This window comes from Rhodohalobacter sp. SW132, from assembly GCF_003390325.1.
Taxonomy (GTDB): Bacteria; Bacteroidota; Rhodothermia; order Balneolales; family Balneolaceae; genus SW132.
In genome coordinates this window covers 1-230,686 of record NZ_QUOK01000007.1, presented here as the reverse complement: position 1 = coordinate 230,686, position 230,686 = coordinate 1, and the positions used below count along the sequence as shown (strand labels likewise).

The window sequence follows — 230,686 nt, the reverse complement described above, 5'->3', positions numbered from 1 at the left end:
CGAAGGTCATTACCAAAGCAAATACTCTTCACTGGGTCGAAGGTAATACCCACTTTTTAGATCGAAACGAATAGAATTTTTCAATCTGTTTAATTATATACCTTAAAAGCAGCCAAAACTGTTCTTTTTTTTACTCCCCTTCTCGGGATTAGTCTTAAACCAAAAATATTCAACTAACTGTGAGAAGTCGGCAGAATTTGATTTATACATAGTAGGAGCAAGTAAAATCGGTTTTAATAACCAGAAAAATCAAATAAATATGGGGATGAAGATAGACATGTACAATTTTGTTTGGGATAAAATAGACTGGGAGAGTCATATTGATTTATTTCAAAATGGCAATCCATCGTCAAATTGATCTTGGGTAAATCTATGCGTGTATTTTCCTAAAAAGTCAAATAGAAGATCTGGATTACATTCCCATTCTTCAATCGTTTCCATTGTAGACCATACTTTTTTACCACGTAAGTCTTCTGTCCAGAGTCTTATTTTACCATTAAAATCAATAGGAACAGAAAATTCAGCTATGCAAGACTCGCCATTAGGTCTTAAAAATTTTACTAATGTCGCTTGAAACCTAAAGTCATTTCCTGTTTTACTATGAATTAAAAGAGTTCGATGACATAGTTTTTCCATCTTTTTAGTTGTAACATAATCACTTAGCTTTTTTGCTTCAAGCATTGCATCAATTTCTAAATCAGAATCAAAATCAGAGTACTCATCAAATTTATTTTTTAGTGAGTCTCCAAATGCTCCTTCAAGATTTTTATAAATATCTGCCATATTCTGTTTTTCTTTTTTGCCAATATTTGAATATCACCAACGCTGTTCAAGATTTCCTTGCTTCGTTAGAAAGTTAAATTCAAGTTGTTTTTAAATAATGAGGGTAAAATTAAGAAATTGGGATCAATGTCAAAGTAAGCATGAACATCTCTTATGCTCCCCGACAAAAGAAAGAAATATATCATTGCGTTCTCAATCTTATCCATTCTAGTAGAAGATTTATGTGACTTAGTAACAATGCTAAATCCAGCAAGAATCAGAATAATTGATACTATACAAAGAAAAATTTTTCACAGAACTTTGTCAAAAAGCATGGAAATATATGATAACAACAAGCTGGTATTGTGTTAACAATTACCACTTTTTTTGGTGTTGGCTATTTCACCTTAAGTATATTGTATTAATGTTTGTATCGGTACTTTGCTTTAAAAGCTTAAGTCCTCAAGATCTTTACACCAATTTATCTCCAATATTCTTCCCCAATTAAGAATCGAACTCAGGTTGTAAGGGATCGCCAGAATTTAGATCATACAAATAGAAAGATTCTGAAGTCGTTAATCTAATATCAGGACAATGAGAGAGAAACTGAAAATGACGAGAGACATACATAATTTTGTATGGGGAGAAATGGATTGAAAAAACGCCATCGAATTAATAGACAATGTATCAAAGTCGGACCAGTTGATTGATTATTTGCTGATGGAGATGGAGTTATCAGAGTATTTTGAAAAATTATGGAAGAAGCTATTCTTCATTTGCCAATTGAGAAATATAAAGTAGAAAGTATTAATTGGCGAGTCACAATTTTACCAGGTGTCTTTCGATATCTATTTACACCTTTAAAAAAAACCGGACACATTTAATTTAATTGAAACGGAATAGTTTTACCTTCAGAGTCTAATTTGATAAGAAAGATAGTATCACCTTGATTTTTATTTGAACTGAAGTCCCCGTCATTGGAACTAGTTCTACCAGTCACAACATAGTCACCGTCTTCGATTTGTGTGACTGAATAACCATTGTCAAAACCACTTCCGCCAAAAGTTTTTACCCATTGAGTATCTCCTGATGATTTCAATTTAATTACAAAGATATCAGTTTCCCCCTGATTCAACCCCATGAAATCACCATCATTAGAGCTAGTTTCGCCCGTTAAAATAAATCCACCGTCTTGAGTTAAAGAAATAGAATGACCTAATTCTTGATATCCACTTCCACCAAAAGTTTTTACCCATTCAATTTCACCCAATGAATCCAATTTGATTACGGGAATATTCCATCCACCTTTATTTACTTCATGGAAATCTCCATCATTTGAAGTAAATCCACCAGTTAAAATAAACCCTCCATCTTTAGCCTGTATTATTGAATTTCCCATATCCCACTCAGTTCCACCATAGGTTTTAGTCCATTGTTTTTTTCCATCCGAATTAAATTTGATGATAATAATATTACTACCAGCATGTCCTGTCAATGCAAAACCACCATCATGAGTGTTAATTACTGAGGAACTCCAGTTATTTCCACTAATAATTTTGATGAGTTGAGTATTTCCATCGGAATCCAATTTGATCACGAAGATCCCTCTTTGTTCTGAGTTCATGCCCGAAAAATCACCATCATTAGAACTGGTTCCCCCAGTTAAGACAATACTACCATTATGAAGTTGAGCAATAGAACTAACTTCATCATTATCGCTTCCACCAATTTTTTTTTCCCATTGTATTTCCCCTAAAGAATTCAATTTAATAATATAAAGGTTTTTAAGTCCAGGATCAGCATTGCTGTAATTTCCATCAATTGATCTGCTATGCCCAGTTAATATGTATCCACCATCGTGAGATTGAACAATTGAAGTGGCCCCCTCATGCCCATTGAAGGTTTTCACCCATTGTTTATCACCTACGATATTAAACTTGATCACAAAAATGGACCTTCCCTCAGCGAACGACTCACTGAAAATTCCATCGGTAGATGTAGTTAACCCACTAACAATGAATCCTCCATCCCCAGTCTGATAAATAGATTGACCGTAGTCTCCACCACTTCCACCAATTGTTAAAAAATTTGTTGTTACTTCTTCTAAAGTTTGATCCTCTTCATCTGGGATGGATTCGGTTCCACATGTCATGAATAGAAAAACTAATAAGAGAATAGAAAAGAATTGAATAAGGTGTTTCAAGAGAATCTTTTATATGTAATAGAATGATTTTGTAGTGTTATCGGGCGTGCTTAATATTTTCTAAAATGAAAAGCTAAAAAGATCAACGAATGGATGAGGGGAGGTATTTAATATATTGAGCCCAACCAAAGAATTAAACAAATATATTTTAAACGTCTATGTGTAGTAAAATCCTGCAAATGATTGAATAGCCACCAGCAATAATTAGACATTAACTACGTCGAGTATATCGGGTATATTTAAGCCACAAATAGTGGATTTCAGATATGTTGATTGTTAAACGTTTTTGTTTTATTTCAGCATGAAATTAGGTAAAACTGAAAAGTGGTAGAATCAGATTTATAGATCATATTAGTTAGTAAAGAGTGAGTTACTGGATAAATTTAAAACATCAGTTCTATTGCTCCTACAGTATAAATCAGAATGACGAGAGACATTCACAATTTTGTGCGGGGAAAAATGGGTTGGGTGAATGCCGTAGAATTGTGGAGAAGGGCATCTGAATCGGAAGTGTGGATTGATTATTTATTGATGGAGATGAAGCTATATGAGTATTTTGAGAACTGCGAATAATGTGCAGCTACAACTGACGAGTTAGAACTCGAAAGTTATATACTCCATGAAGAATACTTAAATCTCACAATCGAGCTTATCTAAGCTTTCCTATTTCAAAAAACGATTCCGGCGGGAATGATGCCCTATTCTGATAAACCCTGGATTTATCTGCACTGGCATGGAGGGACTTTAAACAGAGTCGATTAGTACTGATAACTCATTTAGAATACTTTTCCCGTAATTGTTCGAATACCTGATCACCAGGAATTGCTTTTACCTTACCTTCCTCAAATTCATCCAGACGTCGCCGGGCTTCTTTAGCCCAGGCTTTTTCAATTTCGGGATCAACCTGGTGAAGAGATTGAAGAATTTGATCAGCAATTTCTATTCGCTGATCAATTGGCAAGTCGTTGATAATGGAAATGATCTGGTCTTTATTCATGAGAGTAATTTAAATAATTAAATGACGATAAAGTCAGACAATTTTTCGGAAATCAAGTATGCAGCTTCATATGAACTACATCCTGTAATCGAAACCATTACCCCAGATTAAAGGATCTGAGGCGTTGCATGGCCTGATCACCGGGTATCATTTCGACTTCTCCAGAGTCAATCTCTCTGGCCCTCGATACGACCTCATCCATCCATGCTTGTTCTACGTCTGGATCTGGCTGGTGAAGGGTTTGCAATATCTGATCAACGATCTCTACCTGCTGATCAAATGGTAAGTTGGAGATGATGGATATGATCTGTTTTGTGTTCATAGACACAAACTTAATAATAATTCTTTCGATTTATGGTGGAAAGTCATCAAAATTCATAATAATCCGGTGTAGTGGATGAAGGGCTGAACATCAATTTTTCCAGAATTGAACCAAGATTAGAAGATGCGTTACGGATAATTTTCAGGCAGAGTATTTTATTCCCTGCCTGTTGGTGCAGATAAATCCACATAAATACAGTCTCTAGGAGTCTGTCGGACTTAAGGTAAATTTTCCGCGATTTCGACCCATGACTCTCTTTTACGTGTTGCGTCCAAACATGAGCCGAGTTTATCTGTTATTTATCGCCACTTCTCGCCTCAAATGATCGAAAAACTACGAATATTTGCCAGATTCCCTGCCTCTAAATCATTATGTTTAATGGACTTTTAAACCGAATCTACAAGCTGCTATGTCTGCTAATTTTCGCTTAGTTGATCGAGATACCGCCTATCTGCTCCCACCCTCTGTTGACGACTGGCTTCCGGAGGATCACCTTGCCCGATTTGTGGTCGAAATTGTCGACCAGCTGGATATTTCTACCCTGGAAGGAACCTACACCGGCAGCGAGTCGGATGCTTACCACCCACGTATGATGCTGGGCCGAACGCCTGTCCGATCCCGGCCCGCCCCCGGACGATGCAACGCCAACCGAAATGATGAAGTGGCGACTGAAGACGAAGGAAGGCCGGGAGTTTTACGCAAGGCGAAAATCTACGGTCGAGCCGTTCTTTGGAATTATAAAACACATGATGGGATTCCGTCAATTCCTTTTCAGAGGCCTGGAGAAGATCAATGGTGAGTGGAATCTGGTGCAATGCGCCTACAATTTGAAGAGAATGCATGTGTTGGCGGGAGAATAAACCCGGGGATCCTATATCTGAAAATGAAAATAGATAAAAATTCAATCCATTCGGGAATCCGGACAAATCGTTGAGCCATTCTGATATTTTTTTCTTCACATTCGAGTCAAGCCCGACAGACTCCTAGAAAGATCAACCCATTTGGCTGATTAACAATCAGTACACATGGGCAGCACAGACAATTGGCGAGCTATACAATTTACTCTGAGAGATCAAAATTTTTGCAAGAGATCAAATAGCTATTGTAAATCAAATGGTTTCTGGGGACTTAAGTCAAAGCCGTGTACATAAGTAGATTTTTGCTCACTGCTTCACTTATCAGTGGTGAGTATGTTAAATGGTTCAGATAGTTTTTTTGAGTTGTTTTCTAATTTCACTGGACTTATATATTTTTTTTATTTATTTCTGTAAGAGATTGCTTTATAAGGGATTATACAGACATTGTGTAATCACAAAAAAACACAAACTCTCCTCGTTATTGGCTTTTGCAAATGTGGGATTGGTCACCGGTTGTGATCAAAAATCAAGCAGTGGTGCTAAGTACAAATATATATCCTTCTGAAGGTTGGAATAGGGTCTGACTGTAGGTAACAATTCTTTCCTCCGGACAAAACGGCTTTTGAGGTTTTGGCAACTATAGCATAAAAAAATGCAGGAGTTTTCTGTGAGAATTCTTACCAACAACAAAAAGAGAATATCTATGGAAAAACATAAAAGTTATCAAAGAAAGGGCGGACGGGTTTATTCATACAGTATCATCATTCTGCTGATGATAGCGACCGGGTGTGATAATGTAACTTCACCTGATACCTCCATCAATAATCAACAGTCAGCTATTCAAAGCTCAGGGCAAATTAACGCTCAGGACGCTAGCCCTGTAAAGATCCCAGGGCAGTATATCGTTGTCTTCCGTGACCATGTTCAAGACGTGCCTGGAGTCGCGCGCGGGCTCCTGCAAGCTCACGGCGGTGATGAGTTGCATATCTATCAGTACGCTCTTAAAGGCTTTGCCGTGGCCAACCTGCCCGAACCAGCCTTGGTGGCCCTGGAGCGAAACCCGTTCATCGCCTATGTCGAACAAGACGGGATCGCATCGATCGGATCTAATACCGTACAGGAGAATGCCACCTGGGGGCTCGATCGCATCGACCAGCGCCAGCTTCCCTTGAATGAACTCTACCATTACACAGCTACCGGAGCGGGGGTGAACGTCTACGTTATCGATTCAGGGATCCGAACCACACATGAGGAATTTGGGGGCCGTGCCAGTCTGGGATATGATTTTGTAGATGATGGAAAGGACGATTGCATTGGCCATGGGACGCATGTGGCCGGTACCATAGGTGGTGAGACGTGGGGTGTAGCAAAGGATGTTTCCCTGATAGATTTGCGTGTCTTCGGTTGCTCTGGGGATGGGAGCTGGTCCACTGTGAATGCAGCTGTTGACTGGATCACCGCGAACCACGAATCACCAGCTGTGGTTAACATGAGCCTCGGGGGTCTGTTTTATCAATCCATAAATGATGCCGTGGCAGGCTCGATCGATGCAGGGTTGACTTACGTAACTGCAGCCGGTAATGATGGCTCCAATGCTTGCAATTACTCCCCGGCAAGCCTACCCGAAAGCATAACGGTCGGATCCACTACAGATACTGATGCACGTTCCGGCTTTTCGAATAAAGGATCCTGCGTTGACATCTTCGCGCCGGGTACGGGCATTACCTCAGCCTGGCACACAAGCAATAGTGCAACGAATACTGTCAATGGAACCTCGATGGCGACCCCTCATGTGGCTGGTGCCGTCGCGCTCTATCTGGAGAATAACACAAACGACTCACCTGCCGATGTATGGAATGCCATCAAGGCAGCGGCGACGGTAGATGAGCTGACCGGCATCGGTGAAGGCTCGCCGAACCTGCTGCTCTACTCCCTCTTCGACGACCTACCGGCCAACGGCGACGTGCCGACCACCGTTACGATCGATGCAGACCCAAGCCCTGCGGCCTTCGGCCAGGAAGTGACGTTTACGGCCGAGGTGCGGGGTAACAGCGCCGTTACCACCGGAACGGTCTCCTTCATCAGTGTCGGGACCTGTGAATCGCCAAATGCAACACTCGCTTTGGAAGTCGCGCTCGACTCGAACGGCGAGGCCTTTCATACAAGCAGCACACTCAGTGCAGGCGACTACACGATTACTGCTTGCTATAGCGGTGCGGACGGATTCGAGGCGGCAGATGGCAGCGTAGAACTCACTGTAAACCCAGTCGCCACGATGACGACACTTACTATAGATCCTGATCAGCGCCAGTACAGCGACATCGTTACGCTTACTGCTAAGGTAAGTGGCGAAAACCCCACAGGAAGCGTAACGTTCGAACTTCTGGATGGCTCAAACTGGACGGAAGTGGCAAACGCTTCTCTGTCTAGCGACATGGCGAGCAAGGAGGTGCAGGTCACCAGCGCAGTCGGCACGGCGACCTTCCGGGCCGTTTTTTCAAGTACGAATGATAACTTTTCTGGCTCCACGAGTGAGAGTGAAGTGCTGACAATCGAGCATGAAGACGCCACGATCACCTACCACGAAGACAATCCAGCCGCACTTCAGGTGAGCTCCGCGGGCGGTGATCTGGATGCTGGCGAGCTCGAGCTGCTGGTCGAGGTGCAGGAGAACGAGACCACTCCTACAATGGCTGCGCCGGGAGATATCGGCCTGGCCGGCCTCTCGGTGCAACTCGTGCCGGTTGGACCTGGTGGCACGGTTGATTTGACCTGCACCAGCACAGTAAACGGCACCGGTTATAGTGCCTTCAATACCTTTACCTGCACAAATTCTGGCCCCATGGAAGTCAACTCTTATGAGGTGCAGGTGTCGGTGACTGGTGATTACTACATGGCTCAGCCTTACACAGATGTCTTCACGTTGTACGACCCGAGTCAGGGCTTTACGACTGGTGGTGGCACCTTCGAACTCGAGGGTGACAGGGTTAACTTCGGCTTTGTCATGCGCTACAACCCGGCGGGACGAAACTTGCAAGGTAACCTGCTCCTGGTGCGCCATCATTCGAATGGTACCACTTCGCGGCTGAAGAGCAATGCGCTCGGAGTCCTCACACTGGGTTCGGGATCTGGTTTCGGATGGGCCAGTTTCGACGGCCGGTCTACGTACACGAGCTGGGACTCCAGTTCAGATAATTACGTAACGGCAGGGAACCAGGCGTTTACCGTCTATCTCGAGGATTATGGTGACTCAGGGATCAGCACTGACCGTATTTGGGTGAAGGGTAGTGGTGCGTTCAATATGGCCGGAACACTCGGCACAGCCAGTAACAATACCGAGGTGCTGACCGGCGGTACCATCTCAGTACCGCAACCCGTTGCCCGCGGCAGACAATAGAAGCCTGAGGCGCTGTCAATCATCTTGTCGGCGCTTCCACATGCTAGAAAGTGGGCAATTAACTTTCATTGTTTATTGATGGAGATAAAGTTACATGAGTCTTCGCCCGTCCTATTACATATTGTAATGACCCAGCTGGTTGACTATTACTGAGAGTGTAGGATTGGAAATCTTAACGAGAGCAGGCTGACGTTCAACCTGTTCTTATCTGTAAATTTTGGGTTCAATTTTACTGGAACAGATGAAAATAATGAGATCTTTGCGGTGGGTAAATGGGCCTTCAAAGACTGCTTTCTTCAGATATTTTAATATCAATTATTTCATTTTTTCCATATTGTGTATCGGCTTTTGGAAAAAAACAGACATCATACGATACTAATCTCGATCTATTGGCGATAGATAAGAATGAGTGATTATCTGCTTTTCTCTTTAGTCAAATGAAGTGTTTTGACATACGACGCTATTTCATCAATAATCATGAATCAAATTTATCTTCGATGAGAATATTGCTACTATTCTTGACCCTCTCCTTTTTTACGTTTTCAACAGCACTTTCTCAATTCGCAGGAGGCTCCGGGACTGAAGTAGATCCCTATCAAATTGAAACTGTAGAGCAGCTCCAGGAAATTAAAAATCATCTAAATAGTCACTTTATTCAGATTGCAGATATTAATGCGAGTAAAACAGTTGCGTGGAACGATAGCACTGGTTTCGAACCAATTGGTGATGTGTTTGAGCAGTTTACAGGTAGCTATTATGGAAACGGTTATGTGATTGATAGCTTATTTATTAATAGGACTGAATCAGTATATGTTGGTTTACTGGGTTATATAAAAAATGCACATTTAAAAAATATCTCTGTTACAAATGCAAGTGTATCTGGGGATAAAAGAACGGGGATTTTGATAGGATTTTCTGAATTTTCTACTCTCTCTGAATTACACGTAACGGGGATAGTTAGTTCAAATGATGTTGCTGGAGGATTGATAGGATATAACGAGAGTTCTCCCATTTCATATTCAAGTGCTATTATTGATTCATCATATACTAGAATAGGTGGTTTAATTGGCACTAATTCAAATTCCGATATTTACCGTTGTTTTACGAAAGGAAAATTCCGAGGGAGTGGCTTAGTGGGTGATGTAAACAGCAGAAGTAATATTACTGAAAGCTTTTCATTAGCAACAATAACTTCTGGTAATGGTTTAGTTGGTGAACATACTGGAGGAACTCTAATTGATTCATATTACAATGGAATTATAAAAAATGGTGCAGGCTTGGTTGGTTGGATAAATACTAATGGAAGAGTTAGAAGGAACTATAGTGTCGCACATGAAGGATCTAATATAAGCGGAGGTTTAATTAGAAGACATTCAGGGAATATTTATAGCAGCTATTGGGATGTTGAATCTTCAAATCAGCCTTTGCCAATTTCATACGGTACTGGAAGTAATACTTACGTTACAGGTTTACGTACTGCTGAAATGAAAGGTGAATCTGCTTATTACTATATGTCAGAGTTAGATTTTGAAAATACCTGGGTTCTTACAGAAGGATATCCTGCTTTAGCTTGGCAGGACGTAGAAGCAATAGCGTTACCTAACTCAGAACCTCCAGCATCTATTGGAAATGTCTTTCCTAATGTAGGAGAGCAAAGTGTTCCCGTAGATACAACTCTCATTTGGCACGCTGTTGACGCAGATAACTATGAAATTCAAATATCATCAGATATCAATTTTGGCGCAAGTAATTTAAGCGAAACAGGTATACAGGATAGTACTTTTAATTTAGCTGGAAAGCTTAAATATGGCACAAAATATTTTTGGAGAGTTAGAGGCAGGAATTTGGCTGGGACAGGAGAATGGAGCGAAGTTTGGAATTTCACTACAGCTTTTGCTTTACCATCACCTAAATTGGTTGGTCCTGCAGATCAAGATGTGGTAGAGTTTCCCGTCACATTTTTATGGAATCCTGTAGAAGGTGCTAACGATTATAATTTGGAAATCTCTTTAGATGAAAACTTTGATTCATTGGTAGATATCTCAGCAATAGAGGATCAGAACTCAAAACAGAAAACTATTCAAAAGCAGTCTGATTGGAATATTTCTCAAACTGTGGAAAATCTGGATTTCGACAAGAAGTATTATTGGCGTGTAAAAGCCTCAAACTCTGATGGGGAAAGTGATTGGAGTGAAACCAGAAGCATTCAGACAAAGTCTGCGCCTATTCAAGGGTCGGTCAGTCTTTTAGCACCTGAACGTGGGGCTGAGTTAAATTCTGGTACGGTTCAATTCAGTTGGTCTACTATCGATTTATTGGACAATTATACATTTCAATTATCTGAGAGCAATTCATTTACAACCCTATCAATTGATACAACATTATCTAAATCCGGTGAACTAAAGATTGGAAATGTTTCCGATAATGGCAGTCAAACATCCGCACTACAAGGTAAGCGAGGTGATAAATTTGGAGGAAGCTTAGAAAATGTAACTGACGAAATTTGGTTCAGTTTCACAGTTAATGAATTAAATACCACTACATATTTTAAATTTATCAATCCTGAAGGATTTGGGATTCACAATGTCAAGATAATTGCTCCTGATAATTCTGTTTTATCAAGCAGAAATTTAGATGAGGTGTTTGAATATTCTGTTCCCACATTCGTACAAGGCACGTATTATATTTCAGTAGGAGTTACAAATGGAGAGAGCATCTTTCTTAATACGGGGCAATTTCTAATTGAATCAAGTGAACAAGAGTTCACAGATGAATCTGATGATACACTATCAGTAGACTTAAATATCACTGAAGCAAATACGTATTATTGGCGCGTGAAAGCTTCAGGTAAAAATACTCAAGGGGAATGGAGTGAAACAAGATCTGTGCAGTTTGTTAATCCTGCTCTATCTCACCAAGTTGAATTGGAACTCCCATTGAATGAATCCACAAATACAGAGTTACCCACTGAGTTCAAATGGAGTGCTTTAAATGAAGCGGATCATTATGAATTGGAAATAGCAGATTCACCAACATTTTCGTCTGTAATCGCAGTACGGGAACATGAATCTGTAGCATATACCTCCGAATTACTTTCAGACACAACATCTTATCATTGGCGAGTGCGAGCTACAGTGGACGGACAACAAACTGCATGGAGTGAAGTCTGGGAATTCAAAACCCAACTACGGGTTCCTGAGATACCCACATGGAAGCCAGGAAACGGTGAACAGGATGTATCAAAAATTCCACTGATTGCCTGGTCTGAATCGAATCGGTCAGAATATTATGATCTACAGTTGGCTGACAACCCCGAGTTCTCAAATCCGACCTTAGATATTCAGGAATTATCTTCAACGGAGTATAAAGTTGCCAATGAACTTGAGGATGGAATTACCTATTACTGGCGAGTCCGTGCTGGTAACGATAGTGGATATAGCGACTGGTCAGAGGTTCTGCAATTCACTACTCAAATAACTACCTCAACAGAGTTTACAGACATGCCCAAAGAGTACAGTCTTGAGCAAAACTACCCCAACCCATTTAACCCTACCACCACCGTTACGTTTTCACTGCCTAAAAGTAGTGATGTATCTGTTGAGGTTTTCAATTCGGTAGGTCAACGAGTAGCCCAATTGGTGAATACAAGTAAGGCAGCAGGAGTTCATGAAGTAAGCTTCGATGCCTCTTCCCTATCGAGTGGTATCTATCTGATTCGGATGAATACCTCTGAGCATACTTTTATGAAAAAAATGATTTTGTTGAAGTAATCATGATTTGAAGGGATTATTGTGAACAAGTCACTATAAATTTTAAATGCTACGTAATAGATATACTACTATACAGCTTTGACGGAGATTCACCCGATTCTCTCAACCAGAATCATCATAACTATATTTCAACTAAATATTATTGATTCTACTCGGTTCGGTTTTAGCCTACATGCATGTGTAACGGCTATTCATTCATCACTGAAAAATCATGAAAAAAGTATTTTACATTCTGTTCATCGTTACGTCTTTGCTCTTAATCTCTGTCTCATGCTCAGATTCAGATAACTCGTCAAATAATCCAGTTTCTCCGGATGTGGAGACTAAATATAATCTGAGTGTGATTGCAGATCCCGCAGAAGGCGGGAGTGCAAGTCCAGCCAGTGGAGAGTATAATAGTGGTGATTTGGTAGAAATTACAGCATCTGCAAATGAAAAGTGGATATTTGAAGGGTGGCAGGGAGATCATACAGGAACTACGAACCCTGTCAGTATCACAATCGATAGCGATAAAGATATTGTAGCCCTATTTGCTGAGCGTACATATCCACTGACAGTCAATACAGAAGGTGAAGGCACAGTAAGTGAAAGAGTTGTTCAGGCGAAGACCACGGATTATCCTGAAGGTACAATAGTAGAGCTTACAGCTAATCCCGAACAAGGTTGGAGGTTCTCCCACTGGAAGGGGGATTCTGAAACGGATGATAATCCCATTGAAATAGTGATAGAGGAAGCAAAAGAAGTGACGGCTATATTTGTCAAAAGAGAATATCCTTTATCGATCACCATTGAAGGAGAAGGGACTGTGAGTGAAGAGATTATTCATGCCAAGCCTACGGATTATCCATTTGGGACTGTAGTGGAACTCAATGCAACCCCAGCAAACGGCTGGGAATTCTCTCATTGGCAGGGTAATTTAGAAGGAAGTGAGAATCCTGCTAAAATTGAGGTTACAGAAGAGACGACAATAACGGCTGTATTTGTCAGGAATGCATTTGCCATCAACTACACTATTGAAGGTGAAGGCTCGGTATCAGAAAACTTGATCTCAGGAAGTGAAACAGATGAGGGAGCCTATGAATATGAATCTACAGTAGAGCTTACCGCTAATGCAAAAGACGGATGGGTTTTTTCTCATTGGCAGGGTGATCTCGAAGGAAAAAGCAAAACTGTAGCGATAGAGATTGATAGTGAGAAAAATGTTACTGCAATCTTTGAACGAAGAGACTACCCTTTGACTGTCAACATAGAAGGCGAGGGTTCAGTAATTGAAGACATAATACAGGCGAAATCTACCGATTATCCTTATGAAACGGAGGTAAAACTCACTGCAAACCCGGCAACTGGTTGGGTATTCTCTCATTGGCAGGGTGATTTGGACGGAGGTGATAATCCTGTGACGATTGAAGTTACAGAGGAGAAAAACATTACTGCGATTTTTAAAGAAGCTTACTATGAAGTTTCACTTACAATAAATGGAGAAGGTGAAATTGGGGAAGTATTAATTGATGGTGATTATAACGAAGGATTATATAAACACGGTTCTTCAGTTGAGTTTAATGCAGTAGCATCTCATGGATGGAATTTTACATCATGGAGTGGAGATGTCGAGAGTGTAGCAAACCCTTTGGAAATAGAAGTACATAATGATATACATTTATCAGCTGCGTTTACACGCATTGATTATGATGTCGAAATAATTGCAGAGGGAGAGGGAACAGTTACTGAATTTTTGATTAATGGAACTGAAACAGAAAATGGATATTTGTTTGGATCCGAGGTACGTCTAATTGCGAATGCTGCCGTAGGGTGGGAGTTTATTGAGTGGACTGGAGATATTGAATCTACAGATAATCCTATTTCACTTGAGGTAAATTCAAATAAAGAGATAAGTGCAATATTCAAACCTGAATCTGATGTTTTGTATGCGATGGGGTCGAATCGATTGGGGCAGTTGGGGGATGGTACTACTACCGATAAACATGAGCCGATAATGCTAACTTCCAACGTGGCTTCTATTTCGGGAGGAACTAATGCAAGTTTTTTTGTAAAAAATGATGGGACTCTAATGGGAATGGGAAGTAATACTATGGGTGAGCTTGGGTATCAGCAACCAGGATATTATTGGAGAAAACCTGTGGTGATTACAAATGATGTTGCAAAAGCCGTGATTGGTCAATTACATAGCATGTTCATTAAAAATGATGGATCTCTTTGGGCATTAGGTGATAATAGTTTTGGACAACTTGGTGATGGCACAGCTATAGATCGGACTTCTCCTGTAAAGATAGCTGAAAATGTAGTTGATGTATCTGTTGGTTATCGGCACACTTTATTTCTGAGGGAGGATGGCACTTTATGGGGTATGGGGCGAAATGAGTTAGGTGAATTAGGCGATGGTACAACGAATGATCGTATTATACCTGTAAATATAGCTTTGAATGTGAAGGCAATATCTGCAGGGTGGCGTCACAGTTTCTATATTTCGACAACAGGAACACTTTTTGGAATGGGCTTTAATATTGATGGTCAACTTGGTGCTGGATACGTAAGTGTTCGAACGCAATCCCCTGTATTTATAATGAGTAATGTAGATCTTGTATCAGCTGGTAACGATCACAGTTTAATTTTATCAAGTGATGGTACTCTGTATTCAACAGGGCATAATGAATATGGCAAACTCGGAGATGGTACGACAAATAACATAAATGAACCCGTTGAAGTAGCTAATGATGTAATCGATATCAGCGCAGGAAAAAGTCATAGCCTGTATTTAACGAGTGACGGGAAGTTATGGGGAATGGGTCTAAATGATAAAGGTCAATTAGGTGTTGGAGCGACGAGTAATCACATAATCCCAATTGAAATTGATGAAGGTGTTATAAAAATATCTGCAGGCGATTCACATAGTTTGTTTATAAAAGAATGAAATTTTTTAGTTTAGTTAATTACAATCAATTGCTGAAATAATAAATGGGGAGGGTAATACTCGTGACCCTCGACAAACACATCGAAAATATTTTCTTAAAAAGTCCCTGCCTGCCAGTGCAGATAAATCCGCATAGATGAAATTCGCTACAAAGAGGAATCATGTGCTAAGGATGGTTCAATAAAGTAGATTAAATTCTCCCTTCACCGATACTCACTACTAATTAAAAACAGTCCTGTATTTTAATTTAATGCCTTCCCTCCTATTATGTCTCCCTGAACTATATTTCATCAACTAAACAAACTATCCATTTTGGAATCAAGACCATCAGAATCAAACTTTTTCAGGTACCGCTCAGTCACTTTAATATTTTTATGACCTAAGGCTTTTGATATATCGTAAATACTCCAGCCTTGGGTCCTTGCAAGATCAGCAAAAGAATGTCGGGCCATGTGAAACGAAATTTTTGTTTGTATCTCGGCAGATGAAGCAATCTTCTTTAGATTTTTATTGATGAGAGCATTTTTTGAAGATATATCACTGTGAAGAATCATTGTATCAGAAAGATCTTTGGAAACATCTAAGACAGGAAACAGGAAACCATATGGATTGTCTTCAGGATATTGATCCAATATCTTCAAGGCCTGCGGCATCAACTTTATATTTTTTGTTGTACCAGTCTTGCTCATCTTATAAATAAGACGTCCGTTTTTTACGTTATCGATTTTCATTTTTGCAAGATCACTAAACCGTATTCCCGCTGAGTAAAACGAAAAGAGAAAATAATTTCTGGTATTCCATATCAGTGATCTCTCCTTAAGCTCAAGGTTTTCAATCTTCTGAATCTCATCAAGACTTAATTTTTTATTCGACTCAGAGGATCCTTTTGCGGGTGAAAACTTAAAAAAAGGATTCTTTTCCTGAGGAAATTCATCCTCGTCAATGGCTTTATAAAGGATTGACCTGATTACTTTAAAATTTGATTGTATCGTCACCGGAGAGTTCTTGTACTTCTGAATCAGGTGTGTTTCATATTCACGGAGAAATCCAACCGTTATTTGATCGTAGGGGAGATTGTCATCGCAATAAGCTTTTAACTTTTTAAATGCAGATTTATATCGCCGGTGTGTAAAGAATTTCTTCTTCTTCTCTAAGTTCTGTATTGTCTTGTCAGAAAAATCGAAAAAATTATTGGAAAGCTCATTCTTTTGATTTTTTGGCTGGTGATATTGTTGGTATGCTTTTTTTACTGCCAGGCTAGTGCAAAGCTTTTCTTCCGTTTTTAACCGGGTTAAAATACTTTGAAGTATTGACAGTTTCTGCTGAATCAGATTGTTTAGTTCGTCTTCTCTGGGATGACTTTTTCTTACAGATGACTTGTTTTCGTTCCAATGTGATTCTGAAATGGATTCTTTAATTGAAATGTATTTTGTTGATCGAGAATCTGAGATTCTCAAATAAATCGGGCAGTGACCTTTGTTATTTTTTTTATGCTTGGCAAGTGTTGCAGAGATTTGAGCCATTCTTTCTTTTTAAGTTATGTGCCTTTACCCGGAAAAAGGGTAAAGGTATAGGTAAAGGTTTTTGCTGTCGAAAGTAATATAGAGAGAAACCCAACCAGAACGAAACGGCTTTAAAAGTGTTTAAAAGGGGTTTTCAGGTGTCAATCAAATTCAAGTAATTATATATTTGAGCCCGGCCCGAGGTACAAGCTCCTATTTGAACCATCAGATAGGAGCTTTTTTTTGCCCGTACCCTAATAGCCAGCTAGCCGGGTGAGAAGTCAGATCGAAGCGACAGAGAAGAGCTGGTCCCGAATGAGTCCAAACCGGGGACATATCCTTAATTCAAAGTATCGGGAAGCCCGGCCCGAGAATATTATAAAGCCCTGTTAGTCAAATATTTACAGACTGTCAGCGCTTTCTTTTTTATGGGTTTTTTGATGGTATGAAATGGCTAAAAGTGGATCTGGGGTTCACTCGGGGTGCACTGATAAATTTTAAAGGGCAAAAATCCATTAATGGTTCCGGTTCACGCGTCTCGTGAGTAGCGAATTGAACTCATATTATACTCTTGTTCTTCTCTTAAATAATACACGAACCATCCGGCACCTTTAGAAATTCAGTGAAGAGCTCATCAAGCTGCGTTTTTATAACTGTAAATTCCTGAACGACTTTGGGCATTACGTCAGCTTTGGCCAGCCATACTTACGGCCTGTTTTTTAAAAATAACATCAGCACCTGTTATTTTTTCAAGTGACAATATCTGAAGGCTGATTGAGGGCTGTGTGATTCGCAAACGTTTTGCCGTATCCCAAAAATCAGCTCCTCTGCAACTGCACCGAAATAGCAAAGTTAACGTAATCCGACATTTATGTCATTGTTTATTCCTATCTCATTATACAACTCATTCAATTTGACCAATGCTTTATATTACAATAATATTAGTAAGCACATAAAATGTTTAACTAAATCTCCAAAATCATGAAAACAAAAACTATAATCATTGCCATCTCACTCTTCGTTTCCACAACCGTTCTAACAATGGCTCAGCAATCTGTCATCGACGAGACTTCTCCGCCCTCTTTGGCCGTGAAGGCGGATAATCTGGCTTGTTTAAAAAGCATGCAATGCATCCAAAAAGAGAATCTCTTCGGTAGAATCAATCTCGATATATTCAGGAATGGAAACGGCCGTTTTGACGGGTATACCATAGAAGGTTCCTCCAAAAATGAAGAACTTTTTGCCCAGTATGATCATCGTGGAGACCTGATCAGATCAAATGTTATTCAGCGGAATATTCCCTTATCCAGGGAGATCAGGAATCAACTAATCAATGAAGAGTTCAGCTCCTGGAATATGATCGGAAATGAATGCAGGATCAAAAACTTCGACAGAAAGAGTATCGAATATAAGCTAATCCTTCAGAGAGAAGATGAAATTCGTGTAGTCTATTTTGATTATAAAGGCCAAAATAAAAACAGACTGGCATAACTCAGGTTCAAACACCTCTGAATCAATTTCGCAGGCAGCATCGGGACACCCGGCACAGATACTGCCTGCGGCTATTTTATGAAATTGTGCCATTAGCCGGAAACTTTCATAAATGAACTCAATCTCCTTAGGCAAGCCATTTTGAGGGATGAAAAAAGCAGGCAGAGTCTAAAAATAGTTATACTTTTTGCAGAACTTAGCTCTCTTAATGTTATGGTTTTCCCTCATCTTCACCACTATTCAGCATCTCATTCAGCAATCCTTGAATCATGGGTGTTGACTGGTCTTCCCGCCAAAAAAATGCAATTGTAGTGTTTGAACCTTTAGGGCTGAGATCATGATAAACCACCCCGGGAATCTGGATACGCCGTACCCCCGCGGGAACAACCGTAATCCCAAGTCCTGACTCCACAAGACTGACCTGCGTTTGGATATCAGAGGCTTCCTGGACAACATTCGGCGTTATGCCGGCTTTACGGAATATTTTTTGCAGATGATCATACAGGTTGATGTTAACCGAACGCGGGAACATAATCCACGACTCATCAGCAAGCATGGAAAGAGTTACACGGGATCGGTCAGCCAGCGGATGTGAGGCAGGCAGGACAACCATAAGCTTTTCCTTCGCTACTATCTCATAATCGTACTCCATTTTTGCAGATGGCTGGCGGATAAGCCCGGCATCGATCCGGCCAATTCGCAATGCTTCGAATTGATTCACTGTTGACATCTCCAGCAGCCGCAGCTCCACTCCGGGAAACCGTTCACGGAATCTGCGTATCGCCCTGGGGAGTGATGATACCAGCAACGCAGACGGTACAACACCCATTCTCAGTATCCCCTCTTTGCCCTGCGCAACATTGCGGGCCATTTTTATCGCATCATCTGTTTGATCAAGTATTGGCCTTGCCCGTGAAAGCAATGCTTCCCCGGTTTTGGTCAGCCGTACATGCGGCCTGCGCACAAAGAGTTCAGCACCTATTGTTTGTTCAAGTGATTGAATCTGAAGGCTGAGTGAAGGCTGGGTAATGTGCAATCGTTTTGCGGCATCCCCAAAACTCAGCTCCTCTGCCAAAACAGTAAAATAGCGCAGATGGCGTAATTCAACATTTTCTGTCATAAACCAATCCTATCTCAGTAAGGAATTCATCCTATTTAACCAATGAATATTATTGAAATAATTTAAAAGTGCAACCCATGCAGGTAGTTTAAAAAACAGATCTCTTATTTCATCGGGTTAAACCAAACGGTTTTGCGAACTGAGGTGGATGATCTACGCCTGTTGATAAAAACAAACACTCCCGAAATGCTTTAGTAAGAATTATGTGATGAAAAATTTAACAGCATGTATATTCTCCTTCATTTGTTTCAGTACGACTTTTGGTCAGGTACCTATTGAACAAACTGCAGAAATGATATTTAAGACCAATATCCTCATTGATATCCGGCCCGGAACCCCACCCGCGTCCCTCCCGCCGGGTAAGCCGTAGCCCGCGTTGAGGCGGACGAGTTCGGCGAGATCATCCGGCCGACTCCGTGCGGAACTGCCGCATACAGAGATAATTCATATCTAAATCAAATATTCCTCATTGGTATAGCCTATTTAGAATAAGTATTCATCCAATTTGACCAATAAGTAATTATGAAATAATTTTTAACATGTAGCCGGCATATTTCATCCTCTAAAACATTACATTTTTATTTAATTCATTAGTCAAGTAGTATGGTTATTCAAAAATCCATCGTAAGCTTACTTTTCTGCCTGGTACTATATGTCAGCGCCGGAGTGAATCTGCTTTTCTCTCAGCCGGTACAGACAGATAACGCCGAGGTGGAGCTGATATCGGAAAATCTGACAATCAAACCGGGAGAACCGTTCTGGATCGGTGTGCGGATGGATCTGCGCGACGGATGGTATGTCTATTACCGTAATCCGGGCGATTCCGGCATGCCTCTCATGGCTGAGTGGATGCATGAAAACGATTTTCAGATCGGTGATATTCAATGGCCCTACCCTCTCTGGATTGATGTAGGCGCCGGCCTGGCCAGTTACGGCTATTACGGTGATGTGCTTTTCATGATGGAGGCCACCGCACCCCCGGATCTCGAGCCCGGGACAGAATACATGCTGAAAGCGGAGGCGGACTACCTGATCTGCGAAAAAGTCTGTATTCCTGAATATGTGGAGATCGAACTTACACTTGGTGTTACCGGGGACGAGGTGGAGTACAACGAAGAGTGGCTTTCCTGGTTTGCGGATACCCGCTCCAAACTGCCCGTGGAGCTCGATTACTGGACTGCGGATGCGTATGTAAGTGATGATGGAAAAGAGATCACCCTCGAGCTAACAACCGATGCATTTGAGCTGCCTGAATACTCCGAGGTGATCTACTTTGCCAATGAAGAGGGTGAGATCGAGAACGCTTCAAAGCCGGAATTTCGCCAGGATGGGCAGAAGGTGATTCTCACCATGCAAAAGTCGGGGTACAAAAGTGAGGATGTTACCCGCGTATGGGGACTGGTGTACAACGCTGACGGCTGGGACGATTCCGGCGAAATTAAGGCAATTACCGTAGATGCGGATCTTGCCGGCGGTGAAGAACTTCTGTCTGCTGATACATCGGAAAGCCCGCTCGCTGTTTTCTCATCACGGTTTTTGATCATACTCGGTTTTGCATTCACAGGTGGTTTGATACTCAACCTGATGCCTTGCGTTTTCCCGATCCTTTCCATTAAGGTGATGAATTTTATGCAGATGTCTGGCCACAATCCCGGCGAAGTGAAGAAACATGGATTTGTATTTGGTGCCGGGGTAATCCTCTCTTTTCTTGTGTTAGCAGGCCTCCTGCTGCTATTGCGTGCCGGCGGACAGGAGCTGGGCTGGGGTTTTCAGCTGCAAACTCCCGCTTTTATCGCGTTTATGACTTTTCTGATGTTCGGGCTCGGCCTGAGCCTGATGGGCGTTTTTGAAATCGGAAACTCCCTGATCAACGTAGCTGGAAAAGCGGGAACCGGTGAGGGGCTTCGCGGCTCCTTTTTCAGCGGAATCCTGGCTACGATCCTCGCAACACCATGCACGGCTCCCTTTATGGGAACGGCCCTTGGCGTAGCAATTACACTGCCCGCATCAACTGCCCTGATGATTTTTGCCACGCTCGGCATCGGCATGGCGGCGCCATATGTACTGCTTTCATCGTTCCCCGCATTGATGAAATACCTGCCCAAACCCGGCGCCTGGATGGAGACATTTAAGCAGGCAATGGCTTTTCCCCTATTTGCAACGGCCATCTGGCTGATCTGGGTATTTGGCCAGCAGGCAGGAGTAGATGGTCTCACAAAACTGCTGGTCGGACTCCTGTTTCTTTCTCTCGGCATCTGGATTATCCACCGCTGGAACCGGTACAAAATTTCGGGCCGGACAAGGGTGATCAGCCGGTCGATCGCAACCCTCTTTATTGTGGGGGGATTTCTGTTCTCGGCATCTTCAGAGGCTATAACCTTTGACGGGGAATCGGCATCGGTGGACGGATATGGAATTGAATGGGAGCCTTTTTCAAACCGGCTGGTTGAAGAGTACCGTGATGATGGCCGAAATGTGTTTATCGACTTTACGGCCGCCTGGTGCATTACCTGCAAGGCGAATGAGCGGATTATTTTTAGTTCAAACCGGGTGAAGGAGCGATTTGAAGAACTCGATTTTGTGATGGTAAAAGCGGACTGGACCAACCGTAACCCTGAAATTACACGCGCACTCGAATCATTTGGCCGAAACGGAGTGCCTTTGTACGTGGTGTACAGTGAGGAAATAGACGAACCGATGATCCTGCCTGAACTCCTCACACCGGGTATTGTTTTGGATGCACTGGACCGGGTATCTGCCGGGGAAACATTGACATATGGAGATGATTTACATGAACTCGAATTTGACACTATTTATGATTAAAAAGTCCACCTTAATAGAGGGTGAGGAAATACTTAATCAAAGATATCGGCCATTTATTTTTACCACGAAGGTATTATAAAAAAGAGGTCGCAAAGCCACGAGGGTACACGAAGTATAACAAAATCAAATTACTAACCTTCGTGATTCTTCGCGTCATCGTGATTTCGTGGTAAACCCTTGGATATTTTTATTTAGAGCCCCATTGGTATTGACAAGCTTCAAATGAACTCCGTTTGGGAACCGCGAAGGCGCGAAGTCCCGAAGAAACACGAAGGGAAGAATTAAAAAAAACTTCGTGAACCCTCGAGCCTTCGGGTCCTCGTGGTAAAAAGAAGGAGTTTTTTTTATGCTTATTGATTTATTTTCTCACAGTCTTTAGAAGGGGGCACTCTTTAAATAAGAAATGGATTCTAATTGATACCTCGATGAACCTCTAAAAAAAATTCCCAACTAAAATACTCAACACTAAACCCTAATACTATGAAAAAAATAACCTTCCTCAGCGTACTGCTGATAGCTATCGCCTCCCTGGCATTTCTTAACATGGGCATGGCTTCCGAATCCAACCTTAGCGGTGCCGTAGTTGGTGAACCTGCCCCCGATTTCTCTGTGGTGGATGCGTACGGAAATACCCACAGCCTCAGTGATTACGAGGGGCAGTTTGTGATTCTGGAGTGGCTCAACCACGATTGTCCGTTTGTGCGCAAACATTACGACGGCAATAACATGCAGGAACTGCAGAAAAAATATACGGATCAGGATGTGGTCTGGCTTTCCGTTATTTCGTCAGCTCCCGGAACCCAGGGCTATCTAGAGCCTGAAGGCGCACAGAAAATTACTGGTGAGAAGAACGCCTCACCAACGGCGGTTCTGTTGGATGAGGATGGAACCATGGGACGTGCATATGATGCCCGGGTTACTCCGCATATGTACATCATCAACCCGGATGGCATTTTGGAATACAATGGTGCAATTGATGATCGTCCGACACCCCGTGCCAGGGATCTTGAAGGCGCCCGAAATTATGTCGTTGAAGCGATGGACGCCCTCATGAATGGCGGTGAAATTGAAGTACGTACCAATACGCCGTACGGGTGCACCGTAAAATACAATTAAGATACGCTGAACCGGCAATTTTCAAACATCAGGCCTCATATGTGAAAAACAGTGAGGCCTAATTTATTTGCATCAGATATTTTTTCTTCAGGCATTTAGCAAGAACTGAACCTTTCTGCTTCTCAGGTTTTCTCTTCCTCTATAATTCATCTCTCCCTTTCTCATTGGCAATTCCTATCTCGCAAGAGCATTCATCCAATTTGACCAATAAATATTAATGAAATAATTTAAAAAGTGTTATGCAAGAAGGCTATCAAATGTATACCCCTTTTTCTATTGAGATTAAATTAAATCAAATGGCTTTGAGAACTGAGGAGTATGGCCTGCATCGGTTGATAAGGAAATACAAATTACACCGGAATAATTTAGCAAGAACAATTCGATGAAATATTTATTACCCTTTTTAATCCTCTTCTTTTATATCATTACGGCCCATGCTCAGGCACCCACTGAACAACGTACAGAAATTATACAAAAGGGTGACAACCCGCCCGATATCCGGCCCGGAACGGCTGAAAAACCGGTTATGAGCGCTGTCCGTTTGACTGAGGGAACCTCCATTTCCCTAGATGGATTTTTAGATGAAGACGTTTGGCAAATGGCACCGGTAGCAACAGAATTTACGCAGCGAAATCCAAACGACGGCCAGTCCGCATCGGAAAGAACGGAAGTGAGAATTCTTTATACGGACAATGCCATCTACGTGGGATTTATGGCCTACGATTCAGCTCCGGATTCCATCATGGCGCCCCTCTTCAGGAGGGATGGCAACCAGCCAAGTGACTGGGTATATGTAGGTTTCGACAGCTATAACGACAGTCGCACCGCATTTGTGTTTGGGGTGAATCCCAGGGGAGTTCAGCGGGACTTTCTTTATTTCAATGATTCCAGTATGGATTTACAATGGGATGCTGTGTGGGACGCCAGAACCCAAATCCTTGAAAATGGATGGTCGGCAGAGATCCGTATTCCGATCAGCCAGCTCCGGTTCAGCGAGGCCAGCGATATACAATCTTGGGGCGTAAATTTTTCGCGTGCCCTGGCCCGGAAAGGGGAAACGTCATTCTGGGCGCCAACCCCACAAAGGGATACCCGTATGGTGTCAAGATATGGCAGGCTGAACGGAATCCGGGGCCTTGATGAACCGATGCGGCTGGAGATCATGCCCTATGTGGCAGGCAGCCTGCTAAGGGCTCCCGATTTAGGCACTTCCAATCCCTACTTCAACAGAAATCAGCTCGATGGCAATATTGGAGCTGATGTGAGATATGGCCTCACATCAAACCTAACGCTTACTGCGACCATCAACCCTGATTTTGGACAGGTAGAAGCTGATCCGTCTGTTATCAACCTGACAGCCAATGAGAGCTTTTTCTCCGAGCGCAGGCCATTCTTTCAGGAAGGAAATGATATTTTCCAGTTTGGAGGCACGAAGTCTTTTTTTAAAATTGGCCATCCGCAAACGTTCTACTCCCGCCGAATCGGGCGTGCACCCCAGGGAAGCCCCGGCCGGGCCGGTGAACCTGCCCTGTTCACGGACCAGCTCGATCAAACTACGATTGCAGGTGCAGTAAAACTGAGCGGGAAAACAGATACCGGATGGTCAATCGGCGCATTGAATGCATTTACTCTGCAGGAAACTGCCAGTTTCATTACGCCTTCCGGTGCCGAAGAAAATATTGCGGTGGAGCCGGCAACCAACTACCTGGTTACAAGAACCATGAAGGATTTTAACGCCGGCAATACCTATGTAGGCGGATTTGTCAGCGCGGTGAGCAGGAATATAGATGGAACCTATTTCGAAAATTTCCTCCGTTCATCAGCCTATCTTGGCGGGCTGGATTTTGAACACAATTTTGACAACCGTAACTGGGTTGTAAGCGGTGTAGTTTCTTATAGTTCCATAAATGGAACTCAGCAAGCTATCGGATTGGCCCAGCGTTCACCAGTCCGGTACTACAATCGGGTAGATTCAGATAAGCTGAATCTCGATACTGAAAGGACTAACCTGTCCGGATATGCCACTGAAATGAGCATTCGCAGACAAGGCGGAAGCAGATGGCTTGGCTCACTGACCTATTCTGACGTAAGCCCCGGCTACGAAACAAATGATCTTGGTTTCCAGAATCGGGCTGATCACAGAATACTATCAGGCAGTATAATTTACAGGAATACCAATTTATCATGGCTGCAATTTTTTGAGCAATCAGTCGCGTCATTAAATGGATGGAATTACGATGGCGATAGAATTCATAATGGAATCAGGTCGGCAGGGTTTATGCGGTTTAATAATCTTTGGACAGCAAATTATAATGCCGGTTTTAACCTGAGGCGGGATTCAGACAGGCTAACCCGTGGCGGCCCTGTCATGCAGCAACCGACCGATATGCTTCTTAACCTGTTCATTAGTACAAACCCTAATAAAACAATTTCTTTCGGTTCAGGACTCCTTCACATAAGGGACGAAAATGGGGGAAGTACCTATGATTATCTTGGAGTCATAAATGCCCGGCCCTCCACATGGCTTACCATGAGTTTGTCCCCTCTCATCGTGAAAAACAGAAATACCATGCAGTATGTTAGTTCTGTGCCGGATGCCAGCGCATATCATACGTTCGGGAACCGGTACCTGTTTGCAGACATCACCCAAAATACCATCGCCCTGGATACCAGGGTAAACTGGACGTTCTCGCCAACTATGAGCTTAGAAACCTATGTTCGTCCATTTGTATCATCCGGTAAATACAGCAACTTCAAAGAGCTTTCAGCTCCGCGTACGTTTGATTTTGATGTTTATGGTGAGGATATGGGTACGATTACACAAAATGATGGTCAATATTTTGTTGATCCTGACGACACAGGTACTTCAAACTTTGCTTTCCGAGATCCCGATTTCAATTTTAGATCCATTCAGGGCAATGCCGTATTCCGATGGGAATACCGCTCGGGATCTACACTCTTCTTTGTATGGCAACAGCAAAGAAGTGATTTTGAAGCTACAGGAGATTTTGACTTTGGAAGGGATCTTAGCGATTTATTTAGGTCAAAACCGACCAATGTATTTCTTGTAAAAGCGTCGTATTGGTTTGGATAAAATGAATCAAAGAATCAACTATTTGAAAAAACAGCCTTTATCCTTTCAAAATAGAAAGATGACCTCACTTTCTTTTCTGAATTTGCTCACGATTTTGGCTGTTTTTCTTCTTTTGACAGAAACCTTATCCGCGCAAGAACTGCCCCGACGAGTGCAAATCGGATTGGCAATGCAGCCTGTGGAAAATGGAGTGCAGATAACTTTTGCCCCCGAACACCAGCCTGCGGGGATGGCCGGTATGCTGGAGGGTGATATTATCCGTTCTATAGATGGAGAGCCTGTAACCAGCCAGTTGGATGTGATTGAGAAGCTACGGAATGAGCGTCCTCCCTCTTTACGTTTTTCTGTTGAGCGCAATGGCCGGGAAGAGGTTGTCACCGTTCACCCTCAGGAAGTTCCGTTGCTCGATCATCCGGACTTTGAATTTCATTATGGTGTAGTGGAAACCGATGATGGTACGCTTCGTCGCACTATTATCAGAAAACCTCATGGGGACGGGCCATTTCCCACAATAGTAATGCTCGGTGGTATCGGCTGCTATTCACTTGACAGCAGAGAAGGAGTGGCTTATATCGACATGTTAAATGAATTGGCGAGTACCGGCTATTTGACATATTGGGTGGAAAAAAGCGGAATGGGCGACAGCCAGGGAACTCCATGCATGGAAATCAATTTTGATACTGAACTCAGCGGTTACCGCGCCGGCCTCTCCCAGGTTCGCACAATGTCTGATGTGGATCAGAACAGGGTAATACTTCTGGGACACAGTATGGGCGGACTCACAGGCCCAATCCTGGCTTCTGAAACGGATGAGCCTCTTCATGCTATCATTGCTATGTCTACATTTGGAGTGCCATGGTTTGAATATCTCATAGCGAACAGCCGCCGCCAGGTGCACTTTTCTGATTTGTCTCTTTCCGAAATTGAAAACCGAATGAGTGAAACTGTAAAAGTGCATTACATGTACACGATAGAGAAAAAATCACCTGAAGAGATTCTCAAAATATTTCCTGACCGTGCAGGAAGTTTCAATCTTCCCCACCACTACAGCTATTTTCAGCAAGTAGCCGATTACAAACCCCTGGATCTCTGGTCACGTACCGGGGAAGCACAGGCATTGCTCATCGCCGGAGGTGCTGATTACGTCGTCAGTATTGATGAACACAAGTATGTGGTGGATAATTTGAACAACCTCCGACCGGGGTCAGCGAAATTTATTTTTATTGAGGATATGGACCACGGCCTTCGTTTTGCCCGTGATCAGCAGGCAGCCCGGGCGGGTGAATCAGGAGCTTTCCATAGTGAATTGGTACCGGCTATCATAAATTGGCTGGAAAGTATTGATGACTGATCGCTTTATGGAGTTCCAAAAAATCCAATTTACGTATTTAACATTAGTTCGATATAAAAAGTTGGGTGAAGAACCTCCACTTCCGCCGGCTGCCGGAGTACGGGGGTGGTTACAGCTCTTAGAGCAGTTCGTTACATAAACTGCTTGATTAGCTGGTGTGGCGAGTACCCCCGGCTGGATCCCTGAGCCGGAAGGGGCAGCCTGTCCATGCATCCATCAAAATCCATGCGATCGAGCATCTTTTTCATCAAAAGAATGTCCAATGCCCCCCAGGCGGTGATTTCTTTATCGGTAAAAGAAATTTTAAAGTCTATTGCGTACAAGGAAAGCTTACGGGTGAACAGGAGAGGAAACTGAACGACTAACAAACCGAATAATAGTAACTTACACCTGTATATTCCTAATGGCGGTCATTATAAAATCGTCCTAATGATAATTTTGGGTTTAAAAAATTATCATCGAAGGAATAAATCCCATCTCACTATAATTCAGGTATTTACCTGAAAAAAATGAAATGTAAATTGATGTAACTAAAATTTTGAGCACGCGTACATTTTTTTAGCTGAAAATTAAAGTTACATCAAATCTAATGAAATTAATTACCACAACTTTATCTGCGATCCTTTTTGCATGCTTGATGATAATCATGCAGGCCTGTAGTAGCAATAACGGGCAATCAAATGTATCAACTGAAAATACTGTGCTTATACCGGTTGAAGCCGGACAGGTAAATCGGGGAGATATTTCCGCTTTTTATGCAAATACAGCAACACTTGAAGCTGAACAAGAAGCTACCGTTGTTTCGAAGGTTAGGGGAATTATTAAGGAGCTTTATGTTGAAGAGGGAGACAATGTTCAGGCCGGACAAATTATCGCAAAAATTGATGATGAGCAGTACCAGTTAGAGGTGAATAATGCCAAGGCAACACTCGACAGACTTCAAAATAATCTCAGTCGGAGCAAAGAGCTTTTTGATCGAAACCTGGTATCAGCAGAAGCATATCAGAATGCCAAGTTTGAATACGAATCTCAAAAGGCCACTTTCGAACTTTCCGTTTTAAATCTCGAGAACTCTTCTGTTCGTTCGCCCATCAAAGGTACTATTTCTGAACGGTTTGTAAAAAAGGGAAATATGATCGGCACCGACCAACAGCTGTACAGGGTTACCGATTTCAGCCGATTGAAAGCCGTTCTGCATGTGCCCGAGCATGAGATGTCTAAAATTCGAAATAATCAGCGGGCAGAACTTCGGGCAGACGCCATTCCCAACGAACTTTTTGTGGGGTATGTGGAACGAATTAGTCCGGTTGTAGACTCACAAAGCGGAACCTTTAGAGCAACGGTATATATAGATGAAACCCGGAATATGTTGCGTCCGGGTATGTTTAGCAGGGTAAGAATTGTTTATGACACACGCCAAAATTCCCGACTAATTCCACGATCGGCAATCATTTCTGAAGACCTTAACAAAAGCGTATTTGTGGTCAGGGATTCGCTTGTTTTCAAAAGATCCATACAAACGGGGTATACAAATGGTCAATCAGTGGAAGTGATTGATGGTCTCGAGGATAATGAGATTGTGGTTACCATTGGCCAGGGAAGTCTTCAAGACAGTACCAAAGTAAATATCATCAACAGCGCTCTTTTAATCGGGAATTGATCTATGAAAATTATCGATTTTTCAATTCGCCGAAAAGTTACCATTGCAATGTTTACGATTGGGATTTTGCTCTTCGGACTGGTTTCACTATCCCGTTTGAATGTAAACCTGCTACCCGAACTCAGCTATCCCACACTGACTATCCGCACCGATTTCGAAGGCGCCGCTCCCGTTGAGGTGGAGAATCTCATCACCAAGCCCATTGAAGAAGCAGTTGGGGTTGTAAAGGGTGTACAGCAGGTTCGGTCAACCTCCCGGGCAGGTCAGTCGGATGTAGTGCTTGAGTTTGCATGGGGCACCGAGATGAACATGGCAAATTTGGATGTAATGTCTAAGCTGGATGCTATTCAGCTCCCGCTTCAAGCCAAAAAACCGGTCACTTTGCGGTTTGACCCTACCCTGGATCCAATTCTTCGTTACGCTCTCTATTATGATGAATCAGGACGGAGTGATTTCTATTTTGTAGCCATGGAGGAGGATTTATCCAGTCCTGAGGCCATATCCCGGTTAAAGTCACTGAGAATTATGGCAGATGAACAGTTTAAAAGAAATCTGGAATCGGCCCCCGGAGTCGCATCTGTGAAAATTAGTGGCGGACTGGAAGAAGAGATCCAGGTAAATATTGATCAGCAGAGACTTTCCCAGCTTAATATTCCAATAGAAACGATAACACAGGTTTTAAATGCTGAGAATGTGAACCTTTCCGGCGGACGTCTTGAGGAGGGCGCCCAACAGTATCTTGTTCGTACACTCAATCAATTTCAGTCGGTTGATCAAATTAGAAACGTAGTTCTTGTCCGTAACAATGGTTCTCCTGTTTATTTAAAAGATGTAGCTGACGTCGTTCAATCCTATAAAGAGAGGGAAGCCATCACCCGATTAAACGGCTCCGAGGCTGTTGAAATCGCTATCTATAAGGAAGGCGATGCCAATACCGTGGCGGCAGCAAATGTGGTAAATCAGCGGATGAATCAAGTCAGCAGTAACCTTCCTGCCGGCATGAAACTGGAAAAAGTGTATGATCAGTCTGTATTTATCTCATCAGCTGTGAATGAGGTGAAAAATGCAGGGATTATTGGCGGTATTCTTGCCGTACTGATACTCTACCTTTTTCTACGAAATTTTTGGGCTACCGTCATTATATCGGTCTCTATTCCCGTATCGGTAATTGCCACATTTAACTTAATGTATGGAAACAGCATCTCCCTCAATATCATGTCGTTGGGTGGAATTGTATTGGGTATTGGAATGCTGGTGGATAATTCCATTGTGGTTCTCGAGAATATCGCCCGTCACAAAGAACAGGGGAAAAGTATTATCAATGCTGCCCGCGAAGGGGCCGGAGAAGTAGGAATGGCTGTCGTTGCCTCTACCCTTACCACAATTGCCGTATTTTTCCCGCTGGTATTTGTGGATGGAATTGCCGGTCAGTTGTTTCGCGATCAGGCTCTTACCGTCACATTTTCACTGCTTGCCTCATTGGTTGTGGCGCTGACACTAATTCCAATGATGTCGTCCCTGGGCGGGTCTAAAAAAGAGCTCCCGCCATTAGAATTAACAGAACCCAAAACGAAATTTGGTCGTGGTTTACGTTCCATTCGCCTTTTCCTTTTTCATACCATCCCAACATTAATCGCAAAAGGTTTTCGCTTTATCATTAGGTGGATCTCAAAATTAATAAAAGTACTCATTTCCCCTTTTGTCTATCTCTTCAATGCGTTTTATGGAGCCGTAGAAAATGTGTATGAGTCTCTGTTAAGCTGGTCTCTGAAGCATAAGGCAACGGTTTTAATTTCAGCTATTTTAATCTTTGCCGGCTCGCTTGCACTTGTTCCAAGGATTGGAGTTGTGCTTATCCCGGAGTTATCTCAGGGCGAATTTAATGTCCAGTTCGAACTTCCTCCCGGAACTCCTATCGAAAAAACGGATACTGCTTTGCGGTCGGTGCAAAATACAACGAAGAATGTTGATGGAGTTCGCACAACGTTTGCCGTAGCCGGTACAGGAAACAGAATGAACGCTAACCCGGATGCCGGGGGTGAAAATCGGGGAGAATTAAGTGTTTCACTTGCTTCCGGGAGTTCCCGGGCAAATGAGCAGCAGGTTATCGAAACCATGCGTGCCTCCCTGCAGCAGATTCCGGGATTGCAGTATAAGTTTGGCCGGCCTGAACTGTTCACCTTCAAAACCCCTGTTGAAATAGAAATCAGTGGGTTTGATCTGGATAATCTAAAAAAGGCAGGCGATAATATTGCCGCTGAATTGAGCGATAATCCCCGTTTTGCAGATGTGAAGAGTACAATGGAAGTTGGAAGTCCGGAAGTACAAATCCTGTTCGATCGCGATCGGGCTGCATCATACGGCCTTCAGGTTCATGATGTGGCTAACAGTGTCGTCAGCAATGTTCGTGGAGATGTTGCAACACGATATTCCTGGAGAGATCGTAAGATCGATGTTCTTGTCCGGGCACAGGAAGCAGACCGTGCATCTATTGAAGAAATTCAGCGAATTGTTGTCAATCCCGGCAGTGAACGGACAATTCCGTTAAATGCGATTGCCACTGTACAGGTTGTGGACGGCCCCGGAGAGATCCGTCGTGTGGCACAACAACGCGTGGCCATTGTATCTGCAAACCTGAACTTTGGCGATTTGGGAGAAGCCGCCGAAGAGATTCAACAGGTTCTATACGAAACCACTCTTCCACCGGGAATTTTTGCAAGCATCGCCGGTCAAAACCAGGAGATGTCAGATTCATTCCGCTCTCTCCTCTTCGCATTGGCCCTTGCAGTTTTCTTAGTTTACCTGGTGATGGCAACCCAGTTCGAATCGCTGCTCCATCCGTTTATTATTCTTTTCACCATTCCGCTGGCACTTGTGGGGGCAATACTTGCCCTCTATCTAACCGGCACAACCATAAGTGTGGTTGTCTTTATTGGTTTGATTTTACTCGCCGGTATTGTAGTTAATAATGCAATTGTTTTGATTGACCTGATCAATCAAATGAGGCATAAAGGAATGGAAAAGATGGACGCCATTCGCGAAGGTGGCAAATCACGCCTGCGCCCAATTTTGATGACAACCCTCACCACCATTCTTGCACTCCTTCCGCTTGCCATTGGTTTTGGTGATGGTGCCGAACTACGGGCTCCCATGGGTATCACCGTAATCGGGGGACTGCTGGTCTCTACCCTTTTAACACTGGTTGTGATCCCTGTAATGTATGCCGTGATGGACCGGAAACGGTATGCTGTTGAGGAGGAGTTGTCATGAGTTTTGAGAATAATGCATTTAAACCGGTTGTGAGAGGTAAATCATGCATATAACCGAATTTTCTCTTCGCCGTCCGGTAACAACTTTGATGGTTTTCATAAGTTTAATCGTGGTTGGGTTGATTGCAACGCGCATGGTACCGCTGGAATTTATGCCCAACATCACATTTCCCGGTGCGTTTGTTCAGCTTCCTTATCCAAATGCAACTCCGTTGGAGGTCAATGAAAATATTGCGCGCCCTGTCGAAGAGGTATTGGCAACTTTGAGCGGTGTGGAACAGATCAATTCCAATTCCGGCGAAAACAATGCCGGAGTAGTCGTTCTGTTCAAACAGGGAACCGATATCGACATCAAAGCAATTGAAATCAAAGAGAAGATTGAAAGTATCCGCAATCAACTTCCCGATGATTTTGAATACTATCAGATCTTTAAATTCCAGGATGGCGATGCCCCTACCCTTAATCTTCGCATCTCCAGTAATCGCGACCTTTCAAATTCGTATGAGTTACTTAATCGTAATTTGCAGCAGCGAATTGAACGCATTCCCGGTGTGGGTCAGGTGGATATGTATGGAGTGGAAAAAAAGGAGATTCGAATTGAGCTTGATCCGGCTCGCATCAGCGCCTATAACATTAACCTGAACGAGCTGAGTACAACTCTTCGGCAGGCAAACTTCTCTATGTCAGCCGGGAAAATATCAGATGCGGGAATGCGATATATGGTTCGCCCACTCGCAGATATTCATAGCTATGAGGATATCGAAAACCTGATTATTTCTGATAATAATATTCGGGTGAAAGATATTGCTGAGGTACACTATAAGACGCCCAGAAGAGATTACGCACGTCATCTTGACCAGAAATACGCCGTTGGACTTGATATCACAAAGGAGTCTACAGCAAATGTAGTGGAAGTGGTAAACCTGGTTATGGCTGAAATTGAAGAGATCAACAAATTGCCCGAAATGGAGGGCATACAGATCTACGAAATGTTCAATCAGGCAAACGGTATTTTAAGTTCGCTCCGGGAGCTGTTTAATGCGGGTATGATTGGTGCCGTTTTCTCAATTTTTGTGCTCTTCATATTCCTGCGGCATTTCGGAACTACCATGATTATAGCGACTGCCGTTCCCTTTTCCATCATCGTGACCCTCGGGTTTTTCTTTTTCCTGGATATCACACTGAACATTCTCTCTATGATGGGCTTAATGCTGGCTATTGGTATGCTGGTTGACAACGCTGTGGTAGTCACCGAAAATATTCATCGTTTTCAGCGCAAGGGATTTAGCCCCCAAAAAGCGTCCTTGTTAGGTGCGCGGGAAGTTTCAATTGCAGTTACTGCGGGTACACTTACATCCATTATTGTTTTTCTTCCAAATGTGGTAAATGAGAGCTTCATTTCGCAACATATGTACTATATAGGGATGGCCATTATTATCGCCCTGCTTGCCTCATTGATCATTTCATTGACGGTTATTCCGCTTCTTGCCTCAAAAATAAAACCGCCCAAAGAATCACCTAAAAGTACACTTATCGATAAAATGGCAGATAAATATGCCGGATTTTTACGGTGGTTTCTTGAGAGAAGAAAAATCTCAGTGCTATTTATCGCACTGCTTTTTCTAAGTGGCGCAATTCCCCTCTCCTTTATGAGTGTGGATATGTTTCCACGGGTAGAAGACCGACGGTTAAACCTGCAGTATAACCTGAATGCATCCTATACACTTGATACAGTTAAAGAGTCTGTAGATCGGGTTGAACAATATTTATATGACAACCAGGAGTCATTTGAGATCGAATCGGTCTACTCCTACTACACCCCGGATTACGCAATTTCCACAATTAATCTGACGGATGATGATAAAGCCAAAAAATCAGTCACAAAGATTAAAGAAGAAATTGCTGAAAATCTTCCCCAAATGGCTATTGGCAGGCCTGCGTTTGAGTTTATCAGCAGGAATAGTAGTGAACAGGTACGCGTATTTGTTCAGGGAGAATCGATGCAAGAGCTTGAAGATCTGGCCGAACAGGTCGCATGGCGTCTAAGCACGGTTGAAGGATTTGCAGATGTACGGTCGGAAGCGGAATCAGGAAAGGAAGAGATACGGCTTACTATCGACCATAACCGTGCCCGTAATCTTGGACTCTCCTCTTCAGATATTGCGAATGTGGTATCCGGTGCTATGCGGGGTCAGACTATTCAGCGAATCCGTGGCGAAGAGAGTGAAATTGATGTCGTGCTGGCATTTCGAGATGTGGACCGTCAAACAATGGATGATCTTCGAAATTTACCCATCAGTTTTGGTGAAAATCAGACCACAAATCTTTCGTCTGTTGCAAGTATGGAACAGAAGCAGGGCCCCGGACGAATTTTTCGCGAGAACAGGAAAATGTCTTTAGGTATCGCCATTAATCTTGATGGCATTACATCAGAAGAAGCTCGTAGAGAGATTTCTGCGGTGATGAATCAAATCATCTATCCTACCGGATATTCATGGAGTTATGGTCGTAGTTTCGGCAATGATATGGATGCTATGAACACCATGCTGTTTAATATCGGTATTGCTTTCTTTCTGATCTACCTGATTATGGCTTCACTCTTTGAATCGCTCCTTTACCCGTCAAGTGTACTCTCATGTATCTTTTTTGGTGTGATTGGAATCTTTTGGTTCTTTTTCATTACCGGCACCACGTTTGACCTGATGGCGTTCATTGGTATACTAATATTGATGGGAATTGTGGTGAATAATGGGATTGTGCTGGTTGATCATATCAATAATCTTCGGGCTGAAGGATTATCGCGAAGAGAGGCGGTTATTCAGGGTGGGCGAGACAGAATGCGTCCCATTTTGATGACGGCCGGCACAACTGTTCTTGGCTTACTACCGCTCTGCTTTGGCACCACAATGATTGGTGGTGATGGAGGCCCTCCCTATTTTCCGATGGCACGGGCAATTGTAGGTGGACTCACTTTCTCAACCGTTATTACCCTGATTGTACTGCCATCGATCTATGTAATTTTAGATGATATCGGGATTTGGGGTGCACGGATCGTAAGAGCATCCGCAGTAAAGGTGTAGATTAAATTTAACCTAAAATTGTGATTAGAGATTTAGATTCTCAGGGGTACGGTGAATTTGCTGGTGTTCATCCACAGTCCGGTAAACCATTCGCGTCGCTTCATAGCCAGCGATAGGTTCAGTATCCCCCTGGTTTCCGTTTTTGATCAGATACCCGCCAAAGTTGAAGATCTGGTAGCGCAGGGTTTTTAGCTGGTGGTTTATTTTTGACTAAAGGATTACTTGCCGGAACAGGCTAATGAAGTTGTACACCATCATTACAACGTTTAAGGCTGAGTTCGATTAATAATATATTTCATTTATTCGGTATCCAGTCTCCCCTAAAAAGGGGAGATTTAGAGGAGTGTTCATCGGTTTTTCTACAGATTTGGTGAACATCCCCCTCAATCCCCCTTTTCTAAGGGGGACTTTTGATGTCATTATTTAAGAATCGAACTCAGGTTTTAAGGCTGCCTCGGTCGCAAAAAAACTCCAGTTCTAATCGGACCACCCCGTGGCGTGGCTTGACATAATTATTGACGAATTAACTTAAATAACACCCTTGCCGGACTGTTTTTGATGTTTTTTTAAACCGAACCCAGGTTTAAGACAAATTATTATCTAATCAGATTACCATTCTCGTCCCACTCTGCAATTTTATTCCTTTCATCTTCCTGCAGCGATTCATCCAGTGTTTTTTGGTCGTATGATAATCCATGTTTGTCTAATACATGCTGAGGAACTCCATCCCATAGATTTGTCCGGTTACCCTGGTAACCCAAATCCTCAATTCCCATCTTTGAAGTAAAAAATCCTGTTGCTGTTAAGTTTCTCATTCGATTGAAAAACCGCACACCAAACTGCATATCGTCCCGCGCTTCATCCGGATAGGCTATTTCATCAAGTATTTCTTTCTGATCTGACTCTGAGCAGTTTGCGAAAGTTTCTCCGAATCTTTGGCGGCACTGATTATCGAGCCACATCAGCCCTCCGCGTGTCGGTGTCTGCATGGAAGGTATATCCTTCATCATAAATTCGATAAAATCGGGAACACCTGCTTCTGTAGCGCTACCCGATCTTTCATCCGATGGGATAATCAAATCTGCTAATACCTCTACCATCTCCCGTTCGTGTTCCGTAAAAAAGGTATCAGAATGAAGCTGCTGATCCCTTAAAAGTTCTTCATCCGTCCGCCCATACGTTTCAGAATTCTCGGTGATAATCTGACGGCTGATTTCAAGATCTTCTTCTGTACAGGAGGACAATAACAATCCTGTTCCGATCGAGCCTGCAAAAAGCAGTTTTAAATGTTCTCTTCTATCCATTCTGTTACAGTTTTTTGTATATATACGTTCTTACAATTAAACAACCTGATAGTGTCCATCAGGTCCCGTTAGTTATGAAAAACAGGAATTCTTCAACCCGAACAGTGACTCTACCTGGAATCCCATAATACCCGGGGTACTCTGGCAGGCCCCGGTGATCTATCCAATATTACGTTTGTGAAGCTGATCTACAATATAATCAGAGGTTCGCCATGAAAGTGCAAGTATAGTCCATGTGGGGTTTTTATCAGCCTGAGATACAAAGGAACCCGCATCTACCACAAAAAGATTATCGCACTCATGTGCCTGGCCATATTTATTCAGAACGGATGTGTCCGGATCATCACCCATCCGGGTTGTTCCCACTTCATGAATAATACGTCCCGGTGCTTCCAGTCCATATTGAGACTCTTCACCGGGTTTGTTCCCAAGGACTATCCCTCCCATTGAGGTCAGGACTTCTTCGAATGTCTCCTGCATATGGCGGGCCTGCTTCACTTCGTGCTCAGTCCAGTTATAGTTAAAGCGTAAAACGGGTATTCCAAATTCATCGACTGTACCCGGGTCAATTTCACAATAATTGTCGTATTGAGGCACGCTTTCCCCGCGACCGGCAATCCCGACGGTAGCCCCATATATGCTGCGAATATCTTTTTTGAGCCCGGTTCCATACCCCCCGTTTCGGGATGGATTCCCCATCTGGTCAACTACATACTGACGAATCGATTCCATTCCGAATCCAAAACCATAGGATGGCATGCTCATACCGCCGCCAAATTCCAGGTGATATCCCCGTGGAAATTCCTGTTGTTGATTATCCAGCCACCAGGGTGCATATACATGAGCTCCTCCTGTACCATCTTCGTTATATCTTTCACGGCCCATCAGTTCGGGTATGATGGCGGATCTGCTTGCTCCGGTTGAATCATGCAAATATCGCCCAACCATGCCGCTGCCGTTTGCCAGTCCATCAGGATGGGAGGAGGATTTTGAGTTCAATAAAATTCGGGCAGATTCACAAGCTGACGCTCCGAGAACAACCACTTTTGCATTGATCTTATATTCTTTCTGATCGACTTTATTTATGTACGAAACACCAGTTGCATTTCCACTGGAATCGGTTGTCACCTCCCGCACCATAGCATTCGTAAACAGATCCACACTTCCATGCTGCATGGCGGGTTGAACAAGACACGTACCTGATGAGAAATCAGCGTATACGCTGCACCCGCGATTACACTGATTGCAATAAAAGCACACACCTCTTTCATTATTGACAGGCCTGGTGAGAACGGATTTTCTCATCGGAATAACAGGAATATCTACTTTAGCAGCCCCGTTTTTAATGTATAGCTCGTGTAAACGGGGTTTTGGCGGGGGAAGAAAAAATCCATCGGGATCATCCTCAAGTCCTTCATTGGTGCCGTATACCCCGATTTTTTTATCCACTCTGTCATAATAGGGTTTCAGATCTTCATAGCCAATCGGCCAGTTCTCTCCTAAGCCATCCAGATCTTTTCTTTTGAAATCTTTTGGGCCAAACCTTAATGAAATTCTTCCCCAGTGATTTGTGCGGCCGCCAAGCATTCGGGATCTGAACCAGTCGAACTCTGTTCCGGCTGTTTTTGTATATGGCTCACCCTCAATTTCCCATCCACCCCACGCTGCATCAAAATCACCAAAAGGGCGTACCGTTCCCGCTCCTCTGCGGGGTGATTCATAAGGCCATCGAAACTGTGTGCGATACTCTTCTTTTGCCGGGTCGTAGTCTCCTCCCGCTTCCATTACGGCTACAGACAAACCTGCTTCAGATAAAATATTTGATGCCATTCCGCCACCTGCACCAGATCCTACAATTACTACATCGTAACTTTTACCTTTCTTTAAAATTTCAAAAGCCATTTGGAGGTGTTTTCTATTATAATTGTGTTTTTCGGTGCAGCATACGGCTGAAAAAAAGTCATATTCCTTATTATCAGGAGTGATTTAATCTAATATTCGCACTTCAATATTTCGGAAATATATCCGGCTGTCAGGATCATGTGCCTGTAATGCAATCGTTCCGCTACTTAGTTTTATAGTGCCCTCACGGTCTTCAGGCTCAGTATATTCCATTACTGTTTCACCATCAACTTTAAATGTAATATCTTTACCGTCTACTTTAATATAGTAGTGAAACCATTCGTGATCCTCGTGTGGAGCATCATCCATAACATCATTCACAGCGTATAAACTACCGGTTTTACGCGGATCGCTGTGTGTTGCATTGACCTGGGCTTCATAACCGTACTGGGGCCATCCTTCTTCCTGATATTGAGTATGAAAAAATACTCCTGAATTTGCTTCAGGATAGGTATAGACATCAGCACGAAATTCAAAATTCACGAAATCAGCATCAGCTACCGGACCTTCGTAAAAGAGATGGCCTCTTGGACCATCCACTACAATCTTTCCATCAACAACTTCAAAAGAATCGGGGTTTTCACTGGCTCTCCAGTTATTTAATGTTTCTCCATCCCAAATGGAAATCCATTCGTTATTAGTATCTGCTGGCGGATTATCATTACTGGAACATGATGCCATGATGCTCATCATCAGTAAAGGAATCAGGCTAAAAAATAAATTTCTCAATTTCATAATAAGGTTTGTGAAGTTTTTTTGTTGATATGATTGCAGTAATTAGCAAAGAATGCTCACCTATCTTTATTCAACAACTAATATCCCATTCATAATCCTCCAGTGGCCGGGAATCGTACAAACAAATGGATATTCTCCGGGCTCGTCAGGTACGGTAAATACCAGTTCATAACGTTCACCAGGATCCAGTATCGGAGTATAGGCAATAACATCAGGTGTTTCAGGTACATATGCGCGGCTTCGGCCCTCCGGGGATGCCATCATTTGATCGGCCAGTTCCCCCACATCAGCCAGCGTGCCTGGAAGAATAAACAGTAGATTATGTTCCATGTTATCCGTATTGGTAAACACCACCCGAACCGTCTGGCCAGCTTGTACCCGGAGTTCATCTTTGTCAAACTCCAGCACATTAGGTGTAACTCCCAATTCCAATTCAATATCCACTTCAACCGATGGTTCTTCAGATCTTCTATCCCTATCAGCTGCCGGGGCTTCGTCTGCTATAAACGCAATGATACTTTCAAAGCTGCCGACCGGATCCTCCTCATCAACCTGATAGTCATCTGCCGAGTAACCGGATTGGCTGGCAGCCGCAATAAATCCCCCACCATGTATCCGTGCTGATATCGCTGCAGCCTCCCGAATCCATCGATCCTCTATGTTTTCGGAGTCCTGAAATACCCGAAATATCTCCTCTCCAACTCTCTCTGATGGAGGCATGTCGGAAAGGCTATTCAAGGTTTTCAATCGAACCTGCAGACTATTATCTCTCAGAAGTCCCCCATCAAGAATCGCATCCGCCGATGCAGGTGACAGTGGAAGAACCTGAACAGCATTTTGTCGAACCCCGGCTGATGGATGTGATAGTGCACCAACAACCGCGTCAATTGCTTCCTCGTTACTGCCTGCAAGCTGCCCCAGACCATGAAGTGTCCACATCGCATGAATCACTGCGGGATTGAGATCAGCATCATCAATGGATTGATCTTTAATCAGATCAATTAAATCCGGCACAATGTCAGTCTGCCCACGTTCAACAAGCAGGCGCTGGGCATGTTTTCTCCATCCCAGGTTATCATGAGAAAGTGTTTCAATCAGTTCGCCGGGACTTGCTCCAGCCAGGTTTATTGAATTTGTATGATCATTCTCTTCATAAACGATTCGGTAGATCCGTCCATGCTGACGATCACGAAGTGGATTCGCATATGCGTTGCCTGGTGTTGGTTCCTGACGATCACTCTCGGCATTATGCTGAATAATATAGTTATACCAGTCCGTGACCCAAATATGGCCATCCGGCCCAACTTCAGCCTGGATTGGACTGAACCATTCATCATCACTGGCGATCAGGTTTCGATTGTATTCAGCATGATAACTTGATCCATTGTCAATTAAGTCCATTTCAGCAACAAGCTGAACTGTAGGTTCGGTTACAAAAGCTTTCCGGTTCCAGTATTCCCCGGGCCATGTTCTGGCTGTATAAACCCCATGGCCGGCAGCAGAAGTGAAAGCACCTACCCAGTCCACCTGACGGAAGAGATTCGTTAAAGTGATTACGCGAACCGTACTGGCCAGCCGATCCGTAACTGAATCGTCTAATCCGTCCAGGTCTCTGTAAAAACGCTGGGGAATGGTAAACAGGGTACTCGGGTTGCCGTTCGCCGTGGAAATAAACGCATCACCCTGCTCATTGAAGCCCAGACCCCAAGTATTATTGTTGGTCCGCTGTAAAAACTCCAGCCGGGTGCCGTCTTTTAAAAACCGGTACACCCCCATTCGGAACTCATGGTGCTCACCGCCAATCACCCCATCCATACCGGCGTAACCAAGCACTCCCCAGAATTGATTATCTAACCCATAATACAGGTTATTCGGTCCTGCATGAGTATCCCACTGCTCCCATCCTTCGAAAAGAACTTCCCTCACATCGGCTTTACCATCCCCGGTTGTATCTTTTAAAAACAGGGTTTGCGGTGCCTGATGGACAATGACTCCGCCATCAGAAAATGCAAGGCTGGTCGGAATATTCAGGCTGTCTGCAAAAACCGTAAATTCATCTGCTTTGCCATCTCCGTTGGTATCTTCCAGAATCAGGATCCGGTCTTTGCCTCCTCCATCCGGCCAAAAATCCCGCGGATAGGGATATTCAATGGATTCGATGACCCACAAGCGTCCTTGTTCATCCCAATTCATAAAAATAGGGTTCACTATATCCGGTTCGGAAGCAAATAGTTCCACACGGTATCCCGGTTGTAAAATCATGCGATCCATAGCCGCCACCGGGTCCAAAGGTTTTTGTTTTTGATAGTACCGTGGATTGTTTGCCCCGCGATCCATGGTTCCGACTTCTTCTTCATATCGCAGCCGTTCTTCATGCGGGGGAGGGAATGGCACATCCAGCACATCATAGGTAAATGGGTTACTAATCGTTCGATTTTCCAGGGCATTCTGTACATCTTCACCGGCTGCCCAGCGAATCCCGCGTTCGAGAAGATCATGAAATCCTTCATTCTGCCAGGTTCTCTCATCGTGTCCCCAGACCGTATAAAATACCCTGCCATCACCCTGCGTGCGGATCCACGTCCAGGGTTCATCATCCCTGTAACTCAGAACCGTACGGTTTTCTTCATTATGCTGCTGATGAACATACGTTTCATCCCAGCTTTCAAATCCCTCAAAACCCTGCATGATTTCGTGATCAGGTTCGGCAATACGCGTGCGAAATGTGCCGGATTCGTGGCTTTCAAATGCACCTCCCAGTAAGGAAATGAATTCATCGGAATCCCGAAAATTTCCGGAAGCGGAATGAACGGGAACATAACCGCCCCCTTCTTCCACATAGGAAATTAAACTTTCGATGATTTTCGGATCCGTTTGCGGGTAGTCTGGCTCATGGTAGTTCGCATAATGCAAAACCGCATCATACTTTCGCAGGTTTTCCAGGTTGATATCATTCAAATCACTGGTATAAAACAACTCAATACCGCGGTCAAGCATAGGCCTGGCAATGTCGCGCAACCGTACACTGGGTTCGTGCCCGCCATCATCTCCCAGAAAAAGGATTTGAAGACGCTGCTCTCTCTCATGAGTATCCGCCTCCTGAGCGGATGAATCACATGATGTAATGATTACTCCTGAAAGAAGCAGAAGCATGCAAGCCAGACTTGTATATGGTGACGGTGATTTCATAGATGTGCTGTTTGTGACTATCATTTATCCCAATGGATCAGGGAACTGATGCAGGGTTATAAATTTATAGTTAAATCTTTAAATGACCTTGCCTGTGCCTCGATAGCACGTTCGGTGGCCAGCCGTTCCACGCTTGAAGCACCGAAAAAGCCTGCAACACCTTCCGTATGCTCAAAGATGTACTGAGCATCCTCGGGTTCGGCAATCGGGCCTCCGTGACACAGAACGATAATATCATCCCGGATCGCTTTGGCCGCATCGTGCATCGCCTGGATTCGTTCGGCTGCTTCCTCGAGCGTGGGGGCTACGCCTTCACTCACCCCAATGGATCCCTTTACCGTGGTATTCATATGGGTGACCAGGACATCCGCTCCGGCATGGGTCATTTTTTCAGCCTGTTCAACGTCAAAGGCGTACGGACACGTCAGCATTTCAAGCTCATGGGCCTGGCGGATCATTTCCACTTCTAAATCAAAACTCATTCCCGTCTCTTCCAAAATCTGACGGAAATTTCCATCAATGACACCAACCGTTGGAAAATTTTGTACTCCATCAAATCCCATCTTCTTCAGTTGCTTCAAAAAAACAGGCATCAGCCTGAAAGGGTCAGTTCCGCAAACTCCGGCAAGGACGGGTGTATCCTTTACCACCGGTAGTACTTCCCGGGCCATATCCACCACAATTTCATTCGCATCCCCGTAGGCCAGAATTCCGGCCGCACTTCCCCTTCCAGCCATTCGATATCGTCCGGAGTTATAAATAATGATGATATCCACTCCCCCTTTTTCAGCAAACTTTGCAGAAATTCCTGTCCCGGCTCCTGCTCCTATAATCGGCTTGTTTTGTTTAACTTGCTCATTCAGTCGCTGTAGACATTCTTTGTATGGTATAAATGGCATAATTCTGTTTTTCGGATTATTGGTTTAAATTTTTGGTACTGATGCTTTATCAGTCGTTATTTCTGTCTATCGTTATTTTTCAACATTTCTGTTAATACGTCACCCGCTTTTTCTGCAAATGCAGTGTCGTTGATGTGCAGATCCAGTTCGAGCAGGCGTACTGATGAATGTATGTGTTTGCGAAGAGAATCGAATAGTGATTTGTTGGCTTCCGGATCAAAAAACGGTTTGCCTTTTTGATCAAGGCTGCTTATTCCCTTTAAAGGAAGCATTAATACAACCGGTCCTTTTGCCTGGTTTAGTTTTTCAGCAATCCTTTTCCCGATTTTTGCACATTCATCCGGAGAAGTTCGCATCAAAGTTACGGTTGGATTATGCTTGTACAAATTCCTTTTTTTGAATTTTTTTGGTACCGAATCCATGGCATGAAAATTAACCATATCCAGCGCACCACAAGAAACGACCTGCGGTATTCCGGTTTCAGCAGCTGCTTCAAGGCGATCCGGGCCGGCTGATAAAACTCCACCCGCAACTTCATCGCACCATTCCGTCGTAGTAAGATCAGCCACTCCAACAAAATATCCATCACGGATAAGAGCCTCCATTGCCCGGCCCCCACTGCCTGTAGCATGAAAAACCACTACCTCAAAACCTGATTCTTCAAGTTTTTTTCGAACATTTGTCACACAGGGAGTGGTTACACCAAACATTGTAGCGGCAATCATAGGTTTTTCTTCAACTGCCGGTATTTGCTGTTCCACCATTCCACAGATTGCACCTGCGGCATTCCCCAGGATTCTCCGGGATAATAAGTTCAGCCCGGCAATATCCACAATAGAGTACATCATGGTAATATCTTTCACACCTACAAATGAGCTTAAATCAGAGGATGCTTGCGTTGATACCATCAGCTTCGGGACACCTGCCGGCAGTGTTCTCATCGCTGCTGTAGCAACATGAGTACCGGTACCTCCGCCAAGACTTAACACTCCATCAAAACGTCCATCTTCGTATAACCCGGGCACCAGATTTTGCACCCCTGCCATCATCACATCAACAGCTTTGCCACGATCAGCTTCTTTCCGCAGCTGCGTAAGGCTGCTGCCGCCTGCCCGGGCAACTTGCCCTGCTGTGATGTCCGGAGTGAATAATGGTTCATCCAGCACACTGGTATCGAGCAACAATGTGCTTACACCGCGGGTTTCGATCAAATCCCGAACAAATACAAATTCTTCTCCTTTCGTATCAAAAGAGCCAATAAGAAGAATGGTTTTTTTCAAAAGTAATGTGACTTTCTGATTTTTAAATTTTCTTCAGAGCTTGTGATATTCAAAACTAATTAGCCGATTTCTTTAAACTCTTCCAGGGTTCCTCCTTATCAACATATACCATTGATCCCTCAAGATCTGCTGCAGGTGACAGGATCGCCAAAAAAGAAAGCGCTTCCTTCCCGCTGTTAAACGTGGCATGTACCATTTTTTTTGGGATATAGACCGCTTCACCCGGACCCAGGTTCTTAACATCTTTTTCCAGCCACTGTTCGGCTTGTCCGGAAATAATATAAATTACTTCATCCATTGTAGGGTGAATATGAAACGGATGCCCGCCGCCCGGTTCCAGATCCACCTTAACTACGATCAGGTCGTCACTTTCCGTAATATCAGGCCGTGAAAACCAGTGATGAATTCCCCGCTCAAGGGTTTCCACTTTTGTTTTTTCCTTTGTAAAAAATTGACCTTCTTTTTTTGCCATAGTTCAATTTATTGATCACTTATAAATTATTGATAATTCCCTGTATGAAATTGTGGAATCCATCATTTTAACCTCGCTAACATCCTTTTCATTAATCAGCAGTATAGGTGAAAATTTTCAGTTTTATAAAAAATAATATGCACCTGTTTTCCTGTATAATTTTCACTTGATTTAATATTCAATGGTTTCTTGCTCAGCTTGACTATTGTAGTGTAATATGAAGAGTAATGTGATATGGCAGAATCGTCTATTAGCCCGAGATACTTGGCAATAACTTGAACTTGTTTCAGTCCATTTTAAAAATTTATACAGTATTTGGCTCGGTACCCAGAAAATTTATCTCAATGACTTACTTTATTTTCTGCAATTCTTTGGATCTGGTATTTGAAGACTGATGAAATCAGAATTCTCTCCAGTTTCAGGTGGTTTAATGAACCTGAAATTTTGAATATAGGTTGTAACTATTCAGATCAGTTGCAGTTAATAGTTTTATTAACGCATATAAAAACTTGAACATAGAGGAGACATTATGGAAATTGAAGGCAAACTTGAAATAGCCCTGAAAGATTTGATGAATGACTATTTGAAAATATGCAACCTTGCCATACGGAAAATGTCAATAATTTTTGGTATCAGCAGGCAAAACGATTAAACCGGATGGCTTGGGATGAATCAAATTTTCATACTATCATTTATGATAAAGACCCTGATATTGTTCTTGATGAATTCGTAATTCATTTTAACCCAGATGAACGGGAATTAAGCCTCACTTCCCCGCAAGTAAAGAATGTAGCATTTGCCTGGAAGGTCCCACGGTCCTGCTTGCAGGATGTTGTAGAAAATCGGTCTGATTGGTATGTTGAACATCCGCTGATGCTTGACTGGAAATGGCTTACTGAGCGGACTCGTACAGAATCAATGGACATGATAGGCAAACCCAGATATAAACCTGGATGGCAGGATTTCTACTTGGCGCTGCAACAGATGCACTTTCTTTTTACTTATTAGGAAGATGAGAGAACTGGATAATAATTGCCTGCTACTCATGCTAAGTATATTCATTAATTTTAAACCCTATATGGGTACGTAAATTTCATCTGAATCAAAAACGTTTTCCGACATTATCTGTTCACCGTATACCAGTTACATCAATTTTTTTACGTAAACCAGACGATAATTCAATTGAGTAGAATTCGAGCTTAATCATCATACCCGCCAACAATAGTAAAAATTAAAGGTGTTGACAGGTAAAAAGCTGTGGCCGAAATTAGAGTGAAGAAGAAAAAAGAAAAAAGAAAAACTGGTGGTTGCCCCACCAAGTGTGTAACCCATATTGGTTTAATAATGGCATATATATTGGATAATCAACTTAATGCCCGATCATAACATTTTAAAACGGATTGTAAATGTGGGTATGTGGATAACTACCAACTGCACTTTATTCCCTTGGATACGAACACTTCCTCAGATGGAAGCAAAATTTCATCGTTCAAAACAGGTTAATAATATCAAGCCGGTTCCAGAACACCTGCCGCCTGGGTAATTACATCGAATAATTGGGTATTGATCACAAACCCATTGAGTGCTTCACTGCCTGGGCCGAATGAAGCCAGTTCCACATAATCAGCCGTATGGGAACCGCCCACCCAGTTTACATCGGTGTAATTGGCAATCACCTGTCCCAGTACTGCCGATTGTCCGCTCATTCTGCCATAGGTAGCCCGAAACTCCCCTTTCATCGAGGCCAGGAAATCTTCGGCTACCTCGCGCGGTGCTTCATAACCAGTGGCATACTCAATTCGCTCACGAATTTCGGAAACAGTACTGTTTTCATTCAGTTCCCTTCCTATCCAGGAGTTGGAGTGCCGAAACTTCTGGAGATTATCAAACTGCGAATCGGGTGCACTGCTAAACCCAGGGTTGGCGTTGCCATGGTCGGTTGTGATAATCACCATGGTATCGTCGCGTTCCTGCGCAAAGTTCATTGCAACCTCAATGGCGTCGTCGAAGGCAATCTGGTCGAACAACATTCCACCAACATCGTTTCCATGAGCCGCATGATCCACCCGACCGCCTTCCACCTGCAGTATAAACCCATTGGAGTTTCCTGAAAGATTCTGAATGGCAACATCGGTCATTTCAGCAAGAGTTGGCACACTTTCAATCAGGTCAGGTGTGTTTACCTGATCAAGGGTATAGGGCAGGTGTCCGTTTGCAAAAATTCCGAGTTGTTTACCCTCGGTGGAATTGCCGTTCATCAGTTCACTTTTATTGCGGGAGATGTTGTACCCGGCGTTTTCGAATTCAGTGTAGAGGTCGCGGCCATCATCACGTGTTTCACCGGAAAGATGATTGTGGGCACCGCCAAGCAGCAAGTCTATCCCGCGCTCGTAATATTGAACAGCGATGTCTTCGCCCTGGCTTCGATGCTCCACGTTGGCAGCAAAACCCGCGGGAGTTGCATGGGTGATTTCGGTGGTTGTAACCAGGCCAGTGGCTTTGCCTGCATCCCGAAAAATCGGCAGAATCGGATCATGATGGGTGCCGTCCGGACCAATGTTTAGCGCACCGTTATTTACCCGGTGGCCGCATCCCCAGGAGGCAGCGGCCGCAGCCGAATCCGTTACAATCCGGTCGGCCGATGCCATATCCATCAACCCGCGTTTTACCACATTTTCTTCAAGCAGACGGATCCATGCAGAGGGCCGGCCTTCGGCGCGGCGCAGGTAGGTATCAGCCATTTGCAAGGTACCGGCACTCATTCCATCTGAGACCAAAAAGATCACATTTTTGGTTTTCCCTCTTTGGCGAATGACATCACATCCACCGGCGAAGGCAATTCCTGATCCAACTAACAGGGTTGATAAGGCGCCGACTTTAAAAAATTCGCGTCTGGTTTGCTTATTACTCATGTGTATTTGGTTTTAATGTAAATAAAGCAGGAATAAGTCAATATCTTAATCCTGCTTTATAATGTATTGGATTAAATAAGGGGTAGTATTAAAATCCAGGATTTTGAGGAAAGTCTTCACCTAAATTTGTGTCTATAACAGATTGTGGAATTGGAAATAATTCATCTCTTTCTGTGATAAATTGGCCGCCATTGTTATTGTAAGCCCTGGTTCTTTCAACCAGTTTCCCTGTTCTCAATAAGGTCCATCTTCTGTGTTCTTCTAAAAATAGTTCCCGTGACCGTTCATCTAAAATGAAATCTATGTCAACATCAGATGCGGTAATTTCACTTGCATTCGATCTTCTTCTGATTACATTTATCGTTTCGGCTGCACCTGCTTCATTCCCAAGTAAATATTGTGCTTCGGCTTTCAACATATATGTGTCAGCTAATCGCAGGTAGACATCATTATGGTTATTCACACTCAATACATTCCCCGGATTTGCACCTTCGGGTTTTCTGGAATATGGCCAATTTGGAGTTGTCCTGTTTGTTGGAGAAATATCTTCACTCCAATCAAGACGTACGGTATCACCATAAGCATATCCTGGAGGTAATCTATCTGCCGCAAAAGGAGCATTTGCTTCGGCATCTTTAAGAACAAAAAATGTTCTCATAGCATGTTCTGAAAATCGATCGTCCTGCTGTTCATATAACTCAAGTGCAAACTTCGTTATGGATCCTCTTCCGTAACCTTGCCCGCCTCTTTCATGCGTAATTTGAAAAGGGTTTACCCCATCAATTGAGATATTCCAATACCTAGTTAAATGATATCGTCGTGAAATTCCCTCACCTGCTCCGGTCATATCGTATCCATATTGGAAAGTCCAAAGTGATTCAGTATTACCTTCATCTCGATTTGTATTACCATCATAGTGCATATCCATAAAGGGCACACCTGGCTGATTAGCTCTTACACCATACCTTTCAGTGATTAGTTGGTACGCAGAGTTATTTATTACAGCGTCAGCCCATGTCAATGCTGTTTCCGGATCATCATTTACAAGTGCCATTTCTGCAAGGTAATGCTGAACGGCTCCTTTGGTTAATCGCCCCGGATTTATTGGTTCTACAGGTATATACTGTTCAGCGAATTCTAAATCAGCCACTATTTGTTCTCGAACTTCATTCACAGGTGTTCGGGTCCAATCAGTACGGATGGTAGCTCCGCTTGAGGGTTCCAGCGCCAAAGGGACATCGCCCCACCCGAATGTCAAATGCCGGTAAGCCCATGCCCTTAGAGCATGTGCCTCTGCAAGTATAATATTTTTATTCTCATCAGCGCTGAAGCTGCCTCCACTCCAGTCAATTTCAATATCATCGCGTTCAGCATATTGTATAATTGTATTTGCACTATTTACCATTTGATATAGCCAGCTGAATGCAAATTCTATTTCTTCGTGGGAGGCATTGTTATGATCACCCCAATGTTGAGCTATTAAATAAAAACCAGGATTAAATTGATTTGTTGCTTGATTATCTGTTCCAAGCATAAACATGGAACCTGTCATCATGTGGCTCCAGGTTGATACTGAGCGTTCTGTACGTGCCAAATGATATAGTCCGTTTAAGCCAGCCTGAAATCCACTATAGTCGGTATACATGGTTTCGCCGGTCATTAAATGTGGAGGAGTTTCATCTAGGTTGCTTGCATCAAACAGGTCGCAGCTAACAGCCAAAACTGAAATAAGAACAACTAATAAAAGTGTCGGGGAGTTTGTTGAATATTTCATAAAGTTAAACTTAATTTTTTGAATTAATTTTACAGGCCAAGACTGATACCGAGTACAAATTCTCTCTCCAAAGGATAACTGGCATACCCGGTAAGTTCCGGATCGAGGCCACTCCACTTGGTAAATGTATATAGGTTGGTTCCCGTTATAAACAAGCGCAATCGGTTGAATCCTATTTGATTCAGCGTATTTTGCGGTACATTATATGATAGGGTTACATCTTTTAGCCGTATGAAACTTGCATCTTCGTACCAGCTTGCCTGAATACCGGACATATAATCAGCCACTAAATCATTTTTAATCCATTCATTAGTTGGATTATCCGGAGTCCACCAATTTTTATTCGTTGTATTGATTCTTACATCAGCCCATGTATCGTCAGACAGCCACGTATTATATCTTGTAACTCCATGGACTCCATGAATAAATACATTCAATTCAAAATTATTTACATTAAATGTATTGTTAATACCCCACATGAACTTAGGATCCTGCTGGCCGATAATTTGCCGATCATCCGGACCTAACTGACCATCCCCATTTACATCTCGTAATTTTACGAAACCGGGTTGACTACCCCATTCTGCAGCTTCATCGGCCTCATCCAGCTGCCAAACACCATCAACTACATAATCAAAATTTACATTTATTGGATGGCCTATAAACCATGAGTTTGCTATATCATCTCTCCCATCTCCATAAAGATCCACAATTTCATTTCTGTTAAATGAAAGATTTCCCGAAGTGGTCCACATAAAGTTTGGGGAAACGATATTTCGTGAAGTAAGAGCCATTTCAAGCCCGGTATTTTTGGTTTCACCAATATTTTGAAGGATGGATGTAATTCCATGTACTGAGGAAATGGTACGTTGCAATAGGAGATCGTATGTATTTGTGTAATAGTAATTTATATCACTGGTAATCCTGTCATTAAACAAACCTAAATCTAATCCTATATTCAGAGTTCTTGACGTTTCCCATCCCAGGTTTTCGTTCGCAAGAGAACTAGGTGAGTAACCTGGTGCTGGTGCTGAGCCATACATCATATTTTGTTCTGATAATCTGGACAAAGATTGATATGGACTCACTGCATGATTGCCATTTACACCAAGTGAAACCCTTGGTTTAAATTCGCTGAACAGATCTGCCATTGGGAAAAAGCTTTCATTATGTAAGTTCCACCCCAAAGCGATTGACGGGAAAAGGCCCCATTTATTATCGTCACCAAACCCTGAATACCCATCTCTTCTCCCAGTCAATGTGATCATATATCTACTGTCATATACATAATTTAATCGAAGCATTTGGGAAATCATGTAGCTATCACTTACCGAAGTATTTTGCACGCTATAACCAGCCTGCTCAAGTGCATGCCACGATATTATGTCATTTGGAAAGTCAATAGCTTCTGTAGACTCAGCCCTGTATTGATTGTCTTCAAAACTAAAAACAGCGGTTACTCCAATACTGTGATCACCAATATCATGCAGATAGTTTGCAATATTCTCTAATGTTATGTTAAAATTTCTATTGGCATTCAGTTCTGCCTCACCACCACTCTGCAAACCTTCCCTTGTATTTCGTGCTTTATAGTTAGCATATTCGCTATTTCTTAACCGTACACCAGTATTTAATCTGTAACTTAAGCCATCTAAAAATGGAAAGTTTAACTGTGCAAAATTATTAGTAACTAATTGAGTGTACTTGTTGATGTTATCGAATGTTGTATTCGCCAATGGATTTCCAAAATAGGTGTCGTCACTCCATGGATATACGGTATAGTTGCCATCTTCATCAATGGGTGATGTTAATGGATTTTGTCGAAATAACCCCCGGCCGCCCGACAATTCAGGGGATTCACCTGAGCGGTCTCCATAAGAAATCTGTGTTCTCGTGCCAAACGACAACCAATCTGTCACTCGTGTATCTAAATTAACTCTACCAGAAAGTCTGGAGTAATTATCATTCAGAATAATGCCCTTTACATCAAGTATATTCCCACTTAAATAAAATGTAGTTGTTTCGGAACCACCAGATACCGCTATATCATGCTCGTTACTTATGCCGGTTCTGGTTCCTAAATCAAGCCAGTCTACCCAATCACCACTTTCATAGATCTGACGTTCAGAGTTAGTCATAGCTCCAGGAAAACGCTCCATTTTATATTGATAAAATTGCTCTCCATCCATCAGATCCGGTAAGTTTGCGTAGTTTTGAACAGAAAAATTCCCTCTGTATGAGAAAGTTGTTGCCCCTTCAGTCCCTCCCTTTGTTGTAATTAATATAACCCCATTTGAACCGCGTGCTCCATAAATTGCTGCTGCGGAGGCATCTCTTAGTACCTCGATAGATTCCACATCATTTGTATTGATATCCCTGAAACTTCCTTCATATGGCACCCCATCCACAACAATAAGTGGAGAATTATCTGCAGTAATTGAATTTCTTCCGCGAACCATTATAGAAGATCCAGGATCCGATCCTGCAGATGTATTACGAACCATTACACCCGGCACTGTACCCTGCAATACCTGACTAATATTTTGATATGGCATATTTTCAATTCGTTCTGATGAAACAGATGCGACCGAGCCGGTTAAATCACTACGTCTTTGAACACCATATCCAACTACTACAAGTTCATCAGCAGATATTACATCCATTCTAAGCGCGACCTCTATATGAGTACGATCTTCGAGAGATATAACCTGTGAGACATACCCGATGTAAGAAAAAACCAAATTCACATCCATATCTGGAACACTCAGTTCAAATTCTCCCTCAACATTGGTCGTTGTTCCAGTCCCAGTCCCCTCTATTAAAATATTCACTCCCGGAAGCGCCTCCCCCGTTGATGCATCAACCACTGTGCCTGTAATAGTTTCTTGAACTACATCAAACTCAATCTTAGCCTCTTTTTTCCTCAGTATAATAACATCTTTCGTAGGAGGAAGAACAGGTTCAAGGTTTGTTCCTTCCAGAAGTCTATAGATAACTTCAAGTCCGGGCACATTTACCATACTAAAACTCACTCTCTTATTTGGCAAATCATCCGGGTTATAGGAGAATCCTACATTGATTTTATCAGCCAAAATTTCTAATCCATCCTGGATAGTGACATTTGAGAATTGAATTGAAAGCAGATTATCATCAGACTCGTGTTTGAGTGTAATTAAATCAGCTAATTGTGAATCATCTTTAGTATTCTGACTTAATACTGTCACAAAACCAGTAAGAAGTATGAGAATTCCCACATGCAATAGTACATTAGCATGGAACCGCTTCCGAAACTTTGTTTTATGCGACATAATTTTTGAAATTTATGGTTATTGAGTTTACTACTAAGTAATTGCTCCTAAATCGTTCATTTGTCAATCCACTTTACCTGATTATTATTTCTCTCATATTCAAGATTCAGTGTAAGAGCAATAACGGATAATGTTTTATCCAGAGATTCATTTGAGAAGTTAGCTGTAAGGCTAAGATTTCGTGACTCCTGACCTTCAAATCCACACTCAAGTTCATAAAGCCGGTTCAATTGAGTACATACCTGCTGAAGTGTTAAATCATCAAAGACAAACCGCCCGCTTTTCCACGCGAAATAATTATCTATAGCTACCTCATCTACTTGAATGGAACCCTCATTTAGATCCATATAACCATACTGACCCTTTGATAATATTACTGACGGTCGCTCATTATACCCCTCCTCTTTTGCGGAGAAAGAAACCTTACCTTCTTCTACCACAACTTGTACATTATCCTGACCTGAAATGGACCTTACATTAAAAGAGGTACCCAATACCTCAATAGAAGATTGGTTAGCTTGAATAATGAATGGCGACTCAGGTTTATGAACAATATCGAAGTAGGCTTCACCGGTCAGTGTTATTTCACGTTTCTCGTCCAAAAAATCTTCTGAAATTACTATTTCAGAGTTTTCATTAAGCCGAACTACAGATCCATCACCCAGCGTAATCTCCCTATGCTGATCTTGCTCTGTTTGGAAAATTACAGGCTCACGCTCTGCGACTTGATCTGTTTTGTTACTTTCAAGAATTATAGTGAATAAGGTGGCAGTAATAATCACCAAAACTGCTGCTGCTGCTTTCATTGAATAGCCCAGCCAGTCAGTGCTTTTGAGAGAAAATATTTTCTTCTTACTCCTGATTTCCTCCTGAATAGAACTGTAAAGTTTTTCTGAATCAAGATCAGAAACTGTTGACCGGAGGTCCTTTTTATCCATATACCCCTTGTCATGCTCAATACTTTCAAGTAGAAATTTTTGTCCTTCTGTGGTTTCAAACCACTCCAGAACGACTTCGTTTTCAGCCGGAGTTGTTTGATTGTTAAGAAATTTTTCTGCTAATTTTTTGCTCATCTGAATACTTTTCAATTCCATGCTTTCATGCTGCTATTAGTGAGACACAATAGAAGTGCAAAAGTATTAGAGAAAAAATTGTTTTTTTTTAAAAACACTTCCACTCCAATCTCAGGCTATCTTTTATCTATTGTTTTGCAAGGAAAAATTTGCAGGATATGCTTATCAGGATGAAACAGTACCGTTCATTTGTAGATTGAAACATCTACATATCACCTTTAAAGAAGTGGGAATCTGTAGATAGGTGATTAGAAAACTATGGTTCAAATAGCTAAGGTTGTCATTACCATTTTTTAAACCTGACAAAAAAAGAGGAGAGTTACTACTTGCTAACTTTTCAAGAAAATTGCCTGAAGACACACTATCAGAAAAGTCAGAATACCCGCATGATTTTTAAGATAAGTACGAATAAATTTTGAACTGTTATAGTAATGTGTTTTTACAGTTCGGACGTGAATTTGTAATAATTCTGCTACCTCCGCATTGGTAAGCCCTCTTTTTGTCCGCAGTTCGAATACTTCTCTTTTTCGGTCGGATAGTTCGCTTATACCTCTCTTAAGGATAGTTTCATATTCACTATACTGTAGATTTTCTTCAGTGAGGTTGTGTGCTGGAAGCTTTTTTTCTGATACACCGGATATGGATATGAGGTCACTTTTCCTGTCCCGTATCATATTCAGAACATGGTTCCTGACCATGGTAAAAAGATATCCTTTAAGGGATTGAACATGATCCAGTTTGTGCTTTTTTTCCCAAAGTTTAACAAAAACATCCTGCACTACATCCTCGGCCAAAGTTGTATCCTTAATATACTTTTTGGCAATATAGAACATTTGCACGTGATAGCGATCGTACACTTCTCTGAACGCTTTTTCACACCCAATTCGAATTTTTTGAAGTAAAATTGTATCGCTCAGATCATACATTCCGGAATCAGATAATGATAAATTGAGTAGCTGGCAGACATTAAGTATTAAGTAATATGGATTTATTATTAATAGCAAATACGAAAATATTCTTTACTAAACTCTTAAAAAAATGCCCTCTAAACATCAAATCCATAAATCTGAAAGTTGCTCTACTCCACCCATCATGCTCCCTGAACTATATTTCATCCACTAAACAAACTATCCATTTTGAATCAAGACCATCAGAATCAAATTTTTTCAGGTACCGCTCAGTCACTTTGATAGTTTTATGCCCTAAGCCTTTTGATTTTTTGACTAATGATAGTGAAGGCATGCCTTTTTACTGCCAGGCTTATGCAGAGTTTTTCTTCCGTTTTACCGGGTAATAATACTTGAACTCGGGTTATAAAAAACCAATCCTGTAACCTATATTAACTTGAGCAAGAGAAAGTTCAATAATTTAGAGGGCATGAGATTTTTAAACAAAGCCAATCGCTTACTTATTTTTTTAGCAGCCGTTTTGCTGTTTATGTATTATTTAGCCTCATTTTTAATCCCTCTCGCTTTTGGGATATTTTTGGCCATGCTCATCGTCCCCTTCTCAAATTTTCTGGAGAAGCATAAGTTCAACAGAGTGCTGTCATCATTGGTCAGCACGTTTACCCTTTTCATCATTTCAGGCATCTTTTTTTTCCTGTTTTTCCTTCAGATAAATGAATTTGCAGAGGAGCTTCCTTCTATTGAAGAAGAGATACGATCGGGTATAGAATATCTTCAAAAGGAAGTTGCCGATGCAACTGGTGAGTCTCAACATAATGTTGCAGGAATAGATACTTTATGGGAGGTCATAGAAACAAGAATTGCAGGATTTATTGGCAATATTCTTGAAGTTACATTTCAATTTCTATTGGTCTTTGTGTACACATTCTTGTTTCTGTTATATCGCGGCAAGTTAATGACCTTCATAATTAGCATGTATTCCCCGGGGAGTGAAGAAGAAAATGCCAAAGATGCATTAAGTAAAATCAGTAAGGTCGTTTTTCATTATTTGTGGGGCAGATTACAGGTTATGCTTTCACTTGCCATTATGTACTACATTACCTTTTTAATCTTTGGGCTCCCATATGCCCTGCTTCTTACTCTTTTTGCAGCTTTAGTCACCATCATTCCATATATAGGCCCGTTAATAAGTGGAATTTTACCGATAACGTTTGCACTTATTTTCTTTAATGACTTTTATCAAATACTATTCTTTACAATTTGTGTAATTATCATTCAGCTGATAGAAAGCTACGTTTTGGAACCATACCTTATCGGCAAGGAAGTAGAATTGAATGCACTATCGGTAATCGTTGCGGTATTATTGGGAGGAATTATTTGGGGTGTAGCAGGGATGATCTTGTTTGTTCCTATCTTTGCCACTATCAAAATTATCTCTAACCACTCCGGTAAAATCCAACCGCTGGGTACGGTGTTAGGTAATTAAAATGCCCATTGCGGCCCAACCCAATAGATCCGCTTTAAAAAGGAAGATATGGATCGGTTTAGATTGAAATAGCTTTCTCATATCCCTGCCAAAGTCAAAATTGCCGGTGCTAAAATTCATTTGTTGTACTGCCCTGCAAAAAACAGTCAGGATCCGGATCGATATATGGACTTCAGTTAGAACTTAATAGCAGATACCCCGCAGTTGCTCCTACACCAAAAATGATGTGTACTATGATTAGATGAAGAAAAAAACCACTTCGATTTATAGATGGAGGGTTTCGGTGAATTTTAAAAATTATCCACCAAACGCTTACCCCGAAAACTCCACTGATTAAACCCAGTAAACCTCCATTAAAATATGTTGGTGAAAGCCCGCCAAAATTCCATAGTAGATAGTAAATCACTACAAAGCCAATTCCTACCGCGTAGTGCATGAGCCAGCCAGCGGCACTATTGACAGAATCTTCACTGATCCAGGTCGAATTTCTCAATAATGTATTTAGCAGTACCGGTTCTTTAAATTGATTTCCAAACATATAAGACATGCAGTAACTGACTATGGTCATCAGTGTGGTAGCGATAAAGGCACTCAGCAGAATGATCAGAATAAAGTTCATACTAAAAATAGATTAGACGTTTGGGTTTCTCATCAATCACTTCCTCAAAGTTTCAAACCTGCATCCGTGGCATGGATAGCCCAAGTATTGTTCCGTTTGAATGTGTGTATTTCTCTGAAATGACGTTCTTCCCTCAAACAACGTCACGTTTCAAGTGTTGAAACGAAATCATGTGCATCATTTTAAAGCTACTGATTACACATTCCATCCCTTTACATCCGTCAATAAAAAATCATCAAGTTTTTGTGAAGTATCCGTACTATGGAGCACCGATATGTCTCCTGTCGTTTCTAAAATCACAGCTTTTACCTGGTTTAAATCCGTTACATTTGCTTCCCTTAACTTGGCTCTGACATCATCGGTGGTGACTTTTGTGGATTTTAAATTTTCCTCTAACATTTGAGAACCCTTCATTAATAACGTAGGCTGATTATCTACAATCTTAGACATTAACGGAGATATCCCCCGTAGTTTTGCAACAATGATTTGTAATCCAAATAATGCTCCCAATGCAATTACTGATTGGATGAGAGGCGGATCTTTAGCTAAAATTGTTGAAGCAAAGAGTGAACCCACAGCAACAGTCATTGCAAAATCAAAACTGGACATTTTTGAAAATGACCGGAGCCCTGAAAGCCGGGTAAATAAAATGATAGCAATATATATTCCTATTGAAGATATAATGACCATTATTATTGCCGTCCATGTAGTAGTGATCCAGGAGTAATCCATAATTTTGATTGTTTTGTAATTGGCGAATGATTGAGAGCTTTGCACCGCAGGCAGCCGGCAGATGGGCATTACAAAGCCTTCTAATATTACAACAGCCTTACTGGATCTGCTAAACTTTTCTCTTATATATTTTTTCTCTTATATATAAATGTAACAGAAAGAACTACAAGATATCCGTATAATTTACGATTTACATTGTCATATATAATGATACTTTAGAGTATAATTACTCTTAAACACTCCTAAATCATATCGTACCTTGAATAAAAATCAATTAAAAGCATCGACTATCATCGGGCACAACATTCTAAATGATCAGGGTAAACAAATTGGAACTATTAAAGATCTAATCATTTTTCAAAAAGATGGCACTGTGTTAGCGCTTATCTCTTCTGGTTTTAATTTTGGAGAAAGTAAAAAGTACCATGTAGTTCCTCTGGCGGCTTTCGGATTTGCTCTGCAAGAAAAAACCATGAAAGATGAGTTGATCATTACTCTTGATATCAGTAAAAATGAGCTAAAAAATGCGCCGGGGTTTGATACAGATAACTGGAAGCAAGCATTAGATTCAAAGTTTGTCCAATCGGTATATGATTTTTTTGAATTGGAAAATCCTCAATTATCCAGTTCACAAAATAGGATTTGATTACCTCGCACGACTCACAAGAAAAATTACAATCATGAGATATTCCCTCAAAAACGGATTTTTTTGGCTATTCATCTATATTCTTCTCGGCCTTATTCCGATGGGAATTGCAGTCGCAGGAGAAATACCGGAATTCCGGTCATTTTGGATTGAGTTCGGGGTGGCGCTCGGTTTTGTTGGACTTTCGTTGTTTGCCCTGCAGTTCCTCTATTCCGGTCGTTTTAAATGGATAGCGCCAAGGTTTGGAAAGGATAATATCATAAATTTTCATCGGGAAATCGGCATTACAGCCTTTTTTCTTGTGATGGCTCATCCGGTGATACTAATCTTGGCACAACCAGAATTTCTCGCGTATTTCGATCCAACCGTAAATTTTATGCGCGCAATGGCTCTTAGTTTTGTAACCGTTGCAATTCTGTTGATCACTGTAACAAGCATTTGGCGAATTACATTTAAGCTTCAATATGAGCACTGGAGACTTATACACGGAGTTTTAGCAATAGCCATCGTTTTTATAGGGGTTGTTCATGCTATGCAGGTATCGCATTACCTGGAACCTCTCTGGAAGAAGATAGCGATTGCCGCTGTAATGGTCCCGGCGATGTACCTTACTATCCATACACGTCTTGTAAGGCCCTGGCAAAACAAAAACAGGCCCTACACCATTACCGATGTAAAAGAAGAGGTTGGAAACTGCTGGACACTTTCAATCAAACCGGTTGGCCACGAGAAAATGGACTACCTGCCGGGTCAGTTTGCCTGGATCACAATTGGTCCGACCCCTTTTTCTCTTCAGCAGCATCCATTTACTTTTTCTTCAAGTCCCCGCGAACCAGAAATCAAATTTACCGCTACTGATGATGGTGATTTCACATCAACCTGGAAAGATATAAAACCCGGTACCAAGGTATGGCTGGAAGGGCCATTCGGGTCGTTTACACCTAAAGACGACAGCCATCTTTTTTTAATAATGGGTGGGATCGGAATCACACCAGCCATGAGCATGCTCCGAACCATGCGGGAAGATAACGACCCGCGAAAAGCGATACTGATTTACGCAAATAAGGAGTGGAAGGATGTCACATTCAAAAATGAACTCGAAGAGTTAAGTAAGAGTATTGACTTGAATGTAATACATGTGCTGGAAGAACCTCCCGATGGATGGGACGGTGAGTCCGGGCTGGTAAGTAAAGATCTCATTGAAAAATATTTGCCCGATATGCCGAATGAGTTTATGTATTACCTTTGTGGCCCCGAACCCATGATGGATATCGCAGGCATTGCCCTCTATGATTTAAATATCAAATGGAAACGAATATATATGGAGCGTTTTCAAATTGTTTAAAACCTGAGTTCGGTTATAAATGTCTTATATGTTAAAAAGTGGCGGACACGGGGCAAAAAGGGCGTATAACAAGGAATTTATCATCAGTACTGTCATACCGGACTTTGATCCGGTATCTCCTGCCTGTATTAGGGATAGGAGATACCGTAACAAGTGCGGTATGACGCCTTTTTTGACCGTGTCCGCCACTTTTTAACTCAATTTCAGAATCAAACTCAGGTTTAAACGCTGAAGAACAATTATTAACCAAAGCAACGAATGAAATGGAAAAACAACGAAAGCTGCTGCACAAGATTATACGCCGTTTAGCCGATGTGGTGACTATCGTGTTTATATTGATTTGCATCCTATTTGGGATGCGGTTTTTTTGATCTCCGGCCAGATAGGTTTGACCATGGCTTTATATATCTCTTACCCTGCCGCGGCGTTGGAAGTTTGATGGCGAAAGTCAATGAACCGAATCAGAGCAATGAATTATGATAAATTCTCAGCGCCTCCTCTCTTGAGACGTTTAGTCTCTGTTGAATCCAAAATATTTTCTTTTGATCGTTAGCTCCAAGACGTAATATTTCTTTCTCAGCGTTGTCAGTTTCCTTCTCACTTGTCTGGATCTTATTGTGATCCCAATATGAATCATTATTTGATTGATACATGAATTTTTTTCTTTTCTGAATTGAATTGGATTTCCGGGAATCATCCCCTGATGTTTCGACACAAAAATATCGTACCCCACATTATCAGCGTGATAAAGAAGTTCTTAAACACGTTTTAATTTTTACCGGAATTTTCGGGCGATTCTTCCTCGAACTTTTTGTGTTGTGCATTTTTTATGCTCTGCTTACCACCGTTCAATATGCCCGGCTTATTTGTGTTTTCTCTGCTCGTTTGTTCCGGTTTGCTATAGTTAATAAGCTCAAATATCAACGGGTTCAAATGATGATTGGGCTGTTGGCCCCTTCCGGGAGTGGTCGCACACGCCAGATGCAGATCTTCTTTATTCGCTAATAAAGTAATTTCCCCCCTTTTCGAAATTTTTATGATGGATAACGAAACCGGGATAGCAAAAAATCGAACTTCCTGCCCTAATAGATCATTGATTTTTAAGACGATATATTCAATCGCATCATGTTCAGGGTTGCGGATAATTTCTACAACTTCGCCCAATGTCTTTCGCCGGAAATCGTTCACCCGCTTCCCTATCGATTGAAGCACTATATCTGTGGTTAATGCAAATGACATAATCAGGCACTTTTTGCAGTCGGATTGATACTTTTTTTGGCAAGTTTAGTCAGTTTTTTATCTGCCGCTGATTCTTCATCAAGAGTTTTTTGCAGTTTCTTGGCTGCATCCTTATTGCCTACACCTTTAGCATAGGTTACAAGCGTTCCGTAAGCAGATATTTCATAATGCTCAACACGCTGCGCGTCAGCAATAATACCGGCATCTTTAACATCCAGGTCAGGATTTTCTTTGATGAATTCCTCAGCTTCTTTAATGAGCCCTTTCATTGCTTCACAAGTTTCACCGGTCATCTCTATCCCAAGTTCTTTACCAATTTCATCCAAACGCTTTTTATGCTCTTTTGTCTCCTCAAGGTGCTCTTCAAATGCTTTTTTAAGGTCCTTGTTGGATGAATTTTTGATCATTTTAGGCAATGCCTTTATCAGCTGTTTCTCTGCACTGTATACATCTTTCAAATGATGATGAAACAGATCTTCTAAGTTTTTTAATTTTCCCATGATATTATCTGATTTTACTTGATTTGAGTTTTTATTTCTGAAGTAGTGTAGATACAATTAAACTGTGTCAGCATTCGCTATACGATCCAGGTATTTGTTACATTGATCTTCACAACGTCTGCATGCTTTGGCACACTGCTGACAATGATCATGATCATGTTTTTCACACTCTGCGGCGCATTCTGCACAGATTTCTTTACAAAATTCTATTATCGAAACAGCAGGGGTGATGTTTCTCACCAATAACTTTAAAGCCAAATGGCACGAATCTGCACAATCAAGATCCAATTTTATGCAATCGGTCATTGGCTGAACATTTTCTTCATCAAGACAGGATGCTGCACAATAATTACACGCTTTAACACAGTTCTCTAATGATTCTAAAAGTTCATTGTGAATGTCCATGATTAACTATCGATTTGATTTTTTTGATATTTACTCATCTCTTCTTTCCACTCGCAATTTATTTATGATATGATTCAATTTATATAGCGTGATGTATGATTAACATGTAAGATAATTGCTACAAAAAGTATAGCTGAGAGAACATTCCAGAATCCTCTATTGGTAACTCCTGTAAATTGTTAACAGATCATTTATTGCAATAATTTCAATAGAAGGCTCTGAAACACCCATAATGAACAACCTCGGGGCAGAGCCCACGAGATATCAACTTAGAATCCATAATTTTTTGGTCAATATGGGGTTTATTCTGAAGTGTCCCCCTTCGAGAGGCTGTGAGAATTTACCCTCTCAATTGTAGGCATTCATTATTTTTTAAGGTATGAAAGCTTGTATTGAAGCTCCCCTCCCTATCACGTCCCGTTAGGGCGCGATAGGGAGGGGACGGGGGTGGGTCAGAAAGTCTGGGAGTTGAGAAAATGGCAGAAATCTTACTTTATTTAAGTGCATTTTCTTTGGAAAACAATTTCCTCACAGCCTCTCAAAGGGAAATTTCATCCTTTCCGACCCAGAGAGGGTCGGGGAATTAAACCACTTACGATTAAAAGGAGCCCTCAATCCGTCAGCCCGCAAAAACATCGTGCAGACGGACTGCAATACAAAGCCCACTCCATTTAGTTTATTAAACCATGCTGAAACGCATATTTTGCCATATCCACATTTGAAGATACTTCAAGTTTATCCTTGATCCGGTAACGATACGTATGAATTGTATTCGTACTTAATGAAAGTTTTTTAGCAATTTTCTGTACACTCATACCTCCTGCTATCATGCAGAGTATTTCAAATTCGCGATCGGAAAGTAATTCATGCAAACAATCATCTTTGCTACAAGCTTTTAAGGCAAGAAGCTCTCCTACTTCCGGACTTATATATTTTCGATTTTCTTTGATGATTTGTCTAACGGCCTTATTTAATTCATCAGAAATAACAGACTTACACAAATATCCATCCGCACCGGATTTAATGCAGCGAACGGCAAAACGTTCAGGCGGATGAATACTCAGAATAAGAATTGGAAGTTCTGGATATAAATTTTTAATGTCCTTCAACATGTCAAGACCGCTTTTACCCGGCATTGTAAAATCGAGAATGAGAATATCCGGAAGCTCCGCATTTAGCATTTCAAAAACTTGATTACAGTTGTTGGCTTCTCCAGTGACATGGGCCTCCATTTCCCTGCTTAAAACATTTTTCACCCCTTCCAGCATCAGGGGATGATCATCGGCTATAGCTATTTTGATCATTATTCACTCTCATTTTTAATATTTTATTTATAGCATTGATATCCAATTTGTATTTATTATTACTTTTATTCCTGACATCCTTTTTAGTCAGAAGTCAGTTATAATTTATTCAGTTTGGGTTCGACTAAAAATATCACAAATAATATCTTTATACCTGAAAATATACCCTAATATACATAGTTTAATATCCTATATAATACATATGATTTCAAGAAAAGATATATAATAGAAGACTTTTCAAAACCGTGCCTTTGTCACATTCTGGGACTATCACTGCATGGTACCTCCTTGCCCGGCGCCTGAAATCAAAATCTTCATCTATCTTACATACGCCCCGGTTTCGATTTCACTATGGTCTTGAACTATGACAAAATCCCAGATTTTAAATAGCCATCATATAACATTATGAAATATGATATAACTATTGTTTCACCCACTTTATTTGGTAACTTCTTGTACATTAACTAATTAAAATTGTTTCTTCAATTTTATATGTCAACAAATACGAATAAATATCACAATGATGAACATTTTCTTGTCGTAGGACTTGGAGCTTCAGCAGGAGGACTGAAACCGCTTCAGGAATTTTTCAGATCTTTACCTGCAGAAACCGACATGGCATTTATCGTGGTACAGCACCTCACTCCTGACAAAGAGAGCAACCTTAGTGAAATACTTCAGAGAGAAACAGAATTGAAGGTCACTCAGGTTTATGAAAAGACGAACCTCCGGAGAAATCAAATCTATGTGATTCCCCCCAGCAAGTTGTTATCGGTAGAAGATAATCAGCTTGAATTGTCTGATCCAAAGAAAGAGCATGGTATAGCCAGTATTGATCATCTGTTTCGCACCCTCGCAAAAATGAAACACATGTATGCGGCAGGTATACTTTTTTCCGGTTCAGGAAGTGATGGTATTACCGGCATGAAAATCATAAAAGAACATGGTGGTATTACGATTGCTCAGGATCCCAAAGAAGCTCAGCATTCCTCCATGCCATTAAACGCCATTAAAACAGGCGCAGTCGATAAAGTTTTGCCTGTTAAAGATATGGCAGATGAGCTGAAACAATACTTTCAGGGTCTCACGGAATCGATATTATCAGAAATTGAAGATGAAGATAATGCACTCGCTAAAATTCTGGATCGTATTCAAAGCAGAAATGACCATGATTTTAGTAACTATCGCCGCCCATCAGTCTTAAGAAGAATCGGTCGTCGTTTACGGGTAACCCGATCAAAAAATCTGGCAGAGTACCTGGCTTATATAGATAAAAACCCCGATGAAATAGACGAGCTATATAAAGACCTGTTGATCAGTGTCACCCAATTTTTTCGAGATTCCGAGGCATTTAAAGCGCTCGCGAATGAAACCATCCCTGCGTTATTTGAAGGAAAAGATGAAAATACCCCCATACGGGTTTGGGTGCCGGGGTGTGCCACCGGCGAAGAAGCCTATTCCCTGGCGATTCTTCTGTATGAGCACGCATCAGAGCTTGACTATCATTCAACGATTGAAATTTTTGCCACCGATGTAGACAGGGAAGCACTTTATGAAGGGCGGGCAGGCCGATATCCCAAATCCATTGTAAATGACATCAGTCCTGAAAGGCTGCGCCGCTTTTTTAAAAAGAACCAGGATGGGTATATCATAAATGATGAGATAAGGCAAATGGTACTCTTTGCCACTCATGACGTTCTTCGAAATCCACCGTTTTCGAAACTGGATTTGATTAGCTGCCGGAATCTTTTGATTTACCTGAACCAGGACCTGCAGTCGGAAGTATTTAATCTGTTTCATTACGCACTGCGAGAGAACGGCTGGCTTTTTTTGGGAACTTCCGATACCGGAATCAGTGGGGACGCATTATTCAACCCTGTCACTAAAAACTATCGAATCTATCAAAAGAAAGCCCAAATCCAATCCCGGAATTCTCTTCCCGTAATGCCCCTGCTATATAAAACGGAAGTAGGCACCAACTATAAAAGAGCCACTGCAAAAAAGAAAGATAACATCGAAAAAGTGCACTGGAGCCTGCTGGCCGGGCTTTATGCACCGGAAAGCGTGCTCATTACTAAAGATTTTGATGTAATTCACTCCACGGATGGCATCAAAAAATTCCTTGAATATTCGGGCGGTGAACCGAGCCGAAATATCCTGGATATGGTGAAACCTGGTATCCGGCAGGATCTGCGGAATATTTTACACCAATTAAAAAACAGTGATTCAAAATCTGTTGAAAGAAGAATCAGTACTAAAGAGGGCACCGATAAACTGGTATTGATTGCCCGGATTTTTACTGAAAAGAATTTTCCCACAGGCCTTATTCATGTGGTATTCAAAGAAATTGCTGAAGATCCTGAAACCGATAGGAAAAAAGGAAAAATATCTAAACCGGAAGCTACTGATGAGGCTCCGGAAATTATTTTATCCCTCGAGAACGAACTGGAATATACACGGCAGCAACTTCGGTTATCGGTGGAGGAGTATGAGGCATCCATCGAGGAACTAAAGGCTTCGAACGAAGAGCTTCAGTCGATGAATGAGGAATTACAGTCTACTACAGAAGAGCTGGAAACCAGTAAAGAAGAACTGCAATCAGTAAACGAGGAATTAAAAACCGTAAACGACCAGCTTGAAAGTAAGGTTGAAGAGCTGCACTATGCCCACAGCGATCTGGAAAATCTTATAGAAGCCACCGAAATAGGGATTATTTTCGTGGACCGTGACTTATGCATTCAGCGTTTTACCCCTGCAGCAACAGGTATTTTCAATCTTATTGATACTGATAAAAAGAGACCATTACAGCATATTACCCATTCACTGGATTATGACACACTCCTTTCTGATATCGAAAAGGTCCAGCATAATGGTAATAAAATTAAAAAAACCGTAACCACAAAAGACGGGCGGTGGTTCATGATGAAGATACGTCCGTATTGTTCTTTCAAAGATAACATGGAAGGGGCTGTTCTCTCGTTTGAGGAATTTACAGAGCTGAAAGAAGCCAGGGATATCGTCAGAGATAAAAGTTTACAGGAATCACTGGCAACCCTTGGCGTTTACGTGCTGGAACATGATGACCTGGATAACGTGATGCATCGGGCTCTTCAGCAAAGCTGTGCCATTTTGAATTTAAAATGTGCAGCTATCATGGAGTATGACGAGCAGAATGATTCGTTTAAAGTTGCAAATGATTTAGGGTGCGGCTGCCAGGATACAGAGTTGGAAAATGATGAGACATGGGATCTTGGTTATAGCCTCAATGCTAAAGAACCCGTAACAGTCCTGGATTATCAGAAAGAAAATAGGTTCAGGGTCTCTCCTTTTTTAGCAGAAAGTGAAGTCTGCAGCAGTGTCCACATTTCCATTAGAGGGTCGAATAGTGTGTATGGGGTTTTTGCTGCCTATACCGAAGAAAAACGAGAATTCACCAAACAAGAGCTTCACTATATACAGGTGGTTGCGAATATACTTGGCCGAACAATTGAACAGCATAAAAATCGTGAAAAGCTGGAAGAGTCAAATACCCGATTACAAAACGAGATAGAGCGAAGCGAGCAGCTTCAAAGGGAAATAATTACCAACAGCGTTCATGATCGATGGGAGTTAGGCGGGTATTTGCATGATAATTTAGGGCAATTACTTGCAACCATTAAAATTCTGGTTGATGATATCCGGCTAAAAACTGCCGATCACAAAATTGATCTTTCAGAAGAGGTGAAGCAGTTTAATAAAATGCTGGATATGTGTATAAATAGTATTCGGGACATGACCCATTGGATTATTCCGGTGGACATTGAAAATGAAGGAGTGGAACGTACTTTCAGATTTCTAATGACCCAGACAAGTAAGCTGTATAGTGCCAATTGCAAACTAAAGGCAAACAATCAGATTCTTGATAGAATAAAAAATCGAGAAGCGGCAACCCATCTCTATCACATTGTACAGGAAGCATGTAAGAATGCCGCGATCCATGGGAAAGCAGAGACGATTGTTGTATCCGTCTACAGAGAAGACGACCATTTTATTCTTCAGATTAAAGATGATGGTATTAGCCTGAAAGACAAAAACAACAACAAGGGAAAAGGTCTTCGAATCATGAAACATCGAATGGATTTATTAGGAGGTACATTTAATATTTCCAATTACTCTGATGAAGGTGCATCTGGAACTGTGGTTACATGTAAGATGCCGATGAAAAATTTGAGACGGGTTGAAGCAAAAGAATAGTACCTGTTTAAAATGATTTCGGTTAATCTGCTGCTGTATATCCACTATCTCAAAACTCTTTAAACAACGCTCTGTAGTGCCACATCCATTATTTTAGTTACCAGAAACGCTTCTTGTTCTGCCCTCCAACCCAACCCGCCTTCGGATGTCATTTTCGGTCCCTTTGGATTTTATGACTGAGATTGAATTCAGAGTTCTAATGATGCCGCTAACTACGGTGCTTCTATAAAAATCGGCCTCCTTGTACCCCAGAGATTCACCTTGTGAACCTCTGGGGCTGGGGCTACGGATATGCCGCCCCGAAACGGGGCTGGTTACATTCCTGAAAAGGTGAATGCCATTCATTTTATATACGATCTACTGTTTTAATTGAAACGTACTTTGTAGCCCTACATCCCCATTTTGTGGAAGTTGCGCTATAGTGAACAATCCACAGTTTAAGGACGTAATTTCTATTACATAAATGTAATATATTCTGCCACATAGATTTATATAATCAATCTGTATTTTATTGCCGGTGATGTAGTAAAGTACACTCATAACGATATATAGTTTCCTCATTTTGGTTGTCTTAGAGATGATAATTTGAGGACGCTTATGAGTAAAGAGAGCGCTGATATACCCGGCAGATTTAAATAATCTGCCGGGTTATTAAACAAAAATTCCACCCCCCTTCATGCAGACAGTTTTTGCCGTAGACAACCTTATCCTTTCTACAAATAAATCAAAAACTAATATTCCACGAATGATGATTTTATTCGTAAAAAGATTCATATTTCTGTTGATGTTTTGGCAATTGCAGTATGCATCCTGTTTCTTCGCAGAATTACCGTGAAACTATGCTACACGATCGAAGTGGAAGATCCGTTTTACCACCCTTTGCTCAAAAAATGATCGTCCCTCCTCCTGCCCCGTCGTACTCAAATAGAAGCTAACATTTCATTCTTTCGACATCCGTATGGTAAAAATTGTTACATCAAAAAATATATTTCCGCTACACATTAGATGGGACAAATTTTCTATCATACAAGTAAGATTTACTAATATATTTCATTCAGGATAGGAGTGGTTAAGTAAAAATGAACGGCCTGCCGAAATCAAATATATGAGCACGTCCGGAAACTTTATTCAACAAAAATATTAAACAAGAACTAATCATGAACCACATAATTAAAAAAACAAGTAGTATTATCCTTTTTTTAATAGCAGCATTATTTGTCTTTATACAGTGTGGCGATACCAGAGATAATCAGGGTACTTTAGTTGAAAATGAAGACTCACCCATGTATGAGGATGATCGGAGTGAGGCCTTTGAAAATGAACGGCAGGAATTAGTATCAGATCTGGAAAAATTGAGAGAAGAACTTGACAGAAAAAGTGAAGAGGTGGATTCTAAAATTGAAGAAGCTGATGAAGAGTCAGTTGAAGAACTTGAGTCAATACGAGAAAATATGAGACAACATCGTTCCGAAATAGATAATGCGATTGAGGATCTTGAGGATTCTTCTTCAAGTACCTGGAGTGGGGTTAAAGTTAATATTGAAAGACTGAAAGAAAGAGTAACCACAAATTTGAACGATTGGGATAACAGAATTCGGGAGATCGACGGTAATGGTAATTGAGTTAACCGTTTAAAATTGAAAAATAGAGTTTAATTTGTTCGGAAGAAGGCCACACATTCCTGAATAGCATTCGTATTCAGGCAAGATATCAAGGGGAAAAAGAAGCGCAGGCCAATAATAGGTTTGCGCTTTTTTTAACTTAATTTGGTTCTTAACCCGGGCATTCTGCTCAGCATTTTTCAATTATAAAATAAAATACTTAAAATTATTTTTTTGATGTAGTTTCAATTCACGAATCACTTTAGTTCAATAACGATGTTTATTCAATTGAGAGTTTTAATAGTGGAGGATGATAAAGTGCAAGCATTTAGTATTCAAAATATGCTGCAAAATTTAGGTCATTCACCTATCGGCATTGCTGATACTGCCGAAAAAGCTATCAGAATGTATACCTCCCGACACCCTGATCTGATTCTAATGGACATCCAACTAAACGGGGAAAAGGATGGTGTTGAAGCGGCAAAAGAGATGTTAAAGTTATGGTATAAACCAGTAATTTATATTTCCGGACTGGATGTTTCAAAATACCAGGATCGCATCAAACAAACCCATAACAGGGGTATCTTACAGAAGCCAATTAATAAAGAAATACTATCAGATACGCTTTTAAAATGTTATATATAGGAAGCGAACGTGCGGGTATAATAAAGCTTCCCTGATCCAGGTTTTCTGCCGATCGGCACTCTACCATTCGCTTACAATTCTTCAATATTATTTTCGCGCACCTCTTTCATTTCTTTATAATAGGTTGGAGTAAGATCCGTCACTTTCTTGAACTGGTACGATAGATGAGCTACACTACTGTAATGTAGTTTATAAGCAATTTCAGTAAGAGTGAGCTCATTATACATCAACATCTCCTTTACTTTTTCAATCCTGTGCAAAATGATGTATTGCTGAATGGTCATTCCTTTTGCTTCCGAAAATGTGTGAGACAGATAAGTATAATCATACCCTAATTTTTGGCTGATATAATCTGAATCATTCATTTTTGGCACTTCATTAGAGTGATGTATCATTTCAACAATCACGGTTTTAATCTTTTCAACCAGAATCCTTTTTTTACTATAAAGTATTTCCAGTCCTGATTTCTTCAGGTTATTGTTGAATATCTCAAGCATTTCATCGGAAATCTCTTCCTCGATTTCAACCATGCCAAGATTAACTGTAAAGCAGGTCAGTCCAAGCTTTTCAAGCTCCTTCTGAACAAAAAGCTTGCAGCGCAAACTAACCATATGTTTGATATATAGTTTCATAATCCCCCCTTTTACTTAAACTCATTTTTTTCAGAAAAATGAGTCAATTGTTTTTAAAATAGACGGTGATGCTCCGCCAGAATCCCCTTTCGTTTGCCTGTTTACTGATTGCCATCGGTCGGTTAAATCCTCACTGCGTACGCATGGAATGATGTACTACTCTAAAAGCGCTTTCAGCTGGCTGTCAGTAAAATTATTTACATCAACAGTATTGGGATATTTACTGATCTTCGTCGAATCTTATCCCTCTCTGTATGGCTTGCAAGGGATATCCACGTTTACCGGACTCTTCCTTACTTTCATCATTACGAATACTTCAAAATCTCATGGTACGATTAAACCTGTCCGGGCAGGCTGTACCTGGCAACCCATAAACTTATGTGAGTAATTAAATTTACCTGCCTTCATTATTATGAATGGAATCAGGACAATCGGGAATCATATAGGTCTAAAATTCAACGGCAACAAATGAACCAGCTATTGTTCATCCGGTTTATTCAGCTCACCAGAAATCGTATGATTTAACGTATGTTCGTTATCCATACTTTGCCTGTCCATACTCGTATCCCTGCTATTCAGGTTCAGTTCTTCAAGTGCCCATTTACCGGATTGAACTATACTGAAATCAGAATGCTCCAATAATAATATTTGAGACATCATTTTTTTATAACTCATCTTAAAAAATAGTTTTATATACTCAGTTAATAATCTGATAATGACTGATTTCACACATACACGGTGAACTAATAAAGTGAATATCCCATACTTTTTTTTTGATACCATTTTAATTGACTCAAAATGCATATCAAGCAGAAGAGGCTTTGCAGAACCAGGGATTTTGCAAAGCCCTCCAGAAGTAAGGGATACCCACTCATGACCTGAATCGAACATTCAATTTAGGTCAGCCGCTCATTTCATTATAGATTAAAAAAATGAACAGGTTCCTGATGCTTTTTTATAAAGCTGAGCTATGGCGTTTTTCATAACCGTAATGAGTATACACTGAATTTACAAATTCAGGATCGGCGCTTGATGGCCAGTTATCTTTATCAAAGCTCGGAGCATTTTCCAGCTTTTCTTTGTTTACATCCAGCATGATTTTCTCTTCTTTTTCGGAAAATTGAAGGGCTTCAAGCGGTATAGCAAAATATTTACTGCCAATACCCAGAAAACCTCCAAATTCAAGTACTGCGTATTCTACATTTGCTTTTGCGGGATTTATCATCAGGTCTTTAATGTCACCAATGTTTTCTCCCTTCAGGTTATATACTTTTTGTCCGGTTATGGTGGAAGAAGATAAGGTTCTTGTATTCATGATGTTGATTTGTTTAATAGTTTGATAGTACGATTTTTTCTTTTATCTCAATTGTATGACTTCTTGATTCTCTCGTTAAATATGACCACAAAAAAGCATAATCTAAATAGCATAAATCACATTTAATTCGTAATAAAATTTACTACATAGTACATGAAAAGGATTCCATTATTTCTATTTAAATAGCAGGATAATTGGGCAAGTAAATTTTCAAGGAACTAAAATATAATATACAAGTTTACAATATTTCATCATTTGATTGAAGTGAAATTAAAGAACTTCATAATTCAATTATTTTTAAGAGAAAACTATGAAACTAACACAAGAAGAAATAAAGAAGATACATGACAAAACCGGTGTAGCAGTACTCAGCAATGACGGTGAAAGAATCGGTTTTGTTGCTGGCGTATTAAGAGTGGATGAAAGTACCGATAGTCAAAAGAATCCGGAGTATATCATTTTGGGAAGTGAATTATTTGATGATACTTCCATTAAATATTTCGCTGTTCCGGCGTATGCTGATTTATTTGACATGTCAGAAATGACAAGTTCCGATACCCAGCTGACAGCCAGAATTACAAAAGAAATGTTAGTACGCTCGAAAAGAATTTCAGTTGACAAATGTCCCCAGCCATTTGATCATGAACCGCTTATTTATGAACTAACTGATTTTACGGTGCCTCAAGAGGAAGAGGCGGGTTGCTAAGGGACAGATGACATTTCCGTATATTTAAGGCTATTCAAATAGTAAATACCTATAAATTATTGCCTATAAAACCTGAGTTCAGATTCAGATCATCTGGTATTTTGACCCACCCCCGTCCCCTCCCTATGTCGCAAATTCACTCCATATGGAGGGGGCTAAATAGAATTATTTACAGTTTATCTAAGATATTTAGGTTTTATGAATTCTGTTTATGCTTATTGGACTGGCTAAGAACTAATCCCAGGCTTCTAACTTAGATCATCCTCCCACAGCTTCTCCCCCGTTCACATGAATGACCTGGGCTGAAATGTAAGAAGCATCATCAGATGCCAGGAAGACATATGCAGGAGCCACTTCAGAAGGTTGTCCAGGTCGTCCTATCGATGTGGATTTCCCGAATTCAGCCACATGCTCTTCATCAAACGTTGCCGGAATCAGCGGGGTCCAGATAGGTCCCGGAGCAACAGCATTTACACGGATCCCATCTGGCGCCAGATCATCACTTAATGATCGTGTAAAAGATACAATCGCACCTTTTGTAGCTCCATAATCAATTAAATATTCTCTGCCCTGGTAAGCCACAACACTTGTCGTGTTAATGATTGAGTCGCCTTTTTTCATGTGCTTTGATGCATTCTGAGTGAGGTAAAACATCGAAATGATATTCGTCTGAAAGGTTCGCTCAACATCATCCATATTGATTTCCTGGATTCCCTGCCGAACATGCTGCTCACCGGCATTGTTTACGAGAATATTTAAGGTTCCGAACCTGTTGATAACATCATCCACACATGATTTGCAAAACTCTTTGTTGCGGATATCACCCCGAAGAATCAGGCACTCAGTCCCTTCTTCTTCAACCATATCACAGGTTAACTCGGCATCTTCATCCTCCTCAAGATATATGATTGCAACGTTTGCGCCTTCCCGGGCAAAGTGAACGGCAACTGCACGCCCGATACCGGAGTCTCCGCCGGTAATCAAAGCTACTTTATCTTTAAGCTTATCACTTCCTTTATAAGAATCGCGAATGATTTCCGGTTCAGGATTCATCTCCGACTCCTTACCCGGTTGATCCTGTGACTGTTTTGGAAGTTCCTCTTCTTTTAACTTTTCTTTATCCATTTGTTTATACGTTTTCTAATCTAAATTATAACTTTCTGCTCTTGTTACTTTATTGTATAAGTATATGAATCTAACATCATTATTAACTGTATGTTCCGCGAATTCAGAGGCTATTCTTTAGCAGCTATTTACCTGTTTATTTTGATTTACCCTCGATTCTCCAAATTTTTGATAATAAAGTCTCGTTTGTTCAAATACAGTAGACTTTACCCCTTCTTTCTGTTGTGAACCGGGTTGACGAATAATTTTGGTCATTTATTTATGACTAAGGAATTTTATAGATAGGACAAGTACAAAATTTGTTGCAGTCGTAATGAGGATATGTTCTCTCGATAGCATATACCAACATCCGTGTCGTGTCATCACACCAAGGATGGATAATATATAGACCGGATATCCCAATTGACTCATAATTTCATCCTATCCGCCTATTTGCGGCAGTTACTGCCCCCGTCCTGCCGCTATTCCTAATGCTAACCAGATTGTGGAAATCCAATAAGTTGATTTTTTTATCTTTTCTGACATGTGTTCCTTTATTTATGATTTGATATATCGGCTCAGCGCATAATGGGTGCGGGAATTATGAGCTTAATCAAAGCGGAAAACCTGAATGAACCAACCAAAAAAGCCACAACTGCGTCTGCATCACCCGTTGATTCGATTTTTATTGAGCAGGTTGTTTTATCCATTAAATTCCTTTGGGTATTCTACTATTCCATTTACTTCGTGTAGTCCGCCAGTAGTCAATTCAATCGCCATACAGTATTCATCAGGTACATCAAAAGGTAATTGGACTCCAAACCTGCTTGCCTTTTTATATCCAAATCGCGGATAATAGTCAGCGTGTCCAAGCAAAATAACTGACTTAAAACCTAACTCAATTGCTTTTTTATGTGCTTGTTCAATCAACATTCCACCTATACCTTTTTTTTGATATTTTGGTAGAACCGTCACAGGTGCAAGGGCCAAAGAATTAAACTCAGTTTGGTCATTCTTTATAGTAATTTTAGTTAATAGAATATGGCCAATAATTTCATTTTCATATTCAGCAATTAACGATAATTCGGGTACAAATGAAGTTGAGTTTCTTAATAGCTGAACAAGGAATTGCTCCTTGTGATCGCTCATTTCTACTTTCTTGAATGCTTTTTTGATTAATTTAAAAACGGCTTCATAATCAGCCGGTTTTTCTTGTCGTATCTTAATATCCATTGCCTTTTTTTAATAACTGAAATTTATAAGCGACTCTTAATATCTGTATCTCCATTACAGGCTTACCACATTTCCCATATGCAGTTTGGGTTATTCGTCCCATTTAAAAATTTCATTTTCGCCTTGAATTGCCTTGCCCTCAAGTGCTATACATATTCCAAAATCGTCATAACATGAACAGAACTTTGCCATTCAACTCCTGTCCGTTATCGATGAAATTTTTCCATCTTTAAACTCAAATTCTGACTCTCCTTTTAGTTTAATTGCCTCACCTGCCTTCATGCCATTCGGTAAATCAGCTGCCAAAATGCCTTCGTAATCTATTTGAATAATCGTTTTATCCTTCTTAGCCACATATGAGATAATAGTCTGTTTTCGGGATGAAAATAGCTCCTTAGCCTGTTCGGCAAGTTTTCGGAATTCCTTTATTCCGGTTGTCCTGGCATTCATTTCACCGCCAGATAGATTCCTAAATCACTTTTTAATTTGTCGGTATTTCTTCAGCTATAAACCCCTTCCTAAAAAGAGTTTTAATGATACTTTCTGCTGATAATCCCGTGCACACAATACGCAGGACTTTTTCCCAATCATCAAGATCTACATGCCAGTCAGATAAGCCTTCCAGGTTATCCAGAGTAGTAGATATTTTTTCTACATCATCTCGGTTTTGAAGAGAAGTGCGAAAAATCAGGCATTGAACATCCTCTTCAACCAAAAGACGGGTTACCTCATTTTCAATAAAATCCTGCTTTCTTCTTTCCATTATTTTGAATTCTGCTGTATCAAAATTTCCACCCCACATGAATTGTGGGAAACGGTGTAAAAGCTGACGACTCATACATATCCCCATCTATTTCGATGTCATCGGCGTTTAAAACATATCCAAAACCAATCCAGGGAGTTACAAAAAGATTCCCAAGTCCTGTACTCCAGCGATAGCCTGTGCGGACTCCAAGCATATACTGCAGGCGGTCTTTTTCATTGCCGGTCGTGGTATGCGTCACACGTAACTGTGTAACTCCTCCATCAACCCCGGCAAAAAAAACCATCCGCATATCCTTTGAAAAATCGGTCCACTTTCCAGCCGGCACCAATAAACGAAGAATCGAAATCTTCATTTCCATGCACCCATTCGGGTAAATCCAACCCGAAAATTCCCAGATCAAAACGGTAAGCACCGGTTACATAACCTCCATGAATCGAAAACCCGTTTAATGCAAAAGCAATTGGGTCTATGTCGATGTCAAATCCGCGTTCCCCCGGCGATTGAGCATGTGTTTCTGAATAATATGCTACAGAAATCAAAATTATAAGTAAGGCAATAGAAATTTTCTTCATCAGGTAAATTTTTTTGTGTCTGTTTCAATTCTGAAAAAATTTACTGTGAAAAAGCCTTTGCACCATTAACTTATGTTAAGAAATAACCCGCTTTTTGATGAGCCGCTTCCTGATTCTGCTCATGGAAACTGGAGTGATCCCTAAAAAAGAGGCGATGATATGATGCGGCACCCGAAGCAACAAGTCTCCGTGGTTCTTTTCGAATTGAAGGTAGCGCTCTTCAGCCGTGAGCATGATTTGAGAGGTGAAGATGGCCTGGGAGTTAATAAAACGTTGATCGGCTATAACCCGGGTGATAAGATTCATTTTTGGCACAAGGCGATAGAGTTCATCTAATGCTTTCTTATTAATGCTCAGCAGGGTTGTATCCTCCAGTGTTTCCAACGCCTGACTACTCGGAGTTTGCGTGATAAAACTGTGGTAACTGCTTGCAAAGTAGTTCTCCTTAAACAGAAATATAGTTATGTCTTCCTTTTTTGGATTGAGGCAGAAAAGCCTGACAATACCCTGAATTATAAAATAGGCCTCTCTTTCAATTTCACCGAGGGATGTCAGATAGGTCTTCGCAGGTACATGTTTAAATTTGAATCTACTTTCAATATGATTCCATTCATCTTCATTCAGAGAGATAATGTTTTCAAAAGAAGCTCTTAATTCATTGTATTTCACTTTTCAATACTTTTCATTTTACACATTACAGTGACCGATGAAATTGCGAAGAACCGGTCAAATTCATTAGGCTTCATACGTCGAAGCTTATCCGGAAGTTACTTCAGGTTTTTTAAGAGAGAGATAATTGGCTGATCCAGGGTTCTGGTGTTCAAAACCTCAGTTCGATTTTTAAAGGTTTGGTGGTTAAGCGGCGGGGCATATCATACCTCCTCAGAAGAGATGATTGAAGCAGATCCAGGCATTGGAAAAAGAGAGGCTCTTCTGAAACGTGCTCAGCTGCCCATTCCCTGAGTTATTCAAATTGCAAATAGACGCGATATGTAGCTTCTTCACCGGGCTAGTCCAACACCGGCATGGAGCTCGGCAAGCTTCGTTCCCTGGCTTTACTTGTTATGTGTGTAAAGACGCTATTCTAAATATGCTTCATCAATTTCTTTGGCTACTGAAACAAAATGATCATGCTTGCGGAAAATATATTCGTGATAAATATGGGCATCAGGTTTTTCCATCCACTTAGTTTCACCATTAAAATATTCTTCTAATTTATTTAGCGCATGGAAATATTCATTTAATTCATATTCGATATAGTTATTAAGCTCATTCCGTTCTATAAGTTCTTCTTTGAACTCTTTAAATACGTCAATAACAATTTCCAGATTACGATAGCCCCAGTCTTTATCCCCATCAGTATGAGCTTCAATTCCAGATGCAATTTTTTGAAAACTATACCCCAATCCTGAATGAAATATATCTTGAAGTTTATTATTTCGATGTTTTTCCTTGTGCTCTTTATCCATCAGAATAAGTTTCTCTACGATTGAAGAATATTTTTTTACTACTTCATTAAGCTGATCTTTGATAGTCAAATTAATATCAACATTTAAAAACCTCACGGAATCAGATTGACTATACTGGAGTAATTTAAAACTATCTTTATTAAGCGATGGTCTTGAAAGGTGATAATGATATGTTTCTCCTTTTCGATTTAGCTTGGTAGGGTGCCCTATTGCTGCATTTCTAATTTCCCTAACTTTTTTCAGGTTATCACTTATCTCGTAATCTACTTCAAAAGACTCCGATAAGTGACTTAATGCATCTTGTTGTAAAAAGAGAGCCTGCAATATGCCATATATAAATAAATATTTTACACCTGAATCATCAGGAAAATCTGTCTTTAGATAAGATTCGATAGTCAGTAATGTGTCATCAATAACATCAAGTGAACTACAAATTTGATCCCAATAACCAGACTCCTCGATTAAAATACTTTGGTAACGATGTGTATTGATGTGTTTGCGAACACTACTTGCTAAATCATGAATTTCTTGAACTGCTTCTTCTGTTTCCACCATGAGATTTTAAGTTAATACACATAACATCTAATTCCACAACAACACCGCTGTCGTTTTATCTGTCGCAGAATATTTGAATTCTTTGTTATTCGCAAACGCGGGTATTTACCGGGACTATTCCGTGACTCCTAAATCGCGGAGTGAGTCGTGGAAAAGTTAAATAAAGACATGGTTTAAATGTGGGGCAACAGCCTGGGGCTTCCGAATCCCCATTCCCGCGCTGCAAAAAACAGTTTGAGACCAATCGAATAAACCCCAAACAGTGAACCTCGCACAGTGTTATTTAATCCTGATAAATCATGTTTGAAATTCTCATTCGTCATGTAAGGTGCTTGGATTTTAGAAAATTTCAGAAGCCCATTGCTTTAATGAACAGCGTTCAGTATCATAACACCGTTCACTCTTATCACATTACAAAATGACGATACAAGAAAGAAAAGAACGGGAAAAACAGGAACTCAGGGATTTGATTCTGAGTACGGCTGCTGAATTGTTCCGGACAAAGGGTTACGAAAAAACCAGCATCCGGGCGATTGCTGACGCTATTGATTATAGCCCCGGTACCATCTATCGTTATTTTAAGGATAAGGATGAATTGATGTTTGAAATCAGTGAAACGGGTTTCAAATTGTTCCATGAGTACCAGAATAGTGTTTCAAATATCGAAAATCCACTGGTGCGGCTCAAAAAGATAGGTGAGTCCTATATCAAATTTGCCCTCGATTATCCCTCCTATTACGAACTCATGTTTATTATGCCGGACCCCATCGACTTTCTGGGAGATGACAGGGAATGGAAGAATGGACTGAATTGCCATGATTTTCACCTGAATGCCATTCTTGAGTGCCAGCAGCTGGGCCATTTCAAAGATCAGGATCCCATGCATCTCTCCCTGATGGTCTGGGCCCAGGTTCACGGTATTATTGCACTACATCTCAAGAACCGGCTTGATATGTATGAAGTTGCCGATCAGGAACAACTTCTTTTCGACGCCCTGGCCTCTTTTAATCATATGCTTGACAGTCAATAAAAAAAATTTCCCAGTAAATGAACAGTGTTCATAATATAAATAGTGTTTACCATGTATAAATACCCGATTTTTTTTCTGCTGCTTTTGTGGTTGCCGGTTGTGATATCCGCCCAGAACCAGTCCTCCCCTTCTATCATAGATAATTATGTTCAGATAGGGGTTGAAAGCAACCTGCAACTGCTCAATGATGCATTCGACGGGGAAATAAGCCGATCGGAACTCAGGTCAGCCCGCGGCCGTTTCCTGCCTGAAATCTCGTTTGAGTCATCTTATACATTTTCGGATGGGGGCAGAACAGTGGATATCCCCACCGGAGACTTGTTCAATCCGGTCCATCACACTCTGAATGAACTTACCGGCGAACAGCGCTTCCCCGCCAATCTGTCCAATGTTAGTGAGCAGTTATTGCCAAATGACTTTCATGATACCCGGCTGCGCATCGTTCAGCCCCTGTTTAATACCGATCTATATTACAGCTACAGGGCTCAGCAAAATCTCGTTTCCGAGCAGGAAGCCCGCCGGCAGGTTATGGTTGATGAACTGACCCGCGAGATCAAAGTAAGTTACCTGAACTATTTCAAGGCGACAGACCTGCTGGCCATCCACGAAACGAATCGGGAACTGTTTAATGAACTCATTCGAACCACCGAATCGATGGTACGCAATGGAATGGAAACCCCGGATGCTGTGCTTACCGCCGAATACGAACTGGCGGATGTAGAAGGACGTATCGCTGAAGCCCGAAGGCAGCAGTCTGCCGCCCGTACTTATTTCAATTTCTTGCTCAACAGGAACCTGGATACACCCATCCGGCAAGATGATAGCTACCTGGCACGTGCCGCCGGTTATCAGGATATCCCCGCACTTCAAGAGGAAGCCCTGATGAGCCGTCCGGAGTTTGATCAGATCAGCCATGGAATCCGGGCAACGGAAAACCACTTGAAACTCAATCGCGCCAATACCCTTCCTGACCTGTTTGTGGTTGGTGATTACGGGTATCAGGGCACGCAGTATAAATTCAATTCCGATCAGCAGTATTGGTCTGTACAGTTCGGTTTGCGGTGGTCGCTATTTGAGGGATTTCGGAACCGTGAGCGGATACAACAATCTCACATTGAGCTAAGAAAACTGGATAACCAATTCACGGAGCTTGAACAGCAAATAAGGCTCAGGGTGATGGATGCCTGGCACGCGTGGAGTGCGGCTGAGACAAAATTAGAAGCCGCAGAATCTGGACTCGAAGCCGCAGAAGCGGGTTTTGAAATCACACGGCGAAAGTACGAAGAAAACCGCGTGCTTCTCGTGCAGTACCTGAGAGCGCAGGACAATTACACCCGTGCACGGCTGCAGGTTGCCATAGCCCGCTACGATCTGAAATCAAAAGAAGCCGACCTGGAACGGGAAACCGGCAGATCATTTACTAACAATTAACATTTACCTCAGAAAAGAATGATTCCTTTTAATCAACCCATCCACAAAAATAGTATTCCGGCATGGCTGCTTGTCTTTTTGCCGCTGCTAATGATCTCTTGCAGCACGGGTGAAAGCCGGGATACCGAATCGGCTCCGTCCCCGGAATATGTTCAGATCCAATCACTAAAAACCTCAACAGAACCGATACCCATATATATATCAGGGAAACTTTCTTCGGCTTCAGAGTTTGATCTCTCTTTCAGAACCGGCGGTTTTATTGATGAGCTTCTTTTTGATGAAGGCGATGAGGTAAAAAAAGGAGATCTGCTGGCCACGCTGGATCGGACAGAAATAGACGCGCAGGTCGTCCGGGCGCGGAACATGTATGAGAAATATCGCCGTGATCTTAATCGAATCCAAAATCTCTATCAGGACAACGCGGCCACTCTCGAACAGGTTGACGATCTCAAAACCGCACTGGAAAACGCCAGGGCTGAGCTGGACATCGCCCTGTTTAATCAGGAGCGCTCTGTGATCACTGCTCCGACAAACGGACGTCTGCTTGCTAAATACACCGAAGTGAACGAGCAAGTAGGGCCCGGTGAGCCCATATTTCGATTGGGAGAAAACGGCAGTCACTCCACAGTATTGAAAGCAGGCGTATCCGATAGAAATATCACCCGCCTTCAGCATGGAGATTCCGCACAGGTCCATTTTGATGCGTTGCCGGGTCGTTCGTTTACCGGACATGTAACCCGGATTGCAGCGGCCGCAAATCAGCGTACCGGTGTATTCACTATTGAGATCACGCTGAATGATCCGGCACAGGAGCTCCGCAACGGGTTTGTCGCCAAAGCAATAATCTATCCATCTTCGCAGCAACCCTATATCACCATACCCATTGATGCTCTTGTAGAAGCTGAAAACGAATACGTTTATATCTATGTGCCGGATTCAGAGTTGGAGTCTGCCGTCAGGGTCCGGGTAAAGCCGGTTCACATTGGGAACAGCTATTTTGCTGTGGCCGTGGAGGATCTGCCCGATCATTCAAACGTAATTACACGCGGAGCTGCCTATCTTCGTCCGGGCTCTCCCATCACTCTTGCCGTTGAGGGATACTGATGCAGCTGCCTGAATTTTCGATCAAAAATTACCGGTTTATTCTGATTCTGGTCGTAATGGCATTTGTGGTGGGGCTTTTTGCGCTATTCACCATGCCGCGCACGGAAGATCCGGATATGGCGCTGCCTTTTTACACCATTTCAGTCGTTTACCCCGGCACAAGTCCCGAGGATATGCAGGAGCTGGTCGTGAAACCGATTGAGGATGCTCTTGATGAAATCGACGACCTCACTGAAATTCTGACCACAATTGAAGAAGGTCTGGCTGTGTTCGAAGTTGAAGCCGGGTTCGGAATCGACAGGATACGAAAGCTGGATGAAATCACCCGGGAAGTAAACGGCATCCGTAATCAGCTGCCCGACGGCATCTTCAGCCTGGATATTGAACAGTTCAGGCCGGAAGCCCTCACGAATATCATACAATTTGCACTGGTATCGGAAACGGCAAGCTACCGGGAGCTGAATGCCACGGCCGAGATGCTGGAACATCGGCTTAAGCGAATCGATGGAGTTCGCAATGTGGATATCGAAGCCAATCCGGAAGAAGAAATCCGGGTGGCGGCAGACTTCCAGCGCATGGCGGCTCAGAACGTCTCCCTGGATATGATACTCCACGCTCTCACCGATCAGAACATGAACATTCCGGGAGGTAATCTGAACATCGGCAGCGGAACGTTTGGGATACAGACCAGCGGCAGCTTGAAGAGCCTGGATGAGATCAGGCAGATCCCGGTTGCTTCGGGAGCCAGCCACGTAGTGTACCTCGATGACATTGCCGATGTCTTTTACGCGCATGAAGATATCCGCTGGATTGCACGATTCATGGATCAGCGGACGGTGTACATCAACATCAAACGCGAATCGAGTAAAAACCTGATTCAGATAACCAACAGTATCTTCGGCCAGCTTGAAGAACTTCAGGCTGCCATCCCGTCCGACATGTCTCTTGAAGTGGTATTTGAGCAGGCCTCTGCCGTGGAGGGACGCATCAACGATTTTTTCCTGAACCTCCTGCAGGGAATTGTGCTGGTGGCTGTGATCATCTTCCTTTTTCTCGGTTTCCGGTCGGCATTGATCACCGGTGCGGTCATTCCCATTGCCATGATTGCGGGAATTGGAGTACTCAACTTTATTGGATATGGCCTGCAGCAGATATCCATTGCCGCCCTGGTTATCGCCCTTGGCCTGTTGGTGGATAACGGCATTGTAGTGGTTGAAAACATCGTTCGTTTCCGCAAAAAAGGACACACCCTGATAGATGCCGCCGTAAAAGGCACTTCCGAAGTGGGGTATGCTATCATCAGTGCCACGCTCACCACCGTCCTGGTATTTGCACCCCTCGCGATGATGCAAAGTGGACCGGGAGAGTTTCTGAGATCGTTGCCGGTCACGGTTATTATTGTTTTGATACTCTCGCTGATTTTGGCACTAACCTTCATCCCGCTGCTTGCCACACGCCTGATGAGCGATTCACCTGAAGCGAAAGAGAGCTGGGTGGATCGGTTTATCCGGCACCTCATTTCCCGGTATTACCGACCCGCTCTTGATATAGCTTTAAAATATAAAGGGTTCGTTTTTTCATCCGCAGTTATTTTGTTTCTGGGAAGCCTGATGTTGTTCCCCTATATCGGGGTCAGCTTTTTCCCAACAGCAGATAAACCTGTTTTATTGATTGAGGTCGATCTTCCTCATGGAACAAATGTTGAGGAAACCGATCGGGCCGTCCGGTTTGTGGAGGGCGTACTTGATGAAACCGAATTTGTTAAGAACTATACGTCAAACATCGGGCACGGTAATCCCCAGATCTATTACAACAGGTTCCCGGAATCCTTCAAGAGCAACCACGGCCAGATTCTGGTCAATTTTGAAGAGTGGGACCAGGAACGATTTTATTCCACCCTCCGCAATTTTCGAGAATCGTTTGCCCGATACCCCGGCGCGCGGATTTCCTTCAGTGAGCTTACGAACGGACCACCATTCTATGCTCCGGTCGAGATTCGTATCCTTGGTGAACGGCTCGATATCCTTAAAGATCTTTCCCTGAAAGTGGAAGACCTGATACGTAATACCGGGGGCACGATTGATGTAAACAATCCCATGGCGCTGAACCGAACCAATATTAACGTGGATATCAACCGGGAGAAAGCAAGCCTGGCGGGGCTTTCCATCGCCTCGGCTGACAGAACGATTCGTGCGGCCATGTCAGGTTTCCCGGCCGATAAAGCGATCATGAGTGATGGCAAGGAGTATCCTATTATGGTCCGGCTGGCCCTTGACGAGCAGACTGCGGTAAGTGATTTCGACAAGATCTATCTAACCAATCAGTATGGAGAACAAATCCCTCTGAATCAGGTTGCCGACATCCGGTTTGGTTCGGCGACCAACAGCTTTATTCACTACAATCTGCAGCGGGGTACCACCGTCTCGTCCAATGTGACCAATCAGGATCGGGTTGCGGCCATTACGGAGGAGATCATAGCCGGGCTCAACGAAATAGACTGGCCGGATGGGTACAGTTACTACGTAGCCGGTGAATACGCCTCACAGCATGAAACTTTTGGCGATATGACCATACTGGTCTTCGTAGCACTATTTGGAATTTTTGCGGTTCTTGTGCTTCAGTTTCGGTCATTCCTGCAGCCGCTGATCATTTTCTCGGCCATTCCAATGGCCATTACAGGGTCGTTTCTCGCCCTGTTTATCACCGGTTGGTCGTTCTCCTTCTTTGCATTTGTGGGATTTGTCAGCCTGATCGGGATCGTGGTCAACAACTCTATTATTCTGGTGGATTATGCCAATCAGCTTTTGCGTGACGGAAAATCGGTGCTTGAATCGATAACGGAAGCGGCGGAGACCCGATTCACGCCGATCATCCTAACCACCACAACTACCATTGCAGGACTGTTGCCGCTTACGCTTTCCGGTACCAGCCTCTGGTCACCGCTCGGGTGGACCATCATCGGCGGAATGATAACCTCCACAGCACTCACACTTTTAATTGTACCGGTGCTGTTTCTGTGGTTTACAACGGAAGAGAGGATTGTGGCTGGTGATTAACCAAAAAAGTCTGTGATGATATCAGATACATACCGCCCTGGTAATGGGGGCGGTATGTCTAATCCTTTCTTCTAAACAACCAAACATAAATTAATTCACAACATCCTCTTTGTTACTTGTCACTTACACGACGTAGTGAAGCCAGGTCATGGCCAACTATTTCCTCAAGATTTTCCGTAATTTTATTTGCACTCCAATTCCACCAGGCAATTTCCAGGAGTTCTTTGATTGTGCCTTCATCAAACCGGTATTTAATAATATTGGCAGGATTACCTCCTGCAATGCTATATGGCGGCACATCTCTGGTAACTACAGATTTACTGGCGACAATAGCCCCGCTTCCAATTTTAACTCCAGGCATTAATGTGGCATCGTAGCCGATCCAGACATCATGCCCAATTACGGTATCGCCTTTAAATGGAAGTTCTCCCTCTTTTGGCAAAACTTTTTCCCACCCGTTACCAAATATTTGAAACGGATACGTGGAAAATCCTGAAACCTTATGATTGGCTCCATTCATGATAAATGTTACATCTTTGGCGATGGCACAGAACTTTCCAATAATCAACTTGTCGCCAATAAACGGAAAGTGATACAGAACATTTTTCTCAAACCGTTCCGGGCCTTCAGGATCATCATAATAAGTGTAATCACCCACTATGATATTTTCGGACGAAATATAATTTTTCAGATATCCCACTTGTGGGAACCCCTTCATGGGCTCTTTATCATTTGGGTTTGGGCCTTTCAATTTTTCAGGCTTTTTTTCAGATTTATTCTCGTTCAAGCTTTTACCTTCTTTATTTTCTTATAAAAAATAGATTTGGTGCTGTACCCTCCATTGGAATATAAAGCATCAGACAGTCTAAAACGACTTACCAGCCTCTTCTCAAAATCACCTTAACCGTGAAATATTTTTATACTTTAAATTAATTACTTCACTATGTATGATGTGATTCCAGTTTCCTTTAGAAATTGCCGAACAGACTTCTGTGCTCGTTTATCTGTTTATTTCTAACTCGATGGGCGATGAATAACCGCTCACACATCATTGCAGTACATAGCAGTGGTTTCGGCATCCATTTTGGAGGATTTCACGATCCGGTCAGACTAATTATAGAATGTATTGGGGAGGCGATAATTGACGAGCTTTTTATACAACAACGAATGAGCCGTACATCGTGTTTATTATGATAGAGCGGACTTCAGAAAAACTACGGGATGTATACTTAACAGCCGTTTTTTGATCACCAAACCGCAATCACGAGTTTGAGATGTAATAGCACTAACTACAGAGAATGCGTATTATGGTTTGATGCAGACGTTTAAAACTGAATAAATTCCAATCACTTAAAAACTGTGATATATGTAACCTTATCATTTAAATCAATAAGTGCAGTGGTATGAGATTGGCTACCTTAAATAATCAATAGTGCAAAATCATTCACAATATTCATTTTAAATGATTATGATATAATTAAGTCAATCAAGCTTAAGTATACATTACGATTGACATCATATAAAATGAAAGCTGAATTCAGGCAATGGGTATAACATGAAACTATATATTAAGTATATGGTTAGTTTGCGCTGTAAGATGCTGGTGAAGAGCGAGCTGGAAAAGCTTGGGCTAACCAGTATTTCTGTTGATCTTGGCATGGTTGAAATCAAGGAGGAAATTACCGAGGAGCAGCTAAAAATTTTTAACAAAAACCTGAAGAAATCGGGGCTTGAGTTACTGGATGATAAAAAGAACATCCTGGTTGAAAAGATTAAAGCCGTGATTGTTGAAATGATACACTACTCTGAGGAGGTGCCAAAAGTAAATGATTCAGATTATATCAGCGAGAAGCTGGATTACGACTATACCTACCTCTCCAACACCTTTTCGGAAGTAAAAGGAATGACCATTCAGCAATACATTATTCTGCACAAGATGGAAAAAGTTAAAGAACTGCTGATCTATGATGAACTTACTCTTACTGAAATAGCCCATAAACTACATTATAGCAGTGTCGCTCATTTATCGAATCAGTTCAAAAAAGTGACGGGACTTACTCCCACCTACTTCAAAGAACTCAAAGATATGCGCTCAAAAAACCTGGAAGATCTGTAGAGATATTGAAATCTCAAGTCACTGCCATCTTGTAAAAAATGAGAAAAAAGTCCCCCTTCGAGAAAGTGTGAGGAAAATCAATTGCAATTCCAATACTTATTCAAAGATATCGGTCATTTATTTTTACCACGAAGACGCAAAGCCACGAGGGTACACGAAGTATAACAAAATCAAATTACTATCCTTCGTGATTCTTCGTGTCATCGTGGCCAAATAGAAGGAGTTTTTTTAATGCTTGTTGATTTATTTTCTCACAGCCTATAGAAAAGAGGGATTGTCCCAAAGAGATCCCTTCGGGAAGGGGGATGTCCATCCAATCTGAAAAAACTGATAAACATTCAACTAAATTTCGCCTCGCGTTCAAAAAATGATCTCCTTTTTAGGAGAGGCTTGATACCGAATAAATGAAATATATTATTAATCGCATTCAGGGTAGTTGGTACCTGTAAATATAAACTTATCGTATTTTACCGGAGATAATCATATAGTGTCTTAAGATCGTGTTTTTAACCATACCCCGGATAAGATGGGCAACCCTCCTGCTCTCCGTTAACCCGCGGATCACCTGTCGCTGCTGCGTGTTCAAAAATGGAGCCCCTTCTCCCCGAAGTTAATCTCTCAGGGAAGTAAGGGACTATATTTTAATTACCAAGCTGTTAATCTTTCAACGCCTGTATCAGTTCGGATTTATTCATTTGAGAATATCCATTAACCTTAAGCTCTTTTGCAAGATCATACAGTTCCTGATAGGATAATTCAGAATAATCTTCTACATCCTGTTTTAAATCCTGAAGAGTCTTCTTAGATTTTCCCAGAATTGACTCCGTATTATTCTTCAGCTGCTGACTCAGCTCTTCGGTATTTTTAATGATCTCCTCGAGATATTCATCCCTTTTTTTGGCTAATTGTTTCCTGGTGTTTTTCCCCTTATCGGGAGCAAACAATATACCAAGAAGTGCTCCTCCTACAGCACTTGAAATAGCAACCAGAATAAGCTTCTCGGTTTGCATTGAATCATTTTTCTTATTGAACTGACGGATAAAATTTTGAATTTCTTTCTTATCGAGCATCGCCATGGCTTTTGATTTATGTTAAAATTCAGTGATTTATATTTATACTTCTATTAATTGTTCCTTAAAACAACTACGTACCCATCCTCCTCGGTTCTAAATATTTTATGAATGAATTGAAACATTCAATACTTATTATAAGATACGATATAACATTAATTCATGTAATAAAATTTCATGCTTTGGAGAACTGCCAAAAACAGGAATTTTAGTCAGTATTACCCTGGCTCATTTGTCTGACTATCATTGTGCCCGGTATCTTAAACCTGTTACGTTTATGAGTTGAATTTGAGTACCCGCTCTTTTTAACCCACCCCCGGCCCCTCCCTATGTCGCAAATACACTCCATATGGAGGGGAGCTCAATAAACCATTCATAGCATGTTTAAGGTATTTCGGTTCTGAGAATTCAGTTCATGCTTTTTGGACAACCCCGTAAATGAACTATCTCGGGGCAGAGCCCACGAGGTATCAACTTAGGATCCATAACTTTTTGGCCAATATCGAGTTTATTTTGAAGTGTCCCCCTTCGAAGGGGTATGGAGGATGATTGGTTGTGGATCAAAACCAAGAATTGGACCATTCTGAACTTAGAAAATCATCCCCCAGCTCTCTCCGTTCGCTTCCCCCTTCAAAGGGGGACTTTTATCTTTTCCGACCCAGAGGGGCTGGGAATTAAACCACTTTGAATTAAACCACTTTGGATTAAAATCAGTATTGGGAAGTCTCAAGTGACTGCCCTCTTCCCTGCAATTTCAGACATCCAGCTTAAGGGTCAGATATCTTTTGGTAGCCAGTTCAGCAGTGCTAATTACTGTTCCGGTTATCAGGCTCCAAATGATAACCTTTTTCCAGTTTATCTCTTCAGATGTATGAGATGCGGGTGGTTCTTCATCATATACATCTTTCCATTTCTTTTGAGCCAATTGCCTTAGTGTATATCCAACAATGACCGTTGCACTGGTTATGACTATTTTTTTTACGGTTTCGTCATTCATGGTGATATTTATTTTGAATTTACGTTTCAATTCTAACTTCCCGGGATCTTCAGAGTTCCATGAGCTACCCATTTTATAAACAGTGTATTCTATTTATTTGTTTGCATGAATTCTGGTTATCTCACGGCCCTGATTTTCACAATTGTTTTAGTAATTACAACACCTGCTAACAGATTTTATTTACCTATTCTTTTTTTGAAAATCGTTCCATGATCGGTTTAGCAGAAACCCCATGGATCATAACAGAGACAGCCACAATAAAAATAGTAATCGCCCATAGTTCATCAGACTGAGGAAAATCAGCCATATAGATTCCATAAGAGAGATAGTACAAAGAACCTATACCTCTTATTCCAAAAAATGAGATTACCCACTTTTTATGTTTCGGCAGATCACTTCCTATAAATGCGATTAAACCACTGATTGGCCGCACTAAAAATAGGATCGCAAAACTGACTGCAATCATGGGAAAGGTTAAGGAGTCCAATACTCCAAATACAAGATACCCTCCAATAATGAGCATCAGTATTCCTTCCATCAAACTCTCCATTGTTACCGAAAATTGGTGTACCCTGCTTTGGTAATCATGCTCTGGCCTTTTCTGGCGAAAGATACACGCAGATACAAATACCGCAATAAATCCGTATGATGACACCAATTCCGCTGCCGCATAAGGAAAAAGCACAAGGGCAATCGCAAATACATTATCAGCTATTTTTAAGTTTTTATTTTTCGGTATGTTGAAGAGTAAGAACCCTAAAATTTTACCGCAAACGACTCCTACAATTCCACCGACAATAATTTTATAGAACACATCTATAAGAAGCCAGTCAGCAATCCATGCCGAGGGTGCAAGGCCAAGAACAGCAACAGCAATTGCGAGATTGGTGAAAGGAAAAGCGAGACCATCATTTAAACCAGCTTCCGTTGTTAATGTTAAGCGCACGGATGAATCATCGGGTGATCCCGGATCGGACGTTTGAACATCATTTGCAAGAACCGGGTCAGTAGGTGCGAGAACGGCACCCAACAGGATTGCCGATGCAGGGACCAGACCCGCCCCCCACCATCCCAAAAAAGCTGTCGCAGCAATCGTCAGAGGCATGGTAACCAGGAGTAATCGTGAACTGGGGCCCCAGGTTTTCCAAGAGAAAGGTTCGTTAATTTTTAGCCCGGCTGAGACAAGCGCGACAATCACTCCAAATTCTGTAATTCGTTTTAAAATTACCGGCTCATCATTCAGTTCGGGCAACTCCCATGGAATTGGCAGCAGAAAAAGCAGAATCCCCAGCAATAAAAAAAAGATAGGTGTGGTAATATATTTTTTTGATTCTATACGCGGCGCTACGATCAGTATCAAAAGCACGACGGATGCTAATACAAGCAACTGTACCACATAGAAATCAAATTCAAAAAAAACAGGATAGGAGTTTTCCAAAACCGGTGATTTGTAATCGTTTAAAACAGACCAGGCTATTCATGATATATGTTGAACCCTCCAAGAGTTTAAAACTCTTGGAGGGTTAAAATCAGCTTAAAATTTTTCATGGTGCACCTCCGGCACTTCTGATATTTCATCGATCACCACGTTGGTTGTGAAGTCATATAGATGAGACCGGGTTTCGTAAAAATGCATCAAATATCCTGCCGTGTTGGGAAAACAGACAATATCGCCTGGCTCAGGCAGACAAGGCAGAACAATTTTTCGCTTCAGGATAATGTCCTGTTCCAGGCAATAGCCCCCGGTAAAATAAACCGGGGTTGCTTTCTTTTCTCTGTCATCGTTATTTGCTTGAATGAACACGGGATCAAGCAGAAAATCTGCGCTTGAGCTGCTGAGCTGGCTTCGATTCATTTCAAGACCGATCAGCCAGTTTCCCCTCGAATCTTTTTTTCGATGGATCACTTTTGCCATCGTGAACCCGGTTTGATCCAGCAGCGACCTTCCTGGCTCTATCCTTATCTCAATTCCTCTTTCGCGCAACAGATCGGCCGGAGTTTCTCCAGTTTTGTTCCGGTAGGATAATATATCGTCAAGAAAATTTACTTTTGAATTTTCGTTGTAATAGGGATAAACATCTGGTTCTCCACGCAGCTCTCCGTTGATGAGTTCATATCCCAGACCGTTATTGCCGAATGTAACCGGTGACCGATCACCCCTGACCGCCTTTTTGAGCTCACTCCAGAACGTCTCCCATTCAGATTCTGAAGAGAGATAGTTTATTAAAATCCCCCCGCCCATATCGATAAATGATGTTTCGATTTCGTGATCCAGAAGCCGGTCGGCAAGGTGTATCGTTTGTAACAGAGCTTCACTCCGTTGCTCTGTCGAATACCCATCAAGATGAAAATGAAAACCATCAAACCGAAGATTCTCATGCACATTCCCTTCTCCCAGATGGTATTTTATGAACTCCGAGGCATAATCTATATCGAACCCAAATCTGCTGTAGAGTTTTTCTCCGTTGTAGCGAAAGCCGCTGATCCGAATTCCAATTTTGGCAGTTTTACCGAGTTCACCCGCAATCCTGTTTACCAGGCGGCATTCGTCTTCGTTATCCAGAATTATCAGTACATCATGCTGAAGCGCCAGATGCACCAGCTTCTCATCTTTAACCGCTGCCGTCAGTACAAGCTTTTCAACCCCCATCTCCAGGCACTGTTTTAATTCAAGATAACTCGCTGTATCCACTCCGAACCCAAGGCGGTTTGCTTCCTTTACAAACACCTTGCACCGGTTGGCTTTCCTTGCAAAAAAGATGGTGTGAGACAACTTATGCTTCTCGAAAACCTGTGAAAATTGCTCATAATTTTTTTGAAACGGCCCTGTATGAAGAATGTTTATTGGCGATCCATATTCCTTGAACAGATCTTCGAGGAATGGAAGATTCGAAAAAACATTTTTCATCCATGAATCTGTAATGGGCGTTAAGGGGGGATACATATGTGAATTTTTATCCGTTTGCATACTGTTCAGGTATGGTTTTAGTGTTTAGTCTTCGAAGTCATCGGATGAGTTTTACGAAGAATCGAGTCGTGCTGGATCAATTTGTGATTCATAAATGACTCATCCGATGACTCAATTTTGATCAATATGCATACTGTTCAGGTTGGTTTTGGTGTTTAGTCATCGGATGAGTTTCTCGAAGAATCGAGTCGCGCTGGATTTATAAATGATTCATGGAAGACTCATCCGATGACTGGTATGGAAGGTTCACCATTGACGCTATATTCGCATATTCCCTGCTAATATATTCAGCCCAGCCATCAACAAAATTGTTCCGATCCCTTGAAAGAGTATCGTTATCAAATGTGATTCCCTCCGTGGGAGTACCCGTAACAGCAATTCTTCGATTGACGGTTCCATTTTTATCGATCACAAATCCCTGGCGGGATATATTGACCGCTCCCGGCCGGTAGGCTTCATTGCCAGAACTGTTTTCGTAAAGGCTGATCAATCCGCGGTTTATTAAATTCCGGAACAGAGGGCCGGGATTATCAGCCAGTGTAACTTTTGGAATACGTGCATCGACGAGGAAATGAACGGGATAGCCGGTATTGTTCGGTCTGGACTGGAGTATATATGAACCGCTTTCTTTATCTAAAACAAGGTCCGGATTTCTTGCTGCATCAAAATTCAAAATTCCCGACTCCATAAGCGAATACAACTTTTCAGCATTTTCAACCGGCGGTCCAAAAGTAACGCGATTCAGTTTACCTCGAATTAAATGGTCAAAAGATTGTTGAGATTCCGGAGTGAGTCCGCCAAAAGAATACAGTTCACAAAACAGCGAAGAAGCTTTTCTCCAGACAGCCGTCACTGCAGCAAGCGGACTCCTCAGCTCTCCTTTCCTGGCTTCCTGTAGGTATTCACTATATAAAGCTTCTATAAATTGATGGTGGGATTTGCCCTTCTGAATTTCCGATGCATGGAAAGGATCTAAAAACGTATTGGGATCAAATCGTAACTCAGAAGGATTTTTTTTATGAAACTCTTCTATATATCGTTCAATCTCCTCAAAACTTTCACAGCCGGATAACCCTTCCGTATATCCGCTATTCTTCAATGCTATGTGATAATACGCATAGATCATATCCTGCTTCAGAAGCGGCCAGATCTGTTCTTCAAAATTCAATTTTTTACCGGGCTCAAATTTCTGCAGGGCAGATCTTGTGAAATACTTCAGCTCGTTATTCTTAATCGTGACAGATTTGCGGGGAATCATCGGGAGCCCACTCCTGGAAAAGGGATAGATCACCTTTGGTTCGTCACCTGAGCGAATATAGGTTAACCTGCCCGATATCTCATCTCTGGAAAACCGGCCGCCTTTACCTTCAGTAAGTGCAAGAACTGCATCCACAAATGTGAGGCCTATCCCTTTTATCCCAACGGTGCAATTCGGAGGAACATCAGAAAAAACCGTTTCGGCGGGGTAGACAAATGGAATGAATCCGGCTTTTTGATGATTATCAGCAAACGATTTAAAAAGACGAGACTGTTTTTTATTGCTGTGCTTCGGGTGACCCGTGGCCAGCAAAACGTGATCATATCGATCTGCCTGATGGCGGTACTTCTTATCATCTATAGCTTTTAGGCTGAGGGAATATTTTCCGGTGTTTTTGTAGATATCAACAACCTCACCAACAATATATTTGCCCTCCACATTTTCCGGAAGGCTGGATGCGATTTCATTAAATCCATGAGAAAGGTACCGGCCGGCCATGGCACGGGTTGCGTAATCGTTATTTGAAATATTCATCCCCGCAAATCGGCACAACCATTCCGGTAAGGAAAGCGGATTTTGAACCACAGGAAGAGGTTTTTCTTCACTCCACATATTAACATCTCCCACCGGGTTATTCATGAGAAGATACGAAGGCTGGTCAGTCCTGTAGTTTTCTCCTGCCCCAAATGAATCTGATCTGTTAAATATATGAATTTCGATTTTTTCCGATGGCGGACAGACCTTTAGCCACGCAGCAAGCCGTTCAAACCCATAGATTCCTTTTGGTCCGCCCCCTATGATCGCTACTTTACGAATGGTCTTCTGCTCCGCCATTTTTATTTGGCCATCGATCATCAATCAGACCAGTGTTCTTTACCATAACAGGCGTTGAGACTGGTATGCCGTTTCTATCTGACTCTTTTTTGTCCCGCTTACGTGCCTTATCAAACGTGCTTTTGACCCAGGAATCATTATATATTGTGTCCAGATAACGCTCACCACTATCTGAAAAGATCAGTACACAGCTTGAATTCTCCGGAATTGATGACTGCAATTTTTCAGCGGCCATAACCACAGCTCCGGCCGATCCCCCGGCCAGAATAGATTCGCGCTGCAATAAACGCCGGCAGCCTACAACACAATCGATATCTGTCATGTGAAAAACATGGTCGATATAGGATTCATCAAGCAAATCCGATTTCCTGCCTGCACCGTGGCCCGGAATCAGCCGGTTTCCTTTGGAATTACCAAAGATTACGCTCCCCACTGCATCCACCGCCACAACTTTTGTTTTCAGGTTATGTTCTTGAATATAGCTCGCACAACCCATGATTGTACCGCATGTACTTGTTGCCGCAAGGAGATAGTCGGGCGGCTCCTGACAGTCGTCTACAATTTCTTTCATTGTATGATAATGGGCTTCCGGGTTCAGATCATTTGAATACTGGTTTGGCCAGTAGCTGTTCGGTATGGTGTCCCGAAGCTCTCTGACTCGCTCCAGCCTGTTCTCCAGGTAATTCCCGCTGGAATCGGCTTCTGTTACGCGTTCGATCTGGGCTCCATAAGCCTGGAGAAGATCTACGGTATGCCGGTTAATTTTTGGATCTGTCACCACGATAAGTTTTAAATCCAGATAACGACAAACCTGTGCAAGACCTATCGCCATATTGCCGGAACTTGATTCAATTACCGTACTGTTAAAGTCGAGTTCACCTTCCTCTATTGCTTTAGATAACATCAGCAAAGCTGTTCGGTCTTTTGTGCTGCCGCCGGGGTTCAGCATTTCAAGTTTTGCATACAGTGTGGAAGAGATGGCAGGATATAATTTATTCAGCACCACAAGAGGTGTATTACCTATAGCTGATAAGATACCGGTTTCAATTTTCATGGAAATATCCTCAATTAAAATGTCGTGTAATACCGATCACTCATTGATGAGATGAGATTCTAAAAACATCGAGTCGCCTGGAATGAACTACCTCGGGGTAGAGTCCGAGAGGCATTTACATTAAAAAAAATTCTGTGAGACTCAGCGTATTCATATGCGTTTGTCTGCGATAACAGAGAAAAGAAAAGGACCGGTTTTAAACCTGAAAAAAATCCTTTCTGAATAAACAAAATCAAAGTTATGAGTTAATATTTAAAATATTTGGACAGCTGTTATAATGACTCATTATCTATAATATATATGAACAATTTTTTGATAAATAGTTATACAATTGACACCAACAATTATAACTTTTACAGTTGATGTATTTCACTCGCCATTTCATGCATTCCGTTACACCGGGGATCACAGTGTCTCAGGTTCAGAATAGGTCCGATGGAATTTTGGACCGGGCATAACCGTCTGCTGCTCATCCCTGCTATACTTCAGGAATCATGGATGGTGATATGCCAGACTTTTGTCCTGAAATAAAGCCTGCAAATTAATAACGGTTAAATAATAGTCGTACAATTCCGGTGTTTCCAGAAACTCAGTCCATAATGCATCAACTTCCTGTTCTGTTAACTGTCCCTGTATATAATGCTCTATTTGATTCTGTATTTTATTCATCTCTTTCATAATTTTTACTTCTCTTTGAGTGATTTGAATTGAATTTTTTGACTCAGATCATGCTTAGAATCAGGTTTATTAATTCAACTGATTTTTAACTTCTCAGTCTGCGGCTATCTGTGTTGATTACAATCAGAAAAGCCGTAACCCTGATAATGCTCCATTTGAATAAACCTCATCTCTATAGTTGTGTTCCCGTTTCTAAAGTTTTTTTGTGATATGCACTGAATAATAACCCAAATGCATATCCCTCAGAATTGCATATGCAACTACTTGTGAGCAGCAATTTTATATCCTCATGCTATCTGTTGCTCCTAACCATTTTTGAAGCCATGAGTTTCCGGCTGTATGGAGTATCAGAATCTGATTTATGTTTAAAATCCTCTAAGTGTGATTTGTACTGCAGGCATTCCTTCGGGGCATTACTACCCGTCTGCACTCTTTTTGAACCGGTCGACAGTTGGGTATCTCAAAACCTTCTCTGATCTAAGACCGATATATCCTGCTGTGATGTTTGATGAATATGCAGAATATAAATTATAGCCGTTATTATATATTTTAGTGACGTTTGTTATATAATTTACTGTTTTTACTCATCTGATTTTTTATAGACAAATTCTGTGATATATTTACACTTATGTCAGTCATGAAAAGGGCTGAATAAGTCAAATATTATCTTAAAAATAAGCTTCAACTAAAAACAAGAGAATACTTCTATGGATATTATAAAAATCATTTTTGCAATCATCCTGCCGCCACTCGGGGTATTTTTAGAAGTTGGATTAACCGGCGCTTTCTGGCTGAATATACTGCTGACAATTCTTGGTTATATTCCCGGCATCATTCATGCAATATGGATCATTGCAAAGCACTAACCTGCATCACCAATTATTGTAGTTTAAAAGGTATATTAACCATAAATAGACATCAAAAGATTTATGACGGTCTTAACCAATGACTATAATTTTTTCCGCATTGGCATGTCACAAAACCGGTTAATCTATACGATGAGTTCGTAAATGAAGAGAGGGGGATTTTCAGTGAATCAGTAGCGAAATTTAACTACTTACTTTAAGCAGGCTTCTGATCTTTTCAAAAGCCCGCTTGAACAAGTAAGAACTTCGGTTTAGCCTTTTTTGCTCTTGGCTTTACTGTCCGAATCTTTTTCCGGGTTGAACTGAGGGTTTTTGTTTACAGGTCTTTTCTCACTTTTGTTGTTCTTTTTTTTGTCTTTGTCTTGCTTATCCATGGTTTCTCCGTTTTGTTTACTGATAAACTGCAACCCAAAATATAGAAATAGCCATAGCATTTTGTTACAGTCTAAAAGGTTTGAGTTATATAATTAACGTCAGCCCGAAATATGATCTGCCATTTAAGTATCGGGATACAAACTACCTTAATAATAATTTATTTCGCTCCTATCCCATACCATCATTGCATCAGATACACATTCCCTTGAATCCAACGGCTTCCGAAAATTTCCCCCCTCCCCAATGCAAGCAGGATCTACTCAGACCGATATATCACGACTCCCACAATAAGGATAATGAGTGATATCAGAATCGGAACGACATCACCCGTACTAACTGCAACATCTGCACCCAGAATTGAAAACGATTCTGAGTCGTCCAGGTATTGAAATCCGAAAAATATGACGCCGATAAATCCGGCGACACTCATTAAACCGCCTAATGTTTGTTTCACATTCATGATTTCCCCATCCAAATTTTACAATACCATAACCAATTACGGTTATATAGTCTTTGAGATGTAAACTTGTGAATATTGATACTAACATGCATTATGCGTGATTTTCAAAGTCTTACATATATCACAGGCCATGTCATGAAATTTTGATCCTGAATGAAAAGGTGCGGGAGAAATCAACGTATTATTATCACCAGAATGAAGCTTATATGTGGATTTACTGCCAACAGGTGCCGATTGAGATATATGAAACATCTCCACCACATAATTTTGAAAGGAGTTTTAATGAACTACCTCGAGGCAGAGCCCACGAGGTATCAAATTGGGTCCCATACCTTTCTGGTCGATATGAAGTTTATTCTGGAGTGTCCCCCTTCGAAGGGGGCAATGGGGGATGACCTACAGAGCTTCACAACAAGAAACTCCATGCACACTTCCACACTCAGGAAGTCATCCCCCTGCTCACTCCGTTCGCTTCCCCCTTCAAAGGGGGACTTTTATCCTCTCCGACCCAGAGGGTCGGGGAATTAAACCATTTTGATTAAAACAGGAGGAATTCGATCAAAAACCCTTCAATGATATCTGCAACTCATGGCAAGGATGCTGTAACAGCCCTCAGCAATTTTATAAGCATATTAAAGCTGAAATATGTACTTACACCAATCTTTAAACAAAAAATCATGAGAAAAGATAAACAGTTTTTAAAAAGCATTGCCATTACAACTCTGCTCTTCACCGGTTTTACTGCCGGCAGTATTGCACAGGATGCAACCACTATTGTAAACCCTGAGGCAGAATCACCCGTTATTCTATCAACAAATCCCGCCGGTGGTGAGGAAAATGTTGATCTGCGTAGTGTTATTGAGATCACATTCAGCAGCGAGATGGATGAAACAACGATTAACGAAAATACATTAAAATTATATATAACGTCTGCAGATTCAATGAATAAAGATCAAGGCGAGAATATGGATGATCGTATAAAAGAGAGATCAGAAAAAAAGGATTCTGAAAAAGACTGGCAGCAAAATAACGGCGCTGTTAGTGGTACCATCAGCTATTCTGGCAACGTTGCGGTTTTCGAACCTGACACAGAATTGAAAGAGGGTGCCGAATACACTTTTACCGTAACAAGCGGCGTGAAAAATTCAGAGAATATTGCTCTGGAAAATGAACATAACTGGAGTTTTTCAACGAATGGTTCATCTGATTGGGCATACACCGAAAATCAACACAGCACCCTTGATACGGATAGATATGGTTTGGAGAATAACCAATACAGGGACAGCGCTGCAGATACGACACAAAAAAGTACGACAACCATGATTGATCTTGGTAAAGCCGGCCAGTTTGTAATTCTCGCAAAAACAAACATCCATAATGGATCCGAATCAATGATAACGGGACGCACCGGAGAAGGTTCTGTATCAGATACAACAGAAACTGAGAAAACAAAAGAAGAGAAAGCTTTTGCAGATTCAGTACGACAGACTACTTCCGACGAGGTTATTGTATGGCAATCAGACCAAAGCGACACAACATCTCAGGATGTCAGTGAAGCGATCGAAGATATGATGTCTGCCTACAATAATGCATCGAGTCAGAATGGGAATGATACTGCAAGCCACAAGAACGGAAGTTTTCAGGATTCTACGTTGACCTCCGGAACCCATGAATGGAGTGACTCGCTCCATATTCATTATGATGTGACTCTTTCAGGCAGTGAAGAGGATGTATGGCTTTTCAAAGTAGGTAGTGATCTTATGATAGATGAAAATATCGTAATTACTTTAACCGACGGAGCCCGGGCAGACAATGTCTTTTGGTTTGTAGAAGGTGAAGTAACCATCGGCAAGAATGCACAATTTGAGGGGATCATTTTGTCCAAAAATGATATCAAACTTGAAAATGGTGCAAAACTGAACGGAAGGATGTTTAGTCAAACATCCATAACCCTTGATGATAATACTGTAACCGAACCAAGAAGTATGGCCGGCCAAACTACATCAACAAACAGATAAGAGAGTAATAACGCAATCTATAGTAACCATAAAACGGGCACCTGAAGGTGTCCGTTTTTTTTTATTCAGATTAAAATTTTCCTTAGAGCTCTAACCTCTTTTTGTGAACAGACCCGATTCAGATAATCACAAGAGCATTGATGACATGGTAAATTCTGATGGTCCGATAAGAATAGAGGCAGGCGGCCAGTACCCATAGTGAAGACACAACTCGTGTGAAATTTTAGTCAAACTTTTGGATTCAGGAATTGTCCAAAGAATTGCATTCACCGGGTTATGAGTTCCATCACATTGTTGGTCCGTGCTCCGGTCACACCAGTACTTGGGCATTCATCCATACCAAGCAGATCATCCACTACCAATTGAATCAGGGGCTGCTGAATATGTTTTGGGAGGTCAAACTCGAACGTTTCCCGGCCGTTTTTATCAGTCTCCAGAACTACGTCGGATCCGTCAAAAGTCGGGTAGGTGATTTGTCCCAAATTTCCAGTGATGATGGTTTGATCAATAGAGGATGCATCCGAAGCCGTAAAACACCAGCTTCCGGTGCCCATCACGCCATTTTCAAAACGAAAGCTGCCGGTTACGATATCATTGGCTTCATACAGACCGGCCTGGTTCCCGGCAAACCCAGTTGCTGTTTCAATAGGCCCCAGAAGAAAGTCAAGGAAATCGAGCTGATGGGATGCGAGATCGTAAAAATAACCGCCTCCGGCGACTTCCGGTTTTACCCGCCAATCATTATCTGTCTTTGCTACTAAATCCGGATTTGCAGGTTTGTGGAGCTGAATGTTGACCAGGCGAACGTCGCCGATCACTCCTTTATCGACAAGTGCTTTGATTTTGAGAAAGTTGGGAAGAGCCCGGCGATAGTACGCCACATAAAGCGGGAGGCCAGCCTGCGAGGATGCCGCGATCATCGACCGGCATTCGAGGGATGTCCGTGCCATCGGTTTTTCGACATACACCGGCTTTCCTGCTGCAAAGGCTTTTTTGGCGAGATATTCGTGAGCATCGGGCGGAGTGGCGATGTAGATAGCGTTGATGTCGGGATCATTTAGAAGCTTATCGGCATCATCATACCATTTGGGAACCTGATGACGTTCGGCATAATCTTTGGCTTTTTCCCCGGTCCGGCGCATCACAGCTACCAGCTTTGAATGCTCGATTATATTCATGACCGGAGCACTTTTTACTTCGCATACATCCCCTGCTCCAAGAATACCCCATCTGACTTCTGAATCAGGAAAGCTTTTCATGATATTGAGTTGTTAATAATGGTTCTATTGGAATTCGACAAAGTCATTCCTTTGGGACTTGTGGGTCAAATTTTATGATCGTCATGCCGCACTCCGATGCGGCATCCCCTCATGTTGCTTTCGTCCAATCCCTCGCAGGAATTGGAGATCCCACGCCGTGGCGTTGGATGACTTTTACATGACCCACAAAGTTTACGGCAGAATCTTAAGAGTTAAGTTTGGGCCCAAGAGTAAGAACGTGCTCCCAGGTATCTTTATCAACCGGCACTCCGTGTTCCAGGTTTTCCCTGCGCCGGGCCAGGGTGGCCTCGCCGGGATATCGTACATCAGAATCACCGAAAACGGAGGAGGCTTTCAGGTTGTCAATAATGGCGTCAAGTTTCTTATCCGAAAAGGGAGAAGTACCAAGTTTCGGCGGATAAAAGCAGAGAAACAGCTGGGATATGGCGTGCTCTTCCTCCATCTGCCCGATATCATGGGTGGCATTTCCATTAGATAATACTGAGGCGACCATATCCAGTACGAGGGACAGACCGGCTCCCTTCCAGAGTCCGATCGGGAGTGCCAATTCTTTTTCGATAATTTCTCCGGGATCCTTTGTCAGACTCCCGTTTTCATCAAACCCACCATCGAATGGAAGCTGCTCACCTCGGTTTTTATAGGAATGCATTTTACCATAGGAAAATTGGGCAAGCGCCATATCTATCACCACAGGTCCGTTTTTCCTGGGCACCGCAATCACCACCGGATTATTTCCGAGAACAGGTTCACTGCCGCCCCAGGCGGGCATGTTGGGTTTCGTGTTTGTGAAACAGATCCCTATGCATCCTTCATCCACAGCCTGCCAGCCAAAGTTGCCGCCACGCATCCAGTGGTTGGTGTTTTTCAGCGCTACGCAGCCCATTCCATATTCTTTTGCCAGTTCAATGGCCCGGCCCATGCAATGATGAGCATTTAAATTGCCAGGACCCAGGTTGCCATCCCAGCGTTCAAACGATCCAATTGAATCTGTACATTCCGGCTCTGCATTCACATCGATATAACCTTCCTGTATATAGTTCAAAAAAAATGGAAACCGGTTCAGCCCGTGCGATGCTACCCCGTCAAGGCTGGCTTTGGCAAACAGGGTAGCACAAAGCTCTGCGCGGTCAGCGGTGAAGGCGTATTCCAGGAGAATCTCCCTGAAAGTATCAATTAAAGTTTGGTACGGTATTCTCAAATCACTCATGGATTATATTGTGTTGAAAAGTATTCTGTTCGTTGAATAACACGAGCGTAAAAATGGTTTCGTAAAAGTCCCCCTTAATAAAGGGGGAAACAGGAGGATGTTCTTCAGTAAAATGAAAACCGCGATAAAAACTCTTGCTTAAGACATCTCATTAGAAAATTCCCGACTTACTGAATATTTAAAACTTAACCCCCAACTCACTTTAGCCACCTTTCCAGCCAGTCAAAAGCATCCTCCTGCATAGGGATCGACATGGAGTGAGGCAGATCGTAATAATTAGTTTGAAATTGCTCATCAGCTCCCATTCTGGCATAAATTCGCCTCAGTTTTTCTTCCGCAGCTTTCATTCCCTCCATAGGAAAAAGATGGTCCCGCTCAGCATTCAAAATAAGAAGTGGATTTGGGGCATTCAGTGAGGCAACATCTGGAAGATCCAGGAATTGATATTGCCGGGGAACGTACATCATCCAGGTGTGACGAAGATGGCGGCGCAGCATCTGTTCGTAGGAACTGGAAAAACCGGCAATGACGCCCGCCTTTATTCGGGAATCCATTCCGAAAAGATAGGTGGTGCGCAGGCCGCCAAGAGAAAGGCCCATCACTCCGATGCGTGATGAATCAACTTCGGATCGTGAAAGCAGGAAGTCGATCGCGCGTCGATCGCCCTGCAGCATAATGCCCGGCCAGGTAGTGCCGGCAGTTAAAATGGTTTTCTGCATCGGGATCTCATGTTTACTTGCGAGATTGTTGAACGCATCAATTTTTTCGTCGATATTTTCATGGGTATTCCGGGAATAACCTGAGGTATTTTCCGGTGTGATTTTATCGGGATCAATCCGCTGAGATCCGAAATAGAAGGCATCCGGGCTGAGGACCACAAAACCCCGCATGGCCAGCTCATCGGCATAGGTCCGCCCATCATATAAATTATTGATATAGGTCTCTAAAATTTCAGGTTGATCATCAATCCGATTGTGCTTCTCTTTGCCGTAATAATAAAATCCGCCATGGTCATGCAGTGCAATCACCGCCGGGGCAGGATCTTCAAGATTATCTGGGATCAAAAGGAAAGCCTCGGTTTTTTGCAGGGCATTCAGGTTGTATTGTACACGATATTGCGTATAACCCTGGCGTTTAGAGGAATCGAGAACCTGAGGATCAAGGGGGGCATGATCCGGATGGAAAGCGAGGAGTTCATCGAGTTTGGACCGGGCTTCTGTTCTCCACGATTCTATATCGGTACGGTCGTTCTCAAGAAAAGACAAGCTGTTACTATGGCCGGAGCTGTAGGCTTCAAGGAACGGGTAAAAATTCCCGACATCGGAAGTTGAATCCTGGGCGAGAGAATCCCGGGGTGTGATAATGACCAGAGAAATTAATATCACGAAACTGGATATGAACACCCAAAAGATGGCTCGGCCTGTTTTCATCATCTTCTCAATTGGTTTCGGATCGTTGGTTTGTATCTGGAATTAATAGATAAGTATTCCAATACGCAATAAGGGATGTGTAAAGAATAACTTATCCGCTGGCATAAAGCCTTCACATATGGTTCTTCACCAGGTTTAACTTATTTCGATATAAGACGATAAAAACCAATTACCTCATTACATACTCCCCCGAATCACCCTGCTCTTTCTCTATGGAATCACCGAAGCTTGATAAAGAGTTCAATCGTGTTCTTGAACTGTCAGAATATGATCTTGATTATTCTTCACTGAATGATCACTTCAAAGATCTCAATAAACTGGCCGCCCGAATTGCCGGAACGGAAATCTCCCTTGTTAATATTATCGATAGCTATACCCAGTGGACCGTATCGGAACACGGTCTGGACATTGACAGCATGCCGCGCGAAGACTCAGTGTGCCAGTATACCATACTGAATGGTAATCAGCTGGAAATCAAGGATTTGAGTAAAGATGAACGGGTAAAAGATAAATTATATGTCCAGGGAGATCCGCATCTGAGGTACTATTTTGGATTACCTTTGAAAACTACAGAAGGAAATAATATCGGGGCCCTCTGTGTGCTGGATACCGCCGAAAAAGATCTTACTCCTGAGAAAATCAATCTGCTCAAAATTATTGCGAGCGAAATTGTAAGTCGCCTCGAGAATGTAAAGAAGGTTCATGTTCTTCAGAATAGAATTGAAGAATTAAAGGAAAACCAGCGAAAAGTAAGTCATGATATCCGGGGCCCTCTGGGAGGAATCATCGGTTTGTCTGAGCTCATAAAAGAGCAAGGCAGAGAGAACAAAATTGATGATATCCTTGAGATGATGGATCTGATCGGGAAGGGCGGAAAATCTATCATGGAGCTGGCTGAAGAAATCCTGGGGGCGTCTGAAAACAATCAGCCTGGTCAAAATGAATTCAACCTCAAGACATTTAAAAACAAATTGGAACAGCTTTACATACCCCAGGCTCAGACAAAGGGTGTGAAATTAGAGATAAACATTTCGGATAAGAATCTGGATGTACCTTTTGTTAAAAATAAACTACTTCAGATTATCGGTAATTTAATCTCTAACGCCATCAAATTTACGCCTGAACATGGACGTGTAACGGTTGCTATTTTGCTTGATAAAGAAGAGGAAAATAAAAAACTGCACATAAACGTGTCGGATACGGGAGTTGGGATTGACGAGAGTCAACTTGCAGAGATCCGCAGCGGAACGGGAAAATCCACGAACGGTACGTCTGGAGAATGCGGATATGGTTTTGGTCTCTCCCTGGTTAATCACCTCGTTGAGTCCTTAGAAGGAAGCCTTAATATACAATCTGAAGTAGGAAAAGGCAGTACTTTCGTAGTTACGCTGCCGCGCGTGTAGAACAATTCCGGAACGCGGATTATTTTGAACCAACCCTCCGGGAATTTTGAGGTCTTAGAGGGTTTTGTTTTTTACCGCTGCAACAAACTCAGATGTTTCCAAACCTGAGGCTGTCTAAAAAGCATCATCTGAATTCACAGACCCTAAATACCTTAAGCAGGCTATGAATGGTTTATTGAGCTCCCCTCCATATGGAGTGTATTTGCGACATAGGGAGGGGCCGGGGGTGGGTCAAAAAGACCGGGTGCTCAAATTCAACTCATAAACTTAAATTAATCAGGCGCTGATTCATAGGAGTTTTTTTTGAACTCCTGGAGGGTTTTGTTTTTTTACTGTTGCAGCATATTCATCTCTGCAGGATGGTCTTTTTTCATTTGAATAACTTTTCTGACCGGCTTGGTAATCCGTTTATCATTCTCCTGAAGCTGCATCTTTTTCAGCAGGCTGGTCACCTCTTCGATGTGTTCAACACTGAGCATGACGAGTGTGCCCGGCAATGCATTTTCCATTGCAAACAGGAGTGCCTGCTTTTCATTTGCAATATTTACAACTGGCGGATTATAGCAGGATTTTTCAATTCCACGTCTTACTATTGCTGATGTTTCACCGGCATTTTTCCCTCTCAGATCAGAATCTTCCCGTATAATGATTTTGCAAAAAAGCTCCGCTGCAAGATGACCCAGCTCAAGACTGTCTTCTTCTCTTCGATCTCCGATACCACAAATGATGCCTGTTTTATAGAGGTAAGAAGAGTTATCAATAAATTCTTTGATCGCATTCATGCCTGCAGGATTATGGCAGTAATCCACCAATACATCGAAATCTTCAAATTGAAACAGGTTCATCCTGCCTGGTGTTTGTTCCGGTGATGGCTTAAAATTTCTCAATGATCTGCTTATCACTGCGGGAGATATTTTTTGTGTATAAGCCACTGCTACAGCCGCAAGTATATTCTCGATCATGAACAGGGCGCGTCCATCAAAGCTAAGCGGTATATTCTCAATATGTTCAATGGTATGAGTATCCTGTCCATCCCAGATAACAACAGTTTTGTCAGTCAATACTGCACATATCCCGCCAGCCTTGCGATGCCGTTTCAATCGAATACTGTCATCCTGCATTGAGAAAAGTACCGGCTTACACTGCAATTTTTTTCGCATTGCATATACTCTGTCATCATCGGCGTTAAGTACGGCATGTCCGCCCGGATGTACACTTTCAGGCACCACCGATTTCAGGTCTGCCATCTGATCGAGAGTCTGAATTCCTTTCATACCAAGGTGGTCGGCTGCAACATTTGTAACTGCGGCAACATCACACCTGTCAAATCCGAGTCCGGCACGCAAAATTCCACCTCTGGCACATTCGAGTACAGCGGTGTCCACTGTGGGATCCTTCAGGATAAGCTGAGCACTTTTGGGCCCCCCGCAGTCTCCTTTCATAAGCCTCTGATCATTTACGTAAACTCCATCCGTTGTAGTGTACCCAACGCTGCGCCCGGCCTCTTTCATAATATGTGAAATCAGCCGTGTTGTTGTGGTTTTTCCATTGGTACCGGTTACAGCCATGATAGGTATCCGGGCACTCTTCTCATCCGGAAAAAGCATATCTACTACGGGTGCGGCTACATTTTGCGGCGCTCCTTTTGAGGGAGAAAGATGCATTCGAAATCCGGGTGCAGCATTCACCTCTAGCACAACTCCTCCTGTTTCTGACAGGGGCTTGGTTAAGGTTTTAGCCATAAGATCGATTCCGCAAATATCGAGACCTGTGATTTTACTCACTCTTGAGGCTACTTTCACCACATCCGGATGTACGCGTTCAGTCACATCTTCAGCAGTGCCCCCTTTGCTAAGGTTTGCCGCATAGTCTAAATGAAGTATTTCATTACTCTTCAGAACCGTGCTGAGGGTATAGTTTTTTTGGGATAAAATGGTCTTTGCTGCAGGACCAATCTTTATCTTCGTGAGAACATTCTCGTGACCATCACCCCGTTTTGGATCGCGATTTACTTTATCAATGAGTTGCTGAACGGTTGATTTTCCGTCCCCAACCACATGGGCCGGTGTACGTTTGGCAGCAGCAGCCAATTTTCCATCAACCATAAGAAGGCGATAGTCAAAACCGGGAATATATTTTTCAACGATGACCCGCTTACAAATCGTTGATGCAAACCCGAATGCTTTCTCTGCTTCCTCGAACGAGGTGATATCTGTTGTAACACCACGCCCCTGGTTACCTTTTGCCGGTTTAATTACAAGTGGAAATCCCAGTGAATCAATCAAATCTTTTAGTTCGTCTAATGAATCGATAGCATCACCCTCTGCAATCGGCACCGACATACTCTTTAAAAGGTCCCGGCAGACCTCTTTGTTACACACTGTTTCAACGGCAGTATTACTGGTAGCTGAGGTGATTGTGGCAGATATTCTTTTTTGATTACAGCCATATCCCAACTGCCATGTGGAGTTATCTTCAAGTTTAATAGTTGGTATATCACGTGAAAGCGCTTCCTTAAGGATTGACGACGTACTTGGGCCGGGGCTATTCTCTCTATTCTTCATTTTAATCTCTTCAATATGTTGATCAAGGTCTGTTTCAGTTCCATCAACCAGGTTCTGAGCTATCAAAACAGCTATTTCAGCAGTGAGCCTTCCTGACTCTTCATCTGCGCAATCAAATACCACAAAATAGTGGCCCTTTACACCGGTTCCGCGGGTTTGTCCAAAACTGGTGTCAATATCGGCCATAACCTGTAACTCTATCGCGATATGCTCTATGACGTGGCCGATCCATGTGCCTTCTTTAACCCGGGCAAAAAATCCACCCGGCTCCCCTTCCGAACAGTGGTGATCATAAAGGCCGGGTAAAAGCGCAGTTATCCTCTCATAAAATCCATCTATTTCATTTGTTGGCAGGTATTCCAGATCACCGATATCCAGCTCTAATACTATAAGCTGGTGTCGTTTTACAGACCAATTATTCGGTCCGGACATAACATTAATATTCAGAATATTCATCAGAGTTATTTTTTTTACTTAGCCCCATAAGTTCTCAGAATACTTAAACTATTAAATAGCTCCTTATGGTAGGTTACAGAAATCTGTCCCAATTGTTATATATCTTTTACAACTTCACCTACCTGAAATAGTTTCCCGGCGGCCTTTACACCATAAAAACGTCTTCGGTACAAAAGCGGACTCTTACCAAATTTCTTTGTCTATGACTGGTAAAACCCTTAAATACAGGCTTCATTCGATGTTTTCAATTTCTCTTCATCACTTGCCTCTAATCAAATTCTCTTGAATTTCACACCTTCTTCAAATGAATATAACCGGACATATAGTTATTGTAAAGACTTACGTATTCAAACAAAGAATGAATTTCAATGGAAAAGTTAGTTACCTTCTAAATCTACTCTTGAGATCAAAAAAATGAGTAATCCGTTCATATGAAGACACCAAAAGGAACACTGATTGCCATTGGCGGTAATGAGCAAAAGAAGTTTAAAAAAACAGATGAGAGTTTTCACCCCCAATTCGGAGAGGGGTTCATTCTTCAGGATATCATTAACAACTCCGATGCGTCCAATCCACGGATTGAGGTGATTACAACTGCCTCTGAAATTCCCGATATCGTGGGAAAAAAATATAAAGAAACATTTTTGAGACTTGGGGTAGAGAATGTCGGTATTTTAGATATTCAGGACAGAGACGAAGCTGATGACTCCTCTACTCTGGAACGCATTAGCAACTCCGATATCATTCTGTTTTCAGGCGGAGATCAGAGTAAAATCAGCCGGATCATAAAAGATACATTGTCCCATCAACTGCTCAGAGAACGCTATCATAAAGAGAAATTTACCATAGCCGGAACAAGTGCAGGTGCTGTTGTTATGTCTGATAAGATGATATCAGGAGGGCGAAATGGTACGATTATACGAAAGAATGATCTAAAAACGGGGACAGGACTTGGTTTGATTCCTGAGATTGTTTTCGACAGCCATTTTATCAAAAGAAATCGATTTGGAAGACTTGCAGAGGCTGTTGCCCTTCATCCCGATAAACTGGGTGTGGGCCTGGGTGAAGATACCGGGGTTATTATCAGGGAAGGAAATATTCTGGAAATTATTGGATCAGGTATTGTTGTTATTTTTGACGGGAGCAATCTAAATTATAATCAATATGGCAAGCTGAAGAACAGGATACCGATTTCCCTTGCCAATTTAACGGTACATGTTTTAGCTACTCGTGACCGCTATAATATCCGCGAGAAGCTTGCAAAGATTCACTATGATTCAAGGCATCATCAATCAGCGGTTAAGAAATCCGGGTGATGGTTTGAGTTATTCTCGTCTTGGTGTTCCACTCCAGGATGGATTGATGGGTAGCTATGCTGCCCGCTTTTGCCCATACCTGGCGAAGTAGTGAAATGAGGTCATTCAAAAATCCGGGTGATGGTTTGAGTACTGTTCTTCATGCCTCTGTACATCCCTTTGGTGTTAAATGGCATGCTGATATTTCCTGAAGTATCAACAGCAATCAATCCGCCTTCACCCCCCATCACTTTCAGCTTTTCATGAATCACCTTATTTGCGGCCTGTTCAAGAGTCTTGCCCCCATATTCCATCCTGCACGATACGTCATAGGCAACAACCCCGCGGATAAAATACTCCCCGTGGCCCGTGCAGGATATCGCGCAGGTTCTGTTGTTTGCATAGGTTCCCGAACCAATCAGAGGGGTGTCGCCCACCCGGCCCCAGGCCTTGTTTGTCATTCCGCCTGTTGATGTTGCAGCAGCCACATTCCCCTCTGCATCCACGGCAACAGCTCCCACGGTTCCAAATTTCGTTCCTTCCCCGGAGTGATCCAGCTGCATCTCCCCTTCCCCCTTGATCTCCTGCCACTGATTGTAGCGAAGCTGAGAAAAAAAGTAGGAGTCGGTCTCAAATTTGAAATTCTTTTGGCGGGCATACTCTATCGCCTCCTCCCCGGCAATCATAACAAAGGGTGTATTTTGCAGAACATCATATGCGACAAGAACCGGATTTTTCACTCCCCGGAGACCTGCCACTGCACCCGCTTTAAGGGTCTTTCCATCCATAATGGCAGCATCCATCTCATGCTCTCCCTTTGCCGTAAAAACGGATCCTTTACCTGCATTGAACAAGTTACAATCTTCCAGAACGCTTACCGCTTTACAGACACACTCAGTGGCTGAATACCCGTCTTTTAACATTTTAAAACCCTCCTCTAAAGCGGATTCCAGTGACTCCAGGTACAGAGTCTTTAACTCAGAATCTTTGGAGCCAAAAGTGATCGTTCCTGAACCGCCGTGAATAACTATCGCAGGTATATTCATGAATGTTTGATATGCGGGATTTATTTAGAGAGAGTGTCAGTATGGAAAAATAAATCAAGATCGGAAAATTTCCCTTCCCAAGGGATACCCTAAGCAAAACAGGGGGTTTTACCATAGAAATCCCTTCGGAAGGGGAATGTACATCAGAATGAGTGAAAACCTGATGGACATCCCAAACAGTTTCTCCGTCAGATGACGGAAAAACTTCTATCTTGATAATCATAAAATGAGAATGAAAAACAGCAGGACCAATACAACACCATAAGATGGAATCCGGAATTTAGCTATGATGACCGTTATAGGAGATCCTCCCATTTTGAACAATTAAATGAGATGCACTTTTTCGGTCTAAGTTTTGATCAGGAAGAGGAAACGATAGTGAAAATTCTGTCCCTTTCTCTTTTTTTCTTTTCACAAAAACACTGCCATTTAGTTCAGAAACCATTTGTTTGACATGCTGTAAACCAATCCCAGAACCTTTCTCACCACTTGTCCCAATCGATTTTTCTACCGGTTTGCCCTGGTTAAATGCGGAAACCTGACCAGGCAGCATACCCTTACCGGTATCCGTCACAATCATATTCATTGTGTTTTTATTTCTCTCCTCATCCAAAGTAAATACCACTTTAACGGATCCTTTGGGTGGTGTAAACTTGATACCATTCGCAACCAAATTTCCTGTAATCTGTATCAGATTTATATAAAAATCATGCGGAAGCGGTACCTCTGTATCGATTTGAGTACTCATTGACAAGGCTATCCTTTTATTCTGCGCCATGGGTAGATACAACCGATTTATCTCCATTATAGCGGAAGAAAGTAGTCTCTCGGTCTTCTTCTCTACCAGATTCTTATCAGTATCCTCAATTAATAATGTACTATTTATAAGATCTAAAATGGATCGAGCAGACTCCTTAATCATGTTCAGATCACTGGTTTGCACGTCTACCTGATCTGTATTTTCTTCAGGAATCAGCAGATCAAGCATACCTGCAATACCTCCAAGCGGGCTCCGGAGATCATGATTAAGATTTTTCATGCGGTTTTTCAGTGATTCTAATTCTGATGATACCTGCAGAAATCTCCTTTCAAGCTCATAATGGTCATCAACCAGCCGGGCTATATTCTGTAACTGTTTTTTTTGATCAGATTCACTAAACCGATCATTTCTATACTTATCCATAAGTATCAGATTTACCTATTGTTAACTTGGTTATATCAAAATATGAAATAGCATTCGGTTAACTATTGTAACAACTTTATGTACTGTTATACATATCACATATTTATTCGATTTTCTGAAATCTTGTTCCCAATCCTAATAAATGATGTTTTTGAGACTGCCCATATAGCCTTTGCAGAGTTTAGACATGAATACCAGACTACTGTGAATCAGACATAGTACTCTTACCAGGGAGAGATTACCGAGCTCATGCCATGTAATAGAAAAGGTTAGGCAAACTGCTTCCTATTTCAACATGCTGCCCAAACACTTGACTTAATTTCGAAAACCTGTGAAATATATAACTTCGTATCAAAACCATGTAACATACTTCAGATTTTTTTTCACATGTTTTAAGTGTAGAAACACTTGTTCAACAACATTATAGGACTTTGAAAATCAGGGATTGAGTCGTAGTTCAACGCCAGAGTGGAAGTGAAACCGGATCGTATGTACGATTGGTTTGAAGAAAATAAGTAGAATATGTAATGATCCAACAGATGTAAATAAACAATAATAATCTATAATTAAATCAAAAAATATCATGGGAAATCTATTATATATCGTTGCCGTAATTTTAGTAATCGCCTGGTTAGTCGGATTTATAGGGTACAGCGCCGGTGGTATTATCCATATTCTGTTGGTTATAGCTGTTATAGCAGTTTTATTACAGGTAATCCAGGGCAGAAGAGCTGTTTAGCAGTGGATTTTGCACAGGGTGAAGATTCTTAAATTGTACGGAAAGGAGAGGAATTCAATAATTTTCTGCCGTTCGATTATACCAAATTCATTTTCTATTTTTTAGAAAGTATGGGATAATATCTCTCTGTCAATAGTGAGTCACACTAAATCTTACTATAATTTTGTGTGACTCATTTTTTTCGAACTACACTTCAGTTGACTGTTTGTTGAATTTCACTGATGAGAATGCGCTTCCTATATCAATTGATGAATCCCAGTCAGATCTGTTGATCAAATAGATGGGTTACTTTTTCTGTGGCTCTTTTCATAAGACCTCGCTCCTTCCACCGTCCCATTTCTATTTTTTCACACTGTTCAAGATCTTCCTCAAAATGATCAACCAGCTCTCCGGTTACCTGCTCATCAAGGATAACAACATTGATCTCATCATCTTTTAGCATAGACCGATGATTGAAATTCGCCGATCCGATACAGCTTAAACACCCATCTATAGTGATGATTTTGGCATGTAGCATCGTTTTTTGATAGTAATACAGATCAATTCCGGCATCCAGCAATGTGTCGAAAGACTTATCTCCTGCAACTTTTGCTATTTCCTCGTCAGTCGTCTCACCCGGTACCATGATCTGGATTTTCACCCCACGGTCAGCCGCTTCTTTAAGCAAATCAAGGATTATCGGGTTCGGATTAAAATAGGCGGTTGTAATGCGGATGCTTTCTTGTGCCATCTTAATCAATACCTGGTATAGCATCACAATATCACTCCACCGGACTGATGCTGATGTGCGAATGACCTGCACAGCTACATTTTGATCTGTATCAGCCTCTCCTTGAATCGTGTAATCAAGTTTGAGCGGTCGCCCCGCTTCTATCCAGTTTTCCAAGAATGCAGCGTGAAGGCCAAACACTGCCGGTCCTTTGATGAGAAAATGCGTATCTCTCCATTCATCTTTATTTCTGGCATCTCCCTCCCACTCACCGGCAATTCCAACTCCTCCGGTGAACGCAATTTCACCGTCACAAATGAGCACTTTTCGATGTGTCCGGTTATCCATCTTCCAGAACTTCCAATTCTTCAATGGACGAAAATGTTCTACCTGCACCCCGCTCTTCTTCATCAATTCAAGGAGTTCCTCCGGCATTTTTGCAGCTCCAACACTATCCAGGATCACATTCACCTCAAGGCCTTCTTCCGCCTTATTGGCCAGTGCATTTGCGAATTTATGAGCGATGTTGCCAGTCCAATAGACGAAGGTAAGAAACTCAATCCTCTCCTTTGACTGATCAATCGCCTTTAGCATGGCAGGGAAAATCATGTCGCCATTTTTCAACACCTCAATGCTATTGTCCGAGGTAAACGGAATACCGAGTGTTTGTTCGAGCAGATCTTTGTAATAATCAAATGAAGAATTCAAACCTGTGTTTACCCCTCTGCGTTTCAATGAGTGTGGCATATAACTAACGGAAGAAATGTATTATTGGAAATTAAACCAATCGTGTTGACAGTAGATTCTATAATCATGAAATTTTTTTCGGTACTCTTCTGTGATCACATCAAAGGCACCAGCATACTAAAATAGAAAACATCACACTGAATTCAACTCTTTTGATTTGATACCACTGGTGCTCTGCCTTTGTCATACATATATTTATAAACATAACACCCCAGACAATTCATGTACAGGATTGAAATATTTGATAAGGAAAAACGTGCTGCAATAATTTTTTTGATCAAAACGATTACGCTTCTGTCAGATTATTCTGCATCGATTTAATGGTACTTTGATCAGCCTTAAGTTGAATGAGCTGTGACATTATCATCTCTTGCTGAAGATGATTTAAATATTTTGATTTGTCACTCAATACGTTATTGTAGACTTCAACAGCATTCTCCTCACCATAATCACATGAGTTGAGAATTGCTCTCGTATCCTTCCCAGTCAGAGCAAATTTAAAATCTATCCAGGTTCTGAAGAATTTACCAGATGTAGTTGGGCCTTTCGTGACTCTTCCACCCAATTTTAAGATCTTATCATTTAACTCACCCAGACTTTTCTCACTGGTATGTTCAAACGTTAAAAATAGATCTTTTAAAACTCTCTCTTCTGTGTTTTCTGAAGCCTTTTCGTAACCATCAATTCTGTCGCTGTTAATTTCTACAAGAGTGTGTAATACTTCAATAGCTTTCTCATTTTTCATTCTCTTTTTTATTTATAAGATTTACGCTTTCCTGTGCAGTGTCAAATATGTACAATCTTAAACTGTCATCGGATGAGTTATCTATAAATGATGAATCAATCCATTTTTCCAATAAAAACTCATTGGATAAGTACATAATATTGTATTGGAGACTCAATGCTGTTTTGTTATTCAAAAAAAGGACTTGGGTTTTATGCCCTCATCCTTTTTTTTTAATTCCTACCTGTGAACTTCACTGGCATTATTTTCTTGCCAGTTTTTTTCAAAGTATTCAGCATCTTCATCATTTCTGGGCTTTACACCCATCACAATATGGCCGTCCTGAATACCTGATTCATATAGTTTTGCACGCTCTTTGGGTATTCCCCATCCTACCAGGGCTCCAATAATTCCGCCAGCAATTCCACCGGCTCCCGCACCGGCTAAACCAGCTGCTATAGGTCCGGCCACTACAAGTCCAAGTCCTGGTATGACAATACTTGTTCCAACTGCCGCCACGATTCCTGTAATGGCCCCCACAGTACCTCCAATTGCTGATCCGGCACCAGATCCGGCTGCAGCTTTATTACCCAGCTCAGTCTCCTCTTTGTCGTCTGAAAAGTATTTTTCATGTGTTTTTTTAGACATTACCAGGTTGATCTCATCCTCGGTATATCCTCGGTCATGCATTGAATTGTAGGCATTTTCCGTACTTCTCCGGTCACGAAACATACCGGTTAACATGTCCTTTTCTGGTGCTTTGTTACTATCGTTTAGATTTCCATTATCGTTGTTTATATTTTTATTTTTAGGATTTAAATCCTTGTTATCATTATTTCGATTTTTTCTATCACCATTTTGATTATTTATACGATCCATGATAGTTTGGTTTAATTATTATTTTTATTTCGTTTTATTTAAGAAAGATTTTACGCGCAAAACTTACACTACATGCACATTCCAAGCAGCAGCCAGATAGCGACAAAGACGAGTACGGTTCCAAAACAGCCGCCGCCTAATTTCATAGCTCCATATCCTGCAAGTGCACCTTTAAAGAGTTTACTCATGATTTTTACCTGGTTTTTAAGTTCATTTATTTAACGTGGTACGGTTTCCATGTTCACATTAAGCAGCGCCACGTCATTTAGTATCTATCTGTTCCTCAATTCTGCCCTTTATCTCGCTGAGGCTGGCTTTTATCTGGCATCTCCTTAATCGGTGGTCCTGTTTCTTCATTTTGATCATCCGGATCCGGTTCTCTTTTGTCCGGATCGTCATCTTTTTCCTTGTCGCTGGATTTTTCAGGCTGATTGGCCGAATTACCTCTTTTGTTCTTTATCATATCGGTTGATTTATTGCTTAAACAATGTTTCTCCATAAATCTGACCAATTGAGGCGTGAATAGCATTACAGATCGCTCATTTTAGATTACATGATTTACTGCTTTCTGATTACGCTCTCCATTTATGGCAAATATGTAAGCCACCGGCAGAAAATATGTAATGGGTATCAGCGGTTAATCAGCCGTACTTTTGTTATTTAAAGACTCACCAGATGATCAGCTATATATGTTAAAGAAGAAAAATCTACGTCTCCAAAAAATTCAACCCTATCCCTTCTGGTTAAAAGCCCCTTTAATTCTATTTGGCTTATGCCTGGTAGTCCTCATTATGAGTTATGGTAGATTTATTCTGATGCCATTGGCTTTTGCCGCTCTCTTCTCCATGTTATTAAGCCCTGTTATTAAGCGATTTGAAACATGGAAAATGAATCGTTCGATGAGTATTCTATTGGCCCTTTTATTAATCACAATTTTTCTGGCCGGGTTAATTACATTGATTACAATTCAGATTATCCAGTTTTCTGATAGTTTGGCAGATTTTGCAGATGAATTTATAGGTACTTCCTACTCAGGCATTCATTTCATAGAGGGAATCACCGGGATTTCTGTAGACAGGCAAACAGAGTACCTTAAAGGTGGATTAGAAACCCTGTTTGAAACCGGCGGCGAATTTATGAGTTCCCTGGCTGATGCTACAATGGGCACTCTTATTTTCCTGGGTTTATTGCCAATCTTCATCTTTTTTATGCTCTACTATAAAGAGATGTATAAAACCTTTCTTGAAAAAACATTTTCAAAAAGTCGTAATTCAGATATTCATATCGTTATAAAAAGAGTGCAGAGAGTAACCCAAAACTATTTGGTGGGCCTTTTTACTGTCATTGGAATTATGGCTGTACTCAATGCCGTAGGCCTGTTTATCATTGGTTTAGATCATGCCATCTTTTTTGCTGTTTTCGCCTCATTTTTAACTATCATACCACTTGTAGGCTCCATACTCGGCGCGCTTCCTGCTCTTATCTATGCTTTCCTTTTTGGTGAAACATTTTGGCTTCCTCTGCTTGTGGTTATTGTCTTCAGCACTGTTCAGCTTATTGAAAGCAGTGTACTTACTCCGAAGATTGTAGGATCCAGGGTTTCAATCAACCCGTTCGTCGCTATTATAGTACTGTTAATAGGTGCTGAATTATGGGGAATTGCCGGAATGATTTTATTCATACCGCTGATAGGAATTCTACGTGTTGGCTTTTCCCAGGTCCAGGAACTTGAACCCTATGGATATATCCTGGGTAATATTATTGACTATAAAGAGAGTAAACGCCAGGAAGCGTAACGAGGACATTTTCAAATCATCCTCTGATGAGTTTTATTATATACGATTTAAATCATGCAAGCTGTAAAGATCAGGAGATCTTAAAACGGGATGATTGCATTGCCGTTTGCCATATTAAGTGCCTGCTTCTGCTTTCCTATGCCCAAAATCAGGTATCATACGGTGGTGATATCCCAATACCTGTCAAATGTATAACTCCTTATCGCCTCCTTATAACGTACTTCGGCTTTATTTATCCCACATTGCAATTGTATTCATTACTTAATGCCTGCTTCTGCAAATAGCAGGCAGAAAATTATTGAATTACCGGAAGTTGAAGTGTTTGATGCAGTTAGTATGCTTATCGCAAAAAAGAGTTTTAATACACGGTTAACTAATTTTTAAAAAAACATGCACTAAAACGTATTTCGGATTTCATAACAGAATCCCAGCTTGAAAAGTGTAAAATCAGAACGAAAAATAAAACCAAAACATATATGAAGTACTCAATAGGAATAATATCAACCGTCGTACTCTTCGCAGCATTAATTTTGTCAGGTTGTGACAGGCCATCCAATGATATGCAGAATGGAGAAACTTCGGCAATTCAATCAGATCGTGACTCAGAAATCGCTTCAGGTGAAATGGTTGAAGAAGTCCGTGTATACAGAGTGGAAAACGCGGAACGTTTCAGGGAATTCAACAGAACCACAAGCGATATAGATCAACAAATAAGAAATGAATCTGATGGTGAAGTCAGAGACAGGCTTCAAACAAAGCTTGACGAACATGAAGAAACCCAGCGTGAGCTTAATCGTGAATTAGACAATTATCGTGCTTCTGATCGTGACAACTGGGAAGATTTCAAAGACAGTTTCAGCGACAGAATGGATGATCTTGGTGATTCCTTAGATGACTTCTTTTCATCTGATGGCGTCACCACAACAACCAGAGAATAACCTTAATCTAAAACTCAAAGTATCATGGGAAATCTATTATATATCGTTGCCGTAGTATTAGTAATCGCCTGGTTAGTCGGGTTTATAGGCTACAGTGCCGGTGGCATTATCCATATTCTACTGGTTATAGCCGTAATTGCGGTCATATTTCAGGTAATCCAGGGCAGAGGCAGAGTAGCTTAGCCCTAATAAAATCAAAGTGTTGAATTCGGGCCAGTTAAGTGAATTCACTTAATGGCCTGAAATCAATCCATTTTAAAAAATCAGCATTATAAACTTCAATGTAATGAAGCATTTTTTCACCCCTTAAAATTAAAAGGAAAAATATTATGAAAATTTCATCCATCATTATTTCCACTTTATGTGCCGCAGCTGCAGGAGTTATTGCAGGAACGTTAATTGCGCCTGATAAAGGGTATAAAACAAGAAGAAACCTTGCGAAGAAAGGACATAACTACAAAGATTATCTGCAGGATAATTTTGATGATCTGTCCGACTCGATTTCCCATTCCTTTGAAACACTAGAAGATGAAACAAAGCGTCTTAGCAAAAAAGCCAAAGCAAATGCAAAAGAAGTCAAGGCAATGGTTAATTAGTAAAAAAGTCAGTCCCTGTGTTGATTTGTGCGGGTGAACGATTTTTTAAAGAGCAAAAACTCACCTCCCTTGTTGCTCAACGAATTTCAATCACCCACACATATGTGCATAGCGTCAAAAACCAATAATTCAAAACCACTACACTTATGAAAACATTATATACCATACTCGCTTCTCTGCTTATGGTTTGTGCATTTCAAACAGCCTCTTTAGCACAAACATCAAATATTTCAGAGACTTTTAAAAAGCATTTTAATGAAACTGTCCAAGTAGTTCATGGAACAGAGGATACCGCCGAAAAGAGAGCTGTTCTAAATGAATCGTTCAATAAAATAATTACCGTCATTGATCGAATAGAATCGCGGGTATCTCTTACAGATGATGAAATCGCCAGTCTCGAATCTTATAAGCTTGGCATAACCGAAAAAGTGAATGAGTTAAACGGACTGGATGGTTTTGACGAAATCGCAGATGAAGATCTGGATGATTTCTCCAGTTTCTCCCAGGAATATATAGAACAAGCCAATCGAACCATAACTATTGGTGTTGGAACGGCTCTCTTAATTGTTCTTTTACTCCTTATTTTATAATTCGAGGCTTACTTGATGCGAGATATTTTAGCATCAGAGAAGAGTCCCTTTCTGCCTTTTGCCTGATTGCCCCCCAACAGGTGGCGGAGAGGGACCTTTTTTTTTTGATATCACGCTCCTGAACATCGTGCGTTATTGAGAAGCTAATCCCTGAAATCCTCCCAACGTCATCGCGGACTCTGATCCGCGATCTCCCTTCTGCGTAACCGGAATGAGCTTGCCAATGGATGAGTTTACTATTTGGGCAAGAATGGGGGATGCCGCATCGGAGTGCGGCATGACTTTTGTATGATACCGATACCTATCGAAATGCTGTACCTCTCAAGCCCTCGCTTCAGTGTAGGTAAACTCCGGATCACCAAATTTCTTAAGGGTTCGATAGTGTGAAGAAACCGCTTCAAAAAATGTCTCGTGATGATTGTATGGGATGTTAAACTCGTTTGCAGTCTTCTCAACAATCGGACTGATGGCCGGGTAGTGAACACTGCACACTTTTGGGAAAAGATGGTGTTCAATCTGAAAATTGAGTCCTCCTACAAACCAGCAGAGCGCCTTGTTATCGCGGGCAAAATTGTTCGTGGTTACCATTTCATGGATCATCCAGTGCTCATCGATCATATTCTCTTCATCGGGCAAGGGATGGTCTGTCTCCTCAACCACATGGGCAAGCTGAAATATAATCCCGACAATCAGCCCTGCCGTTAAATGCAGTGTTAAAAATCCTATCAGAAGATGAATCCAGGAAATATCGAGCAGAAGCATGGGCAAAACGAGCATATAGGTGTAGAATGCCGCCTTGGTCACAAACAGGATAATCCATTCACTCACCGGGTGATTTTTGCTGTTGTACGGCCCTATATTCGGTTTTAGAAAATTTTTATAGTCTTTGACAAAAACCCAGAAAACCATTGCAAGACTGTAGGCAAAAAAGGCCAGAACATGCTGAACCCGGTGAATCATTTTATGTTCGGAATGTGGGGAGAGCCGGATAAACCCTGCCACTTCAAGATCCTCATCGTGCCCGTGAATGTTGGTGTAGGTATGATGAATAATGTTATGGGTAATCTTCCAGATATATCCGTTTGCCCCGAGCATATCGAAGGTAAAGCCCAGCGTGCGGTTCACCGTATTGTTTGAAGAGTAGGCTCCATGCAGGGCATCATGCGATATGGAAAATCCGATCCCTGCTGCCGCAACTCCCATCACAAAGGTCAGGAACCACATCAAACCTAAAGAAAACTGGCCCGAAATAATCAGGGCATACGAACCCAGGAACAGTGTGAGCATAATTACGGTCTTCATAATCATCTGCGCGTTTGCATGCCGCGAGAGATTGTTCTCCTCAAAATAATGATCTACCCTGCTTTTAACCGTTTTACTAAATTCGCGACTTGTGCGATTGTTAAACGTAACTTTTTCGACTTTTGCCATAATTTACCAGTTTTCTTTATTTACATATAAAAAGTACCCACTTGATAGCGGAAGCAGGTTACATATTTTTTTGCCTGGCATTACACATCTTCCATCTTTTAAGGATTGGTCGGGCATTATTTTTATTATCTGACAGATGGAATACACATTATATCAAATTTTTTTTGACAACAGGCTTGTATTGTGTCGACGGTTAATCACCCATAAAGTTATCATACGAGGCACATAACGATATCATTCTTAAACCGAAATCATTCGATACCTGCATCATCAACAACTAAAAATTTGCGTAACCCGTAAATTATGCAATAATGATTTCCTTGCTTGTAATACTATAAAGCGAAAGAATACTGATCTTGGAGCTACTTAAAAAGGTGTAACACTTATTTTACATTCAGGAAACTAATGCTCTACAAACCGTAACCAAATGAAACCAGGGACGAATAAAGTAACAGCCTCATCTGAGATAGAGAAAAATCAATTAACCACCGGGCAGTCGATTTGTATTCCGGCTCATTTACGACATTCAATCAAAGCAAACAATAGATTTAAAATGATTTCAACCGTTATAAAAAGTGGATATGAGGAGGTAAGCTAATGTATACATCAACTGGTATGGATAAGGTTTTAACAACTCTGGATCGTATTGATCAGGATGAATGCCGCAGAGTAATGGTGGATTACGACAGTTTTATTAACAGGGTTCAGCATAAAATTTACATTCAAACGTTTATTGGTCATTACAGAAATGCAGAAAAACTGTATTTAAATGGGAATAATGCCGGTGAAAAAAAATCCCTGATGTATGCCCATAAAATATTCAAAACAAAAAATATCACAAATGATGATTTGAGTGATGAAAAAGTTCGAGACTACAAAACAAGTAAAATGCTGACTTCAGAAATAATGATGATACGGCTTCGTAAGCTACAAAGGGATGAATGGATATAATGGAGTTTATAAAGTGCCTTGTAATAACTTTTTATACCGAGAGCAAAAAGGGTGGCAGAATTTGAGAGCCTGTCATCCTTTTTTTTAACATCAGGTGGGGGAACCTGACAGATTAATCATCTGAATTTAAAACATAATTAAAATTAGAAGTTATATATGTTTGGCTCAACGTTAAACAGTAATAATACCAAGGATTCAGAATCTAACAGGCCAAAACTGTATGTGAAATATATGGTTTGCCTGCGTGATAAACTGGCTTTGAAATCAGTGTTAACTGAACAGGATCTGACGTGCAGCATTTCAGTTCATGGAGCTATCGAATGTCTGGAAGAAATTTCAGAAGAACGGTTTCAGAATTTAAAAACAAGCCTGGCAAAGTCTGGTTTAATATTGCTCGATGAAAAAGACAGCATGCTGATTGACCGAATCATACAAACCATTGTTGAAGTCATTCATTATTCAGATACGTTGCCTAAACTAAATTTCAGGGATCTTATCAGTAAACAGACCGTTTCGGGAAATGAATCTATTTTAAAAATCTTTTCGGATGTAAAAGGGATGTCGGTATTGCAATTTATTATTCTCCAAAAAATAGAACGGGCAAAGGAGCTTATGCTCTACGAAGATAAGACACTCGAGGAAATTGCAGAGATACTCAACTACAAAAATAAGGATTACCTGGTCGCTCAATTTAAAAAGACAACAGGACTAACGCCTCACTATTTTGAGCGTTTGAAAAAAGAACGATTGGAAATTTCAGAAGATTATATCAAATCTCCAAATTCGGATGCCGCACGTACGAGTCATTAATGTGAGATCAGGAGACCGTATTACATCCGGTTCCATTCTGTTTCCCTGGTAAAAATCATACAGGAAAAAGAGTACACTTTTAAAAACGCCTCGCCTCAATCCCGGTTTTTTCCGCCAATACAGTAATCTATGTAAAGCTTTGATAGCTGCATGTAAGGGTTTTTACCTTATCTATGATGATATTTAAGCGTGATAATTATTTCACATCTGTCCCGCAAGTTGTGGGAACTAAAATAAACGATCATGAAAAAATTAATAACATCTGGAAATACTTTTTTGCTAATAGGTTTAGCAGCGGTCTTTGCGATATCAGCCTGTTCTTCTACAGGCATGCAGCGGTCTGAGGACGTTCAATCCTCAATGGAAACAGTGGACAATAATATCAAGGAAATTGTTGTGCAGCTCGATGCTATAAATTCCTCCCTTGATGAACTGACCAAACCGGGTCAGGCAGATAGGAAGAAAGCATTTGACCTTTACTCTGATGAAGCATCCAAAATTAAAAAAATGGAACAAGGGTTTGCAAGACATGCAGACCAGATGGAAGCCAGCGGAAAAGCCTATTTTGAAGAGTGGGATAAAAACGGTAATCAGTACGATAATCCTGAAATCCAGGCCCGAAGCGAAGAACGGCGTGCAGAACTAGGCAATACCTACGACAAGATTGCCCAGCGTAATGTGGGTGTAAAAGAGGCCTTCAAAACGTATGTCTCTGATGTGAACGAAATCGAAGAGTTTTTATCGAATGATTTAACCAGCGATGGAATAGATTCAATCACACCCATAGCTGATAATGTCGTGAATAATGGATCTCAATTGAAAAGAGAATTGCAAAACCTGCAGTCTGCAATTGAAGATGCCCGCAGAGAAATGAGACGGGATTAGGGTTCGTTTACCTTGAAAACAATAGTGTTGGAAAAAGTTGTGTACCGAAAGGCAGACTCAGATTATTTTGAGACTGCTTTTTTTTTGGATTAAGTGGCTGTAAAATGGATGGGTATATCCTCACAATTTTCTCTTTTCAGAAATGATCTGCTGATAGACGACAATGGCCAGTATGATGACCGTGAAAGGTATCACAAACCACAACATCACGGCACTGAACACCGGAAGTGAATCGTGTTGAGTGGCTGCCAGAATTAGATAGAATGTATAGGCCGTGTAGAACCCCAAAAAGAGAAGACCTTCGCCCCGGCTTATCACTCCGCCCGTAAAAAAGATCGGCAGGCAGGCCAGCGCTGCGGCAATCATCACCGGTATATCGAACCTGATCATCGGTTCTGAAACATTAAGGCCATCGGCTGCAAACATTGCTGAAATACCCAATACACCCAGAATATTGAAGATATTGCTGCCAACCACATTACCCACGGCAATCTCACGCTCTCCGCGAATGGCGGCCATAACCGAGGTAACCACTTCCGGCATTGACGTGCCTGCGGCAACAATAGTTAACCCGATAATGGCTTCACTGAGTCCGGCTAGTCGGGCAATTTCCACAGCTCCATCCAGAAACCAGCCGGAACCTGCCAGCAGTATTCCAAGCCCGCCCGCAACCATACTGATATTTAGAACCCATCCTTTATCTTTAACAGGAGTCTCACCGGGTTCAGCGAATTCTGTTTCACGTTTTCCGCGACTATTGCTTATCAAAAAGAAAGTATAGCCGATCAGTGCCGCCGTTAATACAATACCCTCAACCCGACTCAGTACCCCATTCATTGATAACATCAATAAAAGAACAGAGAGAAAGATCATAAATGGTACGTCCAGGCGAAGAAGCTTTCTGGAGACCGAAAGAGGCAGAATCAATGCCGAAACACCAAGGATGAAGAGTATATTGAAAATGTTGCTGCCAACAACTGTTCCGAATGTGATTCCCTCATTCCCGGTCAGCGACGATTGAATTCCCACTGCCAGCTCCGGGGCACTGGTTCCAAATGAAACAACGGTCAGCCCGACAACAAGCGGGGAAATTCTGAATGTCAGAGCAATTCCGGATGCTCCTTTCACAAGCAGTTCGGCACCGGCTATCAGCAAAAGAAGGCCCGCTAAAAATAGGACAAAGGTCACAAAAAGAAGGATTACGTTCGTTTAAATTAAGATGTTGACAAGCCGGAAAGGAATATCCGAAATTAATAAGTAAATACAATCCGAAACCTTTTCATGGATCCGGGCGTAACTGCCATACATTGTAATCATATTTATGCCAATGATTTACAGAATAACATAGCAAGGAAACCTATTGAAAACGATCATACTTCACGCTTTTATACTTTTTCTGCCATTTGCTCTTTTTTCCCAATCCTCTCAAAACAGTCAATTGACACCCGGAACCTGGGGCGGTGAGCTGATCTATCAAAATCAGACAACAGAGTTTTATCTCGATTTCCGCTATGATGACGATAATCACCTGGCTGCATTCACCTACATGCCGGTAATCCCCTTTCCTGAACGACCGGTTGGAGCCATAAACCGGGAAAGTTCGCATTTCACAGCCGGATCCATTCAGTTTACAGTTGATTCAGATAGTCAGCGGCTTACCGGCAGTTTTCCCAATTCTGCCAGGGGCCTGCGTTTTGAACTCTTCCCGGTTTCAAAACTTCCGGAAGCAAAAGAACCGGTTAGCAGCCAGTCAACAGCAGCACCGGACTGGACATTTCAGACCGACGGTGCCATCTGGGGTGATGCATCAGCGGATGATGAAGTTGTGTATATCGGAAGCAGGGACGGAACTCTCTACGCACTTTCTCAATCATCCGGTGATTTGAAGTGGAAATTCCATACCGGCGCTGAGATTTTTTCGCGTCCCCTGGTTCATGAAAACCACGTTTATATTCTTTCGGATAACGGAACTCTCTATAAGCTCAGCAAAGAAAATGGCATTCCCACCTGGAAGTTTGACACCTGCGGACAAGAGTGGCAGCGAAAACTCCCAAATGATGAATCCCCGGGTTACGACAGCATGGCTTCGGCAGCCGCCATTTCGAACGGCATTGTTTATGTGGGAAGTGCGGACGGCCACCTTTTCGCTATTGATGAATATTCAGGTGATGAAATGTGGCGTTTTAAAACCGAAGGGCCTATCCAATCCATCCCGGCTGTGGCAGAAGAGATAGTTTTCTTCGGCAGTTACGACCATCACCTGTATGCCGTTGATGCTGAAACCGGCACATTGAAATGGAAATTCAACACAGGACAGATGATTGTATCGTCTCCGGTATATGGAAACGGAAAGATTATGATCGGCAGCCGGAGTGCAGACCTTTTTGCACTGGATGCTTCAACCGGAAAAGAAGCCTGGAGCTACTATCACTGGGGATCATGGATAGAATCCTCGGGGTCCATTAATGACGGCCGGCTGTTTATTGGTTCATCCGACGATCAGCTCCTGAAATCGTTTGATGCAGATACCGGAGAACTTTTGTGGAGCGCAGATCTGGGAGGCTCACCCTGGACAACCCCTGCGGTAACCGAAAGCACCGTTTACAGCGGCACGTTTGGAAATGCAAACTACGGCATTGATCACCGGGGCGGATTCTTTGCCGTTGATCGCCTTACTGGTGATGAAAAATGGCGATTTATGTGGGAAAAGACAGAAGACATTGATATTTACGGTGTGGTTTCTTCACCTGTTATATCAAATGGAAAAGTCTTTTTCGGAGGGCTGGATGGTAAGGTATACGGATTTACTCACTGATGAATCCAGATAAAATTGTTTTTGCCTCTTCGATGGTTTGGTAGCTCTTGCATTGGAAATTAGGTGAACCTTTTAACATCGCTGACACCTTACTGCCATCAATATTCCGGTACAGGCATACTATTCTTTTTTCCATCTCAACCGCCCGGCCGATTTCGTAACCCACGCCAAGTGAAGGCGTGGTTACCTCGGCTATCACGATATCCGACTCCCGCAGCCACGCCATATCCTCATCGTGAATTTCACGATCGGTTTTGGAATGGCTGATGTTTTCATAACCGATATGCTCAGTAAGTACAGTGCCGTATTGTTTCAAATGCTCTATGAGCTGTTTGTAGAGTTCGGCATCCTGGCGCCCTCCCCTGATGGAACCTGAGAAGTAAATGTTCATGTTTTGCGGTGTTGGATTTGATTGAATTCAATTCATCTAAAAATAGACATTTTTTTACGGGTTGGCCGGAGGATCAATTCGCTATTGATCCATCTGTATGTGGTATTTGGAGCTGATTTTTCACCTCTCCCTGAAATACCAGTCGAACAGCAGCGGAACCACGATCATGTTGAGGGCCGTTGCTGATATCAACCCGCCAAGGATGACTGTCGCCATCGGCCCCTGGATCTCATTTCCGGGCTGATTTGCCGCAAGAACCAGCGGAATGAGCGCAAGCGCCGTGGTCACTACCGTCATCAGAATCGGTTGCAGCCGGTTCATCGAACCTTCAATGACAGCTTCACGGATGGTCATGGTCTGCTTTGCGATCAGGTCGTTATACCGGGCGATCAGGATAATTCCGTTACGTACGGCGATTCCGAACAGGGTAATGAACCCGATCAACCCCGCGATACTGAGTATTCCGCCGCCCAGGTAAACCACCACGATGCCTCCCATCAGTGCCAGTGGAAGGTTCAGCAGTATGAGAAGGGACTGTTTCGCAGACCGGAATTCGATAAAGAGAGCCAGAAAAATCAGAATCATTGACAGCAGGCTGACTAACAGAATAACACGGCTGGCCTCCTCTTCCTGCTGAAACTGCCCCTCAAAGGCAATCACGTAGCCGCCGGAAAGATCGATCTCCTCATTCACTGACTGACGCAGCCGGTCCACGGTTCCCCGAAGATCTCCCCCGGTAATATTGGCCTGGGTCACCATCATCCGGCTTGCGTTCTCCCGGGTGATGGTTTCGGGGGCGTTACTGACCCGAACATCCGCAACATCACTGACCCGGATAAACGCGCCGGACGGGAGCTCAATGGGGGTACGTTTCACCGCATCCGGGCTCTCCCGGTGGCTTTCGCTGTATCGCACAACCAGGTCAAATACGGCAGGATCACGATAAATCTGATCGACAACCACGCCGCCAAATGCCGTTTCCACCAGTTCGGCAAACCGGCCCATCGAGAGGCCGTGCATGGCGAGGGATGACCGATCGGGGAGGATCTGCAGCTGCGGGATATCTCTCTGTTCTTCGGTGAGGATATCCTGGGCGTTCTCCTCACTTCTCAACACCGATTCCACCTGCCTGCTAATTGACTGAAGACGAGTCCGGTCCGGTCCGTATACCTTTACAGCCAGGTTGGTCCGCACCCCGGTGAGCATGTGATCGATCCGGTGGGTGATCGGCTGATCCAGCGAAATTCCTGCCCCGGGCAGTAGTTCGAGCGAATGACGAAGTTCATCCATCAGTTCGCTCATGCTTTCATAACCATTCTCGTCAAGCCGAACTTCAATCTCATGGGCGTGAGTTCCCATGGTGTGCTCGTCCATTTGTGCGCGTCCTACGCGTCGTCCCGTGGAAATCACGGCGGGGTGATCAAGCAGCATCTCCTCGAGTTTTAGCCCCAGTTTGTTCGACTCCTCGAGAGAGGTGCCGGGCAGGGTTGTCATACCAACATTCAGGGTACCTTCATTAAACTCCGGCAGAAATGATCGGCCGATGCCCGGTATCAGCGCAACACTAACTGCAAAAAGTAGTAGTACGACGATCAAAACAGCTTTTCTCCATCTGAAACAAAATTCAAGGATCGGCTGATAGCTGTTTTCGAGAAAACGTGTAAGCCTGCTTTTCTCATTTGGTTGATTTCCACTGTCCACCAACAGCCAGGCGCTCATGGCCGGAGTAACGATCAGCGCCACCAGCAGGGATGCGATGATGGTTGTCACATAAGCAACTCCAAGAGGCATCAGCAGACGGCCTTCGAGCCCGGTCAGAAAAAGAAACGGCAAAAATACAACCACGATGGCAAAGTTTGCCAGCACAATCGGTCCTTTGATTTCCGACGAGGCATCCGCAACAATGGCCAGAAAACTCTCCCTGTCTGACTCATCCTGCACGTTGTTCTCCTGCAGCCGTCGAAATACATTTTCAACAAAGACGATCGCATCATCCACCAGAACCCCGATGGCGATGGCGATGCCGCCGAGGGTCATGGTGTTGAAGGTAAATCCGCCGTACCATAGAACCAGCAGTGAGAGAATTACCGACATCGGGATCGCCACAAGTGAAATCACCGTGGCGCGCCAGTTATTCAGAAAGATGAAGAGAATGAAAACAACTAAAAACCCACTGATCAGCAGCGCCTTGGTTACATTACCGATCGCCACGTTGATAAAGTGCGCCTGCTGAAACAGATCCGGATGAACGGTTACATCATCGGGCAGTGATCCGGCCAGTTCATTAAGCCTCTCTTCAATCTGACGGGTCAGCTCAATCGTATTCGCGTCCGGCTGTTTGCTGATCACCAGCACAATTCCCGGCTCAGCGTTGATGGAAGCATCCCCGATGCGCGGGGCGGGTTTCACCGAAAGCCCGGCCACATCCTGAAGTAAAACGGGCAGACCATTTTCTGTTTGGCTCACCACGGATTGACCAATTTCCTCAATGCCGGAGGCACGGCCAAATCCGCGGATTGTATACGCTTTGCCGGAGTGATTCAGAAATCCGCCTGAAATTCCGGCCGATGATTCCCTCGCGGCATCCATCAACCCATTCAGGCTGATGCCCAGCATCTCCATTCGTTCCGGGTCGGGTTCGATGGTGAATTGTTGCCGATCTCCGCCATAAACTGAAACGGCTGCTACGCCCGGCATGGCGAGCAGCTCACGGCGAACGATGAAATCCACATCTGTTCGGAGGTCCATTATCGGTGTGGTTTCCGACGTGAAACCGGCCAGCATGATCTCACCCATAATGGAGGTTACCGGAGCCAGGAACGGCGTGCCGGATTGACCCGGCAGCTGATCGCCGATGCCCTGAAGCTGTTCATTTACAATTTGCCGTGCCCGTGGAACGTCCACGTCCCAGTCAAATTCAACCTGAACGGATGAAAACCCCTGGATTGAGTTTGAGGTTACCCTTCGCACCCCTTCCGAGCCGATCAGTACTGTCTCCACCGGGTAGGAGATCATCTGTTCAACCTCTTCCGGCGGCAGACCCGGCGCTTCGGTCAGTACGGTAACAACCGGGGCCGACACATCTGGAAGTACATCCACGGCCATATCTCTGGTCAGGAAAAAACCTGATATCACCAGAATCACAGCTGCCACAATTACAACCAGCCGTTCACGAATACTTGTTTGTATGATTGAGTCTAACATATAAATATAATTAGTGACTGTGTCCGTGACCGATTTCTGCGTTTCCTGTCGCGAGGTGCAGGGGATACACTCCCTCTGTCACCACCCGTTCACCTTCCGATAATCCTTCCGTGATGGTCACATACCCGTCGTACCGGGCACCGGGCCTCACTACCCGCCGCTCAAACTGATCTCCCGAGTGCTGCACAAACACCACGAAATGGGATTCTTCATCAAACAGTGCGTTAGCCGGAACTGTAACCCCGGCTTCTCCGCTGCCTGTCATAATTTTCGCCTGAACGGGCTGGTTCGCTTTTAACTTTTTGTCCCTGTTAACAGTTGAAATGACGACCATGCTTCTGGTGCCGGTAATGTCACTTTGTTCGTCACGGCTAATCAGTGAAATCTGATTCTCATCGAGGGTAACGTGCTGATCTCGCCCCGTTTTCAATTCGATGCCGTGAATCTCAGTAAGTTGTTCAAAATCATCGCTATAGCCGGTAAGCTCAAGCCACAGATAATCGGGGTTGTAGAGAGAGAGGATTGGATCACCGCTGCTGATCTGCCGACCGGGTGTCACGTAGACCCGGCTGATAACCCCGTCTTTCGATGCTTTCAGATAGAGATGATCGTTATCATCAATAATATGTGTTGTACCGTTTTCCCCGTGGCCGATAAAGTGTTCATACCCTGCCCGGCGTGCCTCATACTCCCGCTCCCGTAGCTGGTATTCCCGGTATGAAATCGCATTATTTTCAATCAATCTCTGGGCACGCTCGTAGGCTTCCTGTGCCTGAATATAAGCAAGCCGCTTTTGAACCCATGAGTTTTCGGCCGTCAGTGGCGGGGAAATGGCGGTAATCAGATCGCCGCGGCCCACACGCTCGCCTGCAACCGGCAGGATGGCGAGATCATCCGGGTCGATATGCCCGTCAACCGGGGAGATGACCTCCATTACATGATTCAGATCGGGTACAGCCCGGCCGATGGCAGAGACCAGTTCAGGAATTGCCCTGTATTCTGCGGCTTCCGTCGTAAAATCGAGAAGCCACTGACGCTCTTTTTCAAACTCAACCACTTCGTCAGCCGGTGAGTGCGGGTGGCCGGCATATCGGTCGGTCTCTCCAAAATCAATCCTGAAGGTTTCCCCACCGGCAGTAAGTTCAGCAACCAGATTTGGAGTATCGCTGTCGCCGAAGAAGAGTTCAAATTCATACTTTCCGCCTGATACGTGCTCAATCTCCGCTTCATTTTCGACAGTTTCATCATGCTCGAAACGGAGAGTTCCGGAGACATTGTGAACTGCTGAGGAATTCTCGGTAGCGTAGAGATGACCTTCAATTCGGCCCGAATTTTCGTGAAGTTCGAATTTCACCATCCACTCGCGGTTTTCCTCCCACACCGTTATACGATGGTATTCATGATCATGATCGTTGTCGTGAGAGTGATCTCCGTTGTGGTCATGATGATCATGCTCCCCGCATGCTGCAAAAAGCAGCAATGAACTTGCAACTAAGGTGAGTATCCGGATCTGTGTTTTCATTTGATTGTATCGTTTTGTGGTGGTAAATGGATTCGATTGTTAAATCTTGAACGTAAGAGTCCCCCTTAGCAAAGGGGGATTGAGGGGGATGTTCATCAGAATGTCGAAAATACAAATGAACACCCCTCTAAATTTCACTACGCTTACGCTGCGTGTTCAAAGAATGAGCCCCTTGTTAGGGGAGACTTTTTTCTAAATTTATTTTACTCATAAAACTCAGGTCTAAAGATTAATACGCCATCAAAACTGACCTCCCGGTTACTGCCTCAATTATCATGACCTGCTCATAGGCTTGTTCAAGCTGGCTGAATTTTGTGCGATGGGTGTCGGCCATCATATTCAGGGTGTTCAGAACATCATTCAGAGATTGCTCCCCCTCCTCATATGCCACAGTGAGGGTGTTGATAAAATTGTCAGTTCCGGCAGTTTCCTCCGGAAGTTCGTTAAGACCGGATCGAATCGAGTAAAGCGCATCCCAGGCCTGATTGAGCTGCCGGTTCTGACGATCTACCGTTGCCGAGTATGTGAGTGCAGACATTCGCTCCTGTGCTCGGGCCTGTTCAATGGCGGGACGATTACGGTTCAGCAGCGGGATGGGAATTGAGACTCCGGCCATGAACCCATGAAAATCAGGGTTCAGCGTTTTATAACCAGCCCGAACACTAAATGAGGGCCAGCGGCGGCTCTCTTCAAGATCAATCGACTGCCGGGCGCTCTGCCGGGCAAGATCAGTGGCCTGTCGCTCCGGAGCCTGATCCAGCAAAACCATCAGCTCTTCTTTTCCCGGAATCGTGATTTCCGGGTCGCTGAACGAGCCTACAAATTCTACATGTTGATCATTATCAATCCCCATTCTGATCAGCCATTCCGATTTCTGTTGTTCCAGAGAAAGCTCAAGCTCCCTGATCAAACTCTGAAGCTGATACCGGCTCATTTTCAGAAGCTGCTCTTCAATCAATGAAGTTTCCCCCTCCTGTGAACGAAGCTCCAGCGCCTCCATAAAGTGATCCGGCAGGCGCTGAAGTTGTTCAAGTCCGGAAAGTTGTTCCTTGATAAGCACAATCCTGATAAATCCGAAACGCATGTCTGCAAGCCACTTCGATTTTGAGGATTTAATCTCCTTATTTATCGCTTCAACTCGCTGGTCGCGATATTGACGCAAATTTCTAAAGTGGCTTGGCGTGCGGAGTTCCTGTTCAATGAAAGCAAAATGCTCCCTTTCGGACCGCGGATCGGAATTCAGATATTCGAGATCGTAATGCAGTTCAGGGTTTAGTCTGACTGCATCCGCATTTTCACCCTGAACCATAAATTCCAGGCGATGATTGAATTGCTCCCACTCCGGACTGTGTTTCTCAGCAAATTGTTCAACATCGTCGAGTGAAACTTGTATCGATTGGCCCGGGAGAACTGGCGCATTGACCAAAAACAGCATCAGTAAGGTTAGTAGAAATGATTTCATAAGTGGTGAATTCGTATGATTTTAAACATAAACGTTTATGGCTGATTGAATTTAATTCAACATGTACTTCAAATCAGGTCCAGACCTCCAGGGTTTTTGAAACCTTGGAGGTCTTCTTAAAAGTTGACAAATTGAGAAAATTCAGGCTTTGGCAAGGAACCTTATGAAGAAGACACAGAGATCCCTATTCGGTCTAAATTACCGGTTTGATTAACTAAGAGGCGGGCCGCGGTAAGTGGAGGGTGACAGAATTGGAGCCAGCGGCGGCGGGCCGGTCCTGGGTTCTACATAGAGAGTTTGTGGAAACTGATCTGGAGTGAGACTGATGCTCCATTTATCTGCCTGAAAAGAAGGGGGATCCATTTGTATTGAATGGAGATGATCCCAGTCACCGATGAGGTGATCAACCTCCTGCTGATGGTCATCTTCACCAAAATCGTGATCGTGGGGATGCAGTACGTTGTGCAGACTCCACTCGATCTGAAACCCATCTGCCGTTTCAACAGCATGCACATGAACGAAGCGATAAACCTGGGTTAGTGCCAGGTAACAAAACAAAATCGTAATGATCGGTATTTGAAGAGTTCTTTTGTTCATGTGTGCCCTCAACTTAATCAGAAATCTGCTAAAAAACACGGTATAGGATTTGTATAAGCAGAACATCTAATCAATCAGGATCAGAACTTAAGTTTTTAAAAATCTGTTCGAGTGCACCCGCTCACTGGTGCGCGAAACATTCATACCCCATATGACCAGGCCTTGTACTGTCAATATAATTCACATTGCATTTATCTGATTTATAATTATTTTACCATTCAGTTAAATAATGAATAAGTTACGTATAAATATGTCAGCCGATCAACTCAGTACCACATTTCAAGCTCTTGCAGATCCAACGCGACGGGCCATTCTGGCCAGCCTGACCTCAGGGGAAAAAACCGTATCAGAACTTGCCGAACCGTTCGAAATGACGATGCCTGCGGTTACTAAACACCTGAAGGTTCTGGAACGGGCCAACCTGATTGAACGAAGCCGCGAAGCTCAGTACCGGCCCTGCCGTCTTCATCCGCAGCCACTGAAAGACGTTGATGAGTGGATTAGTGAATACCGTAAATTCTGGGAGGCGAGTTTTGACCGGCTGGATGACTACCTGAAAAAAATACAAACAAAGGAGAAAAATGAAGGAAACGATTAAACATCAAACCGTAGAAACCAAAGAACGCGAAATCATTTTTACCCGTGTTTTTAATGCGCCCCGAAAACTTGTATTTGAGACCTATTCCACCTGTGAACACCTGATCAACTGGTGGGGGCCCAGATCCTGGCCGTTATCGTACTGCCAGATTGATTTCAAACCGGGCGGAACCTGGCATTATTGCATGAGCGGGCCCAATGATGGAGATGAATCCTGGGGATTAGCAAAGTTCAAAAAGATCGATGAGCCTGAAAAAATTATTTACCAGGATTATTTCTCAGACAAAGATGGCAATATCAATACAGAAATGCCCGCATTTGATACTGTTATTACCTTTGATTCAGTTGATTCTAAAACAAAAATCACAGTCATTTCTAAAGTTGGATCAAAAGAAGAGGTTGAAAAACTGGTTGAGATGGGAATGATTGAAGGATTTACCGAAACCTGGGATCGTCTTGAAGAGCATCTGGAAGACATTCAAGAGTCCTGAATATGTAAAATCAGAGTATCAAACTTCTCTTGAGAATTCAAACTCAAGAAAAAGCTGTGGAACACCATTTACATGCCCGATCTTAATTTCAAGACCGGGCATTTTACTTTTCGGCCCCAGGCAACCTTTTATCTCTGTGTTCTGTATGGATTAATAGATATCGTTCAAATTTCAAATCCATAAAAACACAGAATTCATATGCATTCAATCCAATTCATTCCCTCTGATGGAAAGTTTCGTTTGCGCATACCGGCTTTCCTTACTGCATTATTTTTAGCCGCTTTTTTTATTACTTCATGCGGAGATGATACATCAACCGGCCCAGATATAAATGATAACGGCGATTCCTCTGATGAAGCTGTAATTCAAATGGTCGGACAATCATTTAGTCCATCAAATCTTGAAGTTGACGCAGGCACAACCGTAACCTGGCAAAATAGCAGTGACATGGTCCATACCGTAACAAGTGGATCTGATCGCGAACATGACGAACTTTTTAACAGCGGTGATGTCGCTCCCGGTAATTCCTATTCTTTCACCTTTACTGATACCGGCACCTTCGACTATTTCTGTATCCCTCACCCCGGTATGGCAGGCACAATAACAGTAGTGGAAAGCGATTAATCTCTCCTTACGGAGGTTAGGCAAGTCTCTCTCATATCACCAATCTCAAACCTGGAACTGATGTGCGCTATCTCATATACTTCGTCATTTTTTTTCAATTTGCCCTGACCCGGGATCTCAACAATTTTGAACTGCCTGTGTATTATACCGAAACCGGGTATGCTGAATTCACCTCCAGTGTTCCTCTTCACACATTCACGGGAAGCTCAGAACACCTAACCGGATTCATTGATCTGCAGGAGAACATAGTTGATTTTTACCTCGACCTTAATACGATCAAAACTGGGATCAGCCGTCGCGACAGGGATATGTATCGCACTCTGAACGTTGATGAGTATCCCTTCGCTGAATTTACAGGGGCTATCCATTCACCATTCGATGAAGATTCAACTGAACTGCAAAATGTTGTCGTGAGCGGTGAATTTACCATCCATGGCGTTACCCGGGAAGTTTCTATTGAAGGTAAAATGCAGCTACAGAGTGGTGCGGTCCAGCTAAAGGCGGAGTGGATCCTGCAACTTGATGATTATGACATTGAACCGCCCGGCATTCTTTTCTACAGGGTAACGGATGAACAGCAGGTTCTGATTGAAGCCACTCTTCAGTCTTATAACAGAGATGAGTTTTTCAGCAACGCGAACTAACCCATACCGCCATGATACGGTCACTCACCCGATTCACATTTTATCTTTTGTTTTTGATACTCGGCACCTCTTTCAGCTACACGGCAGAGGCACAACTACAGCGAGAACGGGTTGATACAGATCAGCCTGTTGAAGATATCTTCTGGGCACCGGTCAACATCGGAATAAGTACTGTTGATAATGTTCCGTCTAAAAATTTGAATACATCGGTGATCCACACATTTGGCCTCATAAATGGTGGTATTGATCGGTTTTTTGGCATGGATGATGGAGCAAATACTCGCATCGGGCTTGAATATGGGATCACCGACAGATTTTCTGTCGGGATGGGCAGGATGACCTTTAACAAAGTTGTAGATATAAATAGTAAAATCAACCTACTTCGTCAAACCGAAACCGGAAGCACACCTGTTGATCTGGCAGTTAAAATTTCAACCGGAATTAACACCACATCAGGAATTGGACTGGAATTTTCTGACCGGCTCAGCTATTTCACATCTCTGAAGATTGCAAGAAAAATGGAGGCTTTAAGCCTTCAAATCACACCAATGGCAGCTTATTTCAATAGTCCGAGCGGAGCAAATTTAAATAGGTTGCTGGGTCTCGGACTTCTGTTCAACTATGAACTGAATGACCGTTTCGCGATCAGCGGTGAATACCTGCCGATACTGGGTGATCGAAATCCGGGCACACATAATGCAGCAGCCATCGCACTAAACATCTATACCGGGGGACATATATTTCAGATATTCCTTGCCAGTTCCCAATGGCACAACGAACAATATATCATGGCATTTAACCGGGATCGTTTTTGGGAGGGAGATTTTCGTTTTGGGTTCAATATTCACAGGATCTTCGGTTTAGGAAGTTAATTAGGATGAGTTCAACTCTGATTCAAGGCAACCCCAATCGTTTTTTTCCTGTAGAGTTTAGTATGAAGATGCGTTTATTAAGGAATAACCAAAAATCGACTGCTGGTAAACAGATATACCATTGCTTGCAAAAATCATAAAAGGATGCCGTAAAAGGCGCAGAGAAAGCCAAAAAGAGCTTTACGAGAAGTTCTATGCGTATGGTATGAGCATCACATTACGCTATGCTGACTCAAGGGAGCAGGGAGTGGAAATATTAAACGACGCTTTTATGAAGGTTTTCGAAAATATAAAATCCTACGATCAGAGTCGCCCATTCAAACCATGGCTGCGCAGAATTATTATTAACACAGCTATTAATCACTATCACAAGTACAAAAAAGGAGCGGTTCATGACAGTTTTGAGCTGCATGAAAATAGTATTGGACAAAAAGAAGCCATCACCTGCAGCCTCTCCTATCAGGAAATTATTGAAATGGTGCAGCAATTATCGCCGGCCTACAGAACGGTTTTTAACCTCTATGTAATTGAGGGGTTTTCACACCGCGAGATTGCGAATATGCTTGATATTGCTGAGGGGACATCCAAATCGAATCTCTCAAAGGCGAAGAAAAACCTGCAGGAGATTGTGAAAAAGAATTTATCGTATAACAGGAAGCAAAATGGATAGAAACGATCAAAACGACCCTTTTGAGCGGTACTTCAAAAAGAAGTCTGCCGAATATGATATATCCTATAATGAAAATGACTGGCATAAGCTGGAGAAACGGCTGGATCTTCTGGATGCTAAAATTGCATCCAAAAACAGAACCCGGATGGTAGCCGCAGCGGCTATTTTGATTATTTCTCTGCTGGGTTATTTCACATACGAAAACCACACCCGGCTGAATCAAATCAGCGATCAGCTCGACAGTGAACGATCACAACCGATACCACAATTCCCGCAACAGCAGATCCTTCCGAATTTTGAAGATGAAGATCAGAGCATACCGGACCAACGGGATGAATTTGTTGCCGAAGATATATCCAAACATACTACCGACAAGGATAGCCAAACGGATCCAGGCCGGGAACAGCATCTCACCGAAGAACCGGATCCTCGCACATGGACCGGGCGTGAATATTTGAATGATATGCCAGATATAGCCTACACTGAGCTTCCTGCAGAAATGTTCACTCCAAATAGGTCATTGTCCATCCATGAGTTTAAAAAACAACCCGCGCATCCAAGCCTTGATTACAAAACCGATCCCGGCGATCTCATAGCAGACAGCCGGGCGGCCCGATATGATACAGAGCGCTCACGATTCTCCTTCGGCGTGGTAGCCGGTCCTGACCTCAGCAGTGTGGGATCTTTCAATCAATGGCATGATCCTGGTTACAAACTTGGAATCATGTTTGAGTATAATCTCCTATCAAACCTGTCACTAACCACCGGTGCAATCCATACGTTGGCTCGATACTCCACAGATCGCCAAAGCTACAATCCCCCGGTCTATTGGGCTGATGGCGTTGGCCCCGAACAGATGACAGGACAATGTTTTTTAATCGATATCCCGATAAATCTGAAATATGATTTTATCGATATCGGGCGCTCAAGATTTTATCTGTCAGCCGGAATCTCTTCCTACATTATGATAAGTGAAGAGTATCAATTCAGATATAGTGATGAATATTCCCAGAGTATTCAACAGTGGAGTGATAGAACAGGAACGCGTCACTGGATGAGCAATGCGAACTTTTCGATAGGATATGAGTTCGACATTCACCCAAATTGGAGCCTTCGGGCTGAACCGTTTATTAAGGCTCCGATCAGGGAAGTAGGCTGGAGTAATGTAAAACTCTATTCATCCGGCAGTTTCTTTTCGATTCATTACCGGTTGAATTAATCATGTGTGGTTTAATTCCACGATCCCGGAAGCGTTTGGGAGGAGAGCAGGTTGAGGCTTTTTGGATAAGGCGATACCTCGGCTGGGATGACTTTCTCTGTTCGGAAGTGTCTATTTCTTGTTGTGAAACTCAGCAGGTCATCCCCCATTGCCCCCTTCGAGAGGCTGTGCGAATTAACCATCTCATTCGTTGGCATTATTTATTTTTTAAGGTATGAAAGCTTGTATTGAAGCTCCCCTCCCTATCAAGTCCCGTTAGGGCGCGATAGGGAGGGGACGGGGGTGGGTCAGAAAGCCTGGGAGCTGTGAGAATGGCAGAAATTTCAATTTATTTTATGTGCATTTTCTTTGGAAAACAATTTCCTCACAGCCTCTCGAGGGGGGACACACCAAAATAAACTCCATATCGATCAAATAGTTATGGGCGATTGAGACGATTTAACAGAATCATAATCAGCGTCCTATATATGTGCCATCAAAGGTTCACCTAAAAAGAAAAATGACACGGTGGGCAATGTTCACAATATCTGCCCGGAGATGCCCGAAACCTGTCGTAATCTGTTTACCTGATCTCTGCCTAATGTATCATATTAAAAACCCGGTCAAACCGTGGGAACCATCGCTCGCCGTCCCATGAGAAGTAGATGATGCTGGCTTTTCCGATCACGTGATCATCGGGTACAAATCCCCAATAGCGGCTGTCTTCACTATCATCGCGGTTATCACCCATCATAAAATAGTAATCCTGCTGGATGGTATAGCTGTTTGTTTCTTCCCCGTTAATAACAAATCGGTCTTCATCCCGCTGCACTGAATTTCTCTCGTACCGTTCAATAATATCACGGTAGAGATGCCAGTTATCTTGGGATAACTCCACCTGCTGGCCTTCATACGGCACCTGGAATTCAGACAAGTTATCGTGATTCATAAAACCACGCGAAAAATGAAAAGGGCGGCGGCTGAATTCATCAAAATCATCAGGCAGCACAAAAGGTTCAACACTGTTTACTTCACCCCAGTTTTCCACCTCCTGTGCAGTTTCATCGGTCATATTGATGATATGCACACCATTTCCACTCTGAACAATCCGGGCACCGGCATCACGAACTTTTGAGGGGCTCAGCCGAATTCTTTCTCTAACCTCAACACGGTAGTTCTGCATCATCGGAGCCATAATCTCGCTCTCTTCACCATTTACGAAGAGCACTTTATCATCGATCTCGAGCCTGTCACCCGGCATGCCTACTGCACGTTTAATGTAGTTGGTTTTCATTGAAACCGGGCCCACATCGATCGGATAGTTAAAGACCACGATGTCATTTCGGTCGATATCCGTATAGCCTGGGAGCCTGAACCACGGAAGACGTACACCGGGCACATAAATATCTGTGAACGGAACGGAAACCGTCATGGGTGAACGCGGGCCGTAGGCCAGTTTTGTTACAATCAGAAAATCACCCGTGAGCAATGTTTTTTCCATAGACGGGGTTGGAATCCGATAGGCTCCAAAAAAGAATGTGCGGAGGATAATTGCTGCAATTGCAGCCCAAACCAAGGCATCCAACCACTCGCGCGCCCAGTGCTTTGCTTTCGACTCTTCCTCCCTGCTTTTTTTGGGATCACTCTGCCAGAAATATCTTTTTTTTGCTTTACCGGATTTTTTGCTCAACGTAATTGGGTGCTTTATTTAATTAAATGAACCGGGCCTGTCGATCGCTTCTCTTTCGAACTCCCCATCATGATACCGCACAAGAAACCATTGATCCCGCTCAGGAGAGTAAAAATAATCGCTGAAAGATGCCATATCACTTCCTTCATTCATTAACTTTCGTGTGAAGGTACGTTTAATCTGCGGCATGAGGTCGATATACCGGCTGGCACCCACGTACACCAGGCCATTCTCGAACGGACCATCAAGATCCAGAACCATCATCGGAATTTCATCATCAATGATAAACCAGTATTCAAACTGAACGGCCTTGCCCGGACGATAATCACGTTCATTGATCAGATCACCAATACTTTGGGTGGGATCACCAAAAACAGCCTGCAGCCGTGAACGCAGTTCGATCGTGGGGATGCGATCGATCGTTGTGGGATTATAAAGCCCCTGTCCGGTCCAGTTGATATCCGAGAACTGCTGCTGAAACGCGGTCCTATCGGCTTTAGTAACCTTTTGGATATCGGGATCTTCGAATTGGGCGTATGCCTGAAAAGTGAATACGCATACAAATAGGAGTAGAAATAGGCTTCGCTGCATCATATGATATGGTATTTTAATCTTCGTCCATTGATAAAACGGCCAGAAATGCTTCCTGCGGGATCTCCACGGAACCGACCTGTTTCATTCTTTTTTTTCCTTCTTTCTGTTTTTCAATCAGTTTACGTTTCCGGCTGATATCACCACCATAACATTTTGCGGTAACATCTTTCCGGAGAGCACGGATCGTATCGCGGGCAATAACCCTTGAGCCGATCGCGGCCTGCACTGCTACTTCGTACTGCTGCTGGGGAATAAGTTCCTTAAGCTTGGCACAAACCTTACGGCCCTGCTCATAAGCGCTGTCCCTGTGGGTGATGCTGGAGAGCGCATCCACAGGTTCGCCGTTGAGCAGGATATCTAAACGTACCAGATCGCCCTTTCGGTATTCAATAAATTCATAATCGAGAGATGCATAACCGCGCGTGCCACTTTTCAGCTTATCGTAAAAATCAAATACCACTTCGGCCATTGGCAGTTCATAGGTGATATCCACCCGGTTTCCCTGCATAAACAGCTGGTTTACATAAACACCGCGCCGGTTCTGGCAGAGCGCCATCACCGGACCTATATAATCAGCCGGGGTAATAATACTCGCTTTAATATACGGTTCCCAAACCGCCTCCACTTTTCCGGCATCGGGCATTTCGCTCGGGTTATCCACCTGAACCCGTTTTTTCTCGCCTTTATAATCTGTCTCCACCTCATACTTCACGTTGGGCACAGTGGTGATAATATCAATATTAAATTCGCGATCGAGCCGCTCCTGTACAATCTCCATGTGGAGCAAACCAAGAAATCCGGCACGAAATCCAAAACCAAGTGCCTTGGAAGTTTCGGGTTGATAGGAAAGCGACGCATCATTCAGCTGCAGCTTCTCCAGGGCCGAGCGCAGATCTTCAAAATCTTCGGACTGCGTGGGAAAAATCCCGCTAAACACCATCGGTTTTGACTCCTTGTATCCCGGAATAGGTGCATCTGCTCCTTTTTTCTGATGGGTTATGGTATCCCCTACCCTGGCATCCTGCAGTGATTTCACGCTACCGATTACATATCCTACTTCTCCGGCTTTGAGCTCGTCGCACGCTCTTTTTTTGAGTTCGAGATACCCAACTTCTTCAGCATCATACTCTTTGTCGGACGCCATAAACAGGATACCGTCCCCTTTTTTGAGCGTGCCCTGCATCACGCGAACATAGGCAATTGAACCGCGATAGGTGTTAAAAATTGAATCAAAAATCAGAGCTTTCAGCGGCTTTTCCACTTCCTGGCTTGGTGCCGGAACCCGTTCAACGATCGCTTCGAGAAGAGCTTCAACGCCATCCCCGGTCTTGCCGGAAACGTGCAGAATATCTTCCATATCGCAGCCGATCATATCCACAATCTGCTGCCCCACATCTTCCACATCAGCGCCGGGAAGGTCGATCTTGTTGAGTACAGGAATAATTTCCAAATTCTGATCAATCGCCTGGTAGAGATTCGAAATTGTTTGCGCCTCAATCCCCTGCGCGGCATCCACTACCAGAATGGCACCCTCGCACGCTTTTAGTGCCCGGGATACTTCATACGCAAAATCTACATGGCCGGGCGTATCGATGAGGTTGAAGATAACCTCCTCTTTATTTGGCCGCGTGTAGATCATCCGGATGGCGTGGCTTTTGATCGTAATGCCGCGTTCCCGTTCCAGGTCCATATCATCCAGAACCTGCTCCTGCATCTCCCGCTCGCTGATAGTGCCGGTCCGTTCAAGCAGACGGTCCGCCAGCGTAGATTTGCCGTGATCGATGTGAGCAATGATGCAAAAATTTCGAATTTGTTTCATAAAACGTCGTCGGGTGGGCTGAATTCAAAGTAGCCTTCAATATACGGATTCAGAACGGGGATTGCACTCTTTTCGTACCTGGGTCGGTTAAGAGTTATTTGCTACAGGTTATTCGGGAAAAACTGTTTTCAGCTAACCGATAACCTATATACCCCATTTTCCGCATTTCACTCTTTCGTGGGGCTGAGCAGTTCTACATGGAACCGGAAGGTTTCGCCTTCGAGCGCCATCGTATCATACACTTCACGAATTAGTTCAAAAACAACTTCAGTTTCTCCTTTGATGCTGGTGGAGAGATAATTTACATCCACCTCAACATCGTGCTGTGCAACGAATTCAATAAGATCCTGAACCTGTTCTTTGGGGTGATCGGAATAGAGCGGAATATAAGTGAGCTGAGCTACGGTTTTCATTGGCCTGTTTTTGTTTTAGATGTTTACCCTAAAGCTATCACTTTTTACGGAATGATTCGAACGGTTTCCTGTGTAACTCTACAATACCTGCACGTAAGATTCGCAATGTCTCAAAAAGACATTGCCCCAGCGGGATGCCTATGGTACGGATCTTTTTTATACGAACTCCCCGGAATGAATTTCCCCCTCTCCTGCGTTGGCTTTACACTCTGTAAATCCCTAACTTTGGCGCGTGATTAAAACTGACTTCCATATTTCTCTCCATCATCATCGTCTGCAAACCGGCAGCCATGGGCATCTTGTACACTGAATCATCTCCTTTCGTCCCTTCTGCCCGGTTATCACACTCTTTTTCTACAAACAACCTGATTTTATTTTCTTATGAGAACCCTTGATTCTACCACGTCACTGCGTATAGCCGTTCAGAAAAGCGGCCGACTTACGGATAAAACGTTAAAACTGCTTGAAGGCATCGGTCTGAAATTTGACGACTACAAGCGAAGCCTGCTCGTCAGGTGTCTGAATTTTGATGTAGAACTTCTTTTAATCCGGGATGATGATATTCCGGAATATGTGCAGGACGGTGTTTGCGATCTCGGTTTTGTGGGCGCGAATGTCGTGGCTGAAGACCAGGCGGATGTCACCATCCTGAAAGGCCTCGAATACGGTGTCTGCCGGCTGTCGGTTGCCGTACCCAAAAATGGGGATATCAAAAAAGCAGAAGATTTTGAAGGCAAAAAAATTGCCACCAGCTATCCCGTACTCACCCGCAACTTTTTTGAAGAGAAAGGGATTAATGTAAAGATCGTAACGCTATCCGGTTCCGTGGAGATCGCCCCGCGCCTGGAGATAGCCGATGCAATCACCGACCTGGTCTCGACCGGCGGCACACTGAAAGCGAACGGTCTCGTAGAGATTGATAAGATTTTTGATTCCGAAACGCAGCTTGTAAAAACCAATAAGCCGCTTTCCGATGGCAAACAGGCACTGATCGACAAATTTCTGCAGCGGATTGAAGGATACCAGCGGGCCGAGAAAAGCCGCTATATCATGATGAACGCCCCGCAGGAATCTGTGGAGAAAATTAAGAAGATCATTCCATCACTGAGGAGCCCAACCGTGATGCCCCTGGCCGACAACGGAATGGTGGCCATTCACACGGTCATTACCATCACCGCATTCTGGGACCTGATGGAAGAACTCAAAGCCGCCGGCGCCACCGGAATTGTGATGCTGCCGATTGAAAGTATGATTGTTTAGGAGATGTGAGATTATAGATGATTAATCCCCTCTCAAGAGGGGACAGATCAAGAGCGTCCAGCGATTGATCAGGGGTGTGTTGAATATGAGCAGAAATCCAGCCATGTAGCACACCCCTCGTTTGCGTCATCCGGCTTTGCCGTTTCCGCTACACCTTCCCCCTCTCAAGAGGGGACTTGCGAAACCTCAATACGATTAAATAATGAAAACCTATAAATACAACTCCCTCACCCCTTCCCAAATCACGGAACTGACCAAACGTCCAAAAATGGATTTTGCGTCTGTTTTTGGTACGGTGCAGCCAATCCTTGATGCGGTGGAGTCGGGCGGGGATGAAGCGATTTTAACGTTTACCGAGAAATTTGACGGCGTGCGGCCAGAGCCCATGACGGTGGATCCCTCAGAAATGGAGGTGAACCTGGATCCCAAAATAGAGGAAGCTCTCGACCGGGCCATGCAGAATATCTACCGGTTTCACCGGGAACAGTTTTCGATGAATCTTGATGTGGAGACGACCGATGGCGTTGTATGCAGCCGTGTGGCCAGGCCGATTGAGCGCGTTGGTCTCTACATTCCTGGCGGAACCGCGCCCCTCCCCTCCACCGCTATGATGCTCGGCATTCCCGCTTACGTTGCAGGCTGCAAGACGATCGTAGTGGCTACGCCTCCGGATAAAGATGGAAACATTCCGGAGTCGATTCTGTACGTGGCGAAAAAAATCGGGGCAGCGGCCGTAGTGAAAGCAGGCGGTGCGCAGGCAGTTGCCGGGATGGCCTATGGCACCGAATCGATACCCAAGGTGGATAAGATTTTTGGTCCGGGTAACCAGTACGTTACCGCCGCCAAAATGATCTTGCAAAACAGCGAGGCGATGGTCTCCATTGATATGCCCGCGGGTCCGTCGGAAGTGCTTGTTATTGCCGATGAAACTGCTGATCCCGAGTTCATCGCCGCCGATCTGCTTTCGCAAGCCGAACACGGGTCCGATAGCCAGGTTGTTTTAGTTGTTACCGTTCAGGCCAACCTTGATGAAATTAATTCACAGGTACAAAAGCAGCTGAATGACCTCCCCCGAAAAGAGTTTGCTGCCGATGCGCTTGAAAAAAGCTTTACGATTGTGGTGGAATCCACAGAGCAGGCGATGGAGTTCTCAAACCAATACGCGCCGGAGCACCTGATTATCAATACGAATGATGCAGAAGAGCTGGCAGAAGACGTATCCAATGCCGGGTCGGTTTTTATCGGTCAGTGGACCCCCGAAAGCATGGGCGATTACGCCTCCGGCACCAATCACACGCTGCCCACATACGGCTACGCCCGGATGTACAGCGGCGTATCGCTCCACAGTTTCCAGAAATTTATTACCATGCAGACAATCACCAAAGAAGGATTGAAAAATCTCGGTCCCACCGTGGAGACTCTTGCGGGTCTTGAAGGGCTGGACGCTCATAAAAATGCGGTGAGTTTGAGGCTGGCAAAAGTGAAAAGTGAAAGGTGAAAAGGTTTTCCCCTCTCGGGAGGGGACAGATCAAGAGCGTTCAGCGATTGATCAGGGGTGGGTTCGCGGGGTACAGATTCACAAATTACCCATAAACAAGATCAACGTTCCGTAATCATCCCCCGAAACCTCCTGCGTCGGTTTCTGCCCCCTTCTAAGGGGGACATTTGAATCCAAACATAAAATTTGTTCAATGCCTACAACAAACATCGAAACCCTTGTCCGCGAAAATATCCGTAATCTGACGCCCTACCGAAGTGCGCGGGATGACTTTGATGAAGGCGTGCTTCTGGATGCCAACGAAAATAGTTACGGTGCATCTGTGCGAAATACGCTGGATTTGCATCGATATCCCGACCCCACGCAGGATCGGCTTCGGAAGGTAATTGCGGAGTACCGAAGTGTGGAGGTTGAAAATCTTTTCCTGGGTGTTGGCAGCGATGAGCCGATCGATCTGCTGATGCGGATTTTTTGTGAGCCGGGAAGGGATTCTATCATAACCACGCCGCCCACGTACGGGATGTATAAGGTGTCGGCCAGCATCAACAATGTGAATATCAAAGAGGTGATGCTGACTGAGAAATTTCAGCTTCAGCCTGATTTGATCAAGGAGACTGTCGATGAAACGACGAAGCTCCTGTTTCTCTGCTCGCCAAACAATCCCACCGCAAATGATATGAAGCGGACCGATCTGCTGAAGCTTTGCACGACCTTTCCGGGAATTGTGGTGGTGGATGAGGCGTATATCGATTTCAGCAGGCAGGAGTCGATGGCCGGAATGGTGCAGCAGTATCCCAACCTGGTGGTGCTGCAGACCTTTTCCAAGGCTTTTGGCTTGGCAGGTATTCGTCTGGGCGTGGCGATTGCCAATCCGGAGATCATCAGCTATATGATGCGGGTAAAAGCCCCGTACAACATCAATAAGCATACAGCCGATACTGCCCTGAAAGCATTTGATAACCTGGAACTGCTAAAATTCAACATCAAAAAAATCCGCGAAGAGCGGCAGTACGTGGCTGAGCAGCTGAATCTGGCGGATGCGGTTGAAAAAGTGTATCCCTCAAACGCCAATTTTCTGCTTTTTAAAATCCGAAAGGCGAAAGAAGTGTATCAAAATTTAGCTAAACTTGGCGTGATTGTGCGCTATCGCGGTCATGAACCGCTGTGCGAAGATTGCCTGAGGGTCACCATCGGTATGCCGGATGAGAACGTAAAGTTTTTGAGGGCACTGAAAGATGTTGTGGGGTGAGGGGAAAAGTGAGAAATGAAAAGTGAAAAGTGAAAAGTGAAAATCTCCCCTTCCAGTGTTTTTTCTGGCCCCGGCTTGTCCCGAGCTTTGACTCGGGGGTGTAGTTACCCGGGGAGGGGAGATCTCTTACTACCAAATCAAACAAAGAAACCATGAAAATCTATATCCACCCTACCGCATTGAAATCCGAAAGTGAAAGCTTGCTGCCGGAAGGTGCTCTTTTTGGCATGAAGTATTTGATGGAGGCGGAATATCAGCTCGGTTTTGATGCCGGATCACTTTCAGATCATCAGCAAAAACTGATTGAAAATGAATCGATCACTAATTCAGGGTTCGGAGAAGCTGACGCGGACGGCACTATTAAAAATGTGGATCAATATATTTTTGAGTCGGATGGTAAGCCTGTGGAAACCGCCGATTCCTGGACAGAGATCACCCGATCCATCCTGTTCCCCAGCCGGAAGGCGGAAATCAGTCGGGATACGAAAGAGACGCAAATTTCGATCTCTATCAACCTGGACGGAACGGGTAAAAGCGACATCAGCACCGGTTTGAACTTTTTTGATCACATGCTCGATCAGATTGCGCGTCACGGGTTAATCGACCTGGAACTTACCTGCAACGGCGACCTGGACGTGGATGAACATCACACCATCGAAGATACTGCTATTGCACTTGGCCAGGCCATTCGGGAAGCGATCTCTGAAAACAAAGCGGGAATTCAGCGCTACGGGTTTGTTCTGCCGATGGATGAAGCGCAGGCCACCGTGGCGATTGACCTCTCCGACCGCCCGTTTCTGCGATGGGATGTGGATCTCAAAAGAGAGTACGTCGGCGATTTTCCAACCGAAATGTTAGAGCACTTTTATTATACACTGGCCATGAACGTAAAAGCAACCCTGCATGTTGAGGCAACCGGTAAAAACGAACATCATATTATCGAATCGATCTTTAAAGGCTTTGCAAAGGCATTACGATTTGCCATCAGCCGAAATGAACGGATTCGCGGCATATTACCAACCACTAAAGGAACCATTTAAGTGAAAAGTATAAAATCAAAAGTGAAAATTCTCCCCGCCGAACTATCTGCACCAAGTGTGGCTCGAGGGGAGTACTCCACCAGCTGGCGAAAGGATTCTCGTCCGTTTTGACTTTTCACTTTTCCACCCCAATTAAAGACAGTCAATGATCGGAATCATCAAATACCAGGCGGGCAATCTCACATCAGTTTCAAATGCACTGAAACGGCTGGGGGCCGACCATTTTATTTCTGACGAGCCGGATGAGCTCTCAAAGGCCGATGGAATTATCTTTCCCGGGGTGGGTCATGCCGGGGCCGCAATGGACGACCTCCGCTCCCGTGATCTGGATGTATGGCTAAAAAATACAGATAAGCCGGTACTCGGAATCTGCCTGGGAATGCAGCTGCTCTATGAATCCTCTGAGGAGGGCGACAGCGAAACACTCGGTTTGATTCCCGGCCGCCTGAAAAAATTCGACTCTTCAAAAGCAAAAGTACCTCACATGGGGTGGAATCAATTTGCACCTCAAAAGGAGCACCCTTTAATCAATGGGATTGGCAATCAACAATTCCTTTACTATGTGCACGGCTATTACGCTCCATCAAACGACCACGCTCTTGCAACCTGTAAATACATCAACGATTTTGCCGCCGTAGTTGCCAAAGACAATTTTATGGGCGTTCAGTTTCACCCCGAAAAATCTGGGTCTGTGGGATCGTTACTGCTTCAGAATTTTTTGGATATGGTGAAGAGTAACGGATCGTGATCTTATTGAGCGTAGAAATATCATTTCTTTTGTTCCACTCCCGCCCCAATTTCCTATCTTCACAACCGAATAGTTTTCAATAACAAATTTCTTAACAAGCCATGAACATCATCCCCGCAATCGACCTGCTCGACGGACAGGTGGTTCGCCTGCAAAAGGGCGATTATGCAAAAAAAACAGTTTACAATCATAATCCTGTCCGCGAGGCGGAAAAGTTCAAAGCGGCCGGTTTTGAACATATTCATGTGGTTGATCTGAATGGAGCCAAGAGCGGAAACTTTGAGAACCTGCCAATTATTCGGCAGATGATTGACAACGTGGAACTGTCGGTTCAAACCGGCGGCGGGGTTCGTTCGCGAGAGGATATCGATCTGCTTCTGAATGCCGGGCTCAGCGGTGTAATCTGCAGCTCGATGGCGGTAAAAAGTCCGGATGCCTTTCGGAGCGCCGTTGAAGCCAATCCGGACGAAATGATTCTCGGCCTGGATCTGAAAGATGGAAAAATGGCGTATGGCGGCTGGCTGGAAACCTCCGACCGCCCGATTGCGGAGTTTCTGAACCCGCTGATTGAAGCCGGTTTGAAAACCGTACTTAGCACCGATATCGCCCGCGATGGCATGCTGAGCGGTCCAAATGTAGAAATGTACAGCGATCTGCAAAAACGATTTCCGGATCTCAACTGGATCGCATCAGGAGGCGTTTCAAACCTCCAGGATTTAATTGAACTTCAAAACCACAACCTCCATGGTGTAGTCGTGGGTCGGGCGTACTACGAAGGAAATATCCGCCTGGATGAGATGCGGGATTTGCATAAGGCTGGGGTGTAGTACACACCCCTCGGTGTGAAAATCGGTGATACACCGTTTTCACATCCTTTTCCCCTCTCGAGAGGGGACAGAATTTAGAAATCCCGCGCAGACGGTATTCAACATTCAGGGGTGTGTCCCACGGAGCTCTGATCTAAACCTAAATTCGCACAACTGCTCCTGCCCCCTTCAACACACCCCTCACCATCAAAATCACGCTACGCACGTTTTGATGGGCTTTTCCCCTCTCAAACCACACTTGGACCCGATTATTCGGGGAGGGGATTTCATTGCCTTTCCTTGGAATTTACAATGTAATTGAACCTCTTTTGAGGGTCCTTAAATCCCATCTCGAGAGGGGACAGATTAACGAAACGACGCATAGCGTTAGTTTCGGGAATCAGGGGTGTGTTCGCGAGGGCAAGAAGTCTGAAATGGCTACGTTCCACGATCAAAGTCACCAAACCCACCCCTCGTTTGCGTCATCCGGCTTCGCGGTTTCCGCTTCACCTTTCCCCTCTCGAGAGGCTTTGAGAAAACTGTCTTCCAAAAAAATCGCACCTAAATAAGTTAAGATTTATGTCTTTACCATCGTCACCAGTCCTTCTGACTCACCCCCGTCCCCTCTCTACCACGCCCTGCGGGTCTTGCAAGAGAGGGGAGCTTCGGAATGAGTTTTTCGACTTAAAAATGTTAAGATTGCTAAACAGGTTACGGGAATATTTTCACCTTTCACTTTTCCCACAACCCGCGTGCATTTCACACAGAAATCCTCTTTATTGATTTGATGAGTTCGATCAATAGTCAGAATTGAGTTGAAATGCAATCAATGGATCACCCCGAAGAAAATCAGCCGGAAAAAAGAGTCCCCCTCCGCAGCACACGAATTATTTTTGTGATCGTCATGCTGATCACATGCCTCGCCATCATCTGGCCGGGTCACGCCATCTTTTCATCCGCCACCCCGCTGATCTTCGGATTTCCACTCTCTTTTGTCTGGATTATTCTCTGGGTGATCATTGGTTTTGCTGCCATGATGGGACTCTATCTAACCGATAAACATCAGGATAAAGTCTGATCATCATGGAAACCGGAACCGTTATTCTCATCATCGTTGGGCTCTATCTTCTGATCTCTCTCCTGACCGGAATCATTCCCTCACTCCGGATCACAAAAAGCGTGAGCGGATATGTGGCGGGCGACCGCAGCATGAACGCTTTTATTCTCTATTTTGTGCTTGGCGCGTCTATTTTCTCCTCGTTTGCCTTCCTGGGCGGACCGGGCTGGGCCTATTCGCGTGGTGCCGCAGCATTCTACATCATCGCATACGGGGTGATTGGCATCGTGCCGCTCTACTTTTTCGGCCCGCGGGCGTGGCGGCTTGGAAAAAAATATGGATATGTCACCCAGGCCGAGCTCCTTGCCGCCCGTTTCGACAGCAAATTTCTCTCTGTAATGCTCGCTATTTTGAGCGTAGTGGTCTTCATCCCCTATCTCACCCTGCAGATGGTTGGCGCTGGGTACGTGCTCAATGTGATCAGCGAAGGGATGATCCCTTACTGGGCCGGGGCCGGAGTCACCTACGTGGTGGTGCTGATCTACGTCTACTTCAGCGGGGTGATGGGAGTCGGCTGGTCGAACGCTTTCCAGGGCATGTTTATGATGGTACTCGCATGGGTGCTGGGAATCTACCTGCCGAATACGCTCTACGGCGGGATCGGGCCGATGTTTGATGCAATCATGGAAGCCGGGCACACCGCAATGCTGGAAGCACCGGGCCTGGCTGGTGACGGAACGCGATGGGACTGGTGGGGATATGGATCAGCCGTCTTTGTGTCAGCCGTGGGATTTTCGGTCTGGCCGCACTTTTTTATGCGCAGTTTTGCCGCCCGTAATGTAAAAGCGATGCGTCTGAGTGTAGTTCTCTACCCCACATTCCTCATCTTTCTGATTCCAATTCTCCTGATCGGATTTTCAGCCGTTGTCGCTTTTCCCGGTGTGGAACCGGCCGATAGCATATTGCCGCATATCCTGATGCAGCTCGATCTACCGGCCATCGTCATTGGCCTTTTCTGCGCCGGTGCACTCGCCGCATCGATGTCATCCGGCGACGCCATTCTCCACTCCGCCGCTTCCATCGGTATTCGGGATGGACTCAGCCAGGTAACAGACTTAAATGACAAAACCGAACGCCTGCTCATTCAGATCTCCGTACTGGTGATCGGGCTGATCGCCTACCTCTTTGCCGTGGTAATCGACGTATCGATCGTGGCGCTGCTGCTTGGTTCGTACGGAGGCGTGGCGCAGATCTTTCCCGTCATTTTTGCGATGTTCTACTGGAGCCGTGCCACCAAAGCCGGTGCGCTGGCCGGACTCTTCGGCGGAATTGCAATCAACACTCTTTTCCTGATCTTCCCTGAAATCAAACCGCTGCCGGTTCACGAAGGAGTCTACGGTTTAATCGCCAATGTAGTGCTGCTGATCGGAGTCAGCCTTGCCACAAAACCTGATGAACCTGAGCGGGTACGTAAGTTTAGAGATTCAGGGTAGGTAAAGTGACTTTGCGGATTACGAATGCTGTGAGTCACGTGTTTAGGAAGAGAATGGCAAGTCGGACAGTTCGTTCAGGCTTGTCAAATGGTTTTGGTGAAGTGAGGCGATAGACAAAAGTTAAAATGAAATAGAGTCTGGATTCTGAAAGTTACTCCAAAAGCGCAGAAGATCGATAGAGTCATCATTGAAATTAAGCCGATAAAAGAGCGTGATTTGGGGTACAATTATGGCACGTCGAATATTCTTGTAATCAGTCTCAGGAAATGCTTCGGGACTTTTTTGAATCAAGTCTATGGTATGATTCGTCTTATCAATAAATGCATGTGCAACTTTCAGATCCCAGTACTCAAGCAGATAATCTATATTCTTCCAGTAATCAGATGTAGCTTTCTGCGACCAATAGACCTGTTTCATTAAACGGACCTATTTTTTATTGTAGCGTTCATTGGTATCTCGCACAACATCTTCATGCAAGCGCCTGCCATCCTCTTCCAGCGAGTACAATGCCTCATCGAGTAAGCGCTTTTGATCATCTGTAATTTCAACCTGTTCCCGGGCAGAAAACAATTGTTCTACCTGTTCAATGACTTTCTCCTGATCTGTGGCCAGCAGCTTCTGTGCAGCTAAGATTTTTCTTTTATCTAAATCCATATTACCTAAATTTGTTCATGACGATAATTACAATATAGATATGAGATGTTGTATATCAAACTGATTGATTTATGTAACCGATCAAGAGTTGTACTCCGGATTGTACATACGTGCTAAGAAAGCTATTAGTTAATCTCCTCCCCCAACAGATTTCCTCCTCCTAAAAAAACTCCTTATAAATACACATTTATCGACGATAACTGATTACAACTATAGCCATATAGAGGCTATCAAACCTGAGTTCAAATCTTAGGGAAAGAGAATTAATTTCAATAATTGAATATAAAAACCAATCTAAGCTATGGCGTCAAAATACCTGAAAATACTTATTAACGGTCTTCTGTTATTTTTATTCATCGGCATGATTGGATGCAGTGTAAATAACGATACCCCTGACGACCAGGGATATGCAATCAATAATGATGAAACCAACCTTGAGATCCGTCTGACAGACAGAGATTCGGAAATTGATGTTGTAAGCGAAGACACCACTGTCGGCAAAGCTGTCGCGAAGCGCTCGTTTGCACTGCATCTTATCGCAGATGTCGATGCACCGGTTGTAAATGATGTGCAAACACAAGCAACCATGGTTCATGTTTTTGGGAACAGTGCCCGCGCGGCAGCAAGCTATAATGTTCAGGGCAATGATTATATCGGAGCCGTGGATGCACTTCAGATAACCAGCAGCGGCAGAAACGCCATTCGGGTGCGGTCAGGCATCGAGTTCACGAATGCAAAAACCAATGCGGTTTTTATCAATGAAAACAATATTTGGCTGGCTCACTCTTCAGAAGATCCTTTATTAACAAAAGATGCAGGCTTTTCAGCCGCACGGATGTTTGGATTTTCGGGTTTTAACATAAATGATAATCCAGTCAGTGCCGGTCTGCCGGGATTTGCTGCAAACAGCATTCATCAATCAGATGACCGATTGTATGTTACAAGTGGAAATAACGCAGGTTTAACAATATTTGAAGATGGACTTTCAAATCATGTAACGTACCTGGAGATTCCCGGAGCACGCTGGGTAGATACGGATGAAAACCGAATTGTAGTTTTATCGGCTGATCCGGAATCCAATGATATTATCATTACCGTACTGGACAAAAGCGACCACTCTGAGATTACAAGTTATTCGTATACATTTGAAAACGCCGTTACCTCCCAAGCCAAAAGTACGGTAGAGATCCACGGAGATCTCGCCCTGGTAGCAGCCAATCGCTCCGGAACCCATCTGATTGATCTTAACACCGGTGATCTGATTGCAAACATTCCTGTTCCAGATGCTGAATCTCTTGGATTGAATGAAGATGTAGTGGAAACAAATGCGGCTTCGGCTGATGAGGAGTTTATTTTCATCTCAAATGGAGAAGCCGGTGTGTATGTTGCCGAAGCGAGTAAAGATCTTGCCTCATACACGAGTGGCGATGAATTTTCAGTAGAGCTGATCGGCAACCTGAAATTTAATGATTTTGAATCAGCTAACCATGTAGCCTTTCGAAACAGTACACTTTTCGTAGCAGCCGGTTTGGGCGGCGTTAAAGCGGTACAGCTTAGCAGAAAATAGAGTAGACTATATTTCTGTTTATTCAGTGAAAAGTCTCCCCTAACAAGGGGCTCATTTTTTGAACACGCAGCGTAAGCGTAGTGAAATTTAGAGGGGTGTCCATCGGTTTTTCTACAATCTGATTGACAGCCCTCCCTCCCCGGGAAACTTACTACGAAACCAAGTAAGCAATGGCAGGGGAGACGTCCCCCAATTATTTCTTCCTCAGCCACAAACTTGAATTGCCAAACGTCATTTTGGCACTGGGCTGACGCAGCATAAGCGGCAGCTTTTCGCGGATCTTTTTCCGGTGATGCTTTTCCAGGTAAGAGTTAAAAAAGAGAATTTCAAACTGCGGGTTATATAACAGGAACGCACGGATTAGGTAGCACTCATTCCACGCCCGGCCTGATTTCAGCCACTTTTTGGGATATTCAAACGGCCAGAATATATCATGAAAATGGATGATCACTCCGGATTTCAGTGCCGGCAGTACGCTATGGATCAGAAAGTTTACATCCGATCCCGTTTTGGATACATGGGATGAATCGACAAACAAAAAATCCCCTTCATCCAGCAGTTCAAATTCCGACAGATCCACCTGCTGCACGGGCTGACTAAGTATTGAGACCCGGTCTAAATCCTCATCAGACAGAAGCTCACGCAGACGTTCCGGGTGCGGTTCTATGAAGGTGAACTGAATCTCACCGTCGAAAAACCGCTCATCCACATCCAGCATGGCCGCGGATGAAAACCCGGATCCGGCTTCGATCATCCGTTTTGGCTGAAAGTGTCTCATCATTGAGTAGAGTGTAACGGCATCGCCATAGCTGAAGTAGATGTTATCGAAGTGATATCGAAGCGGTGAGTTTTTTGCATCTTCTTTCCATGGTAGTTCCCGGTAAAACCCGGCTAGCCTGTCCACAAGTTCAAGCTGTTTCTTTTCCCTTAATTCAAGACCGGGAATCTCTCTTACATCTTGATTAAATAGTGGTTTTCGATTTTTTAACGATTCATAATCAGGAATCGGTGAGTAGAAATGGCCCGGTGGTGAAAATCGCAGGAAACGAAAGTTTGTTGATTTGACCATACTCATCGCCTCTCTCAATTGCCTGATTTTGATCACAGTTTTCCGCAAGGGATTTTTCATATTCTGAACATCTATCGTTAAAATGTATTCACTGTAGTTAAACTGATTCTATGAAATCTGATGAGTTTTAATCATCAGTTAAATAGCATAAAAAGGGAAACATATTCGGCCATAAAATACATATTAATTAAAGAATCCAGAGAACTAACCAAACTATCATCCTCATGAAACCAACACAATATGTCTTTAAAGACGACGGTTTAATACCCAATAATTCACTCCCGCTACTTCTGTATCAACAGGTATTCGATCAGCGTGGAAATGGTGGAGCAGAGTGGCTGATTAACTGTTTTGCTATTAACAACTGGACAAATGCCTGGAAGAACGGCGTATTCAGCTATCATCACTATCACAGCACATCACACGAAGTTTTGGGTGTTTATTCTGGCAATGCAAAGCTGCACCTGGGAGGCGAACAGGGTGAAAAATTAGATGTGGAAGCGGGAGATGTTATTGTAATTCCGGCAGGTGTAGCCCACAAAAATCTTGGCAGCAGCCGTGATTTTATGGTTGTGGGCGCCTATCCTTATGGCAGTAGTTATGATATGAAAACCGGTGAAAAAGGAGAGCGTCCGCAGGCCGATAAAAATATTGCCGCCGTTCCGATTCCGGCCACGGATCCGCTGCTGGGCAAAGATGAAGGAGTGCCGGTGATCTGGAAAGATCAGAATAATAGAAAATAGAGGCTTTTCCTCCTCAAATCTTATCAGCATTTTTGATTCCGGCTGGCCCGTCTATCTCCTTTGGATACCATACGCTTCTTGTGGATTCTGAACCAGTAATCGATCAATATCATCGTCGGTGAATCCATTTTCCAGCAGTGCCGGCAGCAAATGCTCAAAAAGGTCAGTGTAGCTCCGAAAATCACCTCCATTCGGTTCATCGGGATTGAAATAACCGGCATCGTGTGAAATCAGCACCCTGTGGAGCAGACCTGCTTTATCCAGTTCGGTTATTCGCCCAAGAAACCACTCGAGATTGCCGCCGTCATCGGGGTTGTAATTGAAATTATCGAGTGAGATCCAGCCTCCTTTCTTTCCGATCTCAATCTGGGTTTCAAGAGTACCGGCCTGGGCATGTGTCCAGACGAATGCTGAGGGTGAGATACCGGCTCGTTCAAGTAGTTCAACCTGGGCTAAAGCCGGTTCATCACCCGTGGTGTGGGAAACAATGGTCAGTCCAGTTTCCAGATGTGTACGTGCTGCGGCCCGGACAATCTTCTGATGAAGATCAGAAAGTGGTCCCTCCCCTTTTACTGAAATTTTCATGAAACCCGGCCGGATGCCGCTTCCGTCAATACCTTCTTCATATTCTGTAATCCAGCGCCCGGCAAGATCTTCAGCACTTTCTTCGCGGGCGTGTGCCGGCATAAATTGGTTTTCCACTGCACCGTAATATCCTGTGTTGGTCAAAACCTGTATGCCTGATCTCCTGGAGAGTTCCTGCAGGATATAGGGATCACGGCCAAGGTAGGCCGGCGTACATTCCAGTATCGTTTGAACACCCCGCTCCCGTGCTTCCTCAAAAAAGGGAAGGACCCGCTCAACAACCTCTTCTCGGTCCCATCGGTGATACCCTGTGCTGTCTGCCCCAATCCAATCAACCAGCACATGTTCATGGATAAGTGTGGTTCCCATTTCTGATGCAGAAACAGGACCATTGACTGTCATGATTTGAACCTGATCTGCATCTTCAGATACATGCTGATTGCCAAGCATCACGACAACAATCATCAATAAGAATAACACATTCAGCAATAGGTACATTTTTGTTTTTTTCATATGCCTGATTTTTTAGAAATTCAGAAATCAACCCTATTGATCTGTACAGATCGGATCATTCAGAATAAGCGCCGGATGAGTATGTGAGTTCATAACTATGACTATAAATCTCAAACACAACTCCAAATGGATCCTCAACATAGCACATTCTGTAGGGTTTTTCATCCGGATAGTATTCCCGAACCGGCATTCTCTGTTTCCCACCGTGAGAAACAATTTTCTCAACAAGATCCTCAATTTCCGGGTCCTGAATACAGAAATGAAAAAGGCCGGTATTGAACGGATTAAATTCAGGGGCTTTGCTTTCAACTTTCGGAAAAGAAAATAATTCAATTCCAATACCATCAGAAGTTGATAAATGAGCGATATGAAACTCTCCCCAGCCTTCACCAAATACATCAATACACATTTTGCCTATTGCTGAATCCGTCTCTTCAACAACTGTATCGGGCGACATAATGATATACCACCCCATTACCTCTGTGTAGAATTTCACTGCTTTTTCGATATCCGGAACGGTTATTCCTATGTGAGAAAATGATTTAGGATATGCCTTTTTTATGGTCATAATGATAATTTTATGAAGGTTTATTCAATGAATTATAACACGAACGATATGACATGCAATACCATCAATTAATCATAGACAAAGTGAATTGCAAATTTTCTCATGTTTTTTTGATGATCTTTTCAGGTACAAACGATTTACCGATTTCGGTTCAATGGGAATTATCAATCCTAATTCCGTAAGTTTGACCAGTATGTTTAAAAAGCTCAACGAATCGACCTATTCACGTTTTATGAAAAAACTTTCACTGGTAACTCTTTCAACTCTTGCAATACTCCTGGCTGCCTGTTCCTCCACACATCAAACCGAGCAGCAGGAGATCGATCAAACAGAACCCTCAGAAATTTTTATTAAGGGCGCAGCCGCACACTGGGTTTCGTCCGATCGCCTGATATGGGACGCCGGGGAAGATGCGAGTCGATTCGAACTTTATTACAGCCAGGATGCCGACATTCAAATCACCGGTTATGGAGTTACCGGAGGGGAATCGATTTCATTATCGCCTGATGCTGATCTTTCTGATGCTTTGGCGGACAAATTTCGTCACATTTCACATCGCCCGGTTTATTCGCTCGATGCAAACCATGACCAAATTCATGAGGCACTAAAAGGACAACTTGTGACCGTTGCAAAAGATGAAGATGGCCGTCCGCTCAAGGCTACGCAAGTACAAACTCACGGAGTGATCGATGACCTGTTTATTTTTGATGGCGATCTTGGCCCGGTATATAGCGATGATTCCATCAGGTTGAACCTCTGGGCGCCTACCGCACAATCGGTGACACTGAGGTTGTATGATGATGAGAAAAACCTGGCGGAAGAGATCAATCCTGCTGATTCGTCTCCACGGGATGGCGTCTGGCGGTTTGATGGGCCGGCCGGCTGGGACCGAATGTTCTATCGGTTTGATGTGCAGGTTTACCATCACGAAACGGGTGAGATTCACAATTTCAAGGTTACCGATCCCTACTCGGTCAGCCTGGCTACCGATAGCGAATACAGCCAGTTTGTGGATGTGACCAGCAATGATCTCAAACCGGAAGGATGGGATAACCTGGTCAAAACATTGCCGGATCACGCTGATATAACACTCTACGAAGCACATATGAGGGATTTCAGCGTCATCGATCAAACCGTTCCGGAAGAGCATCGCGGCACCTATATGGCGTTTTCTCACAATGGAGTGAACGGGCGTGATTTGTCAGACGGAATGGCACACCTGCAGCGCCTTTCCGATGCCGGGCTGACCCACCTCCACCTGCTGCCGATCAACGACATTGCATCCATTTATGAAAACTGGGAATTGCGGGTTGATCTGGATGATCCCTACAGCAGAATCTGCGAAATTGTAGAAGTTGAGGGACTGCAGGAGAACTGCGACAAATATGGCGATACACCCATCTGGGAAGTGTTTGAACAGATGGCCGATGAGGATCCCATCACCAAAGAGATCCAGCGAACCTATGCCGAACGAGGCGAAACGTCCGTCAATTTTTCACGTCACGACGGGTTCAACTGGGGATACGATCCCTATCATTTTAACGTACCACAGGGGAGTTATTCAACCGATCCCGATGGAACTCAGCGGATCCTGGAGACCCGCGAGATGGTGAAAAGCCTCTATGAAATTGGCCTGAATATCGTAGTAGATGTGGTTTACAATCACACCCACGCCACGGGCGACTCCCGCTACTCTGTGCTCGATAAAGTAGTGCCGGGCTACTACCAGCGGCTCAATCCCGATACCGGAGATGTGGAGCAATCGACCTGCTGCCCCAACACCGCCGCCGAATTTGCAATGATGGAGCGCCTGATTCTCGATTCGGTAATCTTCTGGGCGAAGCACTACAAAATCGACTCGTTTCGGTTTGACCTGATGGGACACCATCCCAAATATGTGATGGAGAACCTGCTCGATGCTCTCGCAGAGCTCACGCCCGAAGAACACGGCGTGGATGGCAGCAAAATCTACATTTACGGTGAAGGATGGAATTTTGGCGAAGTAGCTGACAACCGCATCTTCGACCAGGCAACTCAGTTTATGATGGGCGGCACCGGGATCGGGAATTTCAATGACCGGATACGCGATGCGATTCGGGGCGGATTCTTTGCCGGCTCGGGCCGCGACCAGGGTTTTGCTACCGGCCGTTACCTTTTCCCCAATGAAGAAGTGACCGGAGATCTGGAAGATGAAAAACAGACGCTGTTCAGCCACGCCGATCGCATTCGGGTGGGCATGACCGGAAATTTATCAACCTATCCCTATCTTAACCGGAGTGATGAACGCGTGGATGGCGGCAATGAAATGATTGGGTATGCACTCAATCCGCAGGAGTCAGTCAACTATATCGACAAGCACGACAACGAAACGCTGTGGGACAACACCCAGGCCAAACTCCCATTCGATCTCGGAATGGATGAGCGCGTGCGGATTCACATGCTCAGCAACGCTTTTCTGAATTTCGGTCAGGGCATCCCGTTTTACCAGCTGGGCACCGATCTGCTGCGTTCAAAATCGATGGACCGAAACAGCTATGTGTCCGGTGACTGGTATAACGCAGTGGATTACACCATGGAAACCCACAAATGGGCGACCGGCCTGCCTCCGGAGTGGGATAATGCCGACCGCTGGGATGATCACAAAGAGTTTATGACTAACCCTAACATCAGCGTTGAAAAAGAGCATATGGAGCAGGCCCACCGGCAGTTCCTGGAGCAGCTTGAGATTCGATACAGCTCTCCCCTCTTTCGTATCCAGAGCGCGGATGAGATTCATCGTCGCGTAGGATTTCACAATACCGGATCAGCGCAGGATCCCGGCCTGATTGCGATGACCCTATCGGATGGACAGTGCGCCGGCCCCTCGCTGGATGAGAATCATGACGGAATTCTTGTGCTGTTCAATTCTGATCTCAGGCCCAAACAGTTTGATTCCGGAATGGAGGGTTTGGAACTTCACCCGGTACAACAAAATGGTGTGGATGATGCGGTTCGGTCAGCTTCCGCGATCAACGGGCTGATTACCGTACCGCCGTTAACGGCCGCCGTATTTGTTAAGCCGCAATCCGGCGGGCAGGGTGAATTTCATTGTAATCCGGTGATGGAGTGATGGCTGAGACATGGTATTTTTCGTGCACGAATTCACGCTCAACAGCTTCAGGCATTTGTTGATCGTAATCTAAATGTGAAAGGCGTTCTTAAAAAATACCATGTCTGATGAGATCTAATCCCTGACAACGTCATCGCGGGTTTTTGACCCGCGATCTCCCGTCGTTTCACATCTCGTTCTGGTGCTTTGCACCGGAGCGTACGAACAAAACAGCTCAGCTGTTTGCTCCCACCGAAGCATTATATTCGGAGAAAAATGATGGCGCATTCCACCGCGTGCCGCAGTTACGATATGTTTTTCAGAGCACATCGATATGTTGCCGGCTTCAAGCCTGTTCAAAACAACATATTGTTCCTACGGAACATCTTGTATTGGGTGCACCTTCTTTTTCTACAAATATATCGTCTCTACGAGACGGGTTTTTACCAATGGCAGAATCTTTAAATCGAACCGGGATGGGAGATACGCATCAAGTGCGATATGACTTTAATGAGATTATAATCTTACCAACATCATTGCGGACCCCGATCCGCGATCTCCCGTCGATTCAACGAGCTATGATTTGCCAATAGCAGAATCAACAATTCGAACCGGAATGGGAGATGCCGTATCAGGTGCGTTATGACTTTAATAAAATAATAATCTTACCAACGTCATCGCGGACCCCTATCCGCGATCCACCATCGTTTCAACGAGTAATGATTTGCCAGTGGCAGAATCTTTAAATCGAACGAGGATGGGAGATGCCGCATCAAGTGCGGCATGACTGCATTTAAAAAAACCCCTATCAATTAAACGCGCTAAACCGGTACACAAAATTGAGGCGGATGGATCGCGTTCGCCACTGGTATTGATCACGGGAATAGAAACCGGGTTCATCAATAATAATATCTCTTCCACGGGTATTGAACAGATCCCGTCCGCTGAGTGATAGTGTAGCATCACCATCAAACAATTCATAAGAAATTCCTGAATTGACGGAATGGGACGCTGCACGCCTGCCCTGGGTTGTATTTCTTGGGCCGCGGTATCGAAATGTAGATTGAACTCTTAAATTATCCGTGATACTCCATTGGACTCTGAATCGACCAAATAGCGCAGTTGCATCGCGCTGAAACTGTTCCCCTTCGTAGGTTCCATCCGTATCTGATGTGAAATAGTTGAGGCTGGTCCGAACCCTGAAATTTTCCCAGATATCCTGGCTGATCGCAAATTCTGCACCCCAGTTTTTCTGTGTTGAAAGATTAATCGGAAATCGGCGTGTTACACCATCATCCATCACATCGGTAATTCGTTCCACTACGCCTGTTCTGTAACGATGATATACTGTGGTGCTTGCAGACCCGGACTCCCAGTATCTCAAATAACTCAACTCATAAGAGTTACTGTAAACAGGATCCAATCCGGGATTTCCTGTAAAGATATTTCTCGAATCCCTGAAATTTGAAAAAGGAAGAATATTTCGGAAACGCGGACGGGAGAGCCGCCGGCTGTAGCTGGCTTGAACACTGTTTCTCTCATTGAATTCATAACCTAAAAACAAGCTTGGAAACAGATCGAGATAATTTCTTCGTGATGATTCTCCCCCCAGTTCAACTTCTGTTTCGATGATTGTCTGTTCACCCCGGATGCCGCCTTGAATGGAGAAATCCCCAAGCTGCGTTGATGCTATCGCATAGATTGCATTTACGTTCTGATAGTAGTTGAAATCAGAACTAAAATCATCAATTGAAGTCCACTGGCCATTTGAAAACTCTTCAAGATCATAGCGATTATCTACCCATCGAAAAGAAGATCGCCCGCCAGCTTCCAACTCTACCGATTCCCCGATAGGGTGCACGTAGTCCGCATTAAACTGAAGATCGGTAATCTCTTCCCGGTTATCGGTTCGCTGCTGACCGAGGAAATCATCCGCTAACACATTTCTTTCAAACAGGTCGCTGGATTCCTGTTCAGGCTGATAGTCAAACTTTGCGTCGATTTGAAGACGGCGGTTCTCATCCTCAAACTCTTTATCGTAGGCAAGCTCAAACTCTACATTTGTTCGGTTACTATTCTCGGCATCCTCACGAAAGATCTCTCGAAGCATATTTCCCTGCAAATCCATATCCCTGTAAAGCGTTTCCGTACTGTTATCCCGATCCCGATATCTGAAAAAGACTGACGGAGTGAGTGTCTGAGTCTCACCGATAAAAATTTCGGCCCCGATTCGTCCATCCCCCCGTATCTCATCTCTCACCCTGTCCTGCGACTGATCGTAGGTATATGAGGTATCGGCAGATTCAAAACGCTGAAACCGGCTTCCGCGTGCAGGGCGTTCACGGAAGCGGAATCCAAAATTGGTAAACCAGTTTACGTTATTCGACAGGAAATTGAGATTCAGTGATCCCCGGCTGTCATTCGGTAAACCAAGACGCCCGAGGGCTGATCCGTTAAAGCCGGCAACACGATTTCTCTTTAGCACAATGTTTATCACACCGGCATCCCCTTCAGCCTGGTACCGGGCCGATGGATTTGTAATCACTTCCACTCGCTCGATACTCTCCTCTGGAATAGCAGCAAGTGCTTCTGTTCCGCCGCTCAAAAGCGCTGATGATCTTCCGTTTATCAGCACACGGACATTGTCACTGCCCCGAAGGCTCAGGTTACCGTCGAAATCACTTTCGATGGATGGAATATTATCCAGCATATCGAGAGCCGTGCCGCCAAATGCATCGATATCGTCATCTGCACGATACACTCTCCGATCGAACTGCATCTCCATAGACCGCGGTTCCGCTTCGATAACGACTTCATCCAGATCGGCTCTCGCCTCTGTGAGCGTAACTTCACCTACATTTATAACTTCACCTTCTGTAACCGTAATATTGCGTTCATAATCATCGTAAGAAATGAATGAGATACTCAGTACGTAGCTGTCAGGGGATACCGGCAGTGTAAACTCTCCCGATTCATCTGTAACCGTTCCTGAATCAGGCTGATCTTCGCCCGGAATAAAAACCGCAACCGTTGCACCTGCAATCGGCAAGCCCTCTGAATTTATAACCGTTCCTTCAATTGCAGTATCATCAGAAATATTTATTGCAAAAAGCGACATCGGAATCAGAAAAATAATCCCAAAAACAAGTAGTAGAATTTGTTTCAAAACTGATCGGTTTTAAACTATAGTTGTGCATTACGTATCCATAATTACAATTATCTGGAACATATCTCTCCCGTTTTCAACTCTTTAACATCTTAAAACAACTTTAGCGGTTCATTTTACAATCTCTAAAATTGTATCCAGGAAATCATCAAATACTCATTCCTGTGTATTTAAATTATTGACTATCAATCTTGTAAGGAGAACTTTCTTTTGTTTAAACACGTTTTCGTTTTGTCAATTTCAACTCAAAAAACCATTTATTATGAGTGCAAAAAAAATTCTGATGATTGTGGGAGATTACGGTGAAGATCTTGAAATTATGGTGCCGTTTCAGGCACTGCAGATGGTGGGGCATACTGTGCATGCCGTTTGCCCCGATAAGAAAGAGGGAGAACAGTGCCCGACTGCCGTCCACGATTTTGTGGGAGATCAAACATACAAAGAGCTCACCGGTCACAACTTCACCTTAAACTACGATTTTGATAAAGTTATCGTGGAAGATTACGATGCTCTTGTGCTTCCGGGCGGACGTGCGCCGGAGTATCTGCGGTTAAATACAGATGTGCTGAAAATGACACGTCATTTTCTTGATGAAGATAAACCGATTGCGGCACTTTGCCACGGACTGCAAATTATGGCTGCAGCCGGCGGCATCGAGGGGCGAAAACTTACAGCATACCCGGCATGCGGACCGGAATTAACACTTGCCGGAGCTGATTACAAAGAAGTTGAGCCCACAGAAGCTGTGGTGGACGGAAATATCGTAACCTCCCCTGCCTGGCCGGGACATCAAAAATGGCTGGCAGAATTCCTGAAAGTGCTTGGAACTAAGATTACCCATGGCTGATCAAAAAAATAAGGCATGGATTTTACGATTTGTTTTATGTTCTATACAGAAAAACAGTCTGTTGAATACATGCCTTATTCTAATTTTTTAAAACATCTTTATTCCGCCGGCACCGTTCGCTGCAGTATTTTAGTTTTTCCCAGTCGCGCTCCCACTCTTTAAGCCACGTAAAGGGTCGATCACAAACCGGACATATTTTTGTTGGAAGATTCTGTTCAGACAATTCACTCACCGTCTCATCTTTTACGTGTTTTTTGATAATCCACTGATTTCGGATTGACATATAACTCAACCATTATCAATCCGATAGTTTTTAAAACCCATACGCATTATCTTTAGTCGCTTTACAAACGTGCAGCGAATCTGACCCCGTAGTTCAACCGGATAGAACGATAGCCTCCTAAGCTTTAGATCCCAGTTCAAGTCTGGGCGGGGTCACTATTAAGAATTTAAAATTAGAGAATTGGGAAAACAGCAAACATCAGTAGTATCAATAGTCCTGTGCACATTTTAATCTTATGGCCATCGTGACGAAAACCTGCGTAATAGGATCACCGTACCCGTATCACCTATCATAGATACATAGACAGTAATCACCAATCTTCAATATATGATTGATAATCAATTTCGGTTTTAACTTTGTTGAAGGTAATTCCAACCCAGGAGGTCTCCGAGTCTCACAGTTCAATAATGAAATAATTGATATAAACAGAAAGATCATCCCCACCAGCAAGTATCGATACTATAACCAGCTTCTTGCAGGAGCGTTTTTGGTTTATAAATAAATACGTTACGGCTGATATGGCCCTGTTACAACAATTCGATCCTGGGAATCATCCACTTCAAAAAGATGAGGTATTCGAATGTAGCGTCCGTTTTCACTTTTGTGACTATGAACCGACATCAGCAGTTTTCCTTCAAACGTTCGGAAAAGCATGCCATGACCGAAGTTTGGCGGTGTTATTGGCTCCTCTTGATGTACCCATGGGCCCTCAAGTGTACCACTCTCTGAATAAGCCACTCCCTGCACATAGTCACTATGAACCCAGCTTGTCCATAACATTCCCAATTTCCCGGTTTGCGTTTCAAACAGCCAGGGGCCATCGGTAACCTTGTTGGGTATACTATTGCCATCTTCATCCAGTTCCCGGCTCCAGGGAGAATCAGAAGCCCGAAATAAAACTTCCCCTTCACCTACAGAACCTGACAAATCAGGTTTTAACTCAATTTTTTCCATGGTTCCGTTCCAGTTAATCAACCATTCTTCGCAGTAAATCATATAAGGTTTACCATCCTTATCAACCCAAAACGTACCATCCAAAGTGGGAAGGTCCGGCGGCAAATAAATATCGTCTTCCATGGGGAGGTAAGGCCCATCAGGCTTATCACTACCCAATACATGACTGGCGCGCCGATGAATGGTATTGCCCTTTACCGTATCGATAACCACATCTCTATTGGTGAATGTTGCAAAGTAATAATACTTACCCTGGTATTGATGTAATTCTGCAGCCCATATCATGGGGTCAGGCCCCATCCATGATTCAGGGTCGGTTTCTGCAACCTTAAAAGGACCCGTCCACGTACGCAGATCTTTGCTTTCCCAAAGCAAACCACCCGTTCCGGTCATGTAGTAGGTTTGTGTTTCTTCATCAGCAAGAATAGCTGGGTCGCTAAGTCTGATAGAGTCTAAAGGAACATCTTCTCTTACTTCGGGTACCCCGCGTTGAGCAAAAACAGAAGAAAAATTCAGAATCAAAATCAATGCGAAAAATAGTAATCTCATGGTATTTATATTTCTTTAGAAAGAACAAAGTAATGTGAATAAAAAGAGTTTAACACCAAAGAGAGAAAGTGTATTTATCTGTAAAAATTATTGCCAGGTGAGGGGAATTTGATTATGATAACTTCCATTCCAGGACAACAATGAAATGGGGCAAAACACAGGTTTAGTGACACAGATATCCTCTATACGATTATTATTTACGGTGTAATCTGCAGGTATCATCAGTTACTCAATAACACATTAATAAACAACTTATGAAATCACCTTTACATCGCAAGAAGATCTGGAACTATATCTTTATTGCCCTGCTGCTCATCGGATCGGGTTTTTTAAATTCGGCCTATGCCCAAAATCAATCACGAACTGTAGAAGATGGAGGCACCGGAACCTACAAAGCATTAATGTTATCGGAAAAGACTCTACCCACCCATACTGTATTTCGACCTGAAAATCTGAATGTTTTTGGGAATGAAAATAAATTACCCGTCATAACCTGGGGTAACGGGGCGTGTAATAATTCTCCCTGGGAACATGTGAACTTTTTGAGTGAAGTGGCTTCTCATGGCTTTCTGGTAATTGCGATTGGTCCCATGCCAAAGGAAGGGGAGCAGGCAAGGGATAAGTCAGAGCCTTCTATGTTAATAGATGCTTTAGACTGGGCTATAGCACAAAACAGTGACAACGAGAGTTCCTATCACAACAAAATTGATATAGAGAATATCGCTGTAAGCGGTATGTCATGTGGTGGCCTTCAGGCTCTTGAAGTAGCCCCGGATGAACGAATTGCAACTGTTGGTGTATTCAATAGCGGCATTTTGCCAAATCCTGATAACGGGATGGAGGGTATGCCTTCACTTTCGAAAGAACAGCTGGAAAAACTGCACTCACCTACTCTCTATATGTTAGGCGGTGAATCTGATATTGCTTACAATAATGGTATGGATGACTTCAAGCGAATCAACCATGTACCGGTTTTCGTGGCCAACATGGATGTTGGGCATGGGGGAACCTATGCAGAGCCTCACGGGGGTGAATTTGCTAAGGTAGCCACAGCATGGTATCTCTGGCAGCTAAAAGGTGATAAAGAAGCCGGCAAGATGTTTACCGGTTCGCCCAGCGGCCTTTCTGAATCTCCCCATTGGACCGTTCAGAAGAAGAACATTGAATAGAGCAATGGGAAAGGGGGATATTCATCCAAAATGGAGAGAAACCGATTCCCCCACTCCCCCAACACATTCGTTGCCAATTGGTTGGGGACTTATCCATTATTCCGGCTGAAGGTATCAGTATACCCATAACTTATTCTTCGAACAGTTGATATGCTTTACTGAGGAACTGCGGGTATAGCGGTTCGTGGCGGGGCATATTCAGGTAGAACAGAGCGATCATATCGTTCTCAGGATCGATAATATATGACGTTCCGTAAAGTCCGCCCCAAGCAAATGCCGTGCTTGAAACTTCAGGCGACGGTTTTTTCTGTTCATTGTAGAGTTCAAATCCGAGCCCAAACTGAAAGCCCTCTCCCCCTGAATTCACCTCAGGCAGCTGGTTCACGGTTGTCATCTGTTCGATCGTTTCCGGCTGTAATATGCGTTGTCCGTTGAATTCACCTTTGTTGAGCAGCATCTGGCAAAATTTGGCATAATCTTCAATCGGACCGTTCAGACCAATTGCACCCTCTGCGTAAGTCTGCTGATTGCTGACGGTGGCCTGGCTAAATCTGTTGGATGCAGGTTCCAACTCTCCGTCAACGGCATTGTAGGCCTTCACAAAGCGATCGAGTACAGCGGGATCATCATAGTACCAGTCCGTATCATCCATGCCGAGCGGGTCCAACACTGTTTCCTTCACATATACACGTAGCGGTTTGCCGGTTATTCGCTCAATCATATAACCGAGCATATTTGTACTGATATGATAGCCCCATTCTGTCCCGGGATCGAAGCCAAGCGGGTACTCGGCCAGGGAAAGCATCTCATCTTCCAAAAATCGTGCTTCGGGATCACTGCCACCGCTGCGCTGCCCCGCTGGCGAATCATTTTCACTCACATTTGCAGACTGCCGGACCCTTTGCATCTCCTCGCGACGGATCTGACCTACGGGACCTGCATTTAAACCTGATGAGTGTGACATCAAATGGGCAAATGTCATCGGTGAGTTAACAGGGCGAGTTTCATACGTCCCGTCTTCGTTGACTGAAGTCACTACTTGGTCAGATATCCCGGGAAAGTAATCTGAAACCGGGTCATCTGCAGCCACTAATCCCTGCTCCACAAGCGTCATAAATGCAACGGTCACTATTGCTTTTGTTTGTGAGAACAAGATATAGTAGTCATCGATAGTGGCAGGTTCCCGGGTCTCAATATCCTTCCAGCCGAACGCTTTATGATATACGATATCCCCACCCCGGGCCACAAAAGCTGCAATGCTGCTGGCTTTGTTTTCATCCACGAAAGACTGAAGCAGGGAATCCACACTTGCCACATTAGCCGCACTGGTTCCGGCATTCTTCAGGTTCACTTCACTATTAAATTGCTGAGGCGTTTCAGAGGTGTTTGCTTCACTACTACAACCGAGCAGCCACATTGAGACAACGATACATGCAGCATAGAGGATGATTCTCTTCATATTTTTTTGAGTGTTTTACTATGAAATTATTTGATAAAAGTATTATATGAACCTGAGTTCGATTTTTTTCAAACCCGAACTCAGGTTATGAGCAAATCCTGTTTTATAATACAATTAAGTTTTCAACTAAAGATGCGTATATGGTAATCTATTCAAAGCCATAAGTCCTCAGATGAGTCATCAATGAATTATTTCTTGAACTGCGTGACTTAATTTTTCGAAAAACTCATCCGAAGACTATACGACATGTATCTGAGATTACACTAATTCAATCACCAGTTTCCAGCCAAACCGCCTCAACCGCGAACCCGTATCGATCGCCCCCTTCATAGTCGGGATTTTCTGAGGTATCAATGTAGAATTGAATTTCCTCAATTTTTCGGGGTTGTACCGGTCCTGGCACTCCCGTTTCATACCACACACCCATCACACTCGGGTATGCTCTTGGCAGCATCATAAAGCGATCCGGCTCAAAAGCACTCAAAGGAATCCGGTGTTCGCTAAATGTTCCGTCAATTGGAATCGGTGCACTATAGGCATTCGCATCATTGTCGAGTAAAATGACTTTTAAATCTGCTGGATTATCGAAATCCGTCTTTGCACGAACAACTATCTCCTGGTAGGAATCAAGCTTATTGGACGTAATTCCAGCGATTCGATCTCCAATAAATGTGGAAAAACCCAGCGTATGTCTTCCTACAGTGGGTTGAGTTGAAGAAACAGACCGGGCTACCTTATCGGAACCATCAATTGAAACCATCTCAGAAGAGTTCGCTCCACCAGATCCGCCAAAGCCTTGAAACGTATCATTTTCATCCGTTTCAGCATCCCATAACAGGATTGGGTTGCCCTGGTTTATAACCCTGGAAGTCCACTTCTGGATGTATTCATCTTCCCAGTTCCATGTAGCACTCGGCACATTGCCTGGGAACGTGATAAACCGGGTACTTTCTTCACGGTCTATGACAATCCAGTATCGTATCTCCCCATTATTGACAATCTGGGCAGGAATATTCGCTACATATTTATGAGGGCTAACCTCTTCCATTTCAACACTTGTGTTTTCACCAGATTCAGTTTTAACATTCAGTAACACCAAATCATCATCACTCAGACCAGCGACATTGGCTGAAATAGTCAAAGGTTCGCCAGCTTCAGCCTGCTCAGACGGAATATGCCATACGGCTGGCTGATCGGCATTGGACGGAACAGCGTGATAGTCACCCAGTTGAAGAGTTCCAAAACTACTTTCTGGTGTCCATTCATCATTAGATACTCCCTCTCGTGTCAGCAAATAGGTTCCTGGTGAAACCGTAAATGATTTCCCACTCGCTGTTGTAGTCATCTCATTCCCTTCGTTAAGTCCTTTTACAGAAAACGATTCGCCAAGATTACTCAGGCTGATTACCATTGGATGATCACCCCACTCGATATGAGTTACATACCTGTTTATATCTGCGGGTCCCTCAAACGGGTCCATCACCGGAATTGCATCAGGAAAAACCTCCAGGCGCCACACTCCGCTCTCCAATTTGTCTAATAGATAAGCACCTGTCCCCGAATAAGAGATTACAGGGGAAGAGCCAACACCGGCAATGCGCTCAAGTGATGCTTCATTCCGCGGGGATGATTCGGTATCATTTGAGTATAAAAATGCCTCATCAGAGTTCATCTGGCTGAGGTTCATATGGTGACTCATGAGAAAGTCACCAAACGTGGTGTCCGCCGGGAAATCATCAAACTGCTCCATATATCCAATTTCTCGAAAAATTTCTCCGGCGATCATCATACTTACGGCCCTGCCCGGAGTGTAAACCAAATTCAGATAGTGTGAAATCCAGTCATTATTGGCTTGTGCTATGCCAAGTGCCGTATATGCAAAATGGGCGGCAAATTGCATACCGTGCTCCCGGAAGCTTCTGGCTGACATGGGAATGGCATAATTATTCAGGTTATCCGCCGGATCAAATTCGTACACGATTTTTGCCATATTCTGATATCTGTCATCATCTTCCCAAGGAGTATCGTAACTGCTTACAAAAGGGAAATAGTTAGACCGTTTTTCTCTCTGTTCATACAAACCGGCCGGATACCACTGGAAGGTTACTCCGTCAATATCAGCATCGAGATACGCTTCCGGAACTCCATGGGTGATATTATAAAATATGGGTTTATCCCATCCGCTTTCGCGAAGATGATTGGCCATACTGTTCACAAACTCCAGCGTTCTTTCATAACCACTGTGTGAAGGCTCATTGTCCACTTCAATTGCAATGATGTTTGGATCATCAATCATATTCAATCCAGTATAGGGATTAACATGGTGGATGACCTGCTCCAGGTAATTTTGGATTACCGGCCAGTATTCCTTGTTTCGTGGTGCTCCTGCTTTTGAAATATAATTCGCAAACCCTGGTGGCTCCACTACATTTCCTTCTGGCCAGCCAGCGCCATAATAGATTGTTGGAGTGATGATTGTTCTGATATTATGCTTTTTCATCTTGTAAAGTGAATAGTCATGCAGATCCAGGTGATGATTTTGAAGCAGGTTCCCCAAACTGTCTGTGATTTCAATCTCGTACATATGGGTCCGAAAGGCATCCATTCCCATGCGAACCAAATGATAAATATCTTCATCAATAGCTTCCTTGTGATCTCTGCGCATCACATTCAGCCCCCGGTAGGTTTGTGAAAATGGGGTGTAATAGTTGACTCCAAACAGCTGCACCTCTTCACCTGACTCCCCCCAATACATTACCCCGTTTTCGATAACAACCCGCTCCGGGTCAACTGATGTGTCCTGTGCCGCAACCGGTACAGTAATGCTGAAAAACAACAGCATGATAAACCAGTTTTTTAAAATTGTATCTTTATAGAAATTACTTTTCATATTCATGTTCCAATTATTTGATTTGAAGACGAACTACCATTTCCGGACCTGTAAAAAAGAATGAATCCTTTTCTTGGTACAATTTCATGCACTACCGCCACTATTTGATGGATGTATTAATTGTACAGAAGCCGAAAAGTTTGTCAATGGAATGGATTTGAATTAACTAACAACTTATATACATCTTTACTTCACTATTTCTATAACGAGTGATCCCGTTTGGCAAAAAACAGAAGGCTAAAATATGGAGAAGGATATTTTATCATATCCCTTCCTCCCCAATTGAGCTAAGCTAACACTCAGAACAATTCGTATTTTTTTTATTTAGCCCTCTATTAATCTTTACTGCTTTTAATCCTGCCGCAAAAATATTTCGGTTTAGTTATAGCCAGGATTTTGTTCAATAGCGCCATCACTTTGTGTTATAACCCAGTTAGGAATTGGAAATCTCACATGGTGAGGCTCTGCCGGCCGGCCGCGTTCCTGGGCATTTTCTACAAATTTACCATGACGGATTAAATCTTGTCGCCGTAGCCCTTCATTATAAAATTCATGTCCTCTTTCGCGAAGTAACGCATCACGGAAATCAGCCTGACTTAATCCATTTAAAGGATCTAAGTTTACCCGTTCTCTTACTGCATTGAGATATCCCTCAGCTTCCCCGGTAGGACCATTTTGTTCGTTAATGGCTTCTGCTAAAGAGAGCAGGACTTCAGCATAACGGAATACCGGTTTATCAATCGGCTGCCCCTGGTTGTTAAGATTGGCCAGCTCGGTATATTTTAATGGAATAGCACCCTGCATAACCGATCCTTCAGTACCTTCTCTGTCAACCAATGACCCGTCGGTGTGAATATACCGGTCCAGGATCCCGTCTAATCGTTGATCTTCAGGGGCAAACGTATCATAGAAACTCCATGGCATCCAATAAACCGTCCAGCCTGTAAAGTTCGGGTTGAATTCAATTGGAGCACCATCCACAGTTCTGCCAAAATTTCCAGTTAGTACTTCAGGCATCCACCAGTTGGGCGCACCTTCTGAACCGGGAATGGCGTGAATCACTTCGAGATTAGCCCGATCAACGAAAACACTGTAATAGTCGTCCTGTAATTGGTAAATACCCATATCCACGATATCCCTGGCAACATCTTCAGCTAAACTCCACTGATGGGTATTCATATACGTACGTAACAGGACCATCCGCGCAGCACCTTTGCTCATTCGGCCCCATCCCTCCATATTTCCATGATAGTTATCTGCAAGATCCGGAATAGCGTCGGTGAGATCATCAATAATATATCCCAGGAATTCTTCTTCCGAAGGTCGGGCATCAATCTCAAGATCATAAAGTTCTTCTGCTTGCATACGAACAGGAACCGGACCAAACATATCGTAGAGAATATGATTCAGCCAACCTCTAAGAGCTTTCGCCTCGGCTATATATCGGTTTCGTACTTCATCAGGCATAGCGACATCAGATGTTTCCAGCTGATGTATAATATCGGTTGCCGACGCTACAGTTCTTACGCTATTAAATGTATTACTAAACTGACCGGTAGAAGGGCCCCAGCTAAAATGGGTAAATACATCCCACCATTGTGAGTGTAGTTCCTCGGTCGTTATCATATTTTGTCCGAAATACCTACTGGGATCAGCATTATATAGGTTCCCCCAATCAAGACTGAATGGACTATATATGGATACCAAAGCCTGATTAAAATCATCTTCAGAATTGAAAAATGTTTCCGGGGTTAATTCCGAATAAACTTTAGGTTCTAATACGTCATCGCAACTTGCAATGAAGATACTGCAAACAGCTACTAAAGAAGCTATGACTAATTTGTAATTGAATAATTTCATAATTGCACCTTTTAATATTTTATGTTGTGGAGCATTTTGTTGATCAATTAAAATCGAATATCAACGCCAACAGATGTATTGTATGCATGAGGGTAAGGATTTGCCTCTGTGAACTCAGGATCAAAACCCGGATAATTTGTTATCACGCCGATGTTTTCAACAGTGAAGAAAACTCTCGCACTTCTGATTCCACCCAGTGCCGAAAGAACATTTTGAGGCAAGTTATAGCCTAACGAGATATCCTGAATGCGAATAAAGCTGGCATCGTATAAGTTAAAATCAGATCCGGTTGAGAAGTCACCGCTGTGTGGATTTGGTGCTACTCCAGGCCTCCACCCATCAGGGTTATCAGCTGACCAAACTTCTGATACGTTAGTTAACGTATTATCAGGAACGCCATGTACTCGCAGTGCTCCAGGATCTGGGTTATATGTATTTCCACGAAGGAAATCAAGATTTCCGTAGACATACACACTTAAATTGAAATTACGATACGCCACATTATTTCTAAATCCTAAAGACCACTTCGGCCTGTTATTACCGAGGATTACAATATCTTCGTTGTCTAATACTCCATCCCCATTTTCATCTACATAGATTACATTACCCAAATTCGCATTCGGTTGATGAGCCGGAATATCCTCTTCACTTCGAATGATACCTGCTGTACGAACCCCATAGATTGTGCCTAAAAGATCCCGCTCACCGACCCATGGATCCAGCGGTACCCGCGGATTACGTTCCAGCCATCGCGCCTCAGACCAACTAATGTTAAAATCAGTAGACCAATTAACCGTTGGAGTTGCAATATTCAGAGTGGAAAGTGAAAGTTCTACACCATACCCCTGGGTTGAACCGACATTATCAGCCACTACACTGATTGGACTATTGAAGGGTAAAGGATTATAGTCCAACCTGTCCGTTGCTGTTCTCTGATATACATCTAAAGAACCCCGGATTCGATTTCGTAAAAACCCAAAATCAACACCGGCATTTAGCGTTGTAATCGTCTCCCAGGTTAAATCCGGATTCGCAATCTGATTCAGCGCTACACCACTTCGCACAGTATTTCCAATCACATATTGATTGCCCGGACTGTAGAGTTGAAGCGTGTTTCCAGCCAGAACTGTTTCATTACCTGACTGCCCGTAACCAACACGAAGTTTTAATTCTGATATTGCATCAACTTCACGTAAAAACCTTTCTTCAGTTAGAGTCCATGCAGCTGAAATACCCGGGAAGAAACCATACCGGTGATTTTCCGCAAAAATACTTGACCCATCGCGGCGACCTACCAGAGTCAGCATATATCTATCCATATAAGAATAGTTGATCCGCATAAACTGAGATAGTTTCGTCTGTTCATTTTTATAAGAACCCAGACGGGTTTGCTGCAAGTTGTGAGCTACTCCAATGTTAAAATCCTGAAAAGCATCTGTAAAGAATCCATTAGCTTCTACATTGAATCCTGAATTTTCAGCACGGTAAATTCCTGCTCCACCCATTACTGTAAAGCTGTGATCTCTAAATGAGTTATCGTATGTTAAGAACGTTTCACCAGTATAATTGGTCCGGTTGTTTTCATGTTTCTGCGCCATACCTTCAGACAGCAGAGCATGGTTAGAAGACCTTGGCAGATAGAAACCCCTGGTAGTTCCCTCTCTGTCTATTTGCCCTGTAATATTTGCCCGCAGGTTTTCTGAAATATTAACCTCAAGTGTTGGGGCTAAAAACAAATTATTGGTCTCAGATTCATCTCTGATATCCATAAACGATACCGGATTCATAATCAGAGGATTGTAGTGCTGGGCATAGCTGCCATCCGGGTTACGCACCGGGATGGTTGGAGAAACAGAAGTTGCTGCCTCGATCATGTGAAATTTTTCAGCACCTCCATCGCTTGAACCTGACGTAGCGTTCTGCCCGTCCTGGCGACCGACATTAAATCTCATGCGGAATTCTATGGCATCAGATACGGTCTGATCAAGATTTACTCTTGCTGTGTATCGGGTGTACCTGGAATTTTGCAGGATTGCCTGGTTATCATGAAAGCTAAACGAGCCATAAAGACGAGTCTGATCAGACCCACCACTCAAAACCAGATTGTGCTCTTGAATACTGCCTGTTCTTGTAACCTGGTCAATCCAGTCCGTTCCTGCTCCTGCATTGGAGATGTCAGATTCGGAATACATCGGAGAAAATGGAACGTCGGCTGTGGTATTTGTTCCATAGGGTGCAAGACCATGATCATACAGATACCAATCGTAAGAGAGCCGAGATTGCTCTTCCATAAACTGGCGTTCATTTAATAGCGGAAAATACTCTTTAGGTGATTGTATACTGTAACTTCCCCTGTACTCTACTTGAAGATCACCGGAGCGGCCGCCACGTGTTGTAATTAAAATAACACCATTGGCTGCTGCAGAACCATAAATAGCCGCTGCACTCGCATCCTTCATTACTGAAATGGATTCAATATCTGACGGATTCAGGAAACTAAGAGGATCTCTGTCAACACCACCTCCAAAACCGAGATCCGACGCGGTAAGGCCGGGTACTGTGGAGTTGTAACTTGTCATCGGCACACCATCAATAACATATAGCGGCCTGTTACCAGCTTCTCCTCCGGATGAAATGGCTCCACGTATGTTAACGGTAACACCACTGCCAGGCTGAGCACTCCGGGTTGTCATATTAAGTCCCGGAACCCGCCCCTGCAACATTTGATTGACCGAGCTTTGGGCAACTGTGTTAAGCTCTTCAACCTGTACCGATGAAATAGACCCGGTTAAATCTCTCTGACGCATTGTGCCATATCCAATAACAACCAACTCTTCTCCAACTACTGCAGCTGGTTGTAATGCGATCTCCAGCGATGACTGGCCATCCAACTCAACTTCCTGGCTTTGATAACCTATATAAGAAATGATTAAGGTTACCTCCAGGTTTGGAACAGACAGACTGAATTCACCATCAACATTCGTTGAAGTTCCAATATTGGTGCCCTCTATTAAAATATTTACACCAGGTAACGATTCCCCGGTTTGAGCGTCAGTTATTGTACCGGTAACAGTTTCCTGATATATTTCTGAGTCAGTGACATCATTACTTTTAGTAATTAATAAATACCCATCCTGAGAAATTTTATACTCAAGGTCAGTCCCTTCTAAAATATGATCAAGTGCATTACTAACACTAATGCTCTCACTCAGCAGGGTAACTTTTTCATCATCTATAATGTCTCCGCGATAGGAGAGTTTTAACCCCGTTTTAGTTGCAATCTGTTTAAGCGCTTCATCCAGTGTTTCTTCTTCCAGCGTAATATTGATCTCCATCTCAATATCCGCTTTGTAAAATTTCTGTTGAAGCTCCGCAGAGGTAACCCTCTGAGCTTGAGCAGTCGTATGTACCTGCCCTGCTTCTAATACTTCAGGCGTAAATCCCAGAAGCACTAAAAACAGAATCACCGTTAATGTGTTTTGTATCAGTCTGCGTATTCTCATTCCTATCACCTATGTTTTGTGTTCTATCGTGAATCGTTGTGAATTAATTTTTAGACCATTTTCAAATAAAAAGCGCTTCTATATATTTAAACATCATATTTTTACTCCTTTCATTGATGGTTCCAGGAGTTCTTAAATTCTACATTCGATCCTTCCCGTATGAATTCTATATCCATCGATGCTGCAATTACCATCAATACCTCATCCAGTTCCGCATATTTAAATGTGCCTGTATATGGCACGTTCAACAGATCATGTTCGTCTATTGAAATATTCACATTAAACCTGCGTTCGAGCTGAATAATCACCTGAGCAAACGGTACAGAGTCGAAATGCAGCCCACCGTTAATCCAGAGCAGATTACTAGCGATATCCGCCTTTTGGGCAGCAAGAGGTGACTCACCAGCCTTCACCGACGTTTTAAACCCTTCGGTGAGAACCACTTCATTTCCGGGATCCTGGTCATCTGTACGAACCGAAACTTTCCCTTCTCGAACAATCACATCAACGGCTTCATCATTACTCCAGCCGCGGACATTAAATTCGGTACCCAAAACTTCCACGTTGACATTTTTTGTTTTTACAATGAAGGGCTGTCCCTGATCAGAAACCACGTTAAAGTATGCCTCACCATCCAAGTAGACTTCTCTGGTTGAACCATGAAATTTCTGGGGGAAACGGATCGAACTGGAAGAGTTTAGCGTGACTTCGGTTCCATCAGAAAAAGTAACCCGTGCTTTTTCGCCTCGATCTGTTGCCAGTTCTTCCAGGGTGTAAGATTGTGACTGGCCCGCAGCAAGCTCTGCGTCAGACTGGATGTTAGAAATGTGCTGAAAGAAAAATCCGGCTACCACAGCTACCAGGATAAAAGCTACCGCTTTATAAATATGATAAATGGTTCTTGGAGTTTTACGCTGAAACTTAAATATCCTATTCGATTCAATAGCTTTTCCTCCCCTCTCTTTTTTTTCCTTTCTTGCCTGAAACTTCTTCCAGGCTTCCTGCACGTCTACATTAAAATGCTCTTCAGTAGTCAGATCCCAAATCTCTTTTATTTCCTGAACAAGCTGGCGATTCTCCGGGTCACTGGACATCCATTGTTCTATTAAATGGATCTCTTCAGAGGTAGCGTTGCCCGTAACATAACGCTGTATGAGAACCCAATCTTTCAAGTCTAAATTCAATGTATTATGCAATTTGTTTAACTGTTGTTACAATCAATACAATTGAAAAAACCGGTACCCTGTAATTTTTTTTATTTTTTTTTGATGTAGTGAGATCACCTAAAGCTGAACCTTTATCCACTGGCATTTTTTTCTTTGTATGGCATCAAATATTATGCACCCGAATTCTATTAATAATGTCTTATTTAAATTACATGTTAAAAAGTGGCTGATACTGTCTAAAAGAGCGTCATCCCGCACTTTCCCGCGGGGATCCCTTCGGGGGATGCGGGATCTCCTATCCAAATACAGGCAGGAGATACCGGAGCAAAGTCCGGTATGACAGTACTGATGATGAGTATTCCTTGTTGTACGCCCTTTTGGACAGTATCAGCCACTTTTTAACTCAATTTTAGAACTCAGGTTATGCAAACCTTCAATGGCAGTCCGTGCATTGATTAGTTCTCTCTTTTTCTTGCTCTCAATTGTATTATCCAACGGGAAGAATCATAATCTTTTTGGTCATGAAACTCACACGAATGCAGCCTCAATAGCTACGGATTCCACTTTTCACTATATCAAAATACACCCGACAGCTAAAAAAGGAAGCAGATGGGCCAATTGTTCCCTTAACAACTTCAGGGTTCGTGTCATTTGAGATTCTACGGTTTTTACTGATACATCCATTACCTCGGCTATTTCCTTGTAGGTAAGTCCGTCATGACGGTGAAGTTTATACGTCATCCTGCTTCTTTCCGGTAATTTTTCAACGGCCTGCTTAATTGCTTCACGAATCTGCTCTTCTCTTTTTTCCTTCCCATATTTGATCATTGGAACCTCCTTTTGATCCATCCACAGGGGATCATATTTATTCTGTACTTCCTGGTGTTTAATGTAGTTTAATGAATGGTTTTTGACCACTTTATAAAGATATGGGCGAATACATCCGGTAAGTTCCATATTTCCCCTGTTCTCCCAAAGATCGGAAAAGATATCCTGCACCAAGCCTTCAGCAACGGCTTTGCATTTCACAAACCTCCACGAAAAGCGGGTCAACTGTTCATAGTATTCTTTAAACAGTAGCTCAAAAGCGTATTCATCGCCCTCACGAATCATTTCGATCCAGCGCTGTTCATTTTCATAAGCAGATTCGCTATTCACCATGATCCCTAACCGAACTCATCATATTTTTTTGAGATCTCGAAATGAAACTGTCACCACCATTTTATGATATGCTAAACAGTACCATTATATCGGTACCCAATACCTATTATACACGCTTTTAATAGAGAGGAAGACACATAACTGATATACTGCTAAAAAACCATAGCTTCTTTGCTATGCACGAAATTTGATTACCCAAATGAATGGACTTTTGCCATTCATCCTGATGGATATCAAAACCGGAATCACATTTTGTCGGGTAAGGAATTGGCGCTTAGTCATTTGATGCAGCTCATAGAGAACCAAATGAATAATTAGAAGCTTTCACCGGTAATCAGTAGTGGCCAATTAAAAGATGAGTGAGGTATTTGAACGGGTTTGGATTTGCGCTTCAAACCACATCGAAACGGAAATCAGACCGTTTTTGAGTAATTTGTATGGCCTCTTTTTTGGGATAAATGCCAGTCGAAAGTCATTGCAATATTCCGGAGAAAAAGCCTGCCCTTTTCACGTATGATGAGCTGATCGTCCATCACCAGTAAAAATCCTTCGGCTTCCATCGGTTGTAGTTTTTCAATTTCAGCCGAAAAATACTCTTTAAAATGAAACCCTGTCTTCTCTCTGAATGTCTCAAAACGAATCGTAGCCTGACACATTATTTGCATAATGACATCCCGTCTGATTTTGTCATCTTCGGATAGAAACAGCGTCTTTTTTACGGGCAGGCGGCCTTCATCCAGATCTTCATAATACTGGGCCAGATCTTTCTCATTCTGATAATAGAGATCATCACCCTGCGAGATTCCAGACATTCCGAACGCGATCATCTCCAGGCCGGAATGGGTGCTATATCCCTGGAAATTTCTTTGCAGTGTTCCATCATCCAGTGCAATCGAAAGTTCATCTTCTTCTTTTGCAAAATGGTCCATTCCAATAAACCGGTAGCCCATTTCAGGAAATCTTTCCACGGCAGCCATCATCATCTCCAGTTTTTCGCGGGGTGATGGGAGTTCATCCTCACTGAGCAGTTTCTGGGCAGGCATCAGCGCCGGCAGGTGTGCATAACTGTAAACGGCAAGGCGGTCGGGATCCAGACGGATAACATCATCTATTGTTTGATTGAAGGTAGACGTTGACTGTCTCGGCAGGCCGTAAATAAGATCAAAGTTTATCTCGGAAATTCCGTGTTTTCTCAGGAGCTCGGTCACCTGTCGGGTTATACTGAACGGCTGAATTCGATGGATTGCCTCTTGCACATCCGGGTTCGTATCCTGCACACCAAGTGAGGCCCGGTTGCAGCCGATCTCGCTAAGTGCAATAATATGCTCTTCACCGCACCTTCTCGGATCGATTTCAACGCTGAACTCAACATCTTCGTGAATGTTGAATCCGTTGTTTATCAAGGCTCCAAGTCTGCGAAGCTGAACTGGCGTCAGAAATGTGGGGGTACCGCCTCCGAAATGGACCTGCCGGACAGTTGATTCGGGATGAATCGTCTGTTTTACAAGATTGATTTCTTTTGCGAGATAGTCGAGATAGACATCTCCCCTGTCCTGATCGCGAGTGATAATTTTAGTACAGCCGCAATACCAGCAGAGCGAAAAGCAGAACGGGATATGGAAATAGAGTGAAAGATCCTGAACCTTTTCTCCTCTCTGTTCCAGTGCCCGGTCTAACGTTTCCCGATCGAACGATTCCGTAAACTGAACGGCTGTTGGGTATGATGTGTACCTTGGGCCCGCAACATTATACCTCTCAACGGTTTCGAGAATTTCATTTCTGTTCTGAATCATCCGTTTACTTATTTTAAAAGTTTTTCGAAACCGCCTTCACTTGTCAGTCTCAAATTTTCCTTTTTGCTTTTAATGGCAAGTTCTTCAAGAGATGAGGATTCCAGCATATGCCGGATTGAATCCCGGGTTTTTGCCCACTCATCATGCATCGGGCAAGGATTTTGATGTCCGCAGCCAGGCAAACCCAGCGCACACTGTGTTAACAAGTCGGGGCCATCTATTGCAAGAACGATATCCATCAGCGTAATTTCGGAGGGGGAATTTCTGAGCTTTACACCACCATTTGGACCTTTATAAGAATCCAGCAGATCATTTGCCGTTAACTGCTGAAGAATTTTTGTCAAAAAGTGATGTGATATCTCGAGAGTTTCACTCATTTTTTTGATCGGCATATACTGGCTGTTATCCCTGGTGGCCAGAAAGATTGCGGCCCGCAGGCCATAAACACACGATTTTGATAATAGCATAAGCGTTATTAGTGACTATTGAGAGTCTTTTGTCTTAAAATAAATATCTTTGATGAAGGTTTCATTAAGTTTTTCGGTTACTCCCTCCCCTTTTTAAATATAAATTTCGTTAGCCCTCGTCACTTTTGACCCTCGTCACATTGCTCTGCAATGTGACGGAGAGGTTGCCAGCTACGCTGCGAACTGTTTCGACAGCAGAGCTGCCGGTACTCGCGTATCACTGCTGAGCAGTGATACGAGGTGGAAGAATGCCCCAGTGCACTTCTCATTTCCATCCTCGTTAAAGTGCTCAGCACTGTAACGGCGAACTACAGCTCCGCTGCAAAAGGCAGGCAGTGATGCAAGAGGTGGTGGATGAGTGATGTGAGAAAATAATGCGAGTGTGATAACAGAGTAGTGAAGCGAGGATTGGGATTTATTCGCAGATATACAGAATTCGTTTGAAAACTATAACCCAAACATCGTAACCGGTATCACTCCTTTTATCCCCAAATAATTTCTCGCAGATGAATAATTCCAGTGTTCAGGACAGTTTACGAAACCCCGCTTAACAGGATTTTTATGGATGTAGTCGATTTTCTGAATCATCATATCATCACTAAAGATTTGTTTTGGAAAAAGACCCTCCTGCCAGAGTTGATGGACCGAATCATAGTGCGCTGGATTTTTAGCATAGCGAAGTTTTCTTAGCTGACGAGTTCGGCCAATGTGTTGAAAGCAATCAATTATTGCACGAGCTGTCCAGGATTTAAATGCTTTCATGTGATTCTTTAACTCATCAGACTGGACAATCATGTGGATGTGATTTTCCATGATGACATATGCAAATAGTGTAGTCGATCTCTTTTCTTGTAGAAATGTTAGTGCCTCAAGAAGTATCTCAGCAGCTTCCGGAAACGAAAAGATGGGATATCCCTCAACCACACTGCTTGTGATGAAGTAAGGATATTCCGCTTCGTAGATTCGATACCTGGACCTGGGCATTGTTTCTGATTGAGATTAAGCACAGTTTCACATGTATGATTCAGAATCATGAAAATCCTTACACTTTTTTTGAAAAAATTCCAGAATTCTCGTCACAGTGCTCTGCACTGTGACGGCGATGTGCAGCTCCGCTGCAGAAAACAGGGGAGCTGTTCCCAGTACGTATCGGTGCGGAGCAGTGATACGAAATAGTGGGCGGAGCAGTGAAACGAGGTTTGGACAAAGCAGTATTATTAGATTTCAATCAGAACGATTCGCCAACACATCCCGGGAAAATATCCACAGTGCAGGGAGAGCGGGTAACAGGGCAATCATCATCACCCAAAAATAAAAATTGGTGGGTGTCCACCGCACCGGCCAGTATCCGCTGATCATCGTGAGGGAGATGAGCACCAGAAGAACTGTGGCTCCAAACAGTTTTTTGGATGATGGGAATGTATTGGGATAGAAGACTTCAAAAAACAGAATGGAGATAATTCCAAGCAAGAAGATGTGTAGATAGAGCACTCTCAAACCGTGTTCGCCGGGCCAGATATCGAGCGGGAGGATAGTGGCGGTCTGAAGCAGGATTTTAACCGCCATCAGACAAAAAATGGTTTTCCAGATGAGTCCTTTCAGCGCTCCCGATTTTAGCAACAGGAAAAGATTCAACCCAAAAGAGCCGGCAATCAGCAGGGCTCCGGCAATTGCTGTGTAGTGCATGGTCGGAGTGATCATGCTTTGGTTTAAGCTGAAGGGGAAGATCAGCATCGACCCGAACAGAATCGGTTGCCAGAGCCATGCGGTTTTGATCGGAATTTGAACGGCATCTGCTTTATGCCAAATAATCCCGAGAACCCCAAGTACGGCCCACCCTTCGGTGAACACCGCAAGAAAAAAATGGGTCATAGCGGAGGAAATTTGGGGACTGTCAACCGGTGTGAACTGAAAGATGGAGACACCCCAGGCACCCAGAGAGCTGATCAGAAGTGCAGCAATCGCGGCATCATAAAATAACAGCGAAAGGCTCGAATCTGTGTTTTTTCTTAATCTGTACCAGAGCCAGGCAAACCAGTACCAGGTGATCATGACAAGTCCGGATACGATAGCAGCCAGCGGCAAAGAAGCGGAACCGATCGCAACAGAATGATAACCGTAGAGCAGGAACAATGGCCAGGAGAGAAAACCGAGAACTATCATTGTATATAAACATCTCTTGAATCCAGCAATTTCAGCGGTTTGTTCGGATGTAATTACTTTGGATATCATCCAGATCATAATGGGCGGACAGATCCAGTTGAAGAACATCAGGTGGGAGTGGGCGTGGCGTATATTGGCAAAGTTGATCCACTCCGGCAGCGGATAAAGCATTCCGTAGCGATATAGAAATCCGGTCAGCGCCGCGATGATGAAGCTCAGCATGGAGAATTGCCAGATTTGTTTGAAGGTTGCCAAATGGTTCATCTGTTTTCTATTCTTTATGAATACCGTAATCATCTCCCCTCCTATCTCGTCCCGCTGCTCTGCAGCGAGACGAAAAGCTGACAGCTCCGCTGTCGAACTCTTTTGCAACAGAGTTGCTAACTGGCGTCCCGCTGCAGAGCAGCGGGACGAGATTAGATTAGCGAGTCGAGGTTAAAGTTTGTTTGGTCACAAAATGTATCGCGCCAATTACAACGCCAAAAAGAATCATTGCTACTGCCTGATGGAGAACCCCGAGCCAGAGCGGCACGTGCCAGATCAGTGTTAAAACTCCGATCAGGTATTGAATCAAAACGATTGCAAACAGAGCCAGTATCCACATTCTGGCAGTAAACGACGTGTTCAGTTGGAAAGACCGTATCCAAATCCCGATCGCCATCACTCCGAGAACAGTTGCCATTACCCGGTGAATCCACTGGACGGTGACCATATTTTCAAAGAAATTAATGATCCATGGTTCCATCAGCCAAAGTTCAGGCGGAACCCAGTATTGATGCATTTTCGGGAATGTATTATAAACAAGACCCGCGTGATGTCCCGCCACAAAAGCACCCCAAACCACCTGCAGAGAGAGAATTGCAAGAAACGCCCAAAGCCATGTTTTTAGCTCGCCGGTTCCTCTGCCAAGAGATTTTCGTTTTGATTTCAAATCAAGCGCAAACCAGACGCAGCATCCGAATATGATAAAAGCGAGGGAGAGATGCGCTGCAAGCCGGTACGGACTCACCCTCGGAACATCAATTAGTCCGCTTTGCACCATAAACCAGCCCATCAAACCTTGTGAAGCACCAAGACCTAATAATATGAGAGCCCGTTTGATCTGTGTTGCATCGAGTTTATTTCTGAACAGAAAGTACCCGAATGGAATGATAAAAACGATCCCGATTAACCGGCCGATCATCCTGTGCAGATACTCCCAGAAAAAGATAAACTGAAACTCACCAAGACTCATCCCCCGGTTGACTTGCTGGTATTCCGGAAACTGTTTGTACTGCTCAAATGCATCTTCCCACTGCGCTTCCGTGATGGGGGGAATAGCGCCCATAATCGGCTTCCAGTCCGTCATCGACAAGCCGGAGCCGGTCAGCCGGGTGATGCCGCCGATTACCAGAATGAAAAACACCATCGTTGCTCCGCTCCAGTACCAGATGCGGACGTGCTTTTTGTCTTTGGGTGTCATTTGGTTAGTTGATGATATTTTTTGTGTTTAAGAGCCAAAAATCTCCCTTTCTCGTACCGGTGCTCAGCACAGGTACGAGGGGTTAGCAACTCCGATGCAAATAGATCTACAGCGGAGCTGTCAGCTTTTCGTCACGCTGCAGAGCAGCGTGACGAGATTAATCTCCCCTCAAGGGGAGTGCCGAAGCGCAGCGAAGGCGAGGGGTGTTACGAAACGTTGATATGGTATTGATGTACATCAATAATTATCAGCCCTGCCAACACACCCCTCGTTCAACAAATCTGGCTACGCCAATTTGTTTTCACTTTCCCCTCTCGAGAGGGGATTTTTTAAAAATCTTTTCGGTTAAACACCCGCATCCCAATCCACGCGGGGACGGCCAGCCAGATGGCGAGCATTCCGCTTGCGGTGATGATGCCCATACTTGAACCAAAAAATCGGTTGAACACTGCCCCGGTGTAGCCCATCAGTGCGGAGATATCGAATTCCAGCAGCACCATAATTCTTGCAAGATCTATTGGATTCAACATCGTGGCCGCAATCACAAACTGCTCAAGCGGGTAATCGCCAAACGTGAACACCGCCATCAGAATCAATCCGTCATACAAAATAGCCATGAAGAGCCAGATCACGATGGTAAACCCGAACCCTTTGATACGGTCATCATAAAAAGCGAGCCCCAGGACAAATCCAAGAGCGACAAAAATAAGGGTCAGAACACCACCCAGGCCGAGTACCATCGCAGATGCAACAAAATCCTGCATTACAATTCCATGCCAGCTCAGCGGCAGAATAGCGCCAAGGATAAACGCTGCGGTCAACGGCAGGGATATTCCACCGAAAAGTCCCCAGTAGAGCGTTTTTCGGTTGATGGGCTGCGTGAGCAGAAGCTCCACAAATTCACGTGACTGGTAGATGTATAAGATTCCGTAAATCATCCCGACCAGCGGGATAAAAAGCAGCATCACGTTGGAGATGCTCAGCAAAACCTCTGGGCCGCCGCCTCCGAACCGGAGCAGAGTATCGGTCAGGATTAAAAAGATCAATCCATACCCGATGACCCACTTTCCGCGGATTAGAGATTTCCATTCATTTTGGGCTATGTGTAGTAGTAGTTTCATGGGACTCATCCCCTGTCCCCCTCTCTATCGGGATAGAGAGGGGGAACTCAATAATTAGGTTTTAATTTGATTTAAGTTTGATGGCTTTGTTTAGTCTCCCCTGGAGGGGAGTGCCGAAGCGTAGCGAAGGCGAGGGGTGTTACGGAGCGTTAATCTGAACATTTTCTTTGTCAGTGATCATCAACTTCACGTAACACACCCCTCGTTTAACAAAATTGGCTTCGCCATTTTGTTTTCGCATTTCCCCTCTCAAGAAGGGATTTTTTGATCCATCATTTTTGCGATAGCTCCTTCCAGACGCTCCTCTTTGTTTTCGGTTAACAGGTTTTGCATCGATCCGTAATAGCGAATTTTCCCATCCAGGATAAAGACCACGTGATCCACCAGCTGCTCCAGCTCGCTCATAATGTGCGAGGTGATAATCACAGTTTTGCCGCGCTCTTTTTCAGCCTGTACACGCTGCTTGAACTTGTGGCTCGCCTGCGGATCGAGCCCGGCTGTGGGCTCATCAAAAAAGAGCAGTTTCGGGTCGAACATCATCGCCAGCGTGGCGCCTACTTTCTGACGATTACCTCCCGACAGCGTGCGCAACTGCTTTTCCATCTCAGGGCCCAGGTTAAACTGCTCAATCAATTCCTGTTCAAATACAGCTTCCTGGTTCCTGAGGCCTTTGATGAATTCCAGAAGTTCATATACTTTCATGTTTTCCGGATAGCGGGCAACCTGTGGCATATATCCGAGATTTTCGCGGTACAGCCAGTTACCGTTAAGTTTTACTCCATCCACATGGATCATGCCGGAATCGGGTTTGACCAGGCCCAGCAGTGTTTTTATCATTGTGGTTTTGCCGGCACCATTTGGCCCTACAATGCCTGTAGCCTGACCTTCAGGGATCTCCAGGTTCATTCCTTTAAGGACATCGAGGTCCCCAAACTGCTTAAATAAATTTTCTATTCGTATCATTGAATTCGCTCCATTTTTGGACGTTCATCCGTCAGCGTCTGTGGTGTTAAAACCGGCATAATTCGTTCTGCGGTATCGAGCAAGGTAATCAGCATGCTTCTGAGAAGAATCAGAGCTTCAGGCTGACGCTGCGTGATCACCGAAAACAACCGCACCGGGCGGTAGGGTACATCCCCGATTCCGTCGCGGTCCAAATCGTAGCCTTCGTATTGGCTCCAGTAGTTACTGTCGAACGTGTTGGGATTTCGGGGGCTGTCGGTGGTTACATCAAAACTGTTTTCGATAAAATTATTTTCTGTAAAATTGTTGTTCCGGCTGCTCGATTTGATATTTACGGCATATCCATTCAGCTCAAAATTATTCCGATGGATGCTGATATCAGAGCTGGATTCTGAATAGATGGCAACTGTATTTCGATAGAAGCGATTGCTTTCAATTCGGCTTTTTTGCATATCTTTTATCAGCAGTCCGTATGCCGATGCCCCCCAATTATGTTCGAATAAATTTTCAGTCATATCCACGTTTTCGGAGTACATCACCGCAACACCGGCCCCGTTTCTTCGGAAAATATTATTGTGGTACACACTGTTATCCGAAAACATAAAGTGCAGGCCATACCGGTTATTATCATTGCTTCGGTTTCCGGAGATTTCGGCTCCTTCGGCAAACTCAAGATAGATTCCATCACGCAACCCCATAACCGTATTGTCTAGAATTTTGGGATTCCTCACACTCCAGAGATGAATGCCATTGCCCGAGGCGGCTTCACGCCGGTCGTATGATTCGATCCGGTTGCCGCGGACAATCCCCCTATCTGTTTCCGCCAGGTAGATGCCAAAGTAGACGTTATCCAGGTCGTTATCTTCGATCAGAAAGTCCTTGGAATTTTCAAGGAGGATGGCGGAGTAATCACGGACGTAACTACGGCCGGTGTTCTTGATCATGAACCCCTTCACCGTAACGCTGTCGGCGCGAATAATCAGGATATTCCCCTCCCGGTTGCCGTCAATCACAGGACGATCCACGCCTTCAAGCGTCAGCGGTTTGGTGATTTTGATTTCACTCTCCGTATACGTTCCCGCCTCAACCAGGATATGATCTCCGGGCTGAGCCATCTCCACGGCCTCTTTGATGCTTCGAACTTCACCATCGGGTGACACGCGGATCTGCTGTGCTGCGAGAAGTCCAGGTAACAAGATTATTCCGAGCAGTAAAAGTGATATGTAGGTTTTACGTTTCATGGCTATAGTGAGATTCGAATAGCTGAAAGAATCATCCAGCTTTCACCCATTTGCGGGCCGTTCAAATTCTGGTAGATTGGCGCACCGGCTTCAACTCCAAAGGTGCCGCTCACTGGAAGAACAGAACCCAATTGCAGATTAAGTCCGCCCATTGCCCGGCTTCGGAGTCCGCCGTAGCAATACGGGTCTGCAGTGGCAATCATCGCTGGATTGATGTTGCTGTCCTGACCATGGATATGATCCTGCCAGGTTGAGTTCAGCCGGACCGTAGCCGTTAGCGGGAACGCAATCTGACGTCCTAACCAAACGGAATGCTCGGCACTGTTGCCGTGACGATACTGTTCGCTGTTATTTCCTAGCCGAATCAAACCGCCGACCTGCGAGCCGAATCCCCAGTTTCCGGCCTGACCGGAGTAGCTGATCAACCCGTGCAGATCCGTTGTTCCTGAACCCAGCTGCATTCCATAGCCCATACGCGATTCCATGCCCATATGGCCATCCGAAGCCACATCAATAGATCCTGTTGGAAGTATGATGCCACCGTTCAGGATCAGATTGTTTCCGTTTTTCCTGTAGAGTGGTGTGATGGCAGACAGTTTGATATCTCCCAGTCCGGCACTGTTCATGCTGCTTTGATGGTGTTGGTGTCCAGTATGAAAATGCCCCATCTCTTTTTGAAGAAACGGAACCATTGCCATCAGCGTAACCCGGTTACTCACCGCATACATTGCACCGATCATATGCATCTGCATAAACATATTATCAGGCGTCATTTCATAATTTCTATTCAGCTGTGTGGAATTTAATTCCGAACGGCCGTCATAGAGTCCGTCCATCTGCATACCCATGTACATGTAGGAAAACATCCAGCTTCCTTTGCTGTGCACGTGATCACCCATAATTCCCGCCGGTGAAGCTACCTGGTGAGATGTGTGCATGCTTACATGTTCAGTTTCGCAGTGCTCGTGATGATCGGCATGCTGCGCCTGAACCACTTTGGCACTAAAACAACCTGTGATGATAAACAGCAGCGATAGTAAGATTGTGATTCTGAGTTTCATGGTTTTCTCCAAATAAAATTAGTGCGTATGCTGGCTGTTACCGTTGCCGGTCAGCCATTCGGATCGTACAATTTCTTTCACCTCGTTCCAGCCCACGATTTCTCCCCGGTATTCCTGCAGAAATTCTTCAGCCGTTTCCCGGTCGGGAAAAGCTGAGAGATATAGGCCCATCGGGCTTCGCAGGGTTTCACTGTGGAGAAAAAAGGCGTCTTCGGCCTGCAGCCATTCATCAGGGTTGGTAAAGTTGGGAACCCACTGAGAGTGGAAGTTATCTGAGTCTTCAGCCGTCAGTGCGTAGGCCGCCATGCATTCAATGGAGTCGAATTTGAAAGCGCGCCCCTGATTGTTGAGGATTTGCGATGCAAACTGCGGTTCGGTAATCATCATGCGGCAGTAGTCACCCTGGTCGCTTCCGAACTGAATCGGCTGCGGTTCGGGTTCGCATGCTGTGAGCACGATCAGCAGCATTGCTAAAAGTGTTGTTATTTTAAATTTACCCTTCATTGTTGATCCGTTTGACTCACCCCTTACTCACCCCCTGCCCCCTCTCTACAGGTAGAGAGGGGGGACTCTTTAAGGAGTTTTGGGGTTGATTATGGTTTTGTGATTAAAAGTCCCCCTTTGAAGGGGGACGAGCAGACGCGTGCAGCGTATGCTCTGGGGGATGTTACTGAACGTTGATCTGATTATGATTTAATCAAAGGTTTGCAACCCTCACTAACACACCCCTGTCACGCCGTCGGCGTGACTGTCCCCTCTCGAGAGGGGATTGACACCCCCCGGCTTCGCCGTACTCACCTCGAGGGGAGAGTTTAATCATCACTCACGAGCATCGGCGGCGGGGAGATCCCATTCCTCGCTGACCAGCTCCAGTACTTCTTCCCAGCTGTAAAATGTGCCGGGATATGCGTCATAGATATAGTTTTTCATCCTTTCGTTGGATGCATCCACAGGCGTCAGGAACAGTCCGTTCGGGCTGGGCTGAAGGCTGCTTTGCAGGTATACAAGTTCATAAACGGGCAGGTATTGCTGGCCATGGGCGAAATCTACAATTTCGATCGATTTGACCTGATCGCGATTTTCCATCTCCAGGTAGTACCCTGCGGTGGCTTCGGCTGACATGAATTTCAGGGCCTCTCCCTCATTCATTATCATCCGTCCGCCAAACCGTACCCGTTCAATCGGCTTGTTGGTGTAAGCGCAGATATCCTCACCATAATCAATATCAAGGTGATTGGTGTATGTGAATACATTGTTGTTGGTCTCTGTCTGCTCACTGCATCCCGCTGCAACAAGCAGAAGGAGAATAAGCATAGCTGATAGTTTACTCTTCATTGTGTTGATCCGTTATTTTTTGAATTTTTCAATCCAGACAACTCCTGCGGCCAGCACCATAGAAAGGCCAATGAAAATCGACCCGGTGTAGGGCCAGGAGCAGGCGTTGATATTTAAAAGTTGTTTACATCCAAGAAGTGGCGGTTGATAGCTCATGCCCGGCACTTTAATCGGTGCATCAGGACTCAGATTATGGCCATATTCATGTCCCCACATGTAAAAATCGACCAGTCCTACTATACCCAGAAGCACCATCAACACAAGCCATGTAATTACCAGCTTTATATTTCCAACTGCGGCGGCCAGCAGGCCAAACGCAATCAGGAAGCCTATAACCCAAGGCATGATCTCGAACTCCCAGAAATCTTCTTTATGAATTTCCGCCATCCCGATATAATGGTTTAGTGTGTTGATACTCTGCAGGTCGTGCCGGTTGTGTCCGGTTACGTCATCTATGTGAATGTGCATACCGATCCCTTCCGGGTATTGCGGAGCCGACATGTTGATCGTCCAAAATGGCTGGTAATAGAGTCCGATGAGCATCAGAGCGCCCAAAGCCATCATTATTTTTGATTGAATTTTCATGGTTTAATTTCCTATATGTGAAACTGGATTTTTTTTGATGATGGGGTTGAATGGTCCCCTCTTGAGAGTGGAATTTTAGTCCCCCTTCGAAGGGGGAAGTGAGCGGAGCGAACAGGGGGATGAACACCCCTCCCGGCTTCGCCGTACTCCCCTCGAGGGGAGACTAAACCCCATCATCAAAAAAAAGAACAGTTAAAAATTCCCGGATCCGGAGTTGAGGCCGGATCCGGGATTGGGATCAAACACCCGGCATTGCTACCGGATGAAGGGTAAACCCGTGTCTATTAATTGGTACCTGTTCGCCAGGTTAATTCCACATCCGAATCAGCTGCAGATACTCTCACGTATCCCTGCATCTCCTGGTGGAGGGCAGAGCAGAAAGCGGTGCAGTAGAACGGATAGATTCCGGTTCGGGTCGGCTCCCATTTCAGGGTTTTAGTCTGACCCGGTGCTACGAGAATCTCAGCGTTGTTGGCTCCTTTAATTCCGATTCCGTGTACCACATCCCACTCCTGCTCAAGGTTTGTGAGGTGGAAGTAAACGGTGTCACCCACACGAATTCCCTCGATGTTGTCAGGGCGGAAGTGACTTCTTACAGATCCCATATAGACCCGCACTACATCACCATCACGCTCAATACGGTTGTCCGCAATTCTTCGAAGCGCATGCGGGTGATCGTTATCTTCCATTTCGTAGATTTGTGCTACATTATCTTTAATTAAATCTGCATGGATCGCCTGCGCGTAGTGAGGCTCGCCAATCGTCGGGAAGTCGAGCAGAAGCTCCATTCTGTCGCCGGAGATATCATACAGCTGCGCCGGGTGATTTTGCTTCGGTCCTGTTGGCAGATAGCGATCTTTCGCGGTCTTGGTCAGACCAATCATGTAGCGCGCATCCGGATTTTTAGTGTCGCCGCCGGTAATCATCAGGTGACCGATGGAATAGTAGGCGTCAATTCTGTCCACTACTTCGAATGTATCAAGCGACCATTTCACAATCTCGGAAGAGATATATACGGAGGTGTAAGCATATCCGCGGCCATCAAACTCGGTGTGAAGCGGTCCGAGACCCGGATTTTCTACTTCACCTACGATTGTTGCATCGTAGTCGAGGATGGGAATATTTTCCACGTGACCATCAAACCGCTCGTTTTCAATCGCATCAATCATTTGAGAGAAAGAGTGAACCGGGATGACTGTCGCAAGTTTACCACCAGCAACGATATATTCACCGGTTGGATCAATATCCACACCATGAGGTGATTTAGGAGTCGGCAGGAAGTAGATGAAATCCTGTCCATCTTCCGGTGTCAAAACAGTAACCTGGTTTTTAACATCATTGATAGCGATTCCCTGGTTGCCCTCGTAATAGTTGTGATAGTACTCGGCATCCATCGTTTCACCGGCGCCATTGCGAACCAACTCAGCTGCTTTTCTCCAGTTTACGGCCGCGATGTAATCTTTATCATACCGTGAAGCGTTCACTTCAAGCATGGTGTGGGCTTCTTCTGTGTTGTAGGTGGTAAAGAACACCCAGTCACCAGATGGGCCTTTTCCTGCACGTCCAAGGTCATAGTTATATGGAGGTACAAGAATCTGGAAATCCATATTCATCATTCCGGTCTCCGGATCGAGTTCGATAAAGGAAAGCGCTCCCCTGAACTCATCGCTGTAGCTATCGATCGGCACATCCAGATCCATTTCATACGGAATGCTGAAACGGGTAGCTCCGATTACGTACTCTGAATTTTCAGTTACGAAGGAAGATGCGTGGTTACCACCCGTATTTGGCAGCTCCAGGATCTCTTTGGTTTCAAATGTTTTCAGATCAATCCGTGCAATACGTGGTGTATTATTGGCATTGATGTAGATCCAGCGTCCATCGGCATTCCCATCGGTTTGGGAAATATGAGGATGGTGGGAATCATCCCAGGGGATAAATCCGTAGCTGGTTTGCAGGAGAGGCTTGGTCTCTTCTGAGTAGCCATAACCGGTTTCAGGATCCTGTGAAAATACCGGTATTACTTTTAGAAAGCGCGATGAAGGCAATCCCCACACGCTTAACTGGCCGCTGTAGCCACCGGAGAAAAAGCCGTAGTATTCGTCATGCTCACCTGGAGCCACGTACACTTTTTGTGCAGCATCACCGCTGTCCATCACACGTTGTTGCGAGGGACATCCGGCAAAGATGAGGCCGGCAACTGCAATCAGGCCAACGCCCACCAATAAGCTGCGTAGTTTGTTTGATTTTTGATTCTTCATTGTTCTGTTGTTTGTAGGTTTGGTATTGTATCAGTTGTTTTTGTTGTAATCTCTGAGGAACTCCACAATCGCTCTTGCCTCATCTTCTTTCACGTTTTGATAGGGCATGGCGGTCATATACTCCTGCAGCAGTCGCTGACCTTCCGGGTGCTCGCGCACCATACCGGATGGGTTTAGGATAAAGTTCATCACGAACTCGGGGCTGCGCCGCTCCATTACATCACCAAGTTCAGGCCCAACCATCCGCCCTTCCATGTTGTGACACATTTCGCATTTCATTTCGTAGATGTTGCGACCTTTTGTTACCAATTCACCATCAATGTCATCGCCAACATCCACTCGTTCGGTGATGGGTCCAACGCCGTGCTCGAGTTCAAAATCAGTAAGTCCCTGTTCTTCGGTTTCGGCTGCAGCTCCGGTCCTGTCTGTGCTCTCACCGTTATTTCCACAAGCAAATAAAATGAGAGATGCCGCTAATAGGGGGAGTAATATTCTTAGTTTCATAACTTTTGTGTTTTCTATCTTATTTTTTACGATTAAAAGGTAGTGTTAGATTTAAAGCTTTTTGGTAGTCCGGGGCCTGTACCCTTTGTAAGAAAATGCCTTACAATGGTTTATAGATGGTGGTGTTTTTGCGTATTCAATAATTGTTAAGTAGTTGAAAATCATGATTTAAGAGTATTAAGTCTTATTTATGGGTAAAAAAATCAGTCCATATCTAATTTTTTGGCTTCCTGAAACAGCATATAAATATCATCATGATTACCGGCTAAATCAGCAAGACTTATGGTAGTCATCATGGTTAGAATGTTCTCTTTCAACCCTGACCATTGGCTATGCAATGGACAAGGCTTAAGTATACCACATCCGGGCAGACCAAGTGCACACTCATGAACAATGGAATCACCGTCTATCGATATCACTACATCCATAAAGGTAATTGCAGCAGCATTTTTAGCCAGCTTTACTCCACCATTCGGTCCCTTATAAGATATAAGTAGTTCAGACTTTGTCAGTTTCTGCAGCACCTTTGTCAAAAAATGGAATGAGATACCTAACTCATCACTCAATTCACGGATTGTCACATACTCCGTACCCTGTTTGGCAGCCAGCAGCACCGAAGCTCTCAATCCGTAAATACAAGTTTTTGACAGTAGCATCTTTTTTATATATAAGTTTTAAGAGTACTTTATCTTAAATTAAGCCCTTTTAACATTATTGTCAACTTTATTCGGTTTGATTGCTCCTGAAAATGATCAATAAAATCTTAATAAGCCGCTGACAATATTGTATTTACAAGACTAAATTATTTTGGAAAATATCTGCAAGCCGCATCCTCTGCTTTTCTACAGTGAGGCGCAGTGATTCCAGGTTTTCGCCTTCATACGCTTCACTTTCGGCAATCTCCATACAGAGATCCATCCCTTTTTCCAGGTTTTTCTGCATTCGAACCAGCTTTTTCCACTCTGCATCACCCGGATCAGTCAGCAATGATAGTTCACTGATGTAATCCACATACATGACAAGCTCCTTGGCAAACATATGCGGACGCTCTTCCGGTACGAGTGACTCTCCCCGGCCGTAGATGTGATTCACCATCTCATCCAGCGAATATTCGCGATTGAACCATGCGATGTTGGGACCCGGACAGATCGCCTGGCGGCCGTATGTAGGTTTCATGATTCCGAGTCGGATCAGCGAACCGGTCCCAAGGTTGGTACAGAGGCATGTTTTCTCCATAACTTTATTTTTCTGCCTCTCCTTCTCCTCTTCTGTATCAGCGCTCTCATCAATGGAATTTATTTTCAGTATCTGGTACTCGGCCGATGCTGTACAGATTGGATTCTCCGTAAATTCAGTATTTGACACCAGGAAGCCCTTGGGACATTTAGAACCCGGTTTCCCTTTTTTGATAAGTTCTTCCGTATGAATCGCTGACCCCGATCCCCGGATATTGTTAAACGGCACACCCAGCGGTGATACGCCACTCAGGTACAGATCCTTTTCTGCTGCATTGGCCAGAAGCTGTGATGTAAAATCATCAACACACGTAGCTTCCGGAACCAATAAAAAGGGACTCCCCCAGCCTGTTGCATCCATTCCATACTCTGTAAGCAGACGCTCCATTTCGCCGTTTGTTCCAATTCCTCCCTGCACAGTAATGCGGGGCGACTGCTGTTCATCACTCACTTCGGGGTACTCCCAGCCCTGCGCTTCATAGAAACTCTGAACCATTGGAAGAAACGTCTCCCTCAACTGATCCCGCTTTTCACGAAACTCCTCTAAAAGTACAGGAAGCAATGAACCATCCGAGGCAAACGCATGTCCTCCGCAATTCAGTCCTGATTCGATTCGGAATTCAGCCACTTCAATACCTTTTTTGGCAAGAAATTTCCCCTGTATCAGGGCGGATCGGAAATCACTGACTTTTAAAATAACCTTCTTCTTAATCTCGCCTGATGTGTCCCTGTAAAAATCTTTAAAATCAGAAATATAACTGTATAACCGGGGGTTAAAACCGGCCGAGAGTACAAGAGAGGATGACAGCGAACTGTTGGCATACCCCCGAAGAGCGGCACTTGCGTCGCTGTACTCACTGCTCAGAGGCTGATCATCTTTATCCGTACCCAGGGCATCCACTTTGGCCATAATATTCACGTCGATGGAACCCGGACGCATTTTGTTATTCAGATCTTCAATCAGACGCTCTCTCATCTCACGATCAGAAAGATGTTCGATAAACTGGTAAGCGCTCTTTAATGGATTGGAACCCGGTAATAGATTGAAATAGCGATCTTTTTCATTGCCTTCAAATAACGGTAACTCTTTGATTTCTTGAAACTTTCGGGTAACAATTTCATGTACCGTCTCAAGATAGGCTTTAATTCGTTCGGCACGCCCATCCACAGCTGACCTGGGTATATTTTTATATGCCAGATCAAATTCACTGCAATAATGTTTTCTGATTTTTTCGCAAAGCAGGTCATCCACTACAGATATCACGGAATGAATGCCCAGGTGAGCTACGCGAATGGGAGTATCAATAGAGTGCCCGGTTCCCATCACCGGAATATGAAATGTGTGTTGGTTTTGAAACATGGTATTTAATTAATCATAGTTTTTAAAACGGAATGAGAAAGATAGAGTGAAATTTTATAAAAGACAAAATACTCTTAAATATTTATATTGGCTTCACATTTTTATTCTTTCTTAAATGAAGTCACACCGGTGCCATTTCAGATATATACTTTGACAATGTGCCGTATCACCGATTATTTCAACTAAATACGTTATCCATGAAACAAACAGATGTAAAACAAAGCGATCTGGCTACCGAACGAATTGGCGACATAGTAGCTGGTAATTATCATGCAGCAGGAATTTTTAAAGAGTTTGGTATTGATTTTTGCTGCGGGGGCGGAATTACGCTTGAAAAGGCGTGCCGGACTAAAGGATTGGAAATTAAAGATGTGCTGGAAAAATTAATCCTTGTTGCACAGACCAATGAAAACCCGGACCAAAACTACAGCGCCTGGGAGCCCGGTTTTTTAATCGATCATATAGAAAAAACGCATCATAGATTTGTGCGAACCAAAACATCAGAAATTACCGGCTATGCCGAAAAAGTGGCCCGAGTACATGGTGAAAGGCATCCTGAAAATGTGAAGATCTACGAATTGTTTCTTGCTCTCTCACAGGAAATGCTCGACCACCTTGAATCTGAAGAACAGCGGGTGTTTCCCTTAATCCGGGAGATCTATGAAACCCGTATGCGGGGTGAGTCCGTTTCTGAAGAGATGAACCAATCACTCCGGAAGGAACTGGAGCAGATGGAATCGGAGCATGAAAATGCCGGAGATCTGATGAAGGAAATCAGGCAGCTGAGTAACAATTTCAATCCGCCAGAAGGAGCCTGCCGAACCTGGCAAATATTATATCAAAACCTGGCCGGATTTGAAGAAGACCTTCATAAACATGTTCATTTAGAGAACAATATCCTGTTCAAAAAAGCAGAGCAGCTTGTCTGAAGTGGTTTAGCGTGGTAGTTGAACCTAAAAGCTATAAACCTGAGTTCTTGAATTATGGATAAAAAAGTCCCCCTTAGAAAAGGGGGATTGAGGGGGATGTCCATCAGATCTGTGAAAAACCCGATGTACACCCCTCTAAATTTCACTACGCTTACGCTGCGTGTTTAAAAAATGAGTCCCTTTTTAGGGTAGACTTGATACTCAATAAATGAAATAGATTATCAATAGAACTCAAGTTATAAACAAAAAAAGGCAGTCCTGAAATAAATCAGAACTGCCTTTATATTTTTTCCGCGTTATAAGCGGATCCTTTCTTTACTTCAGATCAAAGCGGTCGAGGTTCATCACCTTATCCCACGCGTTGATGAAGTCTTGTATAAACTTCTCCTCTGCATCGGCACTTCCATATACTTCGGCAAGTGCGCGAAGCTCGGAATTTGAACCGAAAATAAGGTCAGCCCGAGTTGCAGTCCATTTGGCTTCGCCGGTGTCACGATCCCGCCCTTCAAACAGTTCCCTTTCTTCTGAAGTGGGTTTCCATTCGTAGCTAAGATCGAGAAGATTGAGGAAGAAATCGTTGGAAAGTGTTTCCGGTTTATCTGAAAAAACGCCATGCCGGGTTCCGTTGTAGTTGGTATCCAGCACTCTCATCCCGCCAATCAACACCGTCATTTCGGGTGCAGTCAGTGTCATCAGCTGAGCCTTATCGACCAGCAATTCTTCGAATGTAGCTTTACGCTTCGGGTTTGGTTTGAAATAGTTTCGGAATCCGTCGGCTTCCGGTTCCATCCATTCAAATGACTCGGCGTCTGTCTGATCTTCTGACGCATCGGTCCGTCCTGGAGTAAAAGGTACTGTGACAGCATGGCCTGCATCTTTGGCTGCTTTTTCGATTGCTGCACATCCGCCTAATACGATCAGGTCTGCAAGAGAAACTTTCTTATTTCCTGATTGAGCATTATTAAAATTTTCCCGGATACCGTCGAGGGTATTCAGTGTTTTAGATAACTGTCTCGGATTATTTACTTCCCAGTTTTTCTGAGGAGTCAGTCGAACCCGGGCACCATTCGCACCCCCGCGCTTGTCAGAGTCGCGATAGGTTGATGCGGACGCCCATGCTGCTGAAACCAGTTCAGAGACAGTGAGTCCGGAGTTAAGAATCTCACCTTTCAGTGAATCAATATCCTGTTCGTTCACCAGTTCATGATCTACTTCAGGAATTGGATCCTGCCAAATTAAATCCTCTTCGGGAACTTCCGGGCCAAGATATCGTGATTTCGGACCCATATCGCGATGAACGAGTTTAAACCATGCTCGTGCAAACGCATCGGCAAACTCATCAGGATTCTCTAAGAAACGGCGTGAAATTTTCTCGTACTCAGGATCTACTTTTAATGCAAGATCGGTTGTGAGCATCATTGGCGCGTTCCTCTTATCAGGATCGTGGGCATCCGGTACAGTTCCGTCTCCCGTACCATCTTTCGGCTCCCACTGCCATGCACCAGCCGGGCTTTTGGTCAGCTCCCAGTCGTACTTAAATAAGTTCTCAAAGAATCCCATATCCCATTGAGTTGGGTTTTCTGTCCAGGCGCCTTCAAGACCACTTGTGATGGTATCAGCTCCTTTACCAGTTCCATAACTGTTGGCCCAGCCAAGTCCCATCTGTTCCATTGGTGCGGCTTCAGGATCGGGACCGTTATGGTCTTCCGGTGCAGCGCCGTGCACTTTTCCGAAGGTATGGCCGCCGGCAATCAGCGCCACGGTTTCTTCATCATTCATGGCCATTCGTTTGAATGACTGTCGTATAAATTTTGCAGATTTTGCCGGATCTGGCTCTCCGTTGGGGCCTTCAGGATTTACATAAATCAGACCCATATGGTCCGCTGCCAGGCGTCCTTCCAGGTTTCCGTCATCATCATGCCGCTCATTTCCAAGCCATTCATGTTCCGGACCCCAGTTAATATCTTTTTCCGGCTCCCAGACATCTGCCCGGCCGCCGCCGAAACCAAATGTTTCAAAACCCATGGATTCCAGGGCTACGTTTCCAGTAAGAATCATCAGGTCGGCCCAGGAGAGTGCTTTTCCATACTTCTGTTTAATTGGCCATAAGAGCCGGCGCGCTTTATCGAGACTCACGTTATCTGGCCAGCTATTCAGTGGTGCATATCTCTGGTTTCCGGTGCTTGCCCCGCCGCGGCCGTCAGCTACACGATAGGTTCCGGCGCTGTGCCATGCCATTCGAATAAAAAGCCCGCCATAATGCCCCCAGTCTGCCGGCCACCATTCCTGTGAATCGGTCATTAACTCATGCAGATCCTTTTTTACCTCATACAAATCCAGTTTTTGAAACTCTTTTGAGTAGTCGAAATCTTCGCCCATTGGATTTGAAAGCGATGAATGCTGGCGGAGTATGTCTATATTTAATTTATTCGGCCACCAATCGTGGTTTTTTGTACCGCTTCCGGCTACTTCCCGGTAAGACCCGTTGCCGTTGTGGAATGGGCATTTGCTTTCGGATTTTTCTTGATTAGTTGAGGATTCGTTGCCTGTAGTTTGTTTATCTTGCCTGGTTGAGGATTCGTTGCCAGTGTTATTTTTTTCTGAAGTGTCCATATGCCGCTTTTTTTACGTTAAATTTTTTATCACCTATTTTCTATGGTGTAAACTTACCAAATCATTTACTCATATGAGTTCCGGAATAAATAGAAATATACTATTGCAATGATTTGAGAAGTTTATGTGATGGGTGTTGAGAGAATAGATTTACCCTTAAAGAAACTCAACCCTGATTGTGGCGGGCTCCAATCAGGGTTGAGTTTTTTTATATTTAAAATTACAATGGTAGGTTTGTGGGTTCCCATTAACCAATCTCTTTCAGATAATATGCTCTCAAAAAAATCTGTTAAACTCTCTTCCTGTCACGCTTCGTATTTTGAAAAAACCGCAAATGATGCCTCTGCAACCATTCTGATGGTGCATGGCAACTCATTGTCAAAAGAAACGTTTCTCCCTCAGCTTGAATCTGAACAGCTTGATCAATATCGCCTGATTGCAGTGGATTTACCGGGCAATGGAGATACTGAGGTAAATAGTAAAACTGATACATCCCGGTTTTCGATTAAAGGGATGGCTGACTTTATCAGTGAATTTGCCGGAAATGTGATTGATGAGGACCTTATTCTTATGGGGCATTCACTGGGCGGCCATCTGTGCATCCAGGCAGCTTCAGATATTGACGGTTTGAAGGGGTTCTTTTTAATGGGCACACCTCCGCTTACAACATCAGAAATGCCGGCAGCTCCTTTTAATGATCACCCAGCGATGGGTCTGCTTTTCAAAGATGAATTAACAAGAGAAGAGCTGGACATTCTTGCAGACTCCATGCATAACGGTTCGGCTGACGCTTCGAAAAAAATCAAAAATGCTTTTTCGAAAACAGATCCAACACTCAGAAGCAGCCTGGGGCAATCAGTTGCAACCGGTGATTATAAAGACGAATTACGGGAACTCGTCAGCATTGGAATTGCACCTGCACTGGTATTGGGTGAAAAGGATGAGCTGATCAATGCAGACTACGTGAAGGAAATTGCCGAATCAACCGGCTGGCAAAACAGCCCTCAAATTATTCCCGAAGCAGGGCATTGTGTTCAGCTTGAGGCCTCTGAAGCTGTTAATAGCTTACTTGCCGAATACATCTCTTTTGTTGATTCCAGGGAGAGTTAACCCGGTTTAAAGCCCATTTTTAAATACATATGCAATCAAACCGGCGGTATTGCTTACACCGGCTTTTCGCAGAATATTTCGCCGATGGGTATTTACCGTAACTTTGGCTATGAATAGTTTTTTTGCAATCTCATCACTGCTCAATCCCGCGGCAAGTTCATCGATAATCTCTTTTTCGCGTTTTGTGAAGTTAGGATTTGAGTTGGATTCCGGAGTTCCAAAATTAAATCCGGGAATTTCCGGCCCGCTCATCATCGCCTGAACTTCGCTGCTATTGGTTAGGTGAGTTACATCCGTATAAATCCCGAATGACGTGAGCATATTGTGATTGCCATCCCTTGTGAGCAAACCGGTTTGCCGCTGCACATTCACATAACTTCCGTTTTTATGCCTCATGCGATAGGTAAGATGAAAAACATGGTCAAGCAGCTTGATACCGGATTTACCCGATAAAGCATCTATTGCATCTGCAGTCAGATCTTTGACTGAGTCAAGGTCATCCGGGTGAATCCGATCATAAAAAAAGGAGAGATTTTTGATCTGCTGAGGCTCATATCCCAATACACGTTTTACACCGGATGATATATAAGGCATGGAAAGATCCTCCGTAAAGTAACTTGCAGCATAGACAAATTGATTCCCAATGGGTTTGAAACTCTTTATGCTTTCAAGGGCTCTGTCTATCTCTTTTTGAGGATCATGGACACTGAGTCGATTTTCCCGGAGATATTTCACATTCTGATGAATCCACTTCATGGGTAATTCAGATGATATTTATCAAGTATTTATGTGCCAACTTTGGTCAAAGTAACAATTTCCTAATTTATTTGTACGAGATAATCTAATACCATCAATTCGATAATAAATCAGGAGAATAGCAGGTGATACCATAGAACACCAATCTGTATTCTGAAGGCTCAGGGTTAAACAAAAAGAGAGAGGGTGTTCGCAAAAACACCACAAATATACTCATTTCTAAGTATTCACGAACGCGACCACTCCCCGATAATAGTCTAAATCCACGAAAATGGTTGGCTTACATCAGAAGACCAGAACAAATGTACAGTCTGCGATGGATTGCTTTAATCGAGTTTAGATACATACAGGGATGGGAAAATGATCCAATCCCCCATAAAGAAAACAGTAACTACGCACCCTATATAAAAACAATTACCATGAAACCACTTCATACTCTTACCATCATATTCATTCTGTTTCTCTCAGGAGCAGTCACTTTAAGCGCTCAAACCATACATGTGGTAAATAACACTCCCGGCTCACCGGGGGGCAGCAACGTATACACCTCCGTCGATGACGCTATAACAGCCGCCGTTGACGGAGATATTATTCACATCGTCCCCAGCCAGGAGAATTATGGCAGTTTTACAGTTGACAAGCAGCTCCAAATCTTCGGCATCGGGATCAATCCGGATAAGCAGGCGCCTATCCTGAGCAGGGTTAGTCAGATTACCATTGAAAATAATGCAAACGGAACAACCATTGAAGGGCTCTGGCTCAGCGGAATAACAATAAATAGTGATGTTGCGACTTCGAATCTGACGATCAGAAACAATCGGTTTGGTAGCAATATCAGGCAGAATGTAAGCAGTACAATAAATGGCCTGATTATTCAAAACAACTTATTTGAAGATAGTAGTTCAAATTCGGCAACTATAAATCTTCATACCGGAAATAGCACCTCAAATGTCATAATAACCAACAATATTTTTATTAGATCTTCACACTATGTTACTGCGGGAAATCAAACATTGATTTCTCATAACATGTTCATTGGAACTTCAAGCACCGACTCAGCTTTTGGCTCGCTAAATAACGCACAGGTTTTTAACAATATCTTTTATGGTATTCGTCCTAATAGCACAAGTACATCTGCTACACGCGTTCAATACACATCTTTCCAAAATAACCTTGTATTTGAAGGGGGTGAATTCCCCATCGGCGAGGATAATAATACCGGTTCCGGGAATCTGGAAAATGCAGATCCTCAGTTTGTGGATCTGGCTACAACAAACAGTACCTGGAATTTCACCTGGGACCCCACTCTCCAGACCGGCTCTCCTGCCATCGGTGCCGGTACCGACGGATCTGATCTCGGAATTTTTGGCGGCTCCGCATCCTTTGATCTTACCGGCGTGCCGCGTCCGCTCATCCAGACGCTCAATCTGCCTGCCATGATTGGCACCGATCAGGACCTTGATGTAACGATTCGCGCAAGAGGGAATTAGTTTTAATTCAACTCTCATTAAGACCTGTCAGGTTTCCGAAACCTGACAGGTCTCGTCTCAAAGCAATACCTCAGTCCAACATTTTAAATGTCACAATTCATAAAAAAGAGCTATCAAAATGAAAAACACAATAAAAATCACCCTAATCACACTCCTGTCACTGATTACCATAACTGGTAATGTCTATGCACAATCTGTGCACGTGGTGAATAATAATGCCGGGACACCAGGCGGCAGCAATGTATATGGTACGATTCAAGCGGCTGTAGATGCGGCCAGTGACGGGGATATTATTCATATTATCCCTGGAAGCACAACGTATGAGCGTGCCGATATCAACAAGAAAGTATCGCTTTACGGGGTCGGCTTTAATCCTGATAACGAAACCAGTGTACCTGCACGAATCGATGGCCTCAACTTCCAAAGCAACTCTGCCGGCAGCTCCGCAATGGGATTGTGGTTTACAGGTACCGTTCAAATTCATGAAGGCGCAGATCAACTTGTGTTCAGTAAAAATGTGTTCGACGACCGTGTTTTTACAGTTAATGATGACATTGTTGGCGGGTTGATTGTCCTAAACAATATTTGGCGTTCCAGTGTTGGTACATCGACGTTCGCACTGGATATTTATGACTCAGGAAGCGTACTAATATCCAACAACATTTTTACCCGCGGAAGTAATAGTACTTCATATTCGTCATTTATTCATGCTAATAACAACGCCGTAATTCGCAATAATCTCTTTATTAATGATACGGGGGGAAGTCCTTTTAAACTGGATGACGCTGTTGTGAGAAATAATATCTTCTACGGAAATGGTATCACTACGAGCACGAACTATGGTGCAAGAAACACGGTCTTTACCAACAATCTGCTTTTTGCACCGGCAAATGATCAGTTTCCAATAGGGGAGGAAGGCAATACAGGATCGGGTAATATTGAAGGCCAGGATCCCCAGTTCGTAAATCTCGAACAGACCCGATCGGCATGGGATTTTGCATGGAACCCTGACCTTGAAGCCGGCTCCCCGGCCATTGACGCCGGCAGCGATGGTACTGACATGGGAATCTCCGGAGGTTCAAACCCATTCGACATAACCGGTGTGCCCTTACCTCTTATCCAGCTATTAGATGTTCCCGCACTCATAGGACAGGATCAGAATCTTGACGTAACCATCCGCGCAAGAGGGAATTAATCACAAATCAGGAGAACATCATGAAATATTTATTACGATTTTCTGCACTCTTGCTCTGTGTGATATTTCTGCCGACACTCGGCCAGGCGAAGTCCGACATCACAGCTATGGAGTATTTCATCAACACCGATCCCGGCTATGGAAACGGAACATCCATAGCTATAACCAGCGGTTCGGAAATTGACCAAAACATCTCCATTACGACCGAATCGCTCAGCGCCGGTTTTCATACCCTTTTTATACGGGCTCAAAACAGTGATGGCGACTGGGGCCTGCCTGAAGCGCGGCCTTTTTATATTACGGATTCTCCATCCGCGGCTGAACCATCCCCCATCACACAAATGGAGTACTTTTTAAATGATGATCCGGGAACCGGCAGTGGAACACCGGTGAGCATCACGGAAGGTACTGACATCGATCTGCAGGATGTGGTGTCCACAGCGTCACTGGATGCAGGATTTCACACCCTCTTTGTTCGGGCTCAGAATGGGAGCGGAAGCTGGGGACTGCCCGAAGCGCGCCCTTTTTATATCACGGATGCTCCCTCAGCGGCTGAGCCATCCCCCATCACACAGATGGAGTACTTCTTCAATGATGATCCCGGAACCGGCAGTGGTACATCGGTAAGTATTACGGAAGGAACCGACATCGATCTGCAGGATGCACTGGCCACGGCGTCACTGGATGCAGGTTTCCATACCCTCTTTGTACGGGCTCAAAATGAGAGCGGAAGCTGGGGGCTTCCCGAAGCTCGGCCTTTTTACATCACCGATGCTCCCTCCGTGGCTGAGCCGTCCCCCATCACACAGATGGAGTACTTCTTCAATGATGATCCGGGAACCGGTAATGGAACCCCACTAAGCATTACGGAAGGAACTGAAATCGATCTGCAGGATGCGCTGGCAACGGCGTCACTGGATGCAGGTTTCCACACCCTTTTTATTCGGGCTCAGAATGGGAGCGGAAGCTGGGGACTGCCCGAAGCACGGCCTTTCTACATTACACCCGAAGGAGTTGTCGGGGAACCGGAACCGATCGCTTCACTCGAATATTTCTTCGGGGATGATCCCGGAACCGGGCAGGGAACGGCCATCCAGGTGAGTCCCGGGGTGGAGATCGATATCGAAACCCTTCTTCCAACATCCGGTTTTGAAGCCGGAAATTACAACCTGTCTGTGCGCGCCCGGAGTGAATCCGGCACCTGGGGTATTCCGAAAACAGAATCGTTTACAATTTCTGATGCGTTTCGTGATATCACCTTTTCGGTAGATATGTCCGTATATGAAAACGACCAAAAGTTCGATCCGGAGAGCGAAAACGTTTATATCAGGGCAGATTTCAATGGATTCGACCTTACACTCATGGAAGAATCTTCACCCGGAATCTATGAAGGGATTGCAGAAAATGTGTTCGGTGAAGAGGGCGATGAAATAGAATACAGATTCTACTACGCCCCACCCGGTGATGCCGAAAATGGTGTGTGGGAGGAAAACGTCGGGACTGGTACAGATGGAAGCCGATTGATTACGCTTCAGGAATCCGGTGCTGCAATAACGGCCGATACCGTATTCTTCAACAACCAGGTTCCGAATCACGTAGCTGAAATTCTGCTGCAATCTCCCGCCAGCGATACCGCATCGGTCAACCTCATGCCGGAATTCAGCTGGCAAATCAGTGAATCGGCTGAGGAGTATGAGTTCAGACTCGCCCTTGATGATGAGTTTACTCAAATCATCTCAGACTCAACGGGCATTTCGGTTGAAGGATCCGGGACCATAGATAATGAAGAGACAATCACTATTTCCCTGGCGGATGAGCTCGGGTTCTCCACGCAGTACTACTGGAAGGTTCGCGGATTGAATCAGTGGCAAACCGGTGAATGGAGCAGTACCTGGAGCTTTACGACCATCCCTGAACAGCCTGAGGTTGTAGAGCTATTTGCCCCCAATGATGGTACTGCAGATGTAGCGCCGGATACATCACTGATATGGTTTGCCGGCGAAGAGGTGAATCACTACCGTCTTCAGCTTTCAGAAAGCAACACGTTTGAAAACGTTGTACTTGATTCAACACTGGCCGATACCAGCCTCGCGGCAGATGGGCTAATCGATTTTGACTCCGCCTATCACTGGCGCGTAAAAGCTGTGAATGATGGCGGCGAAAGTGAGTGGAGCAACGTGTGGAATTTCAGCACGCTGCCGGCCCCGCCGGCACAGGTTGCACTATTAACTCCTGAAGATGGTGCTCCGGATATCGAAGTCAGCCCGGTGCTTAGCTGGGAGCCGTCTGACGATGCTCTGTCATACCGGCTGCAACTGTCGCTCACCCAATCATTTGAGGGCGATGACCTGGTAGCTGATACCTCCGGTGTAGAGGGAGCTGAACTTCTGGTTGGCGAGGATCTCGATTCAGGCACGGAGTATTTCTGGCGGGTGAATGCATCAAGCGGCGGCGGTATCGGAGAGTGGAGCGACGTCTGGTCATTCACTACCCGGATGGCTACATCCATTGAAGGGGAAGAGATCCCGGCAGAGTTTACACTTCGCCAGAACTACCCCAACCCGTTTAATCCCTCCACGCTTATTCGCTACGGCATACCTGAAGCGTCACCGATCAGGCTGGAGGTCTATAACATCATCGGGCAACGTGTTGCAATCCTCGTAGATGAACAGAAAACCGCCGGCTGGCACACGGTAAACTTTGACGCCTCTGCCCTGTCGAGCGGAATTTACCTCTATCGTATTCAGGCAGGTGGATTTACTGAGACCAGAAAACTGACGCTGATGAAGTAGACATCAACAGGTGGGCAGAAGACTTTTCTGTCTGCCTGAAACTGACTGGGTCCGGACACTGCAATATGTATGGAAGAATTCACTCCATAACCGGACAGTCTTATTACATAGTCTTTTTCAAACCGGATCAAAAATTTTAATTCTCTTAAACCACTGGAATAAAATGAAAAAAATATTCAACCACTTTTTTGTACTTACAGTGCTGGCATTCTGTATCAGTGACATTGCAGAGGCACAAAACGGATGGACACCAATTGGAATTCCTGGTGAAGGAACTGTTTATTCTATTGTTCCTCTTAATGATCGGCTGTACGTATCAGGCAGAATTATAACATACGATGAAGATGCAAACAAATCGCAGCCAATAGCCATTTACTCCTTGGATACGAACTCCTGGAGCCCTTTTTACAAAGACCTCTACAACGGAGTTAATTCGTCCTGGATCAAAGACTTACAGATACATGAAAATACCCTTTATATGGGGGGCGATTTTACTAACATTGTGCCGCCGGGCGACTCACCTCTTAGTAGTGATGGCTTTACTTCAAACCGATTTGCAGGAATCAATATAGATGATAATGAATGGTTAGATGTTGGGGTAAGTGAGTTGCGCTTATCGGCTATTAAAACTTTTGCGATATGGAATGAAGCCGTATTTACCGGAGCGTCTGTTGGAAACCGGCACTTTAATAATGAGAATGACACCTACATGGCTGCGGGTAACCTTGAGTCACGACAGTGGAGTGCGCTGGATCCCGGTATTGATAATACCCCAAGAGATCATTTAGTTGTTGATGATAAATTGTATATCGGTGGGCGTTTCTCAGAAATGGAGGAAGAACCTGCCGGAGGAATGATAGTATACGATCTGATAACCCAGGAATGGCAGCCCTTGATCACCTCCCTTAGATATGGATCGGTCCGGGGTTTTATTGAAGCCATGGCGGTACATGATGGTAATATATACGTAGGAGGTACCATACATGAATTAAATGACATTTCGGTAAGGGGTGTTGCGGTTTATAATATTGAAGATGAAACGTGGTCTACGCTGCCATTTAATATTTCTGGTACGGTTTCGGCTCTTCATATAGCGGATGGTATTTTATATATAGGAGGGTCATTCGACTCGATATTTACAGGAGAACATCCTGACATTATCAGGGAAAGGGGATCGCGTAATCTTGTTGCATATAGGATTTCTGATGGAGCCTATTCAAATCTCGGAGAGCTCGGAACGACAGGTAGTTCAAGTACTGTGTATGCCATTACATCACATGAAAACAGCTTATATGTTGGCGGGAGTTTTAATGAAATGGAAGGAGAGGAATCACACGGGTTGGCTTTGTTCGATTTAGATTATCTCGATTTCAAATTTTTAGGGGGAGAAGCCACATCTTCCGACATAAGGGATTCTGATCTACCTGATGAGATTGCCCTCACCCAAAACTATCCCAACCCTTTCAATCCAACTACAACAATAGAGTACGCCCTGCCAGAAAGAACCGATGTTCGTCTGGAAGTTTTCAACATGTTAGGCCAGCGAGTCGCCCTTCTGGCGGATGAACAAAAAACCGCCGGCTGGCACACGGTAAACTTTGACGCCTCTGCCCTGTCGAGCGGAATCTATCTCTATCGCATCCAGGCGGGTGGATTTACAGAGACTAGAAAGCTGACGCTGATGAAGTAGACGGCGAAACCTAACTATCAACCAAACGAACAGAGTTATGAATAAAATTAATCTGATATGGCCCTTACTGGCCATATCACTTACACTCTTACTAATCAGCTGCGTGCCTTCCGGGGCGCTGGTAAACTATCATGAAGTGAGTGTTGAAGAAGAAGGAGGCATCAATTTCACACAGATAACGCGATCTGACGAAAACCTGGTTTTTCCGAACATCTTCACCAACACAGACGGGATGCTGCGCTGGTATGCGGCTCCGATGATCGCCGTTTCGAATGATCACGAGCGAATTGCCTATATGCGCCGTGAAAACAGCTTCAACAACATCATTATCCGAAACCTCAGTGGTGGCCAGGCTACCACACAGCGTACCTTTAACCGGGATATTCTGGATATGAGCTTCTCTCCCGATGACAGATGGATTGCCTTTACAGAGCGCGGAGGTTCCGGTAACAGCGGTGTACGCACTATCAACATGATTAATGCCACTGAAGGAGCGGCAATCCGGCAGGTAACCAGCCAGAGCGATGGTGTGGCGGTAGGCCCGATGTTCGCCCCGGACGGAGAGTCGATCTACTTTACTAAACAGCATGGTGACCGATATTTTATCTGGAATACCAATCTCAACACCTCTATTCAAACCCAGTATTCATCCGGTTTCACACCGGCGCTCACCCCCGACGGTGAAAACCTGATTGTAACCCGGAACAGCAGTGACGGCAAAGGGCGCGGAGAAATCTGGATGATCAATATGAATTCAGGTTCTGAAACGGTCATTATTCGTGATTCAGAAATTGGATTTTCAAGCCCGAATATCTCCCCGGATGGAGAAACCATTGTGATGGTTGGAACCACCCGATCAACATCAAACCGCCCTCAAAACCTGGATCTTTACAGCGTCAGGATTAACGGAACCCAGCTGCAGCAGCTTACATTTCACGGCGGGCATGACGTATCCCCCGTCTGGTCGCCCGGTGGCAACCATGTCTACTTTCTTGCCCAGCGCGGAAATGAGGATGGGAAATTTAACGTGTGGCGAATGAATTTTCCCGAAAACTAATGATTACCAAATCAACCATTTCACGAATTACTACACTTATACACTCGAAATAAACGACTGACTTATGAAAACGTATAGCTATTCAATACTACTAACGATTTTTCTGCTTTTATCCTTTAGCACTCACGCTGTTGCTCAGTTTACCGGCGGCGGCCAGGAAGAGCGGGAAGAGAGACAAGCTGAGCGGTCAACCGCTAACCAGACATCCCTTTTTGATGGTGAGTTTATCATCAAAGGAGGCTGGGCAAATCCAGCCGGAATGTATGGAACTTTGCCAAGCCCGAACAATTCATTTACCGACATGCTTTCAGGTGAGTCCGGATTTGGCGCTGAAAGCGGATTCACCATTGGTGCGTATGGAATGTCGTCCCTCGGGCACGCGGTCAACAACATTGGAGGCGGATCTCTGCGTGCTGAGCTGGGGCTGGTCTACGGCCTGCACTATTCCCAAACCACCCCCAACTGGGGAAATATAAGCGAGATTTATACGAATGCAAGCACTCCATTCCACCTGGTAGATTTCAAAATTGGTCCGGTGCTGGCAATCAGCCCCGTGCAAAACCTGGTTGTTGACCTGTTCTACAATCCCATGTTCTCTTTAGGAGTACCGCCTGAAATTGATGCTCAAATGGACGATTTCAGTCAAAGGTTCTATGTAGAAGAAGAGCTCGCTTATGGCCTCCGTCACGGACTCGGTTTTAATCTGCGCTACAGTGCTTTACTATTTTCAGTAGAAACGACCTTTGGTGACCTGAATGTAGAATACACCGAACACGTATCAGGCGGCGGCTCTTCCGGCATTTTTGATTACGATACGCCCATCAATACAAGCATAACAATGGTGACGTTTGGTATAATTTTATAAAGGCATAGTTACTCAGATTTCTTGCTCTACAAAAGTGGAAATGAAAAAAATGGGTTATTCAAGTACCAGGTAAATCAAGAGATAATAACAGAGATAGATAACGCTGATAAAATCGGCGTTGAGAGCAAAACCCGGAGTGTGTAAAAGCCTCCGGGTTTTTTTGATCCATGGTAAATGTCATCATGCCTTAGGAAGAAGCAGACTGCCAAAATAAATGGAAATATACTCATTTATAGGTATTTACAAATCCGGCTCATCCCCGATAACAGCACTCTGGCAATCTCCATAATCCGCACATAAAATCATCCGGTAACTCCGAGAGCAGCCGGTTAACGATCACAGACACCTGCTATGAAAACACTGCTACTTCTCCCACTTACACTCCTTGTAACCCTTGCAGCCACTCCAGATAGTGCAACTGCCCAGGATTTCTTCCTCCACGAAAACGGCGTAACCGTCATGTGCACAGATGCCGAAGTGGGCGACAGCGGAGAAGTAAACGGTGTGACCTACACAAAGCGAACCCGCGATCAGATTACCACCGATAATGCCTCAACAAGCTGTACGAGTGGGATTACGGATATGTATATGATGTTTTACGGCGCGAGTTCTTTCAACCAAGATATTGGTAGCTGGGATGTAAGTAGTGTGACCACTATGAGAAGGATGTTCGGCGGGGCAAGTTTGTTTAACCAGGATATCAGCAGCTGGAATGTGAGTAGCGTGACCGATATGCGTTGGATGTTCAGAAATGCCAAATCTTTTAATGGAGATATTGGTAGTTGGAATGTAGGCAACGTGAAGGATATGAATAGTATGTTCTTTGGTGCGAGTTCCTTCAACCAGGATATCGGCGACTGGGATGTGAGCAGCGTAATAACTTTGGGAGGCATGTTCAACAGTGCGAGTTCCTTCAACCAAGATATTAGCGGATGGAATGTGAGCAGTGTGAGTGCTATACAAGGAATGTTCCAGAATGCCGAATCATTTAATGGAGATATCGACAGTTGGGATGTGAGCAGCGTGACAACTATGCGGGGAATGTTCTCTGGTGCCAGTTCTTTCAATCAGAATATTGGCAGCTGGAATGTGAGTAATGTGACAACTATGCAAGGGATGTTCAGAGATGCGAGTTCCTTTAATAAGGATATCGGCAGTTGGAATGTGAGCAGTGTGACCAATATGATTGAGATGTTCTGGGGGGCAAGCTCCTTCAACCAGGATGTCAACAGTTGGGTTGTAAGCAGTGTGACGGATATGCGTTCGATGTTCGCCGGTGCGAGCTCCTTCAACCAGGATATAGGTAGTTGGGATGTGAGCAATGTGACCGATGTGAGCGAGATGTTCCGGCTTGCGACTTCGTTTAACCAGAATATCAGCGGTTGGAATGTGAGCAGTGCGACCAATATGAGCGAGATGTTCTGGGGGGCAAGTTCCTTCAACCAGAATATCGGAAGCTGGAATGTAAGCAGTGTGAGAGATATGAGGGAGATGTTCCGGCTTGCGACTTTGTTTAACCAGGATATAGGTAACTGGGATGTCAATAACGTAATCAGCATGGCTTGGATGTTCCAGAATGCCGAATCTTTTAATGGAGATATCGGCAGTTGGAATGTGAACAATGTGACCAATATGCGAGGGATGTTCTGGGATGCTATTTCGTTTGACCAAGATATCGGCAGCTGGGATGTGAGCAGTGTGACCAATATGAGCGAGATGTTCAGGTATGCGAGTTCGTTTAACCAGAATATCGGCAGTTGGAATGTGAGTAGCGTGACCGGTATGTCGTATATGTTTCTTGTTGCGAGCTCTTTCAACCAGGATATCAGCAGCTGGGATGTGAGTAGCGTAACAACTATGAGTGGGATGTTCAGAGGTGCGAGTTCATTCAACCAGCATATCGGAAGCTGGAATGTGAGCAGCGTGAGAGATATGAGGGAGATGTTCTGGGATGCGAGTTCGTTTAACCAGGATATAGGCAACTGGGATGTAAGCAGCGTAACCAGAATGAATTTAATGTTTAATGGTGCAAGCTCTTTCAACCAGAATATCGGCAACTGGGTTGTGAGCAGCATGACAGATATGGGACAAATATTTTATAATGCAAGCTCATTTAATCAGGATATTAGCAGTTGGAATGTGAGTAGCGTTACCAATATGCATCGAATGTTCTATGATGCAAGTTCCTTCAATCAGGATATCAGCAGCTGGAATGTGAGCAGCGTGAGATATATGACTGATATGTTCTCTGGTGCAAACTCTTTCAACCAGAATATCGGCAGCTGGGATGTGAGTAATGTTATCCATATGCGCAATATGCTGAACAACAGCAGCTTATCCATAGAGAACTACAATAGTACACTAATTGGGTGGTCGGAACAGGTGAATCTGCAGAATGGGGTTGAGTTGGGAGCTGATGGATTAACCTATACTGCTCCTGGTGCTGATGCCCGCCAAATTCTGATAGATGAATATAATTGGATCATTAATGGCGATTATGGCTTTTTCATTCGATTACGGGCCGATACAGCCTTTACATCCCGGCCAAGCAATATCAACGTATTTCTGAGTGCTATTGACCAGGATGGCAGGGGAATCTCTACGCTCACTCTGGATGATTTTCAGCTGCTTGAGAACGGGCGCACGATTGTTGAAGCGGAAACAAACCTGCAGGTGGCTCAAAAAGGGGATGTTGAATCTGCGCTTAAAACGGTTCTGCTTCTCAATAATTCACTGAGTATCGGGGAGGAGAATATCGAATTGATTAAGGAAGCTGCCAAGGAGTTCGTCCGGAATAAAACCCCGGAACAGGAGATTGCCATTAAGATCTTTGCCGAGAACTCTGAACTGGTGGTTCCGTTTACTACCGATAAAAATACCCTGCTCTCTGCACTCGAGGATTTTTCAATTACCAATATACCGGGTACAGACGTGCACGGGTCCGTGGTAAAAGCTCTGGATCTCTGGGAGGATGAATTTTCTTTTGCAAACATCACACAAGGATTTTTGCTGCTCTTTACGGACGGCCGTGACCTTGCCGGAACAACCTCACTCGAGGAGGTGCTGGAAGCACGGGGAGAAAAACGGGTGTTTGCCATCGGTGTTGAAAACCGTCCGGAAGATTTTGACGAGGAAACACTGCGTGCCATTGGCAATGCCGGTACGATTATCGAAGAAGATTTTGATAACATTGTCCTCAATTTTGTTGATATACAAGAAAGACTTGAAAGCTTAAGTAATTCATTCTACTGGTTTAATTACTCATCTGCCCGCAGAAGCGATGACGGGGAACTCAATATTACCATTGCCGATAATATCAACACGGGAGTTGATTCCGAGATTAATCTCTTTTTTGATGCCAGCGAATTTTTCGGTGTTCCTGTAGATATTCTCGTAAACGCTACACCGGATAATCCCGAAGGTGTGATTGAACTGGAAATGGCCGGCGATGATACTCTTGGAGTGCGAATCGAAACAGCATTCTCATTTCAGACACTGCCGTTCGAATTTGAGATTTCAGATCCAAACAAGCTTAAGATAGAGCCTGTGGGAGACGATTCATTTATTTTCAATATCATAGCCAATGGCTTTGAGGGAGATGTCATTGAAGTTGCAATAGCCGATACGGCAAGCCCCACCCTGGAACTGGAAAAAACATTAACCATACGCTTTACAGATCGTACAGGTGGAGATCCATTTCCGCCCCGGGCTCAACTTTTGCTTCCTGAAAGTGGTGCTGAAGATGTAAATTTGACGCCAACATTCAGTTGGGAAGAAGCGGAATTTGCCACCCACTATTCACTTGAGCTGTCACTCGAAGAAGAGTTTGATGAAATTACTTCAAGCTTTTCAGATATCAGAGGAACGGAGTTTGAGCTACCTGAAAGTCTGGACCCTTTAAGCACCTATTACTGGCGGGCAAGAGGCAGCAATGAGACCGGGAACGGCACGTGGTCGGAAATTTTCAGCTTTACAACAGCACTGACTACCTCTATTGAAAACGAGGAACGGCCGGTGGAATTAACCCTGAATCAGAATTATCCGAACCCGTTTAATCCATCCACGCTCATTCGATACGGCATTCCTGAGGCATCACCGGTCAGGCTGGAGGTCTATAACATCATCGGTCAAAGAGTAGCGATGCTGGTGGATGAACAGAAGTCGGCCGGCTGGCACACGATAAACTTTGACGCCTCTGCCCTGTCGAGCGGAATCTATCTCTACCGTATCCAGGCGGGTGATTTTACAGAGACGAGAAAACTGTCGCTGATCAAATAGATACGGAGAGAAAAAACCCGGAGTGTGTAAAAGCCTCCGGGATTTTTTAATAGCTGCAAACTCCGTCACTTAAAAAAACAGGCAGTTTGTGAAAGAGAGTGGAAATAGACCGATGAAGTATGCTCCGGAGTTTCTCCTGTTTATTGCCATTTGATGGCGACTTGATTCCATATACAGAGGCGATACATTTACAATGGCCTATGGACGTATCGAGGCATCATTCGGGGCCTAACTCAACGCAATAGTCCTTGAGTGAATATGGGCATAAATGAATATCTCTCATCAAGCGATTCGCATGGGACACCCCTCAGATAAAATGCTGAACGCATTTTATCATCTCCCCTTCAGGGGAGACCTAATCTCACTGATCTTCTATCCAGTTCAATACATTATTCTCCAGCACCTCAAGGGGAACAGCACCGCTCGTCAGCACCACATCGTGAAATTCGCGCACGTCGAAATCTCTGCCGAGTTCCTCTTCTGCGATCTCACGCAGTTCACGGATCTTGATCTCTCCCATTTTGTACGCAAGTGCCTGTCCCGGCCAGAAAATGTATCGGTTCACCTCGCTGCGGATATTGTGCAATGAAAGAGCGGAGTTTTCTGCCATGTACTCGATTGCCTCTTCCCTGCTCCACCCCATCGCGTGCATCCCGGTGTCGACAACCAGGCGAAGCGCACGCCACATCTCGTAACTCAGCCGCCCGAAATTCTGGTAGGGATCATCATACATCCCCACTTCCAGGCCCAGCCGTTCGGAGTAGAGCGCCCACCCCTCGGTATATGCTGTAAATCCGGCCACGGTTCGGAAATCAGGCAGATCCTCGAGCTCCTGCTGAAGTGCGATCTGAAGATGGTGGCCCGGCACAGCCTCGTGCAGCGAAAGGGCCGTCACCTCGTACAACGGACGGCTTTGAAGATCGTAGGTATTCACAGCATAAAATCCTGCACGGGTACCGTCAGCGGCTCCCCTGCTGTAGTAAGCGGTTGCGGTCCGGGGCGCAAGATAATCCGGTACCGGCATGATACCGTATGGCAGACGCGGCAAGGTTTTGAACAGTTCGGGAAGCTTGCCGTCCATCGTTTTCAGAACAAAGGCTGTCTCTTTCATCAGCTCTTCCGGAGATTCTGCATAAAATTGAGGATCGGTTCGCAGAAACTCCACAAACCCGTCAAAATCATCCCCGAACCCCTCCGACTCCACAATCTGCATCATCTCGTCGCGGATTCGTGCCACTTCATCCAGTCCGGTTTGATGAATTTCCTCTGCCGTAAGGTCAAGCGTGGTGTAGGTGGCGATCAGGTATTTGTAATACTCCTCCCCGCCTTCAATCCCGGTAATCCCGATCGATTCTGCACTTCCGGGAATATAGTCTTCCACAAGAAAATCGCGGAGACGCTGAAATTCCGGCACTACCACCTCTTCGATGATCCGCTTTCCCTCATTTCGCAATCGTTCGCGATCTTCCTCCTCCACGCCCGACGGAAATTCTTCGAATGGCTCAAACAGATTGTGCTCCTCGGCACTTTCGGTGATATGAGCCTCAACTGACGCCACATAATCATCAAATACCACCTGGGGACGCACAACTCCAAGCTCAAGCCCTTGTCCCATCCGCTCCAAATAGCCGGTATTGTACTCAGAAAAAGCCCCGAGCCGGCTCAGGTAATTTTCATAATCCTCCGTGGAATTCAGCGGCATGCGGTTGGCGAGATCAGCAAACGTAGCGTGATAATCCCACCAGCCGTTCAGCGGCAGCAGGTGATCATTATGTTCGTAAGCATGCGCAGCGTTTTCAAGCTGAAGACGAAAGATATCGTAATTCATCCGGTCGGTTTCGTCCAGATCATCCAGTGAAATTCTATTGAGCCGGGCGAGAAATTCCTGGGTGCGGAAGTAGTCCCTCTCAATAAACTCAAGATCCGATTGCGGCAGACGGTCATCAAAACGATGATCGCCCTGGTTGGTGGCAAAGAGCGGATTGCTTTGCAGGCGATACTCCCAGTGATCGTCAAATATGTTCTGAATCTGATCTTCCGTGGGAATACAGGATGCGGTTAGAATCAGAAGTAAAAAAAGTGGAAAAATTCGTTTCATAGATACATCATACCGTTTTCAGTTCATTAAACCGATAATGTACGGGGTGCAGCGGTATTCCCAAAATTAGAGTGGAAGTGGTTTTTTGATTTCTCTATTGGTGTAGGTTTGATTAATGAATCAGGTGAATTGAAACAGTTTTACATGCCGCCCTTCGCTCAAACAATGATCGTTTGATCGTTGGGTGTATTGGTTTTTGTAAGATCGTATAGATCAGACCCTTTCCGTGCCTTCAATTTCCAGAATCAGATCTTCACCGTATGCGGAGGCCGGTGTCTGGTATCCCGGTTTGAAATCACCGGAGAGTACTTTCTGTGCAATGTGAATGGCGGTCATTGCGGTAAGCCTGTAACCTTCCGGGGTTTTAAGATGTGCTGTAATCGTTTCTCCACCGGGATTTTTCACTTCTCCCCAGATGTAACTTTCACCCGTTTCCCGGGCTTTTGAATCCGGTCCGGTTACCTTCTTGCTGATCCATTTTTTAGCCAGATTACGAACCGCATCCAGCCGCAAAATCGGTGAAATCCAGTTGGAGAGCTTCAGCCAGCGGATAGCGGACGGTTTCATGGCGGTGTAGACAGTAATATTATCAATCCCAGTTGTGTGGTGACCCGTGGACACATCACCCCACGGAATGGTCACGGCCGTTCTCTGCCTTTCGCCAAAATCTATCGACCGGGTTTTGTAGGCCGCCGGCACCGATTTGATCCTGCCATCTTCCCTGACTGCCCCGCCTTCTCCGAGATTTTCAGCCATAGTCAGCGCTGTTCCATGAGATACGCCGCCTCCGAGCCCCATAAAAGCGAGTTCCAGGTGATCCGCATCGGGAAGCTGTTTCTTCAGATAGAGCGCCAGGCAATCGGTCGGAACAACGTCAAAACCAACGCCGGGCATCGCCATGATTTTCGCTTCAGCAATTTCATCACTCCTCGCTTTAATCCCTTCAAATACCCCGATTTCCCCGGTGATATCCAGATAATGGCAGCGATTTCGGATACAGGAATCGAGTATAGGCTGCCAGGTGTGGATAAACGGACCTGCACAATGGATTACAAGATGTGCATCGTTCAAAAGATTTTCCAAACGAAGTGGATCGGATGTATCAACTGCCAAGTAATCCAGGTTTAGTTCCGCAGCTTGCTTTTTCAATTTCTGCTCATTTCTTCCGGAGAGCAAAACATTGCTGTACAATTCAGCAGCGCGACTGGCAATCAGCCGGCCGGTGTAGCCGTAGCTTCCGTAAATCACAATCTTTTGTTTACTCATGATGAATTCTTTTTTACCGGTTTGTTTATTTTCAGGTGTTTGATCAGCGAAATGATAGCGGGAATATAAACATCAGCGGAACGAGAATAGACAGTTTTTAATAGCGAGTTTGCTTTTAAACTTGGGCTCGGCTTATATCATGGCAAAATAAGGAATGGGGTTGAATTGTTGAGGGGTACACGGCGTGTACTGTTGAGATTCACGCTGCGCGTGAGGTTGAATTGTTGAGGGAGTATACTGCGTGCAGGTGAGTTTCGCACTGTGTGTGAAGTTGGATTGGTGGGTTCATGGCTGGAAGTCGCCTTACACCTCATCGCCCAAACCAATTCCATACTTCTTGTTCGGGGAAATACTTACTAACTGGCCGGGTTAGTAGTGCACCCGAATCTCTTCTTCGTTGATCTCGATCACTGAATTCTCTTCAAACAGTGACTTTAACGTTTCTAAATTATTCTTAAATAAACGAATCAGATTCTGATTATTAATGTTTCCGGTTGAAACAATTAACAATTTTTCAGGGCTTCCATCCAGGATATAATTATCGAGAAAATCTCTGTCCTTTGATATTACAATTCGCTCTTCCTGATCTGCAGTCTGAATGATTTCTGAATCAGGTGTCGCATTCTTTTTGGGTAACTCCAGAGTATGTTTTGATTCTATTTCATGAGTCGATAAGAACTCAGAAAGGCGTTTAGGTAGATGTGCGTCAACAAGTACTCTCACCGGACAATTTTTTGCGATTTTTTCGTTCGCGATAATTGGGCAGCATATTCAAGGCAAGCCAACAAGTCCTCTCTCTCCAAATCCGGATAGTCAGCCAGTATTTCATCAATACTCATATCTGAAGCCAATAAATCCAGCATGGTGTCAACCGGGTATCGCAATCCGCGGATCGTAGGTTTGCCGTGACAAATATCCGGCTTCCTGGTGATTCTGTTTAACAGATTTTGGCTCATGGTTTATGCGTTTGTTTAGGAAAATGTACATAATCCGTTAACGATCAACAACTCTGGAATGTATTTCGGGATTAATGGTGTGCTATCTATAGTGCTCGTATTAGTGTAAGGGGTTGAATTGTTGAGGGGTACGCTGCGTGCACTGTTGAGATTCACGCTGCGCGTGAGGTTGAACTGTTGAGTGGTGCACTGCGTGCAGGGTTAAGTTTTGTCGGATCCCGGAAACTTTCCGGACTGCTTTCGTCCCGGCTTTTCCCGGACAGGTTTGAGCGAACCTGAATTACTTTTGCAGCATTTTCCAAATTCCGCGGGGTGAAATGATTTTTACCTGGGGGACTTTCCCTGATATATCTAATAGATCTTTATCTCCAGTAACTAAAATATCGGCTTTTGCTCTTATTGCTGATTCCAGTACCCATCGATCATCTTCATCCCTGACTTCAACTTCAGAAGGTTTATCAGGTATAGGTTCTACATGGTACTTGCGGAGAAACTCCATAACGCCAGATGCTTTGCTCTCAGGAATCTTCAACTTTATTAGCAGCACACGGTTCAGCTCTTCCAACACAATTTCTCCTGTCATCAATTGATGATCAGCAAGAATTACTTCCAGTAAATCTGCACATAGTCCCCTCGCTGTAAAAGCACTAACCAATATGTTGGTGTCAGCAAAAATCCTCATTTCACACCCCGGCTTGAGTACTGATGAATGGAATAGAACCCGATTCTGAAGCGAATGCTGAAGTCATTATTACTTAAAATTACTGCTCAGGAGACTTCGCGGAAGACATCTTCATCTGTTAACCATCCCTGCGCTTCTCCATAAGGCAAAAGCTCTTTTCGCAGCTGCTGGAAAGATTCGATGCGCAACTGACGCTTTAGCGCCTGCCGTACAAGTTCACTTTTTGACTGGCCGGTTCTCTTTGATGATTCTTCGAGGAGTTGTTCGAGCTCTTTATCAATTCGAATTGTGAGGGTTGTATCCATATCGATTAATTTCTTTACGTGTACTGCAATGTAACACATCCAGAACGATTGGGCAATCGGGATCGTATGGTTAAACGTAGAGGTGTGTACTGTGGAGTTTCGCATGGCGTACGAGGTTGAATTGTTCAGCCTCGTCGGATCCTGAATGAGTTTTCGGGACAGTTTTCGTCCGATGAGTTTCACTGAATGGTAGCCGCGTTAAAACTCATCAGAAAAATTATTTCTACACCCCTTACTTGATCAATTCTCCCATCTCGTAGACTTTTTGACTGGTTACAGCCCCCTCTTCGTCCCACTCTGTAAACGTACCGTGCTTTACGCCATTCGAATAATGATGCTCGGATTCGATCTGGCCATTTTCGTACCAGACTGCCACTTTTCCATGGAGTTCCCCATCCACTGACGGCATTTGTACCCGCGGCCGGCCATTCTCATACCACATATTAAAAGTATTCTCAGCAGATTCAACTAACCGGGTACCATCCGTGTGCCATACGTGAAACTCTCGTCGTTCTGACAAGTCATCACCATACACAGTTACCAGCTTGGGCTCGCTATTTTCATTGTAATAGGTCAGTTTCATCCTTTCATTTTCAACCGTGTAGCCAACCGTTTGCAACCCATCACTTCTGAAAATTTTCCCCTCCGAAATCATCCCTTCATTGAATGTAACATCAGCCAGTGTAGATCCATTTTGATAGCTTGAGGTGTAGTGCCCATCTGCCGGCTGATCGGTTTCATCCACGTAGAGATTGAGCTCTTCGGAAAGAGAAATCTCAGTAAAAATTTCTGTGATATCGTTTGAAATTTCTTCAAAAACCTCCTCCTGACTGCAGGCGACAGATATTATAAGAATGAATAGTATCGATGACAGCTGTTTCATAATCTTGATTGAGTTTTGCAAAGCCTTCAATCTTCTCAAATAGTAATCCGGGTATCCCAGCGTAGTATAGGACCAGAGAAACTCTGTGGTGGATTTATCGGCAGGATGGAAGTCTAAATTAAATGCTGATCATGAGGTGAGTGGAATTAAAAAGTTTCGCTGGATCCCGAAGAGCTCATTTCGGGACAGTTTTCTTCTGATGAATTCCCTGGCTGGAAGCTACTTCAAAGATCATCAGCAGAATCAATTTTACATCTCTTACTTGATCAATTCACCCATCTCGTAGACTTTTTCACTGGTAATATTCCCCTCTTCATCCCACTCTTTGAACGTTCCGTGTTCTATACCATCATAAAAATTCATCTCGTATTCTTCCTGGCCGGTCTCGTACCATGAAACCACTCTGCCGTGCAGTTCCCCATCAACTGACGGTATTTGTAGTTGCGGCAGGCCATTTTCATACCACATTTTATAATTTGTCTCATCACTCTCTATGGACCGTACGCCGTTCTCATACCAGGCGTGAAACTCTCTTCGATCCGACATATCATCGCCATAAACAGATACCAAATGGGGCTCGCCATTTTCTTTATAGAAGGTCAGCTTCATCCTTTCATTTTCGGTCGTGTAACTGACCTCTTGCAACCCATCACTTCTGAAGATTTTGCCCTCCGAAATCATCCCTTCTCTGAACGTAATATCGGCCAGTGTGGATCCATTTTGATAGCTGGAGGTGTAGTGTCCATTCGCCGGCTGAGCGGTTTCATCCACGTAGAGATTGAACTCGTCAGAAAGGGATATCTCAGGAAAAATATCTGCGACACGATATGACGTTTTCTCAAAAGTCTCCTCCTGGCTGCAGGCGGTAAGTAATAATAGAATGATTAGCAGAGATGAGAGTGGTTTCATTGTCTTATTGAGTTTTGTCAAAAGAGATTTTATTGAAAAAGGTTTCTTCAACCCTTCTATTTTGAAGTCTCGTTATCATAAACTTCGATTAAGTCATGTAATCTCAGAAGTGGTTTTATCGGCGGGGAGGAAGTCGTAATTAAATGCCGATCATGAGGTGAGTGGATATTTCGTGCCTGATTGCTTAGATAAGAGGATTCGACTGGCTTAGTCGTAATGAGTCCACATTTTAATCACTTTAACTATCTTTTCTTCCTCCAACACTTGGTAAACTAATCGGTGCTGGATGTTGATACGTCTGGAGTAAGCCCCCTCTAAATTCCCTACAAGCTTTTCATAAGGAGGATATTCTTCAAAAGGATTCTCCTTTATTATTTCCAGTAACTCTTCAATCTTTGGCTTTAATCCTGAAGAAGCTGCTTTCTTAGCATCCTTTTTTGCTTGTTTTGTATATACGAGTTTGTATTTACTCACCAGTCAAGTTCTTCGTCGGTTTCTTCAATTGGAGTCTGCAGTCCTTCAACAATGGATTCCTGCATTCCGGAAATGGAAGAGAGATAAAGTGTTTCTTGAATCGAACGCCAGTCATCCTCGCTGATGAGTACTGCATTGCTCCTCTTGCCGGTAATTTGAATGGGCTCATGAGTTTCAGAAGCCTCATCCAATAACCGGTAAATATCTTTTCGTGCTTGGGTTGCAGTTAATGTCTTCATGATATGGAGATATGGATTATGTTTATAAAATAAACGTACGCCATTCCGTACATATTGTCAAGTTTATGAGGTCAGATAGTATAACGGTGCGGCGTTTAACAGGCACGGGGATTATGATTTCTTTGAAGTAGCGAAATTAATTCCTTGCAATCAAGTCCCGTCGCGCCCCGTCCGCGTCTGATTTAGAACGCCTTGATATACAACTTCAATTGGATTGATTATAGATGTCAATTTTCCAAAGCCCTAAGCTTCTAAGTATTAAATTCCGGGCCAGGCTTTGAGCATTGAAAATATCATAAGGACTAATAAACGGAGTGAGTGTTCTAAATTTATGAGAGGCTATAAAGTTTCTAAGATAGCTTAGGTTATGAATAGCTTCTGGAAAGGATAACGTTTTATCCCTGACTTCTTCATTTAGTTTTGTCCACTCAGAATCATAACCGAAATAGGGTTTTAAATCTTTTTCAACTTCTGTTTTATCGCCTCTAAATATCCAATCAAATGTGTCTTTTTTAGTAATCCCAATTTTTTTTAGCCTCTCTTCAATATCATTTAAAACAGATGGATTCCAGATGCCTTTTTCATTATCAAGAAATCTCGGTTTTTTTGAACTTGACCTAACTTCCAATCCTAATTCTTCAACCACTGAGAAAGCAGCTGTTATGGCAAAAGCACCGCTAGTATGGTAGCTTTTGTCAAGATCATAATGCTCAAACATTTGCCCATATTTAGGATTAGCCGAATGAGGAGTCATTGAATTAATTTTCAAACTGAGTTTAAACTTTTCAATTGCATACTGAAAATCAGCTCTTTTGTATGCTTCTTTTAGTACTCGACAGCCATATCCGATATGGTCAACTTGCTTATAGTATTTACGGAAGTATTCATCTTTATAAATTTCCAATGGTATTTCTTCGACACTATTTAAATCTGCAGCAAGTGGAAAATTATTAAAGTCAGGGTACGCAAGAAGTATTCCACCTTTTATTGTAGATAAAATGTCCTCAGCAATTCCCTCGTTCTCAGCTATAATAATTAATTCATCTGCAGGTATTTTTCCTTCTAATGATGGAATTTCTTGAGGTTCTTTGTGCCATGATTCAGAACGACCATCAGAAGATTTCCAGAATGTACCGGTCGGTTCAGGACTAATTTCTAGATCAATTTCAAGGTTATCGAAATTTAGAGATTTTATTAAGGCTGAATCCCTATTAAACAAAATAAGATGCGATCTATACTTCTTCATTAGTAAATCAAAAAGGGAGGATTCTTGAGTAAGTTGTATAACGGCTTGGCGGTTGTGCGGCGGGTCTGAAAAAACGACCATTGGCAACCAATCGCTTACCGATCGCACGAACCGCTGGTTATGCCTGCCTCACTCTACGAGTTCAACTCTGAGCTTTTTTCCAAATGCCTGGGCATACTTCTCTAAAGTTGAAAGCCGTATATCTTCGGCATGATTCTCGATTCGTGAGATGGCTGTTTTTTTTGTTTTTAATTGTTTGGCGAGTTCTTCCTGAGTCAGGCCAGCTTCTTCGCGGGCTTTCTTTAAAAGTACACCAATTTTGAAACTGCGAAATCCTGCATCGTAGTCTTCGGCAAACTCGGGATCTCGTTTTTTGCGGTCGCTGATATAAGCTTGTAAATCACTCATGTTTTACCTCATTTTCGGGACAGATAATCAGCTTTACGCTGCTCTGCAAGTTTAATTTCTTTCTTTGGTGTTTTTTGTGATTTTTTGGAAAATCCATTCGTCAGGATGATAAATTCATCACCATCAATGAATCCAAGAATTCTAAAACTATTCGATCCAATTCTTGCCCTAACCTCCCAAATATCATCTGTGCTTTTCCAATTTCTTGAAATATTGAACCGGAATCTGATCCAGTCTTTCAACCAATTCAAGAACCCAGGTTACTTTCTGAGCATGTTTAGAACTCAGTGAGTCCAAAAACTCTTTTACGGGAACTTTGCCTAATTGGGTTTTATAGAACTTGATTTCTTTCACAGAACAAATGTTAACAATTATGTTAACTTAATCAAGTGCTATTTTATTAAGAGAAGAGGAGGCATAACATCTGATTCTCTTTAAAACTGTCTACCCCGAATTCAGCCAAGCAGTAATCCGAGTACCCGAATCCAGTAAAAAGATATTTTATTCACCCCGGGAGGTGACAAATTATGAAGAAAAAGATTGATGCAGTTAAATTTATTCGACAGATAAGAGACGAAAACTTCGAGAAAACTAAAAAGATGTCTCAGGATGAACAATTTGCAGACCTAAAAAAAAGAAGTGCTGAGGCCAGGAAAAAATTCTTATCGGATTCGAAAACTATTGAAGCCAAATAGTATTTAAATATTGGGTCAGTGTTTCTTATAACGCATCGAAAATTATTAGAGGCTTACTTTTTGAAAAAATTTACAAGAGTAACATACGAAATACATTTCTACAGTTTCCCTATATATTCCTTGAATATGAAATGAGGCTCTTTGCGGCTTCATTGCATTGTGGGAAACGGAGGTATTGATTATGTTTACAAAATAATCATACGCCACTCCGTACAAATTGTCAAGATTTAGAAATTCAGTATATCCAAATAAAATGCTAATAGGCTGATAGTAAGATTAGCGACTTGATGAGAGTATTGCCTGACAAAGCTTGCTTGATTAAATGAAGTGACAAAAATAAGTAGCATTTCATTTAAGCAGCGTTTTATGAATAAGCGAATACAAACTAATCCCAGAGATGCCGGTGTTTATTCCACCATGATTCGGCGACCTGAATATTGCGGGAATTTGATTCTTTGGACAGAACGGTTCCTTCCAGTTCAATATATTCGCCGCCTGTTTTTTCTGTAACCGCCGAATCCTGCGATGCCAGCTGCAATGCGTATAATGAAAGCATCACTACATACTCATCATCAGAGCTCAGCTGTCTAATCAGGTGCGGGATGGCCGGTTTTCCGATCATCCCAAGTTCTTCTGCAGCGGTGTACCATGTGTACCCGTGACCGTAGGTTTCAGTAAAGTCACGATCCGGCAGTTTATCGATATAAAACTCAATTTCTTCCGTTTCAGATAACTCATCTGAAACTTCAGGGGGATCGTTTTCTGATACCTCTGTGGTCTGCTCCTTTTCATTTTCCGAATCCGTTTCTTTTTGATTTGAACAAGATGTGATCAATATCACAATCAAACAGAATACCGTGAATGGAAAAGCATTACCCAGTATACATTTCATTTGGATATATCTTTTAAGTGGATTTGTTGAATGAGGGGACTAATCAGGGCAATTCAGATGGTATTAGAACGAAACTGTTCAGCAATACTTTTCCACCCCATCCAGAATTGTTTGAAAACACTCCTCCAGAAGCTTCTCTTCGATAATGAGCGGCGGGGCGATGCGGACCAGGGAGTTGGAGTGGAGGGTCCAGCCGAGGATGATTCCGTTTTTAAAGCAGTATTTCACCACGTTTTGGGTTAGTTCGGCATCGCGGAGCTGGAGACCGAGCATGGCGCCGCGTCCTCGGATTTCTTCAATTCCGTCACCTCGCAGCATGTGGCAAGCTATTTCTGCAATACGGTTAGCTTTTTGGGCAAAATCACCGTCCAGAAGCGTCTGCAAATTGGCGTGTGCGGCGGCGCAGCTCAGCGGATGGCCGCCGAAGGTTGTGACGTGGTTCAGCGGCGGATCGTGTTTAAACGCCTCAAACCGGTCGCTGGAGGAGACAAACGCTCCCATCGGCATACCGCCGCCCATCGCCTTGGCCAGGCATAAAATATCGGGTACCACGCCGTAGTGCTCAAACGCAAAGAGGCTGCCGGTGCGGTAAAACCCGGTCTGGATCTCATCAAATATCAGCACGGTGCCGGTTTCATCGCACCGCCTGCGCACCGCCTTCAGCCATTCGGTTTCGGCGGGAATGATACCTCCTTCGCCCTGGATCGGCTCCATAATTACGGCCGCCGTCTCCTCATCAATCCGGTCAAGCTGATCCGGATCGTTAAAATCCAAAAACGTAATACCGGGAAGAAGCGGCAGGTAGGGATCGCGGTATACATCACGTCCGGTTACGCTGAGGGATCCGTGGGTATCGCCGTGATAACTGTTTTTGAACGCTACAAAGTTGGAGCGTCCGGTCGATTTCTTAGCCAGTTTCAGTGCACCCTCATTTGCCTCCGTCCCGCTGTTCACAAAGTAGACACGGTCGAGCTGTTCCGGCAGCTGATCACACAAAAGCTGCGCAAATGCGCTCTGCGGCTCCTGGATAAATTCGCCGTAAACCATTACGTGCAGGTGCTTATCAAGCTGCCGCTGAATGGCTTTAATTACATTCGGATGACGGTGCCCCAGGCTGCTGACCGCAATTCCGGAGATCAGGTCCACAAACGATCGGCCGTCGGTAGTGTGAATGCGGCACCCCTCCGCCCTCTCGATCTCCAGGCCCATCGGGGCGTCGCTGGTTTGAGCGATGTGGTTGTAAAAGGAGGAGCGGTTGTCTGGCATGGTTCAGGGAAGATAAGAGATAAAAGATGATAGATGAAAGCAGGGTGAAAAGTGCATGGTGCAGAGGACGTGGCGATTTGTGGAAATGTCGAACATCAAATGTTCAACTCTGAATATCGAAAAACCCTCTTTCAATATTCATCATTCGTTATTGGATGTTCGATATTAAAAAAACTGTCGAATATCGAATATCCAACACTGAATATAGAACAACCCGCTCATTCATTATTGGGTGTTCGATATTCAAAGTCCTGGCAGGTTTTGCGTCAGGCTCGTTCCCACTCATCGATCAGGTAGTAAAACTCCTGCTGGATTTCGTTTCCTTTGTCGTCAGCGTACCATTTGTGGAGATGTTCAGCGACTTCCTGGTAGGCCACCTCTGATGAACCGCGTAGCGTATCATACATCTCCTGTGCTTCATGAGGGCGCGGACCCCAGCTTCCTAAAACTTCGAGTGTGTCGGCATCCAGGCAGATCAGTTTGGGGATGGAGCGGCTTTTGCCATTGTGCAGAAATTCATCCATCACGTCAAGGTTCTCATCTCTGAGTATAAGCCGAAGGTCTATGTTTTCACTCTCTTCAGCCATTTTACTGATAATAGGAATGGACTGTGCCGCATCTCCGCACCACGCCTCAGTGAGAACCAGCCAGATCCAGTTTCGGTCAACCTGCTGCAATTTTTCGATCACTTTATCGGTCAGGTCGGTACGCTTATCATGCCGTTTCATCCGGTGAACGTTCATGTTGGTGTAGTGCAGCATCGCCTCTGAATGATTTTCACCGGTGGTTTTTCCCTCTTCCAGGCGCCGGTCAATCATCTCCCGATACTGTTCATATGTATAGGCTTCGTCGATCAATTCACGCGGAATGATCCTGTTTTTTACTTCTGTCATTGTTCTGTAGATAATTTTTTATGAAATCATTTTAAGTGATCCATCCGTGGCGGATAAAATTTCCAACCAGGAAAAAGCTTACAAATAATAGTGATGCAAAAAATTTCGTTTTCATTACCACCGCATATTCATCGGCATCTCCCGTCATTCTGTATATAAATGATGCAATAAACATGCCTGAAAGTGCGGTTCCGACAAATAGTACGGCTGCCGCAACCGGACTCACCCAGAATATGGATAACAACAATATCAGCGAACCCGAGATATATGATGTTGTGAAAAATCGTTTTACGCCGGTCACGCCAAATGCGATGGCAAATGTGCGGTCGTTCCGTTTCATATCCTCCTCCATCTGAAAAATCTGTGAAACAGGGTAGAGTGATAACAATATGAATGTGGCACCCACGGATGATAACAAAACGGGCCAGGAAATCGCTCCGCCTGCTGCAAGGTTTCCGAGCAGTACTGACGCCATTCCTGTGCTAATGCCAATTGCGATCAGACTGAGTATCGGATCGCCTTTCCAGCGTGCCAGCGGCGTGGAGTAGAGCCAGAAAAGTACCAGGCTGATGAAATAGACCAGGGCGTAGAGCAGGCCGACCCACAGGGAGAGAATCAGCCCTGCAAACATAAAGAGGATGGAAACCGGGTGCATCCATTGGGTCATTTTGGGTGGATTTTTCAGCCCGCCGATGGGGCCGGTATCTTTATCCCAAAAGGAGTTGTAGGCTGTAGCGCCGCCAAAAAGCAGAATATGTACGTTCAGAAACTGCATCCAGAACTGCTGCGTGTTCATCTCCCCTGCCATAAATCCGCCGAGCAGATATCCGCCGGAGAGTATCAGGAACTGGTAATGGAGCCGGAGGTGAAGGATAAAGTGGAAAATTTCTCTGAACATATAGCCTGGGTGGTTTGGTGCGATGAATTACCCGTACATCGAAGAAGTAGTCTCCCCTACCAAGGGGAGATTTAGAGGGGTGTTCAATGGATTTTTCAACAATTGGAGTTGCAACAAAAAAG

Annotated in this window: 190 protein-coding genes, 1 tRNA gene and 2 pseudogenes (1 of these 193 cut by a window edge); 74 read left to right on the top strand and 119 right to left on the bottom strand. The window is 43.7% G+C overall.

The features are described 5' to 3' along the window. Positions 1-74, top strand: partial view of a hypothetical protein gene (locus DYD21_RS14285; RefSeq protein ID WP_116037673.1) — the 3' end only. It extends 547 nt beyond the left edge of the window; the window shows 74 of its 621 coding nt (coding positions 548-621); its start codon lies off the left edge, out of view; its stop codon occupies positions 72-74. A gap of 256 nt (positions 75-330) precedes the next feature. On the opposite strand, the gene DYD21_RS14280 is transcribed toward DYD21_RS14285, so the two are convergent. Both DYD21_RS14280 and DYD21_RS14275 read right to left on the bottom strand, forming a co-directional pair. Next, positions 331-783, bottom strand: a complete 453-nt coding sequence (locus DYD21_RS14280; protein ID WP_116037672.1) for a hypothetical protein — start codon at positions 781-783, stop codon at positions 331-333. 859 nt (positions 784-1,642) lie between these two features. After that, positions 1,643-2,914 (bottom strand): hypothetical protein, encoded by a 1,272-nt coding sequence (locus tag DYD21_RS14275; RefSeq protein ID WP_116037671.1) that lies wholly within the window; start codon positions 2,912-2,914, stop codon positions 1,643-1,645. A 474-nt stretch (positions 2,915-3,388) separates the two neighbouring features. On the opposite strand from DYD21_RS14275, the gene DYD21_RS21120 reads away from it, so the two are divergent. Then, positions 3,389-3,538 carry a hypothetical protein gene (locus DYD21_RS21120; RefSeq protein WP_158607306.1) on the top strand — a complete coding sequence of 50 codons (150 nt, stop codon included), beginning with the start codon at positions 3,389-3,391 and terminating at the stop codon, positions 3,536-3,538. Between the two features lie 199 nt (positions 3,539-3,737). On the opposite strand, the gene DYD21_RS14270 is transcribed toward DYD21_RS21120, so the two are convergent. Both DYD21_RS14270 and DYD21_RS14265 read right to left on the bottom strand, forming a co-directional pair. After that, positions 3,738-3,962 (bottom strand): addiction module protein, encoded by a 225-nt coding sequence (locus DYD21_RS14270; protein WP_116037670.1) that lies wholly within the window; start codon positions 3,960-3,962, stop codon positions 3,738-3,740. Between the two features lie 97 nt (positions 3,963-4,059). Then, positions 4,060-4,284 (bottom strand): addiction module protein, encoded by a 225-nt coding sequence (locus DYD21_RS14265; RefSeq protein ID WP_116037669.1) that lies wholly within the window; start codon positions 4,282-4,284, stop codon positions 4,060-4,062. 409 nt (positions 4,285-4,693) lie between these two features. Here DYD21_RS14265 and DYD21_RS21530 point away from each other — a divergent pair. From DYD21_RS21530 to DYD21_RS14245, 5 genes and pseudogenes are all read left to right on the top strand, one after another. After that, positions 4,694-4,882 (top strand): annotated as a pseudogene (locus tag DYD21_RS21530) (IS5/IS1182 family transposase); the annotation flags it as partial. Between the two features lie 55 nt (positions 4,883-4,937). Then, positions 4,938-5,144, top strand: a complete 207-nt coding sequence (locus DYD21_RS14260) for a transposase (protein WP_116037668.1) — start codon at positions 4,938-4,940, stop codon at positions 5,142-5,144. A gap of 700 nt (positions 5,145-5,844) precedes the next feature. Further along, a complete protein-coding gene (locus DYD21_RS14255) occupies positions 5,845-8,538 on the top strand; it encodes a S8 family serine peptidase (protein ID WP_147303601.1) in 2,694 nt (897 codons plus the stop codon). 497 nt (positions 8,539-9,035) lie between these two features. Continuing rightward, positions 9,036-12,308: a T9SS type A sorting domain-containing protein gene (locus tag DYD21_RS14250; RefSeq protein WP_158607304.1), complete on the top strand. Its 3,273-nt coding sequence runs from the start codon at positions 9,036-9,038 to the stop codon at positions 12,306-12,308. A 211-nt stretch (positions 12,309-12,519) separates the two neighbouring features. Continuing rightward, positions 12,520-15,237, top strand: a complete 2,718-nt coding sequence (locus DYD21_RS14245) for an RCC1 repeat-containing protein (protein WP_116037665.1) — start codon at positions 12,520-12,522, stop codon at positions 15,235-15,237. Positions 15,238-15,527: 290 nt separating this feature from the next. On the opposite strand, the gene DYD21_RS14240 is transcribed toward DYD21_RS14245, so the two are convergent. Further along, positions 15,528-16,760: a site-specific integrase gene (locus DYD21_RS14240; protein ID WP_116037664.1), complete on the bottom strand. Its 1,233-nt coding sequence runs from the start codon at positions 16,758-16,760 to the stop codon at positions 15,528-15,530. A 960-nt stretch (positions 16,761-17,720) separates the two neighbouring features. Here DYD21_RS14240 and DYD21_RS14235 point away from each other — a divergent pair. Further along, positions 17,721-18,230 carry a hypothetical protein gene (locus tag DYD21_RS14235; RefSeq protein ID WP_116037663.1) on the top strand — a complete coding sequence of 170 codons (510 nt, stop codon included), beginning with the start codon at positions 17,721-17,723 and terminating at the stop codon, positions 18,228-18,230. Positions 18,231-18,441: 211 nt separating this feature from the next. Here the strand turns inward: DYD21_RS14235 and DYD21_RS14230 are convergent, their stop codons facing one another. Then, positions 18,442-19,350, bottom strand: coding sequence for a LysR family transcriptional regulator (locus tag DYD21_RS14230; protein WP_116037662.1), 909 nt, complete (start codon positions 19,348-19,350; stop codon positions 18,442-18,444). A gap of 603 nt (positions 19,351-19,953) precedes the next feature. Here DYD21_RS14230 and DYD21_RS14225 point away from each other — a divergent pair. From DYD21_RS14225 to DYD21_RS14190, 7 genes are all read left to right on the top strand, one after another. After that, positions 19,954-22,173 (top strand): protein-disulfide reductase DsbD, encoded by a 2,220-nt coding sequence (locus tag DYD21_RS14225; protein WP_116037661.1) that lies wholly within the window; start codon positions 19,954-19,956, stop codon positions 22,171-22,173. Positions 22,174-22,653: 480 nt separating this feature from the next. Beyond that, positions 22,654-23,289 (top strand): thioredoxin family protein, encoded by a 636-nt coding sequence (locus DYD21_RS14220; RefSeq protein WP_116037660.1) that lies wholly within the window; start codon positions 22,654-22,656, stop codon positions 23,287-23,289. Between the two features lie 382 nt (positions 23,290-23,671). Next, complete coding sequence (locus DYD21_RS14215) at positions 23,672-26,383, top strand: DUF5916 domain-containing protein (protein ID WP_233505550.1); 2,712 nt, start codon at positions 23,672-23,674, stop codon at positions 26,381-26,383. A gap of 58 nt (positions 26,384-26,441) precedes the next feature. Further along, positions 26,442-27,734, top strand: coding sequence for an alpha/beta fold hydrolase (locus DYD21_RS14210; protein WP_158607303.1), 1,293 nt, complete (start codon positions 26,442-26,444; stop codon positions 27,732-27,734). A 589-nt stretch (positions 27,735-28,323) separates the two neighbouring features. Then, complete coding sequence (locus tag DYD21_RS14200; protein ID WP_116037657.1) at positions 28,324-29,394, top strand: efflux RND transporter periplasmic adaptor subunit; 1,071 nt, start codon at positions 28,324-28,326, stop codon at positions 29,392-29,394. 3 nt (positions 29,395-29,397) lie between these two features. Then, the gene (locus DYD21_RS14195) at positions 29,398-32,664 is read left to right on the top strand and encodes an efflux RND transporter permease subunit (protein ID WP_116037656.1); all 3,267 of its coding nucleotides are present in this window, start codon (positions 29,398-29,400) and stop codon (positions 32,662-32,664) included. 43 nt (positions 32,665-32,707) lie between these two features. Continuing rightward, positions 32,708-35,743 carry an efflux RND transporter permease subunit gene (locus DYD21_RS14190; RefSeq protein WP_116037655.1) on the top strand — a complete coding sequence of 1,012 codons (3,036 nt, stop codon included), beginning with the start codon at positions 32,708-32,710 and terminating at the stop codon, positions 35,741-35,743. 596 nt (positions 35,744-36,339) lie between these two features. Here the strand turns inward: DYD21_RS14190 and DYD21_RS14185 are convergent. From DYD21_RS14185 to DYD21_RS14155, 7 genes are all read right to left on the bottom strand, one after another. Beyond that, complete coding sequence (locus DYD21_RS14185; RefSeq protein WP_116037654.1) at positions 36,340-37,047, bottom strand: gluconate 2-dehydrogenase subunit 3 family protein; 708 nt, start codon at positions 37,045-37,047, stop codon at positions 36,340-36,342. Positions 37,048-37,206: 159 nt separating this feature from the next. Next, entirely contained in the window at positions 37,207-38,949 is a 1,743-nt protein-coding gene (locus DYD21_RS14180; RefSeq protein WP_116037653.1) for a GMC family oxidoreductase, read from the bottom strand. 84 nt (positions 38,950-39,033) lie between these two features. Next, positions 39,034-39,684, bottom strand: a complete 651-nt coding sequence (locus DYD21_RS14175; protein WP_199535554.1) for a DUF1080 domain-containing protein — start codon at positions 39,682-39,684, stop codon at positions 39,034-39,036. A 66-nt stretch (positions 39,685-39,750) separates the two neighbouring features. After that, a complete protein-coding gene (locus DYD21_RS14170) occupies positions 39,751-42,873 on the bottom strand; it encodes a PVC-type heme-binding CxxCH protein (protein ID WP_158607302.1) in 3,123 nt (1,040 codons plus the stop codon). Between the two features lie 56 nt (positions 42,874-42,929). Continuing rightward, a complete protein-coding gene (locus DYD21_RS14165) occupies positions 42,930-43,772 on the bottom strand; it encodes a phosphoenolpyruvate hydrolase family protein (protein ID WP_116037651.1) in 843 nt (280 codons plus the stop codon). 56 nt (positions 43,773-43,828) lie between these two features. Continuing rightward, positions 43,829-45,052 (bottom strand): Tm-1-like ATP-binding domain-containing protein, encoded by a 1,224-nt coding sequence (locus DYD21_RS14160; RefSeq protein WP_116037650.1) that lies wholly within the window; start codon positions 45,050-45,052, stop codon positions 43,829-43,831. Positions 45,053-45,107: 55 nt separating this feature from the next. After that, positions 45,108-45,524, bottom strand: a complete 417-nt coding sequence (locus tag DYD21_RS14155; protein WP_116037649.1) for a cupin domain-containing protein — start codon at positions 45,522-45,524, stop codon at positions 45,108-45,110. A 591-nt stretch (positions 45,525-46,115) separates the two neighbouring features. On the opposite strand from DYD21_RS14155, the gene DYD21_RS14150 reads away from it, so the two are divergent. After that, on the top strand, positions 46,116-46,532 hold the full coding sequence (locus DYD21_RS14150) for a hypothetical protein (protein ID WP_147303600.1): 417 nt from the start codon (positions 46,116-46,118) through the stop codon (positions 46,530-46,532). Between the two features lie 500 nt (positions 46,533-47,032). Here DYD21_RS14150 and DYD21_RS14145 read toward each other — a convergent pair whose 3' ends face one another. The 5 genes from DYD21_RS14145 to DYD21_RS14125 all read right to left on the bottom strand — a co-directional run bounded on the left by DYD21_RS14145 (position 47,033) and on the right by DYD21_RS14125 (position 55,517). Continuing rightward, complete coding sequence (locus tag DYD21_RS14145; RefSeq protein ID WP_116037647.1) at positions 47,033-48,436, bottom strand: alkaline phosphatase; 1,404 nt, start codon at positions 48,434-48,436, stop codon at positions 47,033-47,035. A gap of 88 nt (positions 48,437-48,524) precedes the next feature. Next, positions 48,525-50,210 (bottom strand): RagB/SusD family nutrient uptake outer membrane protein, encoded by a 1,686-nt coding sequence (locus tag DYD21_RS14140; protein WP_116037646.1) that lies wholly within the window; start codon positions 50,208-50,210, stop codon positions 48,525-48,527. Positions 50,211-50,239: 29 nt separating this feature from the next. After that, positions 50,240-53,518 (bottom strand): TonB-dependent receptor, encoded by a 3,279-nt coding sequence (locus tag DYD21_RS14135; protein ID WP_116037645.1) that lies wholly within the window; start codon positions 53,516-53,518, stop codon positions 50,240-50,242. Between the two features lie 56 nt (positions 53,519-53,574). Continuing rightward, complete coding sequence (locus DYD21_RS14130; protein ID WP_158607301.1) at positions 53,575-54,591, bottom strand: FecR family protein; 1,017 nt, start codon at positions 54,589-54,591, stop codon at positions 53,575-53,577. Positions 54,592-54,920: 329 nt separating this feature from the next. Continuing rightward, complete coding sequence (locus DYD21_RS14125) at positions 54,921-55,517, bottom strand: RNA polymerase sigma factor (RefSeq protein ID WP_116037643.1); 597 nt, start codon at positions 55,515-55,517, stop codon at positions 54,921-54,923. A 418-nt stretch (positions 55,518-55,935) separates the two neighbouring features. On the opposite strand from DYD21_RS14125, the gene DYD21_RS14120 reads away from it, so the two are divergent. Further along, entirely contained in the window at positions 55,936-56,985 is a 1,050-nt protein-coding gene (locus DYD21_RS14120; RefSeq protein WP_147303599.1) for an AI-2E family transporter, read from the top strand. A 172-nt stretch (positions 56,986-57,157) separates the two neighbouring features. On the opposite strand, the gene DYD21_RS14115 is transcribed toward DYD21_RS14120, so the two are convergent. Then, positions 57,158-57,604 carry a hypothetical protein gene (locus DYD21_RS14115; RefSeq protein WP_116037641.1) on the bottom strand — a complete coding sequence of 149 codons (447 nt, stop codon included), beginning with the start codon at positions 57,602-57,604 and terminating at the stop codon, positions 57,158-57,160. A 195-nt stretch (positions 57,605-57,799) separates the two neighbouring features. Next, positions 57,800-58,336: a DUF421 domain-containing protein gene (locus tag DYD21_RS14110; RefSeq protein WP_116037640.1), complete on the bottom strand. Its 537-nt coding sequence runs from the start codon at positions 58,334-58,336 to the stop codon at positions 57,800-57,802. Between the two features lie 259 nt (positions 58,337-58,595). Between DYD21_RS14110 and DYD21_RS14105 the strand changes: the two genes are divergently transcribed. Continuing rightward, positions 58,596-58,982 (top strand): PRC-barrel domain-containing protein, encoded by a 387-nt coding sequence (locus tag DYD21_RS14105; RefSeq protein ID WP_116037639.1) that lies wholly within the window; start codon positions 58,596-58,598, stop codon positions 58,980-58,982. Between the two features lie 34 nt (positions 58,983-59,016). Continuing rightward, entirely contained in the window at positions 59,017-60,327 is a 1,311-nt protein-coding gene (locus tag DYD21_RS14100; RefSeq protein ID WP_199535553.1) for a ferric reductase-like transmembrane domain-containing protein, read from the top strand. A gap of 768 nt (positions 60,328-61,095) precedes the next feature. Here the strand turns inward: DYD21_RS14100 and DYD21_RS14090 are convergent. From DYD21_RS14090 to DYD21_RS14075, 4 genes are all read right to left on the bottom strand, one after another. Beyond that, positions 61,096-61,491 carry a hypothetical protein gene (locus DYD21_RS14090; protein WP_147303598.1) on the bottom strand — a complete coding sequence of 132 codons (396 nt, stop codon included), beginning with the start codon at positions 61,489-61,491 and terminating at the stop codon, positions 61,096-61,098. Positions 61,492-61,568: 77 nt separating this feature from the next. Next, positions 61,569-62,066 (bottom strand): ferritin-like domain-containing protein, encoded by a 498-nt coding sequence (locus tag DYD21_RS14085; protein WP_116037636.1) that lies wholly within the window; start codon positions 62,064-62,066, stop codon positions 61,569-61,571. 57 nt (positions 62,067-62,123) lie between these two features. Then, positions 62,124-62,372: a four-helix bundle copper-binding protein gene (locus DYD21_RS21525; RefSeq protein ID WP_348636192.1), complete on the bottom strand. Its 249-nt coding sequence runs from the start codon at positions 62,370-62,372 to the stop codon at positions 62,124-62,126. 770 nt (positions 62,373-63,142) lie between these two features. After that, complete coding sequence (locus DYD21_RS14075; RefSeq protein WP_116037634.1) at positions 63,143-63,775, bottom strand: response regulator transcription factor; 633 nt, start codon at positions 63,773-63,775, stop codon at positions 63,143-63,145. A gap of 492 nt (positions 63,776-64,267) precedes the next feature. Between DYD21_RS14075 and DYD21_RS14070 the strand changes: the two genes are divergently transcribed. The 3 genes from DYD21_RS14070 (at position 64,268) to DYD21_RS14050 (ending at position 70,254) form a co-directional block, all read left to right on the top strand. Continuing rightward, positions 64,268-68,008, top strand: coding sequence for a chemotaxis protein CheB (locus DYD21_RS14070; RefSeq protein ID WP_116037633.1), 3,741 nt, complete (start codon positions 64,268-64,270; stop codon positions 68,006-68,008). Positions 68,009-69,165: 1,157 nt separating this feature from the next. Beyond that, the gene (locus tag DYD21_RS14055) at positions 69,166-69,630 is read left to right on the top strand and encodes a hypothetical protein (RefSeq protein WP_116037630.1); all 465 of its coding nucleotides are present in this window, start codon (positions 69,166-69,168) and stop codon (positions 69,628-69,630) included. Between the two features lie 255 nt (positions 69,631-69,885). Continuing rightward, complete coding sequence (locus DYD21_RS14050) at positions 69,886-70,254, top strand: response regulator (RefSeq protein WP_116037629.1); 369 nt, start codon at positions 69,886-69,888, stop codon at positions 70,252-70,254. Positions 70,255-70,325: 71 nt separating this feature from the next. On the opposite strand, the gene DYD21_RS14045 is transcribed toward DYD21_RS14050, so the two are convergent. From DYD21_RS14045 to DYD21_RS14035, 3 genes are all read right to left on the bottom strand, one after another. Further along, positions 70,326-70,886: an AraC family transcriptional regulator gene (locus tag DYD21_RS14045; RefSeq protein WP_116037628.1), complete on the bottom strand. Its 561-nt coding sequence runs from the start codon at positions 70,884-70,886 to the stop codon at positions 70,326-70,328. Positions 70,887-71,363: 477 nt separating this feature from the next. After that, positions 71,364-71,561: a hypothetical protein gene (locus DYD21_RS20910; protein ID WP_147303597.1), complete on the bottom strand. Its 198-nt coding sequence runs from the start codon at positions 71,559-71,561 to the stop codon at positions 71,364-71,366. Positions 71,562-71,841: 280 nt separating this feature from the next. Beyond that, positions 71,842-72,201, bottom strand: coding sequence for a PRC-barrel domain-containing protein (locus tag DYD21_RS14035; protein ID WP_116037626.1), 360 nt, complete (start codon positions 72,199-72,201; stop codon positions 71,842-71,844). A gap of 310 nt (positions 72,202-72,511) precedes the next feature. Here DYD21_RS14035 and DYD21_RS14030 point away from each other — a divergent pair, with 310 nt between their 5' ends. Next, on the top strand, positions 72,512-72,907 hold the full coding sequence (locus tag DYD21_RS14030; RefSeq protein WP_116037625.1) for a hypothetical protein: 396 nt from the start codon (positions 72,512-72,514) through the stop codon (positions 72,905-72,907). A gap of 258 nt (positions 72,908-73,165) precedes the next feature. On the opposite strand, the gene DYD21_RS14025 is transcribed toward DYD21_RS14030, so the two are convergent. From DYD21_RS14025 to DYD21_RS13990, 8 genes are all read right to left on the bottom strand, one after another. Further along, complete coding sequence (locus DYD21_RS14025; RefSeq protein ID WP_116037624.1) at positions 73,166-74,032, bottom strand: SDR family oxidoreductase; 867 nt, start codon at positions 74,030-74,032, stop codon at positions 73,166-73,168. 681 nt (positions 74,033-74,713) lie between these two features. Beyond that, complete coding sequence (locus DYD21_RS14020) at positions 74,714-75,244, bottom strand: GNAT family N-acetyltransferase (RefSeq protein ID WP_116037623.1); 531 nt, start codon at positions 75,242-75,244, stop codon at positions 74,714-74,716. Between the two features lie 192 nt (positions 75,245-75,436). Then, complete coding sequence (locus tag DYD21_RS14015; RefSeq protein ID WP_116037622.1) at positions 75,437-75,694, bottom strand: nuclear transport factor 2 family protein; 258 nt, start codon at positions 75,692-75,694, stop codon at positions 75,437-75,439. 31 nt (positions 75,695-75,725) lie between these two features. Then, positions 75,726-76,082, bottom strand: a complete 357-nt coding sequence (locus tag DYD21_RS14010; RefSeq protein WP_147303596.1) for a hypothetical protein — start codon at positions 76,080-76,082, stop codon at positions 75,726-75,728. After that, a complete protein-coding gene (locus DYD21_RS14005) occupies positions 76,027-76,293 on the bottom strand; it encodes a hypothetical protein (RefSeq protein ID WP_116037620.1) in 267 nt (88 codons plus the stop codon). The genes DYD21_RS14010 and DYD21_RS14005 overlap by 56 nt, the downstream gene beginning before the upstream one ends. After that, entirely contained in the window at positions 76,271-76,582 is a 312-nt protein-coding gene (locus tag DYD21_RS14000) for a hypothetical protein (protein WP_116037619.1), read from the bottom strand. The genes DYD21_RS14005 and DYD21_RS14000 overlap by 23 nt, the downstream gene beginning before the upstream one ends. Before the next feature lie 75 nt (positions 76,583-76,657). Then, a complete protein-coding gene (locus DYD21_RS13995; protein WP_116037618.1) occupies positions 76,658-77,251 on the bottom strand; it encodes a Crp/Fnr family transcriptional regulator in 594 nt (197 codons plus the stop codon). A gap of 410 nt (positions 77,252-77,661) precedes the next feature. Next, positions 77,662-78,606, bottom strand: a complete 945-nt coding sequence (locus DYD21_RS13990) for a hypothetical protein (RefSeq protein WP_116037617.1) — start codon at positions 78,604-78,606, stop codon at positions 77,662-77,664. Between the two features lie 418 nt (positions 78,607-79,024). Between DYD21_RS13990 and DYD21_RS13985 the strand changes: the two genes are divergently transcribed. The 4 genes from DYD21_RS13985 to DYD21_RS13970 are packed head-to-tail and all read left to right on the top strand — an operon-like array spanning position 79,025 to position 85,227. Further along, the gene (locus DYD21_RS13985; RefSeq protein ID WP_116037616.1) at positions 79,025-79,636 is read left to right on the top strand and encodes a TetR/AcrR family transcriptional regulator; all 612 of its coding nucleotides are present in this window, start codon (positions 79,025-79,027) and stop codon (positions 79,634-79,636) included. A 51-nt stretch (positions 79,637-79,687) separates the two neighbouring features. After that, positions 79,688-81,067, top strand: coding sequence for a TolC family protein (locus tag DYD21_RS13980; RefSeq protein ID WP_116037615.1), 1,380 nt, complete (start codon positions 79,688-79,690; stop codon positions 81,065-81,067). A gap of 18 nt (positions 81,068-81,085) precedes the next feature. Next, complete coding sequence (locus DYD21_RS13975; RefSeq protein ID WP_116037614.1) at positions 81,086-82,171, top strand: efflux RND transporter periplasmic adaptor subunit; 1,086 nt, start codon at positions 81,086-81,088, stop codon at positions 82,169-82,171. Next, entirely contained in the window at positions 82,171-85,227 is a 3,057-nt protein-coding gene (locus DYD21_RS13970; protein ID WP_116037613.1) for an efflux RND transporter permease subunit, read from the top strand. Before DYD21_RS13975 ends, DYD21_RS13970 begins: the two co-directional genes overlap by 1 nt. Positions 85,228-85,339: 112 nt before the next feature. On the opposite strand, the gene DYD21_RS13965 is transcribed toward DYD21_RS13970, so the two are convergent. Next, positions 85,340-85,978 (bottom strand): Vat family streptogramin A O-acetyltransferase, encoded by a 639-nt coding sequence (locus tag DYD21_RS13965; protein WP_116037712.1) that lies wholly within the window; start codon positions 85,976-85,978, stop codon positions 85,340-85,342. Positions 85,979-86,782: 804 nt separating this feature from the next. On the opposite strand from DYD21_RS13965, the gene DYD21_RS13960 reads away from it, so the two are divergent. Next, complete coding sequence (locus DYD21_RS13960) at positions 86,783-87,343, top strand: AraC family transcriptional regulator (RefSeq protein ID WP_116037612.1); 561 nt, start codon at positions 86,783-86,785, stop codon at positions 87,341-87,343. Positions 87,344-87,999: 656 nt separating this feature from the next. Here the strand turns inward: DYD21_RS13960 and DYD21_RS13955 are convergent. From DYD21_RS13955 to DYD21_RS13925, 7 genes are all read right to left on the bottom strand, one after another. After that, positions 88,000-88,413, bottom strand: coding sequence for a YtxH domain-containing protein (locus DYD21_RS13955; protein WP_158607300.1), 414 nt, complete (start codon positions 88,411-88,413; stop codon positions 88,000-88,002). 754 nt (positions 88,414-89,167) lie between these two features. Then, positions 89,168-89,410, bottom strand: coding sequence for a DUF4235 domain-containing protein (locus tag DYD21_RS13950; RefSeq protein WP_158607299.1), 243 nt, complete (start codon positions 89,408-89,410; stop codon positions 89,168-89,170). A 184-nt stretch (positions 89,411-89,594) separates the two neighbouring features. Next, positions 89,595-90,848, bottom strand: a complete 1,254-nt coding sequence (locus tag DYD21_RS13945; RefSeq protein ID WP_158607298.1) for a sodium:proton antiporter — start codon at positions 90,846-90,848, stop codon at positions 89,595-89,597. A 96-nt stretch (positions 90,849-90,944) separates the two neighbouring features. Next, positions 90,945-92,354, bottom strand: a complete 1,410-nt coding sequence (locus DYD21_RS13940; RefSeq protein WP_199535551.1) for a Y4yA family PLP-dependent enzyme — start codon at positions 92,352-92,354, stop codon at positions 90,945-90,947. A gap of 223 nt (positions 92,355-92,577) precedes the next feature. Continuing rightward, on the bottom strand, positions 92,578-94,491 hold the full coding sequence (locus DYD21_RS13935) for an FAD/NAD(P)-binding protein (RefSeq protein WP_116037607.1): 1,914 nt from the start codon (positions 94,489-94,491) through the stop codon (positions 92,578-92,580). Next, a complete protein-coding gene (gene sbnA / locus DYD21_RS13930; RefSeq protein WP_116037606.1) occupies positions 94,445-95,524 on the bottom strand; it encodes a 2,3-diaminopropionate biosynthesis protein SbnA in 1,080 nt (359 codons plus the stop codon). The genes DYD21_RS13935 and sbnA overlap by 47 nt, the downstream gene beginning before the upstream one ends. A 492-nt stretch (positions 95,525-96,016) precedes the next feature. Beyond that, positions 96,017-96,202, bottom strand: a complete 186-nt coding sequence (locus DYD21_RS13925) for a hypothetical protein (RefSeq protein ID WP_116037605.1) — start codon at positions 96,200-96,202, stop codon at positions 96,017-96,019. A 707-nt stretch (positions 96,203-96,909) separates the two neighbouring features. Here DYD21_RS13925 and DYD21_RS13920 point away from each other — a divergent pair. Continuing rightward, positions 96,910-97,068: a YqaE/Pmp3 family membrane protein gene (locus DYD21_RS13920; protein WP_116037604.1), complete on the top strand. Its 159-nt coding sequence runs from the start codon at positions 96,910-96,912 to the stop codon at positions 97,066-97,068. Between the two features lie 251 nt (positions 97,069-97,319). Here DYD21_RS13920 and DYD21_RS21400 read toward each other — a convergent pair whose 3' ends face one another. Both DYD21_RS21400 and DYD21_RS13910 read right to left on the bottom strand, forming a co-directional pair. Beyond that, positions 97,320-97,442, bottom strand: a complete 123-nt coding sequence (locus DYD21_RS21400; RefSeq protein WP_255415933.1) for a hypothetical protein — start codon at positions 97,440-97,442, stop codon at positions 97,320-97,322. A 257-nt stretch (positions 97,443-97,699) separates the two neighbouring features. Beyond that, the gene (locus tag DYD21_RS13910) at positions 97,700-97,897 is read right to left on the bottom strand and encodes a hypothetical protein (protein ID WP_116037711.1); all 198 of its coding nucleotides are present in this window, start codon (positions 97,895-97,897) and stop codon (positions 97,700-97,702) included. A gap of 683 nt (positions 97,898-98,580) precedes the next feature. On the opposite strand from DYD21_RS13910, the gene DYD21_RS13905 reads away from it, so the two are divergent. After that, complete coding sequence (locus tag DYD21_RS13905; protein WP_158607297.1) at positions 98,581-99,921, top strand: ice-binding family protein; 1,341 nt, start codon at positions 98,581-98,583, stop codon at positions 99,919-99,921. 266 nt (positions 99,922-100,187) lie between these two features. On the opposite strand, the gene DYD21_RS13900 is transcribed toward DYD21_RS13905, so the two are convergent. The 3 genes from DYD21_RS13900 to DYD21_RS13890 form a co-directional block, all read right to left on the bottom strand. Then, positions 100,188-101,180: a Gfo/Idh/MocA family protein gene (locus tag DYD21_RS13900; RefSeq protein WP_116037601.1), complete on the bottom strand. Its 993-nt coding sequence runs from the start codon at positions 101,178-101,180 to the stop codon at positions 100,188-100,190. A 205-nt stretch (positions 101,181-101,385) separates the two neighbouring features. Further along, positions 101,386-102,408, bottom strand: coding sequence for a 3-dehydro-L-gulonate 2-dehydrogenase (gene yiaK / locus DYD21_RS13895; RefSeq protein WP_116037600.1), 1,023 nt, complete (start codon positions 102,406-102,408; stop codon positions 101,386-101,388). Positions 102,409-102,605: 197 nt separating this feature from the next. Next, positions 102,606-103,838: a dienelactone hydrolase family protein gene (locus DYD21_RS13890; RefSeq protein ID WP_116037710.1), complete on the bottom strand. Its 1,233-nt coding sequence runs from the start codon at positions 103,836-103,838 to the stop codon at positions 102,606-102,608. A 212-nt stretch (positions 103,839-104,050) separates the two neighbouring features. On the opposite strand from DYD21_RS13890, the gene DYD21_RS13885 reads away from it, so the two are divergent. Further along, positions 104,051-105,241: a GAF domain-containing sensor histidine kinase gene (locus tag DYD21_RS13885; RefSeq protein ID WP_116037599.1), complete on the top strand. Its 1,191-nt coding sequence runs from the start codon at positions 104,051-104,053 to the stop codon at positions 105,239-105,241. Between the two features lie 329 nt (positions 105,242-105,570). Here the strand turns inward: DYD21_RS13885 and cphA are convergent, their stop codons facing one another. Further along, a complete protein-coding gene (gene cphA, locus DYD21_RS13880) occupies positions 105,571-108,261 on the bottom strand; it encodes a cyanophycin synthetase (RefSeq protein WP_116037598.1) in 2,691 nt (896 codons plus the stop codon). 431 nt (positions 108,262-108,692) lie between these two features. Here cphA and DYD21_RS13875 point away from each other — a divergent pair, with 431 nt between their 5' ends. Continuing rightward, entirely contained in the window at positions 108,693-109,577 is an 885-nt protein-coding gene (locus DYD21_RS13875; RefSeq protein ID WP_116037597.1) for a cyanophycinase, read from the top strand. Here DYD21_RS13875 and DYD21_RS21395 read toward each other — a convergent pair. The 3 genes from DYD21_RS21395 to DYD21_RS13865 all read right to left on the bottom strand — a co-directional run bounded on the left by DYD21_RS21395 (position 109,561) and on the right by DYD21_RS13865 (position 111,641). After that, entirely contained in the window at positions 109,561-109,686 is a 126-nt protein-coding gene (locus DYD21_RS21395) for a hypothetical protein (protein ID WP_255415932.1), read from the bottom strand. The genes DYD21_RS13875 and DYD21_RS21395 overlap by 17 nt on opposite strands. Continuing rightward, positions 109,679-110,602: an isoaspartyl peptidase/L-asparaginase family protein gene (locus DYD21_RS13870; protein WP_116037596.1), complete on the bottom strand. Its 924-nt coding sequence runs from the start codon at positions 110,600-110,602 to the stop codon at positions 109,679-109,681. Before DYD21_RS13870 ends, DYD21_RS21395 begins: the two co-directional genes overlap by 8 nt. 280 nt (positions 110,603-110,882) lie before the next feature. Then, complete coding sequence (locus tag DYD21_RS13865) at positions 110,883-111,641, bottom strand: HAMP domain-containing sensor histidine kinase (protein ID WP_158607296.1); 759 nt, start codon at positions 111,639-111,641, stop codon at positions 110,883-110,885. Positions 111,642-112,368: 727 nt separating this feature from the next. Here DYD21_RS13865 and DYD21_RS13860 point away from each other — a divergent pair. Continuing rightward, positions 112,369-112,524 (top strand): lmo0937 family membrane protein, encoded by a 156-nt coding sequence (locus DYD21_RS13860; RefSeq protein WP_116037594.1) that lies wholly within the window; start codon positions 112,369-112,371, stop codon positions 112,522-112,524. A gap of 259 nt (positions 112,525-112,783) precedes the next feature. Here DYD21_RS13860 and DYD21_RS13855 read toward each other — a convergent pair whose 3' ends face one another. The 4 genes from DYD21_RS13855 to DYD21_RS13840 all read right to left on the bottom strand — a co-directional run bounded on the left by DYD21_RS13855 (position 112,784) and on the right by DYD21_RS13840 (position 116,046). Beyond that, positions 112,784-113,941, bottom strand: a complete 1,158-nt coding sequence (locus DYD21_RS13855; protein WP_233505548.1) for a phosphatidylserine/phosphatidylglycerophosphate/cardiolipin synthase family protein — start codon at positions 113,939-113,941, stop codon at positions 112,784-112,786. A 325-nt stretch (positions 113,942-114,266) separates the two neighbouring features. Then, positions 114,267-114,725, bottom strand: a complete 459-nt coding sequence (locus DYD21_RS13850) for a PA2169 family four-helix-bundle protein (protein ID WP_116037592.1) — start codon at positions 114,723-114,725, stop codon at positions 114,267-114,269. Between the two features lie 219 nt (positions 114,726-114,944). Continuing rightward, positions 114,945-115,583: a hypothetical protein gene (locus DYD21_RS13845; RefSeq protein WP_199535550.1), complete on the bottom strand. Its 639-nt coding sequence runs from the start codon at positions 115,581-115,583 to the stop codon at positions 114,945-114,947. Between the two features lie 283 nt (positions 115,584-115,866). After that, the gene (locus tag DYD21_RS13840) at positions 115,867-116,046 is read right to left on the bottom strand and encodes a hypothetical protein (protein ID WP_147303595.1); all 180 of its coding nucleotides are present in this window, start codon (positions 116,044-116,046) and stop codon (positions 115,867-115,869) included. A gap of 226 nt (positions 116,047-116,272) precedes the next feature. On the opposite strand from DYD21_RS13840, the gene DYD21_RS13835 reads away from it, so the two are divergent. From DYD21_RS13835 to DYD21_RS13815, 5 genes are all read left to right on the top strand, one after another. Further along, positions 116,273-117,379 carry an AI-2E family transporter gene (locus DYD21_RS13835; RefSeq protein WP_116037708.1) on the top strand — a complete coding sequence of 369 codons (1,107 nt, stop codon included), beginning with the start codon at positions 116,273-116,275 and terminating at the stop codon, positions 117,377-117,379. A 476-nt stretch (positions 117,380-117,855) separates the two neighbouring features. Continuing rightward, positions 117,856-118,317 carry a hypothetical protein gene (locus DYD21_RS13830; RefSeq protein WP_147303594.1) on the top strand — a complete coding sequence of 154 codons (462 nt, stop codon included), beginning with the start codon at positions 117,856-117,858 and terminating at the stop codon, positions 118,315-118,317. A 24-nt stretch (positions 118,318-118,341) separates the two neighbouring features. Beyond that, on the top strand, positions 118,342-118,500 hold the full coding sequence (locus DYD21_RS13825) for a lmo0937 family membrane protein (protein ID WP_116037589.1): 159 nt from the start codon (positions 118,342-118,344) through the stop codon (positions 118,498-118,500). Between the two features lie 146 nt (positions 118,501-118,646). Further along, positions 118,647-118,913: a YtxH domain-containing protein gene (locus tag DYD21_RS13820; protein ID WP_116037588.1), complete on the top strand. Its 267-nt coding sequence runs from the start codon at positions 118,647-118,649 to the stop codon at positions 118,911-118,913. Between the two features lie 146 nt (positions 118,914-119,059). After that, entirely contained in the window at positions 119,060-119,503 is a 444-nt protein-coding gene (locus DYD21_RS13815) for a hypothetical protein (RefSeq protein ID WP_116037587.1), read from the top strand. A 132-nt stretch (positions 119,504-119,635) separates the two neighbouring features. Here DYD21_RS13815 and DYD21_RS21115 read toward each other — a convergent pair whose 3' ends face one another. Together DYD21_RS21115 and DYD21_RS13810 are read right to left on the bottom strand one after the other, a co-directional pair. Further along, the gene (locus tag DYD21_RS21115; RefSeq protein WP_158607295.1) at positions 119,636-119,782 is read right to left on the bottom strand and encodes a hypothetical protein; all 147 of its coding nucleotides are present in this window, start codon (positions 119,780-119,782) and stop codon (positions 119,636-119,638) included. Between the two features lie 42 nt (positions 119,783-119,824). Next, a complete protein-coding gene (locus DYD21_RS13810) occupies positions 119,825-120,934 on the bottom strand; it encodes an acyl-CoA desaturase (protein WP_116037586.1) in 1,110 nt (369 codons plus the stop codon). Positions 120,935-121,415: 481 nt separating this feature from the next. Between DYD21_RS13810 and DYD21_RS21520 the strand changes: the two are divergent. From DYD21_RS21520 to DYD21_RS13790, 4 genes and pseudogenes are all read left to right on the top strand, one after another. Further along, positions 121,416-121,532 (top strand): annotated as a pseudogene (locus tag DYD21_RS21520) (cupin); the annotation flags it as partial. Beyond that, positions 121,532-121,885 carry a hypothetical protein gene (locus DYD21_RS13800; RefSeq protein ID WP_116037585.1) on the top strand — a complete coding sequence of 118 codons (354 nt, stop codon included), beginning with the start codon at positions 121,532-121,534 and terminating at the stop codon, positions 121,883-121,885. The pseudogene DYD21_RS21520 and the gene DYD21_RS13800, both read left to right, overlap by 1 nt. 156 nt (positions 121,886-122,041) lie before the next feature. Then, positions 122,042-122,695 (top strand): AraC family transcriptional regulator, encoded by a 654-nt coding sequence (locus DYD21_RS13795; RefSeq protein WP_116037584.1) that lies wholly within the window; start codon positions 122,042-122,044, stop codon positions 122,693-122,695. A gap of 243 nt (positions 122,696-122,938) precedes the next feature. Beyond that, positions 122,939-123,580, top strand: coding sequence for a DUF2959 family protein (locus DYD21_RS13790; RefSeq protein ID WP_147303593.1), 642 nt, complete (start codon positions 122,939-122,941; stop codon positions 123,578-123,580). 120 nt (positions 123,581-123,700) lie between these two features. Here the strand turns inward: DYD21_RS13790 and DYD21_RS13785 are convergent, their stop codons facing one another. Beyond that, positions 123,701-124,768, bottom strand: coding sequence for a calcium/sodium antiporter (locus tag DYD21_RS13785; RefSeq protein WP_116037582.1), 1,068 nt, complete (start codon positions 124,766-124,768; stop codon positions 123,701-123,703). Between the two features lie 172 nt (positions 124,769-124,940). Between DYD21_RS13785 and DYD21_RS13780 the strand changes: the two genes are divergently transcribed. Beyond that, the gene (locus DYD21_RS13780) at positions 124,941-126,395 is read left to right on the top strand and encodes a PQQ-binding-like beta-propeller repeat protein (protein ID WP_147303592.1); all 1,455 of its coding nucleotides are present in this window, start codon (positions 124,941-124,943) and stop codon (positions 126,393-126,395) included. Here the strand turns inward: DYD21_RS13780 and DYD21_RS13775 are convergent. From DYD21_RS13775 to DYD21_RS13755, 5 genes are all read right to left on the bottom strand, one after another. Further along, on the bottom strand, positions 126,385-126,786 hold the full coding sequence (locus DYD21_RS13775) for a nucleoside 2-deoxyribosyltransferase (protein WP_116037580.1): 402 nt from the start codon (positions 126,784-126,786) through the stop codon (positions 126,385-126,387). The two genes, DYD21_RS13780 and DYD21_RS13775, sit on opposite strands and share 11 nt — an antisense overlap. Positions 126,787-126,906: 120 nt before the next feature. Beyond that, positions 126,907-129,990, bottom strand: coding sequence for an efflux RND transporter permease subunit (locus tag DYD21_RS13770; RefSeq protein WP_116037579.1), 3,084 nt, complete (start codon positions 129,988-129,990; stop codon positions 126,907-126,909). 10 nt (positions 129,991-130,000) lie between these two features. Next, positions 130,001-131,512 carry an efflux RND transporter periplasmic adaptor subunit gene (locus tag DYD21_RS13765; RefSeq protein WP_116037578.1) on the bottom strand — a complete coding sequence of 504 codons (1,512 nt, stop codon included), beginning with the start codon at positions 131,510-131,512 and terminating at the stop codon, positions 130,001-130,003. A gap of 229 nt (positions 131,513-131,741) precedes the next feature. Further along, positions 131,742-132,974: a TolC family protein gene (locus tag DYD21_RS13760; protein ID WP_116037577.1), complete on the bottom strand. Its 1,233-nt coding sequence runs from the start codon at positions 132,972-132,974 to the stop codon at positions 131,742-131,744. Between the two features lie 210 nt (positions 132,975-133,184). After that, positions 133,185-133,571 (bottom strand): hypothetical protein, encoded by a 387-nt coding sequence (locus DYD21_RS13755; RefSeq protein WP_147303591.1) that lies wholly within the window; start codon positions 133,569-133,571, stop codon positions 133,185-133,187. A gap of 250 nt (positions 133,572-133,821) precedes the next feature. On the opposite strand from DYD21_RS13755, the gene DYD21_RS13750 reads away from it, so the two are divergent. The 7 genes from DYD21_RS13750 (at position 133,822) to DYD21_RS13720 (ending at position 138,688) form a co-directional block, all read left to right on the top strand. Further along, positions 133,822-134,169 (top strand): helix-turn-helix transcriptional regulator, encoded by a 348-nt coding sequence (locus DYD21_RS13750; RefSeq protein ID WP_116037575.1) that lies wholly within the window; start codon positions 133,822-133,824, stop codon positions 134,167-134,169. After that, positions 134,153-134,659, top strand: coding sequence for an SRPBCC domain-containing protein (locus DYD21_RS13745; protein WP_116037574.1), 507 nt, complete (start codon positions 134,153-134,155; stop codon positions 134,657-134,659). Before DYD21_RS13750 ends, DYD21_RS13745 begins: the two co-directional genes overlap by 17 nt. Before the next feature lie 198 nt (positions 134,660-134,857). Next, the gene (locus DYD21_RS13740; protein WP_116037573.1) at positions 134,858-135,283 is read left to right on the top strand and encodes a plastocyanin/azurin family copper-binding protein; all 426 of its coding nucleotides are present in this window, start codon (positions 134,858-134,860) and stop codon (positions 135,281-135,283) included. A gap of 62 nt (positions 135,284-135,345) precedes the next feature. Next, positions 135,346-135,927: a YceI family protein gene (locus DYD21_RS13735; protein ID WP_158607294.1), complete on the top strand. Its 582-nt coding sequence runs from the start codon at positions 135,346-135,348 to the stop codon at positions 135,925-135,927. 11 nt (positions 135,928-135,938) lie between these two features. Further along, entirely contained in the window at positions 135,939-136,799 is an 861-nt protein-coding gene (locus DYD21_RS13730; protein WP_116037571.1) for a DUF5777 family beta-barrel protein, read from the top strand. 121 nt (positions 136,800-136,920) lie between these two features. After that, positions 136,921-137,469: an RNA polymerase sigma factor gene (locus DYD21_RS13725; protein ID WP_199535549.1), complete on the top strand. Its 549-nt coding sequence runs from the start codon at positions 136,921-136,923 to the stop codon at positions 137,467-137,469. Next, entirely contained in the window at positions 137,462-138,688 is a 1,227-nt protein-coding gene (locus DYD21_RS13720) for a hypothetical protein (RefSeq protein ID WP_116037570.1), read from the top strand. The genes DYD21_RS13725 and DYD21_RS13720 overlap by 8 nt, the downstream gene beginning before the upstream one ends. Positions 138,689-138,699: 11 nt before the next feature. Here the strand turns inward: DYD21_RS13720 and DYD21_RS21110 are convergent, their stop codons facing one another. The 6 genes from DYD21_RS21110 to DYD21_RS21105 form a co-directional block, all read right to left on the bottom strand. After that, positions 138,700-138,885, bottom strand: a complete 186-nt coding sequence (locus DYD21_RS21110; RefSeq protein ID WP_158607293.1) for a hypothetical protein — start codon at positions 138,883-138,885, stop codon at positions 138,700-138,702. 380 nt (positions 138,886-139,265) lie between these two features. Further along, on the bottom strand, positions 139,266-140,357 hold the full coding sequence (gene lepB, locus DYD21_RS13715; protein ID WP_233505547.1) for a signal peptidase I: 1,092 nt from the start codon (positions 140,355-140,357) through the stop codon (positions 139,266-139,268). An 18-nt stretch (positions 140,358-140,375) separates the two neighbouring features. Further along, complete coding sequence (locus DYD21_RS13710; RefSeq protein ID WP_116037568.1) at positions 140,376-140,951, bottom strand: hypothetical protein; 576 nt, start codon at positions 140,949-140,951, stop codon at positions 140,376-140,378. 13 nt (positions 140,952-140,964) lie between these two features. Further along, positions 140,965-142,770 (bottom strand): translation elongation factor 4, encoded by a 1,806-nt coding sequence (lepA, locus tag DYD21_RS13705; protein WP_116037567.1) that lies wholly within the window; start codon positions 142,768-142,770, stop codon positions 140,965-140,967. A 167-nt stretch (positions 142,771-142,937) separates the two neighbouring features. Continuing rightward, a complete protein-coding gene (locus DYD21_RS13700) occupies positions 142,938-143,183 on the bottom strand; it encodes a thiamine-binding protein (RefSeq protein ID WP_116037566.1) in 246 nt (81 codons plus the stop codon). Between the two features lie 202 nt (positions 143,184-143,385). Further along, a complete protein-coding gene (locus DYD21_RS21105; RefSeq protein WP_158607292.1) occupies positions 143,386-143,547 on the bottom strand; it encodes a hypothetical protein in 162 nt (53 codons plus the stop codon). Positions 143,548-143,564: 17 nt separating this feature from the next. Between DYD21_RS21105 and hisG the strand changes: the two genes are divergently transcribed. The 8 genes from hisG (at position 143,565) to DYD21_RS13660 (ending at position 152,334) form a co-directional block, all read left to right on the top strand. Further along, on the top strand, positions 143,565-144,443 hold the full coding sequence (hisG, locus tag DYD21_RS13695) for an ATP phosphoribosyltransferase (protein ID WP_116037565.1): 879 nt from the start codon (positions 143,565-143,567) through the stop codon (positions 144,441-144,443). Between the two features lie 202 nt (positions 144,444-144,645). Further along, positions 144,646-145,941 (top strand): histidinol dehydrogenase, encoded by a 1,296-nt coding sequence (gene hisD / locus DYD21_RS13690; RefSeq protein ID WP_116037564.1) that lies wholly within the window; start codon positions 144,646-144,648, stop codon positions 145,939-145,941. A 193-nt stretch (positions 145,942-146,134) separates the two neighbouring features. Continuing rightward, the gene (gene hisC, locus DYD21_RS13685) at positions 146,135-147,190 is read left to right on the top strand and encodes a histidinol-phosphate transaminase (RefSeq protein ID WP_116037563.1); all 1,056 of its coding nucleotides are present in this window, start codon (positions 146,135-146,137) and stop codon (positions 147,188-147,190) included. Between the two features lie 152 nt (positions 147,191-147,342). Next, the gene (gene hisB, locus DYD21_RS13680; RefSeq protein ID WP_116037562.1) at positions 147,343-148,230 is read left to right on the top strand and encodes an imidazoleglycerol-phosphate dehydratase HisB; all 888 of its coding nucleotides are present in this window, start codon (positions 147,343-147,345) and stop codon (positions 148,228-148,230) included. Between the two features lie 145 nt (positions 148,231-148,375). Then, positions 148,376-148,978 (top strand): imidazole glycerol phosphate synthase subunit HisH, encoded by a 603-nt coding sequence (hisH, locus tag DYD21_RS13675; RefSeq protein ID WP_116037561.1) that lies wholly within the window; start codon positions 148,376-148,378, stop codon positions 148,976-148,978. Positions 148,979-149,079: 101 nt separating this feature from the next. Next, entirely contained in the window at positions 149,080-149,805 is a 726-nt protein-coding gene (hisA, locus tag DYD21_RS13670; RefSeq protein WP_116037560.1) for a 1-(5-phosphoribosyl)-5-[(5-phosphoribosylamino)methylideneamino]imidazole-4-carboxamide isomerase, read from the top strand. A gap of 799 nt (positions 149,806-150,604) precedes the next feature. After that, complete coding sequence (locus DYD21_RS13665; protein ID WP_116037559.1) at positions 150,605-150,862, top strand: hypothetical protein; 258 nt, start codon at positions 150,605-150,607, stop codon at positions 150,860-150,862. Positions 150,863-150,867: 5 nt separating this feature from the next. Beyond that, positions 150,868-152,334, top strand: a complete 1,467-nt coding sequence (locus DYD21_RS13660) for a sodium:solute symporter (protein WP_116037558.1) — start codon at positions 150,868-150,870, stop codon at positions 152,332-152,334. 120 nt (positions 152,335-152,454) lie between these two features. On the opposite strand, the gene DYD21_RS13655 is transcribed toward DYD21_RS13660, so the two are convergent. After that, the gene (locus DYD21_RS13655) at positions 152,455-152,751 is read right to left on the bottom strand and encodes a type II toxin-antitoxin system RelE/ParE family toxin (RefSeq protein ID WP_116037557.1); all 297 of its coding nucleotides are present in this window, start codon (positions 152,749-152,751) and stop codon (positions 152,455-152,457) included. A gap of 9 nt (positions 152,752-152,760) precedes the next feature. Beyond that, on the bottom strand, positions 152,761-152,988 hold the full coding sequence (locus tag DYD21_RS13650; protein WP_116037556.1) for a hypothetical protein: 228 nt from the start codon (positions 152,986-152,988) through the stop codon (positions 152,761-152,763). A 301-nt stretch (positions 152,989-153,289) separates the two neighbouring features. Between DYD21_RS13650 and DYD21_RS13645 the strand changes: the two genes are divergently transcribed. Then, complete coding sequence (locus DYD21_RS13645) at positions 153,290-154,555, top strand: hypothetical protein (RefSeq protein WP_116037555.1); 1,266 nt, start codon at positions 153,290-153,292, stop codon at positions 154,553-154,555. A gap of 193 nt (positions 154,556-154,748) precedes the next feature. Here DYD21_RS13645 and DYD21_RS13640 read toward each other — a convergent pair whose 3' ends face one another. After that, positions 154,749-155,684: a class I SAM-dependent methyltransferase gene (locus tag DYD21_RS13640; RefSeq protein WP_116037554.1), complete on the bottom strand. Its 936-nt coding sequence runs from the start codon at positions 155,682-155,684 to the stop codon at positions 154,749-154,751. Positions 155,685-155,848: 164 nt separating this feature from the next. On the opposite strand from DYD21_RS13640, the gene DYD21_RS13635 reads away from it, so the two are divergent. Continuing rightward, positions 155,849-156,367, top strand: coding sequence for a cupin domain-containing protein (locus tag DYD21_RS13635; protein ID WP_116037553.1), 519 nt, complete (start codon positions 155,849-155,851; stop codon positions 156,365-156,367). Between the two features lie 51 nt (positions 156,368-156,418). Here DYD21_RS13635 and DYD21_RS13630 read toward each other — a convergent pair whose 3' ends face one another. After that, positions 156,419-157,465, bottom strand: a complete 1,047-nt coding sequence (locus tag DYD21_RS13630; protein ID WP_199535548.1) for a phosphotriesterase — start codon at positions 157,463-157,465, stop codon at positions 156,419-156,421. A gap of 55 nt (positions 157,466-157,520) precedes the next feature. After that, the gene (locus tag DYD21_RS13625; protein WP_116037552.1) at positions 157,521-158,033 is read right to left on the bottom strand and encodes a lactoylglutathione lyase family protein; all 513 of its coding nucleotides are present in this window, start codon (positions 158,031-158,033) and stop codon (positions 157,521-157,523) included. Between the two features lie 232 nt (positions 158,034-158,265). Here DYD21_RS13625 and pulA point away from each other — a divergent pair, with 232 nt between their 5' ends. Beyond that, positions 158,266-161,142, top strand: a complete 2,877-nt coding sequence (pulA, locus tag DYD21_RS13620) for a pullulanase-type alpha-1,6-glucosidase (RefSeq protein ID WP_158607291.1) — start codon at positions 158,266-158,268, stop codon at positions 161,140-161,142. A gap of 787 nt (positions 161,143-161,929) precedes the next feature. On the opposite strand, the gene DYD21_RS13610 is transcribed toward pulA, so the two are convergent. Then, the gene (locus tag DYD21_RS13610) at positions 161,930-164,287 is read right to left on the bottom strand and encodes an outer membrane beta-barrel family protein (protein WP_116037549.1); all 2,358 of its coding nucleotides are present in this window, start codon (positions 164,285-164,287) and stop codon (positions 161,930-161,932) included. A gap of 262 nt (positions 164,288-164,549) precedes the next feature. Between DYD21_RS13610 and DYD21_RS13605 the strand changes: the two genes are divergently transcribed. Then, entirely contained in the window at positions 164,550-165,134 is a 585-nt protein-coding gene (locus tag DYD21_RS13605; protein WP_116037548.1) for a DJ-1/PfpI family protein, read from the top strand. Between the two features lie 79 nt (positions 165,135-165,213). Here DYD21_RS13605 and DYD21_RS13600 read toward each other — a convergent pair whose 3' ends face one another. After that, the gene (locus tag DYD21_RS13600; protein WP_116037705.1) at positions 165,214-165,357 is read right to left on the bottom strand and encodes a DUF2256 domain-containing protein; all 144 of its coding nucleotides are present in this window, start codon (positions 165,355-165,357) and stop codon (positions 165,214-165,216) included. A 142-nt stretch (positions 165,358-165,499) separates the two neighbouring features. Between DYD21_RS13600 and DYD21_RS13595 the strand changes: the two genes are divergently transcribed. Further along, a tRNA-Arg gene (locus DYD21_RS13595) sits at positions 165,500-165,572 on the top strand. A 352-nt stretch (positions 165,573-165,924) separates the two neighbouring features. Here DYD21_RS13595 and DYD21_RS13590 read toward each other — a convergent pair. Continuing rightward, complete coding sequence (locus tag DYD21_RS13590) at positions 165,925-166,920, bottom strand: glycoside hydrolase family 43 protein (protein WP_116037547.1); 996 nt, start codon at positions 166,918-166,920, stop codon at positions 165,925-165,927. A 254-nt stretch (positions 166,921-167,174) separates the two neighbouring features. Here DYD21_RS13590 and DYD21_RS13585 point away from each other — a divergent pair, with 254 nt between their 5' ends. Next, positions 167,175-168,089, top strand: coding sequence for a hypothetical protein (locus tag DYD21_RS13585; RefSeq protein ID WP_199535546.1), 915 nt, complete (start codon positions 167,175-167,177; stop codon positions 168,087-168,089). Between the two features lie 130 nt (positions 168,090-168,219). Here the strand turns inward: DYD21_RS13585 and DYD21_RS13580 are convergent, their stop codons facing one another. From DYD21_RS13580 to DYD21_RS13475, 22 genes are all read right to left on the bottom strand, one after another. Then, the gene (locus tag DYD21_RS13580; RefSeq protein WP_116037546.1) at positions 168,220-169,548 is read right to left on the bottom strand and encodes a serine hydrolase; all 1,329 of its coding nucleotides are present in this window, start codon (positions 169,546-169,548) and stop codon (positions 168,220-168,222) included. A 268-nt stretch (positions 169,549-169,816) separates the two neighbouring features. Beyond that, the gene (locus DYD21_RS13575) at positions 169,817-172,438 is read right to left on the bottom strand and encodes a hypothetical protein (protein WP_147303590.1); all 2,622 of its coding nucleotides are present in this window, start codon (positions 172,436-172,438) and stop codon (positions 169,817-169,819) included. Positions 172,439-172,816: 378 nt separating this feature from the next. Next, a complete protein-coding gene (locus DYD21_RS13570; protein ID WP_116037544.1) occupies positions 172,817-174,298 on the bottom strand; it encodes a RagB/SusD family nutrient uptake outer membrane protein in 1,482 nt (493 codons plus the stop codon). Between the two features lie 47 nt (positions 174,299-174,345). Beyond that, positions 174,346-177,801, bottom strand: a complete 3,456-nt coding sequence (locus DYD21_RS13565) for a SusC/RagA family TonB-linked outer membrane protein (RefSeq protein ID WP_116037543.1) — start codon at positions 177,799-177,801, stop codon at positions 174,346-174,348. 110 nt (positions 177,802-177,911) lie between these two features. Continuing rightward, positions 177,912-178,985 (bottom strand): FecR family protein, encoded by a 1,074-nt coding sequence (locus DYD21_RS13560; RefSeq protein ID WP_147303589.1) that lies wholly within the window; start codon positions 178,983-178,985, stop codon positions 177,912-177,914. A 552-nt stretch (positions 178,986-179,537) separates the two neighbouring features. Further along, on the bottom strand, positions 179,538-180,128 hold the full coding sequence (locus DYD21_RS13555; protein WP_116037541.1) for an RNA polymerase sigma-70 factor: 591 nt from the start codon (positions 180,126-180,128) through the stop codon (positions 179,538-179,540). A gap of 413 nt (positions 180,129-180,541) precedes the next feature. Further along, entirely contained in the window at positions 180,542-181,921 is a 1,380-nt protein-coding gene (hemN, locus tag DYD21_RS13550; RefSeq protein WP_116037540.1) for an oxygen-independent coproporphyrinogen III oxidase, read from the bottom strand. An 8-nt stretch (positions 181,922-181,929) separates the two neighbouring features. Beyond that, positions 181,930-182,388: an Rrf2 family transcriptional regulator gene (locus tag DYD21_RS13545; protein WP_116037539.1), complete on the bottom strand. Its 459-nt coding sequence runs from the start codon at positions 182,386-182,388 to the stop codon at positions 181,930-181,932. A 447-nt stretch (positions 182,389-182,835) separates the two neighbouring features. Continuing rightward, on the bottom strand, positions 182,836-183,372 hold the full coding sequence (locus tag DYD21_RS13540; RefSeq protein ID WP_116037538.1) for a transposase: 537 nt from the start codon (positions 183,370-183,372) through the stop codon (positions 182,836-182,838). Between the two features lie 240 nt (positions 183,373-183,612). Continuing rightward, positions 183,613-184,923, bottom strand: coding sequence for a hypothetical protein (locus DYD21_RS13535; RefSeq protein ID WP_147303588.1), 1,311 nt, complete (start codon positions 184,921-184,923; stop codon positions 183,613-183,615). Between the two features lie 49 nt (positions 184,924-184,972). Further along, on the bottom strand, positions 184,973-186,013 hold the full coding sequence (locus tag DYD21_RS13530) for a COX15/CtaA family protein (protein ID WP_116037536.1): 1,041 nt from the start codon (positions 186,011-186,013) through the stop codon (positions 184,973-184,975). Positions 186,014-186,342: 329 nt separating this feature from the next. Continuing rightward, positions 186,343-187,134: an ABC transporter permease gene (locus DYD21_RS13525; RefSeq protein WP_147303587.1), complete on the bottom strand. Its 792-nt coding sequence runs from the start codon at positions 187,132-187,134 to the stop codon at positions 186,343-186,345. Positions 187,135-187,383: 249 nt separating this feature from the next. Further along, entirely contained in the window at positions 187,384-188,097 is a 714-nt protein-coding gene (locus DYD21_RS13520) for an ABC transporter ATP-binding protein (protein ID WP_116037534.1), read from the bottom strand. Continuing rightward, positions 188,094-189,338 (bottom strand): nitrous oxide reductase family maturation protein NosD, encoded by a 1,245-nt coding sequence (locus DYD21_RS13515; protein WP_116037533.1) that lies wholly within the window; start codon positions 189,336-189,338, stop codon positions 188,094-188,096. The genes DYD21_RS13520 and DYD21_RS13515 overlap by 4 nt, the downstream gene beginning before the upstream one ends. A gap of 2 nt (positions 189,339-189,340) precedes the next feature. Continuing rightward, complete coding sequence (locus DYD21_RS13510) at positions 189,341-190,399, bottom strand: transporter (RefSeq protein WP_116037532.1); 1,059 nt, start codon at positions 190,397-190,399, stop codon at positions 189,341-189,343. A gap of 18 nt (positions 190,400-190,417) precedes the next feature. Beyond that, positions 190,418-190,903: a nitrous oxide reductase accessory protein NosL gene (locus DYD21_RS13505; RefSeq protein WP_116037531.1), complete on the bottom strand. Its 486-nt coding sequence runs from the start codon at positions 190,901-190,903 to the stop codon at positions 190,418-190,420. Between the two features lie 315 nt (positions 190,904-191,218). Continuing rightward, the gene (locus DYD21_RS13500) at positions 191,219-191,734 is read right to left on the bottom strand and encodes a hypothetical protein (protein WP_147303586.1); all 516 of its coding nucleotides are present in this window, start codon (positions 191,732-191,734) and stop codon (positions 191,219-191,221) included. A gap of 12 nt (positions 191,735-191,746) precedes the next feature. Beyond that, positions 191,747-192,319, bottom strand: a complete 573-nt coding sequence (locus DYD21_RS13495) for a hypothetical protein (RefSeq protein ID WP_116037529.1) — start codon at positions 192,317-192,319, stop codon at positions 191,747-191,749. Between the two features lie 284 nt (positions 192,320-192,603). Next, positions 192,604-194,580, bottom strand: coding sequence for a Sec-dependent nitrous-oxide reductase (gene nosZ, locus DYD21_RS13490; protein WP_116037528.1), 1,977 nt, complete (start codon positions 194,578-194,580; stop codon positions 192,604-192,606). Positions 194,581-194,610: 30 nt separating this feature from the next. Further along, positions 194,611-195,084: a cytochrome c family protein gene (locus DYD21_RS13485; protein WP_116037527.1), complete on the bottom strand. Its 474-nt coding sequence runs from the start codon at positions 195,082-195,084 to the stop codon at positions 194,611-194,613. Positions 195,085-195,287: 203 nt separating this feature from the next. Then, positions 195,288-195,740: an Rrf2 family transcriptional regulator gene (locus DYD21_RS13480; protein ID WP_116037526.1), complete on the bottom strand. Its 453-nt coding sequence runs from the start codon at positions 195,738-195,740 to the stop codon at positions 195,288-195,290. 133 nt (positions 195,741-195,873) lie between these two features. Beyond that, on the bottom strand, positions 195,874-197,679 hold the full coding sequence (locus tag DYD21_RS13475; RefSeq protein ID WP_116037525.1) for a hypothetical protein: 1,806 nt from the start codon (positions 197,677-197,679) through the stop codon (positions 195,874-195,876). Between the two features lie 197 nt (positions 197,680-197,876). On the opposite strand from DYD21_RS13475, the gene ric reads away from it, so the two are divergent. After that, positions 197,877-198,608, top strand: a complete 732-nt coding sequence (gene ric / locus DYD21_RS13470; protein ID WP_116037524.1) for an iron-sulfur cluster repair di-iron protein — start codon at positions 197,877-197,879, stop codon at positions 198,606-198,608. 315 nt (positions 198,609-198,923) lie between these two features. Here ric and katG read toward each other — a convergent pair whose 3' ends face one another. Further along, complete coding sequence (gene katG / locus DYD21_RS13465; protein WP_116037523.1) at positions 198,924-201,221, bottom strand: catalase/peroxidase HPI; 2,298 nt, start codon at positions 201,219-201,221, stop codon at positions 198,924-198,926. A 270-nt stretch (positions 201,222-201,491) separates the two neighbouring features. On the opposite strand from katG, the gene DYD21_RS13460 reads away from it, so the two are divergent. Next, positions 201,492-202,331 carry an alpha/beta fold hydrolase gene (locus DYD21_RS13460; RefSeq protein WP_158607290.1) on the top strand — a complete coding sequence of 280 codons (840 nt, stop codon included), beginning with the start codon at positions 201,492-201,494 and terminating at the stop codon, positions 202,329-202,331. A gap of 6 nt (positions 202,332-202,337) precedes the next feature. Here the strand turns inward: DYD21_RS13460 and DYD21_RS13455 are convergent, their stop codons facing one another. Continuing rightward, on the bottom strand, positions 202,338-203,087 hold the full coding sequence (locus DYD21_RS13455) for a LuxR C-terminal-related transcriptional regulator (protein WP_116037521.1): 750 nt from the start codon (positions 203,085-203,087) through the stop codon (positions 202,338-202,340). A gap of 419 nt (positions 203,088-203,506) precedes the next feature. Here DYD21_RS13455 and DYD21_RS13450 point away from each other — a divergent pair, with 419 nt between their 5' ends. The 7 genes from DYD21_RS13450 to DYD21_RS13420 all read left to right on the top strand — a co-directional run bounded on the left by DYD21_RS13450 (position 203,507) and on the right by DYD21_RS13420 (position 216,454). Beyond that, positions 203,507-204,577 carry a hypothetical protein gene (locus tag DYD21_RS13450; RefSeq protein WP_147303584.1) on the top strand — a complete coding sequence of 357 codons (1,071 nt, stop codon included), beginning with the start codon at positions 203,507-203,509 and terminating at the stop codon, positions 204,575-204,577. Positions 204,578-204,695: 118 nt separating this feature from the next. Further along, positions 204,696-205,772 carry a hypothetical protein gene (locus DYD21_RS13445; RefSeq protein ID WP_116037519.1) on the top strand — a complete coding sequence of 359 codons (1,077 nt, stop codon included), beginning with the start codon at positions 204,696-204,698 and terminating at the stop codon, positions 205,770-205,772. 20 nt (positions 205,773-205,792) lie between these two features. Beyond that, positions 205,793-208,564 carry a T9SS type A sorting domain-containing protein gene (locus tag DYD21_RS13440; RefSeq protein WP_116037518.1) on the top strand — a complete coding sequence of 924 codons (2,772 nt, stop codon included), beginning with the start codon at positions 205,793-205,795 and terminating at the stop codon, positions 208,562-208,564. Between the two features lie 163 nt (positions 208,565-208,727). Beyond that, a complete protein-coding gene (locus DYD21_RS13435) occupies positions 208,728-210,254 on the top strand; it encodes a T9SS type A sorting domain-containing protein (protein WP_116037517.1) in 1,527 nt (508 codons plus the stop codon). 37 nt (positions 210,255-210,291) lie between these two features. Beyond that, positions 210,292-211,311, top strand: coding sequence for a PD40 domain-containing protein (locus DYD21_RS13430; RefSeq protein WP_116037516.1), 1,020 nt, complete (start codon positions 210,292-210,294; stop codon positions 211,309-211,311). 64 nt (positions 211,312-211,375) lie between these two features. Continuing rightward, a complete protein-coding gene (locus DYD21_RS13425; RefSeq protein ID WP_116037515.1) occupies positions 211,376-212,176 on the top strand; it encodes a hypothetical protein in 801 nt (266 codons plus the stop codon). Positions 212,177-212,527: 351 nt separating this feature from the next. Further along, positions 212,528-216,454, top strand: a complete 3,927-nt coding sequence (locus DYD21_RS13420; protein ID WP_116037514.1) for a BspA family leucine-rich repeat surface protein — start codon at positions 212,528-212,530, stop codon at positions 216,452-216,454. Positions 216,455-216,815: 361 nt separating this feature from the next. Here DYD21_RS13420 and DYD21_RS13415 read toward each other — a convergent pair whose 3' ends face one another. The 13 genes from DYD21_RS13415 to DYD21_RS13355 all read right to left on the bottom strand — a co-directional run bounded on the left by DYD21_RS13415 (position 216,816) and on the right by DYD21_RS13355 (position 226,171). After that, positions 216,816-218,552: a DUF885 family protein gene (locus tag DYD21_RS13415; RefSeq protein ID WP_116037513.1), complete on the bottom strand. Its 1,737-nt coding sequence runs from the start codon at positions 218,550-218,552 to the stop codon at positions 216,816-216,818. Positions 218,553-218,765: 213 nt separating this feature from the next. Next, positions 218,766-219,818 carry a trans-acting enoyl reductase family protein gene (locus DYD21_RS13410; RefSeq protein WP_116037512.1) on the bottom strand — a complete coding sequence of 351 codons (1,053 nt, stop codon included), beginning with the start codon at positions 219,816-219,818 and terminating at the stop codon, positions 218,766-218,768. 369 nt (positions 219,819-220,187) lie between these two features. Next, positions 220,188-220,541 carry a DUF5615 family PIN-like protein gene (locus DYD21_RS13405; protein WP_116037511.1) on the bottom strand — a complete coding sequence of 118 codons (354 nt, stop codon included), beginning with the start codon at positions 220,539-220,541 and terminating at the stop codon, positions 220,188-220,190. Then, positions 220,538-220,774 carry a DUF433 domain-containing protein gene (locus DYD21_RS13400; RefSeq protein WP_116037510.1) on the bottom strand — a complete coding sequence of 79 codons (237 nt, stop codon included), beginning with the start codon at positions 220,772-220,774 and terminating at the stop codon, positions 220,538-220,540. Before DYD21_RS13400 ends, DYD21_RS13405 begins: the two co-directional genes overlap by 4 nt. A 280-nt stretch (positions 220,775-221,054) precedes the next feature. Continuing rightward, positions 221,055-221,456, bottom strand: a complete 402-nt coding sequence (locus tag DYD21_RS13395; protein WP_116037509.1) for a putative toxin-antitoxin system toxin component, PIN family — start codon at positions 221,454-221,456, stop codon at positions 221,055-221,057. 86 nt (positions 221,457-221,542) lie between these two features. Next, the gene (locus tag DYD21_RS13390) at positions 221,543-221,866 is read right to left on the bottom strand and encodes a type II toxin-antitoxin system VapB family antitoxin (RefSeq protein WP_199535545.1); all 324 of its coding nucleotides are present in this window, start codon (positions 221,864-221,866) and stop codon (positions 221,543-221,545) included. A gap of 127 nt (positions 221,867-221,993) precedes the next feature. Continuing rightward, on the bottom strand, positions 221,994-222,644 hold the full coding sequence (locus tag DYD21_RS13385; protein ID WP_116037508.1) for a toxin-antitoxin system YwqK family antitoxin: 651 nt from the start codon (positions 222,642-222,644) through the stop codon (positions 221,994-221,996). A 258-nt stretch (positions 222,645-222,902) separates the two neighbouring features. Next, on the bottom strand, positions 222,903-223,553 hold the full coding sequence (locus tag DYD21_RS13380; protein WP_116037507.1) for a toxin-antitoxin system YwqK family antitoxin: 651 nt from the start codon (positions 223,551-223,553) through the stop codon (positions 222,903-222,905). A gap of 207 nt (positions 223,554-223,760) precedes the next feature. Then, positions 223,761-224,027, bottom strand: coding sequence for a Txe/YoeB family addiction module toxin (locus DYD21_RS13375; protein WP_116037506.1), 267 nt, complete (start codon positions 224,025-224,027; stop codon positions 223,761-223,763). Next, the gene (locus DYD21_RS13370) at positions 224,024-224,266 is read right to left on the bottom strand and encodes a type II toxin-antitoxin system Phd/YefM family antitoxin (protein ID WP_116037505.1); all 243 of its coding nucleotides are present in this window, start codon (positions 224,264-224,266) and stop codon (positions 224,024-224,026) included. Before DYD21_RS13370 ends, DYD21_RS13375 begins: the two co-directional genes overlap by 4 nt. A gap of 205 nt (positions 224,267-224,471) precedes the next feature. Then, entirely contained in the window at positions 224,472-225,620 is a 1,149-nt protein-coding gene (locus DYD21_RS13365; protein ID WP_147303583.1) for a hypothetical protein, read from the bottom strand. A 21-nt stretch (positions 225,621-225,641) separates the two neighbouring features. Next, positions 225,642-225,920 (bottom strand): helix-turn-helix domain-containing protein, encoded by a 279-nt coding sequence (locus DYD21_RS13360; protein WP_116037503.1) that lies wholly within the window; start codon positions 225,918-225,920, stop codon positions 225,642-225,644. A gap of 8 nt (positions 225,921-225,928) precedes the next feature. Beyond that, complete coding sequence (locus tag DYD21_RS13355) at positions 225,929-226,171, bottom strand: type II toxin-antitoxin system RelE/ParE family toxin (RefSeq protein WP_199535544.1); 243 nt, start codon at positions 226,169-226,171, stop codon at positions 225,929-225,931. A 276-nt stretch (positions 226,172-226,447) separates the two neighbouring features. Here DYD21_RS13355 and DYD21_RS21100 point away from each other — a divergent pair, with 276 nt between their 5' ends. Next, positions 226,448-226,615, top strand: coding sequence for a hypothetical protein (locus DYD21_RS21100; RefSeq protein ID WP_158607289.1), 168 nt, complete (start codon positions 226,448-226,450; stop codon positions 226,613-226,615). Positions 226,616-227,000: 385 nt separating this feature from the next. On the opposite strand, the gene DYD21_RS13350 is transcribed toward DYD21_RS21100, so the two are convergent. The 4 genes from DYD21_RS13350 to DYD21_RS13335 form a co-directional block, all read right to left on the bottom strand. Continuing rightward, the gene (locus DYD21_RS13350) at positions 227,001-227,507 is read right to left on the bottom strand and encodes a HEAT repeat domain-containing protein (RefSeq protein WP_116037502.1); all 507 of its coding nucleotides are present in this window, start codon (positions 227,505-227,507) and stop codon (positions 227,001-227,003) included. Positions 227,508-227,585: 78 nt separating this feature from the next. Further along, positions 227,586-228,773, bottom strand: coding sequence for an aspartate aminotransferase family protein (locus DYD21_RS13345; RefSeq protein WP_116037501.1), 1,188 nt, complete (start codon positions 228,771-228,773; stop codon positions 227,586-227,588). A gap of 266 nt (positions 228,774-229,039) precedes the next feature. After that, positions 229,040-229,666 (bottom strand): thioredoxin family protein, encoded by a 627-nt coding sequence (locus DYD21_RS13340; protein WP_116037500.1) that lies wholly within the window; start codon positions 229,664-229,666, stop codon positions 229,040-229,042. Positions 229,667-229,697: 31 nt separating this feature from the next. After that, entirely contained in the window at positions 229,698-230,564 is an 867-nt protein-coding gene (locus DYD21_RS13335; protein ID WP_116037499.1) for a UbiA family prenyltransferase, read from the bottom strand. Positions 230,565-230,686 lie beyond the last annotated feature (122 nt).

Bases quoted from the DNA above. Each gene is read 5' to 3' on its own strand.
- DYD21_RS13860 (WP_116037594.1), top strand. From the start codon at position 112,369: ATGGGAAATCTATTATATATCGTTGCCGTAATTTTAGTAATCGCCTGG.
- DYD21_RS14275 (WP_116037671.1), bottom strand. From the start codon at position 2,914: ATGACATGTGGAACCGAATCCATCCCAGATGAAGAGGATCAAACTTTA.
- DYD21_RS14010 (WP_147303596.1), bottom strand. From the start codon at position 76,082: ATGAGTCGTCAGCTTTTACACCGTTTCCCACAATTCATGTGGGGTGGA.
- DYD21_RS21525 (WP_348636192.1), bottom strand. From the start codon at position 62,372: ATGACCGATTGCATAAAATTGGATCTTGATTGTGCAGATTCGTGCCAT.
- DYD21_RS13795 (WP_116037584.1), top strand. From the start codon at position 122,042: ATGTTTGGCTCAACGTTAAACAGTAATAATACCAAGGATTCAGAATCT.
- DYD21_RS13920 (WP_116037604.1), top strand. From the start codon at position 96,910: ATGGATATTATAAAAATCATTTTTGCAATCATCCTGCCGCCACTCGGG.
- DYD21_RS13815 (WP_116037587.1), top strand. From the start codon at position 119,060: ATGAAAACATTATATACCATACTCGCTTCTCTGCTTATGGTTTGTGCA.
- DYD21_RS14100 (WP_199535553.1), top strand. From the start codon at position 59,017: ATGAGATATTCCCTCAAAAACGGATTTTTTTGGCTATTCATCTATATT.
- DYD21_RS13495 (WP_116037529.1), bottom strand. From the start codon at position 192,319: ATGAAAATTCAATCAAAAATAATGATGGCTTTGGGCGCTCTGATGCTC.
- DYD21_RS13865 (WP_158607296.1), bottom strand. From the start codon at position 111,641: ATGAAAAATCTTAATCATGATCTCCGGAGCCCGCTTGGAGGTATTGCA.
- DYD21_RS13340 (WP_116037500.1), bottom strand. From the start codon at position 229,666: ATGACAGAAGTAAAAAACAGGATCATTCCGCGTGAATTGATCGACGAA.
- DYD21_RS14260 (WP_116037668.1), top strand. From the start codon at position 4,938: ATGATGAAGTGGCGACTGAAGACGAAGGAAGGCCGGGAGTTTTACGCA.
- DYD21_RS13555 (WP_116037541.1), bottom strand. From the start codon at position 180,128: ATGGTGAATAGCGAATCTGCTTATGAAAATGAACAGCGCTGGATCGAA.
- DYD21_RS13970 (WP_116037613.1), top strand. From the start codon at position 82,171: ATGCAGCTGCCTGAATTTTCGATCAAAAATTACCGGTTTATTCTGATT.
- DYD21_RS14020 (WP_116037623.1), bottom strand. From the start codon at position 75,244: ATGGATATTAAGATACGACAAGAAAAACCGGCTGATTATGAAGCCGTT.
- DYD21_RS21115 (WP_158607295.1), bottom strand. From the start codon at position 119,782: ATGCCGCACTCCGATGCGGCATCCCCCATTCTTGCCCAAATAGTAAAC.
- DYD21_RS14045 (WP_116037628.1), bottom strand. From the start codon at position 70,886: ATGAAACTATATATCAAACATATGGTTAGTTTGCGCTGCAAGCTTTTT.
- DYD21_RS13390 (WP_199535545.1), bottom strand. From the start codon at position 221,866: ATGCGAAACTCCACAGTACACACCTCTACGTTTAACCATACGATCCCG.
- DYD21_RS14145 (WP_116037647.1), bottom strand. From the start codon at position 48,436: ATGAGTAATAAGCAAACCAGACGCGAATTTTTTAAAGTCGGCGCCTTA.
- DYD21_RS13900 (WP_116037601.1), bottom strand. From the start codon at position 101,180: ATGAAAAGCTTTCCTGATTCAGAAGTCAGATGGGGTATTCTTGGAGCA.
- DYD21_RS14110 (WP_116037640.1), bottom strand. From the start codon at position 58,336: ATGGATTACTCCTGGATCACTACTACATGGACGGCAATAATAATGGTC.
- DYD21_RS14280 (WP_116037672.1), bottom strand. From the start codon at position 783: ATGGCAGATATTTATAAAAATCTTGAAGGAGCATTTGGAGACTCACTA.
- DYD21_RS14115 (WP_116037641.1), bottom strand. From the start codon at position 57,604: ATGAACTTTATTCTGATCATTCTGCTGAGTGCCTTTATCGCTACCACA.
- DYD21_RS13475 (WP_116037525.1), bottom strand. From the start codon at position 197,679: ATGTTTCAAAACCAACACACATTTCATATTCCGGTGATGGGAACCGGG.
- DYD21_RS14240 (WP_116037664.1), bottom strand. From the start codon at position 16,760: ATGGCTCAAATCTCTGCAACACTTGCCAAGCATAAAAAAAATAACAAA.
- DYD21_RS13765 (WP_116037578.1), bottom strand. From the start codon at position 131,512: ATGAAAACACAGATCCGGATACTCACCTTAGTTGCAAGTTCATTGCTG.
- DYD21_RS13430 (WP_116037516.1), top strand. From the start codon at position 210,292: ATGAATAAAATTAATCTGATATGGCCCTTACTGGCCATATCACTTACA.
- DYD21_RS14245 (WP_116037665.1), top strand. From the start codon at position 12,520: ATGAAAAAAGTATTTTACATTCTGTTCATCGTTACGTCTTTGCTCTTA.
- DYD21_RS13590 (WP_116037547.1), bottom strand. From the start codon at position 166,920: ATGAGATTACTATTTTTCGCATTGATTTTGATTCTGAATTTTTCTTCT.
- DYD21_RS14030 (WP_116037625.1), top strand. From the start codon at position 72,512: ATGAAACTAACACAAGAAGAAATAAAGAAGATACATGACAAAACCGGT.
- nosZ (WP_116037528.1), bottom strand. From the start codon at position 194,580: ATGAAGAATCAAAAATCAAACAAACTACGCAGCTTATTGGTGGGCGTT.
- DYD21_RS21110 (WP_158607293.1), bottom strand. From the start codon at position 138,885: ATGCCAACGAATGAGATGGTTAATTCGCACAGCCTCTCGAAGGGGGCA.
- DYD21_RS20910 (WP_147303597.1), bottom strand. From the start codon at position 71,561: ATGAGTTATAAAAAAATGATGTCTCAAATATTATTATTGGAGCATTCT.
- DYD21_RS13565 (WP_116037543.1), bottom strand. From the start codon at position 177,801: ATGAGAATACGCAGACTGATACAAAACACATTAACGGTGATTCTGTTT.
- DYD21_RS13800 (WP_116037585.1), top strand. From the start codon at position 121,532: ATGTATACATCAACTGGTATGGATAAGGTTTTAACAACTCTGGATCGT.
- hisC (WP_116037563.1), top strand. From the start codon at position 146,135: ATGCCTACAACAAACATCGAAACCCTTGTCCGCGAAAATATCCGTAAT.
- DYD21_RS14170 (WP_158607302.1), bottom strand. From the start codon at position 42,873: ATGAAATCACCGTCACCATATACAAGTCTGGCTTGCATGCTTCTGCTT.
- ric (WP_116037524.1), top strand. From the start codon at position 197,877: ATGAAACAAACAGATGTAAAACAAAGCGATCTGGCTACCGAACGAATT.
- DYD21_RS14195 (WP_116037656.1), top strand. From the start codon at position 29,398: ATGAAAATTATCGATTTTTCAATTCGCCGAAAAGTTACCATTGCAATG.
- DYD21_RS14215 (WP_233505550.1), top strand. From the start codon at position 23,672: ATGAAATATTTATTACCCTTTTTAATCCTCTTCTTTTATATCATTACG.
- DYD21_RS13645 (WP_116037555.1), top strand. From the start codon at position 153,290: ATGGCGTCAAAATACCTGAAAATACTTATTAACGGTCTTCTGTTATTT.
- sbnA (WP_116037606.1), bottom strand. From the start codon at position 95,524: ATGAAAATTGAAACCGGTATCTTATCAGCTATAGGTAATACACCTCTT.
- DYD21_RS13650 (WP_116037556.1), bottom strand. From the start codon at position 152,988: ATGGATTTAGATAAAAGAAAAATCTTAGCTGCACAGAAGCTGCTGGCC.
- DYD21_RS13370 (WP_116037505.1), bottom strand. From the start codon at position 224,266: ATGAAGACATTAACTGCAACCCAAGCACGAAAAGATATTTACCGGTTA.
- DYD21_RS13420 (WP_116037514.1), top strand. From the start codon at position 212,528: ATGAAAACACTGCTACTTCTCCCACTTACACTCCTTGTAACCCTTGCA.
- DYD21_RS14125 (WP_116037643.1), bottom strand. From the start codon at position 55,517: ATGTATGATCTGAGCGATACAATTTTACTTCAAAAAATTCGAATTGGG.
- DYD21_RS13630 (WP_199535548.1), bottom strand. From the start codon at position 157,465: ATGAAAAAAACAAAAATGTACCTATTGCTGAATGTGTTATTCTTATTG.
- DYD21_RS14070 (WP_116037633.1), top strand. From the start codon at position 64,268: ATGTCAACAAATACGAATAAATATCACAATGATGAACATTTTCTTGTC.
- DYD21_RS13580 (WP_116037546.1), bottom strand. From the start codon at position 169,548: ATGAAGAGAATCATCCTCTATGCTGCATGTATCGTTGTCTCAATGTGG.
- DYD21_RS13890 (WP_116037710.1), bottom strand. From the start codon at position 103,838: ATGAAAACAGGCCGAGCCATCTTTTGGGTGTTCATATCCAGTTTCGTG.
- DYD21_RS13700 (WP_116037566.1), bottom strand. From the start codon at position 143,183: ATGAAAACCGTAGCTCAGCTCACTTATATTCCGCTCTATTCCGATCAC.
- DYD21_RS13460 (WP_158607290.1), top strand. From the start codon at position 201,492: ATGCTCTCAAAAAAATCTGTTAAACTCTCTTCCTGTCACGCTTCGTAT.
- DYD21_RS14140 (WP_116037646.1), bottom strand. From the start codon at position 50,210: ATGAAATATTCAACAAACTCCCCGACACTTTTATTAGTTGTTCTTATT.
- DYD21_RS13585 (WP_199535546.1), top strand. From the start codon at position 167,175: ATGAAATCACCTTTACATCGCAAGAAGATCTGGAACTATATCTTTATT.
- DYD21_RS14050 (WP_116037629.1), top strand. From the start codon at position 69,886: ATGTTTATTCAATTGAGAGTTTTAATAGTGGAGGATGATAAAGTGCAA.
- DYD21_RS13395 (WP_116037509.1), bottom strand. From the start codon at position 221,456: ATGAGGATTTTTGCTGACACCAACATATTGGTTAGTGCTTTTACAGCG.
- DYD21_RS13510 (WP_116037532.1), bottom strand. From the start codon at position 190,399: ATGAAACTCAGAATCACAATCTTACTATCGCTGCTGTTTATCATCACA.
- DYD21_RS13435 (WP_116037517.1), top strand. From the start codon at position 208,728: ATGAAAAAAATATTCAACCACTTTTTTGTACTTACAGTGCTGGCATTC.
- DYD21_RS14165 (WP_116037651.1), bottom strand. From the start codon at position 43,772: ATGCCATTTATACCATACAAAGAATGTCTACAGCGACTGAATGAGCAA.
- DYD21_RS13980 (WP_116037615.1), top strand. From the start codon at position 79,688: ATGTATAAATACCCGATTTTTTTTCTGCTGCTTTTGTGGTTGCCGGTT.
- DYD21_RS13825 (WP_116037589.1), top strand. From the start codon at position 118,342: ATGGGAAATCTATTATATATCGTTGCCGTAGTATTAGTAATCGCCTGG.
- DYD21_RS14225 (WP_116037661.1), top strand. From the start codon at position 19,954: ATGGTTATTCAAAAATCCATCGTAAGCTTACTTTTCTGCCTGGTACTA.
- DYD21_RS13840 (WP_147303595.1), bottom strand. From the start codon at position 116,046: ATGATAAAGAACAAAAGAGGTAATTCGGCCAATCAGCCTGAAAAATCC.
- DYD21_RS13540 (WP_116037538.1), bottom strand. From the start codon at position 183,372: ATGCCCAGGTCCAGGTATCGAATCTACGAAGCGGAATATCCTTACTTC.
- DYD21_RS13925 (WP_116037605.1), bottom strand. From the start codon at position 96,202: ATGAAAGAGATGAATAAAATACAGAATCAAATAGAGCATTATATACAG.
- DYD21_RS14250 (WP_158607304.1), top strand. From the start codon at position 9,036: ATGAGAATATTGCTACTATTCTTGACCCTCTCCTTTTTTACGTTTTCA.
- DYD21_RS13445 (WP_116037519.1), top strand. From the start codon at position 204,696: ATGAAAAACACAATAAAAATCACCCTAATCACACTCCTGTCACTGATT.
- hisG (WP_116037565.1), top strand. From the start codon at position 143,565: ATGAGAACCCTTGATTCTACCACGTCACTGCGTATAGCCGTTCAGAAA.
- DYD21_RS14270 (WP_116037670.1), bottom strand. From the start codon at position 3,962: ATGAATAAAGACCAGATCATTTCCATTATCAACGACTTGCCAATTGAT.
- DYD21_RS13455 (WP_116037521.1), bottom strand. From the start codon at position 203,087: ATGAAGTGGATTCATCAGAATGTGAAATATCTCCGGGAAAATCGACTC.
- DYD21_RS13480 (WP_116037526.1), bottom strand. From the start codon at position 195,740: ATGCTACTGTCAAAAACTTGTATTTACGGATTGAGAGCTTCGGTGCTG.
- DYD21_RS14085 (WP_116037636.1), bottom strand. From the start codon at position 62,066: ATGGGAAAATTAAAAAACTTAGAAGATCTGTTTCATCATCATTTGAAA.
- DYD21_RS14150 (WP_147303600.1), top strand. From the start codon at position 46,116: ATGCAACCTTGCCATACGGAAAATGTCAATAATTTTTGGTATCAGCAG.
- DYD21_RS13750 (WP_116037575.1), top strand. From the start codon at position 133,822: ATGTCAGCCGATCAACTCAGTACCACATTTCAAGCTCTTGCAGATCCA.
- DYD21_RS13950 (WP_158607299.1), bottom strand. From the start codon at position 89,410: ATGAATGACGAAACCGTAAAAAAAATAGTCATAACCAGTGCAACGGTC.
- DYD21_RS13790 (WP_147303593.1), top strand. From the start codon at position 122,939: ATGAAAAAATTAATAACATCTGGAAATACTTTTTTGCTAATAGGTTTA.
- DYD21_RS13810 (WP_116037586.1), bottom strand. From the start codon at position 120,934: ATGGCAAAAGTCGAAAAAGTTACGTTTAACAATCGCACAAGTCGCGAA.
- DYD21_RS14235 (WP_116037663.1), top strand. From the start codon at position 17,721: ATGAAAACAAAAACTATAATCATTGCCATCTCACTCTTCGTTTCCACA.
- DYD21_RS13345 (WP_116037501.1), bottom strand. From the start codon at position 228,773: ATGCCAGACAACCGCTCCTCCTTTTACAACCACATCGCTCAAACCAGC.
- yiaK (WP_116037600.1), bottom strand. From the start codon at position 102,408: ATGAGTGATTTGAGAATACCGTACCAAACTTTAATTGATACTTTCAGG.
- cphA (WP_116037598.1), bottom strand. From the start codon at position 108,261: ATGAATATTCTGAATATTAATGTTATGTCCGGACCGAATAATTGGTCT.
- DYD21_RS13655 (WP_116037557.1), bottom strand. From the start codon at position 152,751: ATGAAACAGGTCTATTGGTCGCAGAAAGCTACATCTGATTACTGGAAG.
- DYD21_RS14265 (WP_116037669.1), bottom strand. From the start codon at position 4,284: ATGAACACAAAACAGATCATATCCATCATCTCCAACTTACCATTTGAT.
- DYD21_RS13990 (WP_116037617.1), bottom strand. From the start codon at position 78,606: ATGGTGGAAACAGAAGAAGCAGTTCAAGAAATTCATGATTTAGCAAGT.
- DYD21_RS13955 (WP_158607300.1), bottom strand. From the start codon at position 88,413: ATGCTCGATAAGAAAGAAATTCAAAATTTTATCCGTCAGTTCAATAAG.
- DYD21_RS14035 (WP_116037626.1), bottom strand. From the start codon at position 72,201: ATGAATACAAGAACCTTATCTTCTTCCACCATAACCGGACAAAAAGTA.
- DYD21_RS13960 (WP_116037612.1), top strand. From the start codon at position 86,783: ATGAAACTATATATTAAGTATATGGTTAGTTTGCGCTGTAAGATGCTG.
- DYD21_RS13835 (WP_116037708.1), top strand. From the start codon at position 116,273: ATGTTAAAGAAGAAAAATCTACGTCTCCAAAAAATTCAACCCTATCCC.
- DYD21_RS13820 (WP_116037588.1), top strand. From the start codon at position 118,647: ATGAAAATTTCATCCATCATTATTTCCACTTTATGTGCCGCAGCTGCA.
- DYD21_RS13745 (WP_116037574.1), top strand. From the start codon at position 134,153: ATGAAGGAAACGATTAAACATCAAACCGTAGAAACCAAAGAACGCGAA.
- DYD21_RS14130 (WP_158607301.1), bottom strand. From the start codon at position 54,591: ATGAGCAAAAAATTAGCAGAAAAATTTCTTAACAATCAAACAACTCCG.
- DYD21_RS14190 (WP_116037655.1), top strand. From the start codon at position 32,708: ATGCATATAACCGAATTTTCTCTTCGCCGTCCGGTAACAACTTTGATG.
- DYD21_RS13885 (WP_116037599.1), top strand. From the start codon at position 104,051: ATGGAATCACCGAAGCTTGATAAAGAGTTCAATCGTGTTCTTGAACTG.
- DYD21_RS14000 (WP_116037619.1), bottom strand. From the start codon at position 76,582: ATGAAGAAAATTTCTATTGCCTTACTTATAATTTTGATTTCTGTAGCA.
- DYD21_RS14255 (WP_147303601.1), top strand. From the start codon at position 5,845: ATGGAAAAACATAAAAGTTATCAAAGAAAGGGCGGACGGGTTTATTCA.
- DYD21_RS13875 (WP_116037597.1), top strand. From the start codon at position 108,693: ATGAAGACACCAAAAGGAACACTGATTGCCATTGGCGGTAATGAGCAA.
- DYD21_RS13850 (WP_116037592.1), bottom strand. From the start codon at position 114,725: ATGAAAAATGAGAAAGCTATTGAAGTATTACACACTCTTGTAGAAATT.
- lepA (WP_116037567.1), bottom strand. From the start codon at position 142,770: ATGAAACAAATTCGAAATTTTTGCATCATTGCTCACATCGATCACGGC.
- DYD21_RS13605 (WP_116037548.1), top strand. From the start codon at position 164,550: ATGAGTGCAAAAAAAATTCTGATGATTGTGGGAGATTACGGTGAAGAT.
- DYD21_RS14185 (WP_116037654.1), bottom strand. From the start codon at position 37,047: ATGGATAGAAGAGAACATTTAAAACTGCTTTTTGCAGGCTCGATCGGA.
- DYD21_RS13985 (WP_116037616.1), top strand. From the start codon at position 79,025: ATGACGATACAAGAAAGAAAAGAACGGGAAAAACAGGAACTCAGGGAT.
- DYD21_RS14135 (WP_116037645.1), bottom strand. From the start codon at position 53,518: ATGTCGCATAAAACAAAGTTTCGGAAGCGGTTCCATGCTAATGTACTA.
- DYD21_RS13385 (WP_116037508.1), bottom strand. From the start codon at position 222,644: ATGAAACAGCTGTCATCGATACTATTCATTCTTATAATATCTGTCGCC.
- DYD21_RS13755 (WP_147303591.1), bottom strand. From the start codon at position 133,571: ATGAACAAAAGAACTCTTCAAATACCGATCATTACGATTTTGTTTTGT.
- hemN (WP_116037540.1), bottom strand. From the start codon at position 181,921: ATGATTCAGAACAGAAATGAAATTCTCGAAACCGTTGAGAGGTATAAT.
- DYD21_RS13625 (WP_116037552.1), bottom strand. From the start codon at position 158,033: ATGACCATAAAAAAGGCATATCCTAAATCATTTTCTCACATAGGAATA.
- DYD21_RS13730 (WP_116037571.1), top strand. From the start codon at position 135,939: ATGATACGGTCACTCACCCGATTCACATTTTATCTTTTGTTTTTGATA.
- DYD21_RS13350 (WP_116037502.1), bottom strand. From the start codon at position 227,507: ATGAAATGTATACTGGGTAATGCTTTTCCATTCACGGTATTCTGTTTG.
- DYD21_RS13500 (WP_147303586.1), bottom strand. From the start codon at position 191,734: ATGAAGAGTAAACTATCAGCTATGCTTATTCTCCTTCTGCTTGTTGCA.
- DYD21_RS13450 (WP_147303584.1), top strand. From the start codon at position 203,507: ATGAAACCACTTCATACTCTTACCATCATATTCATTCTGTTTCTCTCA.
- DYD21_RS14025 (WP_116037624.1), bottom strand. From the start codon at position 74,032: ATGGATAAAGAAAAGTTAAAAGAAGAGGAACTTCCAAAACAGTCACAG.
- DYD21_RS13775 (WP_116037580.1), bottom strand. From the start codon at position 126,786: ATGAACATTTACTTCTCAGGTTCCATCAGGGGAGGGCGCCAGGATGCC.
- DYD21_RS14175 (WP_199535554.1), bottom strand. From the start codon at position 39,684: ATGAAATTGAGAAATTTATTTTTTAGCCTGATTCCTTTACTGATGATG.
- DYD21_RS13515 (WP_116037533.1), bottom strand. From the start codon at position 189,338: ATGAAACGTAAAACCTACATATCACTTTTACTGCTCGGAATAATCTTG.
- katG (WP_116037523.1), bottom strand. From the start codon at position 201,221: ATGGACACTTCAGAAAAAAATAACACTGGCAACGAATCCTCAACCAGG.
- DYD21_RS13760 (WP_116037577.1), bottom strand. From the start codon at position 132,974: ATGAAATCATTTCTACTAACCTTACTGATGCTGTTTTTGGTCAATGCG.
- DYD21_RS14230 (WP_116037662.1), bottom strand. From the start codon at position 19,350: ATGACAGAAAATGTTGAATTACGCCATCTGCGCTATTTTACTGTTTTG.
- DYD21_RS13710 (WP_116037568.1), bottom strand. From the start codon at position 140,951: ATGATGCAGCGAAGCCTATTTCTACTCCTATTTGTATGCGTATTCACT.
- DYD21_RS13485 (WP_116037527.1), bottom strand. From the start codon at position 195,084: ATGAAACTAAGAATATTACTCCCCCTATTAGCGGCATCTCTCATTTTA.
- DYD21_RS13575 (WP_147303590.1), bottom strand. From the start codon at position 172,438: ATGAAAAGTAATTTCTATAAAGATACAATTTTAAAAAACTGGTTTATC.
- DYD21_RS13975 (WP_116037614.1), top strand. From the start codon at position 81,086: ATGATTCCTTTTAATCAACCCATCCACAAAAATAGTATTCCGGCATGG.
- hisD (WP_116037564.1), top strand. From the start codon at position 144,646: ATGAAAACCTATAAATACAACTCCCTCACCCCTTCCCAAATCACGGAA.
- DYD21_RS13530 (WP_116037536.1), bottom strand. From the start codon at position 186,013: ATGACACCCAAAGACAAAAAGCACGTCCGCATCTGGTACTGGAGCGGA.
- DYD21_RS13425 (WP_116037515.1), top strand. From the start codon at position 211,376: ATGAAAACGTATAGCTATTCAATACTACTAACGATTTTTCTGCTTTTA.
- DYD21_RS13400 (WP_116037510.1), bottom strand. From the start codon at position 220,774: ATGAGCCAAAATCTGTTAAACAGAATCACCAGGAAGCCGGATATTTGT.
- DYD21_RS13940 (WP_199535551.1), bottom strand. From the start codon at position 92,354: ATGTATCCCCCCTTAACGCCCATTACAGATTCATGGATGAAAAATGTT.
- DYD21_RS13415 (WP_116037513.1), bottom strand. From the start codon at position 218,552: ATGAAACGAATTTTTCCACTTTTTTTACTTCTGATTCTAACCGCATCC.
- DYD21_RS21100 (WP_158607289.1), top strand. From the start codon at position 226,448: ATGAAGAAAAAGATTGATGCAGTTAAATTTATTCGACAGATAAGAGAC.
- DYD21_RS14210 (WP_158607303.1), top strand. From the start codon at position 26,442: ATGACCTCACTTTCTTTTCTGAATTTGCTCACGATTTTGGCTGTTTTT.
- DYD21_RS14075 (WP_116037634.1), bottom strand. From the start codon at position 63,775: ATGATCAAAATAGCTATAGCCGATGATCATCCCCTGATGCTGGAAGGG.
- DYD21_RS13335 (WP_116037499.1), bottom strand. From the start codon at position 230,564: ATGTTCAGAGAAATTTTCCACTTTATCCTTCACCTCCGGCTCCATTAC.
- DYD21_RS13520 (WP_116037534.1), bottom strand. From the start codon at position 188,097: ATGATACGAATAGAAAATTTATTTAAGCAGTTTGGGGACCTCGATGTC.
- DYD21_RS21400 (WP_255415933.1), bottom strand. From the start codon at position 97,442: ATGGATAAGCAAGACAAAGACAAAAAAAAGAACAACAAAAGTGAGAAA.
- DYD21_RS13665 (WP_116037559.1), top strand. From the start codon at position 150,605: ATGCAATCAATGGATCACCCCGAAGAAAATCAGCCGGAAAAAAGAGTC.
- DYD21_RS13740 (WP_116037573.1), top strand. From the start codon at position 134,858: ATGCATTCAATCCAATTCATTCCCTCTGATGGAAAGTTTCGTTTGCGC.
- DYD21_RS13380 (WP_116037507.1), bottom strand. From the start codon at position 223,553: ATGAAACCACTCTCATCTCTGCTAATCATTCTATTATTACTTACCGCC.
- DYD21_RS14180 (WP_116037653.1), bottom strand. From the start codon at position 38,949: ATGGCTTTTGAAATTTTAAAGAAAGGTAAAAGTTACGATGTAGTAATT.
- DYD21_RS13660 (WP_116037558.1), top strand. From the start codon at position 150,868: ATGGAAACCGGAACCGTTATTCTCATCATCGTTGGGCTCTATCTTCTG.
- DYD21_RS13635 (WP_116037553.1), top strand. From the start codon at position 155,849: ATGAAACCAACACAATATGTCTTTAAAGACGACGGTTTAATACCCAAT.
- DYD21_RS13770 (WP_116037579.1), bottom strand. From the start codon at position 129,990: ATGTTAGACTCAATCATACAAACAAGTATTCGTGAACGGCTGGTTGTA.
- DYD21_RS13570 (WP_116037544.1), bottom strand. From the start codon at position 174,298: ATGAAATTATTCAATTACAAATTAGTCATAGCTTCTTTAGTAGCTGTT.
- DYD21_RS13360 (WP_116037503.1), bottom strand. From the start codon at position 225,920: ATGAGTGATTTACAAGCTTATATCAGCGACCGCAAAAAACGAGATCCC.
- DYD21_RS14005 (WP_116037620.1), bottom strand. From the start codon at position 76,293: ATGGTTTTTTTTGCCGGGGTTGATGGAGGAGTTACACAGTTACGTGTG.
- DYD21_RS14220 (WP_116037660.1), top strand. From the start codon at position 22,654: ATGAAAAAAATAACCTTCCTCAGCGTACTGCTGATAGCTATCGCCTCC.
- DYD21_RS13525 (WP_147303587.1), bottom strand. From the start codon at position 187,134: ATGAAACTACTACTACACATAGCCCAAAATGAATGGAAATCTCTAATC.
- DYD21_RS13870 (WP_116037596.1), bottom strand. From the start codon at position 110,602: ATGAATATACCTGCGATAGTTATTCACGGCGGTTCAGGAACGATCACT.
- DYD21_RS14200 (WP_116037657.1), top strand. From the start codon at position 28,324: ATGAAATTAATTACCACAACTTTATCTGCGATCCTTTTTGCATGCTTG.
- DYD21_RS13845 (WP_199535550.1), bottom strand. From the start codon at position 115,583: ATGGATCGTATAAATAATCAAAATGGTGATAGAAAAAATCGAAATAAT.
- hisB (WP_116037562.1), top strand. From the start codon at position 147,343: ATGAAAATCTATATCCACCCTACCGCATTGAAATCCGAAAGTGAAAGC.
- DYD21_RS13505 (WP_116037531.1), bottom strand. From the start codon at position 190,903: ATGAAGGGTAAATTTAAAATAACAACACTTTTAGCAATGCTGCTGATC.
- DYD21_RS13640 (WP_116037554.1), bottom strand. From the start codon at position 155,684: ATGAAAAATCCCTTGCGGAAAACTGTGATCAAAATCAGGCAATTGAGA.
- DYD21_RS13410 (WP_116037512.1), bottom strand. From the start codon at position 219,818: ATGAGTAAACAAAAGATTGTGATTTACGGAAGCTACGGCTACACCGGC.
- DYD21_RS13440 (WP_116037518.1), top strand. From the start codon at position 205,793: ATGAAATATTTATTACGATTTTCTGCACTCTTGCTCTGTGTGATATTT.
- DYD21_RS13720 (WP_116037570.1), top strand. From the start codon at position 137,462: ATGGATAGAAACGATCAAAACGACCCTTTTGAGCGGTACTTCAAAAAG.
- hisH (WP_116037561.1), top strand. From the start codon at position 148,376: ATGATCGGAATCATCAAATACCAGGCGGGCAATCTCACATCAGTTTCA.
- DYD21_RS13545 (WP_116037539.1), bottom strand. From the start codon at position 182,388: ATGCTATTATCAAAATCGTGTGTTTATGGCCTGCGGGCCGCAATCTTT.
- pulA (WP_158607291.1), top strand. From the start codon at position 158,266: ATGAAAAAACTTTCACTGGTAACTCTTTCAACTCTTGCAATACTCCTG.
- DYD21_RS13830 (WP_147303594.1), top strand. From the start codon at position 117,856: ATGAAGTACTCAATAGGAATAATATCAACCGTCGTACTCTTCGCAGCA.
- DYD21_RS13935 (WP_116037607.1), bottom strand. From the start codon at position 94,491: ATGATCGATGGCCAAATAAAAATGGCGGAGCAGAAGACCATTCGTAAA.
- DYD21_RS21120 (WP_158607306.1), top strand. From the start codon at position 3,389: ATGACGAGAGACATTCACAATTTTGTGCGGGGAAAAATGGGTTGGGTG.
- DYD21_RS14155 (WP_116037649.1), bottom strand. From the start codon at position 45,524: ATGGCAAAAAAAGAAGGTCAATTTTTTACAAAGGAAAAAACAAAAGTG.
- DYD21_RS14055 (WP_116037630.1), top strand. From the start codon at position 69,166: ATGAACCACATAATTAAAAAAACAAGTAGTATTATCCTTTTTTTAATA.
- DYD21_RS13905 (WP_158607297.1), top strand. From the start codon at position 98,581: ATGAGAAAAGATAAACAGTTTTTAAAAAGCATTGCCATTACAACTCTG.
- hisA (WP_116037560.1), top strand. From the start codon at position 149,080: ATGAACATCATCCCCGCAATCGACCTGCTCGACGGACAGGTGGTTCGC.
- DYD21_RS14015 (WP_116037622.1), bottom strand. From the start codon at position 75,694: ATGAATGCCAGGACAACCGGAATAAAGGAATTCCGAAAACTTGCCGAA.